This is a genomic window from Nocardia sp. NPDC046473, assembly GCF_040645995.1.
In the GTDB taxonomy this organism is placed as follows: domain Bacteria; phylum Actinomycetota; class Actinomycetes; order Mycobacteriales; family Mycobacteriaceae; genus Nocardia.
On record NZ_JBEYZJ010000007.1, the window covers coordinates 1 to 230,686 of the forward strand.

Annotated in this window: 181 protein-coding genes, 1 tRNA gene and 4 pseudogenes (1 of these 186 cut by a window edge); 104 read left to right on the forward strand and 82 right to left on the reverse strand. The window is 67.0% G+C overall.

Annotated elements, in window-relative coordinates; translation table 11 throughout:
- Positions 1–683 precede the first annotated feature (683 nt).
- Positions 684–1,499, reverse strand: a complete 816-nt coding sequence (locus ABZ942_RS25030; RefSeq protein ID WP_357385929.1) for a hypothetical protein — start codon at positions 1,497–1,499, stop codon at positions 684–686.
- 300 nt (positions 1,500–1,799) lie between these two features.
- Here ABZ942_RS25030 and ABZ942_RS25035 point away from each other — a divergent pair, with 300 nt between their 5' ends.
- A complete protein-coding gene (locus ABZ942_RS25035; protein ID WP_357385931.1) occupies positions 1,800–2,303 on the forward strand; it encodes a hypothetical protein in 504 nt (167 codons plus the stop codon).
- Here the strand turns inward: ABZ942_RS25035 and ABZ942_RS25040 are convergent, their stop codons facing one another.
- The gene (locus tag ABZ942_RS25040) at positions 2,304–4,598 is read right to left on the reverse strand and encodes a helicase-associated domain-containing protein (RefSeq protein ID WP_357385933.1); all 2,295 of its coding nucleotides are present in this window, start codon (positions 4,596–4,598) and stop codon (positions 2,304–2,306) included.
- A 215-nt stretch (positions 4,599–4,813) separates the two neighbouring features.
- On the opposite strand from ABZ942_RS25040, the gene ABZ942_RS25045 reads away from it, so the two are divergent.
- The gene (locus ABZ942_RS25045; protein ID WP_040731009.1) at positions 4,814–5,002 is read left to right on the forward strand and encodes a hypothetical protein; all 189 of its coding nucleotides are present in this window, start codon (positions 4,814–4,816) and stop codon (positions 5,000–5,002) included.
- A 74-nt stretch (positions 5,003–5,076) separates the two neighbouring features.
- Here ABZ942_RS25045 and ABZ942_RS25050 read toward each other — a convergent pair whose 3' ends face one another.
- Positions 5,077–5,709 (reverse strand): resuscitation-promoting factor Rpf1 domain-containing protein, encoded by a 633-nt coding sequence (locus tag ABZ942_RS25050; RefSeq protein ID WP_357385935.1) that lies wholly within the window; start codon positions 5,707–5,709, stop codon positions 5,077–5,079.
- A gap of 454 nt (positions 5,710–6,163) precedes the next feature.
- Positions 6,164–6,430 (reverse strand): hypothetical protein, encoded by a 267-nt coding sequence (locus ABZ942_RS25055; RefSeq protein WP_357385937.1) that lies wholly within the window; start codon positions 6,428–6,430, stop codon positions 6,164–6,166.
- 202 nt (positions 6,431–6,632) lie between these two features.
- Here ABZ942_RS25055 and ABZ942_RS25060 point away from each other — a divergent pair, with 202 nt between their 5' ends.
- Positions 6,633–7,064 carry a cold-shock protein gene (locus tag ABZ942_RS25060; protein WP_357386810.1) on the forward strand — a complete coding sequence of 144 codons (432 nt, stop codon included), beginning with the start codon at positions 6,633–6,635 and terminating at the stop codon, positions 7,062–7,064.
- 237 nt (positions 7,065–7,301) lie between these two features.
- Here ABZ942_RS25060 and ABZ942_RS25065 read toward each other — a convergent pair whose 3' ends face one another.
- The 3 genes from ABZ942_RS25065 to ABZ942_RS25075 form a co-directional block, all read right to left on the reverse strand.
- The gene (locus tag ABZ942_RS25065) at positions 7,302–7,814 is read right to left on the reverse strand and encodes a DUF2771 domain-containing protein (protein WP_357385939.1); all 513 of its coding nucleotides are present in this window, start codon (positions 7,812–7,814) and stop codon (positions 7,302–7,304) included.
- Positions 7,815–7,878: 64 nt separating this feature from the next.
- Positions 7,879–9,846, reverse strand: a complete 1,968-nt coding sequence (locus tag ABZ942_RS25070; RefSeq protein WP_357385941.1) for an MFS transporter — start codon at positions 9,844–9,846, stop codon at positions 7,879–7,881.
- Positions 9,847–9,994: 148 nt separating this feature from the next.
- Positions 9,995–10,780, reverse strand: coding sequence for a glutaminyl-peptide cyclotransferase (locus ABZ942_RS25075; RefSeq protein ID WP_357385943.1), 786 nt, complete (start codon positions 10,778–10,780; stop codon positions 9,995–9,997).
- Positions 10,781–10,797: 17 nt separating this feature from the next.
- On the opposite strand from ABZ942_RS25075, the pseudogene ABZ942_RS25080 reads away from it, so the two are divergent.
- Together ABZ942_RS25080 and ABZ942_RS25085 are read left to right on the forward strand one after the other, a co-directional pair.
- A pseudogene (locus tag ABZ942_RS25080) lies at positions 10,798–11,532 on the forward strand (DUF3027 domain-containing protein); the annotation flags it as partial.
- 719 nt (positions 11,533–12,251) lie between these two features.
- The gene (locus ABZ942_RS25085; RefSeq protein WP_357385945.1) at positions 12,252–15,257 is read left to right on the forward strand and encodes an ATP-binding protein; all 3,006 of its coding nucleotides are present in this window, start codon (positions 12,252–12,254) and stop codon (positions 15,255–15,257) included.
- A 39-nt stretch (positions 15,258–15,296) separates the two neighbouring features.
- Here ABZ942_RS25085 and ABZ942_RS25090 read toward each other — a convergent pair whose 3' ends face one another.
- Positions 15,297–15,911, reverse strand: a complete 615-nt coding sequence (locus ABZ942_RS25090) for a TetR/AcrR family transcriptional regulator (RefSeq protein ID WP_357385947.1) — start codon at positions 15,909–15,911, stop codon at positions 15,297–15,299.
- Between the two features lie 125 nt (positions 15,912–16,036).
- On the opposite strand from ABZ942_RS25090, the gene ABZ942_RS25095 reads away from it, so the two are divergent.
- Positions 16,037–18,094: a neutral/alkaline ceramidase gene (locus tag ABZ942_RS25095; RefSeq protein WP_357385949.1), complete on the forward strand. Its 2,058-nt coding sequence runs from the start codon at positions 16,037–16,039 to the stop codon at positions 18,092–18,094.
- A gap of 14 nt (positions 18,095–18,108) precedes the next feature.
- On the opposite strand, the gene ABZ942_RS25100 is transcribed toward ABZ942_RS25095, so the two are convergent.
- A complete protein-coding gene (locus ABZ942_RS25100) occupies positions 18,109–18,348 on the reverse strand; it encodes a DUF2530 domain-containing protein (RefSeq protein ID WP_357385951.1) in 240 nt (79 codons plus the stop codon).
- A gap of 62 nt (positions 18,349–18,410) precedes the next feature.
- Here ABZ942_RS25100 and ABZ942_RS25105 point away from each other — a divergent pair, with 62 nt between their 5' ends.
- Positions 18,411–18,848, forward strand: a complete 438-nt coding sequence (locus tag ABZ942_RS25105) for a MarR family transcriptional regulator (protein ID WP_357385953.1) — start codon at positions 18,411–18,413, stop codon at positions 18,846–18,848.
- A 13-nt stretch (positions 18,849–18,861) separates the two neighbouring features.
- On the opposite strand, the gene ABZ942_RS25110 is transcribed toward ABZ942_RS25105, so the two are convergent.
- From ABZ942_RS25110 to ABZ942_RS25130, 5 genes are all read right to left on the reverse strand, one after another.
- A complete protein-coding gene (locus tag ABZ942_RS25110) occupies positions 18,862–19,263 on the reverse strand; it encodes a YccF domain-containing protein (protein WP_357385955.1) in 402 nt (133 codons plus the stop codon).
- A gap of 64 nt (positions 19,264–19,327) precedes the next feature.
- Positions 19,328–19,717 carry a hypothetical protein gene (locus tag ABZ942_RS25115; RefSeq protein WP_357385957.1) on the reverse strand — a complete coding sequence of 130 codons (390 nt, stop codon included), beginning with the start codon at positions 19,715–19,717 and terminating at the stop codon, positions 19,328–19,330.
- Positions 19,714–20,892 carry a PLP-dependent aminotransferase family protein gene (locus ABZ942_RS25120; protein ID WP_357385959.1) on the reverse strand — a complete coding sequence of 393 codons (1,179 nt, stop codon included), beginning with the start codon at positions 20,890–20,892 and terminating at the stop codon, positions 19,714–19,716. Before ABZ942_RS25120 ends, ABZ942_RS25115 begins: the two co-directional genes overlap by 4 nt.
- On the reverse strand, positions 20,889–21,353 hold the full coding sequence (locus ABZ942_RS25125) for a cupin domain-containing protein (protein WP_357385961.1): 465 nt from the start codon (positions 21,351–21,353) through the stop codon (positions 20,889–20,891). The genes ABZ942_RS25120 and ABZ942_RS25125 overlap by 4 nt, the downstream gene beginning before the upstream one ends.
- 169 nt (positions 21,354–21,522) lie before the next feature.
- Positions 21,523–22,728: a GNAT family N-acetyltransferase gene (locus ABZ942_RS25130; RefSeq protein WP_357385963.1), complete on the reverse strand. Its 1,206-nt coding sequence runs from the start codon at positions 22,726–22,728 to the stop codon at positions 21,523–21,525.
- A gap of 211 nt (positions 22,729–22,939) precedes the next feature.
- Here ABZ942_RS25130 and ABZ942_RS25135 point away from each other — a divergent pair, with 211 nt between their 5' ends.
- The gene (locus ABZ942_RS25135) at positions 22,940–23,743 is read left to right on the forward strand and encodes an RNA methyltransferase (RefSeq protein ID WP_357385965.1); all 804 of its coding nucleotides are present in this window, start codon (positions 22,940–22,942) and stop codon (positions 23,741–23,743) included.
- A gap of 212 nt (positions 23,744–23,955) precedes the next feature.
- On the opposite strand, the gene ABZ942_RS25140 is transcribed toward ABZ942_RS25135, so the two are convergent.
- Complete coding sequence (locus tag ABZ942_RS25140) at positions 23,956–24,153, reverse strand: hypothetical protein (protein ID WP_357385967.1); 198 nt, start codon at positions 24,151–24,153, stop codon at positions 23,956–23,958.
- Between the two features lie 557 nt (positions 24,154–24,710).
- Here ABZ942_RS25140 and ABZ942_RS25145 point away from each other — a divergent pair.
- The gene (locus tag ABZ942_RS25145; protein WP_357385969.1) at positions 24,711–24,992 is read left to right on the forward strand and encodes a DUF2537 domain-containing protein; all 282 of its coding nucleotides are present in this window, start codon (positions 24,711–24,713) and stop codon (positions 24,990–24,992) included.
- On the opposite strand, the gene ABZ942_RS25150 is transcribed toward ABZ942_RS25145, so the two are convergent.
- The 3 genes from ABZ942_RS25150 to serC all read right to left on the reverse strand — a co-directional run bounded on the left by ABZ942_RS25150 (position 24,989) and on the right by serC (position 28,500).
- A complete protein-coding gene (locus ABZ942_RS25150; RefSeq protein ID WP_357385971.1) occupies positions 24,989–25,732 on the reverse strand; it encodes a hypothetical protein in 744 nt (247 codons plus the stop codon). The genes ABZ942_RS25145 and ABZ942_RS25150 overlap by 4 nt on opposite strands.
- 373 nt (positions 25,733–26,105) lie before the next feature.
- Entirely contained in the window at positions 26,106–27,176 is a 1,071-nt protein-coding gene (sepH, locus tag ABZ942_RS25155) for a septation protein SepH (RefSeq protein WP_357385973.1), read from the reverse strand.
- Positions 27,177–27,375: 199 nt separating this feature from the next.
- Complete coding sequence (gene serC / locus ABZ942_RS25160; RefSeq protein WP_357385975.1) at positions 27,376–28,500, reverse strand: phosphoserine transaminase; 1,125 nt, start codon at positions 28,498–28,500, stop codon at positions 27,376–27,378.
- A 167-nt stretch (positions 28,501–28,667) separates the two neighbouring features.
- Between serC and ABZ942_RS25165 the strand changes: the two genes are divergently transcribed.
- Positions 28,668–29,342: a hypothetical protein gene (locus ABZ942_RS25165; RefSeq protein ID WP_357385977.1), complete on the forward strand. Its 675-nt coding sequence runs from the start codon at positions 28,668–28,670 to the stop codon at positions 29,340–29,342.
- A gap of 75 nt (positions 29,343–29,417) precedes the next feature.
- Here the strand turns inward: ABZ942_RS25165 and ABZ942_RS25170 are convergent, their stop codons facing one another.
- Together ABZ942_RS25170 and ABZ942_RS25175 are read right to left on the reverse strand one after the other, a co-directional pair.
- On the reverse strand, positions 29,418–30,293 hold the full coding sequence (locus ABZ942_RS25170) for a polysaccharide deacetylase family protein (protein WP_357385979.1): 876 nt from the start codon (positions 30,291–30,293) through the stop codon (positions 29,418–29,420).
- Positions 30,294–30,393: 100 nt separating this feature from the next.
- Positions 30,394–31,542 (reverse strand): citrate synthase 2, encoded by a 1,149-nt coding sequence (locus ABZ942_RS25175; RefSeq protein WP_357385981.1) that lies wholly within the window; start codon positions 31,540–31,542, stop codon positions 30,394–30,396.
- 128 nt (positions 31,543–31,670) lie between these two features.
- On the opposite strand from ABZ942_RS25175, the gene pdxH reads away from it, so the two are divergent.
- From pdxH to ABZ942_RS25195, 4 genes are all read left to right on the forward strand, one after another.
- The gene (pdxH, locus tag ABZ942_RS25180; RefSeq protein ID WP_357385983.1) at positions 31,671–32,399 is read left to right on the forward strand and encodes a pyridoxamine 5'-phosphate oxidase; all 729 of its coding nucleotides are present in this window, start codon (positions 31,671–31,673) and stop codon (positions 32,397–32,399) included.
- A gap of 70 nt (positions 32,400–32,469) precedes the next feature.
- On the forward strand, positions 32,470–33,753 hold the full coding sequence (locus ABZ942_RS25185; protein WP_357385985.1) for an MFS transporter: 1,284 nt from the start codon (positions 32,470–32,472) through the stop codon (positions 33,751–33,753).
- A 188-nt stretch (positions 33,754–33,941) separates the two neighbouring features.
- Positions 33,942–35,252: a citrate synthase gene (locus ABZ942_RS25190; protein ID WP_357385987.1), complete on the forward strand. Its 1,311-nt coding sequence runs from the start codon at positions 33,942–33,944 to the stop codon at positions 35,250–35,252.
- A gap of 46 nt (positions 35,253–35,298) precedes the next feature.
- Positions 35,299–35,658: an FKBP-type peptidyl-prolyl cis-trans isomerase gene (locus ABZ942_RS25195; RefSeq protein WP_357385990.1), complete on the forward strand. Its 360-nt coding sequence runs from the start codon at positions 35,299–35,301 to the stop codon at positions 35,656–35,658.
- Positions 35,659–35,857: 199 nt separating this feature from the next.
- Here the strand turns inward: ABZ942_RS25195 and ABZ942_RS25200 are convergent, their stop codons facing one another.
- The 5 genes from ABZ942_RS25200 to ABZ942_RS25220 form a co-directional block, all read right to left on the reverse strand.
- Positions 35,858–37,027 (reverse strand): hypothetical protein, encoded by a 1,170-nt coding sequence (locus ABZ942_RS25200; RefSeq protein ID WP_357385992.1) that lies wholly within the window; start codon positions 37,025–37,027, stop codon positions 35,858–35,860.
- A gap of 268 nt (positions 37,028–37,295) precedes the next feature.
- Positions 37,296–38,660, reverse strand: a complete 1,365-nt coding sequence (locus tag ABZ942_RS25205; RefSeq protein ID WP_357385994.1) for a HAMP domain-containing sensor histidine kinase — start codon at positions 38,658–38,660, stop codon at positions 37,296–37,298.
- Positions 38,657–39,373, reverse strand: a complete 717-nt coding sequence (locus ABZ942_RS25210) for a response regulator transcription factor (RefSeq protein ID WP_357385996.1) — start codon at positions 39,371–39,373, stop codon at positions 38,657–38,659. Before ABZ942_RS25210 ends, ABZ942_RS25205 begins: the two co-directional genes overlap by 4 nt.
- A gap of 166 nt (positions 39,374–39,539) precedes the next feature.
- Entirely contained in the window at positions 39,540–39,926 is a 387-nt protein-coding gene (locus tag ABZ942_RS25215; protein ID WP_357385998.1) for a hemophore-related protein, read from the reverse strand.
- 142 nt (positions 39,927–40,068) lie between these two features.
- Positions 40,069–42,105 carry an AMP-binding protein gene (locus tag ABZ942_RS25220; RefSeq protein ID WP_357386000.1) on the reverse strand — a complete coding sequence of 679 codons (2,037 nt, stop codon included), beginning with the start codon at positions 42,103–42,105 and terminating at the stop codon, positions 40,069–40,071.
- A gap of 316 nt (positions 42,106–42,421) precedes the next feature.
- Here ABZ942_RS25220 and ABZ942_RS25225 point away from each other — a divergent pair, with 316 nt between their 5' ends.
- From ABZ942_RS25225 to ABZ942_RS25250, 6 genes are all read left to right on the forward strand, one after another.
- Complete coding sequence (locus ABZ942_RS25225) at positions 42,422–46,120, forward strand: ATP-binding protein (protein WP_357386002.1); 3,699 nt, start codon at positions 42,422–42,424, stop codon at positions 46,118–46,120.
- Positions 46,117–46,530, forward strand: coding sequence for a roadblock/LC7 domain-containing protein (locus ABZ942_RS25230; protein WP_011207200.1), 414 nt, complete (start codon positions 46,117–46,119; stop codon positions 46,528–46,530). The genes ABZ942_RS25225 and ABZ942_RS25230 overlap by 4 nt, the downstream gene beginning before the upstream one ends.
- 7 nt (positions 46,531–46,537) lie before the next feature.
- A complete protein-coding gene (locus ABZ942_RS25235) occupies positions 46,538–46,912 on the forward strand; it encodes a DUF742 domain-containing protein (RefSeq protein WP_040731099.1) in 375 nt (124 codons plus the stop codon).
- Positions 46,893–47,495 (forward strand): ATP/GTP-binding protein, encoded by a 603-nt coding sequence (locus tag ABZ942_RS25240; protein WP_014981574.1) that lies wholly within the window; start codon positions 46,893–46,895, stop codon positions 47,493–47,495. Before ABZ942_RS25235 ends, ABZ942_RS25240 begins: the two co-directional genes overlap by 20 nt.
- 51 nt (positions 47,496–47,546) lie before the next feature.
- Entirely contained in the window at positions 47,547–49,061 is a 1,515-nt protein-coding gene (locus ABZ942_RS25245; RefSeq protein ID WP_357386005.1) for a carboxyl transferase domain-containing protein, read from the forward strand.
- Positions 49,062–49,509: 448 nt separating this feature from the next.
- Entirely contained in the window at positions 49,510–50,373 is an 864-nt protein-coding gene (locus ABZ942_RS25250) for an aldo/keto reductase (RefSeq protein ID WP_357386007.1), read from the forward strand.
- On the opposite strand, the gene ABZ942_RS25255 is transcribed toward ABZ942_RS25250, so the two are convergent.
- The gene (locus ABZ942_RS25255) at positions 50,360–51,463 is read right to left on the reverse strand and encodes an NAD(P)-binding domain-containing protein (protein ID WP_357386009.1); all 1,104 of its coding nucleotides are present in this window, start codon (positions 51,461–51,463) and stop codon (positions 50,360–50,362) included. The genes ABZ942_RS25250 and ABZ942_RS25255 overlap by 14 nt on opposite strands.
- A 90-nt stretch (positions 51,464–51,553) precedes the next feature.
- Between ABZ942_RS25255 and ABZ942_RS25260 the strand changes: the two genes are divergently transcribed.
- From ABZ942_RS25260 to ABZ942_RS25285, 6 genes and pseudogenes are all read left to right on the forward strand, one after another.
- Positions 51,554–52,282: an enoyl-CoA hydratase gene (locus ABZ942_RS25260; protein ID WP_357386011.1), complete on the forward strand. Its 729-nt coding sequence runs from the start codon at positions 51,554–51,556 to the stop codon at positions 52,280–52,282.
- Positions 52,282–53,424, forward strand: coding sequence for an MBL fold metallo-hydrolase (locus ABZ942_RS25265; protein WP_357386013.1), 1,143 nt, complete (start codon positions 52,282–52,284; stop codon positions 53,422–53,424). Before ABZ942_RS25260 ends, ABZ942_RS25265 begins: the two co-directional genes overlap by 1 nt.
- A 39-nt stretch (positions 53,425–53,463) precedes the next feature.
- Positions 53,464–53,652: pseudogene (locus tag ABZ942_RS25270) on the forward strand (antitoxin); the annotation flags it as partial.
- Between the two features lie 178 nt (positions 53,653–53,830).
- Complete coding sequence (locus ABZ942_RS25275; protein ID WP_357386015.1) at positions 53,831–56,140, forward strand: ATP-dependent DNA ligase; 2,310 nt, start codon at positions 53,831–53,833, stop codon at positions 56,138–56,140.
- A 75-nt stretch (positions 56,141–56,215) separates the two neighbouring features.
- Positions 56,216–56,395, forward strand: coding sequence for an antitoxin (locus tag ABZ942_RS25280; RefSeq protein WP_357386017.1), 180 nt, complete (start codon positions 56,216–56,218; stop codon positions 56,393–56,395).
- 383 nt (positions 56,396–56,778) lie between these two features.
- Positions 56,779–58,086: a lipase family protein gene (locus tag ABZ942_RS25285; protein ID WP_357386019.1), complete on the forward strand. Its 1,308-nt coding sequence runs from the start codon at positions 56,779–56,781 to the stop codon at positions 58,084–58,086.
- A gap of 100 nt (positions 58,087–58,186) precedes the next feature.
- On the opposite strand, the gene ABZ942_RS25290 is transcribed toward ABZ942_RS25285, so the two are convergent.
- The 5 genes from ABZ942_RS25290 to ABZ942_RS25310 all read right to left on the reverse strand — a co-directional run bounded on the left by ABZ942_RS25290 (position 58,187) and on the right by ABZ942_RS25310 (position 64,263).
- Complete coding sequence (locus ABZ942_RS25290; RefSeq protein ID WP_357386021.1) at positions 58,187–58,843, reverse strand: ammonium transporter; 657 nt, start codon at positions 58,841–58,843, stop codon at positions 58,187–58,189.
- A 220-nt stretch (positions 58,844–59,063) separates the two neighbouring features.
- Positions 59,064–59,738, reverse strand: coding sequence for a hypothetical protein (locus ABZ942_RS25295; RefSeq protein ID WP_357386023.1), 675 nt, complete (start codon positions 59,736–59,738; stop codon positions 59,064–59,066).
- A gap of 117 nt (positions 59,739–59,855) precedes the next feature.
- The gene (locus ABZ942_RS25300) at positions 59,856–60,596 is read right to left on the reverse strand and encodes an energy-coupling factor transporter transmembrane protein EcfT (RefSeq protein ID WP_357386025.1); all 741 of its coding nucleotides are present in this window, start codon (positions 60,594–60,596) and stop codon (positions 59,856–59,858) included.
- Positions 60,593–62,725, reverse strand: coding sequence for an ATP-binding cassette domain-containing protein (locus ABZ942_RS25305; protein ID WP_357386027.1), 2,133 nt, complete (start codon positions 62,723–62,725; stop codon positions 60,593–60,595). Before ABZ942_RS25305 ends, ABZ942_RS25300 begins: the two co-directional genes overlap by 4 nt.
- Before the next feature lie 80 nt (positions 62,726–62,805).
- Entirely contained in the window at positions 62,806–64,263 is a 1,458-nt protein-coding gene (locus ABZ942_RS25310; RefSeq protein WP_357386029.1) for an NAD(P)/FAD-dependent oxidoreductase, read from the reverse strand.
- A 121-nt stretch (positions 64,264–64,384) separates the two neighbouring features.
- Between ABZ942_RS25310 and ABZ942_RS25315 the strand changes: the two genes are divergently transcribed.
- A complete protein-coding gene (locus ABZ942_RS25315; protein WP_357386031.1) occupies positions 64,385–65,443 on the forward strand; it encodes an AraC family transcriptional regulator in 1,059 nt (352 codons plus the stop codon).
- A gap of 15 nt (positions 65,444–65,458) precedes the next feature.
- Here the strand turns inward: ABZ942_RS25315 and ABZ942_RS25320 are convergent, their stop codons facing one another.
- Positions 65,459–66,244 carry a metallophosphoesterase gene (locus ABZ942_RS25320; protein WP_357386033.1) on the reverse strand — a complete coding sequence of 262 codons (786 nt, stop codon included), beginning with the start codon at positions 66,242–66,244 and terminating at the stop codon, positions 65,459–65,461.
- A 146-nt stretch (positions 66,245–66,390) separates the two neighbouring features.
- On the reverse strand, positions 66,391–66,828 hold the full coding sequence (locus ABZ942_RS25325) for a MarR family transcriptional regulator (RefSeq protein WP_357386035.1): 438 nt from the start codon (positions 66,826–66,828) through the stop codon (positions 66,391–66,393).
- A gap of 89 nt (positions 66,829–66,917) precedes the next feature.
- On the opposite strand from ABZ942_RS25325, the gene ABZ942_RS25330 reads away from it, so the two are divergent.
- On the forward strand, positions 66,918–67,562 hold the full coding sequence (locus ABZ942_RS25330; protein WP_357386037.1) for a TIGR03086 family metal-binding protein: 645 nt from the start codon (positions 66,918–66,920) through the stop codon (positions 67,560–67,562).
- A gap of 1 nt (position 67,563) precedes the next feature.
- Here the strand turns inward: ABZ942_RS25330 and ABZ942_RS25335 are convergent, their stop codons facing one another.
- The 3 genes from ABZ942_RS25335 to ABZ942_RS25345 all read right to left on the reverse strand — a co-directional run bounded on the left by ABZ942_RS25335 (position 67,564) and on the right by ABZ942_RS25345 (position 70,088).
- On the reverse strand, positions 67,564–68,331 hold the full coding sequence (locus ABZ942_RS25335) for an RNA pseudouridine synthase (RefSeq protein ID WP_357386812.1): 768 nt from the start codon (positions 68,329–68,331) through the stop codon (positions 67,564–67,566).
- Between the two features lie 54 nt (positions 68,332–68,385).
- Entirely contained in the window at positions 68,386–69,393 is a 1,008-nt protein-coding gene (locus ABZ942_RS25340; RefSeq protein WP_357386039.1) for an adenylate/guanylate cyclase domain-containing protein, read from the reverse strand.
- Between the two features lie 74 nt (positions 69,394–69,467).
- On the reverse strand, positions 69,468–70,088 hold the full coding sequence (locus tag ABZ942_RS25345) for a PadR family transcriptional regulator (protein ID WP_357386041.1): 621 nt from the start codon (positions 70,086–70,088) through the stop codon (positions 69,468–69,470).
- A 116-nt stretch (positions 70,089–70,204) separates the two neighbouring features.
- On the opposite strand from ABZ942_RS25345, the gene ABZ942_RS25350 reads away from it, so the two are divergent.
- Positions 70,205–70,660: a hypothetical protein gene (locus ABZ942_RS25350; protein WP_357386043.1), complete on the forward strand. Its 456-nt coding sequence runs from the start codon at positions 70,205–70,207 to the stop codon at positions 70,658–70,660.
- 114 nt (positions 70,661–70,774) lie between these two features.
- Here ABZ942_RS25350 and ABZ942_RS25355 read toward each other — a convergent pair.
- The 3 genes and pseudogenes from ABZ942_RS25355 to ABZ942_RS25365 all read right to left on the reverse strand — a co-directional run.
- Positions 70,775–70,948: pseudogene (locus ABZ942_RS25355) on the reverse strand (DJ-1/PfpI family protein); the annotation flags it as partial.
- 115 nt (positions 70,949–71,063) lie between these two features.
- Positions 71,064–72,182 (reverse strand): lipase family protein, encoded by a 1,119-nt coding sequence (locus tag ABZ942_RS25360; RefSeq protein ID WP_357386045.1) that lies wholly within the window; start codon positions 72,180–72,182, stop codon positions 71,064–71,066.
- A gap of 187 nt (positions 72,183–72,369) precedes the next feature.
- Positions 72,370–73,293: a LysR family transcriptional regulator gene (locus ABZ942_RS25365; RefSeq protein WP_357386047.1), complete on the reverse strand. Its 924-nt coding sequence runs from the start codon at positions 73,291–73,293 to the stop codon at positions 72,370–72,372.
- Between the two features lie 70 nt (positions 73,294–73,363).
- On the opposite strand from ABZ942_RS25365, the gene ABZ942_RS25370 reads away from it, so the two are divergent.
- Positions 73,364–74,251: an SDR family NAD(P)-dependent oxidoreductase gene (locus tag ABZ942_RS25370; RefSeq protein WP_357386049.1), complete on the forward strand. Its 888-nt coding sequence runs from the start codon at positions 73,364–73,366 to the stop codon at positions 74,249–74,251.
- A gap of 204 nt (positions 74,252–74,455) precedes the next feature.
- Positions 74,456–74,779 (forward strand): putative quinol monooxygenase, encoded by a 324-nt coding sequence (locus ABZ942_RS25375; protein ID WP_357386051.1) that lies wholly within the window; start codon positions 74,456–74,458, stop codon positions 74,777–74,779.
- 5 nt (positions 74,780–74,784) lie between these two features.
- Here the strand turns inward: ABZ942_RS25375 and ABZ942_RS25380 are convergent, their stop codons facing one another.
- A complete protein-coding gene (locus tag ABZ942_RS25380; protein WP_357386053.1) occupies positions 74,785–78,108 on the reverse strand; it encodes a BTAD domain-containing putative transcriptional regulator in 3,324 nt (1,107 codons plus the stop codon).
- A 94-nt stretch (positions 78,109–78,202) separates the two neighbouring features.
- Between ABZ942_RS25380 and ABZ942_RS25385 the strand changes: the two genes are divergently transcribed.
- From ABZ942_RS25385 to ABZ942_RS25395, 3 genes are all read left to right on the forward strand, one after another.
- Positions 78,203–79,081 (forward strand): alpha/beta hydrolase, encoded by an 879-nt coding sequence (locus ABZ942_RS25385; RefSeq protein ID WP_357386055.1) that lies wholly within the window; start codon positions 78,203–78,205, stop codon positions 79,079–79,081.
- A 233-nt stretch (positions 79,082–79,314) separates the two neighbouring features.
- Positions 79,315–79,557, forward strand: a complete 243-nt coding sequence (locus ABZ942_RS25390) for a helix-turn-helix transcriptional regulator (protein WP_357386057.1) — start codon at positions 79,315–79,317, stop codon at positions 79,555–79,557.
- A 4-nt stretch (positions 79,558–79,561) separates the two neighbouring features.
- Positions 79,562–80,833 carry a HipA domain-containing protein gene (locus ABZ942_RS25395; RefSeq protein WP_357386059.1) on the forward strand — a complete coding sequence of 424 codons (1,272 nt, stop codon included), beginning with the start codon at positions 79,562–79,564 and terminating at the stop codon, positions 80,831–80,833.
- A 56-nt stretch (positions 80,834–80,889) separates the two neighbouring features.
- Here ABZ942_RS25395 and ABZ942_RS25400 read toward each other — a convergent pair.
- The 6 genes from ABZ942_RS25400 to ABZ942_RS25425 all read right to left on the reverse strand — a co-directional run bounded on the left by ABZ942_RS25400 (position 80,890) and on the right by ABZ942_RS25425 (position 87,141).
- Positions 80,890–80,962, reverse strand: a tRNA-Arg gene (locus ABZ942_RS25400).
- 71 nt (positions 80,963–81,033) lie between these two features.
- Positions 81,034–81,957 (reverse strand): class I SAM-dependent methyltransferase, encoded by a 924-nt coding sequence (locus ABZ942_RS25405; protein WP_357386061.1) that lies wholly within the window; start codon positions 81,955–81,957, stop codon positions 81,034–81,036.
- Between the two features lie 87 nt (positions 81,958–82,044).
- Positions 82,045–83,406 carry a S41 family peptidase gene (locus tag ABZ942_RS25410; protein WP_357386063.1) on the reverse strand — a complete coding sequence of 454 codons (1,362 nt, stop codon included), beginning with the start codon at positions 83,404–83,406 and terminating at the stop codon, positions 82,045–82,047.
- Between the two features lie 91 nt (positions 83,407–83,497).
- A complete protein-coding gene (locus ABZ942_RS25415) occupies positions 83,498–84,337 on the reverse strand; it encodes a DUF1542 domain-containing protein (protein ID WP_357386814.1) in 840 nt (279 codons plus the stop codon).
- Between the two features lie 98 nt (positions 84,338–84,435).
- On the reverse strand, positions 84,436–85,917 hold the full coding sequence (locus ABZ942_RS25420; RefSeq protein WP_357386065.1) for an NAD(P)/FAD-dependent oxidoreductase: 1,482 nt from the start codon (positions 85,915–85,917) through the stop codon (positions 84,436–84,438).
- Between the two features lie 81 nt (positions 85,918–85,998).
- Positions 85,999–87,141, reverse strand: coding sequence for an acyl-CoA dehydrogenase family protein (locus ABZ942_RS25425; RefSeq protein ID WP_357386067.1), 1,143 nt, complete (start codon positions 87,139–87,141; stop codon positions 85,999–86,001).
- A gap of 767 nt (positions 87,142–87,908) precedes the next feature.
- Here ABZ942_RS25425 and ABZ942_RS25430 point away from each other — a divergent pair.
- On the forward strand, positions 87,909–88,301 hold the full coding sequence (locus ABZ942_RS25430) for a metalloregulator ArsR/SmtB family transcription factor (RefSeq protein WP_357386069.1): 393 nt from the start codon (positions 87,909–87,911) through the stop codon (positions 88,299–88,301).
- A gap of 239 nt (positions 88,302–88,540) precedes the next feature.
- On the forward strand, positions 88,541–89,476 hold the full coding sequence (locus ABZ942_RS25435; RefSeq protein WP_357386816.1) for a cation diffusion facilitator family transporter: 936 nt from the start codon (positions 88,541–88,543) through the stop codon (positions 89,474–89,476).
- 712 nt (positions 89,477–90,188) lie between these two features.
- Here ABZ942_RS25435 and ABZ942_RS25440 read toward each other — a convergent pair.
- Complete coding sequence (locus tag ABZ942_RS25440) at positions 90,189–91,118, reverse strand: hypothetical protein (protein ID WP_357386071.1); 930 nt, start codon at positions 91,116–91,118, stop codon at positions 90,189–90,191.
- A 487-nt stretch (positions 91,119–91,605) separates the two neighbouring features.
- On the opposite strand from ABZ942_RS25440, the gene ABZ942_RS25445 reads away from it, so the two are divergent.
- The 4 genes from ABZ942_RS25445 (at position 91,606) to ABZ942_RS25460 (ending at position 96,647) form a co-directional block, all read left to right on the forward strand.
- Complete coding sequence (locus ABZ942_RS25445; RefSeq protein WP_357386073.1) at positions 91,606–91,908, forward strand: antibiotic biosynthesis monooxygenase family protein; 303 nt, start codon at positions 91,606–91,608, stop codon at positions 91,906–91,908.
- 765 nt (positions 91,909–92,673) lie between these two features.
- On the forward strand, positions 92,674–93,213 hold the full coding sequence (locus ABZ942_RS25450; RefSeq protein WP_357386075.1) for a hypothetical protein: 540 nt from the start codon (positions 92,674–92,676) through the stop codon (positions 93,211–93,213).
- Positions 93,214–93,683: 470 nt separating this feature from the next.
- A complete protein-coding gene (locus ABZ942_RS25455; protein ID WP_357386077.1) occupies positions 93,684–94,979 on the forward strand; it encodes a serine hydrolase domain-containing protein in 1,296 nt (431 codons plus the stop codon).
- A gap of 30 nt (positions 94,980–95,009) precedes the next feature.
- Complete coding sequence (locus tag ABZ942_RS25460; protein ID WP_357386079.1) at positions 95,010–96,647, forward strand: long-chain fatty acid--CoA ligase; 1,638 nt, start codon at positions 95,010–95,012, stop codon at positions 96,645–96,647.
- Between the two features lie 60 nt (positions 96,648–96,707).
- Here the strand turns inward: ABZ942_RS25460 and ABZ942_RS25465 are convergent, their stop codons facing one another.
- The gene (locus ABZ942_RS25465) at positions 96,708–97,100 is read right to left on the reverse strand and encodes an SCO5389 family protein (RefSeq protein ID WP_357386081.1); all 393 of its coding nucleotides are present in this window, start codon (positions 97,098–97,100) and stop codon (positions 96,708–96,710) included.
- Between the two features lie 63 nt (positions 97,101–97,163).
- Entirely contained in the window at positions 97,164–98,210 is a 1,047-nt protein-coding gene (locus ABZ942_RS25470; RefSeq protein WP_357386083.1) for a nitronate monooxygenase, read from the reverse strand.
- A gap of 248 nt (positions 98,211–98,458) precedes the next feature.
- Here ABZ942_RS25470 and ABZ942_RS25475 point away from each other — a divergent pair, with 248 nt between their 5' ends.
- From ABZ942_RS25475 to ABZ942_RS25505, 7 genes are all read left to right on the forward strand, one after another.
- Positions 98,459–99,283: a M23 family metallopeptidase gene (locus ABZ942_RS25475; protein ID WP_357386085.1), complete on the forward strand. Its 825-nt coding sequence runs from the start codon at positions 98,459–98,461 to the stop codon at positions 99,281–99,283.
- A gap of 91 nt (positions 99,284–99,374) precedes the next feature.
- Complete coding sequence (locus ABZ942_RS25480) at positions 99,375–100,361, forward strand: LuxR C-terminal-related transcriptional regulator (RefSeq protein WP_357386087.1); 987 nt, start codon at positions 99,375–99,377, stop codon at positions 100,359–100,361.
- Positions 100,362–100,654: 293 nt separating this feature from the next.
- Positions 100,655–108,001 (forward strand): amino acid adenylation domain-containing protein, encoded by a 7,347-nt coding sequence (locus ABZ942_RS25485; RefSeq protein WP_357386089.1) that lies wholly within the window; start codon positions 100,655–100,657, stop codon positions 107,999–108,001.
- A gap of 200 nt (positions 108,002–108,201) precedes the next feature.
- Positions 108,202–120,420, forward strand: a complete 12,219-nt coding sequence (locus tag ABZ942_RS25490) for an amino acid adenylation domain-containing protein (protein WP_357386091.1) — start codon at positions 108,202–108,204, stop codon at positions 120,418–120,420.
- 280 nt (positions 120,421–120,700) lie between these two features.
- Entirely contained in the window at positions 120,701–137,491 is a 16,791-nt protein-coding gene (locus tag ABZ942_RS25495) for an amino acid adenylation domain-containing protein (RefSeq protein ID WP_357386093.1), read from the forward strand.
- 330 nt (positions 137,492–137,821) lie between these two features.
- On the forward strand, positions 137,822–138,814 hold the full coding sequence (locus ABZ942_RS25500) for an alpha/beta hydrolase family protein (RefSeq protein WP_357386818.1): 993 nt from the start codon (positions 137,822–137,824) through the stop codon (positions 138,812–138,814).
- A 204-nt stretch (positions 138,815–139,018) separates the two neighbouring features.
- Positions 139,019–140,254 carry an Nramp family divalent metal transporter gene (locus tag ABZ942_RS25505; protein ID WP_357386820.1) on the forward strand — a complete coding sequence of 412 codons (1,236 nt, stop codon included), beginning with the start codon at positions 139,019–139,021 and terminating at the stop codon, positions 140,252–140,254.
- Positions 140,255–141,371: 1,117 nt separating this feature from the next.
- Here ABZ942_RS25505 and ABZ942_RS25510 read toward each other — a convergent pair.
- Together ABZ942_RS25510 and ABZ942_RS25515 are read right to left on the reverse strand one after the other, a co-directional pair.
- Positions 141,372–142,397 (reverse strand): SDR family oxidoreductase, encoded by a 1,026-nt coding sequence (locus ABZ942_RS25510; RefSeq protein WP_357386095.1) that lies wholly within the window; start codon positions 142,395–142,397, stop codon positions 141,372–141,374.
- 229 nt (positions 142,398–142,626) lie between these two features.
- Positions 142,627–143,448, reverse strand: coding sequence for an enoyl-CoA hydratase-related protein (locus ABZ942_RS25515; protein WP_357386097.1), 822 nt, complete (start codon positions 143,446–143,448; stop codon positions 142,627–142,629).
- 130 nt (positions 143,449–143,578) lie between these two features.
- Here ABZ942_RS25515 and ABZ942_RS25520 point away from each other — a divergent pair, with 130 nt between their 5' ends.
- Positions 143,579–144,820 carry a TetR family transcriptional regulator gene (locus tag ABZ942_RS25520; protein WP_357386099.1) on the forward strand — a complete coding sequence of 414 codons (1,242 nt, stop codon included), beginning with the start codon at positions 143,579–143,581 and terminating at the stop codon, positions 144,818–144,820.
- 21 nt (positions 144,821–144,841) lie between these two features.
- Here ABZ942_RS25520 and ABZ942_RS25525 read toward each other — a convergent pair whose 3' ends face one another.
- Positions 144,842–146,368, reverse strand: a complete 1,527-nt coding sequence (locus ABZ942_RS25525; RefSeq protein ID WP_357386101.1) for an aldehyde dehydrogenase family protein — start codon at positions 146,366–146,368, stop codon at positions 144,842–144,844.
- Positions 146,369–146,733: 365 nt separating this feature from the next.
- Here ABZ942_RS25525 and ABZ942_RS25530 point away from each other — a divergent pair, with 365 nt between their 5' ends.
- From ABZ942_RS25530 to ABZ942_RS25540, 3 genes are read left to right on the forward strand one after another with little or no spacing between them, the layout of a single operon-like run.
- Complete coding sequence (locus tag ABZ942_RS25530) at positions 146,734–147,717, forward strand: ATP-binding cassette domain-containing protein (protein WP_357386103.1); 984 nt, start codon at positions 146,734–146,736, stop codon at positions 147,715–147,717.
- A gap of 41 nt (positions 147,718–147,758) precedes the next feature.
- Positions 147,759–148,538 (forward strand): ABC transporter permease, encoded by a 780-nt coding sequence (locus ABZ942_RS25535; RefSeq protein WP_357386822.1) that lies wholly within the window; start codon positions 147,759–147,761, stop codon positions 148,536–148,538.
- 17 nt (positions 148,539–148,555) lie between these two features.
- A complete protein-coding gene (locus tag ABZ942_RS25540; RefSeq protein WP_357386824.1) occupies positions 148,556–149,404 on the forward strand; it encodes an ABC transporter permease in 849 nt (282 codons plus the stop codon).
- Here ABZ942_RS25540 and ABZ942_RS25545 read toward each other — a convergent pair.
- Positions 149,374–150,564, reverse strand: coding sequence for a lycopene cyclase family protein (locus ABZ942_RS25545; RefSeq protein WP_357386105.1), 1,191 nt, complete (start codon positions 150,562–150,564; stop codon positions 149,374–149,376). The two genes, ABZ942_RS25540 and ABZ942_RS25545, sit on opposite strands and share 31 nt — an antisense overlap.
- Positions 150,565–150,867: 303 nt before the next feature.
- Between ABZ942_RS25545 and ABZ942_RS25550 the strand changes: the two genes are divergently transcribed.
- Together ABZ942_RS25550 and ABZ942_RS25555 are read left to right on the forward strand one after the other, a co-directional pair.
- Positions 150,868–151,806, forward strand: a complete 939-nt coding sequence (locus ABZ942_RS25550) for an alpha/beta hydrolase family protein (protein WP_357386107.1) — start codon at positions 150,868–150,870, stop codon at positions 151,804–151,806.
- Positions 151,806–152,741 (forward strand): alpha/beta fold hydrolase, encoded by a 936-nt coding sequence (locus ABZ942_RS25555; RefSeq protein WP_357386109.1) that lies wholly within the window; start codon positions 151,806–151,808, stop codon positions 152,739–152,741. The genes ABZ942_RS25550 and ABZ942_RS25555 overlap by 1 nt, the downstream gene beginning before the upstream one ends.
- Before the next feature lie 4 nt (positions 152,742–152,745).
- Here ABZ942_RS25555 and ABZ942_RS25560 read toward each other — a convergent pair whose 3' ends face one another.
- A complete protein-coding gene (locus ABZ942_RS25560) occupies positions 152,746–153,222 on the reverse strand; it encodes a hotdog fold domain-containing protein (protein WP_357386111.1) in 477 nt (158 codons plus the stop codon).
- A gap of 621 nt (positions 153,223–153,843) precedes the next feature.
- On the opposite strand from ABZ942_RS25560, the gene rpsJ reads away from it, so the two are divergent.
- The 15 genes from rpsJ (at position 153,844) to ABZ942_RS25635 (ending at position 162,301) form a co-directional block, all read left to right on the forward strand.
- On the forward strand, positions 153,844–154,149 hold the full coding sequence (rpsJ, locus tag ABZ942_RS25565; protein ID WP_003938093.1) for a 30S ribosomal protein S10: 306 nt from the start codon (positions 153,844–153,846) through the stop codon (positions 154,147–154,149).
- Between the two features lie 14 nt (positions 154,150–154,163).
- Positions 154,164–154,829 carry a 50S ribosomal protein L3 gene (gene rplC, locus ABZ942_RS25570; protein ID WP_150404057.1) on the forward strand — a complete coding sequence of 222 codons (666 nt, stop codon included), beginning with the start codon at positions 154,164–154,166 and terminating at the stop codon, positions 154,827–154,829.
- On the forward strand, positions 154,826–155,500 hold the full coding sequence (gene rplD / locus ABZ942_RS25575) for a 50S ribosomal protein L4 (RefSeq protein WP_357386113.1): 675 nt from the start codon (positions 154,826–154,828) through the stop codon (positions 155,498–155,500). The genes rplC and rplD overlap by 4 nt, the downstream gene beginning before the upstream one ends.
- Entirely contained in the window at positions 155,497–155,802 is a 306-nt protein-coding gene (gene rplW, locus ABZ942_RS25580; RefSeq protein ID WP_040731336.1) for a 50S ribosomal protein L23, read from the forward strand. The genes rplD and rplW overlap by 4 nt, the downstream gene beginning before the upstream one ends.
- A 33-nt stretch (positions 155,803–155,835) precedes the next feature.
- Positions 155,836–156,675, forward strand: coding sequence for a 50S ribosomal protein L2 (gene rplB, locus ABZ942_RS25585; protein WP_357386115.1), 840 nt, complete (start codon positions 155,836–155,838; stop codon positions 156,673–156,675).
- Positions 156,676–156,690: 15 nt separating this feature from the next.
- On the forward strand, positions 156,691–156,972 hold the full coding sequence (gene rpsS / locus ABZ942_RS25590) for a 30S ribosomal protein S19 (RefSeq protein ID WP_357386117.1): 282 nt from the start codon (positions 156,691–156,693) through the stop codon (positions 156,970–156,972).
- Entirely contained in the window at positions 156,969–157,370 is a 402-nt protein-coding gene (gene rplV, locus ABZ942_RS25595) for a 50S ribosomal protein L22 (RefSeq protein WP_357386119.1), read from the forward strand. The genes rpsS and rplV overlap by 4 nt, the downstream gene beginning before the upstream one ends.
- Positions 157,371–158,174, forward strand: a complete 804-nt coding sequence (gene rpsC, locus ABZ942_RS25600; RefSeq protein WP_040731339.1) for a 30S ribosomal protein S3 — start codon at positions 157,371–157,373, stop codon at positions 158,172–158,174.
- 4 nt (positions 158,175–158,178) lie between these two features.
- Positions 158,179–158,595, forward strand: a complete 417-nt coding sequence (gene rplP, locus ABZ942_RS25605) for a 50S ribosomal protein L16 (protein ID WP_357386121.1) — start codon at positions 158,179–158,181, stop codon at positions 158,593–158,595.
- The gene (rpmC, locus tag ABZ942_RS25610) at positions 158,595–158,834 is read left to right on the forward strand and encodes a 50S ribosomal protein L29 (RefSeq protein ID WP_039822417.1); all 240 of its coding nucleotides are present in this window, start codon (positions 158,595–158,597) and stop codon (positions 158,832–158,834) included. The genes rplP and rpmC overlap by 1 nt, the downstream gene beginning before the upstream one ends.
- Complete coding sequence (gene rpsQ, locus ABZ942_RS25615) at positions 158,831–159,103, forward strand: 30S ribosomal protein S17 (protein ID WP_357386124.1); 273 nt, start codon at positions 158,831–158,833, stop codon at positions 159,101–159,103. Before rpmC ends, rpsQ begins: the two co-directional genes overlap by 4 nt.
- A gap of 118 nt (positions 159,104–159,221) precedes the next feature.
- Entirely contained in the window at positions 159,222–159,479 is a 258-nt protein-coding gene (locus ABZ942_RS25620) for a DUF6364 family protein (RefSeq protein ID WP_357386126.1), read from the forward strand.
- A complete protein-coding gene (locus tag ABZ942_RS25625) occupies positions 159,479–159,913 on the forward strand; it encodes a PIN domain-containing protein (RefSeq protein WP_357386128.1) in 435 nt (144 codons plus the stop codon). Before ABZ942_RS25620 ends, ABZ942_RS25625 begins: the two co-directional genes overlap by 1 nt.
- Positions 159,914–160,018: 105 nt before the next feature.
- Positions 160,019–160,819, forward strand: coding sequence for a phosphatase (locus tag ABZ942_RS25630; RefSeq protein ID WP_357386826.1), 801 nt, complete (start codon positions 160,019–160,021; stop codon positions 160,817–160,819).
- Positions 160,820–161,131: 312 nt separating this feature from the next.
- A complete protein-coding gene (locus tag ABZ942_RS25635) occupies positions 161,132–162,301 on the forward strand; it encodes an MFS transporter (protein WP_357386130.1) in 1,170 nt (389 codons plus the stop codon).
- Between the two features lie 18 nt (positions 162,302–162,319).
- Here ABZ942_RS25635 and ABZ942_RS25640 read toward each other — a convergent pair whose 3' ends face one another.
- Entirely contained in the window at positions 162,320–162,577 is a 258-nt protein-coding gene (locus ABZ942_RS25640) for a hypothetical protein (RefSeq protein ID WP_357386132.1), read from the reverse strand.
- Positions 162,578–162,907: a DUF6247 family protein gene (locus tag ABZ942_RS25645; protein ID WP_357386134.1), complete on the reverse strand. Its 330-nt coding sequence runs from the start codon at positions 162,905–162,907 to the stop codon at positions 162,578–162,580.
- Positions 162,908–163,188: 281 nt separating this feature from the next.
- Here ABZ942_RS25645 and ABZ942_RS25650 point away from each other — a divergent pair, with 281 nt between their 5' ends.
- Positions 163,189–163,626, forward strand: a complete 438-nt coding sequence (locus ABZ942_RS25650) for an EXLDI protein (RefSeq protein WP_357386136.1) — start codon at positions 163,189–163,191, stop codon at positions 163,624–163,626.
- Positions 163,627–163,660: 34 nt separating this feature from the next.
- A complete protein-coding gene (locus tag ABZ942_RS25655; protein ID WP_357386138.1) occupies positions 163,661–165,865 on the forward strand; it encodes an MMPL family transporter in 2,205 nt (734 codons plus the stop codon).
- A 97-nt stretch (positions 165,866–165,962) separates the two neighbouring features.
- Here the strand turns inward: ABZ942_RS25655 and ABZ942_RS25660 are convergent, their stop codons facing one another.
- The 6 genes from ABZ942_RS25660 to ABZ942_RS25685 form a co-directional block, all read right to left on the reverse strand.
- A complete protein-coding gene (locus ABZ942_RS25660; RefSeq protein WP_357386140.1) occupies positions 165,963–168,674 on the reverse strand; it encodes a hypothetical protein in 2,712 nt (903 codons plus the stop codon).
- Positions 168,675–168,920: 246 nt separating this feature from the next.
- Positions 168,921–169,664 (reverse strand): CPBP family intramembrane glutamic endopeptidase, encoded by a 744-nt coding sequence (locus tag ABZ942_RS25665; protein ID WP_357386142.1) that lies wholly within the window; start codon positions 169,662–169,664, stop codon positions 168,921–168,923.
- 208 nt (positions 169,665–169,872) lie between these two features.
- Positions 169,873–170,802, reverse strand: a complete 930-nt coding sequence (locus tag ABZ942_RS25670) for an RluA family pseudouridine synthase (protein WP_357386144.1) — start codon at positions 170,800–170,802, stop codon at positions 169,873–169,875.
- Between the two features lie 210 nt (positions 170,803–171,012).
- Positions 171,013–171,591: a putative glycolipid-binding domain-containing protein gene (locus tag ABZ942_RS25675; RefSeq protein WP_357386145.1), complete on the reverse strand. Its 579-nt coding sequence runs from the start codon at positions 171,589–171,591 to the stop codon at positions 171,013–171,015.
- 13 nt (positions 171,592–171,604) lie between these two features.
- A complete protein-coding gene (locus tag ABZ942_RS25680; protein WP_357386147.1) occupies positions 171,605–172,054 on the reverse strand; it encodes a TIGR03667 family PPOX class F420-dependent oxidoreductase in 450 nt (149 codons plus the stop codon).
- A gap of 38 nt (positions 172,055–172,092) precedes the next feature.
- On the reverse strand, positions 172,093–172,287 hold the full coding sequence (locus tag ABZ942_RS25685; protein ID WP_357386149.1) for a hypothetical protein: 195 nt from the start codon (positions 172,285–172,287) through the stop codon (positions 172,093–172,095).
- 399 nt (positions 172,288–172,686) lie between these two features.
- Between ABZ942_RS25685 and ABZ942_RS25690 the strand changes: the two genes are divergently transcribed.
- On the forward strand, positions 172,687–174,534 hold the full coding sequence (locus tag ABZ942_RS25690) for an ABC transporter ATP-binding protein (RefSeq protein ID WP_357386151.1): 1,848 nt from the start codon (positions 172,687–172,689) through the stop codon (positions 174,532–174,534).
- On the forward strand, positions 174,531–176,267 hold the full coding sequence (locus tag ABZ942_RS25695; RefSeq protein WP_357386153.1) for an ABC transporter ATP-binding protein: 1,737 nt from the start codon (positions 174,531–174,533) through the stop codon (positions 176,265–176,267). Before ABZ942_RS25690 ends, ABZ942_RS25695 begins: the two co-directional genes overlap by 4 nt.
- Positions 176,268–176,322: 55 nt before the next feature.
- Here the strand turns inward: ABZ942_RS25695 and ABZ942_RS25700 are convergent, their stop codons facing one another.
- The 3 genes from ABZ942_RS25700 to ABZ942_RS25710 all read right to left on the reverse strand — a co-directional run bounded on the left by ABZ942_RS25700 (position 176,323) and on the right by ABZ942_RS25710 (position 179,165).
- On the reverse strand, positions 176,323–177,714 hold the full coding sequence (locus ABZ942_RS25700; protein ID WP_357386155.1) for a hypothetical protein: 1,392 nt from the start codon (positions 177,712–177,714) through the stop codon (positions 176,323–176,325).
- Between the two features lie 160 nt (positions 177,715–177,874).
- Positions 177,875–178,582, reverse strand: a complete 708-nt coding sequence (locus ABZ942_RS25705) for a siderophore-interacting protein (protein ID WP_357386157.1) — start codon at positions 178,580–178,582, stop codon at positions 177,875–177,877.
- Positions 178,583–178,691: 109 nt separating this feature from the next.
- Positions 178,692–179,165 (reverse strand): hypothetical protein, encoded by a 474-nt coding sequence (locus ABZ942_RS25710; RefSeq protein WP_357386159.1) that lies wholly within the window; start codon positions 179,163–179,165, stop codon positions 178,692–178,694.
- 176 nt (positions 179,166–179,341) lie between these two features.
- Between ABZ942_RS25710 and ABZ942_RS25715 the strand changes: the two genes are divergently transcribed.
- On the forward strand, positions 179,342–180,622 hold the full coding sequence (locus ABZ942_RS25715; protein ID WP_357386161.1) for a SidA/IucD/PvdA family monooxygenase: 1,281 nt from the start codon (positions 179,342–179,344) through the stop codon (positions 180,620–180,622).
- 22 nt (positions 180,623–180,644) lie between these two features.
- Here the strand turns inward: ABZ942_RS25715 and ABZ942_RS25720 are convergent, their stop codons facing one another.
- Positions 180,645–181,307 (reverse strand): GNAT family N-acetyltransferase, encoded by a 663-nt coding sequence (locus ABZ942_RS25720; protein WP_357386163.1) that lies wholly within the window; start codon positions 181,305–181,307, stop codon positions 180,645–180,647.
- Positions 181,308–181,445: 138 nt separating this feature from the next.
- On the opposite strand from ABZ942_RS25720, the gene ABZ942_RS25725 reads away from it, so the two are divergent.
- The 7 genes from ABZ942_RS25725 to ABZ942_RS25755 all read left to right on the forward strand — a co-directional run bounded on the left by ABZ942_RS25725 (position 181,446) and on the right by ABZ942_RS25755 (position 198,589).
- On the forward strand, positions 181,446–182,201 hold the full coding sequence (locus ABZ942_RS25725; RefSeq protein WP_357386165.1) for an alpha/beta fold hydrolase: 756 nt from the start codon (positions 181,446–181,448) through the stop codon (positions 182,199–182,201).
- 25 nt (positions 182,202–182,226) lie between these two features.
- Entirely contained in the window at positions 182,227–183,552 is a 1,326-nt protein-coding gene (locus ABZ942_RS25730) for a polyketide synthase (protein WP_357386167.1), read from the forward strand.
- A complete protein-coding gene (nbtC, locus tag ABZ942_RS25735; RefSeq protein ID WP_357386169.1) occupies positions 183,545–186,580 on the forward strand; it encodes a nocobactin polyketide synthase NbtC in 3,036 nt (1,011 codons plus the stop codon). Before ABZ942_RS25730 ends, nbtC begins: the two co-directional genes overlap by 8 nt.
- Before the next feature lie 12 nt (positions 186,581–186,592).
- Positions 186,593–191,119 carry an amino acid adenylation domain-containing protein gene (locus tag ABZ942_RS25740; RefSeq protein WP_357386171.1) on the forward strand — a complete coding sequence of 1,509 codons (4,527 nt, stop codon included), beginning with the start codon at positions 186,593–186,595 and terminating at the stop codon, positions 191,117–191,119.
- Between the two features lie 53 nt (positions 191,120–191,172).
- Positions 191,173–196,203: an amino acid adenylation domain-containing protein gene (locus ABZ942_RS25745; protein ID WP_357386173.1), complete on the forward strand. Its 5,031-nt coding sequence runs from the start codon at positions 191,173–191,175 to the stop codon at positions 196,201–196,203.
- A gap of 51 nt (positions 196,204–196,254) precedes the next feature.
- Positions 196,255–197,346 carry an MAB_1171c family putative transporter gene (locus ABZ942_RS25750; RefSeq protein WP_357386175.1) on the forward strand — a complete coding sequence of 364 codons (1,092 nt, stop codon included), beginning with the start codon at positions 196,255–196,257 and terminating at the stop codon, positions 197,344–197,346.
- 73 nt (positions 197,347–197,419) lie between these two features.
- Positions 197,420–198,589: an MAB_1171c family putative transporter gene (locus tag ABZ942_RS25755; protein WP_357386828.1), complete on the forward strand. Its 1,170-nt coding sequence runs from the start codon at positions 197,420–197,422 to the stop codon at positions 198,587–198,589.
- On the opposite strand, the gene ABZ942_RS25760 is transcribed toward ABZ942_RS25755, so the two are convergent.
- Positions 198,558–199,919 (reverse strand): SagB family peptide dehydrogenase, encoded by a 1,362-nt coding sequence (locus ABZ942_RS25760; protein ID WP_357386177.1) that lies wholly within the window; start codon positions 199,917–199,919, stop codon positions 198,558–198,560. The two genes, ABZ942_RS25755 and ABZ942_RS25760, sit on opposite strands and share 32 nt — an antisense overlap.
- 42 nt (positions 199,920–199,961) lie before the next feature.
- Positions 199,962–200,942 (reverse strand): ABC transporter substrate-binding protein, encoded by a 981-nt coding sequence (locus ABZ942_RS25765; protein ID WP_357386179.1) that lies wholly within the window; start codon positions 200,940–200,942, stop codon positions 199,962–199,964.
- Positions 200,943–201,106: 164 nt separating this feature from the next.
- Between ABZ942_RS25765 and ABZ942_RS25770 the strand changes: the two genes are divergently transcribed.
- Positions 201,107–202,885 carry an MFS transporter gene (locus tag ABZ942_RS25770; RefSeq protein WP_357386830.1) on the forward strand — a complete coding sequence of 593 codons (1,779 nt, stop codon included), beginning with the start codon at positions 201,107–201,109 and terminating at the stop codon, positions 202,883–202,885.
- A 163-nt stretch (positions 202,886–203,048) separates the two neighbouring features.
- On the opposite strand, the gene ABZ942_RS25775 is transcribed toward ABZ942_RS25770, so the two are convergent.
- The 3 genes from ABZ942_RS25775 to ABZ942_RS25785 form a co-directional block, all read right to left on the reverse strand.
- The gene (locus ABZ942_RS25775; protein ID WP_357386181.1) at positions 203,049–203,507 is read right to left on the reverse strand and encodes a nuclear transport factor 2 family protein; all 459 of its coding nucleotides are present in this window, start codon (positions 203,505–203,507) and stop codon (positions 203,049–203,051) included.
- 112 nt (positions 203,508–203,619) lie between these two features.
- Positions 203,620–205,659 carry a M13 family metallopeptidase gene (locus tag ABZ942_RS25780; protein WP_357386184.1) on the reverse strand — a complete coding sequence of 680 codons (2,040 nt, stop codon included), beginning with the start codon at positions 205,657–205,659 and terminating at the stop codon, positions 203,620–203,622.
- A 97-nt stretch (positions 205,660–205,756) separates the two neighbouring features.
- Positions 205,757–207,805: a M13 family metallopeptidase gene (locus ABZ942_RS25785; RefSeq protein WP_357386186.1), complete on the reverse strand. Its 2,049-nt coding sequence runs from the start codon at positions 207,803–207,805 to the stop codon at positions 205,757–205,759.
- Positions 207,806–208,134: 329 nt separating this feature from the next.
- Here ABZ942_RS25785 and rplN point away from each other — a divergent pair, with 329 nt between their 5' ends.
- From rplN to ABZ942_RS25805, 4 genes are read left to right on the forward strand one after another with little or no spacing between them, the layout of a single operon-like run.
- Positions 208,135–208,503 carry a 50S ribosomal protein L14 gene (gene rplN / locus ABZ942_RS25790; protein ID WP_107654146.1) on the forward strand — a complete coding sequence of 123 codons (369 nt, stop codon included), beginning with the start codon at positions 208,135–208,137 and terminating at the stop codon, positions 208,501–208,503.
- A gap of 1 nt (position 208,504) precedes the next feature.
- Positions 208,505–208,822, forward strand: coding sequence for a 50S ribosomal protein L24 (rplX, locus tag ABZ942_RS25795; protein ID WP_150404095.1), 318 nt, complete (start codon positions 208,505–208,507; stop codon positions 208,820–208,822).
- A 1-nt stretch (position 208,823) separates the two neighbouring features.
- Positions 208,824–209,387: a 50S ribosomal protein L5 gene (rplE, locus tag ABZ942_RS25800; RefSeq protein ID WP_107654148.1), complete on the forward strand. Its 564-nt coding sequence runs from the start codon at positions 208,824–208,826 to the stop codon at positions 209,385–209,387.
- Between the two features lie 2 nt (positions 209,388–209,389).
- Positions 209,390–209,575, forward strand: coding sequence for a type Z 30S ribosomal protein S14 (locus tag ABZ942_RS25805; protein WP_040731429.1), 186 nt, complete (start codon positions 209,390–209,392; stop codon positions 209,573–209,575).
- 106 nt (positions 209,576–209,681) lie between these two features.
- Here ABZ942_RS25805 and ABZ942_RS25810 read toward each other — a convergent pair whose 3' ends face one another.
- Both ABZ942_RS25810 and ABZ942_RS25815 read right to left on the reverse strand, forming a co-directional pair.
- Complete coding sequence (locus tag ABZ942_RS25810; protein ID WP_357386189.1) at positions 209,682–209,870, reverse strand: hypothetical protein; 189 nt, start codon at positions 209,868–209,870, stop codon at positions 209,682–209,684.
- A 340-nt stretch (positions 209,871–210,210) separates the two neighbouring features.
- Complete coding sequence (locus tag ABZ942_RS25815) at positions 210,211–210,864, reverse strand: Uma2 family endonuclease (protein ID WP_357386191.1); 654 nt, start codon at positions 210,862–210,864, stop codon at positions 210,211–210,213.
- A gap of 137 nt (positions 210,865–211,001) precedes the next feature.
- Between ABZ942_RS25815 and ABZ942_RS25820 the strand changes: the two genes are divergently transcribed.
- The 9 genes and pseudogenes from ABZ942_RS25820 (at position 211,002) to ABZ942_RS25860 (ending at position 215,497) form a co-directional block, all read left to right on the forward strand.
- Positions 211,002–211,313, forward strand: a complete 312-nt coding sequence (locus tag ABZ942_RS25820; RefSeq protein ID WP_357386193.1) for a WXG100 family type VII secretion target — start codon at positions 211,002–211,004, stop codon at positions 211,311–211,313.
- Between the two features lie 15 nt (positions 211,314–211,328).
- Positions 211,329–211,631 carry a WXG100 family type VII secretion target gene (locus ABZ942_RS25825; protein ID WP_357386195.1) on the forward strand — a complete coding sequence of 101 codons (303 nt, stop codon included), beginning with the start codon at positions 211,329–211,331 and terminating at the stop codon, positions 211,629–211,631.
- Entirely contained in the window at positions 211,628–212,992 is a 1,365-nt protein-coding gene (locus ABZ942_RS25830) for a hypothetical protein (protein WP_357386197.1), read from the forward strand. The genes ABZ942_RS25825 and ABZ942_RS25830 overlap by 4 nt, the downstream gene beginning before the upstream one ends.
- 12 nt (positions 212,993–213,004) lie before the next feature.
- Entirely contained in the window at positions 213,005–213,358 is a 354-nt protein-coding gene (locus ABZ942_RS25835) for a hypothetical protein (protein ID WP_357386199.1), read from the forward strand.
- Positions 213,359–213,468: 110 nt separating this feature from the next.
- Positions 213,469–213,735, forward strand: coding sequence for a hypothetical protein (locus tag ABZ942_RS25840; protein WP_357386876.1), 267 nt, complete (start codon positions 213,469–213,471; stop codon positions 213,733–213,735).
- Positions 213,671–213,811: a hypothetical protein gene (locus ABZ942_RS25845; protein WP_357386832.1), complete on the forward strand. Its 141-nt coding sequence runs from the start codon at positions 213,671–213,673 to the stop codon at positions 213,809–213,811. Before ABZ942_RS25840 ends, ABZ942_RS25845 begins: the two co-directional genes overlap by 65 nt.
- A 193-nt stretch (positions 213,812–214,004) precedes the next feature.
- Complete coding sequence (locus tag ABZ942_RS25850) at positions 214,005–214,454, forward strand: hypothetical protein (RefSeq protein ID WP_357386201.1); 450 nt, start codon at positions 214,005–214,007, stop codon at positions 214,452–214,454.
- 280 nt (positions 214,455–214,734) lie between these two features.
- A pseudogene (locus tag ABZ942_RS25855) lies at positions 214,735–215,088 on the forward strand (DUF6086 family protein).
- The gene (locus ABZ942_RS25860) at positions 215,033–215,497 is read left to right on the forward strand and encodes a hypothetical protein (protein ID WP_357386203.1); all 465 of its coding nucleotides are present in this window, start codon (positions 215,033–215,035) and stop codon (positions 215,495–215,497) included. Before ABZ942_RS25855 ends, ABZ942_RS25860 begins: the two are co-directional and overlap by 56 nt.
- Here the strand turns inward: ABZ942_RS25860 and ABZ942_RS25865 are convergent.
- Positions 215,494–216,057, reverse strand: coding sequence for a DUF3916 domain-containing protein (locus ABZ942_RS25865; protein ID WP_357386205.1), 564 nt, complete (start codon positions 216,055–216,057; stop codon positions 215,494–215,496). The genes ABZ942_RS25860 and ABZ942_RS25865 overlap by 4 nt on opposite strands.
- A 111-nt stretch (positions 216,058–216,168) precedes the next feature.
- Positions 216,169–216,750 (reverse strand): Uma2 family endonuclease, encoded by a 582-nt coding sequence (locus ABZ942_RS25870; RefSeq protein WP_357386207.1) that lies wholly within the window; start codon positions 216,748–216,750, stop codon positions 216,169–216,171.
- A 390-nt stretch (positions 216,751–217,140) separates the two neighbouring features.
- Between ABZ942_RS25870 and rpsH the strand changes: the two genes are divergently transcribed.
- The 9 genes from rpsH to map all read left to right on the forward strand — a co-directional run bounded on the left by rpsH (position 217,141) and on the right by map (position 222,699).
- Positions 217,141–217,539 (forward strand): 30S ribosomal protein S8, encoded by a 399-nt coding sequence (gene rpsH / locus ABZ942_RS25875; RefSeq protein ID WP_069161946.1) that lies wholly within the window; start codon positions 217,141–217,143, stop codon positions 217,537–217,539.
- A 15-nt stretch (positions 217,540–217,554) separates the two neighbouring features.
- Positions 217,555–218,094 (forward strand): 50S ribosomal protein L6, encoded by a 540-nt coding sequence (gene rplF, locus ABZ942_RS25880; protein WP_357386209.1) that lies wholly within the window; start codon positions 217,555–217,557, stop codon positions 218,092–218,094.
- Between the two features lie 2 nt (positions 218,095–218,096).
- A complete protein-coding gene (gene rplR / locus ABZ942_RS25885; protein WP_357386211.1) occupies positions 218,097–218,504 on the forward strand; it encodes a 50S ribosomal protein L18 in 408 nt (135 codons plus the stop codon).
- A 28-nt stretch (positions 218,505–218,532) separates the two neighbouring features.
- Positions 218,533–219,192: a 30S ribosomal protein S5 gene (gene rpsE, locus ABZ942_RS25890; protein WP_194834058.1), complete on the forward strand. Its 660-nt coding sequence runs from the start codon at positions 218,533–218,535 to the stop codon at positions 219,190–219,192.
- Positions 219,192–219,371: a 50S ribosomal protein L30 gene (gene rpmD, locus ABZ942_RS25895; protein WP_150404110.1), complete on the forward strand. Its 180-nt coding sequence runs from the start codon at positions 219,192–219,194 to the stop codon at positions 219,369–219,371. The genes rpsE and rpmD overlap by 1 nt, the downstream gene beginning before the upstream one ends.
- A 1-nt stretch (position 219,372) precedes the next feature.
- Positions 219,373–219,816, forward strand: coding sequence for a 50S ribosomal protein L15 (gene rplO / locus ABZ942_RS25900; protein WP_357386214.1), 444 nt, complete (start codon positions 219,373–219,375; stop codon positions 219,814–219,816).
- Positions 219,817–219,999: 183 nt separating this feature from the next.
- Entirely contained in the window at positions 220,000–221,322 is a 1,323-nt protein-coding gene (gene secY / locus ABZ942_RS25905; RefSeq protein ID WP_357386215.1) for a preprotein translocase subunit SecY, read from the forward strand.
- Entirely contained in the window at positions 221,319–221,876 is a 558-nt protein-coding gene (locus tag ABZ942_RS25910; RefSeq protein ID WP_357386217.1) for an adenylate kinase, read from the forward strand. The genes secY and ABZ942_RS25910 overlap by 4 nt, the downstream gene beginning before the upstream one ends.
- Before the next feature lie 22 nt (positions 221,877–221,898).
- Positions 221,899–222,699: a type I methionyl aminopeptidase gene (map, locus tag ABZ942_RS25915; protein ID WP_357386219.1), complete on the forward strand. Its 801-nt coding sequence runs from the start codon at positions 221,899–221,901 to the stop codon at positions 222,697–222,699.
- Positions 222,700–223,208: 509 nt separating this feature from the next.
- Here map and ABZ942_RS25920 read toward each other — a convergent pair.
- From ABZ942_RS25920 to ABZ942_RS25930, 3 genes are read right to left on the reverse strand one after another with little or no spacing between them, the layout of a single operon-like run.
- Positions 223,209–224,000: a class I SAM-dependent methyltransferase gene (locus ABZ942_RS25920; RefSeq protein ID WP_357386221.1), complete on the reverse strand. Its 792-nt coding sequence runs from the start codon at positions 223,998–224,000 to the stop codon at positions 223,209–223,211.
- Between the two features lie 42 nt (positions 224,001–224,042).
- Positions 224,043–224,492, reverse strand: a complete 450-nt coding sequence (locus tag ABZ942_RS25925; RefSeq protein WP_357386223.1) for a DUF4254 domain-containing protein — start codon at positions 224,490–224,492, stop codon at positions 224,043–224,045.
- Positions 224,468–224,926: a DNA-directed RNA polymerase subunit beta gene (locus tag ABZ942_RS25930; RefSeq protein ID WP_357386225.1), complete on the reverse strand. Its 459-nt coding sequence runs from the start codon at positions 224,924–224,926 to the stop codon at positions 224,468–224,470. The genes ABZ942_RS25925 and ABZ942_RS25930 overlap by 25 nt, the downstream gene beginning before the upstream one ends.
- Positions 224,927–225,346: 420 nt before the next feature.
- Here ABZ942_RS25930 and ABZ942_RS25935 point away from each other — a divergent pair, with 420 nt between their 5' ends.
- The gene (locus tag ABZ942_RS25935; RefSeq protein ID WP_357386227.1) at positions 225,347–225,628 is read left to right on the forward strand and encodes a PLD nuclease N-terminal domain-containing protein; all 282 of its coding nucleotides are present in this window, start codon (positions 225,347–225,349) and stop codon (positions 225,626–225,628) included.
- Positions 225,629–225,632: 4 nt separating this feature from the next.
- On the opposite strand, the gene ABZ942_RS25940 is transcribed toward ABZ942_RS25935, so the two are convergent.
- From ABZ942_RS25940 to ABZ942_RS25955, 4 genes are all read right to left on the reverse strand, one after another.
- Positions 225,633–227,156, reverse strand: coding sequence for a hypothetical protein (locus ABZ942_RS25940; RefSeq protein WP_357386229.1), 1,524 nt, complete (start codon positions 227,154–227,156; stop codon positions 225,633–225,635).
- A gap of 133 nt (positions 227,157–227,289) precedes the next feature.
- Positions 227,290–227,733: a D-aminoacyl-tRNA deacylase gene (gene dtd, locus ABZ942_RS25945; RefSeq protein WP_357386834.1), complete on the reverse strand. Its 444-nt coding sequence runs from the start codon at positions 227,731–227,733 to the stop codon at positions 227,290–227,292.
- 81 nt (positions 227,734–227,814) lie between these two features.
- On the reverse strand, positions 227,815–230,130 hold the full coding sequence (locus ABZ942_RS25950; RefSeq protein WP_357386231.1) for a tetratricopeptide repeat protein: 2,316 nt from the start codon (positions 230,128–230,130) through the stop codon (positions 227,815–227,817).
- Positions 230,131–230,233: 103 nt separating this feature from the next.
- On the reverse strand, positions 230,234–230,686 hold the end of the coding sequence (locus ABZ942_RS25955; protein ID WP_357386233.1) for an amino acid permease. Its footprint extends 1,113 nt past the window's final position; 453 of the gene's 1,566 nt are visible here — the last part of the coding sequence; the start codon falls outside the window, past its right edge; it ends in the stop codon at positions 230,234–230,236.

The following is a 230,686-nucleotide window of genomic DNA, read 5'->3' on the forward strand; positions in this document are numbered from 1 at the left end:
GGTCGATCAGGCCCGCCGGGTGGTCCGGGGGGCGGTGTGCCCGAGGATCTGCACTCTGTCTCGGGATCTGCACTCGGAATAGGGCCCTAAAGTCTCAGTGCAGGTCCCGAGTGAGGGTGCGGATTCTGCTTTTGGCTGGGTGAGGTGGGGTGCCGGGCACTCGTGGCGGGTGCTGTATCCGGTTTCGACCACGGATCCGCGCCCTCTCTCGGAATCGGCCCGGCGCTGGCCCTGGTCCGGGTGCACAACCCCGACACGGGGTGCGGATTCTGCTGCCCGCGTGGGGGATTGGCGGCCGCTCACTCTTTGTGTGACCTGCTCACCAGGTATACAGAGTGAGCGGGTTACGCAAAGGGTGAGTGGTTCAGGTTGTTCGCCGTCGAAGCGCTCGCGGGCGCGTTCCACCCATCGCTGTGCTTGCCTCGGCAAAGGCTTCAGTCAGCACACCGCCGCGGTCGGCTAGCCCAAATCTGTGTCAGCGCGCTGCTGTACCCGGTTTCGACCACGGATCCGCATCCTCTCTCGGCATCCGCCCGGCACTGGCACTAATCCGGGTGCACGATCTCGACACGGGGTATCGATTCTGCTGCCCGCGTGGGGAATTGGGGACCGCCCACTCTTCGCGTGACCCGCTCACCCGGTATGCGAAGTGTCCGGGTTACACAAAGGGTGAGGGGGGCAGGTTATTCGTCGTCGATGTGCTCTCGGGCCCGCTTCACCCATCGCTGCGCTCGATCGAGTTGTTTTTGGGCAGAACGCAATTGATCCTGGGCTGTGCGTTCGGCTGCGCGGTTGAACTGGCGCTCTTGTTCGGCCTGTGCGAGTGCTTCTTTCAGGTCGGCGATCCGAGAGTCGATGTCGCTCCGCTGATCTGCTGTGCTCTCGGCGTCTTTGTGCGCTGAATCTCTTGCCGCGCGGGCGGATTCGAGTGCTTCCAAAGCGTCGTTCAGTTCCTGGCGCGGGTTGTTCTCGGTGGGGGCAGGAGGGGTGGGTGCCTCCTTTTCGACCGCGACCAGGCCGGGGGCGGCGGGGCCGAACCCGTCGTAGGTTGCTGCGGTGGCCAGTGTCCCGGAATGGACCTGCTCGGCGACGTCTGGGTCGGCCAGTGCTGCGTTCAGTGTCTGCCCGACCTCGCGCAACACGCCCTCGTTCACCGGGTGCTTGTGCTCGGCGGCCAGCGTGCCCGCCTTCTTGGCCAGGGCGTTGACTGCCTGTTGCCGCTGCGCGGTGAGGGTGCGCAGCTCGGCGCCGGACAGTTTTCGCTGCGCCGAGCGCAGCGCCGCACCCAGTTGTAGCAGCGCTTCGACGTCGTCGGGCGCCTCGCGGGCCAGCAGATTCACCGTCCACGCGGTGACCGTCGGTTTGCGGAGTTTGCCGATGGCGGCCGCGAGTTCCTTGTCGCCCGCCTCCTTGGCTGCGTCGACCTGGGCCGTGCGGGCAGCGACGAACTCGCGCGGAGCGAGTCCGTACAAGTCGCGGGCAACATCGTCCAGCGTCATACTGGCCAAGCGTAACGACTCGGTCTGTCGAAGCGAAAGAACTCACGTGTTGGACGAATGTCCACGTTATGGGTGATACGCGAAAGGCATTGCTAGTGAACTCTTTTGGATTCCAATTGCTCGGCCGTCTGCTTCCGAGCATCCTCGGATACGCCCTCCTCGGCATGTGGAGCACCTGGTAGTCCGCGCTACCCCGCAGTTCGATATCACCCGTAGCGCCGATGCGGCCGTACTCGGCGTCCGGGTATCCTCACCGCGTTCGCGAGCGGCGTGAATGTGTTCGGTGAGAGAGGTTTTCAGGTGAAGTTTCCAGGAGCGAGGCTGCTGGCACGCGTGGTGCTTGCCCTCGTAGCGGTGGCGGCGGTGATCGTCACGGTCGTCGGTTGTTCGTCGGCCAAGGAAGACAGCAAGTCGGGCTCGGCCAAGGTCGGTGACTGCATCGTCAAGGGCGCCTCGTCCGACGCCAAGGCGGAGACGGTCGACTGCTCGTCGGAGCAGGCCGTCTACAAGATCGCACAGACCTCCGACAAGAAGATCGACTGTGCGACGGACTACTCCGGCTACCAGACCGGCGGCGCCTTCCTGTGTCTGGCGCCCAATTTCAAGCAGGGCAGCTGCTACAACGAGACCAGCAGCACCGCCGTCAAGAACGTGGACTGCGGTTCCACCGAGGCCACCTTCAAGGTGGTGAAGCGGATCGACGGCCAGGCCGACGAGCTGCTGTGCGGGGCCGACGCGGACAGCTTCCGCCTCATCTCCGAGGCGCCGAAGACCACCTTCTGCCTCGCCAAGCCCAAGGCCTGATCATTCCAGCAGGGCGACCGACGCGATCCGGTGCAGCGTGAAGTGCCGGATCGCGCCCGTCACCGGGTCGAGCGCGTCGAGCTGGCCGTTGCCGACCTTGAGTGGTTCCACCACGCGCTGCGTCGCGACGCCGGATGCGTCGACATAGCCGATATTCACCGAGCGCCGCACCCGCGCGGCCAGTTGCAGCAGGGCCAGGGTCGCCGCGGTGTTGGTGCGGGTGCCGTCCATCCGCACCGACTGCCCGGAGCGCGCGCTGGTAGCGCGTTCGGCCGCGCGTAGTTCGGTGACGAGCAGTTCCAGCTGTTCGGTGCTCGGCGGCGTCGGCCGCCACGGCGGCCTGGCGTTGGGCCGGGCCGAGATCCGGGCACCGCGCTGGCGCAGATCGACGATGATGCCCGCCGAATCCTCGCCGGCCGGTGCGAAACCGGCCGCGCGGAGCTGCTCGAGCACCTCGCCGAGTGGTGCCTGGGCGATGGCTACCGTCGGCGCGATGGCCCGCAGCGCCAGCGTCCCGGCCACCGGCGCGGCCAGCACCTGGGCCAGCAGCGCCGGGTCGTCGCTGCGCAGGAACGACTGCGCCATCCCGGCGCGCAGCTGTCCGTGCCTGCGGGCGACGTCGTCGATCAGGTAGGTCAGGGCCTGCGGAATCGGGGTCCGCGAGTGCTTCGTGAACAGCGCGTGCAGTTCGGCGGCGGTGAGCCCGGCATCGAGCGCGCGCCGTACCGACGTCTCGCTGATTCGGTAAACCGTTGCCGCACCGGCGGATTCGACGTCGGCGACCAGCTCGATCCGCTGCTGCAGATCCGCGGTGAGCGGGCCGGGGGCGATCACCGTCAGGTCCGCCTGGACCAGCACGTGATCGACCGGTGCGGGCAACGCCGACTCCATGGCCGCCTCGGCATCGGCCGCGCTGGTCGGCGCGCCGTGCAGCAGCGCGCGGGCCGGCGAGCCGAGCGCGCCGCGGCCGACGAAGCCCAGCGCCTCGGCCTCGCTCAGCGTCTGTTCCACCGCCTCCAGCCGAAAGTGCCTGCGCCAGCGTGGTTGTCGCCAGGCGAGCACGCGACCGATATCGGCCGGAGTGAGCGCGTTGCCGGACGGATATTCGGCGAGCAGGCCGAGGATGGCGTGCCGGTCGCGTGGCGCGTGCGGGGTGCGCAGCTCCAGCGAGAGGGCCGCGAGGGGTTTGTCATTGGCGTCGCGCAGGCCGATCATCCATGGCATCCGGTCCAATTCGAGCCACGCAAGGGCCAGCACGGTCCAGCGCCGGGCCAGCGGAGCCTCCAGCCAGGCGTCGATCGCGGGCGTCGGCGCCCAGAAGTCGTCGGTCGAGTCGACCTCCGGCGGTGGGTCCGGCAAACCCTTTTCGATCAGTCGCGCGGCCGCCAGCAGTTCGACCAGCAAACCCGCTCGCGGCTCGTCGACGCCGGCCTGCTTGGCGATGCGGCGCAACTCCCGCACGCCGAGTCCGCCTGCGCGCAAGGCGGGTGCGGGCGCCTGACCGAGGATGTCCAGGATCGCGGCGCAGTGCCGCAGCAGTTCGCCCACTTCGCCCGCGGCGACCGCGTTCACGTCGGCGGCGGTCTGCTTCTTCGGCTTCGGGGTGGGTGGGGTCAGCGCGTGCGGATGCGTGACCGGCTCGTTGCGCAGCACCTGACCGACGGTGACGGGCAGTTCCACCGTCTCGTCGTCGATCCGGTTCAGCAGCCTGCGGGTAAGTAGCTGCTGGACCGGGCGGTCGGCCGGGGTGCCCGGCGCGGCGTCCCTGGTGCGGCCGCGCGGACCGGTGGTGGCCAGCTTGTCCAGCAGGGCCCGCGCCGCCGAGGTGAGTTCGGGCAGCGCGTCGCGGACCTCGGGTTCGGTGAGCGAGTCCGGGATCTCGGTGGTGCTGCCGATCGGCCACGGCAGCGCCTCGACCGCGGCCGTGATCAGATGCAGCCCATCGTCGCTGGTCCACACCAGTGCGCGGGCGGTCAATCGCTTGATCGCCGCTTCGATCGCGGCGGCAGGCACGCGTTCGTTCAGCTGCACGTGCAACTCGTCGCGGGTCAACGGAGCGCCGTTGCTTTCGGTCCGCGTCACCCCGTGCACCGCAAGGGTTTCCAGGATCGCGAAATCGAGCGTGTCCAGGTCATCGGTGGCGCGCAGCACGGAAGCGCGCTGCTCGGCCCGCGCGGCCAGCACGGCCATCGACGAGGGCAGCGGCACAGCCAGATCAGGCCGGAGTTCGAGCAGTGTCACCAACTGGGCATCACTACGTGCACCGAGCCATCCGGCAAGGGAGGTCGCGGTCATCCGATCCAGCCTACGGTCTTGCTCGGTGGCCCGCCGGTGCGGAGCCGGGCGCACGGCGGATGCCCAGGTCACGATCGATTTCGAGCGCACATCGGTAGCCCGTCGAACACCGGCTGACGCACGCCCTCGGAACCGTCGATTTGCCAACGCGAAGAGTTTGCCGACTAGGTCCAGCCTGACGGGTCAGCGAGACCGCGAGCCGCTAGCATGTGGTTGTGGTGAACAAATCGAAGAAACCTTATGTCGACAACGGCTGGCCGAAGGTCGCCGAAGGTGACCACGCGGTCACCGAACTCTCGTCGACCCGTTCCGGTGGCCTCTCGCCGTACGGTGAGGACACCGAGTTTCCGGTCCCGGCAGATCAGCTGCCTTACATGCACCCGAACACGGTGATCAACCGCTGATTTCCGGACGGAAAAGTCCGAAGATACGAATAAGGCCCCGCATCCGAGGATGCGGGGCCTTATTCGTGAGTGGATCAGGAAGGCAGCAGACCCTTGTTCGCCTCGTAGAAGTTCACGATGGCGGGATCGAGCTTGGTGTTGCTCGCCTTGGCGGCGTTGAAGAAGTCGAAGGCTTCCTTGGGCACCTGGACGCCCTGGTTCTGCACGACCTCGAGTGCGCGGTCGACGGCCGAGAAGACCTGCTGGGTGCTGTCCGGCGCGGCCTGAGCGGCCTGCGGCGCGGGCGAGGGGTTCCAGCGCGGGGATTCGCTGGCGGCGGGAGCGGAGCGCGGGGTGGGCGCGCTGCTCAGACCCAGTTTGGAGGAGCAGCTCGGCCAGGCTCCCCAGCCTTGGGAGGCGAGAACCTTCTCGGCCACTGCGATCTGCTGCTCGCGGGAGGCCTGGTTGGCGGTGGCCGCGTACTCGCCGCCGCCGTGGGCCTTCCAGGTGCTCGGGGAGAACTGCAGTCCACCTTGGAAACTGTTGCCGGTATCGATGCCCCAGTTACCGCCGGCCTCACACTGTGCGAGGCGATCCCAGTCGGAGTCGGGTGCCGCGCTGGCGGTGCCAGCGAGGGCCACACCTGCGGTCCCCATGATCGCACCGGTCACGGCAACCTTGGCTACCGTGCGACCGGTGGAGCTTGGCTTGCGATGGCGTCCACTCATATCGGGTTCGTCTTCCTCTCGACGCACCTACGAGGTCATCGGTATGGGCTGGACTGAGAGGTCGTCATGCCCGCCCTCGCCCCTACGTTTCCGTCGGGTTTCCGGTGCCCGCGGGGCGAGGTTCGGTGCGGCGGGCCGGTGTGTGCCGGTTGTCCCGGCTCGCTAAGAACGGTACGACGATCGGCGGGAAAAATCACCATTTGGTAACCGGCGTGTACGAGCGGGTCTCGGTGCGGTCTCGGCCCGGAGGTCGGTCCTTCTTTGCAGCTAGAAGCGGTGCGCTCAGACCAGTGCCCGGTCGTCACCGGCCCGTGACCTCTCCGTTATGTGACGAGGATCACAACCAGGATTTGGTAACGACAGACTCGGGTAACCCGTTCGCAGCGCATCGGTGACCTCCGGGTCAGATCGGCGGTTATCGCCAGGTCGGATCCCCAGGTGACGACCGGGTAACTCAGCGCGAACGCCTACCTGAACGCAGCGCGTACAGCACCGCGACCAGGAATCCCAGCGGCGCGAGCATCGCGGCGAAGTAGAGCCACAGCCCCGGCGATCCGTCGGACAACACCGGGATCAGGAAGATCGCGATGATCGCCAGCAATCCCAGCGCGAACAGGCCGAGCGCGAGCTGTAGCAACCAGTCACCCGGCCTGCGCTGCCCGCCCCCGGTCGACGAGGGTTCGGCGTCGTGCGGCGGTGGTGGAGCGGAAGGGTTCGTCACCGGACGACCGTAAAACTGATGTGCTTGCGTTATAGGCACCGGGGTAGACTCGTAGGCAAGCGCGTCCCGCATCACTGCTGGGCGCGTTCTTTTCGCAAACAGACGTGAACCTGTGCGCGGCGTTGTGCCGCACTGGGTTCCGTGGACAGATGTGCTCGGGCCGGTGGGGTTCGAGTTTTTCGATGATGAACAGGTGAGCGCAGTGCCGACCGGCAGGGTGAAGTGGTACGACGTCGAAAAGGGCTTCGGCTTCCTTTCCCAGGACGAGGGTGAGGACGTCTATGTCCGTTCGTCCGCGTTGCCCGAGGGTGTCGAGGGACTCAAGCCGGGCCAGCGCGTCGAATTCGGCATGGCCGCGGGCCGTCGTGGACCGCAGGCGTTGAGCCTGAAGCTGCTCGAGGCCCCGCCGTCGGTTCGACAGGGGCAGGAGCGTCAGGAACGCGAGCGCGTCCGCAAGGAGCCCATCGCCCGCAAGCACACGCCGGACGAGCTGCACGGGATGGTCGAGGACATGATCACCCTGCTCGAGGCGACGGTGCAGCCGGACCTGCGCAAGGGTCGTTACCCGGATCGCAAGACGGCGCAACGCATTTCAGAGGTCGTCCGCGCGGTCGCACGCGAACTCGACCACTGAATTATCGGCCGCGTGGCCGCGGCGTGTTCGCGGCCACAGGGGCCAGCATCGCGTAGCGATTCGATCAGGGGTGGTGGTCGGGCGACGGGTGGGCCTCCCGTCCGAGCGGCCGAGACTCGCGCCTACGGCGCATGCGCTTCGGCCACTCGGACGTGAGACGGGCCGCGAACGGCGCTCGCAAAACTCGCGCTGTGCTTGCTCGGCTTGTCGAGTGACGTCGCCAGTCGGTCGTATGCCCTAGGCCGCGGTGCTGATCGACCAGGCCGCGTGCGGGAGGTAGAACTCCTTGCCGGTGTCCTTGTCCCGCGCCAGGATCGGCAGCTGCAGCTCGACCCCGACCAGGCGCAGGTCCGGTTCCGGATGCGAGTCGATGCTGACCGCCAGCACGCCCGCCGCGAAGTCGGTGTGGCTGATCACGCGGTCGATCCGGTCACCGTTGGGCAGTGCGTAGACCAGCTGCGCCAGCCACGGTGCGTCGGCGATCTGCTTCGGCAGCGACAGCTGCAGCGGGTAGTCCTTGGGCACGTCCAGCGCGACGGTCTGCCCGTAGCGGCAGTCCTCCATCCGCACCGAGCAGTACACGTACGGCGTGACATTCACCGTCTTGCCGTGGGCGTATGCGGTGATCACCGGATCGTGCTCATCCGCGTTGCGGACCAGCACCACCAGGACCCCGACGAACGCGACGGTGACCACTAGGAGCGCGGCAAGGATCAGCGCGCCGATCGCGCGCGGGCTGAGCTTGGTCACACCGCCACCCCGCGGACAGTCGGCTCCGCAGTGAGCACAGCTGCTGTGTCGATGGTTCGCTCGCTCACTGGCTGGGGTCTCCTATTCCTCGTTGGATGCGGGTCGTCTCGCTGCCGCTCGTCCCGGGTCGACGGTATGCGTTCGAAGTCTGTGGCATCGGCCGGGTCTGCGGAACTTCCTGTTCCGCGTGTTGCGGACGATTTCCGCCGAGGCCGGGCAGCAGCGAATGACCGCGGTAACTGACGAAGGTCTGCACCAGGCCGATCACGAGTATCGCAGTGACGACCGCGAACCCCTTCCAGTAGTCGGTCGGCAGCAGCACGCCCGCCGCGCCGCCGACGACCCAGCTGAGCTGCAGCACGGTCTCCGAACGGCCGAAGCCGGACGCGATCGACTCGGGCGGCAGATCGTCCTGGATCGAGGCGTCCAGCGACACCTTCGCCAGCGCGCTGGTGCCCGCCGCGACCAGGGTGGCCAGCGCGGCACCGAGCAGGTTGTTGGCGAACGTCGCGAACAGCGCGACCAACGCGCAGGCCGCGGTACAACCGAGCACGATCAGCGTCGGCTTGCCGAGCTTGAGCCTGGCGCCGGTCGCATTGCCGGCGAAGTTGCCGATCGCCGCCGCCGCGCCGACCACGCCGAGCATCGCGGCCTGCTGGGCCGGGCGGTGCTCGGTGGCCTTGGCCACGAACGCGACATAGAAGGTGAGGAACCCGGTCAGCACCCGGATGGCGCTGTTGCCCCACAGCGAGGTCACCACCGAGCGGCCGAGCGGCTGCCTGCGTTTGCGCGGCGGCGTCGCGGCTTCCTTGTCCGGGGAGAGCGCCTCGGTGGGCGCGTGATAGCTCAGCGTCGCGGGCACCTCGCCCTCGGTGACCTCGACCCAGGACGGGATGCGCAGGCTGAGATACGTTCCGGCGCACGCGATCACCGTCGCGAAGATCAGTGCGCCGCTGGAGCCTGCGATCGCGGCGGCCAGCGCGGCGATCCCGCCCGCACCGATGGTGCCGCCGACCAAACCGAAGACCGTGAGCCGAGAGTTGGTGCGCACCAGGTCGATATCGGGTGGCAGCACCCGCGGCGTCACGGCGCTCTTGAGCACCGAGAACGATTTACTGCCGATCAGCATGCACAGCGCGAGCGGATACAGCGCCCAGCTGTCGAATTCGAGGATCAGCACCACCGCGACCACCGCGCGCAATGCGAACGAGGTGGCCAGCGCCACCCGGCGCCCGTGCTGCAGCCGGTCGAGCATCGGGCCGATCAGCGGGGCGATCACCGCGAACGGGGCGATCGTGATCAGCAGGTACAGCGCGACTTTCGTCTTGCTCTCCGCGGTGGCGCTGGCGAAGAACAGGGTGTTGGCCAGCGAGACGGCGACCGCGGCGTCGAGGGCGAAGTTCGCCATCGTCGCGTAGGTCAGCGCGGTGAGGCCGGATTTGTCGGCGCCGTCCGCCTTCGCCGCGCGCTGGAAGGTGGCGATGCCTTTTTCGGTCAGCTGGCGGCCGCGCATGGCGGCGACGCGGGTGACCGTGAGTTTGCGCGGAACACGTTGCGGAATGGGAGTTTCGCCGGCGGAGTCCGGCTGCTCGGGCAGCGGCGCGGTGGGCGGCGGCAGCGCGGCCTTCGGCTCCGGGCGCGGCGGTTCTTGGTGGCGCGGCGCTTCCGGAAGACGTGGCGGTTCCGGACGATGCGGGAAGACGCGGCGCGGGGTAGTGGCGTCCGCTGGATCGGGCACATGGTCGTCGTCGCGCCGGGCTCCCCACTGCGGTGCGCCGTGACGACGGGTCTTGGCGTCCGCCGGATCGGGCGTGGCGTGTCGGCGGGTCTCCGCTTCGGCGAGGTCGGGTGATTCGGCGCGCCGGGCCTGCGGGTCCAGCCGGTCGGGGTCGAGCGGTGGCAGCGGCCCGCGGCCGGACGGGGTGTTGGGTGGTGGATATCGATCGAAACCGGGGTGCCGTTCGATCGGTGGGTACTCCGCGCCGTCCCACCGATCACGGTCGGGACCGGAAGGTTCGCGGGGAGTAGTCACGTCTTCAATTCTGTCGTACTTCGGTGCTGGGCGTTCACTCGCTCTCGAAGGTGTCGGCGGAAGGTGACGTTCATCGCGTCGTAGACGGCGGTGCATGTCACCGGACTTCCCCGCACAGCGAATCGCATGCGAATCGTTGTGCGGGAAGTCACGGCGATCCGGCGGGCACGAAGCGGACCTCGAAGGTGGTCGGCCAGTTCTTACCGGCCAGCAGGAACCGATCGGTGCCGGGAATCTGGGCGATCCCGTTGAGCGTGTCCTCCCCAGTCGGGATGATCGTGCGCGGCAGCAGACCGCTCGCGTTGATCTGCGCGAGCACCTCGCCGGTGTCGGGATCGATGCGCAGGATGTGGTCGCTCGGCCAGTCGTTGGCGTAGACCGAACCGTCCTCGGCGCAATCGAGTTCATTGAGCCGCGCGTTCTGATGACTGGTGAGCCGGATCGAGCCGGTCGGCGCGAAGGTGACCGGATCGCGGAAGGTGAGCGTGTCGGTGCCGTTGCTCATCACCAGCCGGCCGCGGCGGGTGCACAGGCCCCAGCCCTCGCCGTCATAGGACACGCGGCCCACTTCGGCCAGCGTGTGCGGGTCCCTGGCGAAGGCCGTGTGGTCCTGCCAGGTCAGTTGCCACAGGATGTCCCCGGCGCGAGTCAGTCCCTCGCCGAAGTACGGCGCGGGGAGATCGACCCGGGCGAGTTCCTCGCCGGTGTCACGGTTCGTCGCCCGCACGCTCGACGCGCCCGGCAGGCCGGTGCCTTCGTAAAGCACGTTGCCATCGATTTCCAGACCCTGAGTGAATGCGTGCGGATCATGCGACCGGGTGGCCACGACCTCGACATTCATCGCGGGCGACGCATCTTGCGCGGCCCCACACCCGCTGAAGATGACCAGACCGACCAGCACACCGATGGCCAACGTCCGCCGATTGCGTTTCATACGGCAAAATGTAGGCCGTGAGCGCAGTTTCTGTTTCTGAGTCCGGTGTCAGGCCGATTCTGGCCGATGCCGTCGATCTGGCCCGCCGTGCGCTCCTGGAGTTGGAACCAGCCGGAGTCGGGGCGCACCTCGGCGTGGCTACCGAGGACGACAGCGCGGCAACCCACCGCTTCGAGGCCACGCTGCCCGGCTATCGCGGCTGGCAGTGGGCGGTCGTGGTGGCGGCCCCACCGGAGGCCGACTATGCGACGGTGAGCGAATCGGCGCTGCTGCCGGGGCCGGACGCCCTGGTCGCGCCCGACTTCGTGCCGTGGGACCAGCGGATCAGGCCCGGCGATCTGGCGCCGGGTGATCTGCTCGCCCCGCCGCCGAACGATCCGCGCCTGGTGCCCGGCTACGTCGCCAACGGCGACCCGGCCGTCGACGAGGTCGCCCTGGAGATCGGCCTCGGCCGCACCCAGGTGCTCAGCCTCGAGGGCCGCGAGGAGGCCGCCGAGCGCTGGTACGGCGAGTTCGGCCCCGACGCCGACATGGCCAAGGCGGCCCCGTCCACCTGCGGCCTGTGCGGCTTCTACCTCCCACTCGCCGGTTCCCTGCAGGCCGCCTTCGGTGTCTGCGGCAACGCCATGGGCGCCGACGGCCATGTCGTGCACGCCGCCTACGGCTGCGGCGCCCACTCCGACACCGTGGCCCCCACCGGCGGCGGTTCGCCGCTGTACGAGGCGTTCGACGACGCGGCCGTGGAAATGATCCCGACCGAAGCGCTGGCCGCACCGGTCGAGGAAACTCCCGCGGCCGACACCGAATCTGTGGACGCGCCTGTCGCTGAGGTCGCTTCGGCGGTAGCGGATGTCGACGCGGCACCCATTGCGGAGGGTCCCACCGCCGAGATCGATGCGTCGGCAGTGCCGGATGTCGAGGCCGTTCCGAATGCCGAAGCCACTGTCGCCGAGGGCGAGTCGACGGACGTAAGTGTCGCGCCGACTGCGGAAGCAAACGGCGTCGTCGAATCGGCTGCGGCTGTCGTCGATGCGCCGAGTGCGGACGTCGAGTCGGACGGTGTGTCCGCGAACGCGGACGTGCCAGCCGGTGACGAAGGTGGCGCTGCCACCGTGAGCACCGGGTCTGCCGCGGACGGTGCGGTAACCGCGGAAGCCGAGTCCAGCGTCGAGGTTGTGGCGGAGCCGAGCGTGGAAGAGGCGGTGCTCGCCGATAGTGGTGACTCCGTTGTTGCTCCGAGTGCGGATGCGCACGTTGGCGACGAAAGTGGCTCGGCCACTGCGAGTATCGCTGCACCTTCGGCCGACGCGAGCCAGGCAGACGCCGAAGTCGCAGCCAGCCCGGCCGACGCCGGCGTGGATGCGGCGCAGGCGGCTTCAGGCGACGAGCCGGTCGTTGACGGCGATGGCCGGGCGGTCGAGTCATCGCCGCAGAACTGACCGAGACGGCCGATCCGTTCGGCACCTCGGGGTTGCGGGCGGGAGTTCTTGCCGCGTGGCGTGATTCGCCGACTCGGTTGCGGGAGGACGCGGCGACCGAGGCGGATCTGGTGCGCGCCGGTTATCGTGATCGGCTGCTGACCGAGCTGGCCCAGAACGCGGCGGATGCCGCAGCCAAGGCTGGTGTCGCTGGTCGGCTGGTGGTGCGGCTGGTTGGCGACGCCCTGCATATCGCCAATACTGGTGCGCCGCTGGATCTTTCCGGCGTGCACGCGCTCACCGCGCTGCGGGCGTCCGGGAAGTCGGAGGTCACGGCCGTCGGCCGGTTCGGTGTCGGCTTCACCGCGGTGCTCTCGGTCAGTGACGAGATCGAACTGCGTTCGGCCACCGGCTCGCTCGTATTTTCTCGCGATTTGACCTGGGATGCGCTGCGGCAGCACGACATCCGTATCCCCGACAGCTCGGCCGGCGACACTGCGGACGGGTTCGCGCCGCCGGTGCTGCGGATGGCCTGGCCGTCCGAGACCGCGCCGATGGACGGCTTCGACACCGAAGTCGTGCTGCGCCTGCGCCCGGACGTGGACGCCGACGCACTGCTCGCGGGTATGCACGCGGAAGCCATCGACCTGTTGCTGGAACTGCCCGCACTGCAGCACATCACGATCGATACCGCGGAATTCACCAGCACCACCACCGATCTCGGCAACGACCTGCAGGAGATCCGCGTCGACGGTCCCGACGACGCGCACCGGGCCTGGTGGCAGTACCGCGCACCGCACGCCCGCTGGCTCCTCCCGCTCCGCAACGGCAGGCCCACCGCCGCCGCCCCGGATGTGCTGCGCGCGCCGACCCGCTCCGACGAGGAACTGTCCCTGCCGGCCCTGCTGATCGCCGACATCGCCATGCAGCCGGACCGCCGCCGGCTCCTCCCCGGCGCCCGCCTCACCGAATTAGCCCTCGGTTACGCGGATTTCGCCCGCGCCCTGCCGCCCCGCGACCGCCTGGTCCTGGTCCCCACCCCCGCCTTCGCCCGCAGCGAGGCCGACGGCCTGCTCCGCGAGGCTCTCGTCCGAGAGCTCCAGACCCACCCCTGGCTGCCGATCGTGGTCGCGCGTCCCGTGACCGCCGATGCGGGCGACCAGGCGGCTGAGGACCCGACTGGGGGCCTGTATGACCCAGTGCCGCAAGGCGGCCGGCCCACAGCGCCCAGCGGGCATCAGTCCGCGCCTGCCGAATCTCCGGTCGACCAAGGGTTGTTCGACGCCGCGGGTGATCCGTATCCGCCAGAGAGCGGTGCTGGACCGGCGTGGCCCGATGAGTCGGCCGACCGTGCGGCTGCCGAAGTGCTCGGTGGCGCAGACTTGTTCGACGTATCGGCCACCGAGTCGGTCGATGTAGCCGTGCCGACGCGGGCGAGTGCGCTCACCGGACTGACCGAGGAATTGGCGCGCCTGCTCGACGATGTGGTCGGCCTGTTGGTGATTCCGGAGTTGTCCGGCAGCGGGCATTCCGAGGCACTCGGCGTGCTGGATGTGCATCGACTCGGACTGGCGCGGCTGGCGGAGGTGTCGAGCGGTCTGCAGCGGGCACCGCACTGGTGGTATTCGCTGTACGAGGCGCTGGAGCCGTTCGTGGTGGATCCGCTGGCCGCCGAAGAGCTTGGGGCGCTTGCGGTTCCGCTGGCCGACGGGCGGTTGGTGACCGGTCCGCGGACGACCGTGCTCGATGATCAGCTCGAGGTCGCGATTCCGGTGCATTGGGCCAGGCTGGTGCATCCGGAGGCCGCGCATCCGCTGCTGGCCAGACTCGGCGCCCGTTCCGCGACTGCCGAAGATCTGTTGAGTGAACCCGATCTACGCGCCGAGCTGGAAGATCACCCGGAGGACGCGGACACCATCGACGCGGTCCTGCGCCTGGCCGTGTTCGCCGAGCCGACCGCGCTCCCGTCCTGGCTGAGCCTGATCGAATTGCCCGACGTCAACGGCGAATTGCGCCCGGCCGACGAGCTGCTGCTGCCGGACGCGCCGCTGCGTGAGCTGCTGATCGAGGATTCACCGTTCACCGCGATCGACCCTGCCGTGGTGGAAGGCTATGGCGCGCAGGCGCTGCGGGCCATCGGTGTCGGCTGGGACTTCACCGTGGTCGCCGAGTCCGATCCGACCGGACCGGACCACGATCTGGACGACGAAGACCGCTGGTGGTCGACGCTGTCGGACGATCCGCCGGAATTCGCCGCGATCCGCGATCTCGACCTGGTGGACGATGCCGCATGGCCGGAGGCGTTGTGGCAGTTGGCTTCCGCGCCGCTCACTCGCCGTCTGCTCACCGACCGCGACGGTTACACCGCCTGGTGGTTGCGTACCAATGCGCGCATCGACGGTACGCCGCTCGGTGTGCTCCGGCACCCGTCGGACACCGAATTCGCCGAGCTGCTGCCGACATTCACGGTCCCCGGTCTCGCCGACGACGCGACTGCCATGCGCGCGATATTGGCCGACCCGGCCGTGCTCACCCCCCAGCTGGCCGCGGCCCTGCTCAACGCGCTCGCCGATCCGTCGAAAACGCCTACTCCCGAGGTGGTTTCGCGTACGCACGCGAGGTTGGCCGGAGCCGTCGCCGCGGAGCAGCTGGATCTCGGTGATCTCGACCTGCCCGATCGAGTGCGCGCACTGTCCGGTGCCGTCGTCGATCCGGCGCAGGCTTTCATTCTCGATCAGCCATGGTTCGGCTTCGCTATCCCGCCGGATCGCCTGGTAGCGGGCGACATCGACACCGCGCCCGCCTTGGCGACCCTGCTCGACCTGCCGCTGGTCTCCGAGTCCGTCACCGCCGAGGTCCTGACCACGGGCCGTCGTACCACCTGGTCCGCCGAGCCACTGGGAGTCGTACTGCGACAACTCTTCTCGTTGCCACCGCAGGTCGGCGACCTGGTGCTGCACGATGATCTGACGGTGCGCCTGTCCGGCGCGATCGACATCACCGCTTCGGTTCCCTGGTGGCGCGAGGGCGACACCGTGCACTTCAGGGTGCAGCAGTAGTTTTCCGGGGAACCGGCGAATCCGACTGTGCCGCAGCTGTTATGCCGCGTACTCGGCGATCATCTGGCTGAGCAGATCGAGCTGCGAACGCACGCTCTCGCTGTCGTTGTCCACCAGCCAGCGCAGCACGACTCCGTCGATCACATTGAGGGTGAATCGGCTCAACGACTGCAGCGGCACCGACCACTGGTTCGCGGTCGCGTCGCGCGCGTGTTCCAGGATGTCGGCGACGGTGGAGTCGTTGAAGTTGTACTGCTCGCGGGCGATCGCGAGTTTCGCCGGAGTTTGCTCACCCTCGCGCAGCGCGTAAGTGGTGGTTTCGTAAGTGAGCAGCTGACGTTCCGGAGTGGCCTCTATGTTCAGCCACATCAGTTCCAGTCCGGCCCGGATCAATTTTTGAAGTGCTTCTTTTCCACTTCCGACGTCTTGCCATACCGTTTCATTGGCGTCGACAGAATCACGTAATTCCATCGACAACGCCTTGACCAGCTCGGTCATCAGCGCGTCCTTGTTTTCGAAACAGTAATGCACCACACCAAGCGAGACGCCCGCCGCTTGGGCGACATCGCGCGTGGTCACGCCCGCAACGCCCTTTTTTTCGGCAAGACCGATAGCGGCCTCGATAAGGTGGGCCCGTCTTTCTTCGACGCTCAATCGGGAGGACACCCCAGGGAGTTAAGCGCCCAGGGAGCGTGCAGTCAATTCGCCGGTAGAAAAATCTCGACTGGACGAGTGACCAGTTGTATGGTTCGCTGCCATCAGGATCGAAGGAGACGCGTATGCCGCTGTCGCGCAGAACCGTTCTTGCCCGAACCGTTGTCGGTTCGGCGACGCTGGCCGCCGCGGCGGCGGTGCCCGCCATGTCCGGCCCGCTCGGCGCACCGGCCGCGGCCGCCCCTGGTTCCGGTGGCTATGAGATCGGTGTCGGGATTTCCGACATCACCGGCCCCGCCGCGGAATGCGGAATGATGGGTTATTCCCAGCTCGAGCAGCAGACGGCCGGTATTCACCTGCGTCCGAGGGCCAGGGCGTTCATCATCGGCAGCGCCGGACAGCGCGTGGTTTTCGTGGTCGCCGAGAACGGCATGATCTTCCAGTCCGTGCACCGCGGCGTGCTAGCGGAGCTGGCCCGCCGGTTCGGCGATCGGTACACCGAGCAGAACCTGGTGCTCACCTCGACGCACTCGCACGCGACCTGCGGCGGCTCCAGTAACGATTACGCATACAACCTGTCCATCTTGGGTTTTCAGCAGCAGGTGTACGACGCGGAGGTCAACGGCATCGTGGAGGCCATCGCGGCCGCCGACGCCGACCTCGGCCCCGGCTCGCTCGCGCTCGGGCACGGCGAGCTGCACGACGCGAGCGTCAACCGGTCGCGGGTGGCCTGGGAGCTCAATCCCGTTGCCGACAAACAACACTTTCCCGAGGCTATCGACCCCGCGGTGACGGCGCTGTCCCTGGTCAAGGGTGGCCGGCCGGTCGGCGCCATCACCTGGTTCTCCACCCACTGCACCTCGATGACCAACGAGAACCGGCTGATCAGCGCGGACAACAAGGGTTACGCGTCGTTCTCCTACGAGCACATCGAGCACGGCGTCCGCTACCTCGACGGCGCACCGGATTTCGTGGCCGCCTTCGCGCAGACCAACGCGGGCGACATGTCCCCGAACCTGAACCTGCGCCCCGGCTCCGGCCCCACCGAGAACGAGTTCGACAACACCCGCATCATCGGCGAACGCCAGTACCAGGCGTCGAAAGACGCGCTGGCCCAGGCGCGGTCGATGGGCGGACCGATCGACTCGATGCTCTGTTACATCGACCTGGCCGACATCGCCGTCGACGGCCGATTCACCCCCGACGGGCAGCCGAGGCACACCGCGACCGCAGCTGCGGGCGTCTCGCTCATCGCGGGCAGCGTCGAGGACGGACCGGGTTTCCCCGGCGCGCCCATCCCGGAGGGTGTGCGCAATCCCTTCCTGGACGCACTCGGCGGCGCCAACACCCCGACGCCTGCCTGGCTCGCGGATGCCCAGGCGCCCAAGGCCATTGCCGCGCCGCTCGGCCTGATGCCACCGGTGGCGTGGATTCCGAATGTGCTGCCGATTCAGATCGTTCGGCTCGGCGAGCTCTACTTGGCCGCCGCCGGTGGCGAATTCACCATCACCTCTGGGCTGCGGGTGCGCCGCGCGGTCGCGGACGCGCTCGGCGTGCCGCTGGAGCAGGTGCTGATGCAGGGCTACGCGAACGCCTACCACGAATACGTCACCACCCCTGAGGAATACGACTCGCAGCAGTACGAGGGCGCCTCGACCATGTTCGGCCGCTACACACTCTGCGCCTATCAGCAGGAATTCACCCGGCTGGCAACGGCATTCGCCGCCCGTCGGCTCGTCCCGCGCGGCCCGGCCCCGCGCGACGTGTCCAACCTGCAGCCGAACTTCCAACCGGGCGCGGGCCCGGACACCACTCCGCCCGGCCGCAACTTCGGCGACGTTTTGACCCAGCCCGCCCCGGCCTGTGCCCGCGGCACCCAGGTCGCCGCCGAATTCGTTTCCGCCCACCCGAAACACAACACCCGCCGCAACAGCACCTTCCTGGAAGTGCAGCGGCAGCATGCGTCGGGGGAGTGGGTGCGGGAGGCCAACGAGGGCGAATGGGCGGTGAAGTTCTTCTGGAGCAAGCGCGGCGCTGCCGAATCCGTGGCGCGGTTCACCTGGGACATCCCCGCCGACGCGACGCCGGGGCGGTATCGGTTCCAGCACTACGCCGACAGCCTGAGCCCCGACGGCGTGCTGCATCCGTTCACCGGTACTACCAACGACTTCGAGGTCGGCTGACGCCGGTGCGAGGTCTACAGCCCGGTCTGCGCGCCCTTGTCGCCGCGGCGCGCCCCGCGCCGCTGGATCAGGAAGATCCCGAGCGCGAGCACGCCGACCACCAGGCCCATCAGGCAGACCGGCAGCACCGATGCCCATCGGTCACCGCTGGCCCACACCACCAGGGTGGCCACCAGCCACAGCGCACTGCCGACCGCGAGCACCGGGCGCGGATCGGTCAGCCGCGGCGGGATCTGCGGCACTTTCTCAGTCACGGCACCAGCGTAGCTGCGAGAACGCGCGTCCGACGCGCACCCGTCCCGTATCGTTCAGCTCTGTGACAACGCCATCCGATGTTCGAGCCCTCGCCGGTGAGCTCTCACTGGCAGTGGTTCGACTGACGCGTCATCTGCGCGGCCGCCGCGCCGACTCCCAGATTTCGCTGACTCAGCTCTCCGCCCTCGCGACCCTGGCGCGCGACGGCGCGATGACACCAGGGGCGCTGGCCGCCAGAGAACGCGTGCAACCGCCGTCGATGACGCGTGTGATCGCCTCGCTCACCGACCTGGGCATGGTCGAACGCAAGCCGCACCCGACCGACGGCCGCCAGATCATCGTCTCGCTGTCCGAGGCGGGCAGCGCGCTCATCGCCGACGAGACGCACGCCCGCGAGGCCTGGATGACCGATCAGCTCTCCAACCTCACCGAAGAGCAAATCGTGGTGCTCACCCGTGCTGTCGGCATCATGAAGCAGATCGTTGCCGAATCCGAATGAGCTGTTTCAACCCCTAGCGCGCGCCGAACGGCTGGTCACTGTCCACGATGTCGCGCCCCAGCGGGAACAGCGACAGCGGGATGAGCTTCAAATTGGCCCAGCCGAACGGGATTCCGATGATCGAGATGAACAGCGGAATGCTGGTCAGCAGGTGGCCGAGGGCGAGCCACCAGCCGGCCACGATCACCCAGATGATGTTGCCGACCAGCGATCCCGCGCCCGCACCCGGCTTCTCCACCGTGGTCCGGCCGAACGGCCACAGCGCGTAGGCCGCGATCCGGAACGACGCGATGCCCCACGGGATGGTGATGATCAGGATGCAGCAGATGATCCCGGCCAGGATGTAGCCGAGCGCCATCCATATCCCGACGAACACGAGCCACAGGACGTTGAGGATCAAACGAATCGGCGCCATATGCACATGGTGCCAGCCGGACCGAGAACTGGGCATCAGGGTTTCCCCCTAGCCCAGAACCCGCTTACCCAGCCGCCGACAACGACGAGCGGGCGTCGAACCTTCGACCGGTGAGGTCCGTCACAAGCGGACCGCGACAGGGCGTTCCGTCCAGGTCGTAGAACATCGCACTCGCCGAGCCGAGGAACTCGTCGTCACGCACGGTCACCTCGAATCGCACAACACCCCGGCAGATCGATTCCGGATGCGCGCGGTCGACGGTGAACTCGATGAACGCGCCCGACACCGTCGTGCCATCCGCCTGCCAAGTGCCCATGCCATTGCTGTCGCTGGTGTTCCGGTTGCCGTGATCCGGATTCGACTGGAGCATCGTGCCGTCCGCGTGGAACATCATGACGTGGTGCGCGAACGGGGCATCGTCGGCGCGCACCTCCCACACTCCGACGATGCTCATCGCGTCGCGCACAGGTCGGCCAATATCGTTATGCCACGCTCGATCTCGGCGTGGGATACGTTCGCGAAACTCAGCCGGATGCTGTTGCGTGGTGCGTCCGCCGCGGCGTAGAACATGCTGCCCGGCAGGAAGGCGACGCCGGCGTCCAGCGCCCGGCCGAGCACGAGCTCGGCGTCGAAATCCTCAGGCCCCTCGACCCATACGAACATTCCGCCCTCGGGCTCGGTCCACGAGAATCCGGCCGGCAGGTGCCCGCGCAACGCCGCGGTGAGCGCGGCCAGCTTCGCTGCGTAACTCTCGATTGCTCGCGCCAGATGGGCGGTACCGTCCGCGCTGCGCAGGAAGGCCGCGGCAATCGCCTGGTTGAAGGTCGAGGTCTGCATATCGATGCCTTGCTTCAACGCGAGCACATGTTCCAGCAGGTGCTCCGGCAGCACCGCGATGCCGGTGCGCAGTGCTGGGGCAACGGTTTTCGACAGTGACGTGATGTAGACGGTGTTGTGTGGTGCGTAGGACCAGAAAGCGGGCAGCGGGTCGCCCTGATACCTGAGGTCGACATAGACGTCGTCCTCCACCACCGTCGCACCGTGTCGCACAACAACTTCGGCGATCTGCCTGCGGCGCACGGCCGACATGGTTCGCCCGGTCGGGTTCTGGAAGGTCGGCAGCAGATAGACCATTGCCACCTCCTGACGGGTCAGTGCGGCATCCAGTGCCGCGGGCAGGATGCCCTCGTCATCCGACTCGACGCCGGAGACGACTGCCCCGTGACTGCGGAACACCTTCACCGCGGGCCCGTAGGTCGGAGTCTCCACCAGCACCACCGCGCCTGGATCGAGTAGCGCCATGCACGCGCTGTGCAGGGCGCCCGAGCCGCCCGTGGCGATATGCGTCAGCCCCGCCGGGGCGGTGATCCCCCGTTCCCGCAGCAGCAACTGTGCCTGGTCGAGCAAGGGCGGAAAGCCCCGGGTCATCCCGTACTGCAGGGCCGAAGTCCCGTATTCGGCAACGACATCGGCGGCTAGCGTGGCCACCAACTCGCCAGGCAGCAAGGCCGGATCCGGCGCGCCGACGGCGAACGAGATCACCTCCGGCCGCAGGGCCAGCGTCGTGAAGATATCGTCGATCGGCCCGCTGCGCACCGCGGCGGCGCCGCGACTGATGACGGCTGTCACAGACCCGCGCCCACCGTCGCCAGCTCACGTCGCAGCCGGGCGACCGCGTCCGCGACAGCACGGTCGTGCTCCGGGGTCAGCACCACGTCGTCGTTGAACATCGGATCCGTGCGCATCTCCACCGCGACGAGATCCTCTGTGTCACTGAGGTTTACCGCGGCATGCACCACCCCCTCAGGGATGTACACGAACTCCCCGGGGCCGTGCGGGTGGGGCGTCAGATCCGGGCCGGCCAACGTCGCCGCACGGCCGCGCAGGCAGATGACGATGATCTCGCTGTGCGCGTGGTAGTGCGCCTTGGACACCTTCCCGGGCGGCATATTCACCATTCCGGCCGAAATACGTTGACTCCCAGCTATTTCCCGAGTGATATATGGGACGAGATGCTGCCCTTGCCTGCCGATCTCGTTCGCGACATCGGTTGCGGCGACTACTCGTACTGCTCTCGGAGTGTCAATCATCAGCTACCCCATACTGTTCGGTCGGATGTAGCTGAACTTAAGGGATTGGTACCGTGCGGAACTAATCCAGAAACCGAGTTCATCCAGCATTCTCCGGCGCGTCTCCGCCCGTCGATCTACCCGCTACCGTCGGCCACGGGGCACCGGCGTAGTCGCCCTCCGCAAACGCTCAGAAGAACCAGCCGAGCACAGCGTCGCGCTCGGTGCCGAAGGCCTCGTCGATCGCGCGTGCCTTGGCGGAATCCTTGGCCTGCAGGCGGTTTGCCGCCGTGAAGACGCGCGCGGGGTAGGCGCCGAGGTACATGCTGGCGAGGACGTCGATGCCGAGCTCGATATCGGCCGAACGCGTGGTCGGCGTGCATTCGGCGATGCCGTCGCGGATGGTGAGGGCGAAGGTGCCACCCGCGTCGCGGAACGGATCCGCCACCGCGAGTACGACATCCAGGTCGCGCTGGTAGGTGCGGGCGGTCAGCGCAGCGGGAATGTCCATGAGCCGCAACCACAGTGCGTCATAACGCGCATTGGTCCGGACCAGTCGGACGTCGGTGAGCAGGTAGGGCAGCGGGTCGTTGTCGCTCAGCGCCGCGTCGACCCGCTGCACGAGCTCGAGCCCGACCAGCGCCCGCCACAGCGCGACGTGCGCGTCGGGGGTCACCGCCCGCAGCTCGACCACCTCGGCGATGTTGACGTTCTCGGCACGGCGGTAGCGGTACAGCGCATATCCGTCCGGATGCAGCAGCGCGAACAGATCGGTGCCGCCGCCGCGTACCGCCACCGGGTCGGCGAACAGCATCGCCCAGCTGGCCTCCGGGCGCACCTGGGCGCCGGGCACGATCCGGCGCCACCGGTCATAGATCGCCTGCACCTGATCGGTCACCTCGGCGAGCGTGACGAGTTCGACGCCACCGGGATCCGGTGCCGACGGCCGGAATTCGGCGAACCGCCGATCGATGCTCACCGCGTTCTCCCGCACCGTCGGCCCGTAACCGAAGCGCCCGTAGATGGTGCCCTGGCTCACCGTGAAGATGGTCAACGCCACCCCGTCCGCCTCGGTGCGCCGATGCTGCTCGGTGTACATCGCTCGCAGGATGCCGCGCCGCCGATGCGTCGGCGCGACACAGACTGCCGCGATGCCGCACGCCTCGACCGCACGCTCACCCGGCACCGTCAGCGTCATCCGTGTCGCCTTCGTCGCCCCGACCACCCGTCCGCCGTCAACCGCGACCACGGCATTCTCGATGGCGAACACCCTGGCCTCCGGCGCCAGCGTCGCCGAGGGCGATCGCATGCCGAAGGCGGTATCGGCGAGCCGCGTGATGGCCGCGTCGTCGGCCGCGGTAGCCGACCGAATGGTGATTCCGTTTGGCAGCGTCATGGCACGACCTTCGCACGTCCGCACCGCTGCGCGCATCCGCATTTCGTGGCGTCGGTCCGCCGCCCGCGCTGTCCGGTCCGTCCATCATTCAGGCCCGAGAACAGCGATTTCGTCAACTTTGCCGCCGCTGCCGGTTGCCCGGCCGGAATCGGTGCGTCGCTCATGTCGGGCCCATGGGTGGTGGGCCGTACAGGCCGGGCAGGATGAAGCGGTGGCCGAAGTTATCGACATCGACGATCCCGCCGATCCGCGGGTAGTCGATTTCCGCGACCTCAAGTCGGCCGATCGCCGACCCGATCTGCCGGGCCGTCAGGGCCTGGTGATCGCGGAAGGGGTGGTGGTCGTGCAGCGGATGCTCGATTCGCGATTCAGGCCGACTGCGCTGCTCGGGGTCGCGCGCAAATACACGGAACTGGCCGAGGATCTCGCCGAAGTCGACGTGCCGTACTACCGGGCGACGGCGGAGGTGATGGCCGAGGTGGTCGGGTTCCATCTGAACCGCGGCGTGCTCGCCGTCGCCCGCCGTCCGGCGACGCTGAGCCTGGACGACGTCATCGACAAGGCCCGCACCGTCGCGGTGCTCGAGGGCGTGAACGACCACGAGAACCTGGGCTCGATGTTCCGCAACGCGGCCGGCCTCGGTGTCGACGCGATCCTGTTCGGCGATCGCTGCGCCGATCCGCTGTATCGCCGCTCGGTGCGGGTGTCCATGGGGCACGTGCTGCGGGTGCCGTTCGCGCAGGTGCCGGACTGGCCGGACGGCTTGGATATCCTCCGGCGCAAAGGGTTTCAGATGATCGCGCTGACGCCGAGCCCAGCGGCGGTGAACCTTGCCATGGCGATGACCGGCGAACGAGTGGCGCTGCTGCTCGGTGCCGAAGGGCCGGGGTTGACCGAGGAAGCCATGCGGGCCACCGACGTTCGGGCGCGGATCCCGATGTCGCCGGGCACCGATTCGCTGAATGTGGCGACGGCTGCGGCGATGGCGTTCTACGAGCGCGTGCGGACTGCGTGACCTCCCTGCCGAAACGCCGGGCAGTACTGGCTTGTCGCTGTGATGCTGACGCCGCAATACGTATGGTCGTGGAGAAGGTGGTCGGCAGGGTCGGATTCGTTCGCTCCTGGCGACATCGGTGCCCAATCGAATGTCTGCGACGTCGGCGTATGTTTCGTAATTCGAGACGAGTTCGCGGTTGCGTTGCTTATATATCGGACTTTCGGCTGAGTTCAGTTCGCCGCGGGCGCATAAATGGTCGTATAGGTTACAGAGGTAGCGCTGTGTGTGCCGGAACAACTGATGCAGTCGGGCTGATCCGAGGACGTAATGCGCTCCGCCCCGGCGGCGCCATCGACTCGAATTTCGGCCACGCCGACATAGGTGTCGTAGTTCGAGATCAGCTGCCGGATCCTGGTGGTGCTGCTCATATCAGATACCTTTCTTGCGATCGAGTGCTCGGTTCGATGCCGTGCCCGAATGCTCAGTGCGCAGCGGAGACATCGTGGGTGACAACAATCGTGTAGCCCGGCGCAGAACTCCAGTGTCGAGGTGAGAAGCGTGGTCTGTGCATCGTCCACGGTGGTGCCGATTTCCATTTCGGCAATATCGGCGTAAGTGTCGTAGTCGGCGATCAGCGCAGCTGTATGGCTCGCCTGTTCATGATGGTTGCCCTCCCTTTTGTGCAATCCATGGCCGAAGCTGTCGCGCCGGGATATCTGGCCGCAATGATTCGACGCGGGGAATCAGGGAATGGGGCTGGTCGAGGCTGGATATCGATTGTCCTGACCGGACAGCGCGTTCGTCCGGAGATTGCCCGGCGGCCTGGATATACTTCGCCGCGAAGGATTCGAAGCCCTTCCCGCCCGCGCGACCCGGTGCTGCAGCCCGGTCGGCCGACGGCGGGCAGGGCATTGATGGTCGACACCGGCCCGTTGCGACTGGCCAGTACGGTCGCGATGGAGTTCGATGAGCAGGTGAGGACTTCGTGACTGGTTACTATCAGGGCCCGACACCGTGGGGCACGGGCATCACCGTCGCGATCATGGTCGGGCTGCTTGCCGCGGTCGCGGTGTTCTCCTTCGGCCGGGCGCTCGCCGAGGTGCATCCGCTGCTGGCGGTGGCGGTGAACCTGATCGCGGCCGGTGGTGCGGCGCCGACCGTGTGGCGATGGCGGTGGACGCCGGTGACCAGGTGGGTGGTCGGCGGTGGCGCGGCGGGGGTGCTGCTCGGCTGGGTGGCGCTGCTGATCAACGGGTTTGCGGGTTAAGAGACCCGGTCGTGGCCGCGTAGCCAGCCGAACAGGCCGCGTCTCGGGCGCACGCTTTCCGGCTCCTGCTGCGGCGGGATGCGGGTGGCCGGGTCGGGCGCTTGGCCTTTCGGATACAGCGTGAACCCGCACACCGCGACGTCGCCGGGCACCAGCGCGCCCTCGGCGGCGGGGGAACGATAGTGGAAGCCGAGCCATTCGTTGTTGGCGGCGTCGGCGAAATCGGGTGGATCGAACGGCAGGGTCTGTGGGTCGGGCAGCTCGCCCGCGCGCCAGCGGACCGGATGATCGCCCGCCCAGTACGGCCGCTCCCACACCAGCGGCAGGCCTTCGTCCTCCAGGATGTTCACCCGGCTGGAACTGAACGCCCTGCGGAATTCGCCGCGCTCCCAATGCGCGAACGCGCCCCAGCCGTGCGCGGTGTCGAACGACACCAGATAGGTGTGCTCGGAGGCCAGCGGGCGGACCAGCAGTTCCGGGATCTCGGTCGGGTGGATCCGCGCGGCCTGCGCCGAGCACACGACCGTCACGCCCGGGTAGCAACCGATGTAGACCTCGTCGAGGTCCGGGCCCGCACAGCCCGCGAGGGTGCCGACCATGATCGGCAGCACATCCCGGTCGCTGTACAGCTGCTTCGCCAGCGCCAGTGCGGCATCGGGATCTGGATCATGGTTGGCCCGCAGGACCGTCAGCGGATCGGGTGCGTCGACGTACCAGAGCGACGAAGCTTTCGATAGCATTTCCGGCACCTCCCGATGGTTGCACGAATCAGCTCCGCGAACTTCGAGCAACGCACAGTGATATCGAGCGATTCACCGACCAGGTGCCTCGCCCGCTACTTTGCGCGTCGTCGACCACACCCTAAAAATCTACTCTGTTCCGCCTCTCCGCGTATTCAAGCCAGACTTAGGCGCGTTGCGAGTTGCGTTGGCGGCCAGCGGTGATGTGGGTGAAGGCGTCGGCCAGTCCCCCGACGAGCTACCCATGTGCTCACGAAATCAGTTGCCAGGCGGGGAATTGCCTGTCACCCCTGCCGGGCAGCGCGGACATGACAATGCGCTGCGGACAAAGCCTTCGTACCGTGCAGCTCCACGAGGAGAGCAGCTGGCGATCTCAGTGCCCCGAGCTTCGCACCCCGAGCAGCACGTCCTCCCAGGACGGCATAGGCGCCTTGCCACGCTTGGTGCGGGCGGACTTCGCAGGCGCTTTGGCGTTCGCAGCGGGCTTGGCGGGTTCCTCGGCGGCAGGCTTCGCCGATGCGGCAGGCGCGGCCGGGGCGGTCTCCGCAGGGGTGCTCGGCGCCGTCGGTGCGGGTGCGCTCGGTGCGGGCGCCGGGTTTGCCGCAGCAGGCGTCGCAGTGGTTGCGGCGGTAGGGGTTGCGGTCGCGCCGGCCGTGATGGCAGGCGTGTTCGCGCCACCGGCCGCGACGGCACGCTGCTCGTAGTACTCGTCCAGGGTGGGCTGGCTCTGCTGGCGTGCCGCGGGACGCGCGGGCGGCGCCGCGGGCGCGGGAAGCGGTTCGACGGTGGGTTCCGGCTGCGGCGCGGGGGCGGCGACCTCCGGCTCGGCGGGCAGGATCGTCGCGAGGCCCCGTAGCGCGCGGCCGAAGTCGGGATCGATCAGGTCGGAGGCGGGGTCGTCGAGCGGGGAGACCGATCCGCCGTGTGCGTCGGGCTGGTAGCGCCAGTGTGCGGCGATCTCGGAACGCCCGTTCTGCCATTGCAATTGGGCGACCCAGAAGCCCTTCTCGTCCTTCCAGGCGTCCCATTCGGCGCCCTCGATGTTGTGCCCGCGCTCGGTGAAGGCTGCGGTGACGACATCGATGAGGGTTTCCACGGCGGGGCCGTCGGGGCGGACGGGGTGCGCTTTCTGCGCGAGTTCGGCTGCGCGGGCCCGTTCCAGCAGCACGGGGTAGGCGAACCGCTCGACACGGCTGGCCGGCATGCCGGATTCTTCGGTGACCTGGTCGACGGAGGCGCCGGCACGGATACGAGCCTGAATATCGCGAGGACGCATAGTTGCTTCCATTTCGATCTCGATCTGGCCGAATCGGGCAAGGTCTCCGCGCGCTGCGGCTCGTAGCTTGTCGTCGGCGGGAAGCCGGTATTTCGCGCCGGACTCGGTGTCGATACACACGATGTGCGTGGAGTCGGGCGTCACCCCGATCACTCGAAGTTCACGCACCGTTACCTCCTTACCGCGTCGACCCGCGACACCGCCCACTTTCCGAAACAGTAGTGCACTTCTGGGATTCGTGGGGCGAGACACGCGGGGCGGAAATCTCCGAAGAGACTCCCGCACCCCGCTAATCTGCTCTGTTCGACTTACCGCAGTTCTCGGTGCGGCGTGTCATCTGTGGCGTGTCGCGCTCGATCCCGGTGTGTCAGCCCAGATTCTGCACGACCCAGTCGATGCTGCGAGTGAGCTGGCTGACGTCTTCGGGGTCGATGGCCGGGAACATGCCGACGCGCAGCTGGTTGCGGCCCAGCTTACGGTAGGGCTCGGTGTCGACGATTCCATTGGCGCGCAGCACCTTCGCCACCGCGGCCGCGTCGACCGAGTCGGCGAAGTCGATGGTGCCGACCACCTGCGAGCGGTGTGCCGGGTCGGCGACGTACGGCGTGGCGAATTCGCTGGACTCGGCCCAGTTGTACAGGCGCGACGAGGAATCCAGCGTCCGCTTGACCGCCCAGTCCAGGCCGCCGTTGCCGTTGAGCCACTCGATCTGGTCGACGAGCAGCAGCAGGGTGGCCAGCGCCGGGGTGTTGTAGGTCTGATCCTTGGTGCTGTTGTCGATCGCGATCGGCAGCGACAGGAACTCCGGCGTCCACCGGCCCGAGGTCTTGATCTCGTCGACCCTGGCCAGCGCGGCGGGGCTCATCAGCGCGACCCACAGGCCACCGTCGGCGGCGAAGCTCTTCTGCGGCGCGAAGTAGTAGACGTCGGCGTCGGCGATGTTCACCGGCAGACCGCCCGCGCCCGAGGTGGCGTCGATCGCGATCAGCGCGTTCTCCGAACCCGCCGGGCGCTGCACCGGAATCGAGACGCCGGTGGAGGTTTCGTTGTGCGCCCAGCCGATCAGGTCGACCGACGGATCCGACACCGGCTCCGGCGCGCTGCCCGGCTCGGCCGAGACGACGATCGGGTCGCCGATGAACGGGTTGCCCTTGGCCACACTGGCGAACTTCGAGCTGAACTCACCGTTGGTGAGGTGCAGCGAACGCTCCCGGATCAGGCCGAACGCGGCCGCATCCCAGAACGCGGTGGTACCACCGTTGCCGAGCACCACCTCGTAACCGTCGGGCAGCCCGAACAGTTCGCGTAGACCCGAGCGCACCCGGGCGACCACATCCTTCACCGGCTTCTGCCGATGACTGGTTCCGAACACCGAGGCGCCGACGGTCACCAGGGACTGCAACTGCTCCGGTCGCACCTTGGAGGGGCCACAGCCGAATCGTCCGTCGGCGGGCTTGAGGTCGTCGGGGATCGTCGGGAACGCAGTGGTCATGCCAACAGGGTAAAGCGTGTCGGACCAGCCCGGTTCGTGCGGGTCGGCACCTGTGCTCGAGGCCACGGGCGCCCGCGTGGGCGCGCCACGCCGGATTCGGCACGGTCTGCTCGGGTTGCGGTGGTATTGCTGTGTCGCCGACCACACGCCAGCTAACCTTTGCGCCCATGAACATGGCGTCGACGAACTCGGGGTGGCGATTGCTCGGACGACGGCCACGGACCTTCGGACGGCACATCGGCGCGATTTCCGATGGTGCGCGGCGCGAGTTGCTGATGCGTGGCGCGCTGGGTTCGGCGACGATCCTCGGCGTGCGGCCGAGCGCCAAGGCGACGGCGGGCGAACTCGCGGTGGGCGGGGCGCCGGGGCAGGTGTTCTGGGTGCGGGTACTGGTCGACGGCATACCGCCGTACGAGACCAGGGTGCGACAGCGGGTGTCCGAGGCGAATCTGGAATGGATGCAGCCCGGCGATGTGGTGTGCTGCCGAGTCGATCCGGGCGATCGGGATCGATTGGTGCTCTACGTGCCCGATTTCGCGGAGACCGGCCGGGTCAGCCTCTCGAAGATCCTCGCCGACGGCCGCCGCGCCGACGCGACGGTGCTCGCCGCGACCCCGGTCGCCGCGGACTACTCCGGCCGCGACGATCCGGTGCTGCGCCTCGACCTCGAACTGCGCGCCTGGGACGAGCCGAAGCCGTGGCTCGTCCGCCTCGTCCAACCGGTGCCGCTGGCCGCGATCGGCCTGGTCGATCTCGGCCAGCACCTGGAGGTCGCCTTCTTCACCGTCGACCACGGCGAATCCGTGGCGGTCGACTGGGCCGCCTCGCTCGGCGAGGACTGACCCCGCACGCTTGCTGATTCCCCGCACCGAAGATCGCATGCGATTCTCGGTGCGGCTCGGCGAAAGGCGTGTGGCTCAGAGGTGCACGAAGGTAAAGCCCATGTCCCGGATGGTCGGCAGGGCGGCGATCATGCCCGCGCCGGTGCCGGACTGCGGCCGGTGCATGTGCGCGAGTGAAATCGCCCCCGGCGCAGCGGCATTCATCGCGGCCTGCACCTTGGCGGCGGTCGCGGTCGCGCCGTAGTCGGCGTTGATGCTGAAACCGACCGGGGTTTCCCCTAATTCGTTCACGATGGCGACGGCGACCTCGTCGTAGTGCGCCGTGCCCGCGCGGAAGAACCGCGGTGGCTTGCCGACCAGTCCGGTCAGTCGCTCGTGATTGGCCCAGACCTCGTCGGCCGCCTCCTGAGCCGACCCGGTGCCGTTGATCCCGTAGGCGGCGCGCCCGTTCACCGACAGTGGCCGGTGTGCCACACCGTGATTGGCCAGTTCGAACAGCGGGCTCATCGCCAGTTGGGCGGCCCGCCCTTGATTCGCGTCGATCCAGCGCTTGTTCAAGAACAAGGTGGCCGGAATCTCGTGGGCGATCAGGAAGTTCACCAACGATTCATCTATGTCGTTGTTGCCCGGCCCGCCGCACGCGTCGAAGGTCAGCGCCATCTGCTTGCCGGTGGCCGCGAAAGTGCTGATGATGCCCGCCAACTCGACGCCCCACTGCTTCGGCTGCTCACCGGCGTGCCTGGCGGCCACGGCGGCGGGGGAGTTGTTCGGCGCGGGTGCGGCCTTGGCAACCACCGGGGAATCGCCCGCGACCGGGTAGGGACTCGTCGAATTCGACTGCGCGAACGCCGTATCGCTTTGTGCCGTGCCACATCCGGTGGTGGCGAACCCGGCGGCCAGCGCGGCGCCGACGCCGAACATCCGCCGTCGCGACAGTCCTCTTTCGAACATCCGTCAACCCCTCTTCTCGAAGTCAGCCACGGATGCTACGCGAGCCGAACGTCCAACTGGTGCAGGACATTCGGCTCGCGGTCATATCATCGAACTATTGCTATGCGTGCGAGATGGCTGCCCAGCCCGCGACGTCCTCCGGGCGGCGCGGTGCGGGCCCGGTGTAGATGGCCGCCGGACGCACCAGCTTGCCGAGCTGCTTCTGTTCGAGGATATGCGCACACCAACCAGCGGTGCGGCCGCAGGTGAACATGGCGGGCATCATGTGCGCGGGCACCTCGGCGAAGTCGAGGATCACCGCCGCCCAGAACTCGACGTTGGTCTCGATCGCCCGATCCGGGCGACGCTCGCGCAGCTCGGCCAGCGCGGCCTGCTCCAGCGCGGCGGCCACCTCGTAGCGCGGCGCGGCGAGTCGCTTGGCGGTGGCGCGCAGCACGCGGGCCCGCGGGTCCTCGGCCCGGTACACCCGGTGCCCGAAGCCCATCAGCTTTTCCTTGCGGTCCAGGATGCCCTTGACCAAACCACGGGCGTCGCCGGTCTTTTCGACCTCTTCGATCATCGGCAGCACGCGGGCGGGCGCGCCACCGTGCAGCGGGCCGGACATCGCGCCGATCGCGCCGGACAGCGAGGCCGCGACATCGGCGCCGGTCGAGGCGATCACCCGCGCGGTGAAGGTGGAGGCGTTCATGCCGTGCTCGGCGGCCGACACCCAGTAGGCGTCGATCGCCTCGGTGTGCTTCGGGTCCGGGTCACCCTTCCAGCGGGTCATGAACCGCTCGGTGACCGTGTGGCACTCGTCGATCTTCTTCTGCGGGACCGCGGGCTGGTAGATACCGCGCGCGGACTGGGCGACGTAGGACAGCGCCATCACCGAGGCGCGAGCCAGGTTGTCGCGTGCGGTCTCGTCATCGATGTCGAGCAGCGGCTGGTAGCCCCAGATCGGGGCGAGCATGGCCAGGCCGGCCTGCACGTCGACCCGCACGTCGCCGGTGTGCACCGGCAGCGGGAAGGGCTCGGCGGGCGGCAGGCCGCGGCCGAATTCGCCGTCGACCAGCAGGGCCCAGACATCACCGAAGGTCACCTGGCCCTCGACCAGGTTCTCGATGTCGACGCCGCGGTAGCGCAGCGCGCCGCCGTCCTTGTCGGGCTCGGCGATGTCGGTGGTGAAAGCCACCACGCCCTCGAGGCCACTGACGAAATCACTGGGTACGGCGGTCTGCCCGGTAGGCACCGCGGGGGTGGTAGTCATGGTGTGACTTCTCCTTGCAACTTCGGGCCGCATGATGCTCGCGTCGATCAGGGGTTGATGAGGCTCGCCGAGCACATGCCGATCACCATCACCTTAGATCCTTGCTACCGCGGAGTAACGTCTGGCCCATGCGTGACCTGGACAATTCACCCGGCGGCCAGGAGACGGCCGATATCCCGCCGAGCACCGATCTCGCGGGCATGCGCGCCGACTACGGCGGCGCCCCGTTCGGCAGCGGCGAAGACGTTGATTTGGACGAAACCTGGCTGGCCGGCGGCTGGGAGCCGTTGCTGCGCCACTGGATCGAGCAGGCGACCGCGGTCGGCGTCGCGGAGCCGAACGCCATGGTGCTGGCCACCGTGTCACTGGCCGACGGCACGCCGCGACCGGTGGCCAGGACGGTGCTGTGTAAAGGGCTCTCACCGGAGGGTGTGACTTTTTACACCAACTACGACTCGGCCAAGGGCGGCCAGCTCGCCGCGGTGCCGTTCGCCGCCGTCACCTTCGTCTGGCCCGCGCTCGGCAGGCAGGTGCATGTGCGCGGCGCGATCGAGCGGGTCGCCGCCGAGACCACCGCGGTGTACTGGCGTTCCCGGCCGCGTGATTCGCAGCTCGGCGCGTGGGCCTCGCACCAGTCCCAGCCGATCGGTTCGCGCGCCGAGATGGACCGGCTGATGGCCGAGACCGTCGCGCGCTTCGACACCGTCGACGAGATTCCGGTGCCGCCGCACTGGGGCGGCTTCCTGCTCCGCCCGGACGAGGTGGAGTTCTGGCAGGGGCGTCACGGCAGGCTGCACAACCGGATTCGGGTGCTCATCGATCAGGACGCGATGACGGTGCAGCGACTACAGCCCTGAGGTATTCCCGACGCGCGGGTGACAAATATCAATTCGAATCAACCGGCGTCGACTGGCTACGCTGCCGCCGGTGAGACTGCTGGCCGACACCACACCGCTGCGCAATCCCGACTATCGACGCCTGTGGACCTCGGGTGTCGTCACCATCATCGGTGCGCAGCTGTCCATTGTCGCGGTGCCGCAGCAGATCTTCCAGATCACCGGCAGCTCGGGCTATGTGGGCCTGGCCGGGCTGTTCGGCCTGGTGCCGCTGATCGTGTTCGGCCTGTGGGGTGGCGCGCTCGCGGACGTGATGGACCGGCGCAAGCTGATGCTCATCACCAATGTCGGCACCGGGCTGACGGCGGTGGCGTTCTGGGTGCAGGCCGCGTCGGGCATCGACAACGTGTGGGTGGTGCTCGGCCTGTTCGCGGTGCAGCAGGCGTTCTTCGCGGTGAACCAGCCGACGCGCAGCGCGACCATCCCGCGGCTGCTGCCGGAAGACCAACTGGCCGCGGCCAATTCGCTGAGCATGACGGTGATGCAGTTCGGCGCCATCGCCGGACCGGTGCTGGCCGGCGCGCTGATCCCGGTGGTCGGGCTGGCCACGCTGTACCTGATCGACTCCATCGCCCTGCTCGCCACGATCTGGGCGGTGTGGCGGTTGCCCGCGCTGCCGCCGACCGGATCCGCGCGCAAGGCCGGATTCCGCACGGTGCTGGACGGTTTCGGCTACCTGGCCACCCAGCGGATCCTGCTCGCCTCGTTCGCGGTGGACGTGATCGCCATGGTGTTCGGCATGCCGCGCGCGCTGTTCCCGCAGATCGCGCACGAGACCTTCGGCGATCCGACCACCGGCGGCGTCGCGCTCGGCCTGCTGTTCGCATCCATGTCGGCGGGCGCGGTGCTCGGCGGGGTGTTCTCCGGCTGGATACCGCGCATTCGTCGCCAGGGCCTTGCCGTGCTCGTCTGCATCGCGCTGTGGGGCGTGGCCATGGTCGGCTTCGGCGTTGCCATCGGATTCACCGGACACGGGCTCGGCCTCGGCGTCGGGCTCTGGCTCGCGCTGATCTGCTCGGCCTTCGGCGGCGCGGTGGACATGGTCTCGGCCGCGCTGCGGGTGACCATGCTGCAGCAGGTCGCCACCGACGAGATGCGCGGCAGGCTGCAGGGCGTGTTCATCGTGGTTGTCGCAGGTGGGCCGCGAATCGGTGATGTTGCCCACGGTTTTGCGGCAGCGAGTCTGGGTACCGCCGTGGCGGCGGCCGGTGGTGGCGCTTTGGTGGTGATCGGCGTCGTGATCGCCGCCGTCGCATTCCCGGCATTCGTGCGATACCGGGTAGGCCGCGCACATGCGGAAATGGTGGCACCATGAGCGCGGCGAACATTCGGCAACTGTTGTTGGACGAGTTGTTCGGGCCTCACTCGGCCACGAGGTGATTGTGAGGTGCCGCAGGACTACCCTCCTGGTTGTCCGTGTCGGTGAACGTCTAGCGTTGAGACAAGTGCATCGTGCGCCGACCGCGACGATGCCTACGGTTCTAGCCTGAGAGGGATCCTTCCGTGCCCGCTGAGAACATCATCAACGTCGACGAAGACGCCAAGCCGGTGCTTACCTACCCCGGCGGGGAGTTCCCGATGACGGTCGCCAAGGCCGCCGAAGGCAACGACGGAATCGAGCTGGGAAAGCTCCTGGCCAGCACGGGGTACGTCACCTACGACCCGGGCTTCATGAACACCGCCCCGACCAAGTCGGCGATCACCTACATCGACGGTGAGGCGGGCATCCTCCGCTACCGCGGTTACCCGATCGACCAGCTCGCGGGCACGTCGACCTTCATCGAGGTCAGCTACCTGCTGATCTACGGCGAGCTGCCCACGCAGACCCAGCTGGACGACTTCACCGACCGGATCCGCAGGCACACGCTGCTGCACGAGGATCTGAAGCGGTTCTTCGACGGCTTCCCGCGCAACGCGCACCCGATGCCGGTGCTGTCCTCCGCGGTGAACGCGCTGTCGGCCTACTACCAGGATTCGCTGGACCCGCGCGACCCCGAACAGGTCGAGCTGTCCACCATCCGGTTGCTGGCCAAGCTGCCGACCATCGCGGCCTACTCGTACAAGAAGTCCGTCGGCCAGCCGTTCCTCTACCCGGACAACTCGCTGAGCCTGGTGGAGAACTTCCTCCGGATGACCTTCGGCTTCCCGGCCGAGCCGTACGAGGTCGACCCCGAGGTCGCCGCGGCGCTGGACATGCTGCTCATCCTGCACGCCGACCACGAGCAGAACTGCTCCACCTCGACGGTCCGGCTCGTCGGCTCCTCCGACGCCAACCTGTTCACCTCGGTATCCGGCGGCATCAACGCCCTGTGGGGTCCGCTGCACGGCGGCGCGAACCAGGCTGTGCTGGAGATGCTCGACGGCATCAAGGCCGACGGCGGCGACGTGAAGGAATTCATCCGCAAGGTCAAGAACAAGGAAGACGGCGTGAAGCTCATGGGCTTCGGGCACCGCGTCTACCGCAACTACGACCCGCGCGCCGCGATCGCCAAGAAGCACGCCGACGCGATCCTGCAGAAGCTCGGCAACGACGAGCTGTTCGACATCGCGCAGGCGCTGGAAGAGGCCGCGCTCACCGACGAGTACTTCGTCGAGCGTCGCCTGTACCCGAACGTCGACTTCTACACCGGCGTCATCTATAAGGCCATGGGCTTCCCGACCCGCATGTTCACCGTGCTGTTCGCGATGGGCCGCCTCCCGGGCTGGATCGCGCACTGGCGCGAAATGCACAGCGAGCCACTGAAGATCGGCCGGCCGCGGCAGATCTACACCGGCTACGGCGCGCGCGACTACCGCGAGATCACCAATCGTTAGTTCCACCGTTTCACCCACCATCACCTAATCGAAGGGGATACGCCGAATGACCAAGCCGGAGATCGAGTTCCAGGGCGGCCCTGCGCCGGCCGAGCTGGTGATCAAGGACATCATCGAAGGCGAAGGCAAAGAAGCCGTGCCCGGCGGCAACGTCGAGGTGCACTACGTCGGTGTGGAATTCGATTCCGGCGAAGAGTTCGACTCCTCGTGGAACCGCGGCGAGGCCATCAACTTCCCGCTGCGCGGCCTGATCCAGGGCTGGCAGGACGGCATCCCCGGCATGAAGGTCGGCGGCCGCCGCCAGCTCACGATCCCGCCGGAGCTGGCCTACGGCCCGGCCGGTGCCGGACACCCCCTCGCGGGCAAGACGCTGGTCTTCGTCATCGATCTGCTGGACGCCAGGTAATTTGCCGCGTGGCCGCGGCGTGTTCGCGGCCCCCTGGTGTCTCGTGTCCCAGCTGTCGAGACTCGCGCCTGCGGCGCATGCGCTTCGACAGCTGGGACACGAGACGGGCCGCGAACGGGTCGCTCGTAGGACTCGCTCCGAAGTGGCTGGGTTGTGTGGTCCGTGTGCCAGCTCTCTGGGACGCGGGCCATCGCTGTTTCTACTGCCGGACGACCTCGACCGGATCGGTCAGTGCGAGGGCGAGCGCGGACTGCTGGGCTGTGCTGCGCTGGGGGAGGGTATCGACGGCCTTGTCGGTCTGCGTGCTCAGGTTGCCGACGATGGTCTGCAGCTGGGTGATGCCGCCGGTGAGTTGGCTGATGGCGCTGACCAATTGGGCTCCGCCCTGGTCGGCCAGCCGGGGCAGGTCCGCGGCAAGCTTCGCGCCCTCGTTCAATTGCGCACTGGCACTGGTCAGCCGGTCGACCACGGTGTGCAGCAGGGTGCCCAGATCGGTGTTCGGGTCGACCGCGCCGCCGACCAGCGAGCCCAGGCCGGTGAGCTGAGAACCGGCCTGGCCCGAAATGCCCTGCAGGGCTTCGAGCTTCTTGATGATGTCGGCCAGCGCCGGATCATTGGCGAAGGGCAGCGCGCGCAGCGGCGGGAGGATCTGGTCGAGGCCGGAGCTCACCGTGTTCGCCGTCTGCTCCACCTGCGCGATCGTGATACCGGTCGAATCCAGTGCGGCGGCAAGCTGATTCGCCTGTGCGGTGGCGCCGCCGACGGTCGAGTTCAGCAGGGCGATGGCCGAGGTCAGTTGCGCGGAACCCTCTTTGGCAAAGTTCAGGAAGCCGAGCAGCTGGTCGGCGCCCGAGCTGAACTGCTCGGAGCCCGCGGCGGCCGCGTTCACCCCGGCCTTCAGCAACTGGGCGGTGAACTGCGCCTGCGTCATCTGGCTGCGCGCCTGCCCGACCGCGGACAGCGCGGCATCCACCCCCGCCGCGCCGACCCGGTGCGTCACCTCGGTGACCGCGCCATTCACCAGGCCGGTATCGGCGCCCTTGTGCGTGTCCACGGTGACCTTGGCCCGGCGCGGCTGCGCACCGGCCAGCGTGCCCATGGATTCGGTGAGGTCGGCAGGCAAGGTGATCACCGCGGCGTAGTCGTCGGTGCGCGCCTCGCCCGGCTTGGCCGCGGTCCACTCGTACCCGCCCGCATCCTGCAACGCCTTGATCACCTTCGCCCCCGTCGGCCCGGTATCGGCGTTGACCAGGGCAATACCGGTGGGCCCATGGTCGGATCGGCTACACGCGGTGAGCCCGGCGCCGAGCGCGCCAGCACTGACAAGAGCAACGGCGAGAAGACCCCAACAGGCGCGTTTTCCGATCACAACCCCGACCATAGAACCCCCACATAACCCACCCACTGGCGTTTCCATGAGAGTTCACTAAGGACCCCCGCGCACGATTCTGCGCCTCGCGCACAAATTCGCCAGCGATTTCGTGCGCGGCCCGACAAGATGTGCGCCGCGCACGAAAACCTACGCGGCGCCGTGATCGGAGTGCCGCGCACGATTCCGCGGGTTGCGCACGGATTGGCGGGCTGCGCACGGATTTGTCGGCTGTTTCGTGCGCGGGGCGAGGAGATGTGCGCGGCGGTCAGGGGGCGGGGAGGTCTAGGACGAGGCGGATGCCGCCTAGTGTGCCGTCGTCGAAATAGGCTCGGCCGCCGTGTAATTGGGCCTGCTGGGCGACCAGGGCCAGGCCGAGGCCGGAGCCGCCCTTGCTCGCCTGGCTGCCGCGGAAGAAGCGGTCGAAGACGGCCTGCCGCTCGTGCGGCGGGATGCCGCGACCGTTGTCGTCGATGCTGATGACGATGTGCCCGTTCGGTGCTCGGTGCGCGGACACCAGGGCCTCGGTGGCGCGGCCGTGCTTGACCGAGTTGGCCAGCGCGTTGTCCACCGCGAGGCGCAGACCCGCGGGCAGGCCGCGGGTGACCAGCTCGGTGTCGCTGTCGATGCGAACCTTCAACCCGGGGAAGTGCCGCATGGCGTCGTGCGCGGCCTGGTCGCACAGGTCGCCGACATCGGTGGCGACATGGTCGCGCTCGTTGGTGAGATCGCCGGTGGCGAGCCGCTCGAGCGCGGCCAGGGTGGTTTCTACCCGGCCCTGGCTGCGTTGCAGGTCGGCGAGGATCTCCGCGCGCTGCGCCTCGTCCAGATCGAGGGTGCGCAGCACCTCCAGATCGGTGCGCATGGCGGTGAGCGGCGTGCGCAGCTCGTGCGCGGACACCGCGGCGAAATCGCGCGCGGTCTCCAGCGCGGCGGCCGTCGCCGATTGTGCCTCGTCCACCCGCTGCAGCATCGTATTCACCGCCTCCGCAAGCTTTTCCGCCTCGCGCACGCCCGACCCGTCCACCGGTGTCTGCGGGTTCTGCGGATCCGGCAGGCCGCTGCGCGCGCCGACCTGACGGGTGAGCCGCACGATCGGACGCACCGCGCGCCCGGCCAGCAGCCAGCCCAGCGCCGCGGCGGCCGCGATGGCGAACAGGGCGCCGCCGAGCACCCAGCGCTGCTGCTCGGCGGTCGCCGCGGCCGACGAGGCGGCAGGCAGACCCATCGAAACCACCCGGCCCGCAGGCTGATGCTCGGACGTCGAAAGGATGCGGTAGGGCGTGCCGCCGACCGGGACCGTCCGCGAACCCGGTGCCAGATCGGGCAATTGGGTCGGGGTGCTCGCGATAACGTTGCCGTCGTCGCGCACCGTGACGGCAATGTCGTTGTCGAGTCCGGGGACCAGGCTGATGAACCGGACCACGATGACCGGCTCGATCAGCACGATGCGCGAGGCGACCTTCAGCTGCTGATCGGATTGCCGCACATTGTTGCGCTCGATCGCGTGGATGCTGATCACGCTGATCACCGAGACGATCACCACCGCACCGGCGGCCGCGGCGCCCGCGACCCGGGTCCGTAGCGAAAAGGCCGGGCGCCGACGGGTTTTGGGCGCGGTGACCGAGGTCATTTGGGTGTCCGTAAGACGAACCCGACCCCGCGGATCGTGTGCAACAACCGGGGCGCGCCGTCCACCTCCAGCTTGCGCCGCAGATAACCGACGAAAACATCGACCACATTGGTGTCGGCCGCGAAGTCGTAGCCCCACACCAATTCCAGCAGCCGTTCCCGGCTCAGCACCACGCCGATATTGCGCGCCAGCGTGGACAGCAGCTCGAATTCCCGCTTGGTGAGCTCGATTTCGGTGCCGTTCAGCAGCGCGCGGTAGCCCGCGACATCGACCTCCAGCGGGCCGACGGTGATCGCGCCCGGCGTGGTCGGCGACTGGGTATCGGTGCGCCTGCGCAGCAGCGCCTTGATCCGCGCGACGAGCTCGGCCAGCACGAACGGCTTGACCAGATAGTCGTCGGCACCTGATTCCAGCCCGGAGATGCGGTCGTCCACCGAGGCCCGCGCGCTGAGCACGCAGATCGGCACCTCGTTGCCCATCGCGCGCAACGCGGTCACCACCCCGGCGCCATCGAGCACGGGCATGTTCATATCGAGCACGATCGCGTCCGGCGCGTGCTCGTTCACGCTGCGCAGCGCCTGCCCACCGTCCCTGGCCACCAGCACGTGGAAGCCAGAAAGCCGCAGCCCGCGCTCGACCGACGCGAGCACGTCCTCGTCGTCATCGACGACGAGGACGGTCGGGGTCGTAGTCCGCTCGGTCACGTCGCTCATTCTGCTCTCGCGGGGACTAAGGATCGGTTAGGCGACCGAGCGATTTCGTTTGCACATGGGTAACTCACCGGGTACCGGCTAACTTGCCTGCCCCGCTTACCGCCGGGCGCCAACGCCACGTCCGTGGCACCTGAGTCCGGCCTGAAGGCGCGCAGAGGCGGGGGAGTCAGTAGTTGTGGCACGAATCGGCGACGGCCTGGATGGTTCCGCGCAGTTGGGCGAAGCGCGGGTCGTTCTGGGCCTGCTGGACCGCGTTCGGATTCTCGTCGATGGCCCGCTGCAGTTCCGCCCGGCGCTGCTCGACCGGCTGATCGAACTTGCGCTGCAGTTCGGCCTTCTGCGACGGGTTCGAGTCGAGCATCGAGGCGAGCTGCGGCGCCTTGTCGTGCAGTGCGGCGTCGACCTGGGCGAACGTACAGTCCGAGTTCAGCAGCGGACCGGCCAGCTCCATCGGACCGGCCGACGCGATCGCCGGGCTGAGGAACACGGCAACGGTGGCCAGCCCGCCCGCGGCGAGTGCGGCGACGGCGGGACGGCCAACAGAACGCTTCATGGGTGTGACTCCAGTTCGTCGAGGGGTTCGTACCTAGCGCCCTCGACGCTAGGCGGCCGCACTGGCACCCGTGTGAACGTTCCCTAAGGAATCTCTGAGCACGCGCCAATCCTTAAGCGGGACGAACGATTTCGTGAAGAGGTCAGGCAGGTGAGCCGACGTCCGGTGTCGCTACCGGGTCCTCGGTAGCCGGTGTGGCGCCGTTCGCGGCGTGAATCTGTTCCTCCAACGCCTCGAGCACCGCCGGGTCCTCGATCGTCGACGGAATCTCGTACTGCTCACCGGAGGTGATCTGCCGAATGGTCTTCCGCAGGATCTTGCCGGACCTGGTCTTCGGCAACGCGGTGACGATCACGGCGTCGTGCAGCGTGGCGATCGCGCCGATCTGCGAGCGCACCCGCTCGATCAGCTCGTCGCGCAGCTGCGCCGGGTCGACCTCGACGCCCGACTTGAGCACCACGTACGCCAGCGGCCGGTGCCCCTTCAGCTCGTCGGGCAGGCCGATCACCGCGCACTCGGCGATCGCCTGGTGGCCCGAGATGGCCGCCTCGATGCTGCCCGCCGACAACCGGTGCCCGGCCATATTGATCACGTCGTCGCTGCGGCCGAGGACGTAGAGGTAGCCGTCTTCGTCGAAGTAACCGGAGTCGCCGGTGAGGTAGTGGCCGGGGTAGGCGGACAGGTACGAACGCTTGTAGCGCTCGTCGTCGTTCCACAGCCCGGTGAGCGTGCCGGGCGGCAGCGGCAGCCCGATCACGATGTTGCCCTCGATATTCGGCGCCACCGGGTTGCCCTCGGAGTCGAGCACCCGCAGCCGGTACCCGGGCACCGGCACCGACGCCGAACCCGCCTTGATCGGAAGTTGTTGCAGGCCGAGCGGATTCGCGCAGATCGGCCAGCCGGTCTCGGTCTGCCACCAGTGGTCGACCACGGGGCAGTCCGTGCGATCGGCGAGCAGGATCTCGTCGGCCCAGGCGTAGGTCGCCGGATCTAGTCGTTCGCCCGCGCAGAACAGCGCGCGCAGCGACGACAGGTCGTGGCTGTGCGCCAGCTCGGCCTCCGGATCGGCCTTGCGGATCGCCCGCAGCGCGGTCGGCGCGGTGAACAGCACGCGAACATTGTGTTCGGCCACCACCCGCCAGTAGGCGCCCGCGTCGGGCGTGCCGACCGGCTTGCCTTCGTACAGCAGCGTGGTCGCGCCGACCAGCAGCGGCGCGTAGACGATGTAGGAGTGCCCGACGACCCAGCCGACATCGGAGGCCGTCCACATCACCTGGCCGGGGCCGATGTCGTAGATATTGCGCATGGACCAGGCGAGGGCAACCGCGTGTCCGCCGTTGTCCCGAACTACCCCTTTGGGTTTCCCGGTGGTGCCCGAGGTGTAGAGGATGTAGAGGGGATCGGTCGCGGCGACCGGGACCGGCTCGGCCGGTGGCGCATCTCGGACAGCGTCGTCCCAATCAAGCCACTGTGCCGCGACGGTCTGTGCGGAACTCGGCAGTGATTCGGTCGCGGCCTGTGGCGCGGAGAAGTGGATCGTCGGGAACTGCGGGCGCTGCTTCACGATCACCGTGCGCGGCGCGGTGGTCTCGGCGAGGTCCAAGGCCTGCAACACAATCGGCGGATATTCGAGCTGTTTGCCCGGTTCCAGGCCGCCCGACGCTGTGATGATCAACACGGGTTGCGCGTCGTCGATGCGCGCCGCGAGCTCGGGCGCCGCGAAGCCGCCGAACACCACCGAGTGCACCGCGCCGATCCGCGCGCAGGCCAGCATGGCGATCACGGCTTCGGGGATCATCGGCAGGTAGATGATGACGCGGTCGCCCGCGACGACCCCGAGCCGGCTCATCGCACCCGCGAATGTGGCTACCTTTTCGAGCAATTCGGCGTAGGTGAAAACGCCTCTGGTGCCGGTCATAGCGGAGTCGTATATTAAGGCGGGCTGATCAGCTAAGCCCCCCTCTGCCGCAGAGCCACCGTGCACATGCCGGTCGAGGGCGTTGAAGGAGGTGTTGAGGCGAGCGTCGGTGAACCACCTGGCCACCGGACGTGCTGCCGGGTCGAGGATCTGGGTCGGTGGCACCACCCAGTCGATCGTTTCAGCCGCCCCGGCCCAGAACTCGGCGGGGTCGACCAAGCTGGTCTGATAGACCGGTCGGTACTCGTGCCGCACGTTCAAACCCGTGACTCCCTAGCCTCGCCTCGATGCCCGCCTCGATAGATCTGGTTGATTGTGGCAGACTTCACGCGACGCCCGGGTGGGTGTTGTGACCTTTGGTTTTGCCTGGAACGGCCAGGTCAAGGATCGCATGCTTACTCGGAGTCACCCAAGAAGTTATTGATCCGTTAGAATCTGATGTCACTTATTTGGGCCGTCGTAGACGCAATTTCTCGGCCAGCCGCAGTTCTCGGCCAGCTCCGCCTGTCGAGCCAGTATGCGTGTGGAGGTTCGCTGATGGCGCGTGGTTGGGGCCAGTTTGGAAAGTGAGTGGGAGATGCGTGAGGCCGCTAGGTCCGGCAGAAGGCGCTGGGCGCTCGGCAACTGGGACCTGCGCTGGAAGGTGACGGCAGTTCTCGCCGTCCCCCTGGCAGTCGCGGTAGGCCTTGGCGTGTCCAGGATTTCATCGGAGTTCACCAACTCGGGTCGGCTCGCCGACGTCGCGGAGAACGTCCAGGCGATCCCCGCCGTCACCGCGCTCAGTGCGCAGACGGCGACGGTGGTCGGCTCGCAGATGATCGCTGTCGCGGACAACGTGTCCGTGGTGACCGATCAGAACCTCGCCGATCTCGACAAGGCGATTGCCAACGCGGACAAGGCCGCCGACAAGCTCAATGGCGTGTCCGGTGCCCGCGCGGCGTTGGACAGCATGCTCACTCAGGCGAAAGCCGTGCGTCAGCAAGGCAAGGGCGTCAGCACCGGGCGGACCGAGGATGCCATCGCGCTGATCGACCGGGTGCGTAACGACAGTGTGCGGATCGTCGAGACGACGGTCGGCCAGGTCAGCGACACTGCGGTCGACACGGCCAAGTTGCGCCTCGTCGATTCGCTCAACACCCGTGCCACGCTGGTCGGTGAGGTCGCCGCCTTCCCTGCCGTATTGAAAGATCTGAAGACCGGTACGCCGGGCTTCCTTACCGCGGCCAACACCGAGCGCTCGCTGCTCGGGGTATTGGCGCACCGGTTCTCCGACGGCGACACATCTATCGCTGATCTGCGCGCGGGCATCGATACTCGCGTAGCCCTGCTCAACGGTACTGAGGCACAGGCAGGCCGGGTGCCGGTCGGCGATCTGAAGAAATCGCTGACCGACAGCCTCGCGGTGTACGAGCTCGTGGTGAGCAAGGCGACCAAGGACATCGACGGCGCGATGAACTCGCTGGTGTCCACGGCCCAGCGGGACGCATGGACCTACACCGCGGTCGTCGTCGCGACCATCCTCGCCGCGCTGCTGCTCGCCGTGTTCGTCGCGCGCTCGATGATCGTGCCGCTGCACCGATTGCGCCTCGCGGCGCTGCGGGTCGCGGAAAGCGATCTGCCGCACGAGGTGGCCCAGCTCCGCACCGGCGCCTCGCCGGAAGAGGTTCCGCTCGAGCCGATGCCGGTGCGCAGCACCGAGGAGATCGGCCAGCTGGCCCGCGCCGTCGACGACATCCACGGCCAGGCGCTGCGGCTCGCCAGCGACCAGGCGCAGATGCGTTCTCAGGTCAACGACATGTTCGAGACGCTGGCCCGGCGATCCAAGTCGCTGGTCGACCATCAGCTCAGCCTGATCGAGGCGATGGAGTACGACGAGAAGGATCCGCGCCTGCTGGAAAACCTTTTCCGGCTGGACCATCTCGCCGCCCGCATGCGCCGAAACGGCGACAACCTGCTCATCCTCGCCGGTACCAGGCAGCGCCGCGCCAAGTCCGCCCCGGTCGAGATCGCCGACGTGCTGCGCGCCGCGATCTCCGAGGTCGAGGACTACGAGCGAGTGAAACTGGGTGCCACACCGCGTGGTTCGCTGGTCGAGCCCGCCGCCTCGGATATGGCGCACCTGTTCGCCGAGCTGTTGGACAACGCGCTGCGCGCCTCCCCGCCGGAGACCGACGTGAAGTTCACCTTCGCGCAGGCACACGACCAGGGCATGCTCATCGAGGTGGCCGACCGGGGCATCGGTATGCCGCCGTCGGAGATGGCCGATATCAACCGGCGGTTGGAACAGACCGCCGAGCCGGGGCCCGATACCGCTCGGCACATGGGTCTTTTCGTGGTCGGCAGGCTGGCCGAGCGGCACGGTCTCACCGTGCGGCTGCGGCCGACCTTCGACACCGCCCGCGATCCCGGTGTCACGGTGACCGTGCACGTCCCCGGCGGCCTGATCGTCGCGGGTAAGCCGATCACGGCGCAGCCCGTCACGCCGTCCCCGCAGGCCCCGGAGCGGCCGCGGCCGGCCGGCCCGTCGTCGATGCAGATGCGGTCGGTCACCCGTACCCCTGGTGGCAATGTCATGGTGACCGTCGATCCCGGCGTCAGCGGACCGATCCCGGTCAGTAATCCGAATGCCTCGTCCAGCGGGCCGATTCCGGCCGGTGGTGGCCTGCCGCAGCGGCAGCCGGGCAATTCGATGGCGTCTGGGCTGAACGCGCAGCAGTCGGGTCCGACGCTGCGACCCGCACCGGGTCAGCAGTCCAGCGGACCGCAGCGCGGCAAGCTCGCCGCCGCGAACCTACCCAAGCGCAATCTCAATCCGGGCGGTCCGCCGCCGCGCCAGCCGGGTGGTCCGGCCGAGCCGACCGTGACGGGTCTGCCGCCGCGGGACGCGAATTCGGGCGAATTGCCGAAGCGTCAGCCGGGTAGCAACGGCGTGCCGCAGCCGAGCATCAGTGGGCTCGCGCAGCCGCCGAGCGGTCTGCCGCAGCGTCAGCGTGGCGAGAACGGGCTGCCGCAACGGGATTCCGCGCCCGGCGTGCTGCCGCAACGTGACCCGAGCGCGGGTGGGCTGCCGCAGCGCGACAGCGGTTCCGGTGGCCTGCCGCCACGGCAGACCGGCCCCAATGGCCTGCCGCAGCGTGAAGGCCTGCCCCAACGTGACCCGAATGCCGGTGGTCTGCCGCAACGCGATTCGGGTGCCGGTGAGCTGCCGCAGCGCGAGTCCGCGTCCGGTGGCTTACCGCAGCGTGATCCGAGCGCGGGTGGTCTGCCGCAACGCGATTCGACGGCCGGTGGTCTGCCACGGCGTCATCGTGGCGAGAACGGGCTGCCGCAGCGCGAATCCGCGTCCGGTGGTCTGCCGCAGCGTGACCCGAGCGCGGGTGGCTTGCCGCAACGTGATTCGAGTCTGCCGCAGCGTGATCCGAGCGCTGGCGGGTTGCCGCAGCGGGAGTCCGCGTCCGGTGGTCTGCCGCAGCGTGACCCGAGTGCCGGTGGTCTGCCCCAGCGTGACCCGAGTGCCGGTGGTCTGCCCCAGCGTGACCCGAGCGCGGGTGGCTTGCCGCAACGTGATTCGAGTCTGCCGCAGCGTGATCCGAGTGCCGGTGGCCTGCCACAGCGGCACGCCGCGGCGGCGAGCCTGCCGCAGCGGGACGCGACGCCCACCGGGCTGCCGCAACGCCAGCCGGGCACCCAGGTGCCGCCGAATCTGCCGCAGCGCGAGCCGGGTGACGGCCCGCCGCAGCGGGACGCATCGCCGGGTCTTGGTCTGTCGCAACGTGGTCGGGGTACGCTGCCCGGCAACGACGAACAGCCGAAGGACGCGGAGGCCGCAGGAGGCGATCCAGGCAGGCACAGTTACCGGGCCAACCCGACCAGGACGGCGTCGTTCTTCCAGACCAGGCTCCAGCCCGCCGTCGAAACCGGTGATTCCGTGATGGGCGGAACACCAATTTTCGCGGAAATGATGTCGGCATGGCTGTCAGACCCGAATATGGACAGGTCCACCGTGGCCGCCTCCTTCGAATCACCGGGTGATGAAGGTTGGCAGGCGGCCCGCGCGGCCAGCGAGGCACAATCCGAAACAAGGACGGCGGCCGGGTTGCCGCAACGCAATCCGGGCGGAAGGCTGGTCCCGGGCGCCGTCAACGGTGCGGTGGATCGGGCACCGAGCCGTGATCCAGAAACGATCAGGTCCAGCTTGAGTCGCCATCAGCAGGGCGTCCGGGATGGCCGCGCAATGAGAGCAATGAACTTAACCGGAGATAAAGGAGACCGATGAACCCCGATCTAGGTGGTACGAATCGTCAGCTGGATTGGCTGGTTTCGAACTTCGCCAACGAGGTTCCTGGCGTAGCCCATGCCGTCCTGGTCTCGGCTGACGGCCTACTCATGGCCGCGAGTGCTCAGCTGCCCGTCGACCGTGCCGAGCAGCTCTCGGCCGTCACCGCCGGACTGGCCAGCCTCTCGGTCGGTGTCTCGAACCTGTTCGAGGGCGGCACCGTGCTGCAGTCCGTCGTCGAGATGGAGCACGGCTACCTGCTACTCATGGCTGTCGGCGACGGCTCGTACCTTGCCGTGTTGACCAATACGTCGTGCGACATCGGTCAGGTCGGCTACGAGATGGCGTTGTTGGTCGAGCGGGTTGGCCAGACAGTCCAGGCCACGCCACGTGTCACGATGGGTTCCTGATGGTGGGATGGACATAGAAGATCACCGCTTGGGGAGCGCCGAGCCCAGTCTCGTTCGCCCATACTCGTTGACCGCAGGCCGAACGAGGCCCGCGGTCGAGTTGGCGTTGGAGGCACTCGTCGCATCGCATCCGGTCGCCCTGGAGCGGCAGTTCGAACTGACCAACATCGAGACGTCAATCGTGGAGTTGTGCAGAGAATCGCCGTCCGTCGCTGAGGTAGCAGCCCGATTGGGTATCCCCATCGGGGTGGCTCGCGTGCTGGTTGCCGACCTGATCGAGGCCGGGCATGTACGCGTTTCGGCGACTTTGAAAGACGATTCCAGCGACGATGAACGTCGCGAGCTGATCGAAAGGGTTCTCAGTGGACTCCGGCGTATTTGATTCGACGGCGCAGGTCGACACCCGTACCAGCAAGCCAACGTCGGCGAAGATCGTTGTCGCGGGTGGCTTCGGTGTCGGTAAGACCACGATGGTCGGTGCTGTCTCGGAGATCGTTCCGCTGCGCACCGAGGCATTGGTCACCAATGCCAGTACCGGAATCGACAATTTGACGGGCATTCCGATGAAGTCGACCACCACCGTGGCGATGGACTTCGGCCGGATCAGCCTCGCCGACGACCTGGTGCTGTACCTCTTCGGTACGCCGGGCCAGTACCGATTCTGGTTCATGTGGGACGACCTGATCCGCGGTGCCATCGGCGCCGTGGTGCTCGTCGACACCCGCAGACTCGAGGACAGCTTCGCGGCCGTCGACTACTTCGAAGCGCGCGGCCTACCATTCCTGGTGGCGCTCAACGAATTCGACGACGCGCCGCGATACCCGATCGAGGACATCCGGCAGGCCCTCGCGGTGCCTGCGGACGTGCCGATCCTGTCCATCGATGCCCGGCGTCGCGAGCCGGCCAAGCAGGCCTTGGTCGCGCTCACCGAGTACGCGCTGCGCAAGGTGATGCAAGGCTACTGAGTGCGCGCGCGGCAGCACGCCCGTCCGAATGCGAGTGGATAAGCTCCCTCGGTGAGGATTTCGGCGCGCGAGCTGCTCGGGCAACTGCTCGACACCGACTCGTATGTCAGCTGGGACCGGCTACCGATCACGGTGGCCGCGACCCCGCGGTACCGCGAGGCGTTACACAAGGCTGCGGTCGCGGCGGGCACCGATGAGTCGGTGCTCACCGGCGAGGGACTGCTGCGTGGCCGTCGGGTGGCCGTAATCGCCTGCGAGTTCGGCTTTTTGGCGGGTTCGATCGGCGTCGCCGCGGCCGAACGGATCGTCACGGCGGTCGAGCGCGCCACCGAGCTCGGGCTGCCACTGCTCGCCTCGCCGACCTCCGGCGGCACCCGCATGCAGGAGGGCACCGTCGCGTTCGTGCAGATGGTGAAGATCGCCGGTGCTGTCGCCGCGCACAAGGCCGCGGGCCATCCCTATCTGGTCTACCTGCGCAACCCGACGATGGGCGGCGTGTTCGCCTCGTGGGGTTCGTTGGGCCACATGACTTTTGCCGAGCCCGGCGCATTGATCGGGTTTCTCGGACCGCGCGTCTACCGAGCTCTGTACGGCCAGCCGTTCCCCGAGGGTGTGCAGACGGCCGAAAACCTTTACCGCCGTGGCGTTATCGACGGTGCCGTGCCGATTTCCATCTTCCGCCGTATCGCGCATCGCGCGCTCAGCGTCTTCGGCGGTATCCCGGTGCCGGATTCGACTGTGGGCGAACAAGTTCCGCTCGGTGATCAGCGGCGGGCGGCCGCGGAGGTCTCGGCGTGGGAGTCCGTGCTGATTTCGCGACGGCCGGACCGGCCGGGCATTCGTGACCTGTTACGCCATGTGACACAGCGGGTTCCGCTGAGTGGCACCGGACAGGGCGAGTCCGATCGCACCGTGGTGCACGCGCTGGCGCGCTTCCGCGGCCAGCCGTGCGTGGTGTTCGGACACGACCGTGCCGGACAGCAGGGCGGGTACTCCATGGGGCCCGCCGCACTGCGGGAAGCGCGCCGCAGCATGGCGCTTGCCGAAGAGTTGCGGTTGCCCCTCGTCCTGGTGATCGACACTGCGGGCGCGGCCTTGTCGAAGGAGGCCGAGGAGCGCGGATTGGCCCCCGAGATCGCCCGCTGCATCGCGGATTTGGTGACCTTGGACACCCCGACCATCTCGGTGCTGCTCGGCCAGGGCACCGGCGGCGGTGCGCTCGCCCTGCTGCCCGCCGACCGCGTCCTGGCCGCCACCCACGGCTGGCTCGCCCCGCTGCCCCCGGAGGGCGCGAGCGCCATCGTCTACCGCGACACTGAACACGCGCCAGAACTGGCTCAGTCGCAACGCATCCGCGCCGCCGACCTCCTCGTCGACGGCGTAGTCGACCGCATAGTCCCCGAATTCCCCGACGCCGCAGACGAATCGGTCGACTTCGCCCGCCGCATGGGCAAAGTCATCGCCGACGAACTAGCCCGCCTACGTCAGCGACCCGCCACCGAACTACGCGCGCTGCGCAAGCAGCGCTACCGCCGCCTCGGCCTCCCGAACGCGCTCAACGGCTGAGCCCGGCGCCCTACGCCACGATCAGCGCGCAGGCTTCGGCAGATAGTCCGAACGCAACAGACCGAATTCGAAGTTCATATCGAGTCGGAGATGCGTGGGCCGATCAGTGCTCGGTGACAGTGGCCAACCGAACGCGACATCCGGCCTCGGCTGCTGGCCGCAGCGCTCGCCGGGATCGATCGCGCGCTGCACGCGGAGGTCCGCCGCCGGGGCACGGCCGACGACGCCGTGCACTCGGTTCGCCGCGACATCGGCAAGGCCGCGGGGGCATTCGACGCGGTGGCGGACCTGGGTGCTTAGAGCGACTAACCGAGTCCCTTAGCAACGCTTACCGAGTCGTGACCGTCACTGTCAGTCGGCGAGAAAGTGCAGGTCGAGCGGTAAACCGGGGGCCAACACGCCAAGGGCCAGCGTTGACGGCTCGCCGCCACACTTCTACCGTCGCAGGGTGACCTTCAGAAGCGAGACCTCCGCTATCCCCTCGATCGTCCTGAACGACGGCAACGTGATCCCGCAACTGGGCTTCGGCGTTTTCCAGGTGCCCGACGACGATGTGACCCCCGTGGTGACCGCGGCGCTGGAGGCCGGCTACCGCAGCATCGACACCGCCGCGATCTACGGGAACGAGGAAGGCACCGGTCGCGCGATCCGCGAGTTCGGCCTGCCGCGCGACGAAATCTATGTCACCACCAAGCTGTGGAACTCCGAGCAGGGCTTCGACTCGACGCTGCGTGCGTTCGACGCCAGCATGAAGAAGCTCGGCCTGGACTACCTCGACCTGTACCTCATCCACTGGCCGGTGGCCGTGGCCGATCGCTATGTCGACACCTTCCGCGCCTTCCAGGCGCTGAAGACGCAGGGGCGCATCAAGTCGATCGGTGTGTCGAACTTCACCGCCGCCCACCTGGAGCGGCTCATCGGTGAGACCGGGGAGACCCCGGTGGTGAACCAGATCGAGCTACATCCGCGGCTGGCCCAGCGCGAACTGCGCGACTTCCACGCGGGTCATGCCATCGCCACCGAGGCGTGGAGCCCGCTCGGCCAGGGCACCCTGCTCGACGACAAGACCATCGCCTCGGTCGCCGCCGCGGTCGGCCGCACCCCGGCCCAGGTGATCATCCGCTGGCACCTGCAGCTCGGCAATATCGTCATCCCGAAGTCGGTCACCCCGTCCCGGATCGCGGAGAACTTCGACGTCTTCGGCTTCGAACTCACCAGTGACCAGATGGACGCGATCAACGCGCTGGACACCGGCTCCCGCGTCGGCTTCGACCCGGACGAGATGACCGCGGGCTGGACTAACCCAGACTGAGATAGTCGGTGAGTTCCACGGCCGCGGCCCGCCCCGCGCGGTTCGCGCCGATCGTGCTCGCGGACGGTCCATAACCGATCAGGTGGATGCGCGGATCGGCAGCCACCTGGGTGGCGAGCCGTCCGGTCATGGTGATGCCACCGCCGGGCCCGCGTAGTCGCAGCGGCGCCAAATGGTCCAGCGCGCTGCGGAATCCGGTGGCCCACAGAATCACCTCCGCGTGCTGGAACGAGCCGTCCGCCCAACGCACCCCGTCCGGTTCGATGTGGTCGAACATCGGCAGCCGGTGCAGCACGCCGCGCGCCTTGGCGGCGCGAAGTCGATCGTCGAGCCGCAGCCCGGTCACCGAGACCACCGACCCGGGCGGCAGCCCCCGGCGCACCCGGTCCTCCACCTTGGCGACCGCGGCGCGCCCGTCCTCCGGGCCGAACGACGCGTCGCGGAAGATCGGTTCGGTCCGCGTCACCCAGGTGGTCGAGGTCACCTGAGAGATCTCGTCCAGCAACTGCACCGCGGAGATGCCGCCGCCGACCACCACCACGTGCTTGCCCGCGAACTCCGCCGCGGTGCGGTAGTCCCGGGTGTGCAGCTGCCGTCCGGCGAAGGTCTCCGCGCCGCGATAGCGCGGGATGAAGGGATGTTCCCAGGTGCCGGTCCCGTTGATCAGGCCGCGCACCCGGATCGTGCCCGCCGAGTCGGTCTCGACATTGAGGATCGGGCCGTGTTCGGCGGGACTGCCGTCCTCGGCCCGATCGCACACCACGGTGACCGAGACCTGCCGACGTACCCGCAGGTCGAAGCGCTTTTCGTAGAGCTCGTAGTAGTGCGGCACCGCAGTCGCCGCAGGCGCGGCCGCGGAGCCGGGCGGCAAGGTCTCCGCGAACGACATGCCCGGGAGGTCGTGCACCCGATTGACCGTGGTCAGGGTGAGCGACGGCCAGCGGAACTGCCAGGCCCCGCCCGGTCCAGGTGCATGGTCCACGATGAGAAAGTCCTGCTCGGGGCGCAGCCCGAGGCGCTGGAGGTGATACCCGGCCGACAGCCCTGCCTGACCAGCGCCGATCACCAGGATGTCGAAGTCTGTCGGCACAGCCGAAGATCGTATCCGCTTCAGCGGTCTGCGCCGTCGGCTGTGGCAAAGTGAATGTAACTAGACGGATCGTTCAGTTGGGGAGGTCGCATGCTCGGAGTTAGCCGAGACGGTGACGTGGTGACCATCGAACTGCAGCGGGAGGAACGGCGCAACGCGCTCAACCTCGAGCTCATCACGCTGTTGCGCGAAGCCGTTCTTGCCGCGGTCGCCGACGACGCGCGGGTAATCGTGATGACCGGGCGCGGCCCGATCTTCAGCGCGGGCGCGGATTTGTCCGGCGTCTACTCCGACGAGTTCCTCGCGGGCCTGCAGGACATGCTGCACATCATCGAGTCGGTCCCGGTGCCGGTGATCTCGGCGATCAACGGCGGCGCGCTCGGCGCTGGCGTGCAGCTGGCGCTCGCCTCGGATCTGCGGGTCATCGCCCCGGACGCCTACATCGCGATTCCGGCGGCCAAGCTGGGCATCTCGGTGGACCGGTGGACGGTGCGCAGGCTGGCGTCGCTGATCGGCGGCGGCCCGGCCAGGACCATCCTGCTCGGCGCGGAGTCGGTGACGGCGGCCGACGCCTACAGCTTCGGCTTCGCCAATCGGCTCGGCTCGCTGGCCGACGCGCAGTCCTGGGCCAAGCAGATCGCCCAGCTCGCGCCGTTGTCGTTGCGGCACATGAAGTTGGTGCTCAACGACGACGGCACCCGCGAGCCGGACACCGCGCAGCAGCGTGCCGCGCTGGAGGCGGCGTGGACCAGCGCCGACGCACAGGAGGGTCGATTGGCCAGACAAGAGAAGCGCGCCGCGAAATTTGTGGGGCGATGATGAACCTGCGCAGCATTGTCGGCACAGCGGCGGGCGCGCTCGGCCTCACCTGGGTGGTCCGCGCGGCGTGGGGCATCCCGTCCGCGATGGGCGCCTCGATCTCGGCCATTCAGCCGTACGCGACCGGCGCGACCACCTACCGCGACCGTCAGTTCCACAACACCGAGCCGAGTAGCCAGCTGGCTGCGGGATCGGCTCCGTCGCTGTTGATTTCGGCGCTCACCAAGCGCAACGCGGGCCGCCCGACCGGGGTGATCCCGCTGCAGACGCCGCAGCTGCCCGAGACTGCCGCCGATCTGGCCGTCACCTGGTACGGACACGCCACCGCGCTCGTCGAGATCGACGGCTACCGGGTGCTCACCGATCCGGTGTGGAGCGAACGGGTTTCGCCGTCCGCGCTGGTCGGCCCGAGCCGGATGCATCCGGTGCCGACGCCACTGACCGAGCTGCCCGCGCTCGACGCGGTGCTCATCTCGCACGACCACTACGACCATCTGGACAAGGACACCGTCCGCGAGCTGGTGCTGCGCCAGAACGCGCCGTTCCTGGTCCCGGTCGGCATCGGCGCGCACCTGCGGCACTGGGGCGTGCCGGAGCATCGGATCATCGAATTGGATTGGGGCGGTTCGGTTTCGCTGTCCGCACTGGGCCGGGCGCATGAGGGCTCGGATCTGGTGCTCACCTGTACCGAGGCGCGGCACTTCTCCGGGCGCGGCCTGGTCCGCAACACCACGCTGTGGGCGTCCTGGTCGATCGTCGGCCCGACCAAACGGGCGTACTTCGGCGGCGACACCGGATACACCAAGGCGTTCGCGGAAGCCGGTGCGGCACTTGGCCCGTTCGATCTGACGCTGCTGCCGATCGGCGCCTACGACGAGCGCTGGCGTGACGTGCATATGAACCCGGAGGAGGCGGTCCGCGCGCACGCCGATCTGTGCGCCGGCGAGCCGGGTCACGGCCTGCTGGTGCCGATCCATTGGGCGACCTTCAATCTGGCGTTCCACGGATGGTCGGAGCCGGTGCGGCGGATGGTGACCGCGGCCGAAACGGCTGGTACCGCGATCGCGGTGCCGATGCCCGGTCAGCGGGTCGACCCCGGTAGTGCCCCACCACGGGATTCGTGGTGGGAAGATGTGGGTTGACGACATCCTGCTAGTGGGCTAGAGGAAGGAACGAACGCTATGAGCTTCGCGGATACTCTGAAGGGCCTCGTCGGCAAGGGCAAGGACGCGGCGGCCAAGAACGCCGACAAGATCAACGACGCCATCGACAAGGGCGGCGACTTCATCGATCAGAAGACCCAGGGCAAGTACTCGGACCAGATCGCGAAGGGCAAGGAGGCCGCCAAGAAGGTGGTCCCGCCGGAAGATCAGCCGGGTGCGCCGGGCCAGCCGGGCGGCGCCGGTGCGCCGGGCACCACGCCGGAGTCGCCGAGCGCCACCGATACGACGAGTAGCGACACGTCGGGCACCGACACGTCGGGCTCGCAGATCTGACGAGCGGCGGGGAACCGGCAACTTGTCGGTCCCCGCCTCTAAAATCGGACACATGGCATCCCGCCGGAGCTTCGGTGGCATCGAGGTTGAACTCAGCAACCTCGACAAAGTGCTGTATCCGGCCACCGGCACCACCAAAGGCGAAGTCATCGCCTATTACTCGGCCATCGCGCCCGCCATGCTCCCGCATATCGCCGGTCGCCCGGTCACCAGGAAGCGCTGGCCCAACGGGGTAGACGAGCCGTCCTTCTTCGAAAAGAATCTGCCAGCGCACGCGCCGTCCTGGATCGAACGGCACACCATCCAGCATTCCGACCGCAAGGTCACCTATCCGGTGATCGATTCCGAGGCCGGGCTGGCCTGGCTCGGGCAGCAGGCGGCGCTGGAAATCCATGTGCAGCAGTGGCGTTTCGACGGGGACGCGGTGGGTCCGGCGACCAGGCTGGTGTTCGATCTCGATCCGGGGCCCGGCGCCGAACTGGCCGATTGCGCGCGGGTCGCGCTCGCGGTCCGCGACATGGTCGAGGACATCGGCCTGCGCGCGTTCCCGGTTACCAGCGGCAGCAAGGGCATTCATATCTACGTGCCGCTGGAACGCGAGGTGAGCTCGAGCGGCGCGTCCACCGTGGCCAAGCAGGTGGCCACGAATCTCGAACGGCTGCACCCGGATCTGGTCACGGCGACCATGTCGAAATCGGTGCGAGGCGGCAAGATCTTCCTCGACTGGAGCCAGAACAACGCGTCGAAGACGACGATCGCGCCGTACTCGCTGCGCGGGCGCGCGCAACCCAATGCGGCGGCGCCGCGCTCGTGGAAGGAGATCGAGCATCGGAAGAAGCTGCGGCACTTGCGGTTCGACGAGGTCCTGGCCCGCTGGCAGGACGACGGCGACCTGCTCGCCGAGCTCGATCCGCCACTGTCGCAGAGCGCTGCCGGGTCGCCGGAGTCGGGTGCCGACGCGCTGGCCAAGTATCGGTCGATGCGCGACCCGGCGCGTACGCCCGAGCCCGTGCCCGCCGATCGGCCGCAGCCGGGGGAGGGCAATCGCTTCGTCGTGCAGGAACACCATGCGCGACGGCTGCATTGGGATGTGCGGCTGGAGCGCGGCGGCGTGCTGGTGTCCTGGGCGGTGCCGAAAGGGCCGCCGACCAGCACGGATCAGAATCGGCTCGCGGTGCACACCGAGGATCACCCACTGGAGTATCTGGACTTCCATGGCGCCATCCCGAAGGGGCAGTACGGCGCGGGGGAGATGACGATCTGGGATTCCGGCACCTACGAGACCGAGAAGTGGCGCGACGACGAGGTGATCGTCGAATTCCACGGCCAACGGCTCAACGGCCGTTACGCGCTGATCCAGACCAACGGCAACCAGTGGCTGATGCACCTGATGCGCGAACAGCACGACAGTACGAAAGCGCTTGGCACAGAGCCGAACACGCCGTCCGGCCGGATCATCCGGGTGCCGAGCGGACCGTCGCCGTTTCCGCGCGGACTCGCGCCCATGCTCGCCACCCCCGGCGATGTCGCCGACCAGGATGTCGGCGAATGGTGCTTCGAGACGAAGTGGGACGGATTCCGGCTGATCGCCGAAATAGAGTCCGGCACACTGACTTTGCGCAGCCGGGTGGGTAATGTGGTGACCGCCAGGTATCCGGGCATCGCGGCGCTCGCCGACGAATTGGCCGGGCACAGCGTGGTATTGGATGGCGAGGCGGTAGTGTTCGACGATCACGGTGTCGCCAATCTCGGCCTGCTGCAGGCGGATGCGGCGCGCGCGGTGTTCGTCGCCTTCGACGTGCTCTATCTGGACGGCACTTCGCTTGTCCGCAAACGGTATTCGGATCGGCGCCGGGTGCTGGAGGCGCTCGCCGCGACGGTGCCATCGATGATCGTGCCACCTCGGCTGGACGGTTCCGGCGCTGACGCGGTGCGCTACAGCCAGGAGCACGGCATGGAGGGCGTGGTCGCCAAGCGCAAGGACTCGGTATACCTGCCGGGCAAGCGCGGCCACTCCTGGGTGAAGCAGCGCAACTGGCGCACCCAGGAGGTGGTCATCGGCGGCTGGCGGCGCAGCGACGCGCGCAACTTCAAGTCGCTGCTGGTCGGCATCCCATACGAGGGCAGGCTGATCTATGTGGGCCGAGTCGGCACCGGATTCAACGAATCCGATATGCAGGACCTGGCCAAGCGACTGAGCCCGGCAGAGCGCAAGACCAGCCCGTTCGACAACGACCTGACCGCCGAGGAACGCAAGGAAGCGGTCTGGGTGACGCCGAAAATCCATGGCACGGTGCGTTTCATGAACTGGACCGAAACCGGCCGCCTGTGGCACCCGGCTTGGTTGGGCGCCTCGGACTGAGCGGCGGGCGACTCGGTTCCGCCGCGCCTATTACAGTGATCCCCGGCGGGACCGATCTCGAACGAGGAGTACACGGTGGACTTCAAGAACTTGGCGAACAAGGCGCTCGACCTGGCCCAGCAGAACGCGGACAAGGTGGAGACAGTCATCGACAAGGCGGGCGATCTCATCGATCAGAAGACCGACGGCAAGTTCGCCGGTCAGGTCGACTCCGCCCAGGAAGCCGCCAAGAAGGCGCTGCGCCAGGAGAAGTGACCGGGTACCTGGCTGCGGCGGATGGCTCTGGAACTCGACTGCGCCAAGGGCACTTTCGATACTTCGGCCAACCGCCGAAGGACATCCGCGGCGATAGTGCTGACCATGAATGACCGCTGCCGGGCCCGCTGATCTGCCGGTACCGTGAGTGCCCCGAGGCCGGAGCGCATCGGCGGCAGCGTGGCACCCCGCCGTACTCCGTCGCGCCTCGCCGGACAGGGGAGGCCTCCATGTGCAGCATCCACGGAGCGGCCGGGGTCGATTCGCCCGCGCTAATCGTGCGGGTCGGCCGAATGTGTCGTTCCGGCAACAAATTAGGGGTGTCGGCGAAACGGCGAGCGAGTGCCGACCGGTTCGGCCACCGGCAAGGTAGGTTGCCTGCCATGGCGACTCCGGACGGAATCGGTAGGGGGACATCGCTCCTCGGCAGCACGGCAAGATCCGAGACGCCGGTCCGGCGTATCCGCGCGGCGCTAACGCGAGTCGGCTCGTCGGCGGCTGTCGCCGCGACGTTGGTGCTGGCTTCGTCGCTGATCACAGCACCGGCCGCGCACGCTCAGGTGCCACCGCCGGACGCTGATCCGTTCTACGCCGCGCCCGCCGACCTCGCCGCCTATCCCGAGGGCGCGATCGTGGACTCGCGCCAGACCGCGTTGTTCGGTCTGCCGCTGCCGGTTTCGACGTGGCAGGTCAAATACCGCAGCACCGACGCGAGCGGCGCCGCGGTGGCCGACGTGGCCACCGTCATGGTGCCGATGGTGCCGTGGTTCGGGCCGGGCCCGCGGCCGCTGCTGTCGTATCAGATCGCCGAAGACAGCCTCGGCTCCCGCTGTGCGCCGTCGTACGCGCTGCGCGGCGGCGGTGACCCCGGCGGCACCCAGGCGTTGATCGACACCCCGTTCATGGCCGACGCGCTGATCCGCGGCTGGGCCGTGGTGACCAGCGATCACGAGGGCCCGCAGTCGCGGTTCCTCGACGGTGTCAATTCCGGACGCGGCGTGCTCGACGGTATCCGGGCCGCCCGCGACCTGCCTGCCGCCGGCCTCGGCCCGGCGACTCCCCTTGCCGCGTGGGGCTATTCGGGCGGTGCCTTCGCCACCCTGTGGGCCGCGCAGATGCAGCCGCAGTATGCGCCGGACATCCATTTCGCGGGCATCGCCGCCGGTGGTGTTCCGTCGAACTGGCCCGCCATCGCCCAGCACGTCGACGGCACCATGCAGGCGGGCTTGGCCATGCTGATCGTCATCGCGGCCACTCGCGACAACCCGGGCGCCGGGATCTTGGACCTGCTCAACGACCGCGGCCGCGCGATGATCGCCGCCGACCGCGCCGCCTGCGGTCCGGACCTGGTGACGAAGTACATCAACGCCCGCGTCGACGACTACGCCACGGTCCCGAACCTGTTGGGGCAACCCGCCTTCCGTGCGGCGACCGACCCGCACGAACTCGGCGCTCCCGCACCGAACGTGCCGATGTACCTGTACCACAGCACCAGCGACGACGTGGTCCCCGTTGCCGGGTTCACCGACCTGCTCGGCCGGTACTGCGCCCAGGGGGCCGCCATCACCTCCGCGCATTCCGTACTGCCCGGCCACAATCCGACTGCCGTCGGCGAGTCGTTCGGCGCGATGGCCTATCTCGCGGACCGGGTCGCGGGTGTACCGGTCGCCCCCGGCTGTCACGAGCGGTAGCGCCCAGTTCCGAGCGGTCGGTATCCCGATTGTCTTGGCGCACAGACAAAGACGCGGCCCGTACCGAGGATTCGGTACGGGCCGCGCCGGTAGGTGTGCGTCAGTTCTTGGCGCGGCCGGTCTCGTCCATCCACTTGGTCGTCCCCGGCGCCGCGGTGAGCGTGCTGATCAGGTCGATGCCCGCCACGATCAGCGTCGGGCCGCCCGCGACGATGGTGCCGATGATCCCGCCGACGGCGGCCCCCGCCAGCACGCTGGCGATCACGGTCGGTCCACCGAGGATGCCGGTCAGCCCGACCAGGGCGCCGATCGCGGTGCCGATGAAACCACCGATCGCGGTGGCGATGCCGAACGAGGACAGGAACGCGTCCTGCGCGCGCTGGTTCTCGAACGGCGAGGCGATCGGGGTCGCGGTGACCGGACGCGCCTGCGCGACGTCCTTGACCACGGTCAGTTCCAGCACTCGGCCCGCGTCGCTGACCGTGTGCGGCAGCGGGAACTCCAGCCCGTCCTGCCGGAACGTCAGCGGCATGCTGACCACCGTGTTCCCGGCCTGGTCGCGCACGTCGACGACGTTGCCGACCACTTCGAACGATCCGTCGGTCAGCGTGGTGATGATCTTGTCCCCCACCAGTTTTGCCTCATAGCCGATCTCGGGAGTCGACGCCACGGCAGGCTGAGCATAGGCGGTGCCCGCGCCGACCGCGACGGCGGCGACGAGGGGCACGGCTGCCGCGGTGATTTTGCGGAGAATCATTCGGGTGTTCCATTCTTCATCAGGTTTCAAGCATTGGAGAACGCCGCGCACGTCGAATTCCTTTCCCCCACTGTGGTGCGCGGTCGAGATGTGATCCAGAGAACAGCTACTCCGTAGATAACTCTACCTCTAGAAAATAGGTTTAGCCCCTGAAATAGGGGGCATAGGCCCCCTTTGAAGACCGCGAATCCAGTTATAGCAGTTGGCTATTCGGTTCGATTCAGTGCAACACATTGATGGCGCGCGCGATGACCAGTGCCGCCAGAATCAGCGAGATCGCCGACTGCGCCATCATCAACACCTTCGCCCAGCGCGACATCGGCATCACGTCGGTCGGGCTGAACGCCGTTGCGTTGGTGAACGACAGGTACAGGTAGTCCATGAACTGCGGCTCCCAGTCCGGGCTGGTCAGTTCCGGGTTCTGCATCTGGACAAACATGAAGTCCGGCAAGGGCTTTCGGGCATGCGCGCGGGCCGCCGGGCCGCCGCGGTCGAACTCCCAGTAGCCGAGGCCGAACACCACAACATTGGTCAGCCAGACCGCGCCGCCTGACCCGAGCAGCCGGGCCGGATCGTCACTGAGCGTCCCGTCGATCAGTCCGACCACCAGTCGGTCCGCCGAGTACGCCGTCGCCACCGCGAGCAGTCCGACCAGGCCGAGCCCGAGCCAGCGCAGCCAGGTCTCCTCCCGGTCGGCCCGCACCGGGTTCGCGACCACCACGACCACCAAAAGCAGCGCCTCCAGCCCCGGCAGCAACCATCCAGGCTCGGGCAAGAATCGATCCGGCAACATCAATTGCAGCCCAATTATGGCCAGCACGGCGGCGGTCGCCGCCAGCCGCGACTCGCCCGCAGTCCGCCGCTGCCAAGCCGGTACTTCGTCGCCGTCGCCCACCCGGCCAGTATCGTCCGCGACGGTCGGCTCGTGCGTTAGACATGCGGCCTCGGACATTCGTCCTCGCAAGCGCTCCCTGCGGCCTCGGACATTCACCCTCAGCGCATCCCGGCGGCGCTACAGCAGCGACATACCGAGCGCGAAGGCGCCCGCGCACACGGCGACGACGATGACCAGCGCGATAGCATCGCCACGCCCGGGCGAACTGGGGTAGGCGGCGAGCTCACCGGTACCGCCGCGCGCCGTGATCGCCTCACCGAGTTCGCCTGCGCGGCGGGTGGATACGGCCATCGCGGCGGTGAGGATGTCGATGAGCGGGTTCTCGGTGGCGAGGTAGAGCGGGTTGTCCTTGGGGCGCAGCTTGCGGGCCGCGCGCAGCACCCGGATCTCGTCCATCAGCAGCGGCAAACCGCGCAGGGTGAGCGCGACGACGACGGCCCATTCGTCCACCGGCACCCGGAGTTTGCGCAGCGGCGCGCCTAGTTTGGCCAGTGCGGGCGCGATATCGCTCATCGGCGTCGTCCACGCGACGACGAACGACGCGGCCACCATGATCAGCGCGAAGACCACCGTCTGCGCGTAGCGCACCACAGCCTGGGGGCCGACCGGCACGTTGATCGCGCCGGCGAGGATCAGCAACGCCCAGAACCACCACGGCAGCCGCGGCAGGGTGCCGAGCGGCAGCCGGGCGAGCACCCCGATCAGCACCAGGAACACGATCATCACGCCGAGCACCGGCCAGGTCGGCAGGAACATCAGCAGGAAGCTGATCAGGAACGCGCTGATCATCTTGGTGCCCGCCCACAAATTGTGGATCGGGCTCGACACCGGCACCCGCCGAAACAGCACCATGCTCATGATCGGCCTCCGCGCTCGAGCCGCCAGGCGGCGTCTCCCGGCTGCCGCAGCGGTGCGGCAGAATGTGAATCATGCTGATGCGCCGCATCATTGGGGACAGCGGCGGCGTCGGAGGTCGAGTCGGCGGCGAGTAGTCGTCCGGCGCGCAGGTGCACCGTCCGATCGACCACCGCGGCCATGTCCTCCACATCGTGCGAGATGACGATCAGCGTTAATCCGGAATCCCGCAGCCGCGCAAGCAGTTCCACGATATCCGCGCGCCCCTCCGGGTCGAGTCCGGCCAGCGGCTCGTCGAGCACGACCACCTGCGGGTGGCTGGCCACGATCGCGGCGAGCACCACCCGCTTGGCCTGTCCGCCGCTGAGTTCCTCGATGGACCGCGCGGCCAGCGACCGATCCAGGCCGACCGCGTCCAGTGCCCGCCCGACGGCGCCGGACCCGGTGGCCCGCCCGCCCCAGTCCGCGATCTCCGCGCCGACCGTCTGCTTCTGCAGTTGCAGCCGAGAGTGCTGGAACGCCAGCTCGACTCGGCCGATCTGCTTGGTGACCGCCTTACCCGCGAGTTCGCAACGGCCGGAGCTCGGCGCGATCAAACCGGCCATGATCCAGGCCAGGGTGGACTTGCCCGACCCGTTGCCGCCGACGATGAGCAGCGCCTCGCCGCGCCGCACCGTCAGGTCGACCGAGTGCAGCGCCGCTGCCTCCCAAGGTGTTCCGCGGTTGTAGGTGTATCGGACGTCGCGCAATTCGAGGATCGTCTCGCCCATCGGCCTGCGCCGCACATCCCGCACCGGACGCGGCCAGGCGGCCAGCCGCTCGACCGCGCGGCCCTGGGCCAGGTGCACCACCCGGTCCGCCGCGGCCGCATCGGCCTCGTGATGGGTCACCAGCACGACCGCCATCGAATGCCGTTTCGGCAGTGCCGCAAGCAGTTCGACGAGCTCGCGCCGTCCCTCCGGATCGATCATCGAGGTGGCCTCGTCGGCGATGAGCAGCGCGGGCTTCCTGGCAAGCGCCGCGGCGACCGCGAGCCGCTGCTGCTGCCCGCCGGACAGCGTCGCGGTTTCCTTGTCGCCCATGCCGTCCAGGCCCACCTCGCCGAGCAACGCGTCGACCTCGACGTCGGCGGCGAGCTCGGTCGACAGCCCCCACACCACGTCGTCGGCGACGAGCACGCCGAGCGTCTGACTCTCCGGCCGCTGCAACACCAGTGCGGTACCGCCCTGATGCCCGAGTCCCGCGGAGCCTGGCCGTTCGACCGTTCCCGCAGTGGGCGGTAGTCCGGCGAGCAGCCGGGTCAGCGTCGACTTCCCGGAGCCGTTGTGCCCGACGACCGCGACGAATTCGCCGACCTGCACGGTGAGGTCGATCTCGCGTAGCGCGTCGCGCACCGTTCCCGGGTAGCGGAAGGCCGCTGCGCGCAAGGTCACCGGCAGCGGCGCGATCGCGCGATCGTCCGGCGGCGCGTCGAGCCGGTCCTGACCGGGCAGCCAGGTCAGCCGGTCCAGCACCGAGCCGAGCACGAACCAGGAGAAGATCGCGGTCGCCACCATGCCCGACGCGACGCCGCCACCGACCCAGGCCCACCACCAGCGCAGCACCGAATCGGTGAGGTCGGCGGCCGCGCGCCCGAGCGGCTCGAGCTGCTGCTGGCGCGCCGCGAGATCCTGAATACCGCGCGAGGTGTTGCGCAGGGTGTCGAACAGCAGATTCCGCCCCGCGGAGAACAACTGCAGCAGGCCGACCGCGAACCCTGCCCACACCAGGCCTGCGATGGTGGAAAGGCCGAGCACCGAGACGAATCCGCCGCCGCGCCGTTTCGTGGTCCCGATGATGCCCGCGATCGTGGCCGTCGCCATCAGCCCGGTGGTGGCCAGCAGGCCGGTCGCGACAAAGGTGACCACCGTCGCCGCGACCGCGGCGGTGACCAGCGCGCGCAACCGGTAGCGCTGCGCGATCAATCCCATCGGCACCGCGGCCACCAGGTTCAGCGCGGCCGCGAACGGCATGACCGAGCCGACCGTGACCAACCCGACGGTGGCACCGCCCAGCACGGCGCCGACGGCCAGCTCGATCGGTCGTAGCGGCCCGTGTTCGGCCGTTCCGTCAGCTATCGGGCGTCCAGTCACGGCACAAGTCTGCCAGTGTGTGCACTCGGCGCGCCGTCAAGCGGCGCTGCGGCCTCGGACATTCGTCCTCGCAAGCGCTACTAGGTAAGGATGTAGTCATCCGGGTCCAGCCTGCGGATGCGGCGGCGGTAACTGGTCTGCGAGCCCGGCCAGTTGTTGGTGATGCGGCCCGCGGCGTTGCGGTACCAGCTGGAGCAGAAGTTCCAGGGCGTTCGGGCGAGGCGTCGCTGCAGGGCGGTGTTGAACAGTTCTTCCTGGTCGGCGCGGACCTCGAGGGAGTGCCCTCGGTGTTGGGCGAGCAGTTCGACGGCCTGCCTGATGTAGCGGGTCTGCGATTCGATCATGTAGATGATCGAGCCCGCACTGAGATTGGTGTTGGGCCCATAGACAAGGAACAGATTCGGGAAGTCCGGCACCGAGATGCCGTAGTAGGCATGCGCGCCGTCGGTCCACGCGTCGGACAGCTTGTGGCCCGCGCGGCCGTAAATGTTCATCGGCCATAGGAATTCGGTGCCCTTGAACCCGGTGCCGTAGATGATCACGTCCACCTTGTGCACGGTGCCGTCGGCGGTGCGCACGCCCTCGGGCGTCCCCTCCGTGATCGCGGTGGTTTCCACCCGCACGTTCGGCTGTGCCAACGCGGGGTAGTAGTCGTTGGAGAACAGGGCGCGCTTACAGCCGATCGGATAGTCGGGGGTCAACTTGGTCCGCAACGCCGGATCGGCCACCTGTTTGTGCAGATGACGGTCGGCGATCCGCGCCACCAGCCGGGCGATGGCCGGGAATTCGACGAGGCCGAGGGACACGAAATCCGCGATGGCCCACCAGCCGAAGCGCTCGACCAGCAGCGCGCCGGGCAGCCTGGCGAACAGCCGGTGCTGAATCGGCGAGTAGTCGGTGTCGAATTTGGGGATCACCCAGGCCGGGGTGCGCTGGAACAGGGTGAGCTGGGCGACCTTCGGCTGGATCTCCGGGATGTACTGGATGGCGCTGGCGCCGGTGCCGATGCAGGCGACGCGTTTGCCGCTGAGTTCAACTGTGTGGTCCCAGGTGGCGGAGTGGAACGCCGGGCCCGCGAAGGTGTCGAGGCCGGGGATGTTCGGCAGCGCGGGCCGCGACAGCTGGCCGACCGCCGAGATCAGGACGTCCACGGTTCGGGCTGTGCCGTCGGTGGTGCGGATGGTCCACTGCCCGGCCGCGTCGTCGAATTCGGCGTCGGTCACCTCGGCGCCGAACCGGATCGCGTCGAGCACGCCGTTGCGTTCCGCGACACCGCGCAGATAGCCGTGGATGGCGTCGCGGCCGGAGTAGCGCTGCGGCCAGTCCGGTTTCGGCTCGAACGAGAAGGAGTACAGCGGGGACGGCACGTCGCAGGCGGCGCCGGGATAGGTGTTCTCCCGCCACACCCCGCCGAGGTCGGCGGCCCGCTCCAGGATGGTGATGTCGTGGAAACCGTTGCGGCGCAGTTCGATCGCCATGGCGATGCCGCCGAAGCCCGCGCCGATGATGAGGACCGATGGCCGGCTGCCCGTTGTCATGTGATGCTCCTCACAGGACTGAAGATAATTCCACTGTAGGGGGCGTCTGGGTAATCGATCGAGAAATTCGGCCAAAGCGCGCTTGCGAGTCGCGAATGCGCGAGGCCGCATACTGGGCGGCGTGGAGCGGGTGCAGGATCCGGGAATCCGCGACTGGAACTTTCCGCGCGGGATAGCCAGCGTGGCGCTGATGGTCGGCTACGCGGCCGAGCGCGGCGTGCCGGTCGGGCGGATGCTCGCCGGAACGGGATTGTCCGAGCCGGTGCTGCGCGACCCGGACGCGCAGATCGACGCGCACATCGAGCTCACGGTGGTCCGCAATCTGGTGCGGGAACTCGCCGACTGGCCCGCGCTCGGCGTCGAGGTCGGCCGCCGCTATCGAATCACCACCTTCGGCATCTTCGGGTTCGCGTGCGTCAGCAGCCCGACCCTCGGCGAGGCGATCTCGTTCGCGCTGCGTTATCTGGAGTTGAGCTTCACCTTCAGCCTGCCCGTCGCCGAATGGCGCGAGGGGGAGTTCATCGCCTGGGTGCACGACGAGCTGATTCCGGCCGATGTGCGCCAGTTCCTGGTCGAACGTGATGTCACCGCCATGCATCAGGTGATGAGCGATCTGCTCGGCAGGCACCTGCCGCTGGCCAGGGCCGAGTTCCGTTTTCCGGAACCCGATTACGCCGATCGGATCGAAGCGGTCACCGTGGTGCGCCCCAAGTTCGGGCAGCCGCGCAACCTGTTCGCGATCGAGCCCGCGGTGCTGGATCAGCCACTGCCGCAGGCGAATGAGCAGACCTGGGCGATGTGCCTGGCCCAGTGCCGCGACCTGGTGCACCGCCGCCGCGCCCGCACCGGCATCGCCGCGGAGGTGCGCGAACTGCTGGTTCCGGGCGGTGTCGACGGATTCGCCGGGCCGCCCGGAATCGACTCCGTCGCACGCGATCTCAACATGAGCACGCGCACCCTGCGCCGCCATCTCGATGCCGCGGGCACCAGCTATCGCGCGCTGCTCGACGAGGTGCGTCGCGCGCTGGCCGAGGAAATGCTCTCCGCTACACCGCTTTCGGTGAGCGACGTGGCGATCCGGCTCGGCTACGCGGAATCCTCGACGTTCATCTACGCGTTCAAGCGCTGGACCGGCGCGACACCCGCGGCCTATCGCCGCGAGCGGGCCATCCGCCGCTGACCGGCCGCGTTCGGCTCAGCTCGGCAGTGCGCCGAGCCGGCCGCTCATCGGGACGGTGCGGAAATGCGTTGTCAGGCTGTGCTTCTCATCGATCAGATGCAGCGCGACGGCCGGGTCGGGCGCGTAGTCCATCACGTGGTCGGGCAGCTCGAGCTCCCAGACGCCGCCCAGGACCGACGCGGTGCTCGGTGCGACCAGTAGCGGCCGTCCGGCGAATGTCGTTGTCGCCGAGGAATGGGCGTGGCCGGTGAGCACCGCGATGATGCGTTTGTCGCCGGCCACCAGTTCGGCGAACTTCTCCGGCTCCTCGAGCGAGATCTCGTCGACGACCGGGCTGAACAGATACGCGGGCGGATGATGCAGCGCGAGCAGTATCGGCTTGTCCGCCGGGGCGGTGGCCAGCACGCCGTGCAACCAGGTGTACGTCTCGTCGGCGATCCGGCCGCTGTCCGCACCGGGAATGCTCGAATCCAGCAGCGCGACGGTCAGATCCCCGATGCGGTGGGCGTGGTTGATCGGCGCGGTCGAGGCGGATTCGCCGAGCAGCGTGCTGCGGAACGTGGCGCGATCGTCGTGATTGCCGGGGATCGCGTACACCGGAATGTCGATGTCGAACGCGAGTCTGGCCTCGGCGTATTGCTCGGACTTGCCGGAATTGGTGACGTCACCGGTCACCAGGATCGCGTCCGGCTTGCGGCGTAAGCCTGCGAGAAAGGTCATGACCCGCTCGACCCGTTCGGCGTTGCGGGCGCCGAGATCGAAATGTGTGTCGCTGACCTGAGCCACCAGGATCATCGGCATTCGCTTTCTCTGGGGGATCGCTCCGTTGCGTCAGAGTGTGCCCGCCACCCGTGCGCGACACGTACTAAGGCTAGTTGACCTGCGTGTTACACGTCGCCATGAGGCTCACCACCAGCGGAAACCTGCGCGGCGGTCTGTGTTCGCGCTCACCGGGACTGCTCACCGACGGTCACCGACAGCGTCTGTAGCGACCGCAGGAAGGCCCGCCGATCCGCCGCGGGCAGCTGCGAAAGCAGGCGGTTCTCCTGCTCCTGGATATCGGCCTGCACCCGGTCGCGCAGGGTGCGCCCGGCCTGGGTGATCGACACCAGGTTGACCCGCCGATCCGCCGGATCCGGTGTGCGCTCGATCAGCCCGCCCTGTTGCAGTTCGTCGAGCACCCCGATGATCCGGGTCTTGTCGGCATTGATCGACTTGGCCAGCGCCGCCTGCGTATAGACGGGTTCCTTGCCGAGCCCGAGCAGCACGGAATATCCCCACATCGACAGCGCATGCCGTTCGAGCACGGGCAGTTCCGCCGCGATGAGCTCCCGGATCAGCGGGGCCATCATCGCGGCGAGGTCGGGACGGGGAGCTTCGGACATGGCTAGAAAATACCGCTCGACAGATGATAAGCGCATGCATACGATATGCTCGTACTTATCATTATGAACCGAGTGGAGAGAAGCCGACGATGGCGACCGAACCGAATATCAGCGCTGAACTGCGCACCCTCGACACCTTGCAGCGCACCATCGACCTCGTCGCGTTGGACGCGCAGGCAGTGCGGGCGAGCATCGGCCTGGTCGAGCAGTTGACCAGCGCGGACCTGAGCAAGCCGACGCCCTGCGCCGGCTGGACGCTGCACGGGCTGCTGACGCACATGATCGCCCAGCACTACGGATTCGCGGCGGCGGCCCGTGGGGACAGCGACCCCGTCCTGTGGAAACTGCGCCCGCTCGGCGCGGATCCGGTGGCGAGCTATCGAGCCGCGGCTGAGCACGTCATCGAGGCGTTCGCCGAGCCCGGCGTGCTCGACCGGACGTTTTCGCTGGCCGAGTTCAGCGCCGGCTACGAGTTCTCCGGTGCGCAGGCGGTGAGCTTCCACTTCATCGACTACGTCGTCCATTCCTGGGACGTGGCAAAGACTTTGGGGCTGACCGTGCACTTCGACGCGGAACTGGTCGAGGCAGCGTTCCCGGTGGCGCAGGCGGTTCCCGGTGGTGACATCCGACTCGCTCCCGGCGCCGCGTTCGGCCCGGAGGTCCAGTGGTCCACCGAGGACCGGCTCGACCAGATCATCGCGATGCTCGGCCGGTCACCGGAGTGGCCGCGCTGAGCTAGCCGATTCCGCCGAGCAATTCGCCTGCGCGGCGGAGCAATTCGTCGTGCTCGGCCGGCTCGGCCTGGATCGGACGCCAGAAGTCCGCGTCGGGTGTCGCTTCCAGAGCGAGTTCCGGCGGGGTGCGCCAGTCCGCCGTCAGGCCGAGCCGCCACGAATGCAGGTAGGTCCGCTCGTGCGCGCCCGACTTGTCGAAGAGCGGATCACCGACGATCGGGTGGCCGATCCAGGCCAGCTGCACTCGAATCTGGTGGCGCCGCCCGGTGATCGGGCGCAGCGCGAGCACCGCGTGCTCGTCGCGGCGCAGTACCGTCACGAAGTCGGTGCGCGACGGATAGTTCTTGGTATCGAGCAGATCGGCGTCCTCGACGAACCAGCGATCCGCCGCGCGCCGAATGCTCTCCCGCGGCGCCGCGATCCGAACACGGTTCTTGCGCCCGACGCTCAGCGGCAAGTCGATCGCGCCGGCGTCGGGTAGCTCGCCCGACGCGACGATGGCGAGATACGCCTTCTTCGCGGTCTGCTTGTTGAACTGTCTCGTCAATTGCCCATGCGCGCCGAGCTCCTTGGCGAGCAACACCAGCCCGGAGGTCACCTTGTCGATCCGGTGCACCGGGTAGAGCGTCTCGCCCGCGGCGGCCGCCAACTCGACGAGATCGGTGTCGTGCCGCTCCCCGGTGACCGAGATCCCGGCGGGCTTGTGCAACGCCAGGATCGCGTCGTCCTCTTCGACGAGGAATCGCGCGCGCAGCTCGGACCAGTCCATTTCCACTGGCATGAGCCTAGATCGCGGTAGTGGCGAGGCCGGAACGCGGTGGCCTCAGTTGTTCTTCTCGTTGCGGCGCAGGATGTGCGGGCGCAGGCGATTGAAACCGCGGACGCGGACGCTGCGCAGGTTCTTGATGATGAACTCGGGGTCGCCGTCGAGCGCGAGGGCGGCCTCGTCATCGACGAGCACCGTGCCGGGCCGGGCGACGCCGGTGAGGCGGGACGCGATGTTCACGACCGAGCCGTACAGGTCGCCGAACCGCTGCAGCACCTCGCCGTACGCGATGGCGACGCGCAGTTCGGGTGTGCCGCCGACCATCATCGTCGACTCCTGGATGGCCAGCGCGATGCGGGCCGCGTTGGCGGCGCTGTTCGCCGCGAACATCACCTCGTCGCCGACGTTCTTGACCACCCAGCCGCCGTTCTCGGTGATCGCGGCGGTGGTGGTGGATTCGAACGACTCCAGCAGCAGCGAGAGCTCGTCGGGGTGCAGGTGTCTGGTCAGCCGGGTGTAGCCGACCATGTCCGCGAAGCCGACCGCCAGCTCGCGGATGGTCTCGCCGGCCGAGGTGCCCGGATCGAGGGACCGGGACAGCGCGGCGGCGAGGTGCCGCCGCCAGGCGTAGGTGTTGAGCTGTTCGAGCGTCGCGATGGTGCCCTCGGTGGCGGTGCGAATGGTTTCCTCCGGATCGGCGGCCGGATCGGCCGCGGCGATGCGTTCGCCGATCTCGGCCAGCACCAGGTCGACCTGCCACTCCGCCAGCCGGGCCATGCCCTGGCCGAGCGTGCGCGCCGTCGCGGCCTGCTGCCTGGCATCGGCGGAGGAGAGGATGTTCAGGTCCCGGAAATTCCGCAGCGCCGAGATATCGGCCTCGGTGTAGTCGATGGCGTCGTCGTCCAGCCCCGCCGGAAAGCCGAGCGCCGTCCACAGCCGCTTGGTCAGCGCCGTGGTCGTCCCCGCCTGCTCGGCCACATCGGTGCGGCTGTACTGCCGGTTCCCGTCCAGCAGATACGACTCGACGATCGACTGCACCAGCTCGGACTTCTCGGTGGGCACCATGCCCGTACCTTACGACGACCACCCGCTGTCCGCCGTGAACACCGCCACCATTGGGCGACCGCACCGGGAGCGGCTCACTCCGGCTCGGCGGATTCGCTGCGATAGGCCGCAAGGGAATCCCAGGACCAGGTCAGCGTGCCTGCGGCCAGGTCGTCGACAACGCCGTCGACCCAGCGTAATTCGGCCGCGGTGACGGCGCGCAGGTATTCGTCTTCGAGCATCACCACCCGCGGCAGGCTCATGGCTGCCGCCTGCTCGGCATCGGCGGCCATCTCGGCCAGCTGTTCGCGCAAAGTCTTTGCCCGCCGGGCCAATTCGGTGCGGGCGCCGTCCGGGCCGAGCAGCATCAGGAACGACAGCGCGGCCGGGAAGTCGGGGTACTCGTTGCGTGGCACCGCGATCATCTCGGCCAGCCAGGTGGTGCAGGCGGCACGGCCCGCGTCGGTGATCTCGTAGACGGTGCGCTCCGGGTACTGCTGATCGCGTCCGGTCTCGCGGACCGCGACCAGCCCGGCCTCCTGCAGCCTGCCGATCGTCTTGTAGAGCGCGGCGCGCTGGGACACGTTGACGACCTTGTCCTTGCCCCACTCCTTGATCCGGCGCTGGATGGCGTACGGGTGCATCGGCTCGAGATTCAGGATGCCGAGCACGACCATCGCCAAGGGGGAGCGCTTGAACTGCGCCGATGCCGTCATATGACCCATTCTAATGGTCGCCGGATAACTAGGGTTCGAGAAACTAGTTGCCAAGAAACTAGTTCTCATGTCACTATTGATTCAGCAGGAGGAACCGCCCCGAAAGGACCCCCGACATGACCACCAAGACCCAGATCCACGTCGATCACGGCACCACCAAGCGCCTCGGCGACTGGACCGACGCCACCGCCTTCGACGTCACCGTCCGTTACGGCAGCGCCGTCATCGACCTGCGCTCGCCGCAACTGGCCGGCGACGGCGATCTCGAGGTGCACGCCAAGCTCGACCACGCCATGGTCAAGCTGCTCGTCCCCGACGACGCGGTCATCGACCAGTCGGCACTGCACTGGACCGGCCGCGGTCGCGTGAAGGACTTCGCCCGCCCGCAGCACGCCGCAGGCCGCGTAATCCGGCTCACCGGCACCAGCACGACCAGCGAATTCCGCGTCCACCGCGGCGGCATCGCGGTGCTGTCCGCGATGTTCTCCCGCGAGTTCTTCGAGGACGCCCGGCGCGCCAACCGCGAGGGCCGCACGCCGACCCTCGCCGACCCGGCCAACGCCCCGCGTTGATCGAAAACGCAAGAATGCCCCGGACTTTCGAGTCCGGGGCATTCTTGATTTCGGTGTCGCTCAATAGCGTGATCAGACGGCGACCGGCGCGCGGCTCGGATCCAGTTTGCCGTTGGCGCGCAACGTAATCGGAGGTACCCCGCTCGGCACCTCGCGCGCTCCCTCGGCGGACACCAGCTCGACCGCGAGCAGGCCGCCGATGACTGTGCCGCCGGCGCCGAGCACCTCGAACGGCGCGATCACATCCAGCGGGTCGAATCCATCGAACAGCACGAACTGAGCGAGCATCGAAATCTCCTTCTACCTCGGTGATTACGACGCTAGGTGTCAGGCCGACGGTCGAGAAGTAGCTCGATCGTCAGCTTCCAACGGATTCTCGCCAGATCGGTTGTGGCCGAACCGGTTACTTGACGCGGGCTAGGAAAGCGTCGATGGCGGACCACATCTGCGGGTTGAGCTGGGTGTGCGTGCCGGTGCCCGTGACGGTTTGGAAGTCGACGCCGTTGGCGGCGAACTGGGCCGCCAGGGTCGCGTGCAGCGGCGACGGGACCGTCGTATCGGTGGCGTTGAGCAGCAACAGGATCGGGGCGTCGTAGCCGGCGGCAGGCACGGTCAGGTAGGACTCGTACGCGGTGCGAACACGGCTGTCGGACAACGGTTTCGACAGCAGCTCGCCGATGCCCATGCCCTCCACTCGCGCTTCGATCTCCGGCTTGCACATGGTGGCGATCTCATCGAGCAACTCGTGCCCCACCGGGCTCAGGTACTGGTTGAAGTCGATGTCGGTTCGCGTGGCCCGCAGGCCGGCGAAGATGGTCGATATGAAGCCGAGCGTTTCCGCCGTGCCCGGCACCGTCGGGATCGCGGGTCCCGCGATGGGCAGTGCCTTTTCGACGTCCGACGCCGGGTCGATCGCGACCGTGCCGCGGTAATCGAGGTCAGGCGCGTAGCTCGACTGCAGGTAGCCGGTGCCGAGTGCCGCGTGCCCGCCCTGCGAGGGGCCGAGCGCGGCCCAGGTGCGCGACAGTTCGGGATGCGCGGAACGCGCGGCGCGCAGCAGGTCGATGGTCGCGGTCGCCTCGGTCTTCAGCTCGAGGTACGGGTGCGGCCCGGTATCGAACAGGCCGAGACCCAGATAGTCCGGCGCGACCACCGCGAAGCCCTGCTCGATCAGGTGCTGCATGATGCCGTCTTCTTCGGTATGCCAATGCGAGTTCGGTGCCGTGCTCGGATCGGATTCGCCGCCACACCCGCGGCCGAGTCCGGTTGTGCCGTGGTCGAACGCGATGACCGGCCACCCGCCGGGCGGCGGCGTGCCATTCGGAATGAACAACGCCCCGCTGGCCTGCCGCGGCGAGCCATCCGACCCGGCCATCCAGTAGGTGATCACCGACCCGTTCGGCATCGGCCGCCAGCCATCGGCCTGTGGCGTCGCGGAGATCAGCATCCCTGGAGTTTCCGCGACCGCCGGAGCTGCCTGCAACCCGAGCATGACGCTTGCCGAGACCGTGGCCACTGCCACAGAACTCTTCCAACCACGATTTACGCGCATCGAAGACTTCTCCTTGATGCTGGACGGTCGTCCAGTTGAAGAGCAGCTTAGGGCGGGTTGTGTAGCTACCACATCTAGCAGTGGCGAATTGTAAGCAAACCCACGTTACCCCGCGCTGCCGCAGATAAGAGGAAGGCGGGCGAGTAACTCCGCGCGGCTACTGAGGCACGTCCAGCTCGATCGCGGCGGCGCGGAGTGCTTCGGCGGTCCTGGCCGCCGCCTCGCTGAGCGGGGACGGCAGCCGGGCGAGCACGAGTCGCCGATGTTCCTGCGGGCCGCCGCGGACCGGGAGGACGCGCACGCCGGGCAGTGCGGCGGGCGCGAGCACGGCCGGGATGGTCGTCAATCCGCAACCGGCGGCGACCAATTGGAGTTTGGCGAGCCAGTCGCGGGCGGTGTGCGCGATCTCGGGGCGTTCGTCCAGGCCGGGCCAGACGCCCATCAATCGGTCGTCGCTGGTGTTCGGTCCGGCGATCCATTGCTGGCCGTGCAGGTCGGCGACGTCGATGTAGTCGCCGCGCGCGAGCGGGTGCGTTGCGGGCACGGCCACGCACAGACTGCGCTCGGTGAGGGTGCGCAGGATCAGTGCGGGCGACTCGGTGTCCGGCGGCCGGAACGGCGGCTCGGAGCCGATCAGCGCCAGGTCGATGCTGCCCGCGCGCAGTGCGCGGACCAGCGCGGGCGTGCTGCCTTCCCGGCTTTGGACATGGATGCCGGGATGGCTCTGCCGCAGCGCCGTGATGGCCTTCGGCAGCAGGGCGGCCCCCGCGCTGGGAAACCAGCCCACCCGTACCGTCGCGGCCTGAGCGGGCAATCCCGACAACTCGCGGGCGGTCGCGTCGATCTGATCGAGCACGGCGGTGGCCCGCCGCAGCACGAGATGCCCTGCCGCCGTGAGCTTTACGCCCTCGCGATGCCGCTCCAGCAGTTCCGCGCCCGCCACCCGTTCGATCGAGGCGATCTGCCGCGATACCGCGGACTGCGTGTAGCCGAGCGTGCCCGCCGCCGCGGTGAAGGTGCCTTGCTCGGCAACGGTGCGGAAGACGCGCAGCGCGGTCAGCGAGACATCGGTGAAGTCCATGAGTAGTACGCATACCATGTGTTCCTGAATCTCGTTGGACTCATGGATGTCCAGTGCCTAATTTGGAGTCATGAACAACGCACGCATTGCCCTGGTGACCGGAGCTAATCAAGGTCTGGGCCGGGCACTCGCCGAGGGCCTCGCCGCCCGAATGAACCCTACGGATCTGGTGCTGCTGACCGGACGTAACCCACAGCGGGTCGCGGACGCCGCGGCCGAGATCGCCGCAGCGCCCGACACACGCAGCCAAGTGCAGGGCCGAGTCCTCGACGTCGCCGATACCGAAAGCATCACCGCACTCGCCGCCGAACTGCGGGAAAGCCACGGCGGGGTGGACATCGTCGTCTCCAACGCCACCACCCGGGTCCTGCCGGATCAGTCCCAGTCCGCGCTGGCGGACGAGTACATCGACGTCGCCAACACCGCGACCCACACGATCCTGCGCTCCTTCGCCCCGATCCTGCGCCCCGGTGGCCGGCTGCTCGTCGTCGCCAGCTCGCTCGGCACCCTCGGCCACCTGCCCGAGCAGCTGCGGCCACTGTTCGACAACGCCACCCTCGACCAGGTCGAATACGCTGTCGAATCCTGGCGCAGCGCAATCCATTCGAAGACGGCCGAAGAGGCGGGCTGGCCCCGCTGGCTGAACACTCCCTCGAAGGTCGCCCAGGTCGCCGCCGTCCGCGCGGTAGCCGCCGAGCGTCGCGCCGAGGACCTGGCGACCGGCACGTTGATCGCCTCGATCTGCCCCGGCATGGTCGACACCGCGACCTCCCGTCCGTGGTTCAGCGACTTCAGCGACGCCCAGACGCCCGCCCAAGCCGCCCGCGCCGTAGTCGATCTGGCGCTGACACCGGGCGTCGACCCGGATCAGTACGGCGAACTGATCCAGTTCGGCAAGGTCGTGCCCTGGCATTCCGGCACGCCACTGGACGAGCAAGCGCTGCAGCTCATTCCGTGAGTCAGGCGATACCGAAGTCCTTGACCTTCCGATAGCGGGTGGCCCGCGACATGCCGAGTGTCGCGGCCGCCTCGAGATCCAGGCTCGTTCGGCCCGCCAACATCTACTGACCGTCCGACAATGGGGGTTCGTCACGATCGCCGCCCGGCGCCAGCGGGAGTCGGGCTGTGTCGCGGCAGCCCGACCCACCGCAGCAGGAGCGCCATGATCTTCATCGTCGTCAAGTTCAAGACCAAGCCCGAATGGGCGGACAAGTGGCTCGATTTCGTCGGCCCGTTCACCACCGCCACCCGCGCGGAGGAGGGCAACCTGTGGTTCGACTGGTCGCGCAGCGTCGATGATCCGGCCGAATTCGTTCTGGTAGAAGCGTTTCGCGACGCGGCGGCCGGAGGCGCGCACGTCGGCAGCGACCATTTCAAGGCCGCAATGGCGGATTTGCCGCAGGCGCTCGCGGCCACGCCGAAGATCATCAGCCAAACCATAGACGCGAGCGGCTGGTCCGAGATGGGGGAGATGACGGTCGAGTAAGCAGCCTATTCGGGCAGGCTGACGGCCGCGACGAGATGGGTCGAGTGTGCCCGGCGGGCGAGGTCGAGTGCCTGCTGCCGGTGCTCATCGGCGGTGTCTCGGCCGAGGGCGGTGGCGAGTTGGGCGAGGTAGTAGGCGACCGGCTCGAGGGTGATCAGGCCACTGCCTGCTCCGGCGAGTTCGGTTGCGGCGGGGAGTAATTGGTCGTAGCAGTGGCGCATTGCCGGTTCGTCGCCGAGGGCGAGGGCGGCGCGGGCGAGCAGGCAGGTGCGTAGTTCGAGCAGCAGGTCTCGTGGGGTGTCGGGGACGGCCTGCAGGGCTGTGGCTGCTTCTTCGCGAAGTCCGTTGTCCAAGAGGATGATCGGACGGACCCATGGTTCGTATGGCCCCCATCCGGTTGGCGCGTCTTCGGCCGGCATTCCGTGTTGCAGGCGCAGACAGAGCAGGGCGAAGGGGAGCAGACCCTGTTCGACTCCGGGCATCCCGCTGCCGGTGAGCAGTTTCGCGGCGGCGCGATACGCGGTTTCCGCGTCGTGGTGGCTGCCGGTGAGGGCGGTGCGCAGGGCGGCGTACCAGTGGGTGAATACGCCGACCATCGGTAGTTCGTAGTCGGCGGCCAGTTGGTCCGCGGCGGCTGCGTGGGCGGCTGCCGAGGTGAGATCCGCTGTTGCGCAGTCTGATTGGATTCGAATGAGGTGACCTAGGACTTCGAAGGCAACCAGTCGATATTGTCCGGCGAGTGCGATGAGTTCGTCGCCGATGCGGGCGCGCTCCGCACTCAGCCCGGTGCGCTGGAACGTGTGCATGAATCGGCCGTTGAGGGCGAAGGCCAGCAGGGCGGGATCATCGAGCTTCCTGGCAATCGCCTCGGCTTCCTCCGCCGCGTGGAGGCCGCGGCCGTCGGCTGCGCCGCGTAGTTCGAGGGCAATCGTTGTGCACAACCTGGCGTGCAGTTCGGGGTGTTCGGCGGGTAGGGCGGCGCGGGTGTGTTCGGCGGCGGTGACGACGTGGTTTGCCAGGTCTGGATCGTCGTTGGTGGTCCACACGGCGGGGACATCGAAGGCGCTGATCACGCGGGCGGCGCGTACTGGGTCGGCCCATTGTTCGGCCTGTGTGATGGCCAGCCCGCGGTAGTGGCGGGCCTCGGCGAGGCCGCCCGTGACCGCCAACGTCCTGGAGAGTCCGATGGTCGCGTCGAGTTGTGCGGGGAGGTCGGGTTCGGGCATTCGGTCGAAGGCGTCGAGTGTTGCGCGCCACTGCCGTACCGCCTCGGTGAGGGCGAATGCTCGTTCGGCCTCGAGTGCCGCGGCACCGGCGTACCGGGCGGCGCTTGCCGCCGTGGCGCGGCTCTGCGCCCGGACGAAATGATGTGCCAGCACGGAGGTGTCTGTGGTGCTGATCTTTTCGAGAAGTGCGCCGATCTCGCCGTGCCACTGGGCGCGGCGTGGGCCGCTGATGTCCCGGTACACGGTGTCGCGAACCAGGGCATGGGTGAAACGGAGCGACCCACCGGGAATCTCGGTGAACAGCCCCGCTGCCTGCGCGATTTCGAGGCTGTCCAATGTGCGGTTCTGGTCGCCCGTGAGCTCGATGAGGATCTCGCGATCGATGTCTTCGCCGAGCACGGCGGCCTGCTGGATCAGGGTCTGCGCGGACGACGGCAGCATGGCCGTGCGATGCCGGATGACCTCACGGACGCCTGGGGGAATGGTGTCCAGCGCCGCCGTGCCTTCATCGCGGAGCAGCCGGGCCAGCTCGCGAACGAAGAATGGATTGCCGTTGCTACGCCGGTGAATTCGCGCACTATCCGTGTCGGCGGTATCGGGTCCGGCGATCTCGCGCACCAGTGCGATGGCGTCGGCTTCGGATAGGCCGCTCAGGTACACGCGAACCGGTTCAAAGGGTGCGACCTTGCCCAGCGCGGCGGTGAGTTCGGTGCTGATCTCGGTGCTGCGGTACGTCGCCAGTATGAGCACCGGGCCTGCTACGCCTGTGGTGATGAGAGCAGCGAGGAGATCGAGGGTTTCCGCACCGGCGTTGTGGATATCGTCGAAAACCATTAGTACGGGGGTGCTTTGGGATACCGAGGCCAGATATTCGGCAGCGGCGCGATGAAACAGGAACCGTGCCTCGGCCGGATCTGCGGCCACGACCTCGGCGGGGCCGCGCGCATCCGCTGGCGGTGCTGCTCCTGCAGCGGTGAGTGCCGCGAGAATCCTGGTCCACGCCCAGCCCGGCGGGACGCCGATGTCCGCTGGACTTTCGCCACGCGCAGTGATCCAGCCACTGGCGGCGAGCGAGGACGAAATCTCTTCGGCGAGCGCACTTTTCCCGGCACCGGCCTCGCCTGCCAGCAAAGCCAGACGCCCGCGATTGTGCTGGGCAGAGTCGTTCGCGGCGTGCTGTATCGCAGTAAATTCCAGTCGTCGCCCGACGAAATCCCGTCCGGACGGCGAAGTTCGGGCGGTGGGGAGCAGGTGTGGCGGGTGCGCGTCGATGTCTGCCTCCACACTTCGTCGCCCGGCGAAGCCCTGTCCAGGCGGCGAAGTTCGAGCTGCGGGGAGCAGGTGCGGTGCGTGCGCGAGGATGTCTGCCTCCACACGCTGGAGGTCAGGACCGGGGTCGGCGCCCAACTCGATGCGCAAAAGGTGACGGATGCGGCGCAGCGCTGCCAGGGCGTCGCTCTGCCTGCCCGATCGGTATAGGGCGACGGCGAGCAACTGCCACGCGTGTTCACGCAAAGGATGTTCGGAGAGTAGGGAATTCAGTGCAGGCACGGCGTCGGCGGCCCGCGCGAGGTCGATCAACGCGGCGGCGCGATGCTCGACGGCCAGCAGGCGCAGTCCGTCGAGCCGATCGACTTCCGCACGCGCCCAACCCTGTTCGGCGAACTCCGCATACACCGGGCCTTGCCACAGCGCCGATGCCGCATCGATCGTCGTCAATGCTCGCTCGAACTTCTCGGCCGCAAGCAATTCGGCGGTATCGAGCACGGCGGCCTCGAACCGGTCCGCGTCTACCGACCCCTGCTCGGTGCGCAGCGCATACCCGGTTGCGACCGTCACCAGCACCTCAGCCGGGGTGCGCGGCGCACGATCGGGTTCGAGCACCCGCCGCAAATCGGCGACGAATGTTTGAATCGCTCCCACCGCGCCTCGCGGCGGCCGCTCCCACAGGTCATCGATCAGCTGATCCACCGAGACCATCCGCCCCCGCGCGACGAGCAGTCGCGCAAGCACCGCCCGATGCCGCGGCCCCTTCAAGGAAAGTGCTTCCCCGCCGCGCTCGGCGCTGATGGGTCCGAGGACGCCGAACCGCAGCTGCGTCACGCGCCCACCGCCGCACTCAGTCGCTGCTGACCAGTTGCTGAGCGCACGCGCAAAGACTGTCCGGCGTCACCCACGAACACCGAAAGGACACCTCATGACACCGAAGATTACCGGATTCACCTACCAGCGGATCCCCGTCGCCGACCAGGTAGAACTCAACGTCGCAGTCGGCGGCACCGGCACCCCCATCGTCCTCCTGCACGGCTTCCCCCAGACCCACCTGATGTGGCGTCACGTCGCCGCCGACCTGGCCGCCGACCACACCGTCATCTGCCCCGACCTGCGCGGCTACGGCGACAGCGACAAGCCCGCCGAGTCCGACGGCAGCGTCTACTCGAAGCGCACCATGGCCGCCGACATCATCGCTGCCGCCCACGCCCTCGGCCACGACCGATTCGCACTGGCCGGCCATGACCGTGGCGCCCTCGTCGCCATCCGAGCCGCCCTCGACCACCCCGACACCATCACCCACCTGGCCTCCCTGGACGTTCTCCCCACCCTCGACATGTGGGACGTCATGCACGGCGTCACGGCGGCCGTCGGCTTCCACCTTTACCTGATGGCACAGCCCCCCGACCTCCCCGAACAAATGATCGCGGCTACGTCAGACGCCTTCTTCGGCCACTTCCTCGACATCTGGACCCGCGACCCCGCCGCCATCCCACCCGAGATCCGCACCGCCTACCTCCGCGCCAGCGCCGCCGCCGTCCCCAGCATCGTCGCCGACTACCGAGCCTCCGCAGGCATCGACCTAGACCACGACCGAACCGACCGCACCGCAGGCAACCACCTCCGCATGCCGGTCTCAGTCCTCCAACAGGATTGGGGCGCAGCACTAGGCTTCGACGCCGAATCCCTGTGGCGCGCCTGGGCTCCCGACCTGAAACACACCACTGTCAGCTGCGGCCACTTCATGGCCGAAGAATCCCCGGCCACAGTCACCCAAGCTGTACGCGAGCTCCTGACCCGCTGAAGCGCTGTACACCCGCACTGTTAGCGCAGTGCGGGCGGCAGCCTGGCCAGATCGCTGCACGCACCCGAATTGCTACCGGCGCAACACTTTCCTTGGCCCCACCGCCACAGACCTGAAGCCCCTTCTTCAGGTCGATCACAACAGGCGATGATTCATATATCGATCTTCAGACACTCTCTTGGCAAGTGATCGTTATATGAATCTTTTCGGTGTATACGTGTTATGATCGATATATGGATCATGCTAGGGCTGTCACCCCGGCCGAGTTCGGCCAAGCAGTGCGCCGCGCTCGGGAGCAGCGAGGCCTACAGCAAGCAGATCTTGCGGAGCGGCTCGGTGTCACGAGGATGACTGTGTCGCGGTTGGAAAGGGGAGGCGCGGTCAGTATGGAGACCGCCATTCGTGCGCTGTCCGAGTGCGGCTACGAAACCGTTGTAGTACCCAAGTTCAGCCGGGTCACGGTCGAGGGGCGGTAGCTCGATGGCCCGCAACAAGGTCCCCGGTTTGGACGTGTGGTTGTACGGACATCGCGTCGCCCGCCTCACCGAGCCCAGCACCTACCGATACAAGCTCGAGTTCACCGACGAGGCGCTGGATGTGTTCGGTCAGGGAGCGCGGGTGCTGTCGCTTGCGCTACCTTTCGATACCAAGGCGGTCGCTGACGCAAAGGGGATGGGTGGTCGACCTGTGGCCGCGTTCCTGGAAGGACTCCTCCCCGAAGGGAATCTCCGCCGCCATCTCGCCACGAGTCTCGGGGTTACCTCCATCGACAAGCTGGAGCTCCTGCGAGCAGTGGGCGCCGAATGCGCGGGTGCGGTGCAGTTCGTCCCCGAAGGCGAAGTGCCGTCCACTGGGGCGATCAGGGAGCTCGCCGATGACGAAGTGAACCGGCTCGTTGCTGATCTCCCCACTTACCACCTCCCCGACGGGGCCGTTCCACAAGCGTCGCTTGCGGGAATTCAGGACAAGGTGCTGTTGGTTGCGCTACCGGACGGATCCTGGGGATGGCCCGAAGGCGGCGCGGTGTCATCACACATCATCAAACCTGAGCCGTTGGGTGGCGCGACCGTGCCGCATCTCATTCAGGCCGAACATTGGGCGATGTCGGTAGCCGGCGCTGCGGGCCTTAGTGCCGCACAAACCACTGTCGAATCCTTCGACGGACGTAGCGCTCTCGTCGTCGCCCGCTATGACCGGACCCGAGACGGGGACAGGCTGCACCAGGAAGATTTCTGTCAGTCGCTCGGTCTGGACCCCGCCGCAAAGTATGAAAGTACAGCCGAGTCCGAACAGCTCGGATCCAGGCTACGCCGCCTCGCGTCCGTGGCGGCCGACCGTGCGATGGATCCTCAGGCGTTCCGTGTCGACCTGCTGTCGGCGGTGACCTTCAACGTCATCATGGGCAATGGTGACGCGCATTCGAAGAACTATTCACTGCTACTCGGCCGTCGCGGCGAAGTGTCACTGGCGCCGATATATGACTCCGCACCGGTCATGTACCTGGATCCTAGATTCAAAGGCACAGGCCACATCATCAACGGTCGCACCAACATCGACTCTGTCGACGAAGCCGACCTTGTGGCCGAAGCCCGCTCGTGGGGGCTGGCGCCGCGAATCGCGCAAGGCACGGTCCGCTCCGTCATGGCGAACATTTGGGACGCTGCGCACTCGATCCCCCTGCCGCCCGGTACCGAGTCGGTCTCGAACAGGCTCGAAGCGCTCTGGGCTCGGCGCCAGTGGACCGTGCCATGACCCCGAAAGCGCCATCCAAATCGCCTTGGACCTGGGGCAATTCGTTCCCCGCCTTGTGCCCTCGGCAGGATTCGAACCTGCGACACCCGCTTTAGGAGAGCGGTGCTCTATCCCCTGAGCTACGAGGGCTGGCCCGGTGGAGACCGGGACGTCGGGGAGTCTACCGGGTCGAGGCGCTGAGGCCGAAACGGATTCGTTGGTCAGGGTTTCTTGGTGCCTACGGCGATGATGTAGTCGGCCCAGGGGCCCCAGAGGGTGAGGCCGGGGCGGCTGAAGGCCAGGCGGAGGGCGGGGTTTACTCGGCGCATGTCTTGGTCGCGGAGGCGTTTGGTGAGGTAGGTGGCGAGGGGGGCGTAGACCTCGCGGCGGATGGAGTAGGTGGTGACGTTGCTGAAGCCGGCGTCGGTGAGGGCCTGGCGGTAGTGGTGGATGTCGAAGAAGTCGCGTTCGCGCAGGGTGCCGGGGAGGCGGCGGACGCCGGGGCGGTCGGACAGGCGGACGATGGCCTTGGCGGCGCGGTTGGTGCGCGGGACGATGTCCGCGGTGACGAGTTTGCCGCCGGGCTGTAGTACTCGATAGGCCTCGGCGAAAAACTTTGTGTACGAAGGGAAATGGAAGGCGGATTCGAGGGCGGTCACCTTGGTGCAGGATTCGTTCTCGCGCGGCAGGTCGATCGCGGAGCCGTATTCGTAGCGGATGCGGTGGTCGAGGCCGAGTTCGGCGGCGCGTCTGCTGGCGATCTCGATCTGTTCGACGGCGATGTTCATGCCGATGATCTGCTTGGGCTTGAATTCCTCGGCCCACAGGAAGTCCTGGTCACCGTAGCCGAAGCCGACGTCGAGTTGGATGTCGTCGGGGCCGAGTTCGGCCTCGCGGGCCACCAGCCGGGCCAGGTCCTTGCTCGCCTCGTCGAGGGTGGCCGGATTGTCGCGCCAGTAGCCGAGATTGATGAACAGCGAGTCCTCGCCGAAGAGGTTCTGCGGGCCGACTACGTCGTAGACCCGGCCGACTCGCTCGTTGGGCGGCAGGAACGGCACCTTCGACCACTCGTAGCATTCCGTGGCCCAACGGCGCGATCGAGTGCGCAGGTCCTCGACCGGAATATCGGCTGTGGTCAGCGTCATGAGCCCTCCCAGCATTGCTCTCGACCGGTTGCCGCCGGCCAATCCGGATTCGAGATGCTGACAGTCTCAGACAGTTTCGACCCGACGTCAAGAGCCGCTGGTCAGCCAGCGGACCGCGCGGTCGAAGGCGGAGTCGCGCTGCTGGCCGAATTCCTCGTCGGTGAAGACCGGCTCGGTGAACTCGGGTGGGACGCCCGCGCCGTCGAAGGTCCGTCCGTCGGAGGTCAGGAATTCCTCGTTCGGCACACCGAACCACCAGTCCGCGTGCGCGGCGCCGGGCAGCTTGCGCTCCATCACATCGGAGAAGACGCCCTGGGTCGGTTGGCCGATTCTTGTTGTGCGCGAAGGGCGTTCCAGCATTGCCTGGGTAAAGGTCTCGCCGGCGCTGACCGTGGAGCCGCCGGTCAGTATCGCGATGGGGCCCGCGAAACCGGCACGGGCAGGGGTGACCCGCTGCGGCTGAGGGTCGGTGGTGCGAGTCTTCTTGGCGTAGGCGAAATATGGCCGGTCGGTGAGGCGGGCGGCCAGTTCCAGGCCGAGACTGTCTGAGCCGCCGCCGTTGATGCGTAGGTCGAGGATCAGTCCGCGCAGCCGGGAGAGCCGGTCCGCAGTGAATATCGCGTCGAGGGCGCGGTCGAGTTCGGCGCTGTCGGCGGCGAAGGTCCGGTCGGTGGTGTAGCCGCTGAACGAGGAGACCCGGAGGTAGCCGTAGTCCTGTCCGGGCAGGTCCGCGTAGCCGATGCGGCCGTTGGCGTATTCGGTGAGCGGGTGCCGCAGGTCGCGACGTTGGACGAACTCTTTGACCTGCTGGTCGAGTTGCGGGCTCGGGATGGCAGTGCCCGGCCTGCCTACACCGAAGAATCCGGTGTCACCCGCCGACACGACAACGTGTGCGTCGTTCAGCGGTGCGATCATGTCCCGCAATACCGCGAAGAGTTCGGCGTCGTCGCCGCGCTGCTCGGCAAGGTTGGCGCGATCCCGGAAGCGGTCCCGAACCTGTTGCCAGTCAATGCCTTTCGCCGCGAAGAACGGATAGTTCTCCTGGAACGTCTGCCAGAAGACGTCGAAGGCGGCGGGCTCGGTAGTGCCGGTGCATGTTGTCGGCAAGGCCGGAAGTCGCCGGAGGGTGCGGTCGCCCGGCGATCCGTCGATGTGCAGCGTGGCCCGATCCTGGTCAGCGGGCCGCAGGGTGAGCACGTCCTTGCCCTGCGTGACGTACCTGCCCGGGTTTCCGGAGCGGGCGGCAGTCTCGTCCTTCAGGCAGCTGAGCGCGGTGAGCTGGTAGGTCTCCAGAGTGTCGCCGTGCACGGACAGTGCACTGCCGTAGTCGTCCACCTGCCAGAACCCGGTCGGAAAATCGGCTGCCGCGTTCCCGCATGCCGTGGTGATCGTGCCGACGCCTACCAATGCGGCGGCAACAACTGCGGTTCTCCTGCGCTGCATGATCATTCGTCCACCGTCCGGCACGGCAGGGTGCCACGGCAACCGTGCAGCCAGGCGGGTCGAGGGTGTGGCTAGCCGTACGGCGAACTAGACCCGCTCAGAAACTGCCGCCATCGAACCCGCCACCGCCATCGAACCCGCCGCTGTCGAACCCGCCGCCGTCCCAACCGCCACCGTCGAATCCGCCTGCGTCACTGCCGGAGTCGTATCCGGAGGTATCACCGGAGCCGCCGACGTCCCCGCTCGCGTCGTACCCGCTGTCACTGCCCCCGGCAGCCAACCCGTCCTGATATCCGTCCCCATACCCGCTCTCGAACCCTTGCGCGTCGTACCCGACTCCGGACATCCCGGAGAACAGCGACGAAAACAGCAGCGCTGAACCAAGACCCCAGGCCCCACCGATCAACGCGGGCTTCCACCACGGCTCGGAGTACCACCCCGCGGGCACCGGGCGCCCCGCGACCCGTCCGCCGGGGTAGTAGTTCGGCGTCGCGGCGGACGGATCCGGCGAGGCCGTGATCTCCCGGCCGTCGTGCTCGACGACTCGGTTCTCGGTGACCTTGCCCGCCGCGTTCTGCCCGTCCAGAGCGGGAACGTCGGGTCCGGGATCCATGCCCATCGCACTGCGGGCGGCCCGAATGTAATAGAGCCCTTCCAGCGCGGTCTGCTTCGCCAACCGCGCCTGCGCGGGCGTGCGCGCCTGATCGAGCTGCGATCCGGCGGCGAGCTGCCGCTCGGACGCGTCGACCAGGGCCTGCTTGGCCGCCTCGTTCGAGCCGGTGAGGTTGTAGATCTGCCCGCCGAGCCGCTCGTTGACCTGGCGGGCGTCGGCCAAGGCGTCGGCGAGCTCGTTGGCCGTGCGCTGCTTGCTCTGCCGGGATTGCACCACGATGAGGGCGCCCACCGCCACGATCACCACGACGATCAGTAGCCACAACACCGTGCGTACCTCTTCCATTGCCGGGTCCGGAACAATGTCCAGTTTACTGGGCACTTGCTGAGATCCAGCTGAAAACAGACGGCGCGGTACGAAAGCTAGTGCGCTGCGGCCAGTGGCCGTTCGGCCTGCGTCTCGTCGTAGTCGGCCAGGTCGAAAGCCTTTGTCTTCCAGCGATAGAGCACGGTCGCGCCCGGCCAGTTGTTGGTGATGCGGCCCGCCGCGTTGCGATACCAGCTGGAACAGAAGTTCCACGGCGTGTCTTTCAGCCGCCGCTGCAGCCAGTCGTCCCACTGCTGTTCGGCGTTCGCGCGGGCGGCGAGGTAGCGGCCCGGCCGGTCGGTGAGGTACTGCACCACCTGCCGGATGTAGCGCGCCTGCGATTCCAGCATGTAGATGATCGAACCGGAGCCGACATTGGTGTTCGGGCCGTACATCATGAACAGGTTCGGGAAGTTCGGCACGGACAAGCCCAGGAAGGCGCGCGCCCCCTCGTCGCCCCAGACGTCGGCCAACTTGCGGCCGCCTACGCCGTAGATATTCATCGGCGCGAGGAACTCGGTGCCCTTGAACCCGGTGCCGTAGACGATGACGTCGACCTCGTGCTCGACGCCGTCGGCGGTGCGGATGCCGGTGGGCGTGATCGCCTCGATCGCGGTGGTCTCCACCGTGACGTTCGGTTGGGCCAAGGCCGGAAAGTACTCGTTGGAGAACAGGCCGCGTTTGCAACCGGCCGCGTAGTCGGGAGTCAGCTTGTCGCGCAGTTCGGCGTCGGGGACCTGCTTGACTCGATGCCGGTCGGCCAGCGCGATCACCGGCGTCTTCATCGCCGGAATGTCGGTCAGCGCCAGCGCGAGCACCTCGAACAGCGACCAGATCGCGAACCGTTCGGCCAGCCGGGTCGGCGGCAGGTACTTGAACACCGCCTTGTGGGCAGTGCTGTATTCGGTATCGAACTTCGGCAGCACCCAGGCCGCCGAGCGCTGGAACAGCGTGAGGTGCGCGGCCTCGGGCTGAATGCGCGGAATGTATTGGATCGCACTGGCTCCGGTGCCGATGCAGGCGACGCGCTTGCCGGTGAGGTCGACCGTGTGATCCCACTCGGCGGAGTGGAACGCGGGGCCGGCGAAGGTGTCGATGCCGGGGATGTTCGGCATGGCAGGGCGCGACAGCTGCCCCACCGCGGGCACCAGCACGTCCGCGGTCAGCCGCGCACCGTCGGTCGTGCTGACCGTCCATCGCCCGGTCTGCTCGTCGAACTCGGCGTCGGTCACCTCGGTGCCGAACCGGATGAACCGCGCGAGATCGTGCTTCTCGGCGACACCGCGCATGTACGCGTGGATGTCACGCTGCTCCGAAAACCGCCGTGGCCAATCGGATTTGGGTTCGAACGACCAGGAGTACAGCGGCGATGGCACGTCGCACGCGGCACCGGGATAGGTATTCTCCCGCCATACGCCGCCCAGATCGGCGGCGCGTTCCAGGATGGTGAACGAGTCGAGCCCGGCCCGCCGCAGCTCGAGCGCCACGCCGAGCCCGGCGAACCCCGCTCCGATGATGATGATGGACGGCGTTGTCATGATCCGAGCCTAAATGCCGAACCCGCAGGTCCGAAGAGATCCGCGGTCAAGGAATCGGCATTTTCGGCCACAAGGCGACGGTCAGTTCCCCGCGAGCTGGCGGGCGATCACGAGCCGCTGGATCTGGTTGGTGCCCTCGAAGATCTGCATGACCTTGGCCTCGCGCATGTAGCGCTCGACCGGGAAGTCCTGGGTGTAGCCATAGCCGCCGAGGACCTGGACGGCGTCGGTGGTGACCTTCATGGCGGCATCGGTGGCGATGAGCTTCGCGACGCTGGCCTGGCGCGAGTAGGGGAGTCCGGCGTCGCGGCGGCGGGCCGCGTCGAGGTAGGTGGCACGGGCCGAATCGACGGCGGCGGCCATGTCGGCAAGCACGAAGCCGAGGCCCTGGTGATCGATGATGTGGCGGCCGAACGCTTCCCGTTCCTTGGCGTAGGCGACCGCGTCGTCGAGCGCGCGCTGCGCCAAACCTGTTGCGACGGCGGCGATGCCGAGGCGGCCGGAGTCGAGGGCGCTGAAGGCGATCGAAAGTCCTTGACCCTCTTCGCCGATCAGTCGTTCGGTGGGCAGGAACGCGTCGTCGTAGGCGGCGGTGGTGGTCGGCACGGCGCGCAAGCCCATCTTCTCCTCGGGCTTGCCGAAGCTCAAGCCCTCGGTGTCGCGCGGCACCAGGAAGCACGAAATGCCCCGTGAGCCTTCGCCGGTCCGCGCGAACAGCGTGTAGAAATCGGCGCGGCCACCGTTGGTGATCCACGCCTTCGCGCCGTTGATCCGGTATCCGCCTTCGACTTTCGTCGCCTTGCACCGCAACGCGGCCGCATCGGAACCCGCGTGCGGCTCGGAAAGGCTGTAGGCGCCGACGGTTTCGCCGGACAGCATGTCGGCGAGCCAGCGCTGCTGCTGCTCGTCGGTGCCGAAGGTGAACAGCGGATGGCAGGACAGACTGTGCACGCTGACCGCCACCGCGACCGCCGCCCAGCGGGCCGCGAGTTCCTCCAGCACCTGCAGGTACACCTCGTAGGGCTGGGCGCCGCCGCCGAATTCCTCGGGATACGGCAGGCTCAGCAGGCCGGCCGCGCCGAGGGCGGGAAAGACGCCGTCGGGGAAGGTCCCGGTCTTCTCGCACTCGACCACCCGCGGCTCGAGCACCTTGTCGGCGATATCGCGGGTCAGCTCGAGCAGGTCCCGAGCCTCGGACGTCGGCAGCATTCGATCCACTGGCATACCCCTACGCTAGCGAGCGGACCCCCGCTCTGGGCGCCGGACCGCTACCGACCGGGCGGGCAAGTCGGGTGACGGTTGTGACCGATCGCTCATGGCGCGTGGAACCTACTGTGCCCGTTCGCATCCGGCGGGCGGTACATTCGATACGATCCCCGCTGGAAGGAATTCGAAGGTGCGCGGTATCCCTCGCAGTCGCCTGACGATCGTCGTGCTCGCACTGGTGGCGCCGAGCATGCCGTTCCTGCTGGCCGAACCGGCATCGGCGCGGCGCGTCGGTCGTCACGGCGATGCGGGGGGCGGCCGGTGGCCGGGTTCTTCTTGCCGGACTTGGCCGATCAGACCAGCCTGTATCCGATCGGGCGCGCGAATCCGGCACACCGGCTCGGCGCACCGCGCCAGGCTCGCGGTTGAGTAGCCTGTCGGTAAATCCGACATAGACGACCGGTCGGCCTTCTATAGGCGTGCAAATGTAATTGCATTTCGCGGGCGCGAGCCTTGCTGCGGCGTGGGTGAATTCGCGCTGGTCACGCCGGTAGCCGCCAGTTGTCCGGCAGCGGTCGGATGCCGGGTTTTGTCTCATTCGGATGTTGTTCGGCAGGTTAGCTGGCGCAGTAGCGCCAAAGCGACTAAGACAGTGAACGGTTCGATGGGGACGGACCGGCATGTCGGCGGCCACGCAGGGGGTGTCGCCGCCATTCCGGTCCGGTGGGGATTGCTTCGGTAATTCGAGGTAGTCATGGCCCATTCGGCTGGTCTATTATCTGCGTATGAATGCAGATAGCCAGGAAGGTCGACCGCTGCTGGCGGAGGATCAGGTGGGCCTGGTTGTCGAGGTTTTCCGGATGCTGGCCGACGCGACCCGGGTCCAGGTGCTGTGGGCGCTCGTCGACCGCGAACTGTCGGTGAACGACCTCGCGGGCTACATCGGCAAACCCGCGCCCTCGGTCTCCCAGCACCTGGCCAAGCTGCGGATGGCGCGCCTGGTCAGCACGCGCCGCTCCGGCACCACGATCTACTACAGCCTGGAGAACGAGCACATCCGGCAGCTGGTCGTGGACGCCGTGCACAACGCCGAGCACGCGGGTCCCGGCGTGCCGCCGCACCACCGTGGTGACGCCGTACGTGAGCTGCCGACGCACCGGACCGGAACAGCGGAATGACCTGCACGAAACAGGGTACTGGGCAACGGATTTCGGAGCGTGACGTGGTGAATACGAAGGATCAGCACAGCGACGACGGACACGGCGAAGGGGTCGAGCACAGTCACGGGCACAGCAAGAAATCCGGGCACGTCCATGACCACGCGTCGCCCCACCCGCACGGCGAAAGCCACCGGAATCATGGAGGTTTCGCGCACCAGCACACACATGGCGAGCACACCCACGAGCATCCGAAGGGATTGCGCGGAGTCATGCGCGAGATCTTCGTGCCACACAGCCACGACGCGGCCGACAGCGTCGATGACGCGCTGGCGGCCAGCGCCGTCGGTATTCGGGCGGTGAAGATCAGCCTGATGGTGCTCGGTGTGACCGCGGTGCTGCAGGTGCTGGTGGTCGCGGTATCCGGGTCAGTGGCGTTGGCGGCAGACACTATTCACAATTTCTCCGACGCGTTGACGGCGGTGCCGCTGTGGATCGCCTTCGCGCTCGGGCGGCGCGCCGCCACCCGGCGCTATACCTACGGATTCGGTCGCGCCGAGGATCTCGCGGGTCTGTTCGTCGTCGCGATGATCGCGCTGTCGGCCCTGATCGCCGGTTACGAGGCGGTCCGCCGATTGATCTCGCCGGTGCCGATCGAGCATCTCGGCTGGGTCGCCCTCGCGGGCGTGATCGGCTTCCTCGGCAACGAGACCGTCGCGCTGTACCGCATTCGGGTGGGGCGGCAGATCGGCTCGGCCGCCCTGATCGCCGACGGTCTGCACGCCCGCACCGACGGCTTCGCCTCACTGGCGGTGCTGGTCGGCGCGGCAGGCGTCGCACTCGGCTTCCCTCTCGCGGACCCGATCGTCGGCCTGCTGATCACCGTTGCCATCCTCGCGGTGCTGCGCACGGCGGCCCGAGATGTGCTGCGCCGCCTGATGGATGCGGTCGAGCCTGGCCTGGTGTCCGCCGCCGAACAGGCCCTCGCCGCCGAACCGGACGTGCAGGGCGTACGCAGCCTGCGGATGCGCTGGATAGGGCACCGGCTGCACGCCGATGTGGAACTTGATGTCGCCCCGACCATCACCCTTGCCGACGCCCACCGCGTCGCCCACGAGGCCGAGCACACCCTCGCCCACGTCGTCCCCAAGCTCAACACGGCCGTCGTGCACGCCTACCCTGCCCACGTCGGGTAGGCGGCGCCGATACCAGGTCAACAGCTGATTTCGTGAGCACGTGGGTAACTCCATGTACTTACATGGGCTTAACTGGCGGTTGGCGTTGTTGTCAAGAGCAAGTGGCGCTGATTGCGATTGCGATTATTACCCCCTGAGCTGCGGATACGTTGAATCGCATCCAAATTGGCATGTGAAATTGAACAGTGGTGTCGGCATCAGTGGGCGTCGTTGGCTGACGTCGGTCATTTAATGGCGGGATTAGTGACAAACAGTGAAGATCAGCCAGCAACTGCGGGGACAACCACCGTGCATGTTCCGGCATCACTACAGCAGGGGCAGAGGGGTATGCCGCTCGCAGTGCCTCGTGACAGTCTCCGCGACGAGACTGTCGTTTGCCGCCGTTGTGAGACCACCTCGTTGCCAGTCGTGAACCACCACGGCAGTACAAAAGTAGAACTGGTTGTCACGCTGTTGATTCGCGGACGCCGTGCTTCCGAACCACCGATACGCGGCATTACCGCGCGTTGCATACCACGATCAATCCGGCCGATGTAGCGGCGATGCGGTACGGCATTATCGAAACGACCTCGACGCAGTCTTTTGTACTGGACGAAGTCGCTACCGTCATTGATGCACTATTCTGCTGCAGCACTTTTATTAATAAATCCTCCGGATGTGCGAATTATTGCGTGCGCTCGGGCGCCGGGCTGCGCCGTATGTGGCGAATGGTTCAGGGGTAGGCCAGGGATGTCGACTCGATCGGGCCTTGGTGGTAGCCGGTCATGTAGTTGACGAAGCCGCGGTCGTCGATTTCGGGTACGAGCGGCAGCGGCCACGGCTTGGCGTCGATCCAGGTCTGGAACAGCAGCGGCGAGCGCTGCCCGTTCAGGAACTTTCCCTCGCCCTGGGGCGGGTTGTCGAACGAGCCGACCGATTCCTCGTCGATGAAGAAGTCGACCTTGTCGGTGCTCAACTTGATGCCGTAGGAATGGAATTCGTTCAGCAGTGCCGGATCCAGTCGCTGGAGCCGGATCTGGTCCTCATCGGCTCGCTTGACCATGATGAAGAAACCGATGGGGTCGGTAGTGTTGAAGAACGTCGTGTTCAGGACGTTCAAGACTGGCGCCAGCGCATTGCTCACCGGTCCGTTCGGACCCCACCAAGCGAACCAGGCCAGTTCGACCCGTTTCGGATTGAAGTTCCGGTTGGACAGACCCCACCCCGTTGTGCCCTTGAGCTGAGCGCCGTCGGGCACCTTGATCCGGGTGGCCATCGTCATGCCCGGATCGAAGCTGACGAACGGCAGCAACTCGGCATTGTCACCGACCAGTGGCGGCTTCTGATCGGACAGGTGCGACTGCAAGGTCGCGGGAATGGACAACTCCATACCGGTCGGGGTGGTCAGGATCGAGGCGGTTCCGGTGTTTTGTGAGCACCAGTCCTGTGCCCGCGGGGCGGTGAACGGGTCGCTGAACGTCGCTGCCGGGCGCGGGGCTCCGCTACCGCCGTCGAGGATCGACAGGTTGTAGACGCAAGGAGGAAACCCGCCGTCGGTAGTGACGAACGAGTCCGCGACCCCCGGTTGCCCGGACAGCGAAACGGCCAGTACACCACCGGCCAGCACCGCAACGAGCCGTCGTCCACCGACCACTGCGAACATCGCGTACCTCCCGCTCGAATGACCCGACCCGCAGTCACGAATCAGGCTGTCTTTCTCGTCCTCGAATTTGCGGGTCACTGTTCCCGGAATTCTCGGCGAAATTTCCCGGCCGCATCTTTTTGACGCGTCTGTGCCCTGATCTAGCGAACCTACCAGCCAGCCGCAGCCATGACTTCGGTATCGGCTCAGTGTGGCCAGTCGGCACGGTGCAAATTCTGCGCATGCATGAGTGAAATTTGATAAACAGCGGTCCCCATCGGTGAGGACGAAACCAGGCTCCGACACTGGAAGGTATTCAACAAGCCAGGCATCGTCCTGACCAACGCGCACGGAAGGCCGAACCGCATCGCAGGTCTGTACCTCGCCACGCGGACGCACCTTCATAGCGCGAAGAGAAAGATCGGTAACCGACTAGCCTTCAACTAGAAAATCAGACCCCATGACGAACCAGAACTGGCCCAGCGAGAAACACGACAAGGAGCGCACCGTGTACAACTTCATCAACCGGTTGACCGTCACCGACGACACCGTCGAATTCGAAAGGGCAATCGGCAATGTAATCGAGCACATGGTGCGCCAGCCAGGATTCCACTCCTACCAGCTGTACCGCTCCACCGACGACAGCCGGATTTACGTCGAGACGGCAGTGTGGGCGGACGCCGCCGCACATCGGGCTGCGATGGCAGAAGAGGGGTTGCGTAATGCGGTCGGAAAGGTTCTGGGCTTGGCTAAGGCGGAGGCCGGGTCGTTTGAGCTGGTCCAGACCGTTGGCGCGGTGACCGCGAGCTGATACTCGCACCGGCATCTACGTAAGTGAGTGCTGACACATCTGATGTGTGTCGTTGGATCGAATTGTGGCTGGTCAGTTGCCCTCGAAACACCGTGTAATCGGCATTTCCGGACATCTAGCTGCTGTGGCCATGATCGATCTACGTGGCAAATATGAAGATGTTCTCTCAACGAATCACAAGCTGTCGGTGGGGGCCAGGACTGGCAACGTGGTAGGCCCACAACGGCGGCAAACGACATGCGACCGGGCGTCCTGATCTGCCTGTTCCGGCTGTGCATGCATTGGGTGCCGATCGCCGCGAACCGAATCGCTGCGCACACCATGGCATTCGGCGCGGTGATCCCAATGGATGCCCGTGGGGCGGCACCCGCATCATCGATGACCGCACCAGTTCCGCGAGGCCCGTGCTCACGAGGTGGTCGGTGTGAACGCCCACGCCAGTGATCATGCCCCAGGGGGGGCGGGATAATACCCGCGATCCCCGATGACCAGGCAACAGATGTATTCGTTGCCGAGAGTAGTGCGGATGGCCTCGATTTCGACCCATCGACTATTTGGCTATTGGGTGATTCACTTTTGCCCTCCGGGCTCGCGGTGGGATGGCTGGTGTTTTGTTCTACCGGGTGTGATGCGCTACGGTGCCAGGCAGTCTACGCTTTGCTAGCGGCAAGAATAGTTTCCTCGTCTCGCTTTCATCGAAACGCCCGGTTCCATTCCTTCTGTTCGAATGTGTGTAATCCGATCCACGTAATAGAAAGGCGTTGTATGAAGTTCGAAGTGAAGTCTCTGCTGCGCCCGCACCGCAGGGTTCCCGCGCGAGCTGTCACTGCGAGTCTCATGATGGGCACGCTTGCCGTTGCCGCAGGTGTACTTGCCGGAGTGGCACATCCAGCGCCGATAGCGAAGAGTGCGCAGGACTCCTCGGTGATCACGAAGAACGTCGATATTCCGGACAAGACGTATAACTGTGCCCACACCTGTAGGCGTATCGGTGCGGCGGGAACCATCACGGTCGACAAAAACACCAAGAAGTTCACGATCAGTCTGCATCTGGACGCCGACTGCGTCAACGGCAGATTCGAGGTCTATTTGAATGGAAAGACCACCGACGATAAATGGTGGGCCAAGCGTGACGTGCGAATCTACAACGAGACCTGCGGTTCCACTCAGGAGCGGACAAGTAACTTTGTGCACACCGGCAATTGGGCTGACAACGATCAAAAAGTCCAATTGCACGTCGTGTTCGTCCCGACGATAGGTGATGATGAAATCAGTCGAAAAGTGCTTGTAGATATGCTGAACTGAGACGGCGGGGAGCTCGGGGAGTCCGCCTACCGGCGAGTGTTGTTCTGCCGGAGGCCGGAATCAGCTCGAGCGACTCGTTGGCGACACCGTGGCGGCAATCGCCGCGCGTTCCGCAACGTGTACACCCGGAAATGGCCGCAGTGATCCAAACCAAACTCGGCCCCGCCGTCGCGGACGTGACACGGCTACGAACCGGGTAGTACCCACTGCGACAGACCAGGTTCCCGAGCAGAGGCACCCCCGACGCTACGTCGGGGGTGCTGTTGTTTCTGCCACGTGCCAGCATTTATGGTGGCTCGCCGGGCCCGGGCTGAACCACCCACGATGCCCCCGTCGGCCGCCGACGAAACTTTCGCAGCGCCTGAGTCCGGCCTGAATACGCGGAGAGGCGGGCAAGCCCTGTCCGGGCGGCTTTACTCTTCGGTAGCATTCGGCATGTGATGTGGCTCATGGTTGGTATGTGCTGAACCATGCTGACGCGCGTCCGGAACCTCTCGAAGCTGCCTGACCTGCTCCATCGGAGCCGGATCCCGGACGATCTCGAGTCCGTCGCGTCCATCGGCGCCGAGGCCGAGCCGGCTGCTCTCGGGTTGCCGTCCGACTATGCCGAGCGGATCTGGCGGCGGATGCAGGTGGTGTACCGCAGCGGCGTCCATCCGGCCGTCCAGGTGTGTATACGTCGGCATGGAGTGGTCGTGTTCGACCGAACGCTCGGTCACGCACTCGGCAACGGCCCGGACGACGACGTCGAGACGCCGAAGGTGCTCGCCACCCCGAGCACGCCGTTCGTCACCTACTCGGCCTCGAAGGGCGTCACGGCGTTCGTCGTGCATCTGCTCGTCGATCGCGGACTGATCGAGCTGAACGCGCCGATCTGCCGGTACATCCCCGAATACGGTTGCCACGGTAAGGAATCCATCACCGTTGGGCAGGTGCTCGCGCACCGATCCGGGGTGGCGAACTTGCCGAGGGAGGCGTTGACGGCCGAGGCCGTCGCGGATCGTGAACTACTGGTACGGAATCTGTGCGCGGTACGGCCATCCGTGCCGCCCGGCCGATTCCAGTCCTACCACGCACTATCCGGCGGATTCATCCTCGGCGAGGTAGTCCACCGTGTGACCGGCAAGGACATCCGCACCGTCCTGGACGAGGAGATTCTGCGCCCACTGTCGTTCCGCTGGACCAATTACGGTGTGGCGCCGCAAGATTTCCCCCTCCTCGCCAGGAACTACCGGACCGGCCTCACGCCGTTGCCGCCGCTGTCGCTCGCGATGGAACGGCTGCTCGGGGTGTCCTTCGCGGAGGCCGTCGAAACCGGCAACGACCCCGCCTATCTCGGCGTCATCGCGCCCGCCGCGAACGTGGTCAGCACCGCGAACGAGCTGAGCCGCTTCTACGAGATCTTCCGGCGCGGCGGCGAACTCGACGGTGTCCGGGTGATGCGGCCGGAAACCATTGCAGCGGCCCTGGTTCCGCAGTCACGGATCGAACCCGACCTGTCGCTCGGCATGAACTTCGGCTTCGGCTACGGCCCGATGCTCGGCGGTCGGGTGGTGAGCCTGTACGGCCCCGACACCCGTAAAGCCTTCGGCCATCTCGGCTTCACCAACAACGCGGCCTGGGCCGACCCCGAGCGCGCACTGTCGTGCGCCGTGCTGACCAGCGGTAAACCGATCCTGTATCCCGAGCTGATCCGCTGGGTCGCGCTGCTGTACGGGATCACGTCGGAAACGCCGAAGGTGGCCGAAACAGACTTGGCTTTCTGAGTGGAAGTCACTGAAGAAAAAGGAGTTCCGATGTTGAGCACTATGCAGGACGAGCCGTTGTCGCTGGCGACGTTGCTGCGCTACGCATCGACGTTTGTCGGCGATTCGACCGTGTCCACCTGGACCGGTACGGGCGTGCGCACCATGACCTATCGCGAAGTCGGCGCGGACGCGGCGCGGCTGGCGAACGCGTTGCGCGAGTTGGGCATCGGCATCGGCGATCGAGTCGGCACCTTCATGTGGAACAACAACGAGCACCTGGTGGCCTACATCGCGGCACCGGCGATGGGCGCGGTGCTACACGCGCTCAACATCCGGCTGTTCCCGGACCAGCTGGTCTATGTGGCCAACCATGCCGAGGACAAGGTGGTGCTGGTCGACGGCACGCTGCTGCCGATGTTCGCCCAGTACCTGCCGAACCTGACGACGGTCCGGCACGTCATCGTGGTCAACGGCGACGCGTCGACGCTGTCCGCCCCCGACGGCGTGCAGGTGCACTCCTACACCGAACTCCTTGCCACGCAGCCGGATACCTACGACTTCCCGGTGATCGACGAACGGTCCGCCGCGGCAATGTGTTACACCTCCGGCACCACCGGCGACCCGAAGGGCGTGGTGTATTCGCACCGCTCGAACTGGTTGCACGCGATGCAGGTGTGTTCGCCCAGCGGCATGGCCTTCACCGGCCGCGACACGATCCTCGCCATCGTCCCGCTGTTCCACGCGAACGCGTGGGGCATCCCTTACGCGGCGCTGATGTCGGGCGCGAATGTGCTGATGCCGGACCGGTTCCTGCAGCCGGGCCCGCTGCTGGAGATGATGGCGGCCGAGAAGCCGACGTTCGCCGCCGCGGTGCCGACCATCTGGGGCGGTGTGCTGGCCGGCCTGGCCGCGCACCCGCAGGACATCACGCATCTGCGCACGGCGGTGGTCGGTGGCTCCGCGGTGCCGCCGTCGATGATGCGGGCCTTCCAGGAAAAGCACGGCGTGCGCATCCTGCACGCGTGGGGCATGACCGAGACGTCCCCGCTCGGCAGCGTCGCGCATCCGCCGACCGGGGTGACCGGCGAGGACGAGTGGGAGTACCGCTACACCCAGGGCCGGTTCCCGGCGAGCGTGCAGGCCAGGCTGGTCGGCGACGACGGCACGGTGGTGCCGAACGACGGAGAAGCGCTGGGCGAGTTGGAGGTTCGTGGTCCGTGGATCACCGGCTCCTACTACTCACCGGACGGCACCGTAGTCGACCCGGACAAGTTCGACGACGGCTGGCTGCGCACCGGTGACGTCGGCAAGATCAGCAAGGACGGCTACCTCACCCTGGTGGACCGGTCCAAGGACGTGATCAAGTCCGGCGGCGAATGGATTTCGTCGGTGGACCTGGAGAACGCCGTGATGGGTCACCCGGCCGTCGCCGAGGCGGCGGTGATCGGGGTGCCGGACGAGAAATGGGACGAGCGGCCGCTGGTGGCGATCGTGCTCGTCGAGGGTGCTGCGGCGAAGGCCGACGAGCTGCGCGACTTCCTCGCCGACAAGTTCGCGAAATGGCAACTGCCGGAACGCTGGACGTTCATCGCCGAGGTGCCCAAGACCAGCGTCGGCAAGTTCGACAAGAAGCGCCTGCGCGCCCAGTACGCCGATGGCGACCTGACGGTCACCACGCTGTCCTGATCGCGGACTGCCCGGCGCGGCCTGAATTCGCTTGCCGCGCCGGGCTTGTCTGTGCGTTGATCAGCAGTTGCGCAGTTCCGGGCTCTGATTCAGCAGCTGGGCCCTGGTCCCGATGAACGTGCTGTAGGTCTCGCCACCGACCGCGGAAAGCGGGAAGGCGGCCACCCGATGGCAGTTCTGGAAGGCGAGCTTCACGCCGAAGTGCCGCTCCAGCCCGCCGCGGATCGCGTCGGAGGCCATGGCGCGCAGCAGCTGCCCACGTGCCACCTCGTCCGGCGGCGCGACCAGGTTGTCGGCGTATTCTTCGGTGCCGGAACGCAGTTCACCGGCAACCCGGCTGACGACTTCGTAGGCGTAGGGCAGCGACTGGCGGACCACCTCGACGAAATCGGCGTCATCGACTTCGCCGCGTTCGGCGCGTTCGAGCAGTGGGGCTGGGACATCGAGGGACATAGCGCTCTCCTCCACGGGTGGATGGCTGATGCGATGCGTCCCGATTCTAATCGAAAGTCGTTGTCAACAATCCTGGATTCGCCGCGAAAGTGCTGCTTTCAGTGCGGTTTTCGCATCGGCTGCGAGCGTGCGGACCAGTTCGCCGGCCGGTAGCTCGGGCGCCAGAGTGTGTGTCTGTCCCGCCCAGAGATTGACGTTGTCCGGGTTACCCGCGGCCCGTGCCTCGGCCCGCAAAGGCGCGGTGGCGTAATGGATCTCCGGGTACGCGACGGGCGCGGTCGCGCTGTGCTCCACCATGAATTGATTGCGCAGGCCACGGGCCCGGCGGCCGGTGAAGGCGCGGGTCAACATGGTCGGGGCGTCGGCGGCGAGGGCGGCGCGGTGCACCGGATTGGTACCCGCCTCGGGGCAGCGCAGGAACACCGTGCCGAGTTGCACGGCCGCAGCACCCGCGGCGAGTGCTGCGGCGATGCCCGCACCCGTGCTGATGCCGCCGGTGGCCACCACCGGCTTGTCCGTCGCGGCGGTCAGGAGTTGCAGTAGCGCCAGCACGCTGAGCGGATCGGTGGCATCGTCCTCGGGCCGGTCGACGAAGGTGGCGCGATGCCCACCCGCCTCCGCGCCCTGCGCGATGAGTACGTCGGCGCCGCGTTCGACCGCGATTCGCGCTTCGGTGGGCGAGGTCACCGTCACCCAGGTCTCGGAGCCGACGGCACGCAGCCGCGCGATCTCCTCGGCGGTGGGGCAGCCGAAGGTGAAGGAGACGACCGCGACCGGATCGGCGACGAGCAGATCGAGCTTGGCGTCCCAGTCGTCGGTGTCGTACTCGGCATCGCCGAGCGGATGTTCGCGCGCGAGTTCGGCAAGGTAGTCGGCGAATGCGGCGGCGGGCGTGGCCGGGCCGGGCACGAAGAGGTTGACGCCGAAGGGGGAGTCGGTCGCGGCGCGAGTGGCGGTGATCCGGGCTGCGGTGTCGGTCGCGCTCAGGTAACCGGCGGCCAGCAGGCCGAAGCCGCCAGCCTTGGTGACCGCGACAGTCAACTCGGGCGTAGAGGGTCCGCCGGCCATCGGAGCGAGCACGATCGGGACTGCCAGGTCATCGATGATCACGGTCCAAGTCTGACCTACTGGACGTGTGACCCGGTATTTACCTGCGTCTTTGCCGGACAAGGTTGCGGAATGGTCACGACGAGGTAGAGTTCCCGTCACAACGGATGCCAAACCGTTACATCGCAAGCTTCATCGGATCGTTACCGAACCGGTTGGCGACAGGCCCGGCACCGCTGAACCAACTGTTCTTCGGACGCAAGGACGCAGCTGTGTCGCACCATCGGGTAGGCCCCAGTTCCATTACCGTCATGAGCCTCATCGGCGATGATATCTCGGGTCGGCCGACGCGGCATCGCGTCGAGTCGACCGCGACCGAGCGGGTGAAGGTCGCCGCCGGAGTCGCGGTTGCCGCAGGCGCCTTGATCGGCACCGTCTCTCAGATCGCGCCCGCCGTCGCCAGTCCGCTGCTGCCCGGTGCGCACGACGGTGACGAGGCCGACGCTCCGATGACCTTCCGCGGCACCGGCATTCTGCCGGTCGCCCAGGTCAAGGCCGCCACCCCGGCGCCGGAGGCCCCGGCCCCCGAGGTGCCGGTCGCCGGCCAGATCGCCGCGCCCGCCCCCGCACCGTTCGGCCTGCAGAACCTGCCGCCGGAGATCGCGGGCCCGCTGGCCCAGGCCGAGCAGATCCTCAAGGGTGTGCAGCAGCAGGCCGCGCCCGCGCCGATGGGCGCCGTGCGTCCGGTCGGCGGCGAGATCAGCTCCGGCTTCGGTAGCCGTTGGGGCGAAATGCATTACGGCCTCGACTTCGCCGACCAGATCGGCGCCCCCATCCACTCGGTGAGCAGCGGCACGGTGATCGAGGCGGGCCCCGCGTCCGGCTTCGGCCTGTGGATGCGCGTGCAGCAGGACGACGGCACCATCGCCGTCTACGGCCACGTCAACGAGATGCTCGCGCACGCAGGCCAGCGGGTCAACGCGGGCGATGTGATCGCCACCGTCGGCAACCGCGGCAACTCCACCGGCCCGCATCTGCACCTGGAGATCTGGGACCAGAACGGCACGAAGATCGACCCGATGCCGTACCTGGCGGCCAAGGGAGTGCCGTTGCAATGGGGCCCCTCGGCGCACTGATTCCGCTGCCCGGCTTGTTAATCCGTCGATCCCCCCGTCCACTGGCGGGCAGGATGCCCCATGAGGACCGGTCGGTCGATAGGCTCGGGCCGTGACAGAGCTGGGCGACATCTTCGAGCCTGGATCACCGCACGGGCGCACCTACGCCGTGCTGGTGCATCATCCGCGATCGAGTCTCGCCGATATCGCGCAGTACCTGGGCGTTTCGGAGGAGACCGCGGCGGCATCATTGAACGTGCTTGCCGATTTGCGCGCCGCCGTGCGCGTGCCGGCCAGCGAGGGCGCGCCCGCGGTGTGGGACGCCCATGCCCCGGAGTCGTTGTCGGAGGCCGAGGCTCGGCGCAGACAACAGCAGATCAACCAGATGCACACGGCCGCAGCGCGGCTCAGCGAGACGTTCCGTTCGGTGCGCCGCTCGCCGCGCAGCAACGGCGCCGTGGTGCCGGTCTTCGAACGCCTGGAAATGCTGGCCGATTTCGAGGAGATGCAGACCAGCGCACGCACCGGCGTCAAGGTCATCGAGCGCGGGCCCTATCTCAGCGATATCGAGCGCGAGCGACAGTTGTTCCAGCTCAAGCGGAATCGGCTCGGCGAGGGCATCCGCTACCAAACGCTGTACCAGGACACTATCTATCAGGATCCGGAACGACTGCGCCACGCGTTGTCCACCAATGCCAGTGGGGCGCAGGCGCGGACGCTGCCGGAGCCGCCGTTCAAAATGATCATCAGCGACGACGAACGCGCTAGCCTGGTGCTGCACGTCGACGAACGCCGCCCGGACCCCATGGGCTTACGGATCACCGGCTCACCCGCGCTGGACATCCTGATCAAAACGTTCGACGTGCTGTGGTCGCTGGCCGCGCCCATTTCGGTGAACCCGACCGCGGAGGCCCTCGACGAACGTGACCGCGCCATCCTCACGCTGATGGGTCTCGGCGCAACCGACGACACCATCGCGCGACGGCTGGGTATGTCTCGGCGTACTGTGGTCCGCCGGACCGCGCGACTACTGGAGCGGCTCGGCGCGAGCACCCGATTCCAGGCCGGGGTGCAGGCAACCCGGCGTGGTTGGTTGTGAACTAGTTCACCGATCCGGGTACTCCTGCAACGCGACCGGTTCTGTACCGATATAAACCGTGGCATCTGGCAAGACACCGCTTCCATGGGGGTAGCGGCGGATGTGTGATCAAGAACAGGAGCCGATAGGGGGGCGCGGACCGCTGTCAGCGGTCTGTACGAATCCAAGACAGCACGCGTGGACACCGATCAGTCCCTTATATGATTGCTCGGAACCGCGCTGGCCCCGGACGATATGCCCTGTATATGGGTAGGGCCGGGTCCTAGCTCGATGCGAGAGGTGAATGCACTCGAATGGAAACTGCCCGTCGTTCCGCTCGTGGTAGCCGTCGCCGCAGGTCGGGCAGCCCGCTGTTCGGGCAGTTGCTGACCGCCGCCGTCGAATCCGAGGCCAACGAGGTCGCTGTTCGCTTCAATCCGTCGGGTCAACTCGACGACGAACGTCAGCTCACCTACGCCCAACTGGACGCGACCTCCTCGCGGCTGGCCAGGGAACTGATCGAGCGCGGTGTCGGACCGGGCGACGTGGTCGCCATCGGCATCGCCCGCAGCCTCCAGTCGGTGGTCGCCGTGTGGGCCATCGCGAAGACCGGCGCGGCGTACGTGCCGGTGGATCCGGCCTACCCGACCGACCGCATCAACCACATCCTGTCCGACTCCGGCGCCACGGTCGGGCTGACCACCTCGGCCCACCGCCCGGTGCTCGGCACCGGCGTGTACTGGATCGAGCTGGACGACCCGGTGCAGGCCGCGCGGATCGCCGCGCGCCCGGAGCACCCGATCTCCTACACCGACCGGGTGCGTCCGCTGGACGAGCGGCACCCGGCCTACGTCATCTACACCTCCGGTTCGACCGGACGGCCCAAGGGCGTCGTGGTCACGCACACCGGTCTGGCCGGCCTGGTGGCCGCCGAACGCGAGCACTACGGGGTGACCGCGGATTCGCGGGTGCTGCATGTGTGCTCGCCGAACTTCGATGTGTCGATCCTGGAGTTGCTGCTCGCTTTCTCGTCGGGTGCGACGCTGGTGATCGCGCCGCCGTCGGTGTTCGGCGGGTACGAGCTGGCCGATCTGCTGCGCCGCGAACAGGTCACGCACATGCTGATCACGCCGGGCGCGCTGGAATCGGTCGACCCGACCGGCCTGGACGACCTGCGGGTCGTGGTGGTGGCCGGTGACAAGTTCGGGCCGGAGCTGGTCGGCCGCTGGGCCGTCGATCGCGAGTTCTACAACGGTTACGGACCCACCGAGGCCTCTATTCTCGCGACGAGCTCGGCGCGGATGCTGCCGGCGGAGCCGATCACCATCGGCTCGGCGATTCCGGGAGTCGGTGCGTTCGTGCTGGATTCGCGGCTGCGGCCGGTGCCCGCCGGCGTGGTCGGTGAGCTGTACCTGTCCGGACCGGCACTTGCTCAGGGCTATCTCGGCAAGCCGGGGCTCACCGCGGAGCGCTTCGTGGCCAGCCCGTTCGGTGCCGACACCGATACGCCTGGGGCGCGGCTGTATCGCACCGGAGACTTGGTGCGGCGCAGCGAATCCGAGGACGGCGGTGCCATCGAGTACCTCGGGCGCTCCGACTTCCAGGTCAAGATCCGTGGCTTCCGTATCGAACTCGGCGAGATCGACAACGCGCTCACCGCGCACCCGGACATCGACTACGCGGCCACGCTCGGCAAGACGCTGCCGTCCGGCGCGACCGCGCTGGTGTCCTACGTGCTGCCGCGGGCCGGAACCGTCGTGGACACCGGTGAACTCGCCGAGTTCATCGGAGAGTCGCTGGCCGCGTACATGATTCCGGCTGCCATCATGGTGCTCGACGAGATCCCGCTGACCCCGGTCGGCAAGCTCGACCGCGCGGCGCTGCCTGCGCCGGTGTTCGCCGCCAAGGCTTTCCGTGCCCCGTCCACCCCGGTGGAGGAGATCGTCGCCGACGTGTTCGCGGCGCTGCTGGTGGCGGGCGACGACGGCCGAGTCGGCGTGGACGACGACTTCTTCGAGCTCGGCGGCAACTCGCTGCTCGCCGCGCAGGCCGCCGCCCGGATCGGGTCGGCGCTGCAGGTGCGGGTGCCGGTGCAGCTGCTGTTCGAGGCGACGACGGTCGCCGCGCTCGCCGAACGGGTTGAGCAGCATGCGGGTTCGGCCGCTGGTCAGGCGTTGCACGCCAGGCCGCGCCCGTCCAAGGTGCCGCTGTCCTACGCGCAGCAGCGGATGTGGTTCCTGAACCGGTTCGATCCGGCCAGTGCCGTCAACAACATTCCGGCCGCCGTGCGTCTGACCGGTCACCTCGATATCGAGGCGATGCGCGCCGCCGTGCGCGACCTCACGGAGCGGCACGAGGTGCTGCGCACCCTGTACCCCGAGGTCGACGGCGAGGGCTACCAGCGGGTGCTGGCGACCGGAGATCCGCGCTCGGTACCGGAATTCGTGGTCGAGCAGGCCACCGAGGCCGAACTGCCCGGACTGGTCGCCGCGGTGGTGACCGAGGGCTTCGACGTGACCGTGGCGCCGCCCGTGCGGGTGCGGCTGCTCGAGCTGAGCGAGACCGAGCACGTGCTGGTCTGCGTGGTGCATCATATCGCGGGCGACGGCTTCTCGATGGGCCCGCTGACCCGCGACCTGATGGCCGCCTACCTGGACCGGATGCGTGGCGGCGCGCCGGAATGGCCGCCGCTCGAGGTGCAGTACGCCGACTACGCGATCTGGCAGCGCGAGATCCTCGGCGCCGAGGACGACCCGGAATCGGTGCTGGCCAAGCAGATCGACTACTGGCGCACCGAATTAGCCGCGCTGCCCGAGCAATTGGAGCTGCCCGCGGACCGACCGCGTCCGGCGATCGCGTCCAACCGTGGCGCCACCTTGGCCTTCGAGATCGGCCCCGACGTGCACGGCGCGCTGAGTCGTCTTGCGCACGGCCATAATTCGACGCTGTTCATGGTTGTGCACGCCGCGCTCGCGGTGCTGCTGGCCCGGCTGTCCGGCACCAGGGACATCGCGGTGGGTACCCCGGTCGCCGGTCGCGGTGAGGCCGCGCTGGACGACCTGATCGGCATGTTCGTCAACACCCTGGTGTTGCGCACGGACATCGACTCCGGTGCGACGTTCGACGAGCTGCTGCGCGAGGTGCGCCGGATCGACGTCGAGGCGTTCGGTCACGCCGACGTGCCGTTCGAGCGGCTGGTGGAACTGCTGGATCCGGCGCGTTCCGCGGCGCGGCATCCGCTGTTCCAGGTGATGCTGACCTTCCAGAACCTGGCGCGCACCGAACTGGAACTGCCCGGCCTGTCCGCCGCCGCGGTGGATCTGGCGATGCCGCTGGCGAAGTTCGATCTGCAGCTCGCGCTGGTCGAGCGGATCGACAGACACGGTGCGGCGGAAGGCATTTCGGCCGCCTTCACTTACGCCACCGACCTGTTCGACGAGGCGACCGTGCAGGACTTCGCCGACCGCTTCGGCCGGATCCTGGCCGCGGTCGCGGGCGATTCCGCTATCACTGTCGGCGACATCGATGTGCTCGCGCCGGGTGAACGCGACCTGGTGCTGCACGAGTGGAACAGCCCGGGCGCGGAGGTGCCCGAGGTGACCCTGGTCGATCTCATCGGCGCGCAGGCGCGCAGGCGGCCGGACGCGGGCGCGATCCGCTACGGCGACACCACGTTGACCTTCGGCGAGTTGCAGCGTCGCGCCAACAAGGTGGCGCGGGCGCTGATCGCGCAGGGCGTCGGCCCGGAAGCGCTGGTGGCCGTTGCGGTTCCGCGTACCGAGGAGCTGCCGGTCGCGCTGCTCGCGGTGCTCACCGCCGGTGCGGGCTACCTGCCGATCGATACGACCTACCCCGCGCAGCGGTTGGAGTTCATGCTCTCCGACGCCGCTCCCGCGTGCATCCTGACCACCGCGAGCGAGCTGGAATCCGTTCCGGCGGGCGATATTCCGGTGATCCTGCTGGAAGAAACGGCCGACTTCGCCGATGCTCCGGTGCGTACGTCCGAGCGGACCGCACCGCTGCGCCCGGACAATCTGGCCTACGTCATCTACACCTCCGGTTCCACCGGCGTGCCCAAGGGCGTCGGCGTCGCGCACCGCAATGTGGTGCAGCTGTTCGCGAACACCCACGAGGTGTTCGAGTTCGACGAGACCGACGTGTGGACGCTGTTCCACTCGTTCGCCTTCGACTTCTCGGTGTGGGAGCTGTGGTGCGCGCTGGCCAACGGCGGCACCGTCGTGGTGGTCGACTACCTGACCTCCCGGTCACCGGAGTTGTTCCGCGAGTTGCTGATTCGCGAACAGGTCACCGTGCTCAACCAGACTCCCTCGGCGTTCTATCAGCTCGCCGAGGCCGACCGGGCCGCGCAGACCAACGATCAGGCCAAGTTCGCGCTGCGCTACGTGGTGTTCGGCGGTGAGGCCCTGGATCTGCGCCAGCTGCAGCGCTGGTACGACCGGCACGCGGTGGACGCGCCGTGGCTGGTCAACATGTACGGCATCACCGAAACCACGGTGCACGTGTCGTTCCTGTCGCTGGACGAGCAGATGGTCGACAACGCGGCGAGCGTCATCGGCCGCGCGCTGCCCGGCCTGGACGCCTACGTACTCGAGGACCGGCTGCACCCGTCGCCGGTCGGCGTGGCCGGCGAGATCTACGTCGCCGGCGCCCAGCTGTCCCGCGGCTACCTCGGTCGCCCAGGGCTGGCCGCGACCAGGTTCGTCGCGAATCCGTTCGGCGCGGCCGGTTCTCGGATGTACCGCACCGGCGACATCGGCCGCTGGGTCGGCTTCGGCGGGCAGGCGACGCTCGAGTACGCCGGTCGCGGCGATCAGCAGGTGCAGTTGCGCGGGTTCCGCATCGAGCTCGGCGAGATCGAGTCGGCGCTGGTGCGCTGCCCCGGTGTGAGTCAAGCAGTGGTGCTGGTGCTCGCGGACGAGAACGCGGGCGACCGGCTCATCGGATATGTCGTGCCCGACACCGGTTCTCAGCTCGACTCGGTCGAATTGCGCAGCCAGGTCGGCGAATTCCTCACCGGCTACATGGTTCCGGACGCGATCGTGGTGCTCGACGTGCTGCCGCTGACGCCGAACGGCAAGCTGGACCGCAAGGCGCTGCCCGCGCCGGAATTCCTCAGCACCGCCACCTTCCGCGCCCCGAGCTCGCCGGTCGAACAGGCCGTCGCCGAGGTGTTCGCCGGACTGCTCGGCGCCAATGAGATCGGCCTCGACGACGACTTCTTCGGCCTCGGCGGCAACTCGCTGCTGGCCACCAGGGTGGTCGCCCGGATCAACGAGGCGCTCGACGCGAACCTCGTGGTGCGCGAGCTGTTCGAGTCGCCCACCGTCGCCGCGCTCGCCGCCCGTGTCGTGCCGGGCGCGGCCAAGGCGTCCGGCGCGCGGCCGCCGCTGGCCCGGATGCCGCGGACCGATCAGGTGCCGTTGTCGCTTGCCCAGCAACGGATGTGGGTGCTCAACCAGTTCGATCCGGACTCGCCCGCCTACAACATCCCGCTGGCGATCCGGCTGTCCGGCGTGCTCGACGTGCCCGCGCTGCGCAATGCGGTCGCCGACGTGCTGGAGCGGCACGAGACCCTGCGCACCCGCTACCCCTCGGATCCGTCCGGCGTGGCATACCAGGAGATCCTCTCGGTCCGCGAGTCGCTGCCCGGTGGCCTGGAGACCGTGTCCACCGCGGATCCGATCGGCCGCATCACCGAGCTGCTGTCCACTGGATTCGATGTGACACAACAGGTTCCGGTGCGTGCGCTGCTGCTCGCGGTCGGCCAGGACGAGCACCTGCTCGCGCTGGTCGTGCACCACATCTCCGCCGACGGCGCCTCGATGGCGCCGCTGGCGCGCGACCTGGTGACCGCGTATCTCGCTCGGATCGGCGGTAATTCGCCGCGCTGGTCGCCGCTCGAGGTGCAGTACGCGGACTTCGCCAGCTGGCAGCGCACCGTCATCGGCACCGATGACGACGAGAACTCCATCGCCGCACGGCAATTGGCGTACTGGCGGGAACAGCTGAACGGACTGACCGGCGAGCTGAACCTGCCGCTGGACCGCCCGCGGCCCGCGGTCCCGTCCATGCGTGGCGCCTCGACCGGCTTCGCGGTCTCGCCGGACGTGCACGCCGCACTGGTTCGGCTGGCGCGCGAACACAATTCGACGCTGTTCATGGTCGTGCACGCCGCGCTGGCCGTGCTGCTGGCCAGGCAGTCGAACAGCAGCGATATCGCCATCGGCACGCCGATCGCGGGTCGCGGCGAACGCGCGCTGGACGAGCTGGTCGGCATGTTCGTCAACACGCTCACCCTGCGCACCGCGGTCGAGCCGAGCGTGAGCTTCGCCGAGCTGGTCGATCGGGCCCGCGAGACCGACCTGGCCGCCTTCGCCAACGCCGACATCCCGTTCGAGCGGGTCGCCGAGGTGGTCGCCGCCGGTCACGCGACGGTCTACAACCCGCTGTTCGGCGTGGTGCTGTCGTTCCAGAACAACGAGCAGCCGTCGCTGGAACTGCCCGGCCTGACGATCACCGGACTGGACGGCGGCGAGATCGCGGCCAAGTTCGACCTGCAGGTGAACGTCGACCCGCGGCACAACGCGGACGGTGCGCCGGGCGAGCTGATCACCGCGATCACTTATGCGACAGACCTTTTCGACGAGTCGACGGTGCAGGCGCTGTGCCGCAGGCTGGAGCGGGTGCTGACCGCGGTGGTCGCCGATCCGCAGGTGCGGGTCGGTGACATCGACCTGCTCGACGCGCAGGAGCGCGAGCGGGTGCAATCCGCCGCCGAATCGGCGCAGGAGCCCACCGCCGCGGGCGTGACGGCCACCACCGGAACCGCGCTCACCCAGGCGCTGACCGCCGTGGTCGAGGACGACCCGGACGGGCCCGCGCTGGTCGCCGGCGAGGACGCGGTGTCCTACCAGGAACTCGACGCCCGCTCGTCCCGGCTGGCGCGCGTGCTCGCGGCCCGTGGCTGCGGCCCGGGTGACGGTGTCGCGCTCCGGTTCGATCGCGGCGTCGACGCCGTCGTCGCGACCTGGGCCGTGCTCAAGGCCGGCGCCGCGGTGGTGCCGCTCGCCTCGGCCGATGCGCCGATTCCGGCCGGACCGGTCGTCAAGGTCGGGCTCACCAGCGCCGTGGCACCCGCCGCGGGCGAGGTCGACTGGCTCGTGCTCGACGATCCGGCGGTGGCCGCGCAGATAGCGGCCGAATCGCCACGGCCGGTGACCTACGCGCATCGCACGCGAGTGCTGCGCGGCACCGACCCGGCGTTCGTCGGGGCGCGCACGCTCGGCTACGACGAGCTGGCGGGTGCGGCGGACCAGCTGCGCACAGGTACCGAGCTGACCTTCGAGTCGCGCACCTTCCAGTTCGGCGGCCCGGCGGAGCTGGCGTTGATCGAGGTGGTGGCGGCGGGCTCCTGCGGTGCCTCGATGGTGCTCGTCCCCGAGGATGCCGACCTGACCGAGGCGCTGGCCGACGAGTGGGTCAGCCACCTGCTGACCGATCGCGCGGGAGCCAGTACCCTCGATCCGACGGCCCTGGAGGATCTGCGGGCCGTGGTGCTCGCCGGCGGCGGCGATGTCAGTAGCGCATGGACGCAGGTGGCGACGGTTGTCGCCCTGTCGGATCTGCTGCGAGCCGGGTAAAACTTGGCTGGTACCGGGTGCAAGCCCCTAAAAGCATGACTAGGGTCACTCGGGACCGGTTTGCCGAATCGAGGCGACCGCCGCAAGTGTGGCTCCAACATGTTCGACAGGCAGGATGAGCAGAGTTTCATGGTTCGTGTAGTTGGGGACGTGGGTCTGATGGGCTGGCGGGGAAGCAAGACCCTGGCACTGGTGGGCGCATGACGCGTTCCGCACGTGTCCGTCCCGCTCGGACCCGGCGCCCCCGGGTCATCACGCTGCCGCAGCTGATGGCGACCGCCGTCGAGGCGAACCCGGACGGCATCGCCCTCACCTACGCCGACGCCACAGCGACACTGTCGCAACTGAGCTACGCCGAGCTGGACGAGCGGTCGACCCGATTGGCGCGGCTGCTGATCGAGCGCGGCGTCGGCCCGGAAGATCTTGTCGCGATCGGCGTTCCGCGCTCGATCGACTCCGTGGTCGCGGTCTGGGCGGTGGCCAAGTCCGGCGCGGGCTTCGTGCCGGTGGACCCGAATTATCCGGCCGACCGGATCGAACACATGGTGAAGGACTCCGGCGCGGTCTTCGGCCTGACCACCGCGCAGTCCGCCACCCAGCTGCCGGGGCAGGTCGAGTGGCTCGTCATCGATAGCGATTCGACACTGCGTTCGCTCGAGCGGCACTCGACCGAGCCGATCACCAATGCCGATCGGGTGCGCCAGCTGCGCGCCGAACATCCGGCCTGGGTGATCTACACCTCCGGCTCGACGGGCACGCCGAAGGGCGTCGTCGCCACCCAGGCGGGCATCGCCGGGTTCTGCGAGGAGCAGCGCACCCACTACGGCGTCACGAGTACCGCACGGACCCTGCACTTTTCGTCGCCGTCGTTCGACGCGTCGATGCTGGAGCTGCTGCTCGCCCTCGGCGGCGCGGCGACTATGGTCGTGGTGGCGCCGACGGTGTTCGGCGGCGACGATCTCGCCGAGCTGCTGCGCCGTGAGCGGGTGACCCATGCGTTCATCACGCCCGCCGCGCTGGCCTCGATCGATCCCGCCGGGCTGGACGATCTCGGGGTAGTCGCGGTCGGCGGCGAGGCCTGGCCGCCGGATCTGGTGCGGCGCTGGATACTTCCGGTCACCGGCGGTGTTCGCGAGCTGTTCAACGTCTACGGGCCCACCGAGACCACGATCGTGGTGAACATCGGCGAGCCACTGGTGCTCGACGCCCCGCTGACCATGGGCGGGCCGATTCGTGGCGTCACCGAATACGTGCTGGACGAGCGGCTTTCGCCGGTGCCGGATGGCGTGATCGGCGAGCTGTACATCGCGGGCGCGCAGGTGGCGCGTGGGTACCACGAGCGTCCAGCGCTCACCGCCACCCGCTTCGTGGCGAACCCGTTCGACCCCAACGGCTCTCGGCTCTATCGCTCCGGCGACCTGGTTCGCTGGACCGCGGCAGGTCGACTGGAGTACGCGGGGCGCAACGATTTCCAGGTAAAGGTGCGTGGTTTCCGCATCGAGCTCGGTGAGATCGACGCGGTGCTCGCCGCACACGACAGCGTCGACTTCGCGGTGACCATCGGACACCAGCTCGACAGCGGCACCACGATTCTGGCCTCCTACGTGCTGGCAGCTCCCGGCGCGACGGTGGACACCGACGAGCTGATCGCGGCCGCCGAGCAGCGGCTGCCCGCGCACATGGTGCCGACCACGATCACCGTGCTCGACGAGATCCCGCTGTCGCCGACCGGCAAGCTGGACCGGCGCGCACTGCCCGCGCCGCAGCTGCAGACCAAGGAATTCCGTGCGCCGAGTGGCGAACTGGAACAGCTGGTCGCGCACATCTTCGCGGAGCTGCTGGACACCGGTGCCGCCATCGGCGCCGACGACGACTTCTTCGAGCTCGGCGGCAACTCGCTGGTCGCCACCAAGGTGGTGGCCAGGATCGGCGCCCAGATCGGCGCGCGGGTGCCCGCGCGCACGGTCTTCGAGGCGCCGACGGTCGCCGGTCTGGCGGCTCGGCTCGCCCCGTTCACCGGGGCGGGCGGGCGGCAGGCGCTGGCGCCGATGCCGCGCCCCGAACACATTCCGCTGTCGCTGGCGCAGCAGCGGATGTGGTTCCTGAATCAGTTCGATACCGGGTCGGCGGCGAACAACATTCCGTTCGCGATCCGGCTCTCCGGCGCGCTGGACGTGTCCGCGCTGCGGGCGGCGGTCGCCGATCTGGTCGAGCGGCACGAGACGCTGCGCACCGTCTACCCGGCGGTCGACGGCACCGGCTACCAGGTGATTCTGCCTGCGGCGCAGGCCATTCCGGAGCTGGCGGTGACCGAGGTCGCCGAGTCCGAGCTGCCGAGCAGGCTGGCCGAGTTCATGCTGGCCGGGTTCGATGTGGCGGCGGAGGTGCCACTGCGGATGGCCCTGCTGCGGCTGGGCGTCGACGACCACGTGCTCGCGGTGGTGGTGCACCACATCGCGGCCGACGGCACCTCGATGGCGCCGATGGTGCAGGACCTGACGATCGCTTACTTCGCGCACACCGCGGGCTCCGCGCCTGGCTGGGCGCCATTGCCGGTGCAGTACGCCGACTACGCCCTGTGGCAGCGGGCGATGCTCGGCGACGAGAACGATCCGAAATCGGTTGCCGCCGAGCAGATCAGCTACTGGCGCACCGCGTTGGCCGGTCTGCCGGGTCGGCTCGAGCTGCCCACGGATCGCCCCCGCCCGGCGTTGGCTTCCGGTCGCGGCGGCGTCTACCCGTTCGAGGTGGACGCCCCGACCAGGGCCAAGCTCGACGCGATCGCGCAGGAGACCGGCGCCTCGCTGTTCATGGTGGTGCACGCGGCGTTCGCTGCACTGCTGGCCCGGCTGTCGGGTTCGACCGATATCGCCATCGGCACGCCGGTGGCGGGCCGGGGCGAGGCGGAGCTGGACGGCCTGATCGGCATGTTCGTCAACATGCTCGTGCTGCGCACCGAGAATGCGCCGAGCGCGTCGTTCCGCGAACTGGTCGAGTCCGCCAAAAAGGTTGATCTCGAAGCGTTTTCGCATGTGGAGCTGCCGTTCGAGCGGCTCGTCGAGGTGCTCGACCCGGCGCGCTCGCAGGCGCACCATCCGCTGTTCCAGGTCGCGCTGTTCTTCCAGAACATGGACAAACCCGCGTTGGAATTGCCGGGGCTGTCGGCGTCGGCCCTGGATCTGGACGGCGCGGCAGCCAAATTCGACCTGCAGCTGACCGTTACCCCGCACGAGGGCGAAAACGCCGGTCTGTCGGCCATGTTCAGCTACGCCACCGACCTGTTCGACGAGGCGACGGTGGCGCGCTTCGCCGCCCGGATGCGCCGACTGCTGCGCGCGGTCACCGCTGATCCCGACCGCGCGGTGGGCGATGCCGACCTGCTGTCGCTGGTCGAGCGGGACCGAATCCTGTTCGAGTGGAACGACACCCGGCAGCGGGTGGCGCCGCGATTGCTGCTCGACGGCTATCGGCAGGCGGTGGCCGCCGACCCGGATGCCGTCGCGGTGGTCTACGAAGGCACCGAACTCACGTATCGCGAGTTCGATGAGCGGGTCAATCAGCTTGCCCGGTTGTTGATTTCGCAGGGTGTGGGTGCGGAGTCGCTGGTGGGTCTGGCGATTCGGCGTTCGCTGGATCTGGTTGTCGGTATGTATGCGATCGTGACTGCCGGTGGTGCGTATGTGCCGTTGGATCCGGATCATCCGGCCGAGCGGATCGCGCACATCCTCGACACCGCCGAACCCGCCTGTGTCGTAACAACTTCTGCCGACGCCGTCGTCTTGCCGGACGGCGTTGCCGCGGTGGCCATCGATGCCGCCGACCTGGCGCGCTTCGACAGCACGGCGGTCCGCAAGGACGAGCTGCTCCGGCCGGTGTCGCCGCTGAACCCGGCGTACGTCATCTTCACCTCCGGCTCCACCGGTCGCCCCAAGGGTGTCGCGGTGTCGCACGCGGCGATCAACAACCAGATCGAATGGATGCTCGCCGAGTACCCGCTCAACCAGGACGACGTCTACCTGCAGAAGACCGCGACCACCTTCGACGTGTCGCTATGGGGCTTCTTCATGCCGCTGCGGGTGGGCGCCAAGCTGGTGGTGGCGACACCGGACGGCCATCGTGACCCGGCATACGTCGTGGAAACCATTGTCGCGCAGTCGGTCACGGTCACCGACTTCGTGCCGTCGATGCTGACGATCTTCGCCGCGCATACCGCCAAGGGCGCCGTGCCCACGCTGGAGCAGATCTTCGTGATCGGCGAGGCGTTGCCGCCGGAGACGGTGACCGCGCTGCACGCGGTGATCGATGCGGATGTGCACAACCTCTACGGGCCGACCGAGGCCGCGGTGTCGGTGACCTACTGGCCCGCTGACGGCTCGGATACCCGCTCGGTGCCGATCGGGTTGCCGCAGTGGAACACCCGGGTCTACGTGCTCGACGCGCGGCTGCGCCCGGTGCCCGACGGCGTGGCAGGCGAGCTGTACCTGGCCGGTGATCAGCTGGCGCGCGGATACGTCCGCAGGCCGGATCTGACGGCTGATCGTTTCGTGGCCAATCCGTTCGGTACCGGTGAGCGCATGTACCGCACCGGCGATCTCGTGGTGTGGCGCAAGGCTTCCGGTGCGGACGCCGACGCGGACATGGTGCTCGACTACATCGGGCGCACCGACTTCCAGGTGAAGTTCCGCGGCCAGCGCATCGAGCTCGGCGAGATCGAAACCGCGCTGCTCGCCCAGCCTTCGGTGAGTCAGGCGGTGGCGCTGGTCAGCCAGTCGACGCTCGGCGACCAGCTGGTCGCCTACGCGGTCGCCGCGCCCGAGGCCAGGATCGAGCCGCAGGAGTTGCGGGCCGCCATCTCGGAAACACTGCCCACCTACATGGTTCCGGCCGCCATTGTCGCGCTCGACGCGTTCCCGCTGAATCCCAGCGGCAAGCTCGATCGCAAGGCGCTGCCCGAGCCGATGTTCACCGCCCGCGAATTCCGTTCGCCCGCAACACCGGTCGAGGAGATCGTGGCCGGTGTGTTCGGCGAGGTGCTCGGGCTGGCCAGGGTCGGCGCGGACGACGATTTCTTCGCGCTCGGCGGCAACTCGCTGGTCGCCACCCAGGTGGTGGCGCGGCTCGGCACCGCCGTCGGCGGCCGGGTGCCGGTGCGGACGCTGTTCGAAGCGCCCACCGTGGCCGGTCTCGCCGCGGTGATCGACTCGCAGGTGCACAGCCGTCCTGCGGTCGAGCTCGGCAGCATCGCGCGACCGGACGAGCTGCCGCTGTCGCTGGCGCAGCGCCGGATGTGGTTCCTCAACCGCTTCGACCACACCGACGACCAGGCGACCGGATCGGGCGCCTACAACCTGCCATTCGCCTTGCGGCTGACCGGTGCGCTGGATGTCGCGGCGCTCGGTGCGGCACTGCACGACGTGGTGGCGCGGCACGAGGTGCTGCGCACCGTTTACCCGGAGACGGCCGCCGGCCCGATCCAGATTGTGTTGCCGCCCAACGGTGTTGCGCTGGATGTCGCGCCGCGGCTGCTGAGCGAGACCGATGTCGCCAGTGCGGTGTACGCGCTGGCATCGAGTTCGTTCGACGTGACCGCCGAGGTCCCGGTGCGGGTTGCCCTGCTGCAGGTCGACGGCCAAGCGGACACGTATGTACTCGCCGTCGTGGTGCATCACATCGCCGCCGACGGGTCTTCGATGGGGCCGCTGGTGCGCGACGTGATGATCGCGTACGCCGCGCGGACCGCGGGCGAAGCGCCGAACTGGGCGCCGCTGCGGGTGCAGTACGCGGACTACGCGCTGTGGCAGCGTGCGGTGCTCGGCGACGAGGCCGATGCCGAATCGATTGCCGCGCAGCAGATCAGCTTCTGGCGCTCGCACCTGGCCGACCTGCCGGATCTGCTGGAGTTGCCGACGGATCGGCCGCGTCCCGCGATTGCGTCGATGGCGGGTGCACGGGTGGATGTGCAGATCGATGCGGCCACCCACGCCGGTCTCGTGGAACTCGCTCGCGGACAGGGCGCGACGTTGTTCATGGTTGTGCACACCGCACTCGCCGTGCTGCTGGCCCGGCTGTCGGGTTCGGTGGACGTCGCCATCGGTACGCCGTTGGCCGGTCGTGGCGAGCGTGAGCTCGACGACCTGATCGGCATGTTCGTGAACACGGTGGTGTTCCGGACGCAGTTCGAGTCCGGTGAGTCGTTCGTCGAATTGCTCGGCAGGCAGCGGGAATCCGATCTGCAGGCGTTCGCGCACGCGGACATTCCGTTCGAGCGTTTGGTGGAGGTGCTCAACCCGCCGCGTTCGACGGCGCATCATCCGCTGTTCCAGGTGGGGTTGTCGTTCCAGAACATCGCGCGGGCCGCGCTCGAACTGCCCGGTCTCGCGGTGTCGGGGTTGGACGCGGACCTGGCCGTGTCGCAGTTCGATCTGCATCTGATCGTCGGCGACAGCTACGACGAGTCCGGCGTGCCGACCGGCCTGGGTGGCTTCTTCACCTATGCGACAGACCTTTTCGACGCCGCGACGGTGCAGGGCTTCGCCGACCGGTTCGCGCGGATCCTCGCCGCCGTGGTGGCGGATGCGACGACGCCGGTGGGGGATATCGAAGTACTCGACGCGGACGAGCGCGACGATGTGCTCGGCCGATGGAATGCGACCGAGCAGCAGGTCGACCAGTCGGCGACGTTGGTTTCGCTGTTGGACGCGGCCGTGGCGGCCGATCCGCGATCTGTGGCGCTCGTCATCGATCTGGCCGCTGGTCGCGAGAAGGTGACCTACGCGGAGCTGGATGCTCGGGTGAACAGCCTTGCCCGGTACCTGATCTCGATGGGGGTCGGTCCGGAGTCCCGGGTGGCGCTCGCTTTCCGACGTTCGGTGGATCTGGTCGTCGCGATGTACGCGGTGGCGAAATCCGGTGGTGCGTATGTGCCGGTGGATCCGGATCAGGGTATCGAGCGAACGAGTTACATCCTCGAGACCGCCGCACCGGTGTGCGTGCTGACCAACGCCGAGGCCGAATTCGGCACCGATGTAGCGCCTTTGGTGCGGATCGATGAGCTCGATCTCGATGGCCTGGATACGTCTCCGATCACCGATGCTGATCGGGTCGTGCCGTTGCGTCCGGAGAACACGGCGTATGTGATCTTTACGTCGGGTTCGACGGGTCGTCCGAAGGGTGTGGCGGTTTCGCACGCGGCGATCGCGAATCAGTTGCAGTGGAAGGTCACTGAGTTCGGTCTGGATGCGGCTGATGCGATTCTGCTGAAGACCGCTGCCACGTTCGACCTTTCGGTGTGGGAGTTCTGGTCTGCGGCGGTGTGTGGTGGCCGACTGGTCATTGCCGCGCCTGACGGTCACCAGGACCCGGTGTATCTCAACGAGTTGATGGCCCGCGAGTGGGTGACCACGTTGCATGTGGTGCCGTCGATGCTCGACGCGCTCACGACCGGTGACTTCCCGACCTCATTGTGGCGGGTGCTGGCGATCGGTGAGGCGCTGCCAGGTGGATTGGCGCAACGCTTCCTGCGCGACTACCCGCGCGTCGAACTGTTCAACCTGTACGGCCCGACCGAGGCAGCGGTATCCATCACCAGCCACCGGGTCACTCGAAACGATCAGCCGTCGGTGCCCGTCGGCGCGCCGGAGTGGAACAGCCAAGTCTTCGTGCTGGATTCGCGGCTGCGGCCCGTTCCGGTCGGTGTTTCCGGCGAGCTGTACCTGGCCGGTGCACAACTCGCGCGTGGCTACTTCGGTCGTGCGGATCTGACGTCGGATCGGTTCGTGGCCAACCCGTTCCAGCCCGGCGCGCGGATGTATCGCACCGGTGACCTGGTGGCTTGGCACGCCTCCGGTGAGCTGGAGTATCGCGGCCGCACCGACTTCCAGGTGAAGATCCGTGGTTTCCGGATCGAACTCGCCGAGATCGACGCGGCGCTGCTCGCGCTGCCGCAGATCGCCCAGACGGCGGTCATCGCGAAGTCGGACCCGCGTACCGGTGACCGCTTGGTCGCCTACGTGGTCCCGGCGGATGCCGATATCGATGTCGCACAGGTGAAGTCGGCGCTTGCCGTCGGTCTGCCGTCGTACATGGTGCCTGCGGCGTTCGTCGTGCTCGATGCGTTGCCGTTGAACGTGAACGGCAAGTTGGATCGAAAGGCGTTGCCGGAGCCGGAGTTCGAGGCGCAGGCGTTCCGTGCGCCGTCGACGCCGATCGAGGAGATCGTGGCGTCGGTGTATGCCGAGGTGCTCGGTGTCGATCAGGTCGGCGCGGATGACGACTTCTTCGGCCTCGGCGGTAACTCGCTGCTGGCGACCCAGGTCGCCGCCCGTATCGGTGCCGCGTTGGATTCGCGTGTCCCCGTTCGTGCGCTGTTCGAGGCCTCCACCGTCGCCGGTCTGGCGTCGAAGGTCGAACAGCACGCAGGCACCGGCGGCCGCAAGGCGCTCGTCGCAGGCCAACGCCCGGAACAGATTCCGCTGTCGCTGGCACAGCAGCGCATGTGGTTCCTCAACCAGTTCGACACCGGCTCCGCCGTCTACAACATCCCGGCCGCCATCCGCCTCTCCGGCGACCTCGATGTGGCCGCGCTGCACGCGGCGGTGACCGATCTGGTGGCCCGCCACGAGATCCTGCGCACCACCTACCCGCAGACAGAGCAGGGCCCGGTGCAGTCCATCGCCGCCGAGGTGCCGGTCGACCTCACACCCGTGCGGATCGGCGCAGCGAATGTGGCGGACGCGGTATATCGCGTCGTCGCCACGGGTTTCGACGTCACCACCGAGGTGCCGTTCCGCGCCGAGCTGTTCCAGGTCGCCGATACCACCGACTACGTCCTGGTCTTCGTGGCACACCACATCAGCGCGGACGGTTGGTCGATGGGCCCGCTCACCCGTGACCTGATGCTGGCCTACGCCGCCCGCACCGGCGGCGCGGCCCCGGCCTGGGCCCCGCTCCCGGTTCAGTACGCGGACTACAGCATCTGGCAGCGCGAGGTACTCGGTGCCGAGGACGACCCGCAGAGCTTGATCGCCAAGCAGTCCGACTACTGGCGCACCGCGCTCGCCGCGCTGCCCGACGAACTGTCCCTGCCCACGGACCGCCCGCGACCAGCGGCGGCCTCCTACCAGGGCGCGACGTTCAGCTTCGAGATCGACGCGGAACTGCACGCCGCACTCGACCACGTTGCCAAGCAACACAATTCGACCCTGTTCATGGTGGTGCACGCCGCACTGGCGGTGCTGCTCGCGCGGCTTTCCGGCACCACCGACATCGCCATCGGCACCCCGGTCGCCGGTCGCGGCGAGGCCGAACTCGACGACATGATCGGCATGTTCGTCAACACCCTGGTGTTGCGCAACGAGATCGAGCCCGGCATTTCCTTCGACGCGTTGCTCGCCGACGTGCGGGACACCGACGTCGCGGCCTTCGGCCACGCCGACCTGCCGTTCGAGCGCCTGGTCGAACTGCTCGACCCGGTCCGCTCAGCGGCCAGGCACCCGCTGTTCCAGGTAATGCTGGTCTTCCAGAACCTGGCCCAGACCTCGCTCGAGCTACCCGGCCTTACCGTGTCCGGCATCGATCCACAGGTCCAGGCGGCCAAGTTCGACCTGCAGCTCACCGTCGCGGAACAGCAGGACGCCCAAGGCCTTTCGGCGATCTTCAGCTACGCGACGGACTTGTTCGACGCCCTGACCGTGCAGAACTTCGCCGACCGTTTCCGCCGCATCCTGGCGGCGGTGGCCGCCGATGCCACGGTGGTGGTCGGCGATATCGATGTGCTGGCCGCCGGTGAACGCGAACTCGTACTGCACGAATGGAATTCACTCGGCGCCTGGGTGCCCGGTGCCACGCTGCCCGGCCTCATCGCCGATCAGGTCTGGCGCCGCCCGGACGCGGTCGCTATCCGATTCGGTGACCGCACGTTGACGTTCCGCGAATTGCAGCGTCGCGCCAACCAGGTGGCACGCGCACTGATCGCCCAGGGCGCAGGCCCGGAATCGCTGGTGGCCGTTGCGGTGCCACGTACCGAGGACCTACCCGTCGCGTTGCTCGGTGTCCTCGCGACCGGTGCCGCGTACCTACCGATCGACTCGGCCTACCCCGCACAGCGACTGGAATTCATGCTCGCCGACGCCGCCCCGGTCTGCGTGCTGACCACGGCGGACGAACGCGACGCGGTGCCCACCGGTGACCTGCCCGTTGTCTTGTTCGAGGAGACAACGACATTCGCCGATGCGCCCGTGCACGATGCCGACCGGCTCGCGCCGCTGCACCCCGACAATCTCGCCTACGTCATCTACACGTCGGGCTCGACCGGCGTGCCGAAGGGCGTCGGTGTCGCGCACCGCAATGTCGTCGAACTGTTCGCGAACACCCAAACCCTGTTCCGCTTCGACGAACACGACGTCTGGACGCTGTTCCACTCGTTCGCGTTCGACTTCTCGGTGTGGGAGCTGTGGTGCGGCCTCGCGCACGGCGGCTCGGTCGTGGTGGTCGACTACGGCACCTCGCGGTCGCCGGAACAGTTCCGCGAGTTGCTGATTCGCGAGCGCGTCACGGTACTGAACCAAACCCCATCCGCCTTCTACCAATTGGTGGAGGCCGACCGAGCTGCCGAGCAAGCTGACTTGGCGCTTCGCTACGTCGTGTTCGGCGGCGAGGCCCTCGACCTGCGCAAGCTCGAGCGCTGGTACGAACGGCGCGGCGCGGCAACCCGTTTGGTCAACATGTACGGCATCACCGAGACCACGGTGCACGTGTCGTTCCTGCCGCTGGACGAGCGGGATCGGCAGAACACGGCCAGCGTTATAGGCCGCGCGATTCCGGGCCTGGACGCTTACGTGCTCGACCCGCGCCTGCATCCGACCCCGCTCGACGTACCGGGCGAGATCCACGTCGTCGGTGCGCAGCTGTCCCGCGGCTACCTGGGCAAGCCGGGCCTCACCGCGACCAGGTTCGTGGCAAACCCGTTCGGCGCGCCCGGTTCTCGCATGTACCGCACCGGCGACGTCGGCCGTTGGCGCGACTGCGGCGACAAGGCAATGCTCGAATACGCCGGCCGCAGCGACCATCAGGTGCAGCTGCGCGGCTTCCGCATCGAACTCGGTGAGATCGAGGCGGCGCTGGTGCGTTGCGACGGCGTGAATCAGGCGGTCGCCCTGGTCCGTTCGGATGCGCACGGCGACCGGCTGATCGGCTACGTCGTGTCCGACGGCGGTATCGATCCGGTGACCGTCCGCTCCGAGGTCGCCCGGTTCCTCACCGGCTACATGGTGCCCGACGCGATCGTGGTGCTGGACGCGCTCCCACTGACGCCGAACGGCAAGCTCGATCAGAAGGCGCTGCCCGCACCGGAATTCGTCAGCGCGCGCACCTTCCGCGCGCCGAGCACGCCGCTGGAACAGACCATCGCCGCGGCCTTCGCCGACCTGCTCGGCGTCGAAACGGTCGGCCTCGACGACGATTTCTTCGCACTCGGCGGCAACTCGCTGCTGGCCGCGCAGGCCGTCGGCCGGCTCCGCGCCGCCGTCGGCGCGACGGTCAGCGTGCAGTGGTTCTTCACCGACGCCACGGTGGCCGGACTCGCCGCCAGGATCGACACGCAGGCGCCGGGGGAGACCGACCCCAACGCCGCGATGAACGTCCTGCTGCCGATCCGCACCGCGGGCACCGCGACACCGCTGTTCTGCCTGCACCCGATGTACGGCCTGGCCTGGAGCTACGCCGGGCTCGCCCAGCACCTGCCCGCCGATCAGCCGATCTACGGCGTGCAGTCGCCCGCCCTGTCCGAGGACGGTGATCTGCCGGACTCGATCGCCGCGCTGGCGCACCGCTACGTCACCGAGATCCGGACCGTGCAACCGCACGGCCCCTACCGGCTGCTCGGCTGGTCGCTCGGCGGCGTGCTCGCACACGCGATCGCCACCGAGCTGCAGGCCGCCGGTGCCCAGATCGAGCTGCTGGCCATGATGGACAGCCACCCGAACCCCGACGTCGCGGGCTTCCGCGCGGCGGTGCGCGGCGCGCTGGCCGAACTCGGGCTCGGCGGTGACCTCATCGGGGCCGAGGACGACATCTACGACCTCAGCGACGAGGCCCTGGCCGCGCTGCACGCGATGATCCCGCCGGAACTGGTCGCGCTGACCCCGCAACGGTTGCGTCGTATCTATCGCAGCGCGGTCCGCTCGGCCGAACTGATCGCCGAACACCGTCCAGGGGTGTTCACCGGCACGCTGGAGTACTTCAGCGCGGCGGTGGCCGATCCCGCGGATGTGCTTCGCGCCACGTCGACCGACTGGTCGCCGCACGTGACGGGCGCGGTGGTCGACCGGCCGGTCGGCGTGACGCACGCGCGGATGACCGCACCGGAGGCCCTGGCCGAGATCGGCGCCGAGCTGGCGATTCTGCTCGGTCAGCCGAGCTGAGCAGGTCCTGCCGACGTGGGGTCACCAATCGCGCGTCGGCAGGGAATAATCGTTCCCGGCGCGCATTTCGTGCGGTCGGGTCGCGGTCCGCGGCACGGATCGCACGGGCTGTGTTCGGCGTGCGCCGATGGGGTCGGTAACGATGGGCATACGCGCGTTCGATGATCATGGGGGCGGGGAGCATCGAGGCGGGTTTGCGGCGACAACAGGCAGGGTGAGGCTTTTCCATGGTTCGGTCGGTCGGGCAGCGGTATGACGACGCGCGTGCAGCGGTGTGCGCATGACCCGACCGGCACGCGTTCGGCCGACCCGAACCAGGCGATCCAGAGTCACCACCCTCCCGCAGCTGATGGCGACCGCCGTCGAGGCGAACCCGAGCGGCATCGGTGTCGCCCTCGCCGACGCCACCGGCACGCTGACGGAACTGAGCTACGCCGAGCTCGATGACCGGTCGACCCGGCTCGCCCGACTACTGATCGGCCGCGGCATCGGGCCCGAGGACCTGGTCGCGGTCGGTATCCCACGGTCGATCGAATCGGTGGTCGCGGTCTGGGCGGTGGCCAAGGCAGGCGCCGGCTTCGTGCCGGTGGATCCGAACTATCCGGCGGACCGGGTCGAGCACATGGTCGCCGACTCCGGTGCGGTGTTCGGACTGACCGTCGCCGCTGTGCGCGGCGAACTGCCGGACCGGCTCGACTGGTTGCCGATCGACACCGCCGACTGCGCGCGGCTGCTCGAGGAGTTCCCCGCGGACCCGGTGACCTATATCGATCGGGTGCGGCCGCTGCGGGCCGAGCATCCGGCCTACGTCATCTATACGTCGGGATCGACCGGCAAGCCCAAGGGCGTCGTCATCACCCAGGCCGGCCTGTCCAGCTTCTGTGACGAGCAGCGCGAGCGTTATCGGGTGACGAGTGATTCGCGGACATTGCATTTCGCGTCGCCGTCGTTCGATGCCTCGGTGCTGGAGTTACTGCTCGCGGTCGGCGGCGCGGCCACCATGGTCATCGTGGCTCCGACGGTGTTCGGCGGCGAGGAACTCGCGGCGCTGATCCGCCGGGAGGGCGTGACGCACGCGTTCATCACACCAGCCGCGCTGGCGTCGGTGGATCCGGTCGGCCTGGACGAGTTGCGTGTGGTGGTCGCGGGTGGCGAGGCCTGCCCGCCGGAGTTGGTGCGGCGTTGGGCGGCACCGGTATCCGGTCGGCGGATCCGGGAGTTCTTCAACGGGTACGGGCCCACCGAGACCACGATCATGACGAATATCAGTGCGCCGCTTGCCCCGGACGCGCCGGTGACCATCGGCGGGCCGATCCGCGCGATCACCGAATACGTGCTCGACGAGCAGTTGGTGCCGGTGGCCGGTGGCACCGTCGGCGAGCTGTACATCACCGGCGCGCAGCTGGCCAGGGGATATCACGATCGAGCAGGGTTGACGGCGGCGCGTTTCGTCGCGAATCCGTTCGATGCCAACGGCTCCCGGCTGTACCGGACCGGCGACCTGGTGCGCTGGACCGATTCTGGTGAACTGGAGTATTTGGGTCGCAACGACTTCCAGGTGAAGATCCGTGGCTTCCGGATCGAGCTCGGCGAGATCGACGCGGTGCTCGCCGCGCACGAGACCGTCGACTTCGCGGTCACCGTCGGCCACGACCTCGACAGCGGCGCAACGATTCTCGTCTCCTACGTGCACTCCGCGCCCGGAATGGACGCCGACGCCGCCGAATTGGCGGCCGTCGCGGAGCGGAGCCTGCCCGCGCACATGGTGCCGACGGTGGTCATGGTGCTCGCCGCGATCCCGCTGACCCCGGTCGGCAAGTTGGACCGAGCCGCGCTGCCCTCGCCGCGCCTGCAGACCAAGGTGTTTCGCGCGCCGGTCGGCCCGCTGGAAGAATTGGTCGCCGATGTCTTCGCCGAGCTGCTCGGGCCGGGTGCCCCGGTCGGCGCCGACGACAACTTCTTCGAGCTCGGTGGCAACTCGCTCATCGCGACGCAGGCCGCCGCCCGGCTCGGTGCGGCCCTCACCGCGCGGGTGCCCGCTCGACTGATCTTCGAAACGCCAACGGTCGCCGGGCTTGCCGAGCGGATGGAGTCGTTGAAGGGCGCCGGTGATCGGCGGGCGCTCGCGCCCACCGAGCGGCCCGAACACATTCCGCTGTCGCTGGCGCAGCAGCGGATGTGGTTCCTGAACCAGTTCGACACGGCGTCGGCGGCGAACAACATTCCGTTCGCCATCCGGCTGTCCGGCTCGCTGGATGTGTCGGCATTGCAGGCGGCGATCACCGATGTGATCGAGCGGCACGAGACGCTGCGCACTGTCTACCCGGCCATCGATGGCATCGGCTACCAGGTGGTTCTGCCTACGGCACAGGCTGTTCCGGACCTGGCGCCCAAGCCGCTGGCCGAACACGAGCTGGCGGACTGGTTGCGCGGCTTCGCGCTGACCGGCTTCGACGTCGCCGCCGAGGTGCCGCTGCGCATCGCGCTGGCCGAGCTGTCGCCCAGTGCGCACGTGGTGGTGGTTGTCGTGCACCACATCGCCGCCGACGGCGCCTCGGTCGCGCCGTTCCTGCGGGATCTGCTCGGCGCCTTCCTGTCTCGCCGCAACGGCGCCCCGCCCGCGGTACCGCCGCTGCCGGTGCAGTACGCCGACTACACGCTGTGGCAGCGCGAGGTGCTCGGCGACGAGCACGATCCCGATTCGGTGGCCGCCGCGCAGATCGCCTACTGGCGCACGGCTTTGGCGGGTATCCCGGATCGGGTCGAACTGCCCGCGGACCGGCCGCGCCCGGCGGTAGCCACCGGCGGCGGCGCGGAGTACACCTTCGAGGTCACCGCCGACGTGCATCGCGGGCTCATCGAGCTCGCCCAGCGTGCGGGCGCCTCCGAATTCATGGTGGTGCACGCCGCGTTCGCGGCCCTGCTCGCCCGGCTCACCGGCACCGACGACATCACCATCGGCACACCGGTCGCGGGTCGTGGTGAGCGGGAGCTCGACGGGCTGATCGGCATGTTCGTCAACACCTTGGTGTTGCGCACGCCGATCGATCCCGGCGCCTCGTTCCTCGACCTGCTCGCCGCCACGAAAGAGACGGACCTGGCGGCGTTTTCGCATGCCGAGCTGCCGTTCGAGCGGCTGGTCGAGGTGCTCGACCCGGTGCGCTCACAGGCGCACCACCCACTGTTCCAGGTGGCGCTGTTCTTCCAGAACATGACCAAGGCGCAGGTCGAGCTGCCCGGATTGTCCGCGCAGGCGGTCGATTTCGACGGCGCGGTGGCCAAGTTCGATCTGCAGCTGACGGTGGTGCCCAAGGCCGAGCAGGGGTTCTCAGCCCAGTTCCTGTACGCCACGGATCTGTTCGACGAGGCGACGATCGCGGAGTTCGCGCAGCGCTTCGAGCGCCTGCTCGTCGCGGTCAGTGCCGATCCGGAGCACGCGGTCGGTGAGATCGATCTGCTGGCCCCGGCGGAGCTGGCGCGGATTCTGGTCGGCTGGAACGAGACTCGGCACGCCGTTGCGCCTGAGCTGCTGCTCGACGGATATCGGCGGGCGGCTTCCGCGCATCCGGAGGCCGTCGCACTGGCACACGAGGGTGCGACGCTTACCTACCGCGAGTTCGATGAGCGGGTCAATCAGCTTGCCCGGTTGCTGATTTCGCAGGGTGTGGGTGCGGAGTCGCTGGTGGGTCTGGCGATTCGGCGTTCGCTGGATCTGGTTGTCGGCATGTACGCGATCGTGACTGCCGGCGGTGCGTATGTGCCGTTGGATCCGGATCATCCGGCCGAGCGCATCGCGCACATCCTCGATACGGCACAGCCGACCTGCGTGGTGACCACCTCGGCGGACGCGATCGAGGTGCCCACAGGTACCGCGGTGCTGACCCTGGACACGGTCGATACCAGTGCCTTCGATGGTGAACCGGTGCGCCAGGAGGAACTGCTCCGGACGGTGCTGCCGCAGCACCCCGCCTACGTCATCTTCACCTCGGGCTCGACCGGACGGCCCAAGGGCGTCGCGGTCTCGCACGCCGCGATCAACAATCAGATCGAGTGGATGCTCGCGGAGTACCCGCTCGGTGCCGACGACGTGTACCTGCAGAAGACCGCGACCACCTTCGACGTGTCGCTGTGGGGCTTCTTCATGCCGCTGCGGGCCGGCGCGAAGCTGGTCGTCGCCACCCACGACGGTCACCGCGATCCCGTGTACGTCGCGGAAACCATTGCCGCACAGCGGGTCACGGTCACCGACTTCGTGCCGTCGATGCTGACGGTGTTCGCCGCGCACACCGCGGCGGGTGCCTGCCCGACGCTGCGGGACGTCTTCGTGATCGGCGAAGCCCTGCCGCCGGAGACCGTCGCCGCGTTCCGTGCGGTGTCGCACGCACGGGTGCACAACCTGTACGGCCCGACCGAGGCCACGGTGTCGGTGACCTACTGGCCCGCCGACGGCTCGGATACCCGCTCGGTGCCGATCGGGTTGCCGCAGTGGAACACCCAGGTCTACGTGCTCGACGCGCGGCTACGCCCGGTGCCCGCCGGAGTGCCCGGTGAGCTCTACCTGACCGGTGATCAGCTGGCGCGTGGGTACGTCCGGCGTCCCGACCTGACCGCGGATCGCTTTGTGGCCGACCCGTTCGGCTTCGGCGAGCGGATGTACCGCACCGGCGACCTGGTTGTGTGGCGCGATGGCACCGCCGGTCGCTCGCATCGGCTGGATTACCTCGGCCGCACCGACTTCCAGGTCAAGTTCCGCGGCCAGCGCATCGAACTCGGCGAGATCGAAACCGCGCTGCTCGCCCAGCCTTCGGTGAACCAAGCGGTGGCGCTGGTCAGCCAGTCGGCGCTGGGCGACCAGCTGGTGGCCTACGTCGTTGCCGCGCCGGGACATTCGGTCGAGCAGCCGGAACTGCTCGCGGCGATCGCGGAAACGCTGCCCGCCTACTTGATCCCGACCGCGCTCGTCGCATTGGACGCCTTACCGCTGAACCCGAGCGGCAAGCTGGATCGCAGGGCGCTGCCCGAACCGACCTTCACCGCGCGCGAATTCCGTGCGCCCGCAACGCCGGTCGAAGAGATCGTCGCCGAGGTATTCGGTGAGGTGCTCGGACTGGACCGGGTCGGCGCCGACGACGACTTCTTCGCCCTCGGCGGCAACTCGCTGATCGCCACCCGCCTGGTGGCCCGGCTCGGTGCCGCGGTGGACGCCAAGGTGCCGGTACGCACGCTGTTCGAGACGCCGACGGTGCAGTCGCTGGCCGCCGCGATCGAATCCCGGACCCACGACGAGCGGGGCATCCTGCTCGGCAGCATCGTCCGGCCCGAACAGTTGCCGCTGTCGCTGGCACAGCGGCGGATGTGGTTCCTCAACCGCTTCGACCAGTCCGACGACGAGGCCGCGGGGTCGGCCGCCTACAACCTGCCGTTCGCCTTGCGGCTGACCGGTGCGCTGGATGTCGTCGCGCTTGCCGCGGCCCTCGACGACGTGGTGAGCAGGCACGAGGTGCTGCGCACCGTGTACCCGGAGAGCGCCGACGGTCCGGTACAGGTCGTGCTACCCGCGAGCCTGGTCGATCTGGACGTCACCGCCCGTCCCGTCGCCGCGGCCGAGGTACCCGGCGAGGTGTACGCCTTGGCGTCGACACCGTTCGACGTGACCGACGAGGTGCCGGTGCGCGTGCGGCTGCTCGAAATCATCGACGGCACAGCGGGATCGGACTATGTGCTCGCGGTGGTGGTGCACCACATCGCGGCGGACGCGTCCTCGATGGGCCCGCTGGTACGCGACGTGATGGTGGCCTACGCCGCGCGAACCACGGGCGAGGCGCCCGGCTGGAACCCGTTGCGGGTGCAGTACGCCGACTACGCGCTCTGGCAACGGGCCGTGCTCGGCGCCGAGACCGATCCGGAATCAATTGCCGCGCAGCAGATCCTGTTCTGGCGCATGCAGCTCGCGGGTCTGCCGGACCTGCTGGAGTTGCCGACGGACCGACCTCGTCCCGCGATCGCGTCGATGGCGGGTGCACGGGTGGACGTGCGGATCGACGCCGCCACCCACGCCGGTCTCGTGGAACTCGCTCGCGCACATGGTGCGACGCTGTTCATGGTCGTGCACACCGCGCTCGCGGTGCTGCTCGCCCGGCTGTCGGGCACCGGCGATATCGCCATCGGCACCCCGGTGGCCGGTCGCGGCGAGCGTGAGCTCGACGACCTGATCGGCATGTTCGTCAACACCGTTGTCTTCCGGGCCACCTTCGACGGCGGTGAAGCGTTCACCGATGTGCTTGCGCGGCAACGTGATATCGACCTGCAAGCCTTCGCGCACGCGGACATTCCGTTCGAGCGGCTGGTGGAGGTACTCAACCCGCCGCGCTCGACCGCGCATCATCCGCTGTTCCAGGTGGGGCTTTCGTTCCAGAACATCGCCCGTACGGCGCTCGAACTACCCGGCCTCGCCGTGTCCGGAGTCGACGCGGATCTCGATGTGTCGCAGTTCGATCTGCACCTCATCGTGGGCGACAGTTACGACGAGTCCGGCGCACCCACCGGTATCGGCGGGTTCTTCACCTATGCGACCGACCTTTTCGACGCCGCGACCGTGCAGAGCTTCGCCGACCGACTGTCGCGGATCCTCGCCACCGTCGTGGTCGACGCCGCGACACCTGTCGGCGAGATCGATCTGCTCGCGGCCGACGAACGTGACGCGGTCCTGGTGCGCTGGAACGACACCGCGCATCCGGTCGATACCGCCGCGACGCTGCCGTGGTTCCTGCAGCGGGCGGTGCTGGCCGCGGCGCCCGAGGCCGTCGCCGTGGTGGCCGACCTGCCCAATGGCGCCCGCCACGAGCTGAACTACGTCGAGCTGGACACCAGGGTGAATCGTCTTGCCCGGTACCTGATCTCGATCGGTGTCGGACCGGAAGCGAGGGTCGCGCTCGCCTTCCGCCGTTCGGTGGATCTGGTCGTCGCGATGTACGCGGTCGCCAAAGCCGGTGGCGCGTATGTGCCGGTCGATCCGGACCAGGCCGCCGAGCGCACCGACTACATCCTCCGGACCGCCGCACCGGTGTGCGTGCTGACCAACGCGGACGCGGACTTCGACACCGAGGTCGCCCCCTTGGTGCCGATCGACGAGCTCGTGCTGGGTTCCTTTGCGAGCGCGCCGCTCTCGGATACCGAGCGCGTCGCGCCGTTGCGGCCCGAGAACACCGCGTACGTGATCTTCACGTCGGGTTCGACCGGCCGCCCGAAGGGCGTCGCCGTCTCGCACGCCGCCATCGCCAACCAGTTGCAGTGGAAGACAGCCGAATTCGGACTCTCCGACGACGATGCTGTGCTGCTCAAAACGGCGGCGACCTTCGACCTCTCGGTCTGGGAGTTCTGGTCGGCGGTGGTCTGCGCGGGCAAGCTGGTGATCGCCGCGCCGGACGGGCACCGTGACCCGGCCTACCTCAACGACCTGATCGCCAGGGAAGCGGTGACGACGCTGCACGTCGTCCCGTCCATGCTGGACGCCCTGCTGGTACATACCGGCACCGAGGCCACGTCGGAACCGTCCCCGCTGCGGCGCGTGCTCGCCATCGGTGAGGCGCTGCCCGCCGCGCTGGCACAGCGGTTCCTGACGGCGCACCCAGAGGTGGTGCTGGACAACCTGTACGGCCCGACCGAGGCCGCCGTGTCGATCACGCGTCACCGGGTGACCGACGCCGACCAGAACTCCGTGCCGATCGGCACACCCGAGTGGAACAGCCAGGCCTACGTGCTCGACGGTCGACTCCGTCCGGTGCCGATCGGCATCTCCGGCGAGCTGTACCTGGCGGGCGGTCAGCTGGCCCGCGGCTACTTCGGTCGCGCGGACCTGACGGCGGATCGGTTCGTGGCCAACCCCTTCCAGCCCGGTACGCGCCTTTACCGCACCGGCGACCTGGTGGCCTGGAACCTTGACGGCGAACTGGAATACCAGGGCCGCACCGACTTCCAGGTGAAGATCCGCGGCTTCCGCATCGAGCTGGGTGAGATCGAGGCCGCGCTGCTGGCGTTGCCCGAGATCGCGCAGACCGCGGTGGTCGCCAAGTCCGATCCCAAGACCGGTGATCGGCTGGTGGCCTATCTGGTCGCCGCCGAGCCGGGTACTCCGGCCGGGCTCGCCTCTTCGTTCGCCGTCCAGGCCGCCGCCTTCGCCGCGCAGGCCGCCGCCGAGGCGGGGGTGTCGGACGAGGCCGCCGGTCTCGATGTGGCACAGGTGAAGTCGGCGCTGAGCGCGGCGCTGCCGTCGTACATGGTGCCGTCGGCGTTCGTCGTGCTCGATGCGCTGCCGCTCAATGTGAACGGCAAGTTGGATCGAAAGGCGTTGCCGGAGCCCGAATTCGAGGCACTGGTGTTCCGTGCGCCGTCGACGCCGATCGAGGAGATCGTGGCGTCGGTGTATGCCGAGGTGCTCGGTGTCGAACGGGTAGGCGCCGACGACGATTTCTTCGCACTCGGCGGCAACTCGCTGCTGGCGACCCAGGTCGCCGCGCGCATCGGTGCCGCGCTCGACTCGCGAGTACCCGTGCGCGCCCTGTTCGAGGCGTCCACCGTCGCCGGACTCGCGGTGAAGGTCGAACACACCACGAGCGAGCACACGCGAAACCCACTCGTCGCCCAGCCGCGCCCCGACCACATTCCGCTGTCCTCGGCTCAGCAGCGGATGTGGTTCCTCAACCAGTTCGACACCGCCGCCGCCGTCTACAACATCCCGGCCGCCATCCGCCTGTCCGGCGACCTGGATGTCGATGCGCTGCAGCAGGCGGTCGCCGATCTCGTCGCGCGCCACGAAATCATGCGCACCGTCTACCCGGAGACCCTGGCGGGCCCGGAGCAGCGAGTGCTTGCGCCACACGAGGTTTCGGTGGACCTGGCGCCCGCGCAGATCGGCGAGGAGCGTGTCGCGCACGAGGTACAGCGCATCGTCTCCGCCGGTTTCGACGTCACCATGGAGGTGCCGTTCCGTGCCAGGCTGTTCCAACTCGCGGGCAGTGAATACGTCTTGGTGTTCGTCGCGCACCACATCAGCGCCGACGGCTGGTCGATGGGCCCGCTCACCCGTGACCTGATGCTGGCGTACGCCGCCCGCAGCGGCGGCGAGGCGCCGTCCTGGGCGCCGCTGCCGATCCAGTACGCCGACTACGCGCTCTGGCAGCGCAGCGTGCTCGGCAGCGACGACGATCCGGAGTCGCTCGCGGGCGCACAACTCGCCTACTGGACAACCGAACTCGCCGACCTGCCGGACGAACTGAACCTGCCGACCGACCGGCCGCGTCCCGTGGCGCAGAGTTTCGCAGGCGGCAAAACGGATTTCGTCGTCGAGGCCGACGTGCACGCCGCGCTGGTCGGCCTGGCCAAGCAGCACAACGCGACTCTGTTCATGGTCGTGCACACCGCGCTCGCGGTGTTCCTGGCCCGCATGTCCGGCACCGAGGACGTCGCCATCGGCACCCCGATCGCGGGCCGTGGCGAGGCCGAACTCGACGACCTGATCGGCATGTTCGTCAACACGCTGGTCCTGCGCACCCGGGTCGCGGCCGATCTCGGTTTCACCGACCTGCTCGCCGCGAACCGGGAGACCGACCTGCGAGCCTTCGCCAACGCGGACACGCCGTTCGAGCGGCTGGTCGAGGTGCTCGACCCGGAGCGTTCCTCGGGTCGGCACCCGCTGTTCCAGGTGGCGCTGTCCTTCGAAAACCTCGCCGCGACAAGCTTCGAGCTGCCCGGCCTGAACTTCGCCGCGCTCGATCCGGCAGCCGACACCGCCAAGTTCGATCTGCTGCTCACCATGCGCGAGCAGCGCACCGAAGCGGGCGCCGAAGCCGGGCTCGCCGCCGAATTCACCTATGCCCGTGACCTGTTCGACGAGCAGACGGTCTCCGAGTTCGGCCGCCGCTTCCGCGGCATCCTGGCCGCCGTCGCGCAGGAGCCCGGCACCGCGGTCGGCGACCTGGAGATCCTGGACGAGTCCGAGCGCGCCGACCTGGTCTCCCGCGCCGGGGCCGAGGCCGCCGCGCCGCGCAGCCTGCCCGAGCTGATGGCCTCCGCGGTCACCAGGAACCCCACCGGTGCCGCCCTCATTGTCGCGGGCCGTTCCTTCAGTTACGTCGAACTCGACGCCGCCTCTTCGCAATTGGCGCGCACTCTGATCGATCGCGGTGCGGGCCCGGACGTCCTGGTCGCCCTGGCGATCCGGCGCTCGGTGGAGTCGCTGCTCGCGCTGTGGGCGATCGCCAAGACCGGCGCGGCGATCGTGCCGATCGACCCGACCTACCCGGCCGACCGGATCGCGCACATGGTGGCGGATTCCGGTGCGGCACTTGGTGTCACGCTGACCGCCGAACTCGGCGGCCTGCCCACGATGGCGGGTGGCCGGCCCTGGTTCGTACTCGACGATCGCGACTTCACCTTCGACGTCGCGTCCCGGTCGGACCGCCCGATCAGCCTCACCGAACGCCACGGCCCGATCCGCAGCACCAACGCCGCGTACGTGATCTACACGTCGGGCTCCACCGGTCTGCCCAAGGGCGTGGTGGTCACGCACGCTGGCCTGGCCAACTTCAGCGCCGAGCAGGTGGAGCGGTACGAGCTCGACCAGACCACGCGCGCACTGGGTTTCGCGTCCCCGTCGTTCGACGCCTCGATGCTGGAGCTGCTGCTCGCGCTCGGTTCGGCGGGCGCGCTGGTGGTCGCGCCGCCGCAGACCTTCGGCGGCGACGAGCTGGCCGAGCTGATCCAGGCCGAAGGGGTGACGCACGCCTTCCTCACCCCGTCCGTGCTCGCCTCGCTCGACCAGGACGCGCTGTCCGGCATGCGGGCCATCGTGGCCGGCGGCGAAGCGGTGCCCGCCGACCTGGTCACCAAGTGGGCCGGCGCCGAGAACCGGCGCTTCCACAACGGTTACGGGCCCACCGAGACCACGATCATGACCAACATCAGCGACCCGCTGCGGCCGGGCGAGCCGGTGACCATCGGCGGCCCGATCCGCGGCATGCGTTCGCTGGTACTCGACCGCAGGCTGCGCCCGGTACCGGAAGGTGTTGCGGGCGAACTGTATCTGGGCGGCATTCAGCTGGCCCGCGGCTACCACGCCAGGCCGGGCCTCACTGCGGCTCGGTTCATCGCCGACCCGTACGGCCTGCCGGGCGAGCGGCTCTACCGCACCGGCGACGTGGTGCGCTGGGCCCGCGGTGCGGGCGTGCCGGTGGTGGAGTACGTGGGGCGCAACGACTTCCAGGTGAAGGTGCGCGGCTTCCGAATCGAGCTCGGTGAGATCGATGCCGCGCTCGCCGCGCAGCCGGGCGTCGAGTTCGCGGCTACCCTCGGCCGCGAATCCGGTGCCGGCGCAACGATGCTGGTCTCCTACGTGCTACCTACCAAAGGCAGCACGCTCGATGTCGCGGCACTGACCGAACAGCTCGGCAGCACGCTGCCGGAGTACATGGTGCCGACGGCCATCGTTGTGCTGGACGAGATCCCGCTGACCCCGGTCGGCAAGCTGGACCGGCGCGCACTGCCCGAACCGGCCATCGAGACAACCGCGTACCGCGCGCCGCAGACCAAGGCCGAGCTGACCATCGCCGAGGTGATCGGTGAGGTGCTCAACATCGAGCGGGTCGGGCTCGACGACGACTTCTTCGCCCTCGGCGGCGACAGCATCGTCTCCATCCAGGTGGTGTCGCGCTGCCGCGGCCGCGGCGTAACCTTCACGCCGCGTGACGTTTTCGAGTCGCGCACCGTCGCCGCGCTGGCCAAGGCCGCCGTGGTCGAGGACGGGCCGGGCGACGAGTCCGGCGACCTGCCGTTGACGCCGCACGCGGCGCGGCTGCTCGAAACCGGCGTCGAGGTGCGCGCCATCGCGCTCGACGTGCCGGAGAGCTGCGCCGTCGAAGCGGTGCACACCGCGGTCGGCAAAGTGCTGGACCAGCATCCGATGCTGTGGGTGCGGCTCGACCGCGAAGGCGACACCCCGGTGCTGCGGATCCCGCCCGCCGACGAACGCACCGGCGAGGCGTTCCGCCGCCTCGACGCGCAGCACGGCGAAACCACGCTGCCCATCGACGATGTGGTGCAGGCCGCCGCGGCGGCGCTCGATCCCGAGCAGGGACGCAACATCCATTTCGTGCTGACCGGCGGGCCCGAGGGCCGGTCGACACTGATCGTCGTCGCCAACGGCCTTGTCGTGGACGACATCTCGTGGCGCACCATCGTCGATCAGCTGACCGCCGCGTGGAGCCGCGGTCGTCATGCCGCCCCCGCCGCGCCGGAATCCGGCCTCGGCGTGCTCATCCGCGCGCTCTCGGCCAAGGCCCACGATCTGCGGACCGTCGGCGAGTTGGGCTGGTGGGAGCGGGTTTTGGCGACCGTCCCCGAGGGCACCGTCGCCGATGGGCGCGATCTGCGGGCGCGCAGCCGAGTCTCGCTGGCCATCACGGCGGAGGGCGCTGCCGCGGTCGCGGCGGCCGCTGCGGCCTATCACGCCACCGTGGACGACGTGCTGCTCACAGCAGTCGCGCTGGCGCTACAGACGTCGGCGGGCGAACCCGTCACGCGCGCACTCGGTTCGGTGATCCGGCTGTCCGCCGACGAGCGGTCCGCGACCGGCGCCGACGAGAACATGGTCGGCGGCTTCACCACCGAGTACCCACTCCCGCTGCGGCTCACCAGGATCGACGCCGACGAAGCGCTCGTCGGCGGTCCCGCCGCGGGCGCCGCGCTCGCGCAGATCAAGGAGCTGCGCCGATCGGTGCCGTCGCAGGGCGTCGGCTACGGCCTGCTGCGTTACCTCAACGCGGACACCGCCGCCGACCTGAGCGAGCTCGGCCGTGGCCGGTTCGCGCTGCGCTACCGCGATCTTCGCCCGGCTCGGGTGCACACCGACACCATGGCCGAGGACCTGCTGCTCGACCTCACCGTCGACGCTGCGGACGACGGCCTGGTCGCCCGGTTCGACTACGCTAGCGCCGCGTTCGCCGGTGACGCGGTGAAAACCTTTGCCGAGCACTGGATCTACGCGCTCGGCGGGCTGGCCGAGCACGGCCTGCGCGCGGACGGCGTCACCTTCACGCCGTCGGACTTCACGCTGGTTCGGCTGAAGCAGCCCGACATCGACCGCCTCACCACCACGTACCCGAACCTCACCGACGTGTGGCCGGTGACTCCGCTGCAGTCCGGCATGCTGTTCCACGCGCTGCTCGCCGAGTCCTCGGTGGACGTCTACACCACCCAGTTCGTGCTGGACCTCGGCGGCGACGTGCACCCGGGGCGGATGCACGCGGCCGCGCAGGCCGTGCTCGACCGGCACGACAACCTGCGCGTCGCCTTCGCCGAGGACGCCGCGGGCAATCCGCTGCAGATCGTGCAGGATTCGCTCGAAGTGCCTTGGCGGCTCATCGATCTCGGCCAGCTCGAGCCCGACGCCGCCGCCCAGGAACTGGCCGATATCAAGGCGGCCGACCTCGCCGATCACTTCGACATGCGGACCGCGCCGCTGCTGCGGTTCGCGCTGATCCGCTCGTCCGCCGACGCCTTCCACCTGCTGGTGACCAGCCATCACATCCTGATCGACGGCTGGTCGATGCCGCTGCTGATGAAGGACCTGCTGACGCTGTATGCGCTCGGCGGCAATTCCCGGCACCTGCCCAAGGTGCCGTCGTATCGGGGCTACCTGGCCTGGCTGGTCGCGCAGAAGGCCGACTCGGCCCGCGAGGCCTGGCGCACCGCGCTCAGCGGTATCACCGAGCCGACGCCGCTGGCACCGGTCGATCCCGGCCGCGAAATCTCGGCCGGGGTAGGCGAAGTCGGCTTCGAGCTGGCGCAGTCCGACACCACCGCGCTCACCCGGCTCGCCTCGGGTCTCGGCGTCACGGTGAACACGGTCGTGCAGGCGGCCTGGGGTCTGCTGATCGGCCGCAGTGTCGATCGCGACGATGTGGTGTTCGGCGCCACCGTGTCCGGCCGGCCGCCGCAGCTGGACGGCGTCGAGAGCATGGTCGGGCTGTTCCTCAACGCGATCCCGGTGCGGGTGCGCCTCGGCGCCACCGACACGCTCGGCGGGCTGCTGCGTCAGCTGCAGGGTGAGCAGGCCGGGCTGCTGGATCACCACTACCTCGGGCTGAGCGATATCCAGGAAACCATCGGCGTGGAAGGGCTTTTCGACTCCCTCGTGGTGTTCGAATCGTTCCCCGTCGACCGGGACGGCCTGGACAAGGCCAGCGATATCGACGGCCTGAGTGTCACCGGCGTCGGCGCGGTCAACGGCACCCACTACCCGCTCACCGTCATGGTGGTGCTGGACAGCCAGCTGCGGGTGTCGGTGAAGTACCTGCGCGACCTGTTCGACGAGGGGGCGGCACAGGCACTCGCGCAACGACTTTCGGCGTTGATTCGTCGTTTCGTCACCAACCCGCAGGCGCGCATCGCCGACATCGACGTGCTGCTCGACAGCGAACGCGCCGTGCTGGCCGCCCGCAACGCCACCGAAGTGCCGGACCTACTGGACGATTCGACGCTGCTGACGCTGTTCGACGCGCAGGTGGCACGCACGCCCGACGCGCCCGCAGTGCGCTACGGCGACGTCACGCTCAGCTACGCCGACCTCGACCTGCGCTCGCGGGCACTGGCCGGGGAGATCGCCCGGTGGGGCATCGGCGCGGAATCACGGGTCGGCGTGGCTATGCGGCGCGGGATCGACCTGGTCGTCACCATCTACGGCGTGCTGCGGGCGGGCGCGGGCTACCTGCCGATCGACCCGGATCACCCGGCCGAACGCAACGAATACGTGCTGGCCAGTGCCAATCCGGCCTGCGTCTTGACCACCAGCGCCGATGCCTTCGTGACCGATACCGATATCGCGGTCGTCGCGGTGGACACGCTCTACCTGCCGCTGGACGCGGTGTCGTTCACCGGCACCGACGTGCACCCCGACAACGTCGCCTACATCATCTACACCTCCGGTTCCACCGGCCGCCCCAAGGGCGTGGTGATCACGCACCGGCAGATGGTCAACCAGTTCCGCTGGGCGCAATGGACCTACCCGCACGATGCCAGTGACGTGGTGCTGCACAAGACGCCGATCACCTTCGACATCTCCACCTGGGAACTGTTCTGGCCGTTGCAGACCGGCGCCTCGATCGTCGTCGCCGAACCGGACGGTCATCGCGATCCGGCGTACCTGGCCGAGACCATCGCCGAATATGGCGTCAGTACGGTGCATTTCGTGCCCTCGATGCTCGACGCGTTCCTGAGTCCGGACTCGATGGAGTTCCCGAGCCTGCGTCGGGTATTCGCCGCGGGCGAAGCGCTCACCGCGGAGACCGTGGCCGCCTTCGCCGCCGCCCTGCCGGACATCGACCTGGTGAACTGGTACGGGCCCGCCGAGGCGACGGTGGTCACCGACTACCCGGTGGAAGACACTGCCGCACTGACGGTTCCGATCGGCACGCCGGTCGCCAACACCCGGGTGCATGTGCTCGACCGGCAGCTGTGCCCGGTGCCGCCCGGCGCCGCGGGTGAGCTGTACATCGCGGGCGTCCAGCTGGCTCGCGGGTATCTCGGTGCCCCCGCCCTCACCGCGGAGCGTTTCGTCGCGCACGAGGGCGGTGCGCGCCTCTATCGCACCGGTGACATCGTCCGCTGGCGCGAGGGTGCGCTGGAGTACTTGGGCCGCAGCGACTTCCAGGTGAAGCTGCGCGGCCAGCGGGTCGAGCTCGGCGAGATCGAAACCGTGCTGCTCGCCCTCGATTCGGTGCGGCACGCGGCCGTCTCGCTGGTCAGCGGTACCGCCGGGGATCGGCTGGTCGCCTACCTCGTCGCCATGCCGGGGGAGACCATCGACCAGACCGCGGCCCTGCTGCACGCGCGTGGTTCGCTGCCGTCGTACATGGTGCCATCGGCGTTCCTGGTGCTGGATGCGTTGCCGCTCAACGCCAGCGGCAAGCTCGACCGCAAGGCGCTGCCGGTCCCGGAGCTTGGCGCGCGTCCGTACCGGCCGCCGACCACCCCGCTGGAGCGGACCATCGTCGAGGTCTTCGCCGAGATCCTGGGCGTCGACCGGGTCGGGCTCGACGACGACTTCTTCGATCTGGGTGGCAATTCGCTGGTCGCGACCCGCGCGGTCAGCCGGTTGCGCACGCTCACCGGCGCCGAGGTCCGGGTGCAGTGGTTCTTCACCGACTCCACCGCGGGCGCACTGGCCACCCGCATCCTCGCCGCGCTGGCCGGTGACCACGACTACGACCTCGACTCGAACGCCGCGCTCGGCGTGCTGCTGCCCATCCGGACCCGGGTGCCGCACGACATGGCCGCCGCCGAGCCCCTGTTCTGCATCCACCCGATGTACGGATTGTCCTGGTGCTACGCCGGTTTGGCCCGCTATGTGCCTGCCAGCAGGCCGATCTTCGGTCTGCAGTCGCCCGCGCTGTCGGAGGACGGCTACCTGCCCGCATCGCTGGCCGAGATGGCCGCCCGGTACGTCGCGGAGATCCGCGCCGTGCAACCGCAGGGCCCTTACCGGCTGCTCGGCTGGTCGCTCGGCGGTGTGCTCGCGCACGCCATCGCGACCGAATTGCAGGCCGCGGGTGAACAGGTCGCGCTGCTCGCCATGCTGGACAGCCATCCCGACATCGACGTCACGGACTTCCGCGCGGCGATCCGCGAGGCGCTGAGCGAACTCGGCATCGGCGCGGACGCGTTGCTGCCCAGTGATGGCGATATCCACGACCTCAGCGACGAGGCACTCGCCGCGCTGCACGCCACCATCCCGCCGGACATGGCCGTGCTCACCCCCGAGCGGGTGCGCCGGATCTACCGCAGCGCGGTGCGTTCGGCCGAGCTCATCGCCGAGCATCGGCCCGAGGTGTTCCACGGCAGGCTCGATTACTACAGCGCGGCCGGGCACGACACCGCGGCAGTCGGCTGGCAGCCGTTCGTCGACGGCCGGGTCGAGGATCACCCGATCGGTGTGACGCATGATCAGATGACCACGCCGGAGGCGCTGGCCGAGATCGGTCCGAGCCTGTCCGATCTGCTCGATCCGCGGGCGCACTAGGTGCGGCCGCGCGCATTCGTGGATCGCCGGTGCTTCGCGCTGCGAAGGTGGGTCGGGCGCGCGAAGATCGGGGTTGCTCAGGCATGATGGGCAACGCCGAGGTAACGATCACCTCTTTTGCCACGACTCCATACCCCGTATGGTCTGCCGTGGTGTGTTCAGGGCATCCACCGCCGGGCGCGCGCATTCGCGGCTAGCAAGCGCTCTGAGGGAAATGCAGATGGAATCTCGAGACGAAGCGAAGGTGCGAAATTGATACGTCGACAGACCCGGCGCAGCGGCCTGCGTGCCGCCGCGGCGATCGCGGCCACTGCGGTCCTTGCGGGAGTAATGACCGGCCTCGGCGTAACCACAGCCTCTGCCGCTGACCCGATCATCGATGGCAAGAGCCTGCTCGCCAACCCGACCTCGCCCGACGGCTCGAAGATCACCAAGGCCGAATACAAGGACGCACGCAACATTCGGCTGTACGTGTACTCGGCGGCGATGGACCAGAAGGTCATCATCGACGTCCAGCGCCCGGCCGACGCCTCCGTGCCGCGCCCGACCCTGTACCTGTTGAACGGTGCGGGCGGCGGCCAGGACGACGCCTCCTGGCAGGCGAAGACCGATGCGCTGGCGTTCCTTTCGGACAAGAACGTCAATGTGATCCAGCCCATCGGTGGCAAGTGGAGCTACTACACCGACTGGATCAAGGACGACCCGACGCTCGGGCGCAACAAGTGGAAGACCTTCTTCACCGAGGAGCTGCCGCCGCTGGTCGACGGCGCGCTCGGCACCAACGGCGTGAACGCGATCGCGGGTCTGTCCACCTCGGGCACCACCGTGCTCGCGCTGCCGATCGCCAAGCCCGGCCTGTACAAGGCGGCTGCGGCCTACAGTGGTTGCGCCCAGACCAGTGACCCGGTCGGCTCGGAGTTCGTCAAGCTCACCGTCGAGACCTGGGGTGGTGGCGACACCAACAACATGTGGGGCCCGCAGGGTTCGGCGGACTGGGTGGCCAACGATCCGTATGTGCACGCCGAAGGCCTGCGCGGACTCGACCTCTACATCTCGACCGGCAACGGTCTGCCCGGCCAGTACGACACCCTCGACGGAAAGTACGCGCTCCCCGGCGCCTACGGTCTGGCCAACCAGATCATCATCGGCGGCGTGATCGAGGCGGGCACCAACTTCTGCACCAACAACCTCAAGGGGAAGCTGGACTCGCTGGGCATCCCGGCGACCTACAACTTCCGCAACAGCGGCACCCACTCGTGGGGCTACTGGCGTGACGAGTTCCAGCTGTCGTGGCCGGTACTGGCCCGCGGCTTGGGCATCTGAGCAGGGATTTTTATCCTACGCAACAACTGATTTCATGAGCACATGGGTAACTCGCCGGGTACAAGCTGACCCGGCGAGTTGCTTTTCCGCCGGGCGCCAACGCATGCCTCCACGCACCTCAGTCTGGCCTGAAGTCGCGGAGAGGCGGGGGAGACTAACGAAAAAGTTCGGGAACCCGTAAAATCTTGTTCCGTGAGTACTACCCTGGCTGAGTCCGCTAGATCTGCGTCCCAGCGGGCCCGTGCGGCCAGCCTCTTGCTCGGCCCTGCCTTTGTGGCGGCGATCGCGTATGTCGATCCCGGCAATGTGGCGTCGAATATCAGCGCGGGCGCGAAGTTCGGGTATCTGCTCGTGTGGGTCATCGTGATGGCCAATGTGATGGCCGGGCTGGTCCAATTCCTTTCGGCCAAGCTGGGATTGGTGACCGGCATGTCGTTGCCGGAGGCGGTCCGGGAGCGGTCGAGCCGCACGACCCGGCTGGCCTACTGGGGGCAGGCAGAGACCGTCGCGATGGCCACCGACCTGGCCGAGGTGGTCGGGGGCGCGATCGCGCTGAACCTGCTGTTCCAGCTGCCGTTGCTGGTCGGCGGCGTGATCACCGGTGTGGTGTCGATGGGTCTGCTGCTCGTGCAGGACCGGCGTGGGCAGCGGCCGTTCGAGCGGGTGATCACCGGCCTGCTCGCCGTGATCGCGATCGGCTTCCTCGCCAGCCTGTTCATCGCACCGCCCTCGATCGGCGGCACCCTCGGCGGTCTGTTGCCCAGGTTCCAGGGCGCGGAGAGCGTGCTGCTCGCCGCCGCCATGATCGGCGCGACGGTCATGCCGCACGCGGTGTACCTGCACTCCGGCTTGGCCAGGGACCGGCACGGTCACCCGGCGGCCGGACCGATCCGGGTTCGGTTGCTGAAGATCACCAAGATCGATGTGGTGCTCGCGATGGTGCTCGCGGGCACGGTCAACTTGGCGATGCTGCTGATGGCGGCAAACACGTTGCGCGACCGCGAGATCGAAACACTGCAGGACGCGCACACCGCCGTCGGCGACGCGCTCGGCCCCGTCGCGGCGCTGTTGCTCGCCGTCGGCCTGCTGGCCTCCGGCCTCGCCTCGACCTCGGTCGGCGCCTACGCGGGCGCGATGATCATGCAGGGCCTGCTGCGCCGCCGCATCCCACTGCTGGTGCGCCGAGTGATCACCCTGATCCCGGCCCTGGCCATCCTCGCCGCCGGCATCGATCCCACCCGAGCCCTGATCATCTCCCAGGTGGTGCTCTCGTTCGGCATCCCCTTCGCCCTGATCCCCCTGGTCCGCTTCACCAGCGACCGAGTCCTGATGGGCAACGACGTCAACCACCGCATAACCACCGCTTTAGCCTGGCTGATCGCCGCCATCATCTCGGCACTGAACATCGTCCTGATCTACCTGACGATCACCGGCGCCTGACCCAGAACAGCCACACTGACAACAGAATCCGCACCCCGTGAACCCCGCGTATACCACCAGATTCCACCACGCCAGGTCTCTCGGAACACCACCGCAGCCCGATCAACACTCCAGAACCGTCCCCTCACCCTTTGTATAACCCGCTCACTCTGTATACCGGGTGAGCAGGTCACACAAAGGGTAAGCGGCCGCCAATCCCCCACGCGGACAGCAGAATCCGCACCCCGTGTCGGGGTTGTGCACCCGGACCAGGGCCAGCGCCGGGCGGATTCCGAGAGAGGATGCGGATCCGTGGTCGAAACCGGATACAGCACCCGCCACGAATGCTCAGCACCCCCACCGCACCCAGCCGAAAACAGAATCCGCACTCTGTCTCGGGACCTGCACTGGGGCTTTAGGGCCCTATTCCGAGTGCAGATCCCGAGACAGAGTGCAGATCCTCGGGCACACCGCCCTCCGGACCACCCGGCGGGCCTGATCGACTACCGAAACCGCCGCCGACCACCTCGCGCGGGGCTGATCGACTACCGAAACCGTCATTGATCGTCGCGCGGGGGTGATCGACCACCGAAACCGTCATTGACCACCGCGCGGGGGTGATCGACCACCAAAACCGCCACCGACCACCCGCTGTTGTCCAAAGCGCTTGTGACGCAACCACAGCCAGATGACCACCTCCAGAACGCGACATCGCGCGCCTGACGTGCACCTAAAGCCGGGTACGGCACACGACGCGCCCAGCACTACTCACAGGAAAACGGGGAACGGTCTTCAGCTCATTGAGCTGCTCACCTTGGGAAATCCCTAGGTGCACTTGCCCGGATAGGTATACCCGTCCAAGGGAATGACCCGATAGTGCTGAGCACGTCAGGTGGGGTCCCCGGCTTTCTCTTCCGCAGCCTGTGATGGGCAACGCTCGTGTTCCAGCGTGCGGACTGACTGTGGCCCGGTTGAAAGAAGCTGGGGAAAACAAGCCGAGTCGAACGATCATTGGTGCCGTTGAGTCGAGTCAAAAGGTCGTCGGTGCTATCGAGTCGAGTCATATGGTCGCTGTTGAAGATCGTTTAACGACCATATGACTCGACTCGAATGTGGCGTCTGGGCTGCTGTTTGGGCTTCAGACCCAGTTCTCGATCCAGTACTTCCAGATCAGCGGGGCGTAACCGGCCAGCGGCGGCACCTTGATGTCGGTGCCTGTGAGGGCGGCGGTGGTGTTGCGGCAGTCGAACCAGCAGGTGAATTCGCTGTGCTCCAAGATGTCTCGGGGAACGCCGATGCGGGGGAGGACCCAGCTTGCGCCGGGGACCTGTAGCACCATGTCGAGGGCGCGCTTCGGCATCACCTCGACCAGGTGTGGCGCGCCGGCCTCGTCGGCGAACAGGTTCAACGCCTCGGCCACGCTCTGTCGGCGCGGGTCGACCAGGTGGTAGGTGGTGGCGTTCGAGCCCGGTTGGTGCGCAAGATGATCCAGCGCGCGAGCCACGAAATCGACCGGGACCATGTTGGTTTCGCCGAGCTTGGGCACCAGCACCGGCAGGATTCGGGGCAGCTGCGCGCCCATCCGGAGCAGTCGGAAGAAGTAGTACGGGCCGTCGATCCGATCGATCTCGCCGGTTCTGGAATGGCCGATCACGATCGACGGGCGGTAGATCCGCCAGGGCAGCGCGGCACCGCGGACGATCCGCTCGGCTTCGAACTTGGCCCGCTGCGTCGGCGTGGCCAGCACCTGGCCCTCGTCGAACATGTCCTCGGTGAACAGGCCCTCCGACGAACCGGCCACCTCCACCGTCGAGACATGATGCAGCAGACCGGCTTTCAGGGCTTCGGCGACATCGACCAGATGCCGGGTGCCGTCACCGCGCTCGGCGAGGTCATAGCTGGATGCCAGATGGAAGACATGGTCGATCGAGCCGCGATGCTCGGCCAGCCACGTCGGATCGATACCTAGACCTGGTGCGCCGAGATCGCCGGGCACCGGCCGCACCCGATCCGCCGCGCCCCACTCCCGGGTGCAGCAGATGAACCGGTCGGCGGACTCGGCGCCCGGCCGCACCAGCACATGGATGATTCCCTCGCGTTTCAGCAGCTCGGGGACGAGGAACCGACCGATGAACCCAGTTGCCCCGGTAACCAGGTAGCCCATAGCGGAGGAGCTTAGCTGGCCCGGCTGGCCCGTCTCTCCGAGTCTTCGAGCCAGACACGTGCGTGTCGGAAGTTGCGTTGGCTAGTCCGCCGCTCCGTGACTTCCGGCCGGACTCGTGTGCGCTGATCGTGACGTCGGCGACCGGGCGGTTGGGTGGCGGCCTGGTTAGCCGGTCCCCGGCGAGTTACCCATGTTGTCGCGAAATCACTTGTCGCGTGGGCGAGTTTCGTCAGTCTTCGAAGACCGGCTTGCGCTTGGTGAGCATCGCGGTGGCGCCCTCGAGGAAGTCGGGAGAGGTCAAAAGTTCGGTCTGGCCGGACTTTTCGGCTGCGAGGGCGGTGTCGAGGGAGGTCAACGTTGCTTGGTTCAGGGCTTGCTTGGTGAGTTCGAGGGCGCGGCGGGGGCCGGTGGCGATCTTCGCGGCGGCGGCTTCGACCCTTGTGTCGAGTTCGGCTTCGGGGAGGACCGCGGTGAACAGTCCTGCCTGTTTTGCGGCGGGGGCGGGGAGGCGCTCGCCGAGTAGTGCCATCTCCGCGGCGAGCGGGCGCCCGGCCGCGGCGGCGATCATGGCGGCCGCGCCACCGTCGGGCATCAGGCCGATGTTGATGAAGGCGAGCAGGAGGTAGGCGTCGTCGCTCGCGTAGACGAGGTCGGCAGCCAACGCGACGGCCACGCCGACGCCTGCCGCGGCACCCTTGACGCGGGCGATCACCGGGACCGGAGAATCGACGATCGCCTTCACCAAGCGGTTCGCGACGTCCATCGTCATATCCGGGGTGATGCCGCGCTGGGCCTCGCGCACGGTGGCCGAGAGGTCGGCGCCGGTGCAGAAATCGCCGCCGTCGCCGGTCAGCACGATCACCCGCACCGAGCGATCCGCGGCGGCCGCTACGAAGGTGTCGCCGAGGGCGAGCATGGTGTCGTAGTCGACGGCGTTCTTGCGCTTCGGGTTGGTGATGGTCACCCGCAGCACCTTGCCGTCGTGCACCGCCGTAAACCGCGGCTCGGGTGTGGCGGGCGCGGCCGGTGCCGCGGAATCGGTATTGCTCATGTCTGCTCCTACGCTGGAAGTCAGCGGCTACCCTGCCATGAATACTGGTTAACTTTGCGAATTGTGGTTAACTTAGGTTCCATTGTCGGGCGCTGTCAACCAGCGCAGCCGCCGGAGAACGGAGAGGTGCATGGTCGCGGATCGCAGCGAGGTCGGCCTCGCTTCCGCGCGGCCGGACGCCGATGCGCAGGCGTCGCGCGGTGGGCCGGTGCGCCGTCGGCCCAAGGATCGCAAGGTGCAGATCATCCGGGCGGCCGCGCGCGCGTTCAGCGATCGCGGGTACTACCCGGTCGGCGTCGACGAGATCGCCGCCGAGGTGGGGATCTCCGGGCCCGCGCTGTATCGGCACTTCACGAACAAATACGCGTTGCTCGTAGCCGCCGCCGAAGAGGGCGCCAGGCACCTGCTGAACGTCGCCCGTGCCGCGGACGACCCGCAGCTGGCGCCGGTCGAGCGGCTGGACGCATTGATCCGGGCGATCAGCGAACACACCATCGAGATCCGCCGCGAGGCCGGGCTGTACCGCTGGGAGCGACGCTACCTGGAACGCGAAGATCGAGTCCGGATCCGGAAGATCTACGACGACCTGAACGGCACCCTCGCCGCACCCATCGCGCTGCTGCGCCCCGACGCGCCGTCCGCCGATGTGGCGATGCTGGCCGCCGCTGTGCTCAGCGCGATCGCCAGCATCTCCGCGCATCGCAGCGCGCTCTCCGGTGCCAGGCTGCTGCCGCTGTTGCACGACATGGCGTGGGCGATCCTGCGCGCCGAGCTGCCGCCCGCGTCGCCGGAACCTGATCCGGGACCCGTCACGCGCGGCCTGCCGGTGTCGTCGAAACGCGAACAGCTGCTCACCGAGGCGATCCGGATCTTCGGCAGGCAGGGCTATCACGAGGCCAGCATCGAGGAGATCGGCGCGGCCGTCGGCATCAACGCCTCCAGCGTGTATCGCTACTTCGCCAGCAAGTCCGATCTGCTCGCCGCCGCGTTCTACCGGACCGGTGATCGGGTCGCCCTCGCGATCACCGAGGCGCTGGCCGAGGCGACCAGCCGCGAGGACGCGGTGCGTCGCATCGCCGAGCGTCAGGCCCGGCTCACCTTCGCGATGCCGGAGATCATGCCGGTCTACTACGCCGAATTCAGCAACCTGCCGCCGGCCGAACAACACAAGCTGCGCGCCATTCAACGCCAGAACGTCCTCGAATGGGCCAATTTGCTGGACGGCGATCCCGTCGAGGCGCGCTTCCGGGTGCACGCGGCCATCGGCCAGGTAATCGATGTCGGCAGGCTCCTCCGATTCGATTCCCGCCCACCACAATTGGCCAGGGTCACCGCCCTCATGCAAGCCGTCCTGCTCGGCGACAAGGCCTAACCACAGGTTTTGCGCGGATCGTCAGGTGCGGCGGCCGTGCCGGATGCGGAAGATGGTCTTGGCCAACCGTAAGTGGCGTGGGTGCCGGTCGAACGTGGACAGATTGACCGGCGCCTGGTAGCGCTTGCGGGCGATGGCCAGGGTGTGGCTGAACTCGCGCAGGCCCTGATCGCCGTGACTGTGCCCCTGCCCGTATTCGCCGACACCACCGAAGGGCAGCGCGGGAATGCCCGCGTAGGCGGTCGAGGAATTGATGGTGACCACCCCGACCCGCAGGTGCTCGGCGAAGGTCTCGATCTCGTGCACGTCCCTGGTGAACACCGAGACCGCGACGTCGTGGCCCACCGCGTTGATGCGTTGCGCGGCCTCTTCCATGCTGGTCACCTTGTTCACGATCAGGACAGGCCCGATGCCCTCGCCGGTGATCGCGAGACTTTCCTCGGGCACCTCGGCAAGCACCACCGGTTCGATGTACGGCTCGCGAATCGAATCCAATCCGCCGACCACGGCACGGCCGCCGCGGGCCAGCGCGTCGCGAATCTGCTTGCGCACCACCTCGACCTGCGATTCCAGGATCATCGGGCCGTAGGACGCGCGCTTGTCCGCACCGGGGCGCAGCTTGGTGGCCTGCGCGGCCACGAGCTCCAGGAACGGTTCATAGACCGACTCCGCGACGTAGGCCCGCTGGATCCCGGTGGCGTTCTGCCCGGCATTGGCCATCGCCCCGAACACCGCGGCCTCGGCGGCGTCGTCGAGCTTCGCGTCGACGTGCACGACCATGCTGCCCTTGCCGCTGCGCTCCACGACCACCGGCGTCATCGTCTGCGTACACAGCGCGATCACCTCGCGCGCGCCGGAATCCGAACCGGCGTAGGCGATCTTGTCCACCTTGGCCCGGCACAGCGCGTTGCCGGTCGCGTGATCGCCGGTAACCACCTGCAGCACCGGCTGATTCGGCGCCAGCCTGGTCCAGCTGTCGGCCAGCCAGACGCCGACACCGGTGGTCAGCTCGTGCGGCTTGAACACCACCGTGTTGCCCGCGGCCATCGCGTAGGCGATCGACCCCATCGGCGTGAACACCGGGTTGTTCCACGGGCCCAGCACCCCGATCACGCCGAGCGGCAGGTAGCCGACCGATGCGCGTTGGTTGCGGGTCAGCCAGGTGGAGCCGAGCTTGTGCCTGCCGAGCGCGCGCGCCGCGTTGCGGGCGGCCCAGTCGAGGTTCTCGACCGCGAGCATTACCTCGATTACCGCGTCCGCCTCCGGTTTTCCGGTTTCCTCGGACAGGATCTCGGCCAATTCGCCTGCGCGACGGGCGATATCGCGCTTCCAGTCGAGCAGCCAGCGCTTGCGGCCGCTGAATCCCAGCTCGGCCCACCATTTTTCGGCCACGCGGGCGGCGCGCACCGTTCGGTTGATTTCGCCCGCGCCCATCACGGCGTAGTTGCCGACGGTCTCGCCGGTGCGCGGGTCATAGGACGTCAGCACGTTCGATCGGCCCGATCCTCCGGGCTGCGCCGCCACCTGTGGCTGCGCGGACTCGGCCATGATCACCTCTCGCAGTATCGAAATCGGCGTACGGGCCACTTGCGAGGCGGCCGCCGCGGACGAGTGAGTGTTCCCCCAATTAGCAGACTATGGTCGCCGCGACGGGCCGACAAGGCTCGTTCGCCGCCACCGCGCTGCCCTTGACACGGTCCACCAGCGCCGATTCGCGTCGCGCCGGACCGATATCGGCGGGTGTGAGTAAGGACACATTTAGTCTGTGCTCCTGTTGGGTACCGCGCGGGCGGCCCGGTGCGAAGCGTGCATGCCGGTAACATCACGCCAAGCGCTACGGATCTCCTAGGGGGACGTATACGCGCGCGCTCCGGCGACCACGAGTCGCCGCAATTGCCGATAGTGGAGAGTTGATGCCGAGCTTGAACCAAGCAGATCTGCATGCCAGTGAGCCAGCGGTCCGGGTGACGGATGTGCGGAAGTCGTTCGGCGATGTGCATGCACTGCAGGGGGTCAGCTTCGTTGCCGACCGCGCCTCCGTCCTCGGCATTCTCGGGCCGAACGGGGCAGGCAAGACGACGATGGTGAAGATCCTGTCCACGCTGCTGCGCCCCGATTCCGGCACCGCCGTGGTCGCCGGGCACGACGTGCTGAAGGACGCGGCGGGGGTGCGCCGGTCGATCATGATGACCGGCCAGTACGCCGCGCTCGACGAGAACCTCTCCGGCCGGGAGAACCTGGAACTGTTCGGCCGCCTGATGGGCCTGACCAAGTCCGCCGCGCGCAAGCGGGCCGACACCCTGCTCGAGGAATTCGACCTGGTGAGCGCGGGCCGTCGGGCCGTGCGGCACTACTCCGGCGGCATGCGTCGCCGGGTCGACATCGCCTGCGGTCTGGTGGTGCGGCCGGAGGTGGTGTTCCTCGACGAGCCGACCACCGGCCTGGATCCGCGCAGCCGTCAAGGCGTCTGGGATCTGGTGAACGCGCTGAAGGCCCAGGGCATCACGGTCCTGCTCACCACGCAGTACCTCGAGGAAGCCGACGTCCTCAGCGACAACATCATCGTCATCGACAAGGGCACGGTGATCGCCGAGGGCACCGCCGACGAGCTCAAGGAGAAGACCGGCGGCAGCTACTGCGAGGTGGTCCCGCTGGACCCGAAGCAGCTGCGCCCGACCGCCACCGCGCTCGGCGACCTGGTGCCCGCCGCGGTGCTGGCCGGCCTCAACGGCGGTGACCGGCTCTCGATTCCGGCGCCGGAGGGTGCCGCCACGCTGACCGAGGCGCTGCGCAGGCTCGACTCCGCGGGCATCCAACTGGCCGACATCGCGCTGCGCAGGCCCTCGCTCGACGACGTCTTCCTCTCCATCACCGGACATTCGGGCGGCGCAGCGTGACAACCGCTACCGCCCCCGACCGGGCCGCCGACGCGGCCGCGTTGTTCGCGGACCTACCCGAGGCCCGGCTGTCCTCGTTCGCGCAGTGGCGTGCACTGTCCGGCCGCATCGTCTGGACTATGGCCACCAAGGGCGAGCTGATCGTCGCGGTGGTGACGCCGCTGGTGTTCACCCTCGGGTTCTATCTGCCGCTGCGCTTCGTGATGAAGTTCCAGGGCATCGACTACGCCCAGTACGTCATGCCGATCATCGTGTTGCAGACGATGGCCTTCACCATGATGTCGAACGCGCAGTTGGCCGCGTTCGAGGCGTTGACCGGGTTGAGTACCCGAATGCAGACGATGCCGATCGGCATGCTGGTTCCGCTGTCCGCGCGGATCGGGGCCGGGTTGATTCGCTCGATCACCTCGCTGACGGCCGCGGTGCTCTTCGGATACATGATCGGCTTCCGGTTCGTCGCGGGCTTCGGGCAAGCCGCGTTGTTCTGCTTGTTCTCCTTGGCGGTCGGCACCACGCTCGCGCTCGGCGCCGACGCGCTCGGCAGTCTGACCAAGAGTCCGGAGTCGCTGAGCCAGGCGCTGACGTTGCCCACGCTGATCTTCGGCATGCTGTCCTGCGGATTCGTCCCGGAACGCAGCTTCCCGACCTGGATTCAGGGCTTCGTCCGCAATCAGCCGGTTTCCCAGTTCTCCTTCGCGCTGCGCGACATGGCTTCGGGCGGAGTGAGCTGGCAAGTGTTGTGGGTGCCGCTGGTCTGGGTGATCGGGCTCGCGCTCGTCTTCATCCCGCTGGCGATCTGGGCGAGCGTGAGGCGGTCATGAGTTCGGTGGAGGCCCCCATGGCGCCGGTCGAAGAGACCGAAAAGATCTCGTGGAACACCCTGTTGCCCGAGGTGACCGCGAAACCCGAGAACTCGCTGAGCAACTGGGTCACGCACAGCCTGATCCAGTGCAAGCGACTGCTGCTGGTCTGGGCGCGCGATCCCGCGACCACCATCCAGACGCTGGTGTACCCGGCGCTGACCTTGTTGATGTTCAAGATCGTGCTCGGCAAGTCGATCACCAACTACACCGGCGTGCCGAGCATCTACGCCCAGATGGCCTTACTCACGCTGGTCGCCGCGATGTCGGGTGCGGTGGTGAGTGCGCTCGGCTTCAAGGGCGAGAAGATGACCGGCCTGCTCGGCCGCTTCTGGACCATGCCGATCCACCGAGCGGCGGGCTTGACCGGACGGCTACTGGCCGAGGCCGTTCGTGTCCTGGTCACCACCCTGTTCGTCGTCGGCGTCGGGGTGCTGCTCGGCTTCCGGTTCAACCAGGGACCGCTCGCCGGTATCGCGTTGATCGGGATCCCGGTGTTGTTCGGCGTCGCCTTCGCGGTGCTCGTCACCGCGCTGGCCACCATCACCGAGGGCGTGATGCTGGTGAACATCATCGGCATCATCAACACGTTGCTGATGTTCTTCAACACCGGTTTCGCACCGGCCTTCGCCTATCCGACATGGCTGCAGTCGACGATCCAGAACCAGCCGATGAGCTGTGCGATCGACGCGATGCGCGGACTGTCCTATGGCGGACCGGTCGCTGATCCGCTGATGAAGACTGTGCTGTGGACGCTCGGCCTGATCGTGGTGTTCGCCTACCCGGCCGTGCGTGGCTATCGCCGGGCCGCGGAGACCGGCGCCTGATCGAAGTCGTAGTCCAGCCAGCGATTGCGGTGGGTCCAGCCGACCAGGTCGTAGCGCCAGCGAAACGGCCAGGTGTGCGCGACGGTGTTGAACAGGACAGCGCCGAGGGCGGTGTAGTCGTCGTGCGCGGACAGTAGGGCGCGCTGTCCGCGCGGGGAAGCGCTGAAGAAGGCGTCGAACATGGCGATCGACTGGTCGGTGGTCAGGCGGCCCATGCCCCATAGCCCGCGCATCCGCATCCAGTACACCAATCGGGCTGGGCGCGGCCACAGTTCGGCGATCGGGTCGCGGCCCTGCTGCAGTGCGGTGATCGCGGTGTCCACCAGGGCGAGCGAGTCGGCGACGCTGTAGCCGGTGCAGGGGTGCATCATGCCGCCGCGGGAGCCGAACGGAACAGCCTGGGCGACGCCCTTTTTCGGCGGCGGCTGATCGAGCGGGTAGTGCGCGGCCTCGGTCGGCTCGTCGCCGGTCAACCGGATGCCGTGTGCGGCAAGGCGATTCAACGTGCGTTTGCGCAGTTCGTGCTGTGGCATGCCGCCGCGCAGGCCGAGGCTGGTCTCCTCGAAGATCACCGTGCCGTCGCCGAGCGGTACGGAGTAGAGGAACGACGGCGGCTCCTCGGGGCCTGCGCCGTTCTCCGGGCGCCAGTCCAGCAGCAGCCCTTCACCGTCCTGGACCATGGGCGCGGCCGTCTCGGCGGCGACGAAGATGCCGTGCGCGCTGGCCGCCCGGCGCCGGCCGAGGGTGGGTAGGCCGCGGGTGTCGAATACCGCGGCCGCGCTGATCGTCGTGCCGTCGGCGAGTTCGATGACGTGCGCGTCGACCCGGGTGGCGCGGCCGGTGTGCACGATGGCGTCGTCGAGCGGGAGGGCCTCGCGCAAGCCGGTTTTCGACAGCACGCAGTACGGGCGATCGATGCGGTGTTCGGTCTTGGCCCACACCGTCGGCTGCGGAATGGTGCTCGCGATCGCGCTCGGCGGCAGCCAACTCGGTAGCTCGTCGACCCAGCAGGAGTAGGTGGGCGGCCAGAGCCGATCCGGTCGCGGGTCGACGGCGGCCACGCTGAGTCCGGCCCGCATCGCGCGATGCGCCAGCGCCCGGCCGGTCGGACCGAGCCCGACCACACACACGTCGACATCTCGGACCGCGCTGACACCCATGAGGGCATTCAATCCGCTGCGGCGGGGGCGACGCAACTACCCCGGCACATCGAGCCCCCGGAAATCGGGTCTCCCGGCAAAGCAAACATAGTGAAAGCGAGCATTCCGATAATCGCGTGCATTCATGCCCCCAGAATTGGTGGCCCTGCAACTTCAGTGATGAAAAGGTGCCGTTTCGCCCCGTAGTCTTGGCGCCGTACGCGGGTGGTTTCCGCGTTCTGGAGAAGGGGAATCATGAGAGGCAGCAACCGCGGCTGGCTAAGTGTGCTCGCAGTCACAGTCGGTGCGGCTGTTATAGCAATTATGCCTACACCGGCGCGCGGGGTGCCGGTGGAGGCATCGATTGTTTCGGTGCAAGAGCACGATGCGCGAAAGCTCACGTTGACAATTCATTCCGCGGCGATGGATCGCGATATCCAGGTGGAGACGCAGCGCGCGGCCGACACCAGCGTGCCCCGGCCGGTGCTCTACCTGCTGCAGGGCGCCAGCGGCGGCGAGGACGGTGTCACCTGGGCCACGGAAACCGATGCGATGCAGTTCCTTTCGACGAAGAACGTGCACGTGGTCTCGCCGATCGGCGGCATGTTCAGCTACTACGCGGACTGGGTCAACGACGATCCGCGGCTGGGTCGGCAGAAGTGGAAAACCTTTCTGACTCGCGAATTGCCGCCGCTGATCGACAAATACTTCGCGACCAACGGCCGCAACGCCATCGCGGGCTTCTCGATGGCAGGCACCACCACCCTCGCCCTCGCCGCCACCAGTGGCGATCTGTACTCCAGCGTCGCCGCCTACAGCGGCTGCGCGCAGATCAGCGACCCGGTCGGCCAGGAGTTCGTCCGGCTCACCGTGGAGACCTGGGGCTGGGCGCACCTGGACAACATGTACGGCGCGGCCAACGATCCGCGCTGGGCGGCCAACGATCCGTACGTGCAGGCCGAGGGGTTGCGCGGCAAGTCCATTTACATTTCCAGCGGCGGCGGGCTGCCCGGAAAGTATGACGAATTGAACGGCAAGTACGCGCTGCCCGGCGTCGACGGTTATGCGGCTCAGCTCATCAAGGGCGGCGTCATCGAGGCGGGCACGAATTACTGCTCACGAAATATGCAAACTCGCCTGAATAGTTTGGGCATTCCGGCGACATATGATATTCATCCGGACGGCACCCATTCTTGGGGATATTGGGAAGACGCCTTGAAGAACTCGTGGCCTGCGCTGTCTGCTCCGTTGGGAATTCAATAATGTGGATTCGGAAACAGGCCGCGAGAATCGTCGGCCTGACCCTCGCTGCCGCCTGCGCGGCCGTACTCCAGGCACCCACCGCGGCCGCCGCCCCGCCGATCCCGGCCTTCGCGGGCGCCAACGACATGGCCTGCCATCCCTCGGCCGAGCGCCCGCAGCCGGTGGTGCTCGTGCACGGCTCCGGCACCGACGCACCCAACAGTTTCGCCCTGCTCGCGCCGCTGCTGCGGGCCGAGGGGTACTGCGTTTTCGCGGCGGACCTGGGACCGACACCCGGCCTGCGTGAGGTCGTGAGCGGCCAAGCCGGTTCCGGCACAATGGGTATCGGGCCGGTCGGCGCCGCGATGCTCGGTCGCACCATCTACGGCGTCGGCGACATAGATCGAATGGCCACCGAACTCAACGAGGTCGTGCGGACGGTGCAGAGCACCACCGGCGCCCGCCAGGTCGCGCTCGTCGGCCACTCCACCGGCGGCAACGTCATCCGCCAATACCTGCGCACGCAGGGCGCGGCCGCCGTGACCCAGGTGATCACCCTCGGCACCCCGTATCGGGGCTCGACCTGGGCCGGACTCCGCACGAACTATCCGGATCTGGCCTCGCTCGGCCTGGAGAACGCGCAGATCGCGGCCCAGGTCTTCGGAACTCCGGGCCAGCAGCAGGTGGTTGGGTCACCGCTGCTGAACCGGCTGAACGCGGGAGGCGAGACCGTGTCCGGTGTCCGGTACACGGCCCTCGCCTCCCGCGCCGACGAAATCATCACCCCGCAGGAGACCGCGCTGCTCGCCGCGCCCACCGGCGACGATCGCAACATCTGGCTGCAGGACGGCTGCCCGACCGATATCGCGAATCACAGTGGCCTGCTGGGGGATACGCGGGTCGCCGCGATAGTGCTCAGCACGCTGGCGAACGACAACCGCGCCCTGCCCTGCTGATGAACTACGCCGGGGTGACCCAGGTGGTGATGTCGGCGTGCACGACCTCGAGGCCGTGCTTGTCGTAGACCGAGACCGGCACGATCAGGTTCTGGCCCGCGGTGATCGTCGTGAAGTCGGGGATCTGGTCCAGCTTCGCCACGGCCCGCAGGCTGGTCTCCGCCTTGGCCAGGTACTGCACGTTCATCGCCTTCGGGATCCAGCGGTGGGTGCTCGGCACGGTCGCCTCGCTCAGCATGCCCATCGCCACCTCGGCCAGGTTGCACGCCGCGATGGCGTGGTAGGTGCCGAGGTGGTTGTGGATGCCGAACCACTTCGGCGAGGTCACCTCGCACAGCCCCGGCTCGAGGCGCACGACGCTCGGCAGCACCGTGCCGAAATACGGCACCCGGGCCACCATGCCCAGCGAGAACAGGGTGTGGCCGAGCCGGTTGTCCGGCAGCTTCTTCCAGCTGCGGAGGGTCGCAGTCTCTTTCGTCATGCGCTCATCTTACTGCTGAGTAAGTTAGACCTGTCGAGTGTGCCGTAACTCACTGGAGCTCGGACTAGGACGGTCTCGCACGCGGTAGTTGATCAGGCCATCCGCGTCGGCCCGGAGTGTGTGATTATTCAGTGCTGCCGCTGATCCGATCGAGTGCGGTTCGGTGCGAATCCGGCTCACACTGTCGTCGCCGTCATGGCGGTGACCTGGGCGGAGCCGCTCGCAGGGGGCGGATTTGAAGTAGTAGACCGCGTCGGGCATACTGTTCGGGTTGCCTTGTACCAGTGCCGTGCCTGTTTCCATGTGAGACGGGATGGCCAGGCGAGGCGAGTACCAACAATCGTGTACCTCACTGGTTAACCGGTGTGGGTACGTCCGGGAACACGGTTCCAGGCCTGAGATGAAGTTCTATCCGGGGCCGAGGAATGAGCGGATGGGCGACACGCCCGACCGCGTGGACCGGAGAACCATGACAGATGAACAGCGGCGAGGGTCAGGCATGCGTGCCTGATCGCGGTCTCACGTGAGACGTCTTCGTGTGTTCGGGCTGTGCAAATTGAGGGTGGTACGGAAGCCAGCTTCCGGATCACGAAGGTATAAGCGGAGAAAAGGACACTTAGCGTGGCGGGACAGAAGATCCGCATCAGGCTCAAGGCCTACGACCACGAGGCGATCGACGCGTCAGCGCGCAAGATCGTTGAGACGGTGACCCGCACTGGGGCCCGTGTCGTCGGGCCGGTGCCGTTGCCGACCGAAAAGAACGTGTACTGCGTCATCCGCTCGCCGCACAAGTACAAGGACTCGCGCGAGCACTTCGAGATGCGTACGCACAAGCGGCTTATCGACATCCTCGACCCGACGCCGAAGACGGTCGACGCGCTGATGCGTATCGATCTGCCGGCCAGCGTCGACGTCAACATTCAGTGACGGGGACTGGAGATATGACTGATAACAAGAACAGGCCCGCGGCAGGCATCCTTGGCACCAAGCTCGGGATGACCCAGGTGTTCGACGAGAAGAATCGCGTCGTCCCCGTGACCGTCATCAAGGCCGGACCGAACGTAATCACCCAGATCCGCACCGTGGAACGCGACGGCTACAGCGCCGTTCAGGTTGCCTTCGGCGCCATCGACCCGCGCAAGGTGAACAAGCCGGTCTCCGGCCAGTTCGCCAAGGCCGGTGTCACCCCGCGTCGCCACGTTGCCGAGATCCGCGTCGCCGACGCGTCCACCTTCGAGGTCGGCCAGGAGATCAACGCCGACGTCTTCGAAGAGGGCGCCTACGTCGATGTGACGGGTACCAGCAAGGGCAAGGGCTTCGCCGGCACCATGAAGCGTCACGGCTTCGCGGGTCAGGGCGCCTCGCACGGTGCGCAGGCTGTGCACCGTCGCCCCGGCTCCATCGGTGGCTGTGCCACCCCCGGCCGCGTGTTCAAGGGCATGCGCATGTCGGGCCGCATGGGCAACGACCGCGTCACCACGCAGAACCTGTCGGTGCACAAGGTTGACGCCGAAAACGGCCTGCTGCTGATCAAGGGAGCGATCCCGGGTCGTCGCGGCAATGTCGTGATCGTCAAGAGCGCAGTGAAGGGTGGTGCGCACGCATGACCAGCCTGGAGAAGAAGGCCAACCTGACCCTGCCGGTCAAGGAACTGGGCGGCAAGACCAATGGCACCGTCGAACTCCCCTCGGAGATCTTCGACGTGACCGCGAACATCTCGCTGATGCACCAGGTGGTCATCGCGCAGCTGGCCGCGGCCCGCCAGGGCACGCACTCCACCAAGACCCGCGGTGAAGTCCGCGGTGGTGGCAAGAAGCCGTACCGGCAGAAGGGCACCGGCCGCGCCCGTCAGGGCTCGACCCGTGCGCCGCAGTTCACCGGTGGTGGCGTCGTGCACGGCCCGCAGCCGCGCGACTACAGCCAGCGCACCCCCAAGAAGATGATCCGCGCCGCACTGCGTGGAGCACTTTCGGACCGGGCGCGTAACGAGCGCATCCACGTGATCACCGAACTGGTTGCCGGGCAGGACCCGTCGACCAAGACGGCCAAGAGCTTCCTCGCGGAGCTGTCGGACCGCAAGAAGTTCCTCCTCGTCCTCGGACGTGAGGACATCGCGGCCTGGAAGAGCGTGCAGAACCTCGAGTTCGTGCACCCGATCGCGCCGGACCAGCTCAACACCTATGACGTGCTGGAAAGCGACGAGGTCGTGTTCAGCGTGGAGGCACTCAACGCCTTCGTGCACGGCCCCGCCGAGGCGGCACAGGAGGAGAGCAAGTGACCACCATCGCCGACCCCCGCGACATCCTGCTGGCGCCGGTCATCTCGGAGAAGTCCTACGGACTCATCGAGGAAGGCACCTACACCTTCATCGTGCACCCGGATTCCAACAAGACGCAGATCAAGATCGCCGTCGAGAAGGTCTTCGGTGTCACGGTTACCAGCGTCAACACCGCCAACCGTCAGGGCAAGCGCAAGCGGACCCGCTTCGGTTACGGCAAGCGCAAGAACACCAAGCGCGCGCTCGTGACCATCTCGGCCGACAGCAAGCCCATCGAGATCTTCGGAGGCCCGGTCGCGTAAGCGCCTGGGACTCCAGAAAGAAGAGAAGAACTCATGGCAATTCGTAAGTACAAGCCGACAACCCCCGGTCGCCGCGGGTCGTCCGTTTCGGACTTCGCTGAGATCACTCGGTCGACCCCCGAGAAGTCGCTGATCCGTCCGCTGCACAGCAAGGGTGGTCGTAATGCGCACGGTCGCATCACCACTCGGCACCGCGGTGGCGGCCACAAGCGGGCCTACCGTCTGATCGACTTCCGTCGACTGGACAAGGACGGCATCCCGGCCAAGGTCGCACACATCGAGTACGACCCGAACCGCACCGCGAACATCGCGCTGCTCCACTTCGTGGACGGCGAGAAGCGATACATCATCGCGCCCAAGGGCATCGCGCAGGGCACCCCGATCGAGTCCGGCCCCACGGCCGACATCAAGCCGGGTAACAACCTGCCGCTGCGCAACATCCCGACCGGTACCACCATCCATGCGGTGGAGCTGCGTCCGGGCGGCGGCGCGAAGATGGCTCGTTCGGCCGGATCCAGCATCCAGCTGCTCGGTAAGGAAGGCACCTACGCCACGCTGCGTATGCCGTCCGGTGAAATCCGTCGCGTCGACGTGCGCTGCCGCGCCACCGTCGGCGAGGTCGGCAACGCCGAGCAGTCGAACATCAACTGGGGCAAGGCCGGCCGCATGCGCTGGAAGGGCCGTCGCCCCACCGTCCGTGGTGTCGTGATGAACCCGGTCGACCACCCGCACGGTGGTGGTGAGGGTAAGACCTCCGGTGGTCGCCACCCGGTCTCGCCGTGGGGACAGCCGGAAGGCCGTACCCGCAAGCCCAACCGCCCGAGCGACAAGCTCATCGTCCGCCGCCGCAAGTCCGGCAAGAACAAGCGCTGAAGGAGGAGGTAAGAAATGCCACGCAGCCTCAAGAAAGGCCCGTTCGTCGACGACCACCTCCTCGCGAAGGTGGACGTGCAGAACGAGAAGGGCACGAAGCAGGTCATCAAGACCTGGTCGCGTCGTTCGACCATCATCCCCGATTTCATCGGTCACACCTTCGCCGTCCATGACGGTCGCAAGCACGTGCCGGTGTTCGTCTCGGACAACATGGTCGGGCACAAGCTCGGTGAGTTCGCGCCGACCAGGACGTTCCGAAGCCACATCAAGGACGACCGGAAGAGCAAGCGGCGATGACGACTGAGACGCAGAATCCGACCGCACGCGCAACGGCCAAGCACGTTCGCGTGACCCCGATGAAGGCTCGTCGTGTCGTGGACCTGGTCCGCGGCAAGCGAGTCGAGGACGCACTGGCGATCCTCCGTTTCGCGCCGCAAGCCGCGAGCGAGCCGGTTGCCAAGGTCGTGGCCAGCGCCGCGGCGAACGCCGAGAACAACCTCGGCCTGAACCCGGCCACCCTGGTCATCTCGACGGCTTACGTCGACGAGGGCGCGACCATGAAGCGGTTCCAGCCGCGTGCCCAGGGTCGTGCGTTCCGCATTCGCAAGCGCACCAGCCACATCACCATCGAGGTCGAGAGCATCCCCACCGCCGGTGGAGCAACTCGCAACCGCCGGAAGGGAGGGGCAAAGTAAATGGGACAGAAAATCAATCCCCATGGCTTCCGCCTCGGTATCACCACCGACTGGAAGTCGCGTTGGTACGCGGACAAGCAGTACGCGGACTACGTCAAGGAAGATGTCGCCATCCGTAAGCTCCTCGCCACCGGCATGGAGCGGGCGGGCATCTCCAAGGTGGAGATCGAGCGGACGCGCGATCGCGTTCGTGTCGATATCCACACCGCTCGTCCGGGCATCGTCATCGGTCGCCGTGGCGCCGAAGCCGATCGCATCCGGGCCGAGCTGGAGAAGCTCACCAAGAAGCAGGTGCAGCTGAACATCCTCGAGGTCAAGAACCCCGAATCGGATGCGCAGCTCGTTGCTCAGGCCGTGGCCGAGCAGCTGTCCAACCGCGTGGCGTTCCGTCGTGCGATGCGTAAGGCCATCCAGTCGGCCATGCGTTCGCCGAACGTCAAGGGCATCCGCGTGCAGTGCTCGGGCCGCCTCGGTGGCGCCGAAATGTCGCGCTCGGAGTTCTACCGCGAGGGTCGTGTCCCGCTGCACACGCTGCGTGCCGACATCGACTACGGCCTCTACGAGGCCAAGACCACCTTCGGTCGCATCGGCGTGAAGGTCTGGATCTACAAGGGCGACATCGTCGGTGGCAAGCGTGAGCTCGCCGCCGCCAGCGCTCCGGCAGGCGATCGTGATCGTCCGCGCCGCGAGCGTCCGTCTCGCCCGCGTCGGTCCGGCTCCGCCGGTACCACGGCGACCAGCACCGAGGCCGGGCGCGCCGCCACCGCGGTGGTGGACGCTCCGGCAGAGACACAGGAGGGCTGACGCAATGCTGATGCCTCGTAAGGTCAAGCACCGCAAGCAGCACCACCCCGGTCGTTCCGGCATGGCCAAGGGCGGCACCTCGGTGGCGTTCGGCGAGTACGGGATCCAGGCGCTGGAGCCGGCTTACGTGACCAACCGGCAGATCGAGTCGGCACGTATCGCGATGACCCGCCACATCAAGCGTGGCGGCAAGATCTGGATCAACATCTACCCGGATCGCCCGCTCACCAAGAAGCCTGCCGAAACCCGCATGGGTTCCGGTAAGGGTTCGCCCGAGTGGTGGATCGCGAACGTCAAGCCCGGCCGCGTGATGTTCGAGATGAGTTACCCCAGTGAGGAGATCGCTCGCGAGGCCCTGCGCCGCGCGATGCACAAGCTCCCGATGAAGTGCAGGATCGTGACCAGGGAGGAGCAGTTCTGATGGCTACCGAAACACCGGCCGCAGAGCTCCGCGAGCTCACCGAAGAAGAGTTGGTGCAGAAGCTGCGCGACTCCAAGGAAGAGCTGTTCAACCTGCGCTTCCAGATGGCGACGGGTCAGCTGGACAACAACCGTCGGCTGCGCGTGGTTCGTCACGAGATCGCGCGCATCTACACGGTCATGCGCGAGCGCGAGCTCGGTCTGGCCTCCGGACCCGCTGACAAGGGAGATGCGGCATGAGCGAACAGAAAGCAGAGCAGCGCGCCAGCCGCAAGGTTCGGGTCGGTTACGTTGTCTCGGACAAGATGACCAAGACGATTGTCGTCGAGCTGGAAGACCGTAACCGGCACAAGCTCTACGGCAAGATCATTCGCACCACCTCCAAGGTGAAGGCGCATGACGAGAACGAGATCGCCGGCATCGGCGACCGCGTCCAGCTGATGGAGACCCGACCGCTGTCGGCGACCAAGCGCTGGCGTCTGGTCGAGGTGCTGGAGAAGGCCAAGTAAGCCTTTCCGGTCTGAAAGTCGAAGGCCCGCTTCCTGTTTGGGAGGCGGGCCTTCGCCGTTTTCGGAGCTGGCCTGAATGCCACGTGATTTTCACGTGGCCCACGTGATATCCTGTGGCATGGCCAAAAGGAATCTGACGCTGCAGTTGGACGACGAGGTGATCGCGCAGGCGAAGGTGATCGCGGCGCGGCAGGGTACGTCGGTCAGTGCGCTATTGGCGCAACAGGTGCGCGAGATCGCCGCCGATTACGCACGTTACGAGGCCGCGAGGGTTCAGGCGTTGGAGCTCATGGCGGAGGCGGCGGGGCGCGGGAGTGGTGGTCGCATTACGTGGCGGCGCGAAGACCTCTACGACCGCGATGAGGCTCGGGTCTGATGAGCTCGGAACGAGTCTTTATAGATACCAACGTTCTGCTCTACGCCTATGAGCCCGGCGACGACAATCGCAGCACGATTGCGCGGGAAGTGCTCGCGGATCTATGGGCGCGCAAGGTCGGCTTGCTGAGCACTCAGGTTCTGCAGGAGTTCTATTCCGTTGCCACGCGCAAGTTCAAGCCGCCGTTGAGTGCGGCCGAAGCTCGCCGCGTCATTGCGTTGTACAGCGAATGGTGCGCCCGCGACACGGATCCCTTGATCGTCATGAACGCCTCGTTCCTCATGGAAACGCACAAGGTGTCTTGGTGGGATGCGTTGATCATCGAGGCCGCGTCTCAGTCCGGTGCGAAATATCTACTGTCGGAAGACCTTCAGCACGGGCGCGACTTCCTCGGGCTCGAGGTCCGGAACCCCTTCCTCGAACCAGCGGAGTAATCGGACACCCACAGTCCCTCCTTGTAGTGTCGTATTGACGGCGAAACTGCGTCGATGCGCCTGGCCTCGGTAGCAGCGTCGGCCGATGCGGAGGTGGGATTGTTGGTGCAGCCATATGATCGGGCACTGTTGCGGAAGCATCTGCTGCAGACTCGGATAGCGGGGGATGTCGCGACGCCGCGGGAGGGGAACCTGGCGCACTACCGCAGGATGGTGGCGAAAGATCCTGGGTACCAGTTCGGTTTGGTGCTGAAGGATTGGACGTTCGACCAGACGCTGGACATGATGGCACGGCTGTGCGGAGTCAACCCGGATCCGAGGCACCGGCAAGGTGCCGACACCATCGGTGTGGATCTGACCATCGCGGCGCTCGACGAGATGGGGGCCAGGATCGGGCGCGCGGCGCGTGAGCAGGAGACGGTGCTGTTGGCGACCGGTCACCCCGGACCGTTGATGGGAGTGTATCGAGCTGTCGAGGATGCGCTGCATGCCGCGGGCTGCACCGTGCTGACGCCGGCGGCCGGATGGTCGTATCAGGTGATCACGGCGAACGGATCGCGGGTTCGCGAAATCGTCTACACCTCAGGCGTGGCCGCGCTCAGCACCGGCGGCCGGATGCAGCACACCCACGACCCGAACCCGATGCAGGCCATGCTGCAGGAACTGCGGGACAGCCCCGAACAATCCTGGCCCGATCTCGTCATCGCAGACCACGGCTGGGCCGGGACAGCAGGCGAAGCCGGAATCGACACCGTCGGATTCGCCGACTGCAACGACCCGGCCCTCTTCGCCGGACATGCCGAGGGCAAAATCGCCGTCACTGTTCCCCTCGATGACGGTGTCTTCCCCGAGTACTACGAGCCCATGACCGACTATCTGCTCGACCGCGCCGGGCTCGCTGACTGAATACCCTCCGCCTGCGCTCGGTAGCCTACGGCCGCAACCTCTTTCAGGGACCGCACCCTTCCCAAGCGTCGAGTGAACGGCGTCGGGTCGAGGGTGCGGATCTCGACGAGAGGTAGCACCGGATACCGGGAGTGGTACGTGGCGGGTGTCTTCGGCCGAGGTGAAAGGTGAACCACCGCTTGCGCGTTGGGTGGTGCAGAGGCGTTTTGCCGAGGCGGCCGAATTCATGGGATTAATCGGTGGCGGGTTGTCGGTGGGGCGTGACAAGCTCGGTTGGTGCGGTCCTATCGGATAGTTCTGTCGAGTGCGGCGGTGCGTAATGTGCTGCTGCTCGGGGCCTTGGTGCGCATCCCGTTCTTTGCCGGGGCAGTGCTGCTCGCGCTGCATGTCGTGCAGACGCTGCACGGGTCGTATGTGCAGGCCGGTGCGCTCAGCACGATCGTCACGGTCTGCATCGCGCTGAGCGGACCGTGGCGCGGGCGGCTGCTCGATCGGTTCGGGCTGCGCCGCACCATCGCGCCGTCCATCCTGGTCGGCGCGGTGTGCTGGTCGATCGCGCCGTTCGTCGACTACGTTCCGCTGCTCATCCTCGCCGCCATCGCCGGACTCTTCGACGTCCCGATTTTCACCGTGGTCCGGCAGGCCGTCATCGCCGCGACCACCGAGCAGAACCGCCAGCCCGCGCTCGCGTTGGAAGCGGTATCCGTCGAGTGCGCGTTCATGGTCGGGCCGATCGTCGGCGTCGCCGCAGCGGGCATCTGGTCGACGACGATGGTGTTGTTCTTCGTACAAATGACTTTGGTGCTCGCCGGCGTCCTGCTCTGGGTGCGGAACCCGCCGCTACGCTCCGCCGCGGACTCGGACAGGTCGAGTTCCGCCGTCCCGCGCCGCAGCTGGTTCCGCATCGAATTCGTCGCCCTGTGCATCGGCGCGAGCGCGGCCATCGCCGTCCTGTCCGGCTCCGAACTCACCTTCGTCTCCGCCATCCGTGAGTTCGGGGCTCAGCAGTGGCTCGGCGTGGTCCTGGCCGTCTGGGGCTTCGGCTCGGTCGTCGGCGGCCTCGTCTACGGCGCACTGCAACGCCCCATCTCGACCTACCTCCTGCTGGCCGGCCTCGGCGCGGTCACCATCCCGATGGCCTTCGCCATCGGCCCCATCTCCCTGGCCATCACCGGCCTCGTCGCCGGAATATTCTGCGCCCCAACCATTACCGCCTCCATCGACCAAATGAGCCGCATCGTCCCCGAAGGCGGCCGCGGCGAAGCCATCGGCTGGCACGCCGCCGCCCTCACCCTCGGCAACGGCATCGGCAGCTCCCTGGCCGGCATAGCCATCGACGCAGGCGGCTTCCCGGCAGGCTTCGCCGCCGCCGCAACCCTGGGCATCGGAATAGGCCTCGGCCTCCCCCTACTGCTCACACTCCGCGACCGCCGCCGCTCTGCATTTCTCGAGGAGTCAGCGACAACCCAGGTCAGCGCCTGAACCTTGTCCGCCGTGTCGCTAGTCGCCGACCCACTGAACGATGAGCACATGGACCTCTCGGCGTTCGTCTACGACAAGGTAGGTAATCAGCCCTTCGTGGTTCGCGCCGAACGCCATCGTTCGTACCGGTGCCTCTGACTTCGCGCGGTTGATCGAGTCACCGCTCCACGGACTGACTTCGAGCGTGACCATCAGCTCCGCAAATGGCCCAAGAGCGGCTGCGGGAAGTGCGGCAATTTGTTGATGAACATCCGGGTCGGTCTCGACGCGGTACACCTACATGTCAGCCTTGGCTCGGGTGACCTCGAGCGGCTCGTCTTCTGGAATCTCTTCGCCGGTAAGTAACTTCGCTGCTTTCCGAACCACCCGGCGGTAGTTTTCCCGATCACTCTGCAGGAGCGCGGTGCGACGCCAGAGTTCAAGGGTACGGAACAGCTCTGTTAGATCGAGGCTCTCGCGCGCATAGGTAAGTGCCTGCGCGTACGCGGCATCGAACTCGGCACGGTCGGTGGGCAACAGCGCCGAGCGGATGTCCTGTGGCGATGCGCCCGGGCGCAGAGGATGCCCGCTGCTCGGCTGCTCGTCGTAGGCATACGTGGCGGTCATGTTCCTAACGATAGCTGCTCTGATTTCGCCCACAGAGGTCATTCGGTGTCCGGTGTCGTACGGACGGGCCGGAGCTCGAGGAGGTTGGCGTGCGATGTTCGAGTTAGGTCTTGCGCTATACGTATACATCTACATATAGTGGGGCGGGAACGGGGCTCTGGGATACGGCGGCTCGGGAACATGGAAGTACTGGATCTGAGGGGGTCGACGGGAACTGACGAGGGGTTCGCCGACTGCAGGATCTATGCGCGCATGCGCACTCACTTATGGATGGAGTTGTCATGGAATCACAGCATGTGGTTGATGAGGTTGTGAGCTTCTCGAAGGGGGAGACGGAGGAGTTTCGGGAGGTGATTGTGAAGGTGGGGCCCGGAGGTGGGCGGACGCAGCGGTTTGCCGGCCGGCTTTTGGGGGAGTCGACGCAGTTCAACCGGGTTGGTGTCGAGCTGGTTCGGGTTTATCTGGGGCGTAAGGGCAAGTATGCGGTGCACAAGAAGACGACGGATTGGACCGATCTCTCGGTGATGACCGACTGGGTCAAGGAATTGAAGAAGAAGGACTGGCGCAGCGGGTTCGATCTCGACGAGCAGAGCTGGGGCGACTCCACCCTGGAGGTGGTGGATTCGTTCGAGGAACTGCGGGATCGGATTCCGGCCAAGATCTTCCGCACCCTCGTCGACACGACCGAGCACCCGCCCATCGAGGATCTCGACATCTGAGCTGCGGCTCGGATACCGAAAGGACTTGTCCCCCATGTTTGCTCGACTCGGGCAGTTGGTCGTTCACCATCCGTGGAAGGTGATCGGCCTGTGGCTGCTCATCATCGTCGGTGTGGTGGCCGCGGCGCCGACACTCACCTCGACCACCGACCAATCCGACTTCCTGCCTTCGCATTACGAGTCGATTCAGGCACTCGATATACAGCAGAAGGCTTTTCCGCAGAGCGCGGCGCCCGCGGCGCTCATTGTCTTCGCACGTGCCGACAATGCGCCGCTGAGCGAGACGGACGCGGCTTCGGTCGCGTCGATCGGCGCGAAGCTCACCGGCGCGAACATCAAGGATGTCACCGGATTACAGGCGATCCCTCCGTCGGAGAACCGGCTGATCCAGGTGATCGCGGTGCAGCTGACAAAGGTGACCAGCGCGAGTGACACGACGCAGAGCGATGCGGTCAAGGCGCTGCGAAGCGAGCTGAAGGCGCAGGTGCAAGGCACCGAGCTGAAGGCGGGCATCACCGGTCAAGCAGCGCAGATGCTGGATCAGGTGGAGTCGAGCAACAAGGGCATGGCCATTATCGGGGCCGCGACGATCGTCTTGATCCTGGTGTTGTTGCTGATCATCTTCCGCAGCCCGGTGATCGCGCTGCTGCCGATCGTCACCATCGGCGCGGTCTCCAGCGTGGTCACCGGACTGATTGCCATGGTGGCCAAGGCTTTCGACCTGAAGATCGACAGTTCGGTGAACGCCATTCTGCTGGTGGTGCTGTTCGGCGTCGGCACCGACTACATCCTGTTCCTGATGTTCCGCTACCGGGAACGGCTGCGGGCGGGGGAGGACCCGAAGACCGCGATGGTCAGTGCGGTCACCCGAGTCGGTGAGGCGATAACCTCCGCGGCGGCCGCGGTAATCATCGCGTTCATGGCGCTGACCCTGTCCACCCTGGGGATGTTCCGGGCGCTGGGTCCGGCACTGGCGATCGCGGTCGCGGTGGCGCTGCTGGCCGGGCTCACCCTGGTCCCCGCCATCGTTTCGCTGTTGGGCACCAAGGTGTTCTGGCCGTCCAAGGCGTGGCAGCGGGAGCCGAAGGGTGCGCGGTTCGCGGCGCTCGGCGGGGCGCTCGGGCGTCGGCCCGCGGCGTTCGCCCTGGTCTCCGGTGGCGTGCTCGTCGCGCTGGGCATCGTGGCCGTCGGGTTCAATCCGACCTTCGATCTGAGTTCGGGCTCGACCTCGGCCGCATCCGAATCGGTGGTCTACAACAAGGAATTGCTCAAGGGCATGCCCGCCGGTGCCACCCAGCCGTCGGACGTCCTGCTTCGCTCGACCGAAGGTGCGCTGACCAGCGACCAGCTCACGACCTACCGGGCGGCGCTGACCACGGTGCCCGGCGTGGGTCAGGTGGGCGAGCCGCGGTTGTCCGCGGACAAGGCGACGGCCGATTTCCAGGTGACGCTCACCTCCGCACCCGAGTCGGACGCCGCGATCGAGACGGTCCGCAATCCGCTGCGGGATGCCGCGCACGCGGCAGCGCCCGCCGGAACCACCGCGGCCGTCGGCGGCATGACGGCGGTCTTCGTCGACTTCCAAGACGCGATGAACCATGACTACGCCATCGTGTTCCCAGTGGCCGCCATCTTGATCATGATCGTGCTCGCCCTGCTGCTGCGCAGCCTTGTCGCGCCGTGGTACCTGATGGCGTCGGTATTCCTCGGGTTCGCCGCAACGCTAGGCGCGGCAGTGCTGGTGTTCCAACACATTCAGGGTGAATCCGGGCTGATCTTCACGCTGCCGGTGATCATGTATCTGTTCGTGGTCGCGCTCGGCACGGACTACAACATCCTGATGGTGGCGCGATTGCGGGAAGAGGCTCGCGAGGGAAACAACCCGAAACAGGCTGCGGCACTTGCGCTGCGGCACACGGGGCCGACGGTCGCGGCGGCGGGCTTGATCCTGGCCGGCACCTTCGCCTCGATGATGTTGGCGGGCAACAACGTGCTCTCGCAGATGGGATTCGCCATCTCGGTCGGCATCGGGATTGCGGCCTTCGTGATGGCGATGTTCTTCACCCCGGCGCTGACGGCGTTGCTCGGACACCGCGCCTGGTGGCCCGGGCATGGGGACGAGAAGTCCGGCGGGTCGTCCGAGCGGGGCGAGTTGCTGCACTCCGCGCGGGACGAGCGCCCGCTGACCGCGCCCAGTGGTGTGACGGGCGGGTGGTCGAGTACCGGTGAACGGCGGTAAGTAAAACCGAAACAGGCTGCCCTCCAGTGTTTCTGGAGGGCAGCCCGTTTCGCTGTCCGGGTCCTACCGGCCGCGTGACGATCAGCTCACGTGCAGGTCAGCCACTGATGGCGTAGGGGCGACGGACCTTGATCCCCGCCTCCACCGCCCGGGCCACGGCCGCGCGGGAAACGCCGACTTCGTTGGCGATGCCCGGGGTCAGCCAGGACTCGTCGGCGAGACGAAAGATCTGGGTGAGCTGCTCGACGGAAAGATTCGACATACCGCGACGGGTGATCTCGCGTGCGAGAGCGGTGATTTCGTCGTCCTCATCGAGCTCGTCCTCGTCGTCCAAGATCTCCGGTTCCACCTCGATCTCGACGGGGACACGGCCGACAATGCCGGCCGGTGCGGTTCGCACGGTGGGACGCGGCGGCTCGAGGTTCTCGTCGAAGACGAGCTGTTCGATCTCGGCTTCGGCGGTGTTGGAGGTAGCCGACTTTCGGCGGCCGGATGCGGGGCGAGGTGCAGTCTCGCCCGAGATCGCCTGGGCGACAGTGTCGGCGATCGTTGCGGCGGCCTTACGAATGGGGTCACCAGTGTGAGGCTCTTCTGGCTCGTCGCCGCGATGGGCGTCGGTGGTTGTTTCGGGAGCCGGGGTGACGGTGTCGGGATCAGTGCGTTTCCGCGGGATGTCGTTAACCGGAAACAGCTGCATGGCATGGCCGTTGAGCGCGGCGTGGCCGTTGGTCGGTGCGTGCCGCTCGCCATCAACAGCGTGCCCGTTGGTGACGGCGTGCCCATTCGGCATCGCCGAGTGGCCATTCGTCACCGCGTGTCCGTTCGTGGCAGCGTGCCCGTTGGTCGCGGACGAATGATCGGTGTTGGACGCATTGCGGCGGGAGGACTGTTGAGCAGCTGTCTCGGCCTCGCTCGGGTCAAACTTCTGGCGAGAACCGATCGCCGAGTCAGACTGTGCCGCAGAGCCGTTGGTTGAGGAACGTGCGTTGTCGACTGATTCGGCAGAGTGCGAGTCGCGCGGCTCCGCAGGCAGCGGGCGGCCGTTGATAGTCGAGAACGGCATGGCAACCCCGCCATTGTTGGAATGGTGCGCGTCGACGGCCGAATGTTCCTGGTGGTGATCGTCAGCCGGAACCGCCTGAACGGCATGCCCGTTGGTCAGCGGTCGCGCGTTGTAGTCGTTGGGCGCGTCGGGCAGTCGATGGGCAGTGTCGGCAGAGGACGCCTGAACAGCACGTCCGTTGGTCGCCGGTCGGTCGCTAGGTGCGTCGTGCAGTGGGTGGGCAGTGTCGGCTGGAACCGCCTGAACGGCATGCCCGTTGGTGGGCGGGCGGGAGTCGTATCCGTCGGGACTTTCCGGCGGCAGACCGACAGTGTCAGCCGGAACCGCCCGCACGGCATGCCCATTGGTCGATGGCCGCGCGTTGTAACCGCGAGATGCGTCAGGCAATCGGTGGGCCGTGTCGGCCGAGGACGCCGACACGGCGTGTCCATTGGTCGACGGCTGAGAGTCGTAGTCGCCGGATGTGTCGGGCAGCAGGTTGGCGGTACCAGTCGGAACCGCTTGTACAGCATGTCCGTTGGTCGCCGGTCGCGCGTTGTAGTCGTTGGGCGTGGCGGTCAGTGGGTAGCCAGTGTCGGCCGAGGAGGCTCGCACCGCGTGTCCGTTGGTCGGCAGCTGAGAGTCGTTGGGTGCTTGGCGGACAGCATCTGCCGAGGACGCCGGAACGGTATGCCCGTTGGTCGCCGATCGAGAGTTGGTAGGCGCGTCGGTCAGCGGGTGCGCAGTATCAGTCGAGAATGCCTGCACCGCATGCCCATTGGTCGACGTCGCGATGGCCGGTTCCGTATGGTCGGTCCGCGATCGATCCGTCAACGTGTCGACGCCTCCCGCCGGACCAACTTCAGCGCCAGGCAGCCGAGCCGTGGTGGTCGCCGCGTAGGGATCGACTCCGCTGAGCAACCAGCGGTGGTCGTCCGGCGCATCGACGGTGAGCCCGACGCGCGCATCCCGGTCACTGACGCGATGCCGAACCACCGTCGCATCCCGATCCACTACCGGCGCACCATCGATGAGCAGCGCGTACCGTGCGGAAACCCAAGCGTGCAACCAGATCACGACCCCGACCATGACGGGCGCGATCGCGTATTCCGCGGCGCGTCCGAACGAACCCGAGGCCAGGTGTGGTCCCGCGTTCAGCGCGATGGTGGTGCCGAGCAACGCGGTCTCGAAGAACACCACCTTGCCGCGCGCGAGCTCGCGACCCCAGCGGGCGGCGGTGGTCGCGGCGACCATGATGGTGATGATCGGGATCGAGATCATCGCCTCGATCCCGTAGCTCAACCAGTACAGCGGGTCGGTCATGTCCCCGCTCGGCACCAGGTTGTGCTGCACGTTCACCCCGGCCCACACCATGCCGAGCACGACGACGGCGATCAGCGCCCGCGAGGACCACTCGGCCCGCCGATACAGCTGCGCCAGCCGCGCATCCTCGCTCGATACCCGCCGTCGCGCGGCCAGTGCCCGCCGATGCCACCGCTCGTCCGCCTCGTCGGATCGTCGAATGGCGGCCGCGCTGCGCCGGTCTCGCTTCTCGGCGGCCAGTTCCTCTTCGACCGCCCGGCGCCGCTGCTTGCGCCGCTGCGCCCGAACCCATTCCGCGAGTTCGCGTTCCGCCCCGATCTCGCCCTCGGATAACACCTCGAAGAGCGCGGCGTCGTGCTGCAGCGGCAGTTTTCCGCGAGCCGTCTCGACCCGCTGCGCCAGCGCGGCGATCTCGGAACTACCGGTGGATTGTTCGTCGCGCATCGCGAGCCTTCCCGGAGCAGATCGTCAGCAGACCTACTTGCTCGAACGTATGTGTGATCGCACTGAGGCTAAACCGGCCACCGGCCGAGGTCAATGCCGACGCTCGAAAACCAGTGCGAATATCTCCGCTGATCTTGTGACACGCCGATTTGAGCAACACGCCGTCGACGCGGTTCGGAATGCGGCCGAATACCGGTGGGGAATTCCGGTGCGCTGTGCCCGATTTCGACGTCGTGCGGCGCCGGTTCAGGACAAAGTTGTATGCCAAACAATGGCGGCGGCCAGCGCGCCCGCACCATTGACGGACCAATGCAGCGCGATCGGCGCGAGCAGGCTCCCGCTGCGGCGGCGCAGCCAAGTGAACACGACGCCCGCCCCCGCGGTGGCAATGACGGCGAGCAGAATGCCGATGAGCTGACCCGCGACACCGCCGCCGACAAACCCGGACAGACCGCGATTACTACTGGTCAATCCGAGCGACGAGGCGATATGCCAGAGTCCGAAAAGCAGCGATCCCGCCGCGAAGACACCTCGCGCCCCATAGACCCGATCGAGCGTGCCGTGCAGTACGCCGCGAAACGCCAGTTCCTCGGGAATCACCGTCTGCAACGGAATCACGATCATCGAGGCGATCAGCGCCCCGGAGATGGTGGCGTAGCGATCGGCCAGGAAGAACGGGCGGGTGACCGGCAATATCGCGCCGATGGCTACCGCGGTGAGGACGACGGCAACCGCGCCGAGCGCGTAGAGCGTCCCGCGCCGCCAGTATCGCGGTGACAGACCGAGCTCATGCCAGTGCAGTCCGCGCCGGCGCATCATCGCCAGCAGCACGACGGCGGCCACGGGCACGGTCACAATGCTGGCCCAGGCGGTGGTGAAATGCGCGATCAGGTTTGTCCCCGCCAAGACGACGACGACCACGGCCACATCGGCATACGCATGCAATTTGTGGCGGGGCGGAGCCGCTTCCTCGAGGTCCTGTGCGAGCATCCCGCCCAGTGTACGGATGGGTGCCGGAGCCGCCGCTTGATTGGTCATTTGCTGTCCGCCTACCCGAATTCGCCGGATATACGGGTCTCGATGTGGTGTCGCCGCGCGCGGGGTTACTCTGACTGGAACTTGTTTCAGTTCAACGAGCCGCGCCCGGCGTGGTCTGAGCCCCGCGGCGGGCGCATGGGCCGGCTGACCTCCAGTGCCGTCAGCCGGCCCACCCGGCGGGATCAGTCCAAGCCTGCAACGTGCGGGTGGTGTCGAAACGCCGCGGCTCGTGACTGATCGGATCGGTGAACTCGAGCGACGCGGCGAGCAGCTGCAGCGGACGGGTGAAATCGTCCACCGGCTTGTCGGTGATCACCGGATAGAAGTCGTCGCCGAGAATCGGGATGCCGAGTCCGTTCATGTGTAGCCGCAGCTGATGGGTGCGCCCGGTCAACGGTCGCAGTCGATAACGCCCGAGCCCGTCGCGGTGCTCCAGCAGCTCGATCGAGGTCTCGGCATTGGGCTCGCCCTCGACCTCCTGCGCCGCGAGCACGTGCTTCTCCTTCACGATCCGGCTGCGCACCACGCGTGGCAGCGCCAGCTCGGGATCGAACGGCGCGATCGCCTCGTATTCCTTTCGGACCGTGCGCTTGTGGAACATCGTCTGATACGCCCCGCGCCGCGCCGGGTTGATGATGAACAGCACCAGCCCCGCCGTCACCCGATCCAGCCGATGCGCCGGGATCAACTCCGGCAGCTCCAGTTCCCGGCGCAGCCGCACCAGCGCGGTCTGCAGAATGTGCTGGCCGCGCGGGATGGTCGCGAGGAAGTGCGGCTTGTCCACGACGAGCAGGTCCGCGTCGCGATGCACGATGGTGAGATCGAACGGCACCGGCGTCTCGATGGGCAGATCGCGGTGAAACCACACGGCGCTGCCGGGAGCGTAGGGCGCGTCGGGCGCGATCGGCCCGTCGAGGTCGACGATGCCGCCTTCCCGCAACAGCTCATCGATGCGTGCCGGATCCACTCGGGGCAGCCGCTCGACCAAGTGATCGCGAATAGTCGCCCAGTTACCTTCCTCCGGCAGCCGGAGCCGAGCCGGATCGAGGCCGTGCCGCTTGGGCAACGGCGGTACCTGCCGCCTTCTCATGGCCCACGGATGATGCTGACACGGGCTAGTCGACCAGCTCTATGCTTGTCTCCTCCGTGGCGTCGAGTGGTTGTCCGCTGTGCGAGCCGTCCCCGGCAGGGGCGGCCTGGCCCAGGTGTACCGAGGTGCACTGATTTCCCTTATGTCGGCCGTGGCAATGGTCTATCGACCCTAGTCGTCGGCCATTTCACCGGGTGCTGCCGCCCTCGGTCAGTGGGCGCGGAGAGCGATGCCCGGGTAGTCGAGGACGAAGCCGGATTCGTCGTAGGTGAGCGTGCTGGTGAAATCGAACTGCGGTGCGGTGTAGGCGAAGCGTTGGTGTGGGCCGTCGTTGGCGATTCGGTGGTAGCCCTGCTCCAGCCGGGTCACCTCCAGCCCGACGGCGCGCACGTAGGCTGCGGGCGCATCCGCTGTCGTGTCGACGGTCAAGCCGAGCCGATGCACCGGGAACGCGTTGGTCAGTGCCGAAGCTTCCAGGTCGACATCGAGGCAGCCGCTCAGTGCGGGGTTCGGCACGCTGTCGACCGTCCAGTTACCCGCTCCGTCGGTGTTCAGCTGGACCGTGTGCCAGCCGCCGCGTCGACGGGTCGCGACCGCGGCTCGTCGGGTGTGCCATGACGGGTCGAGGACGATCTGGTAGTCCACCGCCCAGACCTCGCCGTCCTCGACCGCCGTGGTGCAGCCGTCGATCTGCACACCGGTCTCGGTCACCTTGAAGTAGGCGATCTCGAAACCGGTGCGTGCGCCGCGATGCTGCCACGCGGCAGTCGGGTGTGGCAGCTCGAACATCTCCGGCGCCGATTCAGAAGCCGCGCAGGCGATCCGGGCGGATCCGGACGATCGTGGAGTACTTGGCGAAGAACTCGTCGGCGGTCAGCTTGATGTCCTGCAGCCCCTTGACGTATTTCGCTGCGTACGTGGCGATTTCGTCAGGCGAGGCGGCAGCGTCATCGATGCGTGCGGTGCCGGTGAACACCACGACGTCGCTGCCCCACTCGGTGCTGTTGAAGTTCAGCGAAACGCGCGGATTGCGGACGATGTTGCGCAGCTTGGCCTGGTTGGGCTCGCTGAACAGCAGGAACTCGTCGTCGCGCCATTGGAACCACACCGGATTGGGTTGCGGTGTCCCGGTGGAGCCGACGGTGGTCAGCCAGATCACTGGTTCCTTGTCGAGGCGCTCGATCACCTTGGCGCCGAAGGCCGTGCTCGGGTCGACGACGGGCGTGGATCGATCGGATGCCGTTGTGGTCATGTGGGGAACAACACCACGACGGCCGGGAGGATTCCGCGCTAAGGCGTCGCCCGCTCGTCGAGCACCATCCGCCGCGCCTCGACCAGCGTCCGGCGCGCGCGACGACGCACCCGGCACACGTCGACGCTGCAATTCAAATGCACCTGCATAGCACGGTGCGCCTGCTCCGGTGTGAGCTCGCCGGGATCGACCGAGCAGCGCGTAATTGTGGAAATGACCTGTGTAACAAACATATTCACGACTCCAGACGCGGTACTTCCGTGTAGAGAAGAAAGTAGCCATGTATCGGCGCTATCGGGCCTGGTTGGGCCGTCGTTCATGGAGCATTCCCGCGCATGACGGGCAGCCGAAAGGCCCGGGTATTGCGCCGTTTTCGCAGATGGCCGGAACAAGTCCACAGTGCGACAATCAATTCCGCGATAAACGCGAACGTTTCTGAAAGCGAATCGAATGAGCATCCGCGAGCTCCGAATGCGACGAGGTGGTCCGCCGGTGCGCCGAATGGGCCCGATGACCGTCGCTGCCCAAACCTTGCGTAGATAACTTAGGCTAACCTACATTACTGGCGCATCTTGTGTGAGGATGAGTCCGGTTCGTCGAGCAGATCCAACGATGGGGAGAGGCAACAACCTATGACGGTGGAGGTCGCGCCGCTTCCTGCGGCGGAGACGGGAAACCGACCGCCCCGAGCGGTGCAGAAGGCGCGCAAGCAACAGGAAGCGCTGGCGCGGAAGGAGATTCTCGCGCCGGTACGGCGGACGCTGACGCTGGCCAGCGTCGTGATGGCGGTCGCCTCGGTGTGCGCCGTGGTGCCGTTCGTGCTGATCGTCGAGGCCTGTCGCGAGCTGCTCGCCGATCAGGTCGACACCGATCGGGTGTGGCGCCTGGTGTGGGCGGCGATGCTCGTGCTGCTGGCCCGCGGCCTGCTGCAGGCGCTCGCACTGACCTGGTCGCACCTGGTGGACGCGGGCTATCAGCTCACCGTCCGCCGGGCGCTCGCGGCGAAGCTGACCAGGGTGCCGCTCGGCTGGTTCGGCGAGCGCACCTCCACCGAGGTGAAGAAGTACCTGCAGGACGACGTCGAGGCACTGCACTATCTGGTCGCGCACGCGCGGCTGGAGTTCGTCGGCGCGCTCGTCGTCCCGCTGGTCACCCTCGGGTACCTGGTGACTGTCGACTGGCGGCTCACCCTGCTACTGCTGGTCCCGTTGGCGGCGTACGGGATCGTGCTGAGCAGAATGATGGACCAGGACAGCAGGGATCGGCTGGCCATCTACCAGCGCTGGGAACGCCGGGTGCAGGAGGCGACCGTCGAGTTCGTCGACGGTATCCAGGTGGTACGTGCGTTCGGCCAGGCAGGCAAGGCGCACCGCGAATTCCAGGACGCGGTGGAGGGCCAGGCGCGCGGCCTGAACCGGTGGAAGTCGCCGATGATCCGGTTGCAGGCGGCCTCCGACATCGTGATCGCCCCGGTGTTCGTGATGCTCGTGATCGTGGTCGCCGGCCTGATCTGGGTCGGGCTGGACTGGTTGACGCCGCTCGACGTGCTGCCATTCCTGTTGGTTGGCCTCGGACTCGGTAGTGCGCTGCTCGGGCTCGGCTACGGTGGGCAGGCGCTGCGTACCGCGGGCGTCGCCGCGCTGCGGTTGCACGAACTCCAGCACACCGCTGAATTGGTTTCCGGGACAGGCACTTCGCCTGCGGAGGCAGTGGACGCGGGCGTGGTTCGTTTCGAGTCGGTCAGCTTCGGCTATCGCGCGGATCATCAGGTGCTACGTGACATCGATATCGAACTGACGCCGGGTACCATCACCGCGCTGGTCGGTCCGAGCGGCTCGGGCAAGTCCACCCTCGCCAAACTGTTGCCCCGCTTCTACGACGTCGACGCCGGCCGAATCACCATTGGCGGACGCGATATTCGCGACTATTCGACCGAAGACCTCTACCGCACCGTCGGGTTCGTCTTCCAGGACGTGCGGCTGATCCGCGGCACCATCCGGGAGAACCTGCGGCTGGCCGATCAGCACGCCGACGACATGGCCCTGGAGCGTGCGGCCCGGGCCGCGCAGATCCACGACCGGATCGTCGCGCTGCCGCGCGGCTACGACTCCGAGATCGGCGTCGACGCTAGCCTGTCCGGCGGTGAGGCGCAACGACTTTCGATCGCCCGAGCACTGCTTGCCGACAGTCCCGTGCTCGTCCTCGACGAGGCGACCGCCTTCGCGGATCCGGAATCCGAGGCCGCGGTACAGGACGCGCTCGCCGTGCTGGTGGCGGGCCGCGCCGTGCTGGTCATCGCGCACCGGCTGCACACCATCACCGGCGTGGACCGAATCCTGGTGCTGGAGAACGGAACTGTAGTCGAACAGGGCGACCACCGGAGTCTGGTCGGTACCGGCGGTACCTACCAGCGGCTCTGGGAAATCAATGAGGCGGCGCTGCGTGCCGTCTCGCTCATCGAGAAGGAGGCGGCGCGATGATTCGCAAGGTGCTCGGGCTGGTCCCGGACGAGTTCGCCCCGATGACACCGAAATTGTTCGCCGCGATCACCGCGCAGGCGCTGTGCCAGGCGGTTGCCTATCTGATGCTCGTTCCGGTGTTGTCGGCGCTGTTGGATCGCGACCTCGGCCGGGCCTGGTTCTGGACATTGCTGATGATCGCGGCCGTCGCGGGCGTAGCGATATTCGGTTACCTCCAGACGGTCCTGGGGCTACGCATCGCGGTCGGTCTGCAGCTTCGCCTGCAGACCAGGATCGGCGATCATCTCAACGCGCTTCCACTCGGCTGGTTCGAAACCCGCAGTGCCGGAAAGTTGTCCAGGATCGCCGTGGAGAACGTGCGGGAAATCCAGGGCACCGTCGCCTATTTGCTTGCCAAGGTGCTCAACAGCATCGTGGTTCCGCTCGGAGTCGCGGTCGGCATGCTGTTCATCGACTGGCGCATCTCACTCACCATGCTGGTCGCGGCGCCCGTGCTCTTTCTGGTGAACGCCCTGGCCAACCGGGCCTACACGGGGTCGGATCAGCGCGCGCACGCCGCCGCGTCCGAAGCCGATTCGCGCGTGGTCGAATTCGCCCAGGCTCAGCCGGTACTGCGGGCGTTCGGCGCGGTCGGTGCGGGCAATCGTGCGCTCGACTCGGCACTGCATCGCCAGCGTTCGGCGATGACCAGGATGGTGTTCACCGCGGTGCCCGGCTTGATCGTGTTCTCGCTGTTCGTGCAGGGGGTCTTCCTGGTATTGACCTACGTGGTGATCGGGCGGGTCACCGACGGCGCCATCTCGGCCGCGGCCGCCATCGCGTTGATCGCCGTCAGCTCCCGTTTTATCGAGCCGCTCAATCAGGCCGCCCAGCTCGGCAATGGCCTGCGTGCCGCCGCCTCCGCCGTCGACCGGGTAACCGACCTGCTGGCCGAGCCGGTGCTGCCCGAGGCGAAGGCCGCTGTCACGCCGGGCGTTCCATCGGTGGTATTCGATGATGTGAGCTTCGGATATCGCCCCGGCGAGCCTGTCCTTTCCGGCCTGACGTTCAGCGTGCCGGCAGGCACCACCACTGCGATCGTCGGACCGAGCGGCGCAGGCAAGACCACGTTGCTCCGACTCGCCGCACGGTTCTACGACACCGACTCGGGCCGTGTGGTTGTCGGCGAACACGACGTGCGCGACCAGCCGTCGGAGACCCTGCTGAATCAGCTGTCGCTGGTCTTCCAGAACGTTTACCTCTTCAATCGTTCTGTCGCGGAAAACATTCGGATCGGTAGCCCCGATGCGACCGAAGCCGAGGTCTGGCGCGCGGCGGAGGCGGCCAGAGTGGACGAGATCGTCGAACGGTTGCCGGACGGTCTCGACACCGCGGTCGGTGAGGGTGGCGTCGCGCTGTCCGGTGGTGAGCGGCAACGGGTTTCGATCGCTCGCGCCTTGCTCAAGGACGCGCCGATCGTGCTGCTCGACGAGGCGACCAGTGCGCTCGACCCGCACAGCGAGGCGGTCGTCGTCCGCGGAGTGCACGAGCTCACCAAGGACAAGACCGTCATCGTCGTCGCGCATCGACTCGCCACCATCGCGCACGCCGATCAGATTCTCTTCCTCGATGGCGGCCAGATCGTCGAACGAGGCACGCACGCTGAGCTTTTGGCCGCGGGCGGGCGTTACGCCGACTTCTGGAGCGAGCGCTCCCGTGCCACCGGATGGCGACTGGAGCCGGTCGCGGTCTGATCGAAAGCGCAAGGCAGGGCCCGCATACGGCATCGATCGTCGCAAGCGGGCCCGCCTAACGCACCGGCCCGCCGTCGATATCCCGGTAGCGCGCGGCAGCCGCACCGATATCGCCGTGGCCGCCGCCGAGCGGCTCCTGCAGGAACGCGGTCAATAGGTCGTTGGTCGCCCGCTGCGTTTCCCGTGGCCCCCGCGAGCCGCCGATCAGTTGGGCCACCAGGAATCTGGCCGGGTCGGCGAGGAACCGCGGCGCATCGGTGAAGCTGTAGTGATTGGCCTCGCTGATCTCGTAACGGAACCCGCCGGCCCGCAGCCGTTCGAGCAACGCGCGGTTGCCGTCCAAGTACTGCGTCGAGTGCCCGGTCTCCGCCTGATCGCTCTCCAGCAAGAGGAACGGCTTGGTCAGCGACTGCTGGGGCAGCGTGCCGTACAACGTTCCGTCGATGTTCACGGCCGCCTTGATCCGTGGATCGTTCGCGAGTGCGGCCGCCGCGGTCGCGCCACCGAATGAATGGCCAACGGCAGCGATGTGGTCGGTGTCGAGGTGGCCGGATAGCCGCGGCCCCATGGTGTCCGGCCGACCGAGCTGGTCGACCACGAAGTGCAAATCGGCGGCGCGCACCTCGAGTTGCCCACTCATATAACGGGATTGGTCCGGATCGTGGTCGAGGAAGCGCTCATGCGGTGTCGCGATGGTGCCGTCGGCGAGCTCGGTGACCGCCGCCTCGTACGGGTGGTCGATGGCGAGCACGATGTATCCGCGGCTGGCCAGGTCGGCGATCAGCCCGGTGTAAAAGGCGCGTGGCGCACCGTATCCGGGGGAGAACAACACCACGGGCCAGCGCGGCCGATCGGTGCTGATCGGCACGTCGCGCCGCCCGTGCGTATCGATGCGGTCATACCCGCGCAGCAACACCCTCGGCAATACGGTGACCTTCTCCGGCAGTCGGTCCTGCCCATCGAGATAGGTCGAGTGCTCGCCACGCACCGTCGGGTCGGCCGGATACCACGCCTGCACAACGACATTGCGATGGTCGCTCGGCGAATCCGTCGCCGGCTCCTGCCGGTTGGGATCGACCATCCGGAAGATCTCGGTACCCACCGCGTAGGGCCCGGTCGGCCGCGGCAGGGCAGGCACGGGAACAAGCGACCAGGCGAGCGCGGCAGGTAATACCAGCAGCCCCACGCTGACGCGGGCGACAGTCGTCCGCCACCCGCTGCTGGGCCACTTCACCTGTCCGGCAACGAGTCCCGCCGCTGCGAACAGCAGCAGGTAGGTTGGTGCGAATTGCCAGTAGAACCCTTCGATCAGCCACTGTGCCACGCACCCGGCAACCAGCGCGGGCAGCACCACAACCGCGATCCGCCGCGCGACGAGCCGGGCCGCGACGGCCGTCACCGCGAACGCGACCGCGGCCAACGCGAGCACCGTATCCAGGATCGACATGCCAGCTGACCTCCGCTCCGGCGCCGGGTCACGCAGCTGTTGCGCGAGCGGTCTCGAATCCGGATACCAGCCTGACGGACCAGCGGGTCATCGCGCGTCGACAACAGGTCGCGACCTGGTCATCCCGCAGGATGAGCCGGACCCCCGCCGAACGGCGGGACTACTTCCAATAGGCCTGGTACTTCATCGCGGTTTTGGGCACACCGTGTATCTGCTTGAACGACTTCACGATCGACCGTGTGGTGTGGCCGTCGCAGGCAACCCACGCGAACGCGCCGTCCGGACAGTCGAGTTCGTGCGCGGCTTCCCGGAGCAACCGGCCGTCATCGATCCGCTGCACCCAGGTCACCTTGTGATGGGGTTTGCCGCGCAAGGGAATCTGCAGGTCGGACTCGTACTGCCATTCCAGCCACACCCTGGCCGGGACGTCACCGATCGCCTCCAGCAGCGAGTTGATCGCGGGCAGTGACGCGGTGTCGCCGAAGATGAGGTATTCGCTCGGTGTCGACTCGGGCAGTTGGAAGTCCGAACCGAGGACGGTCACGTCGAGCGTGTCACCGACCGACGCGTTTTCCGCCCATCGCGCCGCATGGCCGTTGTGCAAGGCGAATTCGATCGCGAACCTGTCGCCGTCGGGATCGGGGTCGACCAGGGTGTATCCGCGCTGTTGGAGTTTCTCGCCGGTGCTGTCCGGGAACCAGCCGCGTACCCATTGCGTCGGGTGCACCGGGTGGTCGGCGAACAGCCCACCTGCGGTAAAGCCCAGCCGCAGGTACTTGTCGGTGACGAGCTCGGTGGAAGTCACCGTGAGCTGGTAGTCAGCGCCGCCCCACGCCTTCACGATCAGACCATTGATTCCCTTACCCATGACGTTAGGGTAGCCTAACGAAACTAAATTGTCGCGCGGTAGCCGATGGCACCGTCCGCCGTTGTCCTCGGAGGCAACGACGGACGGTGTGCGGCAAGGTGGTTGGCGCTCAGCAGGACAGCCCGAGCGCCGACGCGATGCTGCACTCGGACGCGCGGCTCAGCTTCCAGGTGCCGTCGATCTGCTTCCATGACGTGTCGTAGTTGAAGTCGGGGTAGCCCTCGGTGGTAACCCGCAACACCGCGTCGATCCGGTCGCCGGAGACGGACGGGTCGACCACGTTGTAGCGCAGGCTCGGCGGAGCGGCGAGCAGGATCGCGCCGATCTTGTCCATCGTGGCCACGCCCGCATCGCCCGATTCGAGCTCTGCCGCCCTGGCGGCCCGCGGTGCGCCGGTGTTCACGGCGAGGCTCAGCTTGGCGGTCAGCTCGCCGGCGCTGGGCGCTGCGGCGTGCATCGGTGCGACCAGCGGTGCCGCGACGGCCGGTGTCACGGTGGCCGTTACCCCGCCCAGTACGGCAGCGGTGAGTGCGAATGTCGTTGTCGCGCGACGCAGTAACGACTTGTTCGAGTTGCTGGGCATCTATTTCATCCAATCGGTCACGGGTGTGAGCACCGCCGCTATCCGCGGCTATTACTGCAATATAAGGTAAGCCTATGCAAACATAGGTGGAAAGAGTTTCGGATTGTGGGCACCGACACGTGAACAACGGAATGTGCGCACCGCGACCCTCGCGTGTCGGAGAGAGTGGAGAACCAGTGGAAACGCTTCTTACGGTCGGGGCGGGGCCGAAAGCCCTTGCGGTGGCGGCGAAGGCGAAGGTGCTGCGCGAACTCGGCCTGGCTGCCCCGCGCGTTATTGCGGTCGAGGCGCATGTGGTCGGCGGTAATTGGCTGCCGAGCGGTGGCTGGACCGACGGCCAGCATCGGCTCGGCACCAGTCCTGAGAAGGACGTCGGCTTCCCGTATCACTCGACCTGGGCGCGTGGCCGCAATGCGGAGATCAACGCGGCGATGACGGCCTACAGCTGGACGTCCTTTCTGGTAGAGCAGGGCACCTATGCCGAATGGATCGATCGGGGTCGCCCGAATCCGCACCATCATGTCTGGGCCAAGTACCTGCAGTGGGTAGCGCGGCAGGTTGACCTCGAAATCGTCTCCGGCACAGTGCGTTCCGTTGCCCCGGCGGCCGACGGTTGGCGGGTCACCGCGACCGATCTGGCAGGCGGTCCGGTCGAACTGACCGCGGACAAGCTGATGATCACCGGCCCCGGCGCCAGCTCGCGTGCCCTTGCCGACCATCCTCGGGTGCTGAGCGTCGCGCAATTCTGGGATCTGGCCGGCCGCCGCGCGCTCCCCGTTGCCTCCCGGGTCGCGGTGATCGGTGGTGGTGAGACCGCGGGCTCGGCGCTGGATGAGTTGGTTCGCCACGGCATGCTGTCCATCTCGGTGGTCACCCCGATGGCGACCATCTATACCCGCGGCGAAAGCTATTTCGAGAACTCGCTGTTCAGCGACCCCGTCAAGTGGGCGGGTCTGACCGTGCAAGAACGTCGCGATGTCATCCGCAGGACCGATCGCGGTGTCTTCTCGGTCCGGGTGCAGGAAAGTCTGCTGGGCGACAGTCGGGTACATCACCTGCAAGGCAGGGCCGTTCGGGTGACCGAGCAGGGCGACGCCATCGCATTGACGCTGCGCAACGAGATGCGTCCCGATCAGTTGCACACCTTCGACTTGGTGATCGATGCCACGGGCGGGCAGCCGTTGTGGTTCCTCGAGCTGTTCGATCAGGACGCGACGGACCTGCTGGAGTTGGCTGTCGGCGGGCGGCCGACGCATCAGCGGATCGAGGCGTCGATCGGCTACGACCTCGCGGTCGCGAACATGGCAGCCAAGCTCTACCTGCCGAATCTGGCCGCCGTCGCCCAGGGGCCCGGGTTCCCGAATCTCAGCTGCCTCGGCGAACTTTCGGATCGTGTGCTGTGCTCGACGCATGCCGTGCGGGGGGCACGAGCGCACTCTGCCCGTGCCGCATCGTGATTCGCATGGCCGTTGGTCAATCTCACAGTGTCGGCATGTCCGCGGGCGTGCGTGGCAGGGTGAAGAGCGCGATCCGGCGATCGGGCCGGATGTCGAATTCGCCGAGGTTGGTCATGCCGAACTTTTCCGCGACGCGGCGGACCACGACATTGCGATGATCGGGGTCGATCATGATGCGGCGGCAATTCGGCTCTGCCGCAAAGATAGCGGACATCAACTGGACGGCGAACGCGGTCATCGCGCCGCGCCCGATCAAGTCGAGCTCCGCGGTGGCGAGATGCATCGCCACGTCGTAGGGATCGGCGTGGTACAGCCGGGAGATTTCGTCCTTGGCCGCGCGATACAGCTCCAGGTAGGCCACGTCGCGCCGGCCGCGCTCCGGCTGGTTATCGGTGGCGTAGTCGAAGCTGGCAATGCATGGCAGCGAATAGGTTCCGGCGAGCTGCGCGCGCAGGTCCTGTTCGCGGCGCTCGGCCGGCCATGGCTGCTCCCACGTTTCGAGCAGGTGCGGTCGGTGCATCCACTCGCTGATCATCGCCGGGTCGGTTCCGTCGGGATCGGCGATACGAATACGGAACGGTTCGGCCACATTCGGGGGGAGTGGCGCCGCCACGGCGCGCACTTCGTCGGAGATGTCGGTCTGCTCGCGCGCCAGGACGTAGTGCGTGCCAGTGGTGTTCATCATGTCGAGCTCCGTAGGGGTTGACTCCGGGATATCGGCTAAGGTTAGCCTATGCTAACGTCCCGGTGGACGGTTCGTGCCGTAGTGCCGTCGACGCTGCCGAGGCGTCAATCGCCGACGGCTATCTGTAGGAGCTGCTGTATGCCCAACAATCTCGGATGGATTCGAAAGTTCCACAAACCCGCCGCCGAATCAATGGCGCCGTTAGTGCTTTTCCCGCACGCGGGCGCGGGGGCTTCGACCTATCGCACCTTCTCCAAGCGGCTCAGCCAGGATTTCGACGTTGTCGTCGTGCAGTACCCCGGACGCCAGGACCGGGTGGCTGAACCGCTGGCGTCCAGTTGCGCCGAGCTCGCCGCGGGCGCACTCGCCGAATTCCTCGAATCCCCGTACCATCGCGGCGTTCCGATCACCGTCTTCGGCCACAGCGTGGGTGCCATGGTGGCCTTCGAGTTCGTTCGACAGGCCGAGGCCGCTGGCGTCGCGGTGGCGCTGCTCGGCGCCTCCAGCGCGGTGGCACCGGCCTTGGTCGCGCAGACCGAGCCGTTGCCGACCGAGGACGATGCCCTGCTGGAGCGGCTTGTCGCACTCAACGGCACCGGTGCCGAGGTGCTGGCCAATCGCGAGATCATCCGGCTGACCCTGCCGGTGCTCAAGGCCGACTATCGCGCTTTCGACAACTACGTCTGTGACCCGGAAGTGCGGGTAGCGGCCAGGATCGAGGTGCTCGGCGGCGCCGACGACGACTTCGTGACCGTCGGCGAACTGCGCCCGTGGGTGGCGCACAGCAGTGGCGGCGGGGCGGTGACCCTTTTCGACGGTGGGCACTTCTATCTGCACAACCATGTCGACGGCGTCGCCGAATTGCTTTCTTCCGCTGCGGTTTCCGTCAGATAATCCGCTCGTTCACGTTAGGTGCGTCATGGCAGAATCGGTTTCGGGGGACGAAAACGACATCGTTATCACCGGAATTGGCGTCGAGGCACCCGGTGGGATCACCAGCCCGCCGGAATTGTGGTCGGCGCTGGCCGGATCGAGGGAATTCATCGGGCCTTTTCCGCGCGATCGGGATTGGCCGCTCGAACAGTTACTTACCCTCGGCGGTAACGATGGCTGGGCCGACGTCTGCGATGCGGGCGGATTTCTGTGCGGTGCAGCGGAATTCGATCCCGCATTCTTCGGGATCACGCCGCGCGAAGCGATCGCCATGGATCCGCAGCAGCGGGTCGGGATGCGCGTCGCCTGGCGGGCGGTCGAGGATGCCGGCCTGAATCCCGGCGCTCTCGACGGGAGCAGCGCGGGCTGTTGGATGGGCGCGACGCCACTGGAATACGGACCACGGATGGCGGCGGTCACCGAGCACAGCGGTTATCGGATGACCGGCACCACACTCGGCGCGGTGGCCGGCCGGATTTCGCACAGTCTCGGCCTGATCGGGCCTTCGATCAGCGTGGACACCTCGTGCGCATCGGGTTTGACCGCCGTGCATCAGGCCGCGGCGGCGATCCGGGCGAACGAATGCGAATGGGCACTCGCCGGTGGCGTGTGCGTGATGGGTTCGCCGGGCATGTTCTACGAGTTCGCCAAGAACAACGCGTTGTCCGCTGATGGTCACTGCCGGGCCTACGCTGCGGGAAGCACCGGAACAGTGTGGGCCGAAGGTGCGGGAGTCGTTGTCCTGGAACGTGAGTCACGGGCGCGCGAACTCGGCCATCGCGTCTACGGCAGGCTGCTCGGCTCGCGGGTCAATCACAACGGCAAGGGGGCGCCACTGGCCGTGCCGAGCGCGCTGGCGCAGGAACGACTGATTCGTGACGCGCTCGCCGCCGCCGACCTGTCGGCGGACCAGATCGGGCTGGTCGAGGGGCACGGCACCGGAACACCGGTCGGCGATCCACTCGAACTGTCCGCCTTGATCCGGACCTATGGCGCGCCGGAGCGCGACCACGGGCCACTGCTCGGGTCGATCAAGTCGAATATCGGTCATACGCAAGCGGCCGCAGGCATTCTCGGCCTGATCAAGATGCTGTTGTGCGGGGCGCACGGTTACATCGCGCCGAGCTTGTGGGCGGAGGATCCGACCGCCGCCGTCGATTGGACCGCCACCAGCCTGCGACTGGCCACGAAATTCGAACCATGGGACCCGGCGGACGGCGTCCGCTACGGCGCGGTCTCGGCGTTCGGAGTCGCGGGGACCAACGCACACGCGATCGTCGGGATGCCCGTCCAGGAGGACAACGATGTGTAGCTATCGGCTGCCGGACAACACCATCCCGGTCCTGCTTTCCTCCGACAGCGCCGACGGGTTGCGCGCCGAGGCGGCGGCGATCCTGGCCTACTTGGACGATCATCCGCACGTTACTCCGGATCGTTTGGCCGACCAGTTGTTTCGCACCAGGGTTGCGCGCAGGTACCGCGGACTGATCATGGCGACCGGTCGCGCGGACCTGCTCGATGCGCTGCGGGCGTTGCTTGCGGACAACGCGCACCCCGCACTGGTGTCACCCGAAGGCCCGGCTGCGACCCGGCGTATCGGATTCGTGTTCCCAGGGCAGGGCAGTCAGCAACCCGGCATGGGCAAGCTCTACTACGATCTGTCGCCCGCGTATCGGACGGCGGTCGACGAGTGCGCCGCCCTGCACGAGGACCTGTTCGGTGATGAGCGTGCGATGCACTATCTGCTCGACACCGACGGACCACATGCGGAATCGCTCCCGGAAGTCCAGCCCGCCAGGATGTTTCACCTGATCGGGCTGGCCGCTATGTGGCGAGCCGTCGGCGCGCGTCCGGTTGCGACCGTCGGACACAGCCAGGGTGAGCTCGCCGCCTGCGCGATAGCCGGTTCGATCGAGATGCGCGATGCCGTGCTGATTGTCACGCACCGGGCCAGGTTGCTCGAGGAACGGCTCGCACAGGGGTACGGGGTGGCGGTGGTCGGTACCGGCCGTGAGGAATGCGAGGCGCTGCTGGCCAGGCATTCTGGCTGGGCTGAGGTCTCCGTCATCAATGCCCCGCGGCTGGTCGGTGTTTCCGGCGACGAGCACGCCATCGCCGATCTCGTGAAAGTCGCGAACACGAACGGGATCTTCGCCAAGCAGATCCAGATATCGTTCCCGGCGCATACGTCGGCGATGGCACAGTTGCGGACCGACCTTCAGCAGCTGCTCGGTGACAAGCTGGCGAGCGAGACCTTCGCGCTGAGCGAGATCGCTTGCTATGGAGCCACACTCGGCGCACCGATCACCCAGGATCTGACCCATCGGGAGTACTGGTACTGGAATATACGCAATCGCGTCCGCTTCGATCGAGCGGTCACGGCGGCCACCGAGGCGGTCGACACCTTTATCGAGATTGCCGAGCATCCAACGCTACAACCGGCGGTGCGGGAAAATCTGTCGGCGAACCCGCAAGATTTCCTGGTCCTGGGCACCTCGCAGCGCAGCGCCGTCGGATTGGCCGAGTTCACCAGGAATGTGGCAGAGCTCGCGGTACGCGATCTGCACTATCCATGGCAAAGCCTGCATACCGTGCCGAACGCGCAGCCGCCCGCGCTGCCGCTGCGTGATTTCCCGTCGACGGTGATGAGCACGAAAAGGCTATGGGCGCAATATCAATCGGCGTCCGAGGCCGCAGCTCCCGATGCGCCCGCGCCACCGGTCCGACTGCGTGAGGAGTGGACCGGCCTGCCACAGCGCCCGCTCGCGGCGCCCCGAACTGTGCTGCTCCTCGACCACGACGAGCGTGATCGTGCGCTCGCGGCGGCGCTGCACGCCCGGGCGGCGCGCTTCGGCGCCGAAATTTCCAGCAATGCGGCGAAATTCGACACCGTCATGTTGATGCTGCCGACTGCTCCTGCCGCGGAAACGGCGGATGCGGTAGCCGAACTCGCCGCGTTTGCCGCGGCGGCCGATCGACTGACCGCGTTCGCATCCGGCGTCACCGAATGCTGGTTGGTGACAACAGGTGCGGAGGCGATCACGCCGGACGACATCCCCGCGCTCGGCCACGCGGCGACCAGCGCGGCGTTTCGATGCTTAGGTCTCGACCACCTCGGCATCGGCTTCCGGCACCTCGATCTACCCCGGGATGCCGGTGACCACGACGCGACAGCACTCGCGGACAAGATCATCCAGGCGATCCATCTCGTTGGTGAGCCAGAACTCGCGGTGCGGCAGGGCAAGCTGTACGCGAAACGGCTCATCGTGGCCGAGTCGTCCGATCCGGCACCGAGCCAGAACCTCAGCGATGTACTGATTCTCGGTGGCACCGGGCAGGTCGGTCTCGAGTTCTGTGCGCGGTTCGCTCGCGACGGCGCGCGTCGGATCACCCTGGTGAGCCGGACCGGCGAGACCGCGGCGCTCACCGAGCGATTGCGGCCGCTCCGCGCACTCGGCGACACCGACATCGAGGTTGTCGCATGTGACATCACCGACCAGGCCGCGGTCGCGAGCCTGGCGCGACGTTTCGATGACCATCCGATAAGCGTCGTCGTGCATGCGGCCGTCAATTATGTGTGGTCCCAGTTGGATCCAGCGGCGGTGGCCGAGTCGGCCGCCGCGAAGGTGCTCGGCATCGGCGAGGTGTTGCGCACGATGCCGTTGGCCACCGACTGCACGGTGCTGCTCTGTTCTTCGTTCGTGGCCAGCCTCGGTGGTCGCGGTCAGGCGTTGTACGCGGCCACGAACCGTATGCTCGACGGACTTGCCGTGCGACTGCGGGCACAGGGGATGGACTGTACGGCTGTGCAGTGGGGCTTGTGGGGCCTGCCCGATCAGGAGGACCGCGAGGTCGCGAACCGGATCGTCGGTGCCGGTCTGCGCAGAATGCCTGCCGCGGCGGCGATCACCGCGGGTTTCGCCGATCGTGGTGTGAACAGCGTTGTCCTGTCCGCGGATTGGACGCGCCTGCGCGACACGGTCGAGATCATCGGCCTTGCGCCAGTTTTCGCACCCGCGCTCTCAGAACTGGCGGCGCCGGTCGTCGCGCGTCCGGTTCCCGCGGAGCCTTCGCGAGTCATCGCGCAGCCAGCTGTGCGCGCGCCCGTGAACTACGCGGAAGCGATCCGGCGCGAAGTCGATCGGGTGATGCTCGCCGACGGTCATGACGAGATCGACAGCTCGATTCCCTTGGTAGCGCTCGGCTTCGACTCGTTGCAGGCACTGGATCTGCACGCGCGGGTCAAGGCCACGCTGAACCGCGACGTGCCGGTGACCAAGATCCTGGCCGGCGCTTCCCTGGATGACGTCGTGCTGCTCGTATCCGAGAACCGAAGCTGAGGAGGCCGCCTGATGACGGAGAATACGCAGGCGCCGATGCCGGAGATCGAGGATGTGCTCGCGCTGAGCCCGCTGCAGGAGGGCCTGTTCACGCTGGCCAGGCTGGCGGGCGAGGGAGACCTGTACTCGTTCCAGTTCGTCTTCGAGGTGGCCGGTCCGGTCGATACCGAGTTGCTCCGCCGCAGCGCCGGAGTGATCCTGCGCCGACACGCCAATCTGCGCGCGTCCTTTTGGGACCGCGACCTGCCGAAGCCGGTGCAGATCGTGCCTACCTTCGCGGAGCTGCCGTGGGCTGAACGAAGCGTAGCCACAGCCGAACTCGACGATGTCGTCGCGGCCGAAGCCCGCGCCCCGTTCGACCTGGCGCGTGGTCCGCTGCTGCGCGTGCTGTTGTTGACGCTGCCGGATCACTCGCGACGGATGGTCTTGACCGCCCATCACATCCTGTTGGACGGCTGGTCGCTAGGCGTGTTCTTTCGCGAGCTCTACGCGCTGTACGAAGCGGGCGCGGCAGCTGACGCGTTGCCTGCCCCACGTCCGTATCGCGACTACATCGGCTGGCTCGCCGCCCGCGATACCGATGCGGCACTGCGTGGTTGGCGTGACTACCTCGCCGATGTCCACCCATTGCATCTCGCCGATCGCACCGATACCGCGGTGAACACCATCGTCCCCACCATCGACAATCTGACCTTGGACCCGGTCGATACCGCTCGGTTGACGGCATGGGCGCGAACCAACGGGCTCACCATGAATACGGTGGTGCAGTACGCCTGGGCCGTTCTCCTCGGCAGGCTCGCCGATCGGCGCGACGTCGTGTTCGGCACCACCGTCTCCGGCCGACCGGACGAGCTCTCCGGCGTCGAGACCATGATCGGACTGTTCATCAACACCATCCCGGTGCGGGTGGATCTCGGTGCCGACACCGCGGCCGAGGGCTGCCGGCGGCTGCAGCGTGCGTCGGCCCCGATGCGCGAGCGCGCCTACGTGAGTCTTTCGTCGATACAGCGGGCCATCGGTGCGGGAGCGCTGTTCGACACGCTGTTCGTCTTCGAGAACGCGCCCATGGCCGATGTCCTGCGTCCCACCGAGACTGCGGACGGCACCCGGTTCCGGCCGATCACCTCACAGAGCCTGACGCACTATCCCTTGGCGGTCACCTCGTTCCTGTACGAGGGACATCTGGTCGTGACGATCGAGGCCGTGCAGGCAGTGCTCGGTGCACTGTCCGGCCGCGATATCGGAGCGCGATTGATCTCGGTGTTGCGGCAGCTGCCCGAGATCGGCGAGCGCGGGCCCGACGCCCTCGATATCCTGCTGCCCGAGGAGCTTCCGCTGACCCCGGCCGCGCCTGCGGCAGACGTTGTCGATGCCACCGTGCCGGAACTGTTCGCCCGCCAAGTAGCGGCGACACCGGACGCGCTCGCGCTCAGCAGCGAGCACGAGCGCTATACCTATCGCGAATTGGCCGACGCTGTCGATCAGCTGACCGGTGCGTTGTCCGCGCACGGTGTTGGCCCGGAAGAGGTTGTCGCACTCGCTCTTCCGCGTACTGCGGCGTCGATCATCGCGATTCTTGCCGTGCTCGCCAGCGGTGCGGCCTACGTTCCTGTCGACCGCACCCTACCGGCTGTGCGCATCGAATCCATTCTGCGCCAGTCCCGTTCGCGGTTGATCATCGTTGATGAATCGGGCCTGCCCGCGCTCGACGACATCGCGGACCGTCCGGAGGCGTTGACGCTCACGGAAATCGCCAACAGCGGGCCGGGCCTCATCCCGAGGCCACCCGGCCCGCAGCACTGCGCCTATGTGATCTTCACCTCGGGTTCCACCGGAGAACCCAAGGGCGTCATGGGTACGCACGCCGCGGTGGCCGCGTACTTCGCTGATCATCGCGACCGCGTGTACCGTCCTGCGGTCGCCCGGCTCGGTCGGCCGTTACGCATCGCGCACGCCTGGTCGCTGAGCTTCGACGCGTCCTGGCAGCCGTTGATCGGGCTGCTCGACGGACACGCCATCCACCTGTTCGACGCCGAGGACATGGGTGATGCGCGACGTTTGGTCGACGGCGTCCGGCGTCACGGACTGGACATGATCGACACCACACCGTCGATGTTCACTCAGCTGGCCGCGGCCGGATTGGTCGACGCCGATACGCCGCTGTCGGTGCTCGCCCTCGGCGGCGAAGCGATCGGCGTACCGCTGTGGCAACGATTGTGCGCGCTGCCCGACACGGCTGTGCACAACTGCTACGGCCCAACGGAGACGACGGTGGAGGCGGTGGTCGCCGCGGTGACCGACCCGAACACGGTGCCGACCATCGGCGCCCCGGTTACCGGGATGACCGGCTACGTCTTCGATTCGCGGCTGCGTCCGGTCCCCGTCGGGGTGGCCGGGGAGTTGTATCTGTCGGGTGCTCAGGTGACGCGCGGGTACGTCGGTAAACCGGGAATCACCGCCGAGCGATTCGTCGCCGACCCGTACCGCGCGGGTGAGCGGATGTACCGCACCGGAGACCTGGTGCGGCGCCTGCCTTCTGGTGATTTCGCTTATCTGGGACGGGCGGACGACCAGGTCAAAATCCGCGGCTATCGGATCGAGATCGGCGATATCGAAAGCGCGTTGCTCGCACAGTCCGGTGTGCGCAGCGCCGCGGTGATCGTGGTGCGCAGGGCTGGCGGACCGGCACTGCTCGCCTTCGCGGTCGGTACCGGACTCGACCCGGCGGCACTGCGCACGGCGCTGGGCGAGCGGTTACCTGCCTATATGGTCCCGCACCGGATTCTGGTCGTTGCGCAGCTGCCGGTGACCGCGAACGGCAAGCTCGACATCAAGCGGCTCGAGCTGCTCGCGGCGACGTCGGCAACCGATGCCGTCGAGACCAGGCCACGCAGCGCCACCGAACATCGCCTGTGCGCCGCCGTCGCCGAATTGTGCGGGGGTGTCCTGCCCGGTATAGACGACGACCTGGTCAGCCTCGGACTCGACAGCATCGTCGCGATAACCCTGGTGAATTCGCTACGCCGGGAAGGTATTTCGCTCAGTCCGAAGCTGGTGCTCAGCGCGTCGACGATTCGTGAACTCGGCGCGCGGGTCGACGCGTACGTGCGCATCGAACATGTGCCGAGCGCGGCGGACTACGGCGACGTGGGTCCGGTGCCGATCGTGTCGTGGATGCACGAGCACGGCGGCTACCGCAGGCTGGCACTGAGCAATCTGCTCGAACTGCCCGCGAATATCGACCGAGTCGGACTGACCTCGGTGTTGCAGGCATTGCTCGACGGTCATGACGTACTGCGGGCCGTGTTCGCAAGCACGTCAACCGGATACGAGCTGAGCACGCGTGCGCCGGGCAGTGTCCTGGCAGCCGACATCCTGTCCAGCGTCGAGGTCGCGTCGGACTTCGAGGCGACGCTGGCCACGCGCAGCCGCGACGTGCTCGACGAGATAGATCCGCGCACCGGCGACCTGGTGCGTGCGGTGTGGTTCGTCCGGTCCGACGCCCCGGACGTGCTGCTGCTGACCGTCCATCACCTGGCCATCGACCCGGTGTCGTGGCATATCGTCAGCGTCGACCTCGCCGCGAGCTGGGCGCAGGTAGTCGCGGGGCAGTCACCGACGCCGCCGGTCGAGCACATCGGCTATCGGCGGTGGGCCGGCCGGCTCCGCGAACGTGCCGGCACGGAGGCGGTTTCGGCGCAGCGGACCTACTGGGCACGGCAGGTCGCCGCGCCGGATCCAGTGCTCGGCACCCGGCTGCCCGATCCGGCATCCGATACGTGGTCCTCCTACCAGGTACACCCCGTGCCCGCCTCAGCGGAGACGACGGCATCGATCCTGGACGGGCTGCACCGTGGCAGCGCGGGCGTGCGGGAATTCCTGCTCACCGCCCTCACCATGACGCTGGCGAGTTGGCGTGCCGAGCGTGGTCAGGACGCGACAGCGGGCACCTACCTCGCGCTCGAAGGGCACGGCAGGGAGGACGCCGTGCTCGGTGACGATATCGACACCGCGCACACGCTCGGCTGGTTCACCAGCATTGTGCCCGCGCGTCTCGGCGTCGGCGGTGATTGCGTGGATGTGGTTACCGCGCTGGCGGATCCGAGCCGGGCCACCGCCCTGCTCGACGCCGTCGCCACGCACCTGGCCGAAATGCCGAACAACGGCCTCGACTACGGCGTGCTGCGCTACCTCGACGCGGTACCCGAGCTGATCGACGCGCCGCCGCCGCAGGTGCTCTTCGACTACCTCGGTCGCTTCGACCTGTCCGGTGCGGGCAGGCCGTGGGCGCCGATTCCCGACCCCGCGCTGCACGGCTGCCTCCCGCTCGTCTCCGAACCGGATTTCGCGCTGCGCTACGCCCTGGACGTCATCGCCGCGGTGCGAACCACCGCAGCCGGCCCGCAGCTGGTCACCTATCTGCGCTGGAGCGAGTCGGTGTTCACCGCCGCTGCGGCGCAACGGCTCGCCGAGCTGTGGCACGACGCCGTCACCGCCCTGGACCGCGCGCTGTCCATGGTGACCGTCGGCGCCGATTGATCCCGACAGCCCGGCCGCTCAACTTTTCGAATCCACACCCCGAAGGACCCGCTATGTCAGACGAAATGCTCGTTCACCGTAAGCAGTTGCTCCAGCAGCGACTGCGGGAACGCGCGTTGGCGACGACGCCGACCGCCGAACCGACCAGGCGGACCGGCGAACCGGGTCCGCTGTCGCCCGCGCAGCAGCGAATGTGGTTCCTGCAGCAGGTCGAGCCCGCGGACACCACACTGAACGTGTGCGTCGGCTACCGCCTCGACGGCCCGCTCGACGAGGACCGCCTGCGCGCGGCCTTCGACACGGTCGTCGCACGGCACGAAATCCTGCGCACCACCTACCATGTCGGCATCGACGGTGAGCCGTACCAGATTTCGCACGCCATCGCCGAAACCACCTGGCAGCGCCACGATCTCACCGATCTCGCCGAGGACGGCCGGCGCAGGCGGCTGGAGGTGCTGTCCAAGCGCGAATTCGCCCGCCCCTTCGACCTGACCACCGACTTGCCGCTGCGCGTGACACTGGCGCGCACCGGCCCGGCCGAGCACGTGCTGGTGCTGGTGATCCACCACATCGGCTGGGACGACGATTCCTGGTCCGTCTTCTTCGCCGAGTTGAACGCCGCCTATCGGGGTGACGTACTGTCCGACCTCGGCGCCCAGTACGTCGATGTGGCACTCACCGAGCGGATCGCCGATGACGCCGCGGATCTGGCGTACTGGCGCGCCACGCTGACCCCCGCACCGGGGCGGCTCGAACTGCCCGGCGCGCACGGCATCGGCGGCACGACGCGCAACGCGGACAAATGCGTGCTCCCGCTGTCCGCCGAATTGCTCGATCTGGTCACCGAAGTCGGCCGTGAACACTCGGCGACCCCGTTCATGGTCCTGCTCGCCGCGTTCCAGGCGCTCGTCCAGCGATACACCGCCGCAACGGATTTCCTGGTCGCGGTGCCGGTAACCGATCGCCGCGGCCGGGCCGCCGAGACGCTGATCGGGTACTTCGGGAACACCCTGCTGTTGCGCGCGACGCCTGCGCCCGGGGAATCTTTTGCGGACCTGGTGGATTCGACAAGGGCCGCCTGCGTCGACGCGTTCGCCCACCAGGGCGTCGGCGTCGAACGGGTGGTCCGCGAGGTGAGCCCCGACCGGGTAGGCGGCCGCGATGGCCTTGCCCAGCTGGTACAGCTGAGTTTCAGCGTGCGCGGCGGGGCGAACGGCTTCGACCTGGCCGGGGTCGACTCCACCGAATTGCCTTGGGGCAGTGCGGTCGCGCAAGAAACCCTCGGCCTGATGGTCGTCCTCGACGACGCGGGCGCGCGCGTCGAGGCCACCTATCTCGTCGACGAGCTGGACCCCGCGCTGGTGGCCCAGCTGTTGCGGCACTACCTGCGGCTGCTCGACCGTGCGGTGCGCGAGCCGCGGCGGTCGCTGCGCGATATCGACATGCTCGGGCGTGATGATCGGGCCGAGATCCTCGCCGCATCGCGGGGTCCGCTCATCGACGCGCCCGTGACCACGCTGGTCGAGCTGCTGCAGCAGCAGGCTGCGGCGACCCCGGACCGGGTCGCCGTGCTCTCCGACACCGAGGAGCTCACCTACCGCGCACTGCACCAGCGCGCCAATCGTCTTGCGCATTTGCTGATTCGGCGCGGCCTCGGGGCTGAGCAGTTGGTAGCGCTGCGGCTCTCGAACTCCGTCGAATTCGTCGTTGCCAGTATCGCGGTGCTCAAATCCGGCGCCGCTTATCTTCCGATCGATCCGGCGTACCCCGAGGACCGGGTCGACTATCTGTTGGCCGATGCGCGCCCGACGCTGTCGTTGAATGCCGACGCGGTGGCGGCCGCCGAGGCCGCCGCCACCGAGCTGTCGGACCTCGATCCGACCGACGCTGATCGGACGGTGCCGCTGCGCGCCTCGAATATCGCCTACGTCATCTACACCTCGGGCTCTACCGGCAAGCCGAAGGGCGTGCCGGTCTCGCACGAGGCGATCGCCGACCATCTCGTGTGTTTCGCGAAAAACTGGGACGCGAGCACTCCAGAACGGGTGCTGCAGGCGACCTCGGTGAGCTTCGACGCGTCGTTGCCCGACATCTTCCTGCCGTTGATCGGTGGCTCGAGCATCGTCGTACCGAAGCCCAATCCCTACCGGGACATTCCGTATGTCACCGACTTGATCGCCAGGTGTGGCATCACCGTGCTCCAGATGGTGCCCTCGTTGCTGTCCGCGCTGCTGCTCCTGCCCGAGTCGAACGACTGGCGTGCGTTGCGGCACGTCCCGGTCGGCGGCGAGGCACTGCCCGGCGAACTCGCCGACCGGTTCGCCGCGCAATTCGACGCCCGACTGAGCAACAACTATGGGCCGACCGAGGCGGTGGTCTGCTCGACTGCGATGCCGGTCGACGGCCCGCAGGGGGCGGGGATCGTGCCGATCGGTTACCCGAACCGCAACGTCTATGTCTACCTCCTCGACGAGTCGATGCAGTTGGTGCCGCCAGGGGTGGTCGGTGAGATCTATCTCGGCGGTCGGCAACTCGCGCGCGGCTACCTGGACCGGCCCGCGCAGACGGCGGAGCGCTTCGTCGCCGATCCCTTCCTGGCCGGGGAAAGGTTGTATCGCACCGGCGATCTCGCCAGGCGCACTGCCGACGGCGAGATCGAATTCATCGGACGTGCCGACGAGCAGGTGAAGGTGCGTGGCTTCCGGATCGAGCTGGGTGAGGTGGAGGCAGCGGTCGCCGATCACCCCGGCGTCGCGCAGTGCGTCGCGATCATCACCGAACACGACATGCTCGGCCCGATTCTCACGGCCTACCTCGTACCGAACCCCGGTGCCGACATCGATCTGCAGCAGGTGCGTGCCTCCGTCGCGGCGGCGCTGCCGGAGCACATGGTGCCCGCCGCGTTCGCCGTGCTCGACCAGGTGCCGCTGAGTGCGCACGGCAAACTCGAGCGCCGGGCGCTGCCTGTGCCGGAACTGGTTTTGACGCGTGGTTACCGAGAGCCCGAGTCGCCGATGGAGGTTCGCGTCGCCGCACTGTACGGCGAGATGTTCGACCTCGACCGCGTCGGCGCCGACGACTCGTTCTTCGAACTCGGCGGCCACTCGCTGCTGGCCGTCCGGCTGGTCACCATGGTCCGCACGGTCTTCGGCATCGAGATCGACGTGCGGGCACCGTTCGACGCGCCGACGGTCGCCGAGTTGGCCGCACATCTGGTCGAGCGCTATCGAGATCAGTGCGGCGAGGATCTCGACGATGCCGCGGTGCTGCGGCGGACCACCGTCGAGACGGCCTCGACACCGAGCAAACAGCCACGGCCCGAACGCATTCCGCTGTCGTACTCACAGCGTGCGCTGTGGCTGCGGCGGCGGCTCCAGGGTGCGTTCGAATGGGAGAACTTCCGGTTCGCCATCCAAATCGACGGGCCGATCGACAGCGCACTGCTCGCAGCGGCGGTCGGTGACGTCATCGCCAGACACGAAGCACTGCGCACCGTGTTCCCGGAACATGAAGGGACGCCGTACCAATGGGTGCGACAGGATGTCGCGGTGCAGGTGCCGACCATCGTGCTCGATGCGGAGCCGGATGGGTTCGCGGCTCCACTCGAGCGTGAGCTGGCGGCAGACGCCTCGCACGTATTCGACCTCACCTCCGACCCGCTGATCCGGCCCCGCCTGCTCGAACTGGGGCCGGAAACCCGGGTGTTGTCGGTGCTGATGCATCACATGATCACCGACCGCGAGTCCTGCCGGATCTTCATCGAAGACCTCATCGCCGCCTACCGCGCCCGGCTGAGCGGTGGGGCTCCCCAGTGGCCCGCGCTCGGCATGCAGTTCCCCGATTTCGCGCTCTGGCAACGGCAAACCTTCGACCGCACGCCCGGCCGCGACGATCTCAGCGATTACGGTCGGACCCAGCTCGACTATTGGCGTTGCGCACTCGCCGATTTGCCCGTCGAGATCGCGGTAGCGCACGATCGGCCGCGGCCCGCTGTCCTCGGCAACACGGGGATCACCGCGACCCGGGTCGTTCCGGCGGCGACCTGGCACGCGGTGCGGGCGCTCGCCGAGTCCTGCGGTGCGACCGAATTCATGGTGTGCCAGGCGGCGAGCGCGGTGCTGCTGCATATTTTCGGCGGTGGCGATGATGTGCCGATCGGCGCGACCATCGCGAACCGGGTCGGCGCGGAGGTCGGCCAGCTGGTCGGATTGTTCGCGGACATGGTGGTGCTGCGGAATGATTTGTCGGGCGCTCCGACACTGCGCACCGTGCTGGATCGTGCCCGCGAAACGGCCCTCGATGCCCTCGCGCACCAGGCGGTGCCGTTCGAGCGGATCGTCGAAACCCTCAATCCGCCAAGGGTATTGGCCCGCAACCCGTTGTTCCAGGTGATGATGCAGTTCGGGCACCGCCCCCGGCCCGTCGACTTCGTCGCGAGTGGCGAGGCGACGCTGACCGCGCTCGCGCCGCAGTACGACACCGCGTTCGTGGACCTGCACCTGGATTTCCTGGTGAAACCCAGCGGCGCGGTCGTGCTGGGAGTGGTGGTCAACTCCGATCTCTACCACCAGTCGACCGGGGCGCTCTTCGCCGACGCGTTGGTGGGCATCATGACCGCCTTCGCGACGAAAGCCGATGTGCGAGTCGGTGACCTGGACATTCTTCCGGACGATTGGGACACCGCGCGTACCGTCGTGCGCCAGGCGGCGGCCGCGGCCGCGACGTCTGCTGCCGAGGCCGGTCCGCCGCGCACCGAGACCGAGCGAACCCTGGTAACGCTGCTCGAAGAGTTGCTGGAGACGACGGATATCGGCCGTGCCGACGGCTTTTTCGCACTGGGCGGCGACAGCGTCATCGCGATCCAATGGGCGACAAGGGCGGCCGACGCGGGATTGGCGTTGACCCCGCAGCTGGTGTTCGAACATCACACCATCGCGACGCTCGCCGCGGCAGTGGACGCGGCGGGCCCTGCGGAGTCGGCACAACCACGGGTCGAGGAACATCGGCACGAGCCGATGTCGACGTCGGGTCTGTCCGACGACGCGCTGGCCGCGCTGCGAAATTCCTGGGCGGCCCAAGGCTGAACGCCCCGCGTAATATCCTGTGCCGCTATCAGTTCGACGTAGGGAGGCGCGGTGACCCCGACGGTACCGAGCGGGTTCGCGGCCCCGGTACTGGCGTTCGCGCTGGTTGTCGTGGTGGCGCGTTGGCTGTTGGCGGACCAGTCGTTCGGCAATCGTCTTGTCAACCGCGCGCTGAGCTGGATGACCGCGGCGGCCGCCATTCAGGTTGCCGGCACGGGCACCGATATCGCCCACCTGACGGACCGAATATTCCTCGGCGGCGGCGCGGCCACGCTCGCTTACATCTATGGTATCGCGGCACTGTTCGCCAGCGAGGACGAGGACAGGGCTCGGCGGCGGCAGCCGAGGTACAACGCGATAGCTGTCGCAGGTGCCGTGATCGTTGTGTTCATCGGCCGTCCGGCAGACCCCATGGATCCCGGCTTCGGTTGGCAGGCGCCACTGGTCTGGGCGATCTTCAACGTCCCGATAGGGTTGTTCGGCATACACGTCGTCTGTGCGTGTGTGCGCGAACTACGGGTCTCGGGGATCGCAGTCCGTGAACGGCTGGTCTTCTCGGCCCTGCTATTTGTCGGAGCAAACGCGACTTACGCGGCTGTCGCGTCCGGTGTTCGGGTGGTCGGCGGTGCGCCGTCCGACAGCCCGCCCGCGGACTGGACTATGGCGTCCTGTCTCACCTTTTTCATGTTCTGCCTTTTGCTGTCGGCGCCGGTGGTTGGTGTGCTGCTCGCCCGGGCCGGATGGGATCGCGTCGGCCGTCGCTGCCGGCGACTGTTGCCACTGTGGCACGACCTCACCACCGCGGTGCCCGGCATCGTGCTGGAGCAGGGACCCGATCGCCGTGACCCCGAGCTTCGGTTGTACCGCATGCTCGTCGAGATTCAGGACGCGCTGCAACACCTCAAGCAGTACATCCCGCCCGGTGATCGGCGCGAGCAGTCCGTCGAAGAGTATGCCGTACAGATCGCGCTGGCCGTCGAAGGCAAACAACGCGGCAGCGAACCGGCGGGCACGGTCGTGGGAGGAGACCGGTACGAGCTCATCGCGGAGGACCGGGATACCGAGTTGGACCTCCTGCTCGACCTGGCTCGGGTCTGGCCGACGGCGCGTACCACGGCGTCGGAGGCCGCGCTCGTGCGTTGATCCGCGGTCGCTGCCAGGCGACCGTCGCGGTCAGGTCGATACCGTAGGATCGGCTCCCGCTGATCGCTTGAACGTGTACGGAGGCACCGATGTCCCCTCGGGTACCTACCGGCATCGTCGCCGCACCGTGTCCGGACGGACCGTGCCGATGACAGCGCCCGCGCCGATGTGGGTCGTCATCGCGGCGATCGTGGTGCTGTGCGGGGTCACGCTGGCTCGACGGATTCTCATCGACGGCACACCGGCCGCCCGGCTGGTCAATCGTGGGCTCCTGTGGGTATCGGTCGGCGCGGTGACGCAGTACAGCATCGTCGCGACCGGTCACGAAGAGTTGGCGGTTCAGTTCTTCCTGTTCTGCTCGGTGCCGGCCGCCGCCAATGTGTATGGTCTGGCAAAGCTTTTCGTCAGCGCCGATCCCACCGCTGTCCGCGATCGGCAGCGGATCTATAACGTCGCGGCGGTGCTCGCCGGTACCACAGTCGTGCTCGTCGGTGCGCCGGAAGGTACTGGCGGAGCGGGCTTCTGGGTGCGGGCGGTGCTGAGTTGGACGGTGTTCAATGTGCCGCTGCTGGTGGCCGGAGTGCACATCGCTCGGGCCTGTCTGCGGGACATCCGGGCCGAAGCCTCGTTGCTGAAGCAGGTTCCGTACATCGGCCTGCTCGTGCTGGCCGCCGGATGGTTTGTCGGCGCGGCTCTCACGGTGGTGCAGGCTTTCGAGGGCAAGCCGCCTGGGACCCTATCGATCAAGTGGAGTTGGGCATCGTGCCTGTTCTGTGTGCTGGTCGCGCTCGTGACTGCGGTTCCGCTGGCGCCGGGCATCCTGGCGCGTGCCGGCTGGGATCAGACCGGGCGAAAACTGCGCAGGCTGGAGCCGCTGTGGCGGGACCTCACCATGGCGGTGCCCGAGGTCGTGCTGCCCGCGGGCGTCGGACTCGGCCGGGATCCCGAGTCGCGGCTGTACCGGATGACCGTGGAGATCAGAGACGCGTTGATGCACCTCAGGCCGCATCTGGTCGTCGATGATGGGCCCGAGTCGTCCGTCGAGACCTACGCCACGCAAATCGCCCGTGCGGCGCGTGCCCGAGCGCGGGGGATCACTCCGCTGGGCGCGCCGCCGTCGCACTTTCAGCAGATATCAGCGCGCGACATGACTTCCGAGCTCGGTTATCTGCTCGATCTGGCGCGCCACTGGCCGAAAGCGCGCGATCTGGTCAGCGGTCGCGCGCGGGTGAGCCGACGATGATGCTGCCGACCGCGCATTCGGTCAGCTCGTCCACGGCGGCCGCGGCGGCGAAGGCAGCGGTATCGCCGAGGCCTTCGGCGTACGCGCCGAGTCCCATCGCTGTCGCGATGAGGGAGACGGTCTGTGTGACTGCGCCGACGTGCTTCAAGATGTCGGCGTAGGCCACCTGCCCGTAGTGCCGCGTGATGTGCCCCGACCGCGCGGCGAGCAGCAACACCAGCTGTGGATCGTCGCCGTCGGCGACGGTTACCGAGGCGGTGGCCAAAAGCCGTTGCACCGCAGGTGAATCCAGGTCGGCGACCGGACGGAGCACGTGGTCGAACGAGTTGTAGTGGTACATGCCCGGTGCGAGTCCGTCGACCTGTCGCGCGATCGGGTAGAACTCGAGTTCGTCGACGCTGTCGCCCGACGAGCGGGGGTGAGGTGCCAAATCCGCACCGGCACTTCGGACATCGGCCGTCCGATATAGCAGCTCGGCCAGTTGATCGCGGGTGATCGGGTTGGCGTCATCGAACGCGCGAGTGGACTGCCGATCGGCCAGCACCGCCGTCAGCGTCGGGTCGGCGGCGCGCAGCGCTGCTGAGTCGGGCGTCGCGAGCGGAATCGGTTCGCCGGAGTAGTTCGGCTTCCGCGCGGGTGGCTGCGGGAAGCTGTTCTCGGCCCGCGAGTCGGGGTGAGCTATGCCGGCAGTGCGTTCGCCGAGCGTGCTGCGGCGGTGGAACCACAGGTCGGCGGCATGCCAACTGCGAGTGGCGAACTCCCGCTCCTCCTCGTCCGGATCGGCAACCAGAAACCCGCACCAGTGCAGATCGGCCGCCAACTGCGACTTGATCGAGACGTGCAGTGGCGACTCGGCCGCACCGAAACCATCGAGCAGGGAGAGCAGCCTCGGGTCGTGGATCCGCACATCGCACCAGGACAGCGGGTGCTCGAGCATGAAGCCGTCCGAGTCCCGGTGCAGCACAGCGAATTTCGACAGCGTCGCGCGCCACGGGAGCCTGGTGGCAGGGCGCGGCGGCGGCTGTCCGATCGGCAGGATGCTGTACAGGTTGCGGCCGCCGTCGCGCACGGTGACCGACAGCCAACCGCCATCGGTCAGCCGCGCCATCAGCCCGGCGACATCGTCGGTGCCCGATCCGTCGGACAGTTGCGACACCGTCGCCGGGCCCTGGTTCAGTGTTCGCAGCGCTTGCAGCTGTCCGACGCCGAGCCCGGACAGCTGTTCGTTGCGCGGCGGATGGAGCAGCGTCGCGCCCGCCGATGTCGTCAGACAGGTGACGCCCGCACGCAGTGCGTACCTGGTCTGGTCGGGATATGTGACGGCGGACAAAACCGCTGACCTCCGCTTGTCGATCCGATGTGGTGGTGCTACCTATTTCGCCGCGGCGGCGAACGCCGGCTCCAGCTTGTTCAGCGTGTAGGGCACCGACAGCGCGGTCGGCTGGTTGATCGCGCTGATCTCCTGGGTGGTGAGAAACACCACCGAGCCCTTCTGCACCGCGGGCAGGTCGGCGTATCCGGGCAGCTGCCGGTACTTTTCGTCCAAGCCGGTGGCGTAGCCCGCGAGCAGCAGGTCGACGGTCAGCTGGTCGACTCGCTCCGGCGACAGCGCCACCCGTCCGCCCTGGTTACCGGGGAGTTCGCCGAATTCCTTCGGAATGTTCATGCCCAGCTTCGTGAACAGCTTGCTGGAGCCGTCGTTCGGATCGGTGAGCACCATGAGTTGCGTGGTGCTCGACAGCCAGGTGCTGGCGAAGGTCTTGCCTTTGAGGCCGGGGTTGGCCTGCGCGATCGCGTCGATCTTCTTGTCGACGTCGGCGATGACCTTCGTGGCGGCGTCGTCCTTGTGCAGCACCTTGCCGAGCGTGGTCACCAGGTCTTGCCAGGGCGTTACCGCGTTCTTGCTGAGTGCGGGCAGGGTCGGGGCCAACTTGGAGAGCTCGTCGTAGGTCTTCTGATCGGCGACGAAGGGATCGGCCAGGATGAGGTCGGGCTCGAGTGCCGCCACCTGTTCGGCGATATTGCCGGTCGTGTTCAGCGCCTTCGAGGATTCCAGTCCCTTCGGCTGCCACGGCGGTGTGCTCTTGGACATCGTGGCGATTTGGTCCACGTACCCGACCGGAGTCACGCCGAGTGCCACAGTGGTGTCGAGCCATTGATTGCCAAGGGTGACGATCTTTTTCGGCGTTCCGGTGATCGTGGTCGAGCCACGCGCGTGCGTGATGGTGACAGGCTCGCCGCCGGAACCGGCGTCGTCGCTCGACGAACCGCACGCTGCCAGACCCAGTGTCAGCGCGGCGGCGACGGTGGCCACCGTCGCCTTCGCCCAGCGTGACATCCGAACAGACTTCATCAGTTGGCCCCTTCGAGGAAGTTCGTCGCCGGCCTGAGATACCTGCCAGCAATTCAGCCAAGGCTAACCTATCTCGTCTCGAAGGTGACCGGCCCCTCTTGATGGTTAGATCCGCTAACTATATAGTTTGCGGAGATAACCATTCGCGAGGGGACGCCGTGACGATGCCATCCACCGATCTCGATCTCGGCGAGGTCAGCACCATCCGCCGCAGGTTGCGCTACGACCGGGACCATCCGCACTACAAGTGGATCGTGCTGACCAACACCACGCTCGGGGTGCTGCTCACCGCGATCAACTCGTCGATCGTGCTGATCTCGCTGCCCGCGATCTTCCGTGGCGTCGGACTGAACCCGCTCGACGCGGGCAACGTCGGATACCTGCTGTGGATGTTGATGGGCTACCTGCTCGCGACGGCCGTGCTGGTCGTCATGTTCGGCAGGCTCGGTGACCTCTTCGGCCGAGTTCGCGTGTACAACATGGGTTTCGCGGTCTTCGCGTTCTGCGCGCTCGCGCTGTCCTTCGATCCGTTCCACGGTGGCGCGGGTGCCATGTGGATCATCATCTGGCGAGTGATCCAAGGCGTCGGCGGCGCGATGCTGACCGCCAACGCCACCGCCATCCTCACCGACGCCTTCCCGGCCAAGCAGCGCGGCACCGCGCTCGGCATCAACATGGTGGCGGCTGTCGCGGGCTCGTTCCTCGGCCTGCTCATCGGTGGCGTGCTGTCGGAATGGGATTGGCGCGCGGTGTTCTGGGTCAGCGTTCCGATCGGTCTGCTCGGCGCGTTCTGGTCGTACCGCTCGCTGCACGAGGTCGGCATCCGGTCGGTGGGCAAGGTCGACTGGGCGGGCACGATCACCTTCGGGCTCGGGCTCACCGCGCTGCTCACCGGCATCACCTACGGCATTCAGCCCTACGGCGGCCACGCCACCGGTTGGTCCAGTCCCTGGGTGCTCGGTGCGGTGATCGGCGGTATCGCGCTGCTCGGCGCGTTCTGCGTGGTGGAGAGCAAGGTCGACGACCCGATGTTCCATCTCGCCCTGTTCCGTAACCGCGCCTTCGGGCTCGGCAACTTCAGCAACCTCATGGTCTCCATCGGCCGTGGCGGCATGCAGTTCATGTTGATCATCTGGTTGCAAGGCATCTGGCTTCCGTTGCACGGCTTCAGTTTCGAGTCGACGCCGCTGTGGGCCGGCATCTATCTGCTGCCACTGACCGTGGGATTCCTTGCGGCCGGACCGGTCTCGGGCTGGCTGTCGGACCGCTACGGTTCGCGCCTGTTCACCACCGGTGGTGCGTTGATCGCGGGCATCACCTTCGTGCTGTTGCTGATCGTGCCCGTGGACTTCAACTACTGGGTGTTCGCCGCGATCATCCTGCTCAACGGCATCGGCAGCGGACTGTTCTTCTCGCCCAACACCGCGGCCATCATGTCCAGCGTGCCCGCCGCGCAACGCGGTGCCGCCTCGGGCATGCGCGGCACCCTGTTCAACGGCGGCAACGCGCTGTCCATGGGAATCTTCTTCTCCCTCATGGTCGTCGGTCTCGCCAGCAGCCTGCCGTCGGCCCTGGACGCCGGTCTGCGCGCCCAGGGTGTCTCCGCAGGCGCCGCCGCCGATGTCGCCGGTCTACCCCCGGTGGCCAGCATGTTCGCCGCGTTCCTCGGCTACAACCCGATCCAGGAATTGCTAGGCCCGACAGGTGAATTGGCCAAGCCTGGGGTCAACGCCGACACCCTCACCGGCCAGGAGTTCTTCCCCCACTTGCTGACCGGCCCGTTCCACACCGGCCTGGTCGTCGTCTTCGTCTCCGCCGCGATCATGATGTTCCTGGCCGCCGCCGCATCGTTCTTCGCGGGCAACAAGTACGTGCACGACGAGCAGTCCGAACTGGCCGAGGCCGAGGAACTCGCGCACACCGCGCCGGTTCCCGCGCGCTGATCGGGGATCGCACCACCCAGCGGTTCGAGGCGGGCGCGCGCGGCACCTATTGTCACAACAATGCAGTCCGCGCCGCCCGTACTCGCCGGGATCGTCGTCCTGTTGACCCGTGCCACGATCGGCCACACTGGTCGGCCGTAACCCCTTCCGGCGCAACGACTTCCTAGGCGGAGGCGGCTCGGTCCGGCGACTGCGTCTCGCATGCCGCTGCGATAGTTGCCGTGTCCCAATAGAACGGGTGTACCTCGGAGATTCGGCCGTCCGTGATCGTAATCGTTTGCAGGATAGGAAAAGTGAGTTCGCGGCCGGTTGCGCGGGAGCGGGCGCGGACCCAGGTGTGGACGACCATGGTTTCGCCGGTGGCCAGGAACGACTGGTCCAGGAGGTCGAAGGATTCCCAGGTGCGGGCCATGGCGCGGAAGAACTGTTCCATGCCATCGTGGCCGCGCCAGATCCCGCCGTAAGGCAGACCGGCAGCTTGATGCAGCACCACATCGGTTGCGAAGAACGGGGCGAGCGGATCGAACGACGAGCCGCCGGGCCCACCCGCCGCGAAGTACTCGGCCTCCGCCGCATACATCCCGGTCAGCACGGTCATCGGATCGGTGGTGGAGTGCGTCATGCGCTCAGTCTGCCCAGACCGGCCGTGCCGGGACCGGCGCTAATCGGACATCGCTGTCCACAGTGCATCCGAGCGTCCCGCACACCGAATCGTGTGCGGGACCGCGACGGGATCAGAAGGTGACGCGCTGGTCCTGCGGCATGAAGAGTTTGTCGCCTTCCTTCACGTCGAACGTGCGGTAGAACTCCTCCAGGTTGCGGACCACCTGGTTGCAGCGGAATTCGGCGGGGGAGTGGGTGTCGGTGGCGAGGTAGCGCACCGTCAGCTCCTTGGTCTGCTTCTCCCGCCAACTGCGGGCCCAGGACAGGAAGAAGGTTCGGTAGTCGGGGTTGTCGACGCCACGGCGTTTCTCCGAGATGCGGAAGGCCGCCAACGTGATCTGCAGGCCGCGCAGGTCGGCGAGGTTCTCGCCGACGGTGAGTTCGCCGTTGATGTGCTGACTCGGGTCGAGACCCTCCGGCACCAGCACGTTGAACTGATCGATGAGCTGCTTGGTCTTGGCCTCGAACGCGGCGCGGTCCTCCGGCGTCCACCAATCCCGGCGATTGCCGTCACCGTCGTATTTGGAGCCCTGATCGTCGAAGCCGTGGCCGATCTCGTGGCCGATGGTCGCGCCGACGGCGCCGAAATTGACGGCGGGCTGGGCGTCCTTGTCGAAGAACGGCGGCTGCAGATACGCGGCGGGGAACACGATCTGGTTGGAGGTCGCCGAATAGTAGGCGTTCACCGTCTGCGGCGACATCCCCCATTCGGTCTTGTCGACCGGGGTGCCGAGCCGGGCGAACGCCCGCTTGGACTCGAAAGTGTTGATGGACAGCAGTGATTCGACCAGCTTGCCCCTGGTGATCTTCATCTGCGAGTAGTCGACCCACTTGTCCGGGTAACCGATCTTGGGATCGATCTTGTCCAGCTTCGCGATCGACGCCGTCCTGGTCGCCGGGGACATCCACGACGAGTTGGTGAAGTTCTCCCGATACGCGGCGATCACATCGTCGAGCATCTCCTTGGCCCGCTGCTTGGCCTCGGGCGGAAAGTACTTGTCCACGTACACTTTTCCGAGCTGCTCGCCCAGTTTGTCGTCGACGATCCCGACACCGTACTTCCACCGGTCCGGACGCTCCTCTTGACCGTTGAGCACCTTGCCCTTGAACTCGAAGTTCGCGTCGTTGATGGCCTTGGGCAGATACGGCGCGAAGTCCCGAAGCACGCTGATCTTGAGATAGTCACGCCACGTGGCGATGTCGACCTCGGTCCACAATTGACCGGCCGCCGTGATGAAGGACGGCTCGCCGACCACTATCGTCTCGAACAGCGACCGCGGCCGGTCGGTATTCCCGGCCATCCACGGGTCCCAGTCGAATGTCGGTGCCAGAGCGGTCATCTCGGCCCACTTGAAGACGTTGTAGGTCGCGTCGGTATCGCGGGTGCGCACGTTGTCCCAGTGCGCGGGCGCGATTCGCTTCTCCAAGTCGAACACGCGCTGCGCCAAGCCTTCCGGATCAGGCAGCCCCGCGCCGGCGGCGATGCGTCCGAGGAAGATTCGATACTGCGCGAGCACATCGGCGTATTCGGGCTTGCGGTAGTACTGCTCACCGAGACCGAGTCCGGACTGCCCGACCGACGGGATGTAGGCGTTCGAGTTCTTCCGGTCGGTGCCGATGCCGATGCCGATCAGGCCGCTGATCGGCAGTTCGGCCATGACCTTCGCCAGGTCCGCCTTGGTCGCGGCGCCGTCGATCTTGCCGAACAGCCCGGCCAGCGGGGTCATGCCGAGCCGTTCGATCTCGTCCCAATCCACCCTGGCGTCGAACAGGTCGCGGATCTGCTGCTCCTCGGATCCCGGCTTCGGATCCTTGATACCGTCGATGATCTCGCGCAACTGCTGCTCGGTGCGTTCGGCCGCCTCGCTCGTCGAACCGAAGGAGACCTTGTCCGGCGGCAACTGGTAGTCCCGCAGCCACTTCCCGTTGACGTACCGGTACAGGTCGTCCTGTGGCCGGATCGCCTCGTCCGCGCCACCCATGTCGACGCCGATGAGCGGCTTGCTCGCCGCGTTGGTGTCGCTCGAGCAGGACGCCAGCGCGGCAGCGGCGGGCACCACCCCGAGCGCGATCAGGAAGGCACGACGGTCCAGCTGTCCGAGACGTGTCACGAGGATTTCCTCTCCCGATGCGGCCACACCGCATCCTCGTCAGGCGCAATCAGTTCGCCCGAGGCTACCTGCCCGCCGCGCCACTCGGCTGTTCATCTCAGAGCGTGACGCGCTGGTCCGGAGTCAGGAACAGCTTGTCGCCCGCCACCACGCCGAACGTGGTGTAGTACTCCGCGATATTGCGGACCACCTGGTTGGCGCGAAACTCGTTGGGCGAGTGCACGTCCCTGGCGAGCAGCATCTCCTTCGTCTGCTTGGTCGCCTGCTGCCGCCAGATCCTGGCCCAGGACAGGAACACTGTCTCGAGATCCGGCAGCTTGCCGTCACGCTCGGCGGCCGCGCGATATGCGGCCAGTGCGATCTGCAGGCCGCGCAGGTCGGCGAGGTTCTCGCCGACGGTCAGCGCGCCGTTGACGTGCTTGCTCGGGTCGAGGCCCTCGGGCACCAATGCGTCGTACTGCGCGATGAGCTGCTTGGTCTTGGCCTCGAACGCGTCCGTGTCCTCGCGGGTCCACCAGTCGCGCCGGTTGCCGTCGCCGTCGTACTTGGCGCCCTGGTCATCGAAGCCGTGCCCGATCTCATGGCCGATGACCGCGCCGATGCCGCCGAAGTTCACTGCGGATACGGCGTCGGCGTCGAAGAACGGCGTCTGCAGGATGGCGGCCGGGAAGGTGATCTGGTTGGCGTTCGGGTCGTACATGGCGTTCACCGTCTGCGGTGGGAAGCCCCATTCGGTCTTGTCGACCGGCGTACCGAGCTTGTTGAAGCCGCGGGCGACCTCGAAAGTCCTTACCGCCCGGACGGATTCGATCAACTTACCCTTGGTGATCTTTACCCCTGAGTAGTCGATCCACTTGTCCGGGTACCCGATCTTCGCGACGATCTTGTCGAGTTTCGCGAGTGCGGCGGTCTTGGTCGTCGGCGACATCCACGAGGACTTGGTGAAATCCTGCCGGTACGCGGCCATCAGATCGGCGACCAGCGCCTTGGCCCGATCCTTCGACTTCGCCGGAAAGTGCTGGGCCACATAGAGTTTGCCGAACGGCTCGCCGAGATTCCGGTTGACCGTCGCGAGACCGTCTTTCCACGCCTCCTGGCGCTGATCACGGCCCTGCAGTGTCTTGTCGACGAATTCGAACGCGGCGTCCGCGATGGCCTTGGGCAGGTAGGGCGCGAACTCCTTGACGACACCGAGGCGCAGATACTCCCGCCACTGCGCGATATCGACGTCGGCCCACAGCTGGCCGGCGGCCGTGACGAACGAGGGCTGCCGGACCACCAGGCTGTCGAACAGCTGCTTGGGCCGGTCGGTGCTGCCCGCCAGCCACGGATCCCAGTCGAATTGCGGTGCCAGCTTGGTCAATTCGGCCCAGCTGACCAGGTTGTAGGTGGTGTCGGGATCGCGGTCGCGGACACTGTCCCAGTAGCCGGCCGCGATGCGGGTCTCCAGGTCGAGCACCCGCTGCGCGGCGCCGGCCGGATCGGGTAGGTTCGCGCCCGCGCCGATGTGCTCCAGATAGGTCCGATAGGCGGCGATCTGCTCGGCATATTCGGGCTTGCGGTAGTACTGCTCGTCCAGATTGGCGTCGATGCCCGACTGGCTGATCATGGCGATGTAGTTGCTGGAGTTCTTCTGATCGACGACGACCTGCAGCCCGATCAGCCCCGAGATCGGCAGCGAACCCATCACCCGGGCCAGGTCCGCCTTGGTCGTCGCGCCGTCGATCGCGGCGATCAGGTCGGTGATCGGCGTCAAGCCGAGCCGCTCGATCTCGCCACGATCGAGCCTGGCGTCGTACAGATCGCGGATCTGCTGCTCGGTCGATCCTGCCTTCGGATTGCGGATGCCCTCGACGATGCCGCGCAGCTGCTGCTCGGTGCGGTCGTTCGCCTCGTCGAAGGCGCCGAACGACGACTTGTCCGGCGGCAGCTGATACTGCGCCAGCCACGCGCCGTTGACGTGCCGGTACAGGTCGTCCTGCGGCCGGATCGCGGGGTTCGCCCCGGCCAGGTCGACGCCGGTGAGCCGGACGTTCGAGACTTGCGAATCCTGTGAGCAGGACGCCAACGTCGCCGCGGCGGGCACAGCCGCGAGGGCGAGCAGGAAGGCGCGGCGATCGAGACGAGCGGACGAGCTCAAGAGCATCCCCTTTTCGGTACGGTCGAGCCGAACGGTGCTTCTCCTTATTGATCTTGCTCGATCCGAGGGTAGCGGCGCGCGATGGCGCGCCCGGGGAGACGCTGGTCTCAACCCAGGGGGCCGATTTGGGGCGACCTGCGGGTTCACCTACACTGGACCAGTTGCCTGCGGGAGCTATGCCCGCAATCCGGCAGTGAACCCCCAGTGGTTGGTTCTCGAGTTGCACATTCGGAGCCACGAAACCGCTGGCAGGCGCGCGTCCGGAGGGCAACTGACCATGCCCGTCGGGTCGGCAATCCGGCGTGCGTATACATCCAGGTCCAGGAGGAGCTGAAGTGATTCAGCAGGAGTCGCGACTGCGCGTCGCCGACAACACGGGCGCGAAGGAAATCCTTTGCATCCGCGTTCTCGGTGGTTCGTCGCGTCGCTATGCCGGTATCGGCGACATCATCGTCGCTACCGTGAAGGACGCTGTCCCCGGTGGCAACGTCAAGAAGGGTGAGGTCGTCAAGGCCGTCATCGTGCGCACCACCAAGGAGCGCCGTCGCCCGGACGGTTCGTACATCAAGTTCGACGAGAACGCGGCCGTGCTGATCAAGGCGGACAACGACCCGCGTGGCACCCGCATCTTCGGCCCGGTCGGCCGCGAGCTGCGCGAGAAGAAGTTCATGAAGATCGTTTCGCTGGCCCCGGAGGTGCTCTGACATGAAGGTGCACAAGGGCGACACCGTGCTCGTCATCTCGGGTAAGGACAAGGGCGCCAAGGGCAAGGTCATTCAGGCCTACCCGGAGCGCAACCGGATCCTGGTCGAGGGCGTGAACCGGATCAAGAAGCACGTCGCGAACTCCACCAACCAGCGTGGTGCCTCTTCGGGCGGCATCGTGACCCAGGAAGCTCCGATCCACGTGTCCAACGTGATGATCGTCGACTCCGATGGCAAGCCGACCCGCGTCGGTTACCGGACCGACGAGGAGAGCGGCAAGCGGGTCCGGATCTCCCGTAACAACGGGAAGGACATCTGACATGACTACCTCTGAGCAGACCCAGCCGCGCCTGAAGGCGCGCTACCGGGCCGAGATCAAGGACGCGCTCAACAGCGAGTTCAACTACGCCAACGTGATGCAGATCCCCGGCGTGGTCAAGGTTGTCGTGAACATGGGTGTCGGCGACGCCGCTCGTGACGCGAAGCTCATCAACGGTGCGGTCAAGGACCTCGAGCTGATCACCGGTCAGAAGCCGGAGATCCGCAAGGCGACCAAGTCGATCGCGCAGTTCAAGCTGCGTGAAGGCATGCCCATCGGTGCGAAGGTCACGCTGCGTGGCGATCGCATGTGGGAGTTCCTGGACCGCCTGGTCTCCATCGCGCTGCCCCGTATCCGCGACTTCCGCGGCCTGTCGCCGAAGCAGTTCGACGGCAACGGCAACTACACGTTCGGCCTCAGCGAGCAGTCGATGTTCCACGAGATCGACGTGGACTCCATCGACCGTCCGCGCGGTATGGACATCACCGTCGTGACCACCGCGACGAACAACGAAGAGGGCCGCGCCCTGCTCAAGCACCTCGGCTTCCCGTTCAAGGAGAACTGACGATGGCCAAGAAAGCACTGCGGATCAAGGCTGAGGCCAAGCCGAAGTTCGCCGTCCGCGCCTACACCCGCTGCCAGCGTTGCGGTCGCCCGCACGCGGTCTACCGCAAGTTCGGCCTCTGCCGTGTCTGCCTTCGTGAGATGGCGCACCGCGGTGAGCTCCCCGGCGTGCACAAGAGCTCCTGGTGATCCTGCCCTCCTCGTGAGTGCAGTCGCCTAGGACTTAGAACTGAACAAAGGCACGGTCTCCACTGGAGGCCGTGCCTTTGTGCGTGATTCGCCGTTGCTGACTTCGTCAGTTGTGCCGGCCCAACAATTCCAGCGAGCGCTGGTGCGCGCTGACCGCCAAGGCGGTCTCCCTCGCGGCGTCGGACCCGCCTTGTCCGGCGAGGTACGTATGCAGATTGGCTTTGGCCTCGTACCAGGCCGCGCGCTCGATGTCGCCGGCCTCGGCAGTGGGGCGGCTCAGAGTCAGAGCGGTCATTTCGACCAGGACGTTCACCCGCGGTTCCTCCTCGGCAATATTGCAGATGTTTCGCTCGGTACACCGTGACCTGCGTTCGAAGCGTTACGCCCGTCGCGAGTACCTACGTAGTATGTGCAGCTCTGCCACCCGCCCAATAGAGGTCACGTGGTGTTCGCTGAGATGTCCTATCGAGGTTGCTGGATCGCGCCCAGGTGGCCTCAGTCCAGGCAGAACCCCCGCATACGGCCGCATTGCAGCGTTGTTGCATCCAATGTGCTGCCCGATTGCCACCGGATTCGAGACCTATCCTGGCACCCAGGGAGCGAGGCACCTTGTGTTCCAGATGTGTTGTGGCAGTTCAGAATTCGAGTTCAGACCAAGGGATGTGGATCGGGAACGGGAATTCGGCGGATATGCCGTCGGAATCCTTGGGAGTCCACTTACCGGTGAGCAGGTAGTTGGCGGGATAGAGCGGGCGGACCCCTTCAGGGAGCTCGCCGTGGCTGGTCTCCAGCGCGAACGCCCGGACTATCGCGATGGCACTCTTCTCGCGTTCCAGCGTCACCTCCCAGTACCAGGGAATGCCGGCGTTCGCGTACCGTGCCTGCCTCTCAACGATGTCGGTCTGCATGTCCGACGGTGAAAGCACTTCACCTGCCATGAGCACATCGTCTGCGTGCACATCTTGGTAGGGGGTCCGGAGGCATCGATGCACCACGAAGTCCGGCGTCATGAAATCGGACTTTCCCGACGTCCCGAAGAAGATGGTGGTTCCCGTAAGGACTCGCGAGCAGTGCAGCGGATTCGCGGCCGTATCCGCTCGTGAACACCGTCGCAGGCCGCTCCACATCAGGTTGGTGAACTCCTGGTGCTCAGCCGGCCCGCGCCGTATCCAAACCACTCGCCCACCCCATAGCTCGATCTGCCCGGCGATCTCCTGAGGGAGTTGCTCGAGCTCCTCCCATGCCAGGTACTCAGGGAAGTCAGGCGGTTCGATGCGCGGCAGCGACATTGCTCAATCGTAGGTGCGACTGGCAGCTGCCGAGAGCATCGTCGTCCACAGGAATCCAACGGAACCCAGCCCGCACCTGGTGCGTCATAGTAAGGACGGAGCATCGCTGATTCACCATCGAGAGGAGCTGGTCGGCCATGGGAGATCCATCGTCGCTATCGGTTGAGCCCGAAGAGGTGAAAGCGTTGGGACGCCTGGCTCACCAGATTGCGGAGGAGTTGAAGTCCGGGTATTCGTCGCTGGTCACCGATACCAAGGTCACGATCGACAGTTGGGCGGGGAACAACGCAGGTGCATTTACCGCCGCGTGGGATGAGTTCCATGAAGGCGCGGACCAGGTGTGGGATGCGTTGCTCGAGCTGGCAGAAAAACTGGGCGTGACTGCTGAAACGCTCCGTACGACCGACCAGTCCTTCGCTTCGGGCCTCAGCTCCCTGGACCTCCCCTGAACGGCGGCCGATCTCATGTCTGCTGATACGCCAGCATTTTCGGTCGACCTCGACAAGCTCGAGGAGTTGGCCGCACGCATGCGCGCGTACAAGGCCGCGGTTGCCGATCGTCTGGCAGAGCTCGAGGCGAAAGCCAAGGAGGTCGAGGGTGTTTGGGTCGGCGCGGCAGCTGTGGCCTACAGCCAGGCGCACATCGAGTGGGTGGCGGGGGTTACCGATATGCAAGATGGACTCGCGGCACTGGAAGCAGCGTTGAAAACCGCTCATGAGAGCTACACGAACGCTGGCACTGAGACTCTCCGGATTCTCGGCATATGAGCAGGCTCGAGGTTGATCCGAAGGTCTACTACCAGGCCGCCACCAACTGCTTCGATGCCGCTGCGGCGCTGAACGACAGCTTCAAATACGTCTTCGGCGAGCTCAACAGCTGCGGGCAGATGGCAGGCCGAGACGAGGACGGCCGCGCCTGGGCGAGCTCCTACGACGAGTCCGCCCGCGACGCCGTCTCGTTCTTCGACCAAACCTTTTCCACCCTGCGCGCCTACGGCACCGCCCTCAACGACCTCGGTTTCGAACACGCCAAATCCGATGCCGCGCTAAAGGGTACGGCACAACCGGACAGACCGGCAGACTCGGCATCGACAGTAACCTTCGGCCCCTACGCCCTCCCGGCATCAGCAGCGGGTGGAACGCCCCAGGGCCTGGCGAAAACGTCGATCGAAGTCCTCGACGCCATCAACTGCCCACTCCCAGACGGCGACACCGACACCCTGACCAAAGCCGCCGACGCCTGGGACCGCCTCGGCACGATCTACCAGAACACCAACGCCAAAGACAAAATCACCATCGCCGCCAGCCTCTTCGACGACGTCACCTCCAAGGACGCGGTCCAGGTTCGAGAAGACCTGAAAACCCTGGAAACATCCATCGGCCAACTCCTCACCACCTGCACTCAGATCAGCAAGACCTGCCTCGACTACAAAGAATCGATCGTCGAACTCCGCAACGAGATCAAAGGTTTCATCGAATCCATCATCGAAGAGGCCGCCATCAATGTGGCGGTGATCGTCATAGCCTCTTGTCTGACGGGTGTCGGCGGTCTGATCGCCGGCGCCAAAGCCGCCGAATCAGCCCGCAAATGGGCCGTGAAGATCAAAGAGGCCGTCACCGCCTGGCGAGCACGCAAGGTCCTGCAGCTCAAGGGACTGGCTGAGGACGCGAAGACCGCCCTCGCAAAGGGCAGGCAGGCCGTCAAAGACCTACGCGACCGGTTGGGAAAGAAGGGCGATGACTTTGGAAAGCTTCCCAAAAGTCGCGGCAAAATCGATGAAACGGAGAAGGCGTTCTCTCCAGAGGAGAGAAAGATTGCTGATCTGTTGGCGGATGAAGGAAAAGATGTAAAGTCCGTCAAGGAAGGCGTAGATCGCACCCCTGATTCTACTGTCGATGGAGTGCCTACGGAATTCAAGTCACTGGATGAGGGTGCGTCGAATGTATCCGTAAAGAACGCTCTGAACAGTGCGCGCGGCCAAGCTGAACACGCTATCATCGATGCGCGAGCAAGTGGGATTTCGCAGGAAGAAGCTCAGCGTGGGTTGAATAGATTCTTGGGTGCCAGTCCTGACAAGATGAAGGGTGTTCGAATTGTTGGAGACGGTTGGGAGATCAATTGGCCATAGGAAGGATTTCCCGTGAGCGCCTACCATGAAATATTCCTGAAGACCGCGAAATCGTTCGATGAAGTGATCGAAGATGTCGGCGAAGCTGTCGGGGTCGAACTTGCCTCCGAACCAGCGTCGAATGCCGTTCTATATCGTGCCGTGACGGACTCGTCAGTTATCGAAGTCGAGGCTTCGCATGCGTACGAGGACGATTATGGCATAGAATTTTCCAGATTGCCCATCCTGATCACAGTCCGCGATCTGGACTCTGACAAGGATCGAGAAGAATCCACGGCGCGCTCGCTCATTCAGGTCCTGGCAAACGATGGTGGTTACACAGGTCTTTTGGTTTTTGATCTGAAGAGACAGCTTGCCGAGATTTGAGCGGCAGCGACGGGTCGAGGAGATTGTGGACTTGATATGCTGACAGGCTTTCGAAGCTGCATTATAATCTGCGAACTGGCGGCACACGATGATTCGAGGCACTCGTTCGAATGAAGGCTGAACTGAAACGTATCCATAGTCCGGACGCGAATCTGGAGAAAGGGCCGCTGCCCTCCGATGCACTGTTTGTTCAGTTGATGATCGGTCTGATCGGCGGCTCTGGTGAAGAATCCTTTGATCTCGTGGTGTGCACTCCGGAGGCGCGAGTCTGTTCTGGGCTCGGGCTATCTGGGCTCGAGCCGCTGTCTGCTGGTGCTGGAGCGAATCGATCCCACCTTGATCGGACAATACGTCGACAACTTATTGAGGGATATTGATCGACCGACTTGGCCGGAGTTGGCGGCAGAGATCGGTCAGTTCGCCAAATGGGAATTTCACGAGTACCGGCCGTAGTAATCGGGGTGTTGACTTGATATCTTCGCGGCGCACGGCGGTGGATCTTCGGGTGTTTCCTCCGGGGATGCGGAGAGTCGTGCGTAGCTGGTGTGAGTGGCAGGCCGCAGCCTTGCGGAGCGAAGGAATCGGTCGATCTCGAATTGTCGGAGTTGCCTCAGAGTATGAATTATGGCTCGCTAACCCACCACGATTGAAGAATGATCAACTGTGTATTGAGATCGGTGGGTTGAAGTGGATTGTTGCGCAGTCGAGAGATGTCTGGCTGCTTACAAAAGATGAGCGAGATATCTCTAGCCCGGTCGGTCAGTTGCGCAACTTCGATGACATGGCAAAGTATCTACTGTGTTTGATGGGAGGAGTTGCTTACACCAGGCAGCTCCGCGCTGCGGCACCCGGTATCCGGTGGTACCGGGAAGGTGTCGACCCTCGTGTGCGGCTCGAGCAGGCCGACTCGACCCTCGAGTATTCAGATCGACTCCTCTACGTCGATGACGAAGCCATCGACCGCGGTCACCTCGGAGAAATCGACGCGGTCCGATTCTCGCATCCGCTTGTGATGACCTACGAAGAGGTGGACTCCGTATTCAAGTCGGGGCTCCCGCAGGGATGGTTTGAGCTCGATATCGATATGATCGAATGACTCGTCCCGTTGGGTGGGTCGGGCCGACTGACTTAGCAGGCGGCGGGACTCCATAGTAGGATCCGGAGATTTAGAAGCGGACCTGTTAAATTTCCTGGCAAATTCTAGGAGCGATGACAGTACGGCATCGGGTCGATGCGATTCCCGAACTTGGTCGGTATATTTACTACTTTAGCGCTCATGAGCGGCTCTAACAGATAATGGTAAACGACGAAATCGTTACCATGCGCGTGGATGCGGCGGAGCAGCTCGCTAGATACGGAGGGATGATGTAGATGCGATGAGCTATGTATTCGATGTCGACGGTGACACGGTCTGGAGTCCGTCGCTGCGAGTGGGCGACCTGTACGTTCGGATGCTTCGGGATGTCGGATCGGTTCTGGGTGCGCAAGCTGGACTCGATGCGGTATCTTCCGATATGTGGGATATCGATATATGTGCCTTCGAGCAGCTCGTAAAGCTAATGTATGAAAAATAGTTCAGCAGTGGGAATCAGGTGCTCGAGATTCTGATCGAGGGTGTCCTCGCGCCGTCCATTGTGATCCTGGAGCGTGCTGGCAAGGGAATTCGGCCCGGCAGTGATCGAGAGCGAGAGTTTTGCGAGAGAGCCCTTGAGTTATCGATGGCGCGATGAAGTGCCACTTGATTGCCCGGGACTTGTCGTGACCCGTGATTATGCAGATTACCCAAACCTTGCTGGCCTCTATTTAGAGGACAGCTATGTCATTGACATTATTGAAAGCGCTTCCGAGGTCAAGTTTTTACTCGAAGCAGTCCTGACGCCGGAGCATTCTCGCTATCATTCGCCTACGGATGGTGAACAACATTGCTACGTTGACGGTGAGCTCGTCTTCACTGAAGTTCGCAGCGTCGAGTGGCTGGACCAGTCGTTGCAAAGTTTTAAGGATGCTACCGGCAATGAGGACTTGGGAAACATCGACTCGCTGACCAGCTCGGACGGGGCATACTCAGTGAGCGGTGACTGGGGAAGAGTTCGGATTCGCAGCAATGCGGAACCGGAGTTCAGAATTTCTCTGCCCTAATGGCAGGGATATGTCCAAGTCCAGTGGGTTCGGGTGATCCGTAGATCTGGCCAGTCTTCGTCGAATTCGACGAAGTGTGTTCCGCCGAGAAAATCGAGGCCGGCTGGTTCGGGTGGTCGAATCGGTTTCAACGATGAGGGCTCTGCTGGGGAGGTTTCGACCCAGCCGCCTGAATAGGTGAAGCGTTGGGTTTCCGAGGCCGGGCGGAATCCGTTGAAGTAGTCCTCCGAGAGGAAGATGGTTACCTCGGAGCTGAACAAATCAGGTGTGCTGACCAGGCAGGCGACGCGGCTGCGGGGAGGGCGGCGTGGGGATTGTTCGACTGCTTGGGCCGCAGCGAACACGGTAGCGAGGCAGGTCTTGCGGATCGCGTTGGTTGTTTGTGGTGAATCGACGAGCTTGTTGAAGACCGGAATCTTGAAGTTCCAGTAGCGCTGGTCGGCGAGGGTGTCGGCTTTGGGGATCTGGTCGGCGATCCACTCTGGCCACTGCGCGAGTCGGCGCAGGTGGCGTCCAGGATTGCGGAGCTTCTTCGCCGGTTGCAGGTCGAGTCGACGCATCAGGGGAGTTTATGCATAAATTTGCACAGAACAGGTCGACCGATTTGATCGGTGCAAATATATGCGAAGAGTCGGACGGGCCCGAGGTGGGCTGGAGGGCGAGCTGCGCGGCTATCGGGTCAGGTCGGCGAAGCTGATCTCACCGAGCACGACGTGCTCGAGCTCGAGGAAACCTTCGCGGTGCAACCGGTGTAGTCGGTACTCGGCGGCGTGCGCGTCGAGTCGGAACTCGCGGACCTCTTCGATGTCGTACTTGGTGTCGAGAGAAACGACCAGATACGCCGGAATGCCTGCGCGGGCATACTGCACCTTTTTGTCGAGCAGATCCTCGGCCGCGGTAGACGGTGACGAAACCTCGATGACGATCAGCGCATCGCCTGCTTCCGGCTTTGCGCCGCGTTCCGGCAGACAGCGGTAAACCGTCACATCCGGTCGGCGGAAGGTGAACTTCGGTACCCGCCAAAGGACAACGTCGATATCGGTTTCGACGCGCACACATGGTTCGGTACTCGGCAACTGCTCCATGGCGCCAGCGAGCCTACGTGCGACCCGATTGTGCTCCGGTACCGGAGATTCGCAGACGATCACATGCCCGTGCACAACCTCGATCTCGCGCGAGATGTCCTCGGGGAGGCTGCGGTACTCCTCCTCGGTCATCTCGTGCGGCAGGCCGGCCGACGCATCGATCGTCATACTTGGAAGCGTACCCAGTCGGTCCGCTAACCGAGCTGCGTAGTGGCGGTACCGTAGCTTCCGAACGCCCCAGTGTCGCCCTCTGAGCAATCATGCGCCTGGGGCTCCTTCATGCCCTGTGTGGAAGCAGCGAATGCCCCGGATTTGGCCGCCAGCTGGGCGTTGTCTACACTAGACCGGTTGCCTGGGCACCTCTGTGTCCGCAGGTCTGTGTGCAGTGATGGCCAGACCCCTGCGGCCCGCCCTGGCACCGAGAACTCATTTTGAGAACTCATCCGGTCGGCAAGCGTCGACCGGACCAGCCCAATTGCTGTAGGCCCACGATCGGCATGCCTTGTGCTCGCCGGTGTTGCATGGGAACCGTAGCGAGAAAGGTGTCGAGGTCTAACCATGACCATGACTGATCCGATCGCGGACTTCTTGACTCGTCTGCGCAACGCCAACTCGGCGTACCACGATCAGGTGAAGGCTCCGCACTCGAAGCTCAAGGCGAACATCGCCGAGATCCTCAAGCGCGAGGGCTACATCGCCGATTACCGGACCGAGGACGCGACCGTGGGCAAGGCCCTCGTTGTCGACCTCAAGTACGGCCCCAGCCGTGAGCGCAGCCTGCAGGGCCTGCGCCGCGTCTCGAAGCCGGGTCTGCGTGTGTACGCGAAGTCCACCAACCTGCCCAAGGTCCTGGGCGGCCTCGGCGTGGCGATCATCTCCACGTCGACCGGTCTGCTCACCGATCGCCAGGCGGCCAAGCAAGGTGTAGGCGGGGAAGTCCTCGCCTACGTCTGGTAAGGGGAGGTAGGACAAATGTCGCGTATTGGCAAGAAGCCCATCGCAATTCCGGCCGGTGTCGAGATCACCATCGACGGCCAGGACATCTCGGTGAAGGGTCCCAAGGGCACCCTGTCGCTCACCGTTTCCGAGCCGATCACCATCAGCAAGGGTGAAGACGGCCAGCTCGAGGTCGTTCGCCCGAACGACGAGCGCCAGAACCGCTCGCTGCACGGCCTGACCCGCACCCTCGTCGCCAACATGGTCGAAGGCGTGACCAAGGGCTACGAGAAGAAGATGGAAATCTTCGGTGTCGGTTACCGCGTGCAGGCCAAGGGCTCGAACCTGGAGTTCGCCCTCGGCTACAGCCACCCGGTGCCGATCGAGGCCCCGGCGGGCATCACCTTCGCGGTGGAATCGCCCACCAAGTTCTCCGTGTCCGGTATCGACAAGCAGGCGGTCGGCCAGATCTCCGCTGTGATCCACGGACTGCGCAAGCCCGACCCGTACAAGGGCAAGGGCATCCGCTACGCCGGCGAGGTCGTTCGCCGCAAGGTCGGAAAGACGGGTAAGTGATCATGGCGCAAACCGAAAACCAGATCGCCAAGCGCAAGCCGCGTGGCAAGGACGTGTCGACGACGCGTCGTCTGTCGAAGACCCGCCGTCACTTCCGTCTGCGCAAGAAGGTCGCCGGCACCACCGAGCGTCCGCGCCTGGTGGTCAACCGCTCCTCGCGGCACCTGCACGCGCAGCTGATCGACGATTCGATCGGCCAGACCATCGCCGCCGCGTCCTCGATCGAGGCCGACGTGCGTGCGCTGGACGGCGACAAGTCGGCCAAGAGCAAGAAGGTCGGCGCACTGCTGGCCGAGCGTGCCAAGGCTGCCGGCGTCGAGGCCGTCGTGTTCGACCGTGGTGGTCACGACTACCACGGCCGCATCGCGGCGCTCGCCGACGCTGCTCGCGAAGGTGGGTTGAAGTTCTGATGATCAAGACCAACGGAAGGAACGTCTGATGCCGGGACGTCAACGGCGTGACGGCGGCAGCGGACCCGCCGGACAGCAGAATGGTGCCGCCGGTGGCGGCGACAACCAGCGTGGTGGCGGCCGCGACCGCCGCGGCGGCAACGACCGTCGTGACCAGCAGGCCGAGAAGAACCAGCTCGAGCGCGTCGTCGCGATCAACCGCGTCTCGAAGGTCGTGAAGGGTGGTCGTCGCTTCAGCTTCACCGCCCTCGTGATCGTCGGTGACGGCAACGGTCTGGTCGGCGTCGGCTACGGCAAGGCCAAGGAAGTTCCCGCGGCCATCCAGAAGGGTGTCGAGGAGGCTCGCAAGAGCTTCTTCCGCGTCCCGATGATCGGCTCCACCATCGTCCACCCGGTTCAGGGTGAGGCGGCGGCCGGTGTCGTCATGCTGCGTCCGGCCTCGCCCGGTACCGGTGTGATCGCCGGTGGTGCGGCTCGTGCCGTGCTGGAATGCGCTGGCATCCATGACATCCTGGCGAAGTCGCTCGGTAGCGACAACGCCATCAACGTCGTGCACGCGACCGTTGCGGCGCTCAAGATGCTGCAGCGTCCGGAAGAGGTCGCGGCTCGCCGTGGCCTGCCGCTCGAGGACGTTGCCCCTGCGGGCATGCTGCGTGCGCGCGCCCAGGCTGCGGGAGGTGCCAGGTAATGGCAGATCTCAAGGTGACCCAGATCAAGAGCACGATCGGCGCCAAGAAGAACCAGCGTGACAGTTTGCGCACGCTCGGTCTGCGCAAGATCCGGCAGACCGTGGTTCGCGAGGACAACTCGCAGAACCGGGGACTCATCAACGTCGTGCGCCACCTCGTGACAGTTGAGGAGGTCTGACATGACCATCAAGTTGCATCACCTGCGTCCCGCGCCCGGTGCCAAGACCGAGAAGACTCGGGTCGGCCGTGGTGAGGGTTCCAAGGGTAAGACCGCGGGCCGTGGTACCAAGGGCACCAAGGCACGCAAGAACGTCCCCGCCTCCTTCGAGGGTGGGCAGATGCCGCTGCACATGCGGCTGCCCAAGCTCAAGGGCTTCACGAACCGGTTCCGCACGGAATACCAGGTCGTGAATGTCGGCGTCATCGCCAAGCTGTTCCCCGAGGGCGGCCAGATCGGCAAGGCCGAGCTCGTGGCGGCCGGTGCGGTTCGCAAGAACCAGCTGGTGAAGGTCCTCGGCGACGGCGAGATCGGCGTCGCGGTCCAGGTGACCGTCGACAAGGTGACCGGCGCGGCCAAGGAAAAGATCACTGCGGCCGGTGGCTCTGTCACCGAGCTGGGCTGACGGTACTCTGCAGTCAATGGCACCGGACGAGTGAAAGCTCGTCCGGTGCCACTGTTAGAGTTCAAGTTGTTGTCTGCCAAGCCTCGTCATGGTTTTCAGCGTCCCCAGATGCCGCACCGTCGGATCTGGGGTATTGCTTGAATTCCCATGTCCTGACCACCATGTCGTTCGCCAGGAGGATCTGTGCTTTCCGCCTTCGTATCGGCCTTCCGGACTCCGGACTTACGGCGGAAGATTCTCTTCACGCTGGGGTTGATCGCGCTGTACCGTCTGGGTGCCGCGCTGCCGTCCCCCGGCGTCGATTACAGGGCCGTCCAGGACTGCATCAAGCAGGTATCCGGCGGTGATTCCGGCGGTATCTACCAGCTGATCAACCTGTTCTCCGGTGGCGCGCTGCTGCAGCTGTCGGTGTTCGCGATCGGCATCATGCCGTACATCACCGCGAGCATCATCATCCAGCTGCTGACCGTCGTCATCCCGCGGTTCGAGGAACTGCGCAAGGAAGGCCAGTCCGGCCAGAACAAGATGACGCAGTACACCCGGTACCTGTCGATCGCGCTGGCGATCCTGCAGGCCACCGGTCTGGTCGCGCTCGCCTCCCGCAAGCAGCTGCTGCAGGGCTGCGACAAGAACATCATCGCCGACAACGGCATCTTCGGCATGATCATCATCGTGCTGGTGATGACCGCCGGTGCGGCCCTGGTGATGTGGTTCGGCGAGCAGATCACCGAGCGCGGTGTCGGCAACGGCATGTCGCTGCTGATCTTCGCCGGTATCGCCGCGCGCATCCCCACCGAGGGCAAGTCCATCCTGGACAGCCGTGGCGGTCTGGTGTTCGGCCTGGTGTGTGTCGCCGCGTTCGCGATCATCACCGCAGTCATCTTCGTCGAGCAGGGCCAGCGCCGAATTCCGGTGCAGTACGCCAAACGTGTGGTCGGCCGGAAGATGTACGGCGGCTCCTCGACCTATCTTCCGCTGAAGGTCAACCAGGCCGGCGTCATCCCGGTCATCTTCGCGTCCTCGCTGCTGTATCTGCCCAACCTGGTTTCCCAGCTCACCTCCTCGAAGAACAACCCGAATCCGAGCTGGTGGCAGGACATCATCGCCAAGTACCTGGTGAACCCGGGCAACCCGGTCTACATCGCGATCTACTTCGGTCTGATCGTGTTCTTCACCTACTTCTACGTCGCGATCACCTTCAACCCGGAGGAACGCGCGGACGAGATGAAGAAGTTCGGTGGCTTCATCCCGGGGTACCGCCCCGGCAAGCCCACCGCGGATTACCTCAACCATGTGCTGAGTCGCATCACCCTCCCCGGCTCGGTCTACCTCGGTCTTGTCGCTGTCCTGCCGAATCTTTTCCTCGATATCGGCGCTTCCGGTAACGGTCAGAACCTCCCGTTCGGCGGCACCGCGGTGCTGATCATGGTGAGCGTCGGCCTGGACACGGTGAAGCAGATCGAAAGTCAGCTGATGAATCGAAATTACGAAGGGTTCCTCAAGTGAGAGTTGTACTGCTCGGTCCGCCGGGTGCCGGCAAGGGCACTCAGGCCGTCCTGCTTTCGGAAAAACTGGGCGTTCCGCACATCTCCACCGGGGATCTGTTCCGCGCGAACATCAGCCAGCAGACGCTGCTCGGCCGCGAAGCACAGAAGTACATGGATGCCGGCGATCTGGTGCCGAGCGATGTCACCAACCGCATGGTCGAGGCGCGGGTCAACGAGACCGACGCCGCGAACGGCTTCGTGCTCGACGGCTACCCGCGCACGGTCGATCAGGCCGACGCGCTGGAGAAGATCCTCGCCGAGATGGACAAGAAGCTCGATGCGGTGCTGAGCTTCGACGTGCCCGAGGAGACCGTGATCGAGCGGTTGGTCGAGCGTGGCCGCACCAGCGGTCGCAGCGACGACAACGCCGAGGTCATCCACAACCGGATGGTGGTCTACCGCGACGAGACCGCGCCGCTGCTCGAGCATTACGACGGCCTGGTCGTCCCGGTGGACGCGGTCGGCAGCATCGACGAGGTGCATGCCCGCGTGCTGCACGCCCTGGGCCGCTGATGCTCGTCACGACGGTGCACTGATGGTCTTCGGCCGGAAGAGCAAGAAGGTGGTGCCTTTTCGCACCACCGGTGAACTCGAAGCCATGGCGGCGGCCGGCGCGATCGTCGGCCGCGCCCTGGTCGCCGTGCGCGCCGCCGCCAAGCCCGGGGTGTCCACCCTGGAGCTCGACGAGGTCGCCGAGCAGGTCATCCGCGACGCGGGTGCGGTGCCGTCCTTCAAGGGCTACCACGGTTTTCCCGGCTCGATCTGCGCGTCGGTGAACGACCGTGTGGTGCACGGGATTCCGACCGCGGGTGAGATCCTGACCGAGGGCGACCTTGTCTCCATCGACTGCGGCGCCATTCTCGACGGCTGGCACGGTGATTCGGCGTGGACGTTCGGCGTCGGCAACATCATCGACGCCGACCGGCTGCTGAGCGAGGCGACCAAGCTGTCCATGGAAGCCGGTATCGAGGCGATGGTGCCCGGTAATCGACTCTCCGACGTCTCGCACGCCATCGAGCTCGGCACCCGCGCGGCCGAACAGTTGCACGGCCGCGCCTACGGCATCGTCGACGGCTACGGCGGGCACGCCATCGGCCGCGAGATGCACCTGGATCCGTTCCTGGCCAACGAGGGCGATCCGGGCAAGGGCCCGAAGCTCGTGGTGGGATCGGTCCTCGCGATCGAGCCGATGCTGACCCTCGGTACCACCCAAACCCAGGTCCTCGACGACGACTGGACGGTCGTCACGGTGGACGGCACCCGCGCCGCCCACTGGGAGCACACGGTAGCCGTCACCGAGAACGGTCCCCGCATCCTCACGTTGCGCCCGGAGTAAGCGAAACATACGGCGGCCCTACCTTGGCGCCGCCGATCCATGCCGACCCCTCCCTGCGGAAGATCGTGCGGCGCAACGTTGTTCGGCAACACTGGCGGTCGGTGACGCTGCCTGGCGAGGAGTCGAACCGCACCGACGCCAGCGGGTGGCCCCTACTGGACGATCTCGCCTGATGGCGATACCCAGCTGCTTCGCTGGACCGGTGTCGTCGTTCCTTGCGCCGGTGGCGCGCGACCGTGACGTTTGGTCTCGGGCGGCGCTGCCCGGGTGTCGGAATCAGGTCGACGTTGCGGCCTGATCGCTACGTTCTGAACTATGCCGTCAGCGTATGTTCCGGCGGGTGGGTGCGACGCGAGTAGACCACTACTCGAATCCGGTTGGCGCACCACGCGGTTCGTGTTCAGCACCCACGCATCGGACAGGCGCGATGTCCGGAAATTGTGTGTGGGGTGTGCGAATTCCCTTGCGGCAGGTAGTCGGTGGGTGGCCGAGCCGGCCGGACGAATCGGTCAGCGGGGCCGAAGGGTGGTGCGGAGCACCAAAGTCAGCATGGGAAGGTCGAATTCGCCTTCGGCCGTCTCCGGCCTGCTGTGCAGGTAGTCGGAGATGCGCTGCAGCACTTCGGCCCGCTGCTGCGACGGCACCACCAGGGTGTGTGAGTGCGTTCCGATGGTCGCGGTCAGCGATTCCGCGGTCCGCCGCTGGGTGTGCGGGAATCGGGCGCTCTCGAAGGCCTCGAACAGCGGGTGCTCGGGTAGTTTCGCCGATCCGAGTTCCAGCGGGGGTGTCGAGGCCTCCGACCGGGAAACGCGCCCCAACTCGGCGACCCAGTCGACCCGCGTGTCATCGGTGTTCCACAGCGCCGCGAAAACGCCGCCCTTCTGCAACACCCGCGCGAACTCCGGAAAAGCACGCTGTTGATCGAACCAGTGGAACGCCTGCCCGGCGACGATCGCGTCCACCGATCCGTCCGCGAGCGGAATCGCCTCCGCCGTCCCCTCATACACGCGTACGCCGGGCAGTCGGCGCGTCAACTCCACGCGCATGCCGTCGTCGGGTTCGACCGCGATCACCGTGGCACCGGCGGCGAGCAGCCCCTCGGTGAGCTTGCCGGTGCCCGCGCCGAGGTCGAGCACGATCGGCGCGGGCACGGCCGGCACGGCCTCCAGTGCCCAGCGGATGGCCGCTATCGGATAGTCCGGCCGGTGTTCGGCGTAGTCCGTCGCGTTGGCGCCGAAGGAGGCGGCCCGACGGGCATGCAGGGCATGCTTGCTCGCATCTCGATCCGTCGTATTCCCCATGCGCCCCACCCTAAGTCCGGGCAGCCGCCGCGCGGGGGAGATTTACGACGCGCCGGGCAACCGGCGTACGCCCGCGCTCACCTCCGCGGCCAGGTCGTCGTAGCCGACGGCGAGTTCCGCGAGGCGCTGCCACGCGTCCCACAGGTCCCATTCGGAGGCGCTCGCCAGTGCAGCATAGGCGTTGGCGGTGAACTGGGCGAGCCGATCGATCACGGCGCCGACCGTCTCGGTGTGCACATGCGCGGCGCCGTGCGCGGGCGGCAGCTGCACGGTGATCCAACGGTCGATGTCGCGCACCAAACTCGCTCGGAGCGCGTCGATTTCGTCGGTCGCCTCGCGGCCCGCGCCGAGCCGTCGCTCGTGCAGCGTGGTCAGCTCGTGTGCGCCGCGCAGCAGTGGGTTGTTCTCCGGCGGCTCACCCCGACATGCTTGTAGCACTTGATGTTTCGCGGGAAGCTGGCCCGTGGTCATCGCGGTCCCATGTTCCGGCACGAACGCACGGTGTCCACGATGGCCGCGCCGGACGGACGAAAGGTGTTCTCCGGGGCGACAATCCACTCGCGGTACCCGGCGTGCGCGTCGGCGGGAGACGGCAGCGCGATCTCGCCACCGATCGGCACGATCGACACGTTGAGCCGGAACAGCTCCGCGAACAGGCGGACGTCGTCGGGCAGGTCGGGCCGGATCAGAAAGGTCCAGCGTTTCGAGCGCACATGAGAAATAACGGGGCCCAATGGATTTCGATGATGTATCAAATCGTCGTGGACCTGCTGACCAAGCGTGGCGGGCATGGTGATCGCGCCGACGAATCCGGCCCGGACGATGATCCGGCCGATCTCCGGAAGAAATCCGGCGGGTAGGTCACAGGTATGGCGGTAATAGGCGCATCGGGCGGCTGGGGTTTCCGCCAACGCCAGTTGATCCATGAGAAGAGCCTCGACTAGCATCGTGTGTCTGGTGAAGCCGCCCGAGCCGGTCCGTCACGGTCACTGAGGGTGACCTACGACACCGTTCGGGCGTGATCTCAGTAGAGCACTCCATGGCGGGGCATAAACGTTCCGTTCAATTAGTTCTCGAGAAGTTCGCCTGCGGGTTTCGCGCCGTCCGCTCGACTGACGGGCGGTCCCCATGTCATTCCGTGATTCCGGCATTCGGGGCAAACGGTGCTGCCGCGACTACGGGGTACTTTAATGCTGAATTGTCTGCCGCCACCCTGATGTCGGTCCGCTCTCACTGTCGCATACGAGGTCATCCCTGCGGCGTACACCGATGGTTATATCCGCGATAGCGAATTCAGGGTTAGTCACCGATGTGTCGAGGCGGGCGCGATCCCTACGCTGAATGGCATGACAACAATTGCTCTCGCTTCCGCTCCCGCCCTGGCCAGTACCGCCGAAACGGCGGGCTCGATCGCCTTCGGCGTCTTCGCCATTGCCATTGCCATCGGCGCCATCGCATTGTTCATCGCCGGTGTGGTGAGCGCGCTACGGTCCAGCAACTACGCGGCGGCCGGTAAGGCGATCTGGGTGCTACTCATGCTCGCATTCCCGTTCCTCGGACCGGTGGTGTGGTTCATCTGGGGCCGCAACTCGACCATTCAGCCGGTGCAGCCGACCATCGCCGGGTGAGGCCTCACGGCGTCGTACGGAAAAACAGCACGCGATCACCGTGCTCGGCGAGCGGGGTGGTCGCGCTGATCTGGCGCAGGCCGCTCGACGGCAGATAGGTGAGGTTGGCGAACATCTGGGTATTGCCGAACGCCGCGCGAAGTTTCGTCTCGTTCGCGCGGTCGGCGTTCAGATCGGCCAGCATCTTGAAGTCCAACGGCGCCAGCGGTTTGTCCAGCGGCGCCTGCCCGGCCGGCCTGCCGAGCGCGGCGTACTGGGTGGCCGCCCCGTGCTCGTACCAGCACAGCTCGTAGGCGACGTGCTCGGTCACCGTGATCGCGGCCACCGGCCAGTCCTGGGACAGCCGCCGCGCCAGCGGATGCTTGCCGACCGGCGTCAGCTCCCAGTGCAGGCTCATCACCGTCACCCAGCCGCCGTAGGGCTGATCGATCAGCACCACGTCGTCGCTGAGCTTCTCCGCCGTGTTCACCTCGGCGTCGGTGATCTTCCAATGTTCCTCGCGCTCACCGAGATAGCTCTCCCGATCCAGCGGATAGGCGTCGTCAGTGGCGTAGGCGCCGATGATCGCCGCGCGGATCTGCGCGATCGCGTCCGGCACCGGGCAGTACACGCTCAGTGCGCCGAAGCTGGTGCCGATCTGTACCGGCATGGACGGCGGATCGGGTTCCGCGCCGGGCAGCAGCGGTCGCAGGCCGACCAGGGCAAGCTTCCAGTTGATCTCCTCGACGGTCGACAGATCGCCCGAGGACTTGAACAGGATCTGCTGCTGGGTCAGCCGCCCGGCCTGCTCCAGCGTGCGGACACCGAGTTCGGCGAGCGCCTTGTACGACTTCGGCGTCAGGTCGAGATCTTGAACTCCGCACGCGCGCAACCGGATCGACATGCCCGTGGAGGTGAACGCGGAGTACCGCTCGCGATACATCGACAGGGCCTGCTTGCGCGAACGGCCGACCATCAACGTCCGCAGCAACGTGCTCAGGCTGGCCAGGTATTTACCGGAGAGCTCCGGCGTGGCAGCGGCGAGCGCGCTACGGATTCGCGCGGCCTCTTCGGTCGCCGCGACGGCGGCATCTTGGTCTAGACGGCCAAGCCACACACCGCATTTCGACAGCCCGTCGGCGCACAGGCCGGCGACCTCCGGATGGATGCGTGCCACCTGCCGATAGGCCTCGCACGCGCGGCGGATGGTGGTGGTCGCGAGTTCCCGGCGACCGCTGTGCCGGGCCGCGAGTTCGACCGATCGGAGCGCCTCGTTCAGCTCGCCCGCGAGACGGGCGTTCAACACCTGTCCGGTGGCGAGCAGGCGCAGCCGGATAGCGACCGCCTCCTCGGCGGGCGCCAGCGCGTCCCTGGTCCGGTCGCGGACCGACCCGTCGGTCTTCGTGGCGATAAAACCCTTCGCCAGATCGGCGAGCGAGGTGGCCAGTCGCAGATCCGCCTCGATCGAACGATCAAGCGCCGCATACCGATCCGCGGCGACCCGACGCTCCAGCGCGTCCAGATCCATCGCGTCCCTCGTTTCCAGCATGATCCTCCGCTAACCGGCGGCATCGAGCCACCCGCACCTACTGCGCACGAGTCTGTCACGGTTATCGGCTCGGCGCACCAGGATCCTCCGCGGAACCGGCGGCAGCAATGTTGGAACTCGTGAGTACGCGCGGTCAACCTTCCAGCAGCAGTGTGACCGGCCCGTCGTTGACCAGTTCGACGTGCATATGCGCGCCGAACCGGCCGGTCGAAACCGTCGCGCCGAGTGCGCGCAGCGCTTGGACGAACGCCTCGAAGAGCGGCTGTGCGACGGGCCCCGGCGCGGCCGCGCTCCAGGACGGACGGCGGCCCTTCGCGGTGTCGGCGTAGAGAGTGAACTGGCTGACCACCAGGATCGGCGCGGCCAGGTCGGCGGCCGAGCGTTCGCCGTCGAGGATGCGCAGCCGCCATGCCTTGTCGGCCAGCGTTTTCGCGGTCGCCTCGGTGTCGCCGTGGGTGGCGCCGACCAACGCGAGCAGGCCGTGCGGCACCCCGGACGCGGCCGGATCGATGCGGCCGACGACCTCGTCGTCGACGGTCACCTGGGCCGAGCTCACTCGTTGCAGCAGCACACGCACAGCCATTGATCATGCCGTGCCGGATGGCGCGGCGAGCCGCGGGTCGCCATGCGCGCTGGCGTGGGTGGGCAATACCGCTGTCTACCAGAGGGAGCGGGGACGAATGTCGTTCGCCAGATCGATCAGCGCGTAGCGATGCAGCCGGTTCGGTGTGGTCCGCGCGACCGCGCGCAGTGTCGATTCCAGTCCGCCGCGCAGGCCCGTCTCGGTATAGCGGAACCCGAGGATGGTGCCCCGCGATTCTGGTTGCCCACCTCTACTGAGCCAGGCCAACGCGGCGGTCAACACGATGGCCTGCAGCTGCATCAGGCGCGGATCGTCCGGCAGTGCGTGCAGGTGTGCCGCCGCCGCGTCGAGGTCGGTTTGGGTCAGCTCGGTCACCGGGCGGGTAACCAGCAGCAGGCACGCGGTCATCTGCGCGGCGTTGTGATGTCGCGACGAGTCCGGCACTTGCCGCAGCGTGGAGACCGCGGTGAACACGTCGCCGTCGACGGCGAGCCTGCGTGCCAGACCGAAGGCCGCGCTCGCCACACCGCGGGTGTTTCGCCAGACGGACCGGTAGTACTCGGTCGAAGCGCGCCGCCACTGATTCGGCTCGTCGGCGTTCGTCTGCAACAGCAGTTCGGCGGTCGCGGCCAGCGCGAGCAGCGGCGCGATCTCGCCGGGGACCATGGAGTGGACGCGATCGAATTGTTCGTAGGCCTTGGCGTAGTCGGCGCAGGACAGGTCCGCGATGCCGGTGTACCAATCGATCCGCCAGTCCGTGCGGTAATCGGGCAGCAAGCGCGCGAGGCATTCCCGGGCCTGCTCGACCTCGCCGAGGTCCAGATGCGCCCGGACCGCGGTCAAAGTGCCTTCCAGATCGAAGGTCTCGGGTGTGCCGATGGCGCCCGCGCTCATGTCGGCGGTGCTCTGCCGCAGCGTGTCCAGGGTCTGCTGCGGGTCGCCGTGCAGCAGCGGAGACAGCAGTTCCGCGCTCGGATCCTCGCTATCGATCAACGGCACCGGCAGTGCGGCGACGACGCTCGGCGGGTCGAGCATGGGCACCTGATGCACACCCTCGATGACTCCTTCGGTCTGCCGAATCAACGTGTCGATGCCGAAATCGCCACGTAGCGAACCGAATACGGCAGAGGTCTGCGGGTATTCCCGATTCGTGTCCTCGGCGAGGACAGTGCGGAGCACGCCGGCCAGTTGGCGGTACATCGCGTAGGCGGTGGGGAAACGCTGATCCGGGTCGGGGTCGGTCGCGCGCAACAGCAACCGCTCGAAGGCGGGATAGCGGCGCAGCACCGGCTCCTCGTCGGCCGTCGGGATGCCGGGAAGTTTCGGGCCGCGCGGTTCGGTCGGCATGTCCAGGGTCAACGCGGCCAATGTCCGGCCGACCGTGTGGATGTCGGAGGCGATGGTCGGACCGGTATTGGTGAATTCGGGCGCCTGATATCCGAGGGTGCCGTAAAGACTGCCGCCGGATTCCCGTGCCGCTACCGCGCCGAGGTCGATGAGTTTGACCTCGTCCTCGGTGACCATGATGTTGTCGGGTTTCAGATCGTTGTAGGCCAGGCCGAACGAGTGCAGGTAATCCAGAGCGGGCAGCACCTCCATCACATAGGCGATGGCCTCGGCGACGGGAATGTGCTCGGGTGCGCGCAGATCGAGCATTTCCTTCAGCGATTGCCCACCCACGTACTCCATCACGATGTACCCGCACGGAATTCCGTCCGCCGAGCGATGTTTGACGAAGTTGAATATCTTGACGATGCCCGGATGCGCCATTTCCGACAGGAACTGGCGTTCGGCCAGCGCGACGACGTGCGCCTCGAAATCGAGCGGGTTCTGCAATCCTTTCAGGACCACCCAGCGGTCGCTGACATTGCGATCGCGGGCCAGGAATATCCAGCCCATGCCGCCGTACGCGAGGCAGCCCTGCACCTCGTACTGGTCGGCCACCAGGTCGCCGGGCGCCAACAGCGGCCGGAAGTTGAACGGTGATCCGCAATGCGGGCATTTGCCCGCCGATGCGACGGGCCCGTCGCCGGCCGATCGGCCGACCGGCTTCTGGCATTTCCAGCAGAACCGTTTGTCTTCGGGCACTTCGGGATTGGTCAGTATCGCGGTGGCCGGATCGACCTGCGATACCCGCGGCAGGTCGACCAGGCCCGCGCTGAGCCGGCGAACACTCGGCCGCGATCGAACGCTGCGCTCCGAACTCGGGTCGGCCTCCGCCGCGGTCGAATCGTCTTGCTCGGGTGACCAGGGAGTGGTTTCGGTGGGCAATGCTCGTCGGGTCGCCCAGGCATAAGTGGCCCGGTACGCCGCTTCGGCGGGGTCCTGGGTGAGTGTGGTCGATTGAGCGGCCGGGCTGAGGTCATCGGAGCCACTGAAGTGTTCCGGCATTCGACCCTCTCAGCACCAACGCGTACAACATCGGGCCGAACCCGCTCCGCTCCGCGACACCGGTGAACAACCGTTGTGGCGGAGCGGGCGGGGATAGGTCGGCCTATCGCGATTCTGCCTCATTGTTCGTTGCGGTGTTGTTGCTTGCGGGGGATATTTCGGCGATACGAGGGTCGCGATGTTCCATCGGACGCTCTGCTACCACCGGGAATGCACCGGTATAACCTTCGCGTAATTCCGCGAGATGCATGACCCGCCCGCGCGCGAAGAACCAGCCGACGACCATGGCCGGGACCATGATCACGCCCATCGCGATGACCGCGCCACGCTGTACATCGCTGCTGCTGAACAGCATGAGCAGCACCACCGCGACCAGGAATACCAGCGTCGCGATGCTCGTGTACGGCGCGCCGATCAGCCGGAACGAGGGGCGCGCCATCTTCCCTTCCTTCGACCAACGCCACAGCTTGAGCTGGCAGACCACGATCGCCGCCCACGCTGTGATGGTGCCCAGTGCCGACATGTTCAGCACGATCTCGAAGGCCTTGTCCGGGAC

What these genes read in the sequence shown, in the direction of transcription:
- ABZ942_RS25030 (WP_357385929.1), bottom strand. Translation starts at nt 1,499, where the DNA reads ATGACGCTGGACGATGTTGCCCGCGACTTGTACGGACTCGCTCCGCGC.
- ABZ942_RS25040 (WP_357385933.1), bottom strand. Translation starts at nt 4,598, where the DNA reads ATGACCGCGACCTCCCTTGCCGGATGGCTCGGTGCACGTAGTGATGCC.
- ABZ942_RS25050 (WP_357385935.1), bottom strand. Translation starts at nt 5,709, where the DNA reads ATGAGTGGACGCCATCGCAAGCCAAGCTCCACCGGTCGCACGGTAGCC.
- ABZ942_RS25075 (WP_357385943.1), bottom strand. Translation starts at nt 10,780, where the DNA reads ATGAAACGCAATCGGCGGACGTTGGCCATCGGTGTGCTGGTCGGTCTG.
- ABZ942_RS25095 (WP_357385949.1), top strand. Translation starts at nt 16,037, where the DNA reads ATGCCGCTGTCGCGCAGAACCGTTCTTGCCCGAACCGTTGTCGGTTCG.
- ABZ942_RS25110 (WP_357385955.1), bottom strand. Translation starts at nt 19,263, where the DNA reads ATGGCGCCGATTCGTTTGATCCTCAACGTCCTGTGGCTCGTGTTCGTC.
- ABZ942_RS25115 (WP_357385957.1), bottom strand. Translation starts at nt 19,717, where the DNA reads ATGAGCATCGTCGGAGTGTGGGAGGTGCGCGCCGACGATGCCCCGTTC.
- ABZ942_RS25125 (WP_357385961.1), bottom strand. Translation starts at nt 21,353, where the DNA reads ATGATTGACACTCCGAGAGCAGTACGAGTAGTCGCCGCAACCGATGTC.
- ABZ942_RS25130 (WP_357385963.1), bottom strand. Translation starts at nt 22,728, where the DNA reads ATGACGCTGCCAAACGGAATCACCATTCGGTCGGCTACCGCGGCCGAC.
- ABZ942_RS25140 (WP_357385967.1), bottom strand. Translation starts at nt 24,153, where the DNA reads ATGAGCAGCACCACCAGGATCCGGCAGCTGATCTCGAACTACGACACC.
- ABZ942_RS25150 (WP_357385971.1), bottom strand. Translation starts at nt 25,732, where the DNA reads ATGCTATCGAAAGCTTCGTCGCTCTGGTACGTCGACGCACCCGATCCG.
- serC (WP_357385975.1), bottom strand. Translation starts at nt 28,500, where the DNA reads ATGACCACTGCGTTCCCGACGATCCCCGACGACCTCAAGCCCGCCGAC.
- ABZ942_RS25165 (WP_357385977.1), top strand. Translation starts at nt 28,668, where the DNA reads ATGAACATGGCGTCGACGAACTCGGGGTGGCGATTGCTCGGACGACGG.
- ABZ942_RS25170 (WP_357385979.1), bottom strand. Translation starts at nt 30,293, where the DNA reads ATGTTCGAAAGAGGACTGTCGCGACGGCGGATGTTCGGCGTCGGCGCC.
- ABZ942_RS25175 (WP_357385981.1), bottom strand. Translation starts at nt 31,542, where the DNA reads ATGACTACCACCCCCGCGGTGCCTACCGGGCAGACCGCCGTACCCAGT.
- pdxH (WP_357385983.1), top strand. Translation starts at nt 31,671, where the DNA reads ATGCGTGACCTGGACAATTCACCCGGCGGCCAGGAGACGGCCGATATC.
- ABZ942_RS25195 (WP_357385990.1), top strand. Translation starts at nt 35,299, where the DNA reads ATGACCAAGCCGGAGATCGAGTTCCAGGGCGGCCCTGCGCCGGCCGAG.
- ABZ942_RS25205 (WP_357385994.1), bottom strand. Translation starts at nt 38,660, where the DNA reads ATGACCTCGGTCACCGCGCCCAAAACCCGTCGGCGCCCGGCCTTTTCG.
- ABZ942_RS25210 (WP_357385996.1), bottom strand. Translation starts at nt 39,373, where the DNA reads ATGAGCGACGTGACCGAGCGGACTACGACCCCGACCGTCCTCGTCGTC.
- ABZ942_RS25215 (WP_357385998.1), bottom strand. Translation starts at nt 39,926, where the DNA reads ATGAAGCGTTCTGTTGGCCGTCCCGCCGTCGCCGCACTCGCCGCGGGC.
- ABZ942_RS25225 (WP_357386002.1), top strand. Translation starts at nt 42,422, where the DNA reads ATGCGTGAGGCCGCTAGGTCCGGCAGAAGGCGCTGGGCGCTCGGCAAC.
- ABZ942_RS25230 (WP_011207200.1), top strand. Translation starts at nt 46,117, where the DNA reads ATGAACCCCGATCTAGGTGGTACGAATCGTCAGCTGGATTGGCTGGTT.
- ABZ942_RS25235 (WP_040731099.1), top strand. Translation starts at nt 46,538, where the DNA reads ATGGACATAGAAGATCACCGCTTGGGGAGCGCCGAGCCCAGTCTCGTT.
- ABZ942_RS25260 (WP_357386011.1), top strand. Translation starts at nt 51,554, where the DNA reads ATGCTCGGAGTTAGCCGAGACGGTGACGTGGTGACCATCGAACTGCAG.
- ABZ942_RS25265 (WP_357386013.1), top strand. Translation starts at nt 52,282, where the DNA reads ATGAACCTGCGCAGCATTGTCGGCACAGCGGCGGGCGCGCTCGGCCTC.
- ABZ942_RS25275 (WP_357386015.1), top strand. Translation starts at nt 53,831, where the DNA reads ATGGCATCCCGCCGGAGCTTCGGTGGCATCGAGGTTGAACTCAGCAAC.
- ABZ942_RS25285 (WP_357386019.1), top strand. Translation starts at nt 56,779, where the DNA reads ATGGCGACTCCGGACGGAATCGGTAGGGGGACATCGCTCCTCGGCAGC.
- ABZ942_RS25290 (WP_357386021.1), bottom strand. Translation starts at nt 58,843, where the DNA reads ATGATTCTCCGCAAAATCACCGCGGCAGCCGTGCCCCTCGTCGCCGCC.
- ABZ942_RS25300 (WP_357386025.1), bottom strand. Translation starts at nt 60,596, where the DNA reads ATGAGCATGGTGCTGTTTCGGCGGGTGCCGGTGTCGAGCCCGATCCAC.
- ABZ942_RS25310 (WP_357386029.1), bottom strand. Translation starts at nt 64,263, where the DNA reads ATGACAACGGGCAGCCGGCCATCGGTCCTCATCATCGGCGCGGGCTTC.
- ABZ942_RS25320 (WP_357386033.1), bottom strand. Translation starts at nt 66,244, where the DNA reads ATGCCGATGATCCTGGTGGCTCAGGTCAGCGACACACATTTCGATCTC.
- ABZ942_RS25325 (WP_357386035.1), bottom strand. Translation starts at nt 66,828, where the DNA reads ATGTCCGAAGCTCCCCGTCCCGACCTCGCCGCGATGATGGCCCCGCTG.
- ABZ942_RS25330 (WP_357386037.1), top strand. Translation starts at nt 66,918, where the DNA reads ATGGCGACCGAACCGAATATCAGCGCTGAACTGCGCACCCTCGACACC.
- ABZ942_RS25335 (WP_357386812.1), bottom strand. Translation starts at nt 68,331, where the DNA reads ATGGACTGGTCCGAGCTGCGCGCGCGATTCCTCGTCGAAGAGGACGAC.
- ABZ942_RS25340 (WP_357386039.1), bottom strand. Translation starts at nt 69,393, where the DNA reads ATGGTGCCCACCGAGAAGTCCGAGCTGGTGCAGTCGATCGTCGAGTCG.
- ABZ942_RS25345 (WP_357386041.1), bottom strand. Translation starts at nt 70,088, where the DNA reads ATGACGGCATCGGCGCAGTTCAAGCGCTCCCCCTTGGCGATGGTCGTG.
- ABZ942_RS25350 (WP_357386043.1), top strand. Translation starts at nt 70,205, where the DNA reads ATGACCACCAAGACCCAGATCCACGTCGATCACGGCACCACCAAGCGC.
- ABZ942_RS25365 (WP_357386047.1), bottom strand. Translation starts at nt 73,293, where the DNA reads ATGGACTTCACCGATGTCTCGCTGACCGCGCTGCGCGTCTTCCGCACC.
- ABZ942_RS25370 (WP_357386049.1), top strand. Translation starts at nt 73,364, where the DNA reads ATGAACAACGCACGCATTGCCCTGGTGACCGGAGCTAATCAAGGTCTG.
- ABZ942_RS25375 (WP_357386051.1), top strand. Translation starts at nt 74,456, where the DNA reads ATGATCTTCATCGTCGTCAAGTTCAAGACCAAGCCCGAATGGGCGGAC.
- ABZ942_RS25385 (WP_357386055.1), top strand. Translation starts at nt 78,203, where the DNA reads ATGACACCGAAGATTACCGGATTCACCTACCAGCGGATCCCCGTCGCC.
- ABZ942_RS25390 (WP_357386057.1), top strand. Translation starts at nt 79,315, where the DNA reads ATGGATCATGCTAGGGCTGTCACCCCGGCCGAGTTCGGCCAAGCAGTG.
- ABZ942_RS25395 (WP_357386059.1), top strand. Translation starts at nt 79,562, where the DNA reads ATGGCCCGCAACAAGGTCCCCGGTTTGGACGTGTGGTTGTACGGACAT.
- ABZ942_RS25405 (WP_357386061.1), bottom strand. Translation starts at nt 81,957, where the DNA reads ATGACGCTGACCACAGCCGATATTCCGGTCGAGGACCTGCGCACTCGA.
- ABZ942_RS25410 (WP_357386063.1), bottom strand. Translation starts at nt 83,406, where the DNA reads ATGATCATGCAGCGCAGGAGAACCGCAGTTGTTGCCGCCGCATTGGTA.
- ABZ942_RS25420 (WP_357386065.1), bottom strand. Translation starts at nt 85,917, where the DNA reads ATGACAACGCCGTCCATCATCATCATCGGAGCGGGGTTCGCCGGGCTC.
- ABZ942_RS25425 (WP_357386067.1), bottom strand. Translation starts at nt 87,141, where the DNA reads ATGCCAGTGGATCGAATGCTGCCGACGTCCGAGGCTCGGGACCTGCTC.
- ABZ942_RS25430 (WP_357386069.1), top strand. Translation starts at nt 87,909, where the DNA reads ATGAATGCAGATAGCCAGGAAGGTCGACCGCTGCTGGCGGAGGATCAG.
- ABZ942_RS25440 (WP_357386071.1), bottom strand. Translation starts at nt 91,118, where the DNA reads ATGTTCGCAGTGGTCGGTGGACGACGGCTCGTTGCGGTGCTGGCCGGT.
- ABZ942_RS25450 (WP_357386075.1), top strand. Translation starts at nt 92,674, where the DNA reads ATGAAGTTCGAAGTGAAGTCTCTGCTGCGCCCGCACCGCAGGGTTCCC.
- ABZ942_RS25455 (WP_357386077.1), top strand. Translation starts at nt 93,684, where the DNA reads ATGCTGACGCGCGTCCGGAACCTCTCGAAGCTGCCTGACCTGCTCCAT.
- ABZ942_RS25460 (WP_357386079.1), top strand. Translation starts at nt 95,010, where the DNA reads ATGTTGAGCACTATGCAGGACGAGCCGTTGTCGCTGGCGACGTTGCTG.
- ABZ942_RS25465 (WP_357386081.1), bottom strand. Translation starts at nt 97,100, where the DNA reads ATGTCCCTCGATGTCCCAGCCCCACTGCTCGAACGCGCCGAACGCGGC.
- ABZ942_RS25475 (WP_357386085.1), top strand. Translation starts at nt 98,459, where the DNA reads ATGAGCCTCATCGGCGATGATATCTCGGGTCGGCCGACGCGGCATCGC.
- ABZ942_RS25485 (WP_357386089.1), top strand. Translation starts at nt 100,655, where the DNA reads ATGGAAACTGCCCGTCGTTCCGCTCGTGGTAGCCGTCGCCGCAGGTCG.
- ABZ942_RS25490 (WP_357386091.1), top strand. Translation starts at nt 108,202, where the DNA reads ATGACGCGTTCCGCACGTGTCCGTCCCGCTCGGACCCGGCGCCCCCGG.
- ABZ942_RS25495 (WP_357386093.1), top strand. Translation starts at nt 120,701, where the DNA reads ATGACCCGACCGGCACGCGTTCGGCCGACCCGAACCAGGCGATCCAGA.
- ABZ942_RS25500 (WP_357386818.1), top strand. Translation starts at nt 137,822, where the DNA reads ATGACCGGCCTCGGCGTAACCACAGCCTCTGCCGCTGACCCGATCATC.
- ABZ942_RS25510 (WP_357386095.1), bottom strand. Translation starts at nt 142,397, where the DNA reads ATGGGCTACCTGGTTACCGGGGCAACTGGGTTCATCGGTCGGTTCCTC.
- ABZ942_RS25515 (WP_357386097.1), bottom strand. Translation starts at nt 143,448, where the DNA reads ATGAGCAATACCGATTCCGCGGCACCGGCCGCGCCCGCCACACCCGAG.
- ABZ942_RS25520 (WP_357386099.1), top strand. Translation starts at nt 143,579, where the DNA reads ATGGTCGCGGATCGCAGCGAGGTCGGCCTCGCTTCCGCGCGGCCGGAC.
- ABZ942_RS25525 (WP_357386101.1), bottom strand. Translation starts at nt 146,368, where the DNA reads ATGGCCGAGTCCGCGCAGCCACAGGTGGCGGCGCAGCCCGGAGGATCG.
- ABZ942_RS25530 (WP_357386103.1), top strand. Translation starts at nt 146,734, where the DNA reads ATGCCGAGCTTGAACCAAGCAGATCTGCATGCCAGTGAGCCAGCGGTC.
- ABZ942_RS25540 (WP_357386824.1), top strand. Translation starts at nt 148,556, where the DNA reads ATGGCGCCGGTCGAAGAGACCGAAAAGATCTCGTGGAACACCCTGTTG.
- ABZ942_RS25545 (WP_357386105.1), bottom strand. Translation starts at nt 150,564, where the DNA reads ATGGGTGTCAGCGCGGTCCGAGATGTCGACGTGTGTGTGGTCGGGCTC.
- ABZ942_RS25550 (WP_357386107.1), top strand. Translation starts at nt 150,868, where the DNA reads ATGCCTACACCGGCGCGCGGGGTGCCGGTGGAGGCATCGATTGTTTCG.
- ABZ942_RS25555 (WP_357386109.1), top strand. Translation starts at nt 151,806, where the DNA reads ATGTGGATTCGGAAACAGGCCGCGAGAATCGTCGGCCTGACCCTCGCT.
- ABZ942_RS25560 (WP_357386111.1), bottom strand. Translation starts at nt 153,222, where the DNA reads ATGACGAAAGAGACTGCGACCCTCCGCAGCTGGAAGAAGCTGCCGGAC.
- rplC (WP_150404057.1), top strand. Translation starts at nt 154,164, where the DNA reads ATGACTGATAACAAGAACAGGCCCGCGGCAGGCATCCTTGGCACCAAG.
- rplD (WP_357386113.1), top strand. Translation starts at nt 154,826, where the DNA reads ATGACCAGCCTGGAGAAGAAGGCCAACCTGACCCTGCCGGTCAAGGAA.
- rplB (WP_357386115.1), top strand. Translation starts at nt 155,836, where the DNA reads ATGGCAATTCGTAAGTACAAGCCGACAACCCCCGGTCGCCGCGGGTCG.
- rpsS (WP_357386117.1), top strand. Translation starts at nt 156,691, where the DNA reads ATGCCACGCAGCCTCAAGAAAGGCCCGTTCGTCGACGACCACCTCCTC.
- rplV (WP_357386119.1), top strand. Translation starts at nt 156,969, where the DNA reads ATGACGACTGAGACGCAGAATCCGACCGCACGCGCAACGGCCAAGCAC.
- rpsC (WP_040731339.1), top strand. Translation starts at nt 157,371, where the DNA reads ATGGGACAGAAAATCAATCCCCATGGCTTCCGCCTCGGTATCACCACC.
- rplP (WP_357386121.1), top strand. Translation starts at nt 158,179, where the DNA reads ATGCTGATGCCTCGTAAGGTCAAGCACCGCAAGCAGCACCACCCCGGT.
- rpmC (WP_039822417.1), top strand. Translation starts at nt 158,595, where the DNA reads ATGGCTACCGAAACACCGGCCGCAGAGCTCCGCGAGCTCACCGAAGAA.
- rpsQ (WP_357386124.1), top strand. Translation starts at nt 158,831, where the DNA reads ATGAGCGAACAGAAAGCAGAGCAGCGCGCCAGCCGCAAGGTTCGGGTC.
- ABZ942_RS25620 (WP_357386126.1), top strand. Translation starts at nt 159,222, where the DNA reads ATGGCCAAAAGGAATCTGACGCTGCAGTTGGACGACGAGGTGATCGCG.
- ABZ942_RS25625 (WP_357386128.1), top strand. Translation starts at nt 159,479, where the DNA reads ATGAGCTCGGAACGAGTCTTTATAGATACCAACGTTCTGCTCTACGCC.
- ABZ942_RS25645 (WP_357386134.1), bottom strand. Translation starts at nt 162,907, where the DNA reads ATGACCGCCACGTATGCCTACGACGAGCAGCCGAGCAGCGGGCATCCT.
- ABZ942_RS25650 (WP_357386136.1), top strand. Translation starts at nt 163,189, where the DNA reads ATGGAATCACAGCATGTGGTTGATGAGGTTGTGAGCTTCTCGAAGGGG.
- ABZ942_RS25655 (WP_357386138.1), top strand. Translation starts at nt 163,661, where the DNA reads ATGTTTGCTCGACTCGGGCAGTTGGTCGTTCACCATCCGTGGAAGGTG.
- ABZ942_RS25660 (WP_357386140.1), bottom strand. Translation starts at nt 168,674, where the DNA reads ATGCGCGACGAACAATCCACCGGTAGTTCCGAGATCGCCGCGCTGGCG.
- ABZ942_RS25665 (WP_357386142.1), bottom strand. Translation starts at nt 169,664, where the DNA reads ATGCTCGCACAGGACCTCGAGGAAGCGGCTCCGCCCCGCCACAAATTG.
- ABZ942_RS25670 (WP_357386144.1), bottom strand. Translation starts at nt 170,802, where the DNA reads ATGAGAAGGCGGCAGGTACCGCCGTTGCCCAAGCGGCACGGCCTCGAT.
- ABZ942_RS25675 (WP_357386145.1), bottom strand. Translation starts at nt 171,591, where the DNA reads ATGTTCGAGCTGCCACACCCGACTGCCGCGTGGCAGCATCGCGGCGCA.
- ABZ942_RS25680 (WP_357386147.1), bottom strand. Translation starts at nt 172,054, where the DNA reads ATGACCACAACGGCATCCGATCGATCCACGCCCGTCGTCGACCCGAGC.
- ABZ942_RS25685 (WP_357386149.1), bottom strand. Translation starts at nt 172,287, where the DNA reads ATGTTTGTTACACAGGTCATTTCCACAATTACGCGCTGCTCGGTCGAT.
- ABZ942_RS25690 (WP_357386151.1), top strand. Translation starts at nt 172,687, where the DNA reads ATGACGGTGGAGGTCGCGCCGCTTCCTGCGGCGGAGACGGGAAACCGA.
- ABZ942_RS25695 (WP_357386153.1), top strand. Translation starts at nt 174,531, where the DNA reads ATGATTCGCAAGGTGCTCGGGCTGGTCCCGGACGAGTTCGCCCCGATG.
- ABZ942_RS25700 (WP_357386155.1), bottom strand. Translation starts at nt 177,714, where the DNA reads ATGTCGATCCTGGATACGGTGCTCGCGTTGGCCGCGGTCGCGTTCGCG.
- ABZ942_RS25705 (WP_357386157.1), bottom strand. Translation starts at nt 178,582, where the DNA reads ATGGGTAAGGGAATCAATGGTCTGATCGTGAAGGCGTGGGGCGGCGCT.
- ABZ942_RS25710 (WP_357386159.1), bottom strand. Translation starts at nt 179,165, where the DNA reads ATGCCCAGCAACTCGAACAAGTCGTTACTGCGTCGCGCGACAACGACA.
- ABZ942_RS25720 (WP_357386163.1), bottom strand. Translation starts at nt 181,307, where the DNA reads ATGATGAACACCACTGGCACGCACTACGTCCTGGCGCGCGAGCAGACC.
- ABZ942_RS25725 (WP_357386165.1), top strand. Translation starts at nt 181,446, where the DNA reads ATGCCCAACAATCTCGGATGGATTCGAAAGTTCCACAAACCCGCCGCC.
- ABZ942_RS25730 (WP_357386167.1), top strand. Translation starts at nt 182,227, where the DNA reads ATGGCAGAATCGGTTTCGGGGGACGAAAACGACATCGTTATCACCGGA.
- nbtC (WP_357386169.1), top strand. Translation starts at nt 183,545, where the DNA reads ATGTGTAGCTATCGGCTGCCGGACAACACCATCCCGGTCCTGCTTTCC.
- ABZ942_RS25740 (WP_357386171.1), top strand. Translation starts at nt 186,593, where the DNA reads ATGACGGAGAATACGCAGGCGCCGATGCCGGAGATCGAGGATGTGCTC.
- ABZ942_RS25745 (WP_357386173.1), top strand. Translation starts at nt 191,173, where the DNA reads ATGTCAGACGAAATGCTCGTTCACCGTAAGCAGTTGCTCCAGCAGCGA.
- ABZ942_RS25765 (WP_357386179.1), bottom strand. Translation starts at nt 200,942, where the DNA reads ATGAAGTCTGTTCGGATGTCACGCTGGGCGAAGGCGACGGTGGCCACC.
- ABZ942_RS25770 (WP_357386830.1), top strand. Translation starts at nt 201,107, where the DNA reads ATGCCATCCACCGATCTCGATCTCGGCGAGGTCAGCACCATCCGCCGC.
- ABZ942_RS25775 (WP_357386181.1), bottom strand. Translation starts at nt 203,507, where the DNA reads ATGACGCACTCCACCACCGATCCGATGACCGTGCTGACCGGGATGTAT.
- ABZ942_RS25785 (WP_357386186.1), bottom strand. Translation starts at nt 207,805, where the DNA reads ATGCTCTTGAGCTCGTCCGCTCGTCTCGATCGCCGCGCCTTCCTGCTC.
- rplX (WP_150404095.1), top strand. Translation starts at nt 208,505, where the DNA reads ATGAAGGTGCACAAGGGCGACACCGTGCTCGTCATCTCGGGTAAGGAC.
- rplE (WP_107654148.1), top strand. Translation starts at nt 208,824, where the DNA reads ATGACTACCTCTGAGCAGACCCAGCCGCGCCTGAAGGCGCGCTACCGG.
- ABZ942_RS25805 (WP_040731429.1), top strand. Translation starts at nt 209,390, where the DNA reads ATGGCCAAGAAAGCACTGCGGATCAAGGCTGAGGCCAAGCCGAAGTTC.
- ABZ942_RS25810 (WP_357386189.1), bottom strand. Translation starts at nt 209,870, where the DNA reads ATGACCGCTCTGACTCTGAGCCGCCCCACTGCCGAGGCCGGCGACATC.
- ABZ942_RS25815 (WP_357386191.1), bottom strand. Translation starts at nt 210,864, where the DNA reads ATGTCGCTGCCGCGCATCGAACCGCCTGACTTCCCTGAGTACCTGGCA.
- ABZ942_RS25820 (WP_357386193.1), top strand. Translation starts at nt 211,002, where the DNA reads ATGGGAGATCCATCGTCGCTATCGGTTGAGCCCGAAGAGGTGAAAGCG.
- ABZ942_RS25825 (WP_357386195.1), top strand. Translation starts at nt 211,329, where the DNA reads ATGTCTGCTGATACGCCAGCATTTTCGGTCGACCTCGACAAGCTCGAG.
- ABZ942_RS25830 (WP_357386197.1), top strand. Translation starts at nt 211,628, where the DNA reads ATGAGCAGGCTCGAGGTTGATCCGAAGGTCTACTACCAGGCCGCCACC.
- ABZ942_RS25840 (WP_357386876.1), top strand. Translation starts at nt 213,469, where the DNA reads ATGAAGGCTGAACTGAAACGTATCCATAGTCCGGACGCGAATCTGGAG.
- ABZ942_RS25865 (WP_357386205.1), bottom strand. Translation starts at nt 216,057, where the DNA reads ATGCGTCGACTCGACCTGCAACCGGCGAAGAAGCTCCGCAATCCTGGA.
- ABZ942_RS25870 (WP_357386207.1), bottom strand. Translation starts at nt 216,750, where the DNA reads ATGACGATCGATGCGTCGGCCGGCCTGCCGCACGAGATGACCGAGGAG.
- rpsH (WP_069161946.1), top strand. Translation starts at nt 217,141, where the DNA reads ATGACCATGACTGATCCGATCGCGGACTTCTTGACTCGTCTGCGCAAC.
- rplF (WP_357386209.1), top strand. Translation starts at nt 217,555, where the DNA reads ATGTCGCGTATTGGCAAGAAGCCCATCGCAATTCCGGCCGGTGTCGAG.
- rplR (WP_357386211.1), top strand. Translation starts at nt 218,097, where the DNA reads ATGGCGCAAACCGAAAACCAGATCGCCAAGCGCAAGCCGCGTGGCAAG.
- rpsE (WP_194834058.1), top strand. Translation starts at nt 218,533, where the DNA reads ATGCCGGGACGTCAACGGCGTGACGGCGGCAGCGGACCCGCCGGACAG.
- rpmD (WP_150404110.1), top strand. Translation starts at nt 219,192, where the DNA reads ATGGCAGATCTCAAGGTGACCCAGATCAAGAGCACGATCGGCGCCAAG.
- rplO (WP_357386214.1), top strand. Translation starts at nt 219,373, where the DNA reads ATGACCATCAAGTTGCATCACCTGCGTCCCGCGCCCGGTGCCAAGACC.
- map (WP_357386219.1), top strand. Translation starts at nt 221,899, where the DNA reads ATGGTCTTCGGCCGGAAGAGCAAGAAGGTGGTGCCTTTTCGCACCACC.
- ABZ942_RS25920 (WP_357386221.1), bottom strand. Translation starts at nt 224,000, where the DNA reads ATGGGGAATACGACGGATCGAGATGCGAGCAAGCATGCCCTGCATGCC.
- ABZ942_RS25930 (WP_357386225.1), bottom strand. Translation starts at nt 224,926, where the DNA reads ATGGATCAACTGGCGTTGGCGGAAACCCCAGCCGCCCGATGCGCCTAT.
- ABZ942_RS25935 (WP_357386227.1), top strand. Translation starts at nt 225,347, where the DNA reads ATGACAACAATTGCTCTCGCTTCCGCTCCCGCCCTGGCCAGTACCGCC.
- ABZ942_RS25940 (WP_357386229.1), bottom strand. Translation starts at nt 227,156, where the DNA reads ATGCTGGAAACGAGGGACGCGATGGATCTGGACGCGCTGGAGCGTCGG.
- ABZ942_RS25950 (WP_357386231.1), bottom strand. Translation starts at nt 230,130, where the DNA reads ATGCCGGAACACTTCAGTGGCTCCGATGACCTCAGCCCGGCCGCTCAA.